Origin of the sequence: Stutzerimonas kunmingensis (genome assembly GCF_021432085.1) — a bacterium.
Taxonomy (GTDB): domain Bacteria; phylum Pseudomonadota; class Gammaproteobacteria; order Pseudomonadales; family Pseudomonadaceae; genus Stutzerimonas.
In genome coordinates, this window is record NZ_CP090366.1 from 2,432,696 (window position 1) to 2,663,381 (window position 230,686).

Below are 230,686 nucleotides of genomic sequence, written 5' to 3' on the forward strand. Positions count from 1 at the left end.
AGGGAGGAATTATCTCGCCCTGTCTGGCAAACGCCACCTTGAATGGCTTGGAAACCCAACTGAAGCGCCATCTGGTGCAGAAATTGGGAGCCAAAAAAGCTAAGAAGATCAAAGTGCAGTGTGTGCGCTATGCGGATGATTTTGTCGTTACGGCAGCCTCGAAAGAGCTGCTAGAGGACGAGGTCAAGTCATGGGTAGAGCAATTCCTGTCGGTACGAGGAGTTGCACTGTCACAGGCGAAAACGCAGATCACGCACATCAATCAAGGCTTCGATTTTCTAGGGTGGAATTTCAGGAAGTACGTGCCGAAATCGCCGTATAGGAAGGCCAAGCTGCTGATCAAACCCTCGAAGAAGAACGCCTCGGCGTTCTATCGGAAAGTGCGAGAGATCATCAAAAACAGCGGGGCACTGACGCAGGATGCGTTGATCGGCCAGCTGAACCCGGTACTGAAGGGGTGGGCGCAATACCACTCCCCGGTCGTGGCAAAACAGACCTTCAGCAAGCTGGATAGCTTGATTTTCTGGCGACTCTGGAGGTGGGCGAAGCGTAGGCACTCGAAGAAGTCGGCTGACTGGATCAGGAATAAATACTTCCGATCCATAGGCGGGCAGAACTGGGTGTTTGCGTATCCCTACAAAAATGGCAAGGGAGAAAGGCATTACCGACAGCTGTACAAGCTGGCGGAAACCGCAATCGTGCGTCACAAGCGTTTACCGGGTGAGTATCAGCCCTACGACGCGGCGCATGAGCTGAAGTGGGAGGCGTTGAGGGTCCAGCGGATGCAGCACAAGCTGCGTTATCGGGGGCAAATACTCAGTATCTTTCGCAGACAGAAGGGGGTTTGTGCCCTGTGCGGGCATGCGATCAGCAAGGAGACCGGTTGGCACGACCATCACGTCATCAGGCGTGTGGACGGCGGACCGGATACCTTGAGCAATCGCGTGCTGCTTCATCCCAACTGTCATGCGCTGGTGCATAGCCGGCGTGAAAAGGTAACTCTGCGATACGGTGGTCTGGAATGTTAAGATCACGCGACATTGTTGCCGGTCAGCCATCAGCTGACTTTTCGTAAACTTGAGCCGTATGCGGTGAAAGCCGCACGTACGGTTCTTAGGGGGGGACGGGCCAGTAATGGCCTGTCCCTACCCGACATTTGGTCGGCCTACCCTGAGCCGCACTCGCTGATCGTTAAGGACATCATGAGCAAGCCCGAGACTCCCGCCGCTAGCAACTTTCTCCGTCCGATCGTCCAGGCCGACCTGGACTCCGGCAAGCACGCCAAGATCGTCACCCGCTTCCCGCCTGAGCCCAATGGCTATCTGCATATCGGCCACGCCAAATCGATCTGCCTGAATTTCGGCCTGGCGAAGGAGTTCGGTGGCGAGTGCAACCTGCGCTTCGATGACACCAACCCGGCCAAGGAAGACCAGGAGTACATCGACGCCATCAAAAGTGATGTCGAATGGCTGGGCTTTCAGTGGGCGGGCGAGGAGCGCTATGCCTCCAACTATTTCGATCAGCTGCACGAGTGGGCCGTCCATCTGATCAAGGCGGGCAAGGCCTATGTTTGTGATCTGACGCCTGAGCAAGCGCGTGAGTATCGCGGCAGCCTGACCGAGCCCGGCAAGAACAGTCCGTTCCGCGAGCGGTTGGTGGAGGAAAACCTCGATCTCTTCGCGCGCATGAAAGCCGGTGAATTCCCGGATGGCGCCCGTGCGCTGCGGGCGAAGATCGACATGGCTTCGCCCAACATGAACCTGCGCGATCCGATCCTCTATCGCATTCGCCATGCGCACCATCACCAGACCGGCGACAAGTGGTGCATCTACCCCAGCTACGATTTCACCCATGGTCAGTCTGATGCCATCGAGGGCATCACGCATTCGATCTGTACATTGGAATTCGAGGATCACCGGCCGCTGTACGAGTGGTTCCTGGCCAACTTGCCCGTGCCGGCGCAGCCGCGTCAGTACGAATTCGCCCGCCTCAACCTGAACTACACCATCACCAGCAAGCGCAAGCTCAAGCAGCTGGTCGATGAGAAGCACGTGAACGGCTGGGACGATCCGAGGATGTCGACGCTTTCGGGCTTTCGTCGTCGCGGTTACACCCCGGCGTCGATCCGCAATTTCTGCGACATGATCGGTGTGAATCGCGCCGGCGGCGTCGTCGACATCGGCATGTTGGAATTCGCCATCCGTGAGGATCTGGATGCCAACGCAGCGCGTGCGATGTGTGTGCTGAAACCGCTCAAGGTGGTGATCACCAACTACCCGGAAGGCCAGGTCGAGAACCTCGAGCTGCCGCGCCATCCCAAGCAGGATATGGGCGTGCGGGTGCTGCCATTCAGCCGGGAACTCTACATCGACGCCGGCGACTTCGAGGAAGTCCCTCCGGCTGGGTTCAAACGCTTGATTCCAGGCGGTGAAGTGCGCCTGCGCGGCAGCTACGTGATCCGTGCCGATGAAGCCGTGAAGGATGATCAGGGCAATGTCGTCGAGCTGCGCTGTTCCTATGACGAGAACACCCTCGGCAAGAATCCGGAGGGGCGCAAGGTCAAGGGCGTCATCCACTGGGTGCCGGCCGCCGAGAGCGTCGAGTGCGAGGTGCGTCTGTACGATCGCCTGTTCCGCTCGGCCAATCCGGAAAAGGACGAGGAGGGCGGTAGCTTTCTCGACAACATCAATCTGGAGTCGCTGGTTGTGCTCAAGGGGTGCCGTGCCGAGCCGTCGCTGGCCAGTGCCGAACCTGAAGAGCGGTTCCAGTTTGAACGCGAAGGCTATTTCTGCGCCGACATGAAGGACAGCAAGCCGGGCGCTCCCGTGTTCAACCGCACCGTCACGCTGCGTGACTCCTGGGGTCAATGATGGCGCTGTCGATCTACAACACGCTGACCAAGACCAAGGAAGCGTTCCGCCCGCTGGAAGGCAACAAGGTGCGTATGTACGTCTGTGGCATGACGGTCTATGACTTCTGCCACATCGGTCATGCACGGGTGATGGTCGCGTTCGACGTGGTCACCCGTTGGCTGCGCCACCGCGGCTACGACGTGACCTACGTGCGTAACATCACCGACATCGACGACAAGATCATCCGCCGTGCCAGCGAGAACGGCGAGCCGTTCCAGGCGCTGGTCGAGAGAATGATCGCCGCCATGCACGATGACGAGACCCGCCTCAACGTACTGCGTCCGGATATCGAGCCGCGTGCGACTGACCATATCGCCGGCATGCACACGATGATCCAGACGCTCATCGACAAGGGCTTCGCTTATGCGCCGGGCAATGGTGATGTCTATTACCGGGTCGGCAAGTTCGTCGGTTACGGCAAGCTGTCGCGGCGCAAGATCGAGGACCTGAAGATCGGCGCGCGCATCGAGGTTGATGAGGCCAAGGAAGATCCACTGGATTTCGTGCTGTGGAAGGGCGCCAAGCCAAGTGAACCGAGCTGGGATTCTCCTTGGGGTGCCGGTCGTCCGGGCTGGCATATCGAATGCTCGGTGATGTCGACCTGCTGCCTAGGCGAGACCTTCGACATTCATGGCGGTGGTCCGGACCTGGTGTTCCCGCACCATGAGAACGAGATTGCCCAAAGTGAAGCAGCCACTGGCAAGCAGTACGCCAATGCCTGGATGCACGCCGGCGCGGTGCGTGTCGATGGCGAGAAGATGTCCAAGAGCCTGGGCAACTTCTTCACCATTCGGGAAGTGCTGGAAAAGTACCATCCTGAGGTCGTGCGCTATCTGCTGGTTTCCAGCCACTATCGCAGCCCAATCAACTACTCCGAAGACAGCCTGCGCGAGGCCAAGGGCGCTCTGGAGCGCTTCTACAACGGCCTCAAGGGCCTGCCTGAGGCGACGCCGGGCGGTGGCGACGAGTTCATCGCGCGCTTCGGCGTGGCGATGGACGACGACTTCAACTCGCCGGAAGCCTGCGCGGTGCTGTTCGAGATGATCCGTGAGGTGAACCGTCTGCGTGAGTCTGATCTGGCCGCAGCTGCGGCGTTGGCTGCACGTCTCAAGGAGCTGGCGGGCGTATTGGGCGTGCTGCAGCTTGAGCCTGAAGCCTTCCTGCAAGCTGGTGCGGCGGGCAAGGTCGATGCCTCCGAGGTCGAGGCGTTGATCGCTGCGCGCCTCACGGCTCGAGCTGAAAAGAACTGGGCCGAATCCGATCGTATCCGCGACCAGCTCACCGCGATGGGGGTGGTGCTGGAGGATGGCAAAGGCGGAACGACATGGCGTCTTGCTGAATAAAAGGGACGGCGTAATCAAAAACGGCACCGAAAGGTGCCGTTCTTGTTTTACTCGCAGTAGTTATCGATGCAAATGTTCGGCGGCGTGCAGTGTATTTTCCAGCAGGCAGGCTCGGGTCATCGGACCTACTCCACCCGGAACCGGAGTGATCCAGGCGGCGCGTTCGCTGGCTGGTCCGAATTCAACGTCGCCCAGCAGGCGCCCGTCGGCCTGGCGGTTGATGCCCACATCGATGACGATCGCCCCAGGCTTGATCCACTCACCCTTTACCAGGCCGGTGATACCGGTCGCTACCACGACCAGATCAGCTCGGCGAACGTGCTCTTCGAGGTTGCGGGTGAAGCGATGGGTCACGGTGGTGGTGCAGCCAGCCAAGAGCAGTTCCAGCGCCATTGGGCGACCGACAATGTTGGATGCGCCCACGACGACCGCATCCAGACCGTGCAGATCGACACCGGTGCTCTCCAGCAGCGTGATGATCCCCTTTGGCGTGCAGGGGCGTAGCAGCGGCATGCGTTGAGCGAGACGACCGACGTTATAGGGATGGAAGCCGTCCACATCCTTGTCCGGACGGATGCGCTCGAGCAATTGCGAGGCATCGAGGTGCTTTGGCAGCGGCAGTTGCACAAGGATGCCGTCGATGGAGGTGTCGTCGTTGAGCTGATCGATCAGCGCAAGAAGATCTTCTTGGCGAGTATCGCTCGGCAGGTCATGGGCCACGGAATTGAAGCCCACCTCCTCGCAATCCTTGCGCTTGTGCGCCACGTAAACCTGGGAGGCTGGGTCGCTGCCCACCAGAATTACGGCGAGGCCGGGAGCGCGAAGCCCTTGGGCGCGGCGTTCGGCAACACGACCGGAGATCTGTTGGCGAATGTTGGCAGCAATCGTTTTACCGTCGATCAGTTTTGCGGTCATGACGCTTGGTTAACCATTGGAGAGGACTTGGAAAGGGCGCGTATTCTCGCATGTCGCAGCGATGTGGCAAAGGCGAAGCAGCTACCGGCACCTGTAACTCCTTTATCTAACTGAAATTTTTTTGAATTTGCTGTTGACGAGTGTTTGGAGCCTCTATAACATTCGCCCCGCTTGTCGAGCACAGCCTGCTGCTGGGTAAGATGGCTTTCGAAGAGGGTTGCTTCTTCAATAGCCGGAGCTTCAAGTCTGCGCTCCGAACAGAATGCAGATAAAGCGCCCGTAGCTCAGCTGGATAGAGCATCCGCCTTCTAAGCGGATGGTCGCAGGTTCGAGTCCTGCCGGGTGCGCCATTTCGGCCTCTGGCACAAGCAAATGCAATATGGTGGGCGTAGCTCAGTTGGTAGAGCACAGGATTGTGGCTCCTGGTGTCGAGGGTTCGATCCCCTTCGTCCACCCCATATTCCAGAAAGCGCCAGGCATTGCCTGGCGTTTTCGTTTAGGCCCTGCTTGGCGGACGTGGTGAAATTGGTAGACACACCAGATTTAGGTTCTGGCGCCGCAAGGTGTGAGAGTTCGAGTCTCTCCGTCCGCACCATCTCATGATTTCGAAGCTTTGCAAGAAGAATCGAAAATCTCTAAAAGCCCCGTAACAGGGGCTTTTTTGTGTCTGCTGTTGTAACACGTGAGGCAACGCACGATGCCTTGCAGCGCAGACGGCGGAGGTTGATGGTACTGATCATCCTCGCCGCCACAGACGACTCAATCGATGCCATGCGGGGCGTTGTAGCTCAGGTGGTTGAGGCCAGCGGGCCTTCTTGCTTTCGCATTGCACGATGCCGTTGGTACCGAGCCTCAGGCGCCAGCGCTGGGCCGATGGAAAGTGCTCGCCCGGATTGGTGTGCAACAGCAGCAGGTTGTAGTCGTGCTGCTTCTCGATGGGGTGGGCTTGAACTGAACCTTTGCTGCCATCGCTGGCGGAATCATCTTCGTCGGCCAGGACAAACAATTTGTTGTGGCTCGCCTGGATCATCGCGCAAAGCTGTTCGCAATCCAGCGTGAGCCGCTCCCGAATCTCGTCGTGCTCCAATGCTGCGTTGTCCAGACTCAGCAGCACGCGATAGCAGATGATCTGCCGCTCCTCGTTGGTGGCCCATTTGCCGGAGTGTTCCCGAACCAGGGGCGGTAGATCCGCCAGCTTGCGGTAGTCGAGCCAGACCCGTTGCTGCGCGAGCAACTTGCGGGTGTAGGGCATGAACAGGCGAATCTTCCAGCGCGGCTTGCCTTTGCGTAGTCTGCGGGTGATGGCGGTGATCATGTCGTCGCGCAGCAGATCACGGACGGCGTAGACCAGCGCTATCACAAGCAGAAGAGTGAGCGAGAGTTTCTCGCTGGCGTCGCGCGCATTGAACAGGAAGTAGGTGAAGAGCGACATGATCAGCATCGTCGACGCCGCCTTGACCAGCTTGTGAGTGCCGGCGCCCAACTGCGTAACCTTCGAACGCAGCAGTACTGGGTACTCCAGCAGCCGGTGATATAGCGCCATGCGGTTCCATATGCGTGTCGGGGTGCCGTGGAAGTCGCTCAGGTACTCGCGCTCCTTACGGTATCTGTGTTCCTGGTGCAGGAACTCCGCCACTGATTGCTTGAGTTCCTCGTCGAGGGCCGCGTAGCCCTCGAGGGTCATGCTTTCCAGCAAGAATTGCTCGGCATGCCACGAGAAATAGATGTCCATCTGGCGGAAGTAGCGCTGTTGGTTGCTCTGCTTTGGGCTGGACTTGCGCAGGCGTTGCGCGAAGTTCTGGCTGAGCCGCAGGGCTCGCGCTACGGGCTCTGCCACAGCTTCGGACGTGAGCATCTGCTGGCGCAAGCGCTCCATTGAAGCCTGGTACTGGAAGAACCAGGAGCCGTACATGATTTCGTAGTGCGGTGAGAGCAGCACGAAGGATTGGTCAGCCTTGCTGATGCGGTCCTTCGATGGCATGCCAAGCAGCCCGAAACTGTGCGTTAGGGTGGTAAAGAAAAACTGCTCTTCCGACAGGGTCCAGGCCGACAGGTTGCTCTCGTGCGGGGTGAACAGATACAGCTCGATCTTGTGCCGTCCAGGCTGCTTCAGCGTGCGGGTCAGCTGCAGGCGGAAATCACCTTTGCGCTTGAGCGAAAACACGGAACCCCCAAATGACAATAAAACGTGGCCAGCTTAGCAAGCTTTGCTAGCAGGTACGCGAGAGTGGCTTCTGCTGAGGATGGCTCGCAAGTTTGCTAGCCACCACAGCGCGCTCGCTGCACTCCGGGCAACACGCTTGTCTGCCGCGGCTCACAGCAGCAGTCGAGCTACCTGCGGCTGACAACGAAATGATCGATTGAAGCCTCTAATTGTGTACCGGATGAAATTCATCCTATGATTGAAACATAGGATGAATTGGAAGGTGATCATATGTCGCTGCAGTACACCTCGCGCTCGTCACTTGTAGAACGGGTAATCGAGCAAATGCGGTCGCAGATCAATGCTGGCGAATGGACGCCGGGTATGCGAATTCCTACCGAAAGCCAGCTCAGCAACTCTTTAGGTGTTGGCAGAAATACCGTCAGAGAGGCAGTGCGAGCGCTGGTTCATACCGGGGTGCTGGAGGTCCGCCAGGGTGCGGGGACGTTCGTACTCTCCAGTCGAGACCCGTCTGGATTACTCCAGCGCCTAGATCACGCCGCGCTGCATGACCAGCTCGAAGTCCGACGCGCGCTGGAGGTCGAAGCTGCGCGTCTGGCTGCGTCGCGGCGCACGGATGAGGACCTGCAAACGATACGTGACGCTCTCGGAGCGCGAGGGACCTGGACCGATGACGCCTCACTTGAAGCGTTTGTCGAACGAGATGCCGATTTTCATCTGAGCATCGTCCGCGCCAGCCACAACACCACGCTGCTGGAAATGTATCAGTTCTTCTGGGCGGGTCTGCAGAACACCATTGCCAAAACGGAGCGCGAGCAGCAGCTCCCGGAACCCTCCTATGCAGTACACGCAGCTGTCTATGACGCCATAGCCCGCGGTTGTCCCGAGCAGGCTGCCATAGCGGCCAGCGAGCTATTGACTCCGGCGCTCGAAACGCTGGCCAGTACGCTGGAAACCGATTCTCGAAACGCGGACACAAGGGAGTAGAACTTTCATGGATCATTCGATTGCGACGTGGGCAATTCTGCTGGTTGCCGCTTTTCTTGGCGGCGGGCTGAACGCCATTGCCGGTGGCGGTAGTTTTTTCACGTTCCCGGCATTGGTTTATGCCGGCGTGCCTGCTGTGGTGGCCAATGCCTCAGGCACGCTCGCGCTTCTACCTGGCTATTTTGCAAGTACCTGGGGCTATCGAGAGGACCTGCGCCCGCCAGCAACGCTGTCGATGGGGACGCTCGTTGCCATCAGCCTCGGCGGCGGTGCAGTAGGGGCGGGGTTGCTGCTGACCACGCCCGATGACGTATTCCGTGCGATCGTGCCTTGGCTATTGCTTATCGCGACGCTGCTGTTCGCCGTCGGGCCCTGGTTATTGCGCAGGTTCAAGCGTGATTCGACCGAAAATGAGGCGAATGCACTGGTGCAGGGTTTCACTCTGGCTGTTGTCAGCGTATACGGCGGCTACTTCAATGGCGGTCTGGGCATCGTGCTACTCGCTGCATTCAGCTTGCTCGGCCATCGAGACATCAACTCGATGCAGGGGCTCAAGAATCTGGTTTCGTCTGTACTGACCGCGATCGCCGTGTCTGTATATGCATTCGGCGGTGCGATCCTGTGGCGCGAAGCGCTGGTGATGATGCTGGCGGCGACTGTCGGCGGCTATGTCATGGCACGCGTCGGTCGCCGGCTCCCTTCGAGCTTCGTTCGGGCGGTCGTGATCATCACCGGTGCCGTGATGACGGTGCTTTTTTTCCGCGCCTGATACCGGCTTCCTCCATAGGGACCGATTCCGCCTTCTCGCCAATCACTGCTTTCGCTTAAACTTGATGAGAATTGTTATCTTTAAGCGGTGGGTGCATCCACCCAACAGGGAGTGGCAATGGGCGGATACCTGGCTGATGTGCTGGTTATAGAAGACGATCAGGTTCTCAGCGCTCAACTCGGCGATCTGTTACGCCTGCAGGGATATGCAGTGCGCTCCAGCTTGCTCGGCGAAAGCGGGCTGGCTATGGCGTTGGCCAATGCACCGGACCTGGTGCTGTTGGATGTGATGCTGCCGGACATCAATGGGCTTTCTGTACTGCGCCGGCTGCGCGAGCAACAACAGACACCGGTGATCATGCTCACCGCATGCGGAGCAGAGGAAGAACGGATTCGCGGACTGCGCCACGGCGCGGATGACTATCTGTCCAAACCATTCAACCTGACCGAACTACAGCTGCGCATCGATGCGATCTTGCGGCGAACTCGCAGCATGGAACATCGCGTACCGTCGCCATCGACGCTTCAGGTCGATTCACTTGTTCTCGAACGATGCGGTCTACATGCACGCGCCGGCTCGTATGACCTTGCGCTGACGCCCTTGCAGTTTCGGCTGCTTTGGCAGTTCTTGCTTCAGCGTGGGGAGGTGCTCAGCAAGCCTTATCTCTACCGTGTGGTTCTGGAGCGTGAGTACAGCGGTTATGACCGCAGCCTCGATATGCACGTCAGCCGGATACGGCGACGTTTGAGCGAGACAGGCGTGGCAGCCGACCGCCTGCAAACGCTCCACGGTCGTGGCTACTGTTTCCAATGAATCGGCGCCTGTTCTGGAAACTCTGCCTAGGCGTGGCGCTGGGTAGCGTAGCGTTGTTCTGGGTCATCGCACGGCTTAGTGGTCAGGCCGAAGAACAGATGAGTTTCATTGACGCCGACCATCAGCGCACCCTGCGTCAGTACGCACTGCAGGCCGAAGAGCTGTATCGCACTGGCGATGAGCGGGCGCTGCGGGACTGGCTGCGCAGTGTGCAGCGCCAGGAGCAAACCTGGGCAGCGGTAGTCCAGCCGCAGCTGCAAGCCCTGGCCGGCAGTGAGTTGTCCAAGCGCTTCCTCAGTGAGTTTAGTCTCGGGCGGGACCCGTCCTGGAAGATCCACCTCTACTTTCAGGACAACCCGATCATGGACGTGCCGTTCGCCGATGGGCAGCGGCATTTTCTGATTCAGCTGCCGCAGCGAATGCGACCCGGGCATTACTGGTACCCCGCGCGGCTGTTGCTCGAGCTGGTTCTGCCGTTGACCCTATTGGTGATTGGCTGCCTCTTGCTGTATCGCCATCTGATGCGACCGCTGAATCGACTCCAACAAGCAACCCGTCGCTTCAGCGAAGGGGATTATGAAGCTCGGGCCGGAGTGTTGCTGGGCTCGCGGCGCGATGAGCTGGCGGGCCTGGTCGAGACGTTCGACTCGATGGCTGAGCGTATCGGAGGCTTGATCATTGATCAGCGCCAGCGTTTGGCCGAGATGTCCCACGAATTGCGTACGCCGCTGGCCCGTATCGAGATGGCGGTGAGCCTGGCTGAACAGGGCGGAGCGCCAACCATCCTGCTACGGCGTATCCGCCAGGACTGTACCGCGATGCGTGCGCTGGTCGAGGATTCACTGACGTTGAGCTGGCTCGAGACCGAGCGCCCGAGGCTGCGCGACGAGACGCTGGATCTCACCGATCTGCTCGACAGCATTATCGACGACGCACGTTTCGAATTTCCGGACCGCCACATCGATACGCAACTTCCAGTAGGGGGTTGTACGCCGGAATCCCAGAAATTTCCGTCAGCCCAGCTCCAGTCCCGCCACGAGCGCATCCAGGTCGATGAACTTGCCGTCAGTCTGGAAGGTGTAATGCCCGTTCAGCAGGATGTGCCGCCAGGCCGCTGGCGACATCTGCGTGATCAACGCCAGCGCCTTGGCATTGCCAGCTGCCTCGTACTTCGTCAGCAGCAGGGACAGGATCGCCGAGTTGTAGAAGATGATCGCGTTGCCGATCAGCCTGGCGCACTGGTTGCTGATCTCGATTTCGATGTCGGTGCGGCCGGTCAATTCCTTCTTCCCACCGACTTGGGCGATGGTCGAGCGTAGCTGGTGATAGGACTCAATGCGGTTCTGCGAGCGGTGAACATTACGCTCCAGTTGCGGGTCGCGCAGGTAGCGCAGTGTGTAGATACTGCGGATGAGCTTGTCGAACTCGAAGATTGCGCGCCGCGTCGGGTTCGGCGCCGTATAGGTGCACAGCTTGCGGATCAGCGTGCCCTGCGTCATTTCCTTCAGGCCCAGTGTGGCGACGATTCGGTCGATGTTCGCCTTCTCACCGACGATGAGTTGCCGGTCGATCTGGCCAGCCGGCCGGATCAGGCATTTCTCGTACAATGCCAGATCATCGGCGCAATACAGCTCCTGCAACTGGTCGTCGAGGTCGGTGAAGCGCGGCTCGAAACGAAGTCCGAACCAGTGCAGGATGGCGAAGTTGGCCTTGTTGATGCTGTGCATGTCGCCGGTGATCGCGCTCGGCACGATGTCCGACGTGTTGCGGTACCAGATGTCGAACACGTGGTGAGCCTCGTACTCGTGTGCGCCTATCAGGTAGCCGTTCAACGGCACGTGATTGCACAGCAGCGTGTAGGCGACGACGCCCTTGCCGCGGCCGAAATATTTGCGCGAGTAGCGCGCCTTCACAGTTGGTCGCTCGACGCCGAATTTCTGCCCATCAACGGCACCGTACAACGAATCGAGGTCGAACGAGTAATGCGGGAAGATCGGCAGTGCGGCGATGGCGTTGCTGATGCAATCGTTGGCCACATGTAGCGTCGCCTGGCGCAGGTACTGCTGGTAGGTACTCTCCAGGACGTGGTACGGGATGTCGCTGGTACGTGCCATAACCTGGTTGCCGTGGTTCATGGCTTGGGCAATGATCACCGCCATCAGACTGTCGGCGTCGGCTACCTTCTTCGCATAGCGTGGCTGCAATGGTGTCAGCGCCGACAGGAACTGGCACTGGCCGTTGACGAAGCGAAACACGTCGGCGACATCGCAGTATGGCAGTTGCTCGTAGAGAGCTTGCTCGCGCGCCTTCTGGTTCTCCCCCTTGGGCTTGCGCCAGGTCAGTCTCTGCGTGTCCTTGTCGTATTCCAGGTGCGTCAGCTTGCCCTGTTTCAGCTCGCGATTGAACGCCACCCATTGCGCACGCAACTCGGCCGCCAGTGCATCGAGCTGGGCACTGACCGGCTGCCGCAGGAAGGGGATGTCCATCTGCGCGAGCACGGCGGCTTTCTCGTCCATCGAAACCAACTCGTCGGACAAATGCCGGTGCTGCAAGCTGTCGTCAATGTAGAGCTCGCCCGCCTGGAAGCGTTTCCTGACCTGACGGTAAAGCCAGAATTCGTAACGATCGGCATGCAGGCCTGTCGGCGTGCCTTCGGCATCGAACATCAGCAGGTACGGACGCAAGCGTTTCGGCAGCGTTGCCGCCGGACATTCGTCGAGTGGCCGTTGTGATAGGCGCTGCTGCTTGGCGAACACGCTCTTGGCCCAAGTCAGCGCCGCGAGCCATGGGTTATCGGGGGCCGTGCCGGCGAAGTCGAGCGCGACGTACAGCGGCCGTAGATGGCGTCGAATGCGTTCGGCCAGGCCGTCCACCGCCTGCCAGTGCAGCGCCAGTTTGTTCAGTGGCTTGACGCTCATGCGCTGCGCCGTGTTTTGCAGCAATTCCCTGGACATGATTTTGTAGGCGCGTTGGCGCACCTCGCCGAACGGCGTCGGATCGGCCACGCTGTCGTCCACGTACAGCGACAGCAGGCGGCCAACCTGCGGCGTTTCCTGATGGCGTCGCAGCTGTTCGGCGACAAAGGACTGTTTCGCACCCGTGCGGCTCTCGTCCTCAAGTTTTTTCATGTGGAAGGCCATCGCGTCGACCAGGTTGTCGGTGAGCTGCCGGTAACGTACCCAGGCATAGCACAGCAGGTAGAGCCGGGTCTGCTCCGCCTTCAGGTGGCGCAGGTCATGGACGGTATAGAAGTTCGCCAGGCTCGCGTAGTACAGCAGGTTCTGCTGCGAGATGCCGAGCTTGGGCAGCAGCGCCTTGGCGATCCCGTGCAAGGACTTCAGCGTGGCGCGCTTCTCGCGCTCCCCTGCCATCTGACGCCAGCCGAAATCTTTAGCGTCCTGCTTGAGCGCTGCCAGTTGAGACAGGGTGTCGTCACGCACCAGGAGCTGGCCCAGCGCAGCTTTGGCCGATTCGTCCAACACTTCTGCCAGCAAGCCGCCCAAGCGCCTGCGTTCGGTGGACAGGGCTTCACTGACCAGCTCTTGTAAGGTGGTGTGGCCGGGCCGGATGATTTTGTGCTCGCTGAGCCAAACGATCAGTTCGGCGGCCACGAATCCTGGCATTACGTCGCGCCGCACGATCTGTTCAGCCTGCTGTGCCAGTTGCGGCAGGAAGCTAGCCGCCCACGACCGGTAGCCGAACAGTTCGGCGATCTGACCCCTCTGGCTGTAGTGCTCATGCTTGGTGATCGCCTTGCGTTCGAACGCTTCGCCGTGGAAATAGCGACTCAGCACGAAGGCGCAATCGTCCTCGACCTCATGCCAATCGAAGCGGAAGAAAGCATGCTTGGCCTTGAAGTAGCCGATCTGCAAGACGCAATAGACTTGGGCCTGCAGGCTAGGCCGGCTGCTGGCGAACGCCAGTTCAGATTCGGTCAACGCCAGGTATTCCAGCCGCTGAGCATCGTCGAAGTCCGGTAGGCCGTACAAGGCTTCCTGCTCTGCGTCAGAAAAGACGGTGAGTAGCTTATTCTTGTTGCTCATCGACCGTCCTTCCCGCACCACGCCAACCTGCTCGCGTCAATGTTTCGATCAACGTAGTGCGCTTGACATTGAAGTTGCGGCACACCGCCGCCTTAGACATGCCGCCATCGAGCGCGGCGACGATGGCGTCCAGCTTCTCACCAGTGATCGCCTGCGGCCGGCCGCCGATCCGGCCGCGTTTGCGTGCGGCGGCCAAGCCCGCGACGACGCGCTCCTGAATCAAGGCGCGCTCGTACTGCGCGAGCGCACCGAACACCTGGAACAGGAATTCGCCCGAGGGCGTCGTAGTGTCCAGGTTCTCTGTCAGCGAGCGGAACGCCACCCGCTTGTCCTTGAGCGAAGTCACAATGGCGAGCAGGTGCGACAGCGAGCGACCGAGCCGGTCGAGTTTCCACACCACCAGCACATCGCCGGCTCGAACGAACTCAAGCGCCCGCGCCAAGCCGGCACGGTCATCCTTCGCGCCAGAGGCACGATCCTCAAACAGGTGACGCGGATCGACGCCGGCGGCGAGCAGCGCGTCGCGCTGCAAGTCCGTGCTCTGGCGGTCGGAGTCCGACGACACGCGCATGTAGCCAACCAACATAGGCGGATAACCATCAAAAACAGGTTTCCGCATAATAGTGAATAGCGATAGAGTTTTCCGTACATTTTTGAGGGGGTGTTGCACAGGTAGCACAGCGGCGGCTGACAGCCTGTCGCAAAACAAATGTTTTACGACACCTCCTTGAGGTTGCCGCGTTTACATCATTACCTGAACAGGTATAAAATTCCGTCATGACAAACAAAGAAAAACCGCTCGAATGGATCGCGAGCAGCCACAAGGATTTGATGGCGTTGCCGTCCGACGTGCGTCGCCGTTTCGGTTACGCGCTCTCGTTGGCGCAGATAGGCGATCAGGATGACGCAGCAAAGGTGCTCAAGGGGTTCGGTGGTGCCGGCGTGCTGGAGGTCGTCGAAGACGATGCCGGCGGCACCTATCGAGCGGTATACACGGTCAAGTTTGCGGAAGCGGTGTTCGTCCTGCACTGCTTCCAGAAGAAGAGCAAGAGCGGAATCGCCACGCCAAAGGCCGACATGGACATCATCCGCGCTCGGCTGAAGGTGGCCGAGGTATTGGCACAGGAGCTACGAAATGCAAAAACGAATCATTGAAGGCGTCGAGGTTCAGCGCAGCTCGGGCAACGTCTTTGCCGACCTTGGACTGCCTGACGCTGAAAAGCTCAAGATCAAGACCGGCCTGGTGGTCGAGATCAGGAGGGCCATGCGCGCCCTTGGGCTGACTCAACAAGCGGCGGCCAAACGCATGGGCATCCCGCAACCGAAGGTGTCGGGCATGATGCGCGGCGACTTCACCAATCTATCCGAACGCAAGCTGATGGATTGTCTGAATCGCCTCGGCTACGACATCGAAATCAAGGTACGGCCAGCAGCCGAGCCGATCGGGCATCTAACGCTCGCAACCGCTTAATCGGAGCCCTCCTGATGGCAGCCCGCATCACCGACGACGAATGGGACGAACTGACTCCCGAGAATTTCGATACCACGGCACTGCTGCGTGCAGTCGATGCCGTGGACGTGCTGCGCGGCGATTTGAATGACAGCGCAGACGGCGCACCTCCGCAACTGCGCACCGACCTGTTGAAGCTGCATCAACTGGCAATGGCCGCGTTCAACGAGGGATCACGCAGCCGAGTGGCTGAGCTATTTGATCTCGCCGTGGATCTTCAGGATCAGGTTGATCATCTGATGACCTCGCTGGAACAAGTGCAAGAAACCCTGTCCCGGTTGACGGCGCTCTACCCAGAAAGCCTGTCCTGAATGTTCTTGGAGACAACCACATCATGAGCCGCAGCCGCCGCAAAACGCCCATCGTTGGGCACACGACCTGCCGTAGCGAGCGCGAGGACAAGAAACTCTGGCATCAGCGCTGGCGAACTCACGAGCGCACCGCGCTGGCCAGCGCGTCGCCGGAAGCTCTATGCGCCCATCTGCCTCTACTGGAAAACCAGGTCAGCAACGTCTGGTCGATGGGTAAGGATGGCCGCTCCTACTGGCCCATCAAGCGCCAGGCCGCCACGGCGGATCGCATTGCCAACCACAAGGGACGCAATCCGCAAGAGCGCGCCTCCCTGAAAAAGCGTCTGCTGCGCAAGTGGATGAGCAAATGAACCTGTCCACCGGCTATCGCTTGGGCGCGAATCGCTGAAGAAGCAGAACTCCCAGCCGGCTACGAGGGCACGGCGACGCCAGAGGCGCATCGGGCCTGCGAGGTGATCCAGGAGCGGATTCGAGAGCACGTCGTCGCCACCAATGACATGCGGCTGTTCGGCCTGCTGCACCTGCTTGGGCAGGCGTCGCTGCGCATGGAGCAAGCGCTGTGGCCGGAAGAATATGCGCGGATGACCCGCGAGGTCGAGGAAGCTCTCCGAGAGGCCGACGACCCCAACGCCAAGTCGTACACCCACGAAGAAGTCATGCGGGCGATGCAGGAACTCATCGACCAAGCGCGAGACAAGCCATGTTGATCGGCTGACGGAAATTTCTGGGTTTCCGGCTTACAACCCCATGAGAAAACACCGCACCGCAGAACAGTGGCAAGTCCTAATCGGTCAGCAGCGTGACAGCGGCCTGTCGGCCACGCAGTTCTGCAAGGAGCACAAACTCGGTTATGCCAGCTTCTGTAGTTGGCGCAAGCGCCTGTTGAGTCAGCCGGTCGGTGAGGCTGCGGATTCTGGTTATGCCAGCTTCCTGGATCTGTCATCGCTGATGGATGACTCGGCCTCTCCCGGAAGCGGCTGGAATATCGTGCTGAGCCTGGGTAATGGTGTTGAGCTAAGGCTGAGCCAGATCAGATGATCGGTCTGGATAGCCAGGCCCGGATCTGGCTGTGCACCGAGCCCACGGATATGCGCAAATCCTTCCGGGGGCTGAGCGCTCTGGTCCGCAATCAACTCAAGCAAGATCCGCTCAGCGGGCAGTATTTTGTCTTCGTTAACCGTCGCAAGACCCAAATGAAGATGTTGTATTTCACGCCCACGGGCTACTGCCTGTGGGCCAAGCGACTGGAGCAGGGGCAGTTCCGGGTACGGCCGTCTTCTTCGGGACAGCGCCCCTTAAACCTGACTGATCTCCAGTTGCTGATTGACGGTATCGAGGTGCAAAAGTACCGTCAGTTCAAGCGTTTTCGGGGCACGTAGCGGGTTGTGTTCCGGTATAATATCGGCCATGAATTCAATGGCTTCCGCGTCCTATTCCAACGCCCCTTCCTACTCGGTACTGGCCGAGGAGAATGCCCTGTTGCGTGAGCAGCTACAGGTCATGCAGCGGCAGTTGGACTGGTTCAAGAAGCAGCTGTTCGGCCCCAAGTCCGAGAAGCAGGTGTATGACCTCCCGGAGCAGGGCGGCCTGTTCCAATCGAATGATGCGGCTAGCCCGGAGAAGCCTCTCGATGCGGAGAAACGCCCGGTTCGGGCTTATCAGCGAGGCACCGGAAAGAAACAGCGGGACGACGACTGCCTGAACGATACGGGTCTGCGTTTTACAGCGGACGTGCCAGTGGAAGTTGTTGAACACCTGCCGCCGGAGCTAAGCGGCCCCGACGCCGACCAGTACGACATCCTTGGCACCAAAACGACCTATCGGCTGGCCCAGCGGACGTCCAGTTACGTGGTGTTGCAAGTGGAACGCCCCGTATTTCGGCGCAAGGGCAGCGACAAGCCCGTGACCACGCCGGCCCCGTCCAACGTACTGGACAACAGCCTGGCCGACGTCAGCTTGTTGGCGGGTCTGATGGTCGACAAGTTCCAGTTTCACCTACCGCTGTATCGCCAACACCAACGCATCCAGCAAGCGGGTATTACCCTCAGCCGCAGCACCCTCACCAATCTGATCAAGCGATCTATTGATCTGCTGCGGCCGATCGTGGATGCCCAGACCGACAATGTTCTGCGCAGCCGGGTGTTGGCGATGGATGAGACGCCGATTAAAGCTGGCCACCAGGGTCGGGCAGGCCCACAAAAAGGCAAGATGAAATCCGGCTGGTTCTGGCCGTTATACGGCGATGCCGATGAAGTGGTGTTCACTTACTCGAACAGTCGAGGCCGAGCCCATATCGAGCAGGTACTGAACGAACAGTTCAGCGGAACTCTGATCAGTGACGGCTATGCTGCTTATGCCCGCTATGCCGCCGCACAGCAGAACATCATCCACGCGCAGTGCTGGGTGCACAGTCGTCGTTACTTCATTGAGGCGCAGAAGGACCACCCGATAACTGCCACCGAAGCCCTTCAGCAGATTGCCAAGCTATACACCAACGAAGAAGAGATCCGCGTCCAGCAACTGACCGGCGAAAAGAAACGCCAGTACCGGCTGCTCCACTCAAAGCCGGTGGTCAGCGACTTCTTCCAATGGTGCCGGGATCAACTGGCACAGGGCGGTCTGCTGCCCAGTGATTTATTGACCAAAGCACTGAACTACGTGCTCAGCCGTGAAGCCAGCCTGACCGTCTTCCTGGAAGACCCAGACGTCCAGCCAGACACCAACCACCTGGAACGGGCCCTGCGCCCCATTCCCATGGGACGCAAGAACTGGCTGTTCTGCTGGACTGAACTCGGCGCGGAACACGTGGGCATCATCCAGAGCCTGATCACTACGTGCAAACTGCACGACATCAACCCGTACACCTATCTGGTGGACGTGCTGCAGCGCATCAGTCAGCACCCGGCCAGCAAGGTCGCTGACCTGACGCCTCGGCTCTGGAAGACCCGGTTCGCCGATAATCCGTTACGCTCGCTGATCGATCCGCGCCATTCTGATCGACAGACCGCACAGCCAAAGGGCACCCTCCATGCGCATTGAAGACATGAGCATCGATCAGCTATTGGAGCTGAACCGAATGATCTGCCGGCGCATTGATGAACTGCAAGATCAAGAAAACCTGCAGGCGCTGAGTCGGCTGCACGTGGGGCTGAAGGTGACCTTCGAAAGCCGAACTGGCTTGACTATGGGGATCGTCACCAAGATCAACCGCAAGAGCGTGATCGTCCTGGCCGAGAACGGCACGAAACAGTACAAGGTCTCACCGGAATTGCTAAGGCCCCTTCGGGACGTAAAGTAAGTCCAGTACGTCGTGGAATGAACGCTTACGGTTTGGGTGAGCTCGGCCAGCGGATATCTAGGCCTTTTCTGCTAGCAAGTCAGCTGGCTTAGCTTCAACTGCACATGCTGGGATATAAGGTCATTCCGGCGAAGCTGCTCTGGCAACGAGATGACGAGCTTTGCCAGAGCAGCAAGTCGCGAATGTTACGCAGCCATGCGCTCGCATTCTTCAGCGCACTTCATGCACGCTTTGGCACACTCTTGGCAGTGATCCACTTGATGTTTCGCGCATTCCTCTCCGCATGCACGGCAGATCTTGGCGCAAAGGGCACAAAATTCTTTAGCGTAATCACTTTCGCGACTCATCAGTATGGCGGCCAACCTACAAATGTCCGCGCAGTCGCGGTCAAGCTCGATGCAGCGTGCCATCATTTTTACGTCATCCTCACGCAGGCAAGCAGAGGCGCACGTTTCGCACACAAGGGCGCAGTTCGAACAAGCTTGGATACAGGAAGCGAACATTGAGTTTGTCATTGCGTTCTCCAGGGTTCGATAGTTGTATGTCGTCGGTGCCTACTGACCGATACGGCTCATCAGCCTGTTAGCAGACACTGAATTATGACACGCTCCTACCGAGCCCGTTTCGAAAAACTTCATTACAATGTTGTAAGGTAAATCCAACCGCACCGGGGCTCTGCGGGCGCAGTTGGTGGCGATGTGGCAGTCAGTAGCTTGGCGGCCCAGGCCAAGATCAAATCACGGGAGCGAAAGCGTAAGGGCAGCCAGGAACCGGAGGACGATGAGCCGTTCTGATTTCATGGCGACGACGGCCTGCTACATGGCTGCGTGTGGCAGGTCTTAAACAACTGAACTGGGCTAGCGAAGGAGTGGGGGCAACAGCAGCTGCGCTGGTAGACTTATCCACAGTTGCTGGTAACAAAATCAGCAATCCGCCCTGGGTCAAATTTCAATCGGCAGGGTGGGTCAATTTTCCATCAGCGCCAACATACACCCACGAAGAAGTCATGCGGGCGATGCAGGAACTCATCGACCAAGCGCGAGACAAGCCATGTTGATCGGCTGACGGAAATTTCTGGGTTTCCGGCTTACAACCCCAGTAGAGGCTGAACTAACTGGCAGTTGCCACCGCGCACTTGGCCAAGCGATCGAGAACATCGTACGCAACGCTCTTGAACATACGCCACCCGACGGCACGGTGAGCATTCATCTGAACTGCGATCCACAGACGTACCTTCTTGAGGTCATCGACGAAGGGCCTGGGGTGCCAGAGCAATGGTTAGAGCGCATTTTCCAGCCATTTGAGCGTTTGAGTTCAGATCGAGCGGGATTCGGTCTTGGGCTGGCTCTAGCGCAGCGCCAGGTCTTCGCTATCGGCGGCTGCCTGACTGCGCGCAATAATGAGCAAGGAGGGCTTTGCATGACTATCCGGTTGCCACGCGAGGTCTCTGCCGCGTAACAGTTGTAAAAGTGATACAGAAGGCCGACCCTTCCGGTGACAATCATTAATACGAAGCGTTCGCATTAATGATCGAGGTTCACCAATGCAACACTGTCCATGCCAGCGGTCTTTACTTGGCTCCTTATCGTTCGCTGCGCTGTTGAGCGCTTTGCCCTGCCAGGCTCAATCCAGCGATCCCCTTGAGCTCGGCGGTGTCGAAGTGACGGCGCGCCATGTTCAAGAGGACAGCGTTGAGGCCGAACAACTTCAGCATTTTCAGGCGGCTGATCTTCAGGATGTGTTCGAGTCCAGCCCCGAGGTCTCGGTTGGCGGCGGTCCCGGAGTCGCGCAGAAGCTCTATTTGCGTGGCTTCGAGGACACGCTGCTCAATATCACGATCGATGGTGCCAGCCAGCCGGGTCAGACGTTCCACCACACCGGTCGCATTGGTATCGAACCGGAACTGCTAAAGCGTGCTGAGGTGCAGGCGGGAACGGGTGACGCGACTTCCGGGCCAGGGGCGCTGGGCGGTTCGATTCGATTCGTCACCAAGGACCCCGATGACCTGTTGCGGGAGGGCGAACAGGTAGGCGCGCTTATCAAGGGTGGCTATTTCAGCAGGGCTGAAGGATACAAAACCAGTTCGAGTCTTTACGGCCGCTTCAACGAAAGCTGGTCTGCATTGGCCGTGGCGACCTATCAAGACCAGAACGATTACGAAGATGGAAACGGGCGCGATGTGCTGGGCACGGGCGCGCGTCAACAGCTAGGTTTCGCCAAGCTGGTCGGCCGGCTGGCCGATGAGCAGACGCTGCGTTTGTCCTACGAGAAGCGCACCGATGAGGGCGAACGCACCCAGCGACCTCAATGGATCCCGAGCAGCTTCAATCCGCTCTTCCCTTTGGAAACAGAGCGTGAAACCTGGACGTTGAAGTACGGCTGGAACCCGCTAAGCGAACTGGTCGATCTTGAGGTGACTACCTATCACACGTCCACAGAACTGCAGCAGGATGGCCGCTGGGGACTGTATATCGGCGATACCGCTAGCGCAGGGTTGGATGTGCGCAATACCAGCGAATTCGGTGCTCATCGTCTGACGTATGGGATTGACTACCGAGACGACAAAACCAGTCTAGGCCCTGCCGGCGATCGCGATCTGGATCAGGAGGAGGGTAGTGTGCTCGGTTTCTACGTCCAGGATAGTTATCGGCTGACCGAGAGGCTGCTGTTGGGCATGGGTGTTCGTTACGATCGATACCGCCTTGATGATCGCGACGGGCAGGACTTCGCCGACGCAGGCTTCAGCCCAAATCTGAGCCTTCGCTACCAGGTAACTCCGCAACTCGCGCTCCTCGCTGGTCACTCGCAAGCGCTTCGCGGCGTGCAAGTCCGCGATGCGTTCAAGCTTGACGCGGCTGCCAATGAGGCGGATCTCGATGCCGAAAAAGCGCGCACCAACGAGCTGGGATTCGAATTCCGAGAGGGCGGCTTGGAGCTGTCCGGCAAGGTCTACGATACGCGGATCCGCGATGCGATCTACGATCCCAGCGGCCGGCCCAATCTCTATGTGAACGGCGGGACGCTGAAAAGCCGCGGCGTTCTGCTACAAAGCGCTTATCACTGGCAGCAGCTGAGCGTTGGGCTGAGCTTCCACCATAACGATATCGAGCTGGACGGTGATGACCTGAGCGTTTACGAACACAACGGTCTCGGTACCACACTAGGCGATACGTGGATTGGCTTCGCTGATTACCGGGTTGGTGACAGGTTGAATTTGGGCTGGCAGGGCCGTTTCGTTCAGGCGGTGGATTCACTGCACACCGGTGTCGGCACTCTGAACAAACCAGGGTATGGCGTGCACGACCTTTATGCCCAATGGGCGGCTTTGCCCGATGAACGTCTTGTCCTGAACCTGACGCTGAAGAACGTCTTTGACAAGCAGTATCTGGATCACGCCAGTAACGAAGATTTCGAGCGTATCCCAGGCTACGAAGGTGTGCGTGGCAGTGACGAGTCTGGCCGCGAGCTGCGCCTCGGTGTGGCTCTGCGAATCTGATCAGCTCTGATCAGGGCGGGGCCTGAGGTCGCTCACCTGACTGTATGACCCGAAGAGCATTTTTCGGGTCACCAGACGTATCGATGCAGTCAGGGCTGTCAGCTCAGAACCAGGCGGACGTCGATGTTCCCGCGAGTTGCATTGGAGTACGGGCAAACCTGATGTGCGGCGTCGATCAGGCTTTTGGCCAGCTCCCGGTCAAGGCCTGGCAGGCTGATCTGCAGCTCGACATCGAGGCCGAACCCGCCAGGGATCTGGCCGATACCGACGTTGGCGGTAACCGCGGTGTCGGCCGGCAACGTTTGCTTCTGCTGGCCGGCGACGAACTTCAGGGCGCCAATGAAGCACGCCGAATACCCGGCCGCAAACAGCTGTTCCGGGTTCGTTGCGTCGCCTCCCTGACCGCCCAGCTCGCGAGGAGTGCTCAACTTGACGTCAAGGTTGCCGTCTGACGAAACGGCTCGCCCATCGCGCCCTCCGGTGGCCGCAACGGTTGCTATGTAGAGAGGCTGAATGGATTGCATGATTTTCTCCTTAGCGTAGTGGAAATTATTTTGCGCGCTAACTAAATGCCGTGAGGAAGGTAGTCAGGATTTACTTTGCGCGCAAGGTTTTTCGCCCTTCGGCCATCCGCCGCTGGCACAGCAGCGAGCATCGTCGGGCCGCTAGGAGGGATTAGGCGAGTTTTTGCAGTGCGGTGCGCAGGGCGATGATTTGCGTCTTTAGCGCTGCCACCGTTTCCGCGGTCTGCCCGCTGGCGCTGAGGATACTGGCCGGAAAGCATTCGGCTTCAGCCTGTAATGCTCGACCCTGCTCGGTCAGGCGCAGTTCCACTACCCGTTCGTCATCGCTGCGGCGAGTGCGAGTGATGAAGCCTTCAGCCTCAAGCCGTTTCAGTAGCGGTGTGAGCGAGCCCGGATCGGTCAGCAGGCGCGCGCTGATGTCACCTACGGTGATGCCATCGCCTTCCCATAACACCAACATCGCCAGGTACTGCGGATAGGTTAGGCCGATCCGTCGAAGCATCGGCTTGTAGACCTTGGTCATCAGCAACGAGGTCGAATGCAAAGCGAAGCAGAGTTGGTTGTCCAGCTGCAGGGCCGGACAGGAGCGGGGCTTGGTCATGATCGGAATGGTCGGGAAAGGTGGCATAACGTTATCGCGCAAACCTCTGGCGCGCAAATGTAGCGAAATCACGTCTGTTAGCCGTAATAGCAGAGCTGTAGGAGCGCCCTTCAAAATGAGCTCATTTCGCCTTAAAGAGAGAGAAGCGGAGCTTATAAATAGCGGCTCATTTTCAATGAAATTAGATTAGCGGTTACGTCCGTATTGTTCTTGCCGCGCAATTGAACACTTACAGAAAATTTTTTGATATCTCAGGGCGTTCGGTTGGATATGGACTAAGCGTTATCCCATTAAAAAATGGCTGACGATTGTAGCCTGGTATCTATCCGTTTGCTCTCTTTGTCGACGGTAGAGGACGACCTCTGACCGCCTGTCGGCAGCCTCGTCGCCAAGACTCAAGCACATTCCAATACTGGTATTAATTCCGCGCCGTATACGCTGGCTGCCATGCCTGCGCCAAGCTTGACTCGAATCAATTCTTTCCCTGTCTGGGTTTAATACCAGATCAATTATTCTGCGCTTTTAATAAGCTTCTTTTGAATTGATAGGGTGCACCGCAAGTTTTTACTCCGACGGATAGTTTTCTCGTGACTAAACTGATGGTCGAGATCAACTCGGTGTTAAGAGGGTCAGGCATGCGCCATTGTTCTAGAGTTCTGCTGCTCTTGTTGCTGGTTTTACCAAGTATCCTTTGGGCGCAAGCGAAATCCAGTAGCGATGTAAGTTACCGCCCAGATGTCACGATTACGCTTAGGACCGACATCGCAGATGGAAAACTCGTCTATGTCAGTGAGTCAGGCCCGACGCGTGGCCAAGTGAATCCCGAATTGCGGGTGCCCGAAGGTGCGGTGGTTCAGATCAATCTGATCAATGGCGACGGCGCAGTGCATGATATCGCCATACCTGAATTCGACGCTGCGTCCAGCGAAATTTCCGGCAAAGGCGCGGCGACCGGAATCGTGTTTCGTGCGACCAAAAGCGGGACGTTCGAGTACTACTGCACACTGCCTGGCCACAAGGCTGCGGGAATGGTCGGCAAGCTGATTGTGGGCGATGGACCGGCGGCGGTCGTCGAACAAGGCAAGGATTTGTCCAAGGATCCGATGCAGGTAGGTGAGCCGGTTGGTGACCGTGAACCGAAGAGCATCACCCTTGACCTTCGCACGACCGAGGAGGAGGGCCGCCTCGCCGACGGGAGTACCTACAAATTCTGGACGTTCGACGGCACGGTGCCCGGCCCCATGGTGCGGATACGCGAGGGCGATACCGTCACCCTTAATCTCAGTAACGAGCCTGACAGCGCCCACATCCATTCCATTGATCTGCACGCCGTGACCGGCCCGGGTGGCGGTGCGGCGGTTACCCAGGTGGCACCGGGGCAAACACGCTCCTTCACCTTCAAGGCATTGCAGCCGGGGCTATACGTCTATCACTGCGCTACGCCGATGGTTGCTCAGCACATCAGTAACGGCATGTACGGACTGATTCTGGTCGAGCCGGAGGGTGGACTGCCGAAGGTCGATCACGAGTTCTATGTAATGCAGGGTGAGCTGTACACCGCCAGCCCCAGGGGGGCGCGCGGTCTGCATGAGTTCTCGCTGGACATGCTGCTGGGTGAAACGCCGCAACACATGATGTTCAACGGCGCGACCGATGCGCTGACCAAGACTCACAAGATGGAAGTCAACGCAGGCGACAGCGTGCGCATCTTCTTCGGAGTCGGTGGCCCCAACCTGATCTCCAGCTTTCACGTCATCGGTGAAATCTTCGACAAGGTCTTCGACCAGGCTTCGCTGACCAGCCCGCCGCTGACGGATGTGCAGACGACACTCGTGCCTGCCGGCGGAGCGACAATGGTCGAGTTCGTCGCGGATTACCCGGGCAGATACATCCTCGTTGATCACGCCCTGTCGCGCGCCGAGAAAGGCCTGAGCGGTGTGCTGACGGTGAAGGGCGACGCGGATTCCTCGATCTTCTCCAGCCCCGAACCGATTGATCCGCACTCCGGGCACTGAGCGCGGTTTGCTTATACGGCAGCTAACGCTGCGAAGGAGAAAGCATGCAGGCTCGAAAGCTCTACGGCCCGTTGAAGATCCTGAGTGTGGTCGTGCTGGCGCTGATGTTCGGCGCGATGCTCTATGCATTCACGATGACGCTCATTCACTGGACAGGCATCAATGTCTGAGGGCACGCCATGAACAACCGTCAAGCGAGGCTCTTCGCGATTGCTGCAACCGGTGTGGCGACGCTCGTGTTCATCGGGCTGACGGTGGATAGCCACCGGCAGTTTCCCAAGCTGACCAATGCCGACACCATCACGGCGGAGGTCAAGCACGGGATGGATGTCTGGCACAAATACAACTGCATCAACTGCCACACGCTGTTCGGCGAGGGCGCGTACTACGCGCCCGATCTGACGAAGATCACCCAGCATCGCGGCGAGCCGTATCTGAAGGCTTATATGCGCGATCCCTCGAAGTTCTACGACGAGAAGATCCATCGGCGTCTGATGCCGAAACAGGACCTGGCCGAAGACGAAATCAGTGACCTGATCGCCTTTCTCGACTGGGTCAGCAAGGTGGACAACCAGGGCTGGCCGCCGCGACCGATCCTGGTGACCGGCAGTTTCGTGCCGGGCGCAGACACACTGAAGACAGGCGGCGAGCAGCGCAGTGATTTACCGCCTGGTGCCCGGCCGGTGGATTCCGGGGATGACGAGCGCGCGCTGGGTGAGCAGGTTTTCCGAGGCGCAGTGCCTGCCTGCAATGCCTGCCACTCCACCGCACCCGGCGCTGATATGGCTGGCCCCACGCTCGCCGGTGTTGCAACTCGGGCGGCGGCTATCGTCGCGTCGCCCGACTACCAAGGGCAGGCGCAGGATGCGCGCGGATATATCCGCGAGTCGATCGTGTCACCCAGCGCGCACATCGTTCCCGGCGCGATGTATTCGGCAGACGGCGCCTCGTTCATGCCGACCGGTTACGACGGCAGCCTGACGGATGAGCAGATCGATCAGCTGACGGCCTATCTCGAAACGCTCAAGTGACACGACGGCCAAGCCGACCCACGTTCGCTTCAAGGGGAAACTACGATGCGCTATCAGTCCCAATCGGTCGCCTACTGGTACTTCGCGGTCGCGATGGTGTTGTTCGGCCTGCAGCTGGTGTTCGGCCTGCTCTCGGCAACCAAGTACATCGGGCCGGACCCGCTGTTGTATATCCTGCCTTTCGACGTGACCAAGGTGATTCACACCAACCTGCTGATCGTCTGGGTACTGACCGGCTTCATGGGGGCGACCTACTGGATGATTCCGGAAGAGTCGCGCGCCGAGCTGCATAGCACCAAGCTGGCCTATGTACAGCTGGTGCTTTGGACGCTGATGGGCGTCACGGCGATCATCGGCTACCTGTTCCGCTACGGCACCGGCAACAAGCTGCTCGAGCAGCCGTTGCCGCACAAGATCGTCATCGTCATCTGCATGCTGATCTTCCTCTACAACATCGGCATGACGATCCGCAAAGCGGGGCGTTTCACCACGACCGAAGCTGTGTTGATGATCGGCTTTGTCAGTGCCGCACTCCTGTACTTGCCGGCGTTGCTGCATTACGAGAACTACACGGTTTCCATTTTCTATCGCTGGTGGACGATTCATCTGTGGGTCGAAGGCGTCTGGATGATGATCATGGGCGGCTTCCTGGCCTACCTGCTGATCCGCTTGTCCGGTGCGGATCGGGAAGTCATGGAGAAATGGCTGTACGTGATCGTCGGCCTGGTGTTTCTCGCCGGCATCCTCGGCACGGCGCACCACTATTACTGGGTCGGCGTACCCACTTACTGGCTGCCGATTGGCGGGTTTTTCAGCGCGCTTGAGCCGCTCGCGCTCGTCGGCATGGCCGCCTATGCCTACGGCGCCATGCGCCGCTCGGGGCTGGCGCACCCGAATACGCTGGCGTTGCACTGGACGATCGGCAGTGCACTGTTCTCGCTGTTCGGTGCCGGGCTACTGGGCTTGGCTCATACCTGGCCGAGCGTCAACAAATGGACCCATGGCACGCTAATCACCGCGATGCACGGCCATGCCGCGTTCTACGGTGCCTACGCAATGATCGTCATGGCGATGATCAGCTATGCCTTGCCATCACTGACTGCCGGACGACGGGAGCAGGGCACGGCGCTGGGCTACTGGGCGTTCTGGCTGCAAATCACCGGCATGTTCGGCATGACGCTGTCGTTTGCCACCGCAGGCATTGCGCAGGTCTATCTGGAGCGAATCATGGGCATGGGCTATCTGGATGCACAGCTGAAGATTCAGATCCATTTCGTGATGCTCATTGCCACCGCGTCGCTGTTCACCGTGGGCGTTGCCCTGTTCATCTACGACTTCTTCCGCTACACGCCACGCTTCGTCCTAGATGATACGGAGCCGGTGCTTGCAGAGAGGGAGGTACACCCGACGTGACGTTGCCCGAATACCCGCCACTGGCGAAAGCAAGTGAGGGGGAGCCGTTCTACGTACCGTGCGGCAATGAAGTCGCGATGTTCGAGCGCTGCCATGCGCGTGGCTTGGCAGTCATGCTCAAAGGGCCGACCGGCTGTGGCAAGACCCGCTTCGTCGAACATATGGCCTGGAAACTGGACCGGCCACTGATCACGGTGGCTTGCCACGATGATCTGTCGGCCAGCGACCTGATCGGGCGTTTCCTTATTCGCCATGACGGTACCGTCTGGCAGGATGGCCCTCTCACCCGCGCCGTGCGTGAGGGGGCCATCTGCTATCTGGATGAAGTCGTCGAGGCGCGCCAGGACACCGTGGTCGTCTTGCATGCCTTGACCGATCACCGGCGCCTGCTGCCAATCGACAAGACCGGTGAGTTGCTGATGGCTGCGCCGGGCTTCCAGTTGGTGATCTCCTACAACCCGGGCTACCAGCGCATGCTCAAGGATCTCAAACCGAGCACACGCCAGCGCTTCGTGGCCATGGATCTGGATTTCCCGGGCGAAGATGCGGAGGCGAAGATCGTCGAGCGCGAGAGTGGTGTCGACGCACCGACTTCGCGTGCCCTGGTCACGCTGGCCCGCAGGCTGCGAGCGCTGCGGGACCGCGGCCTGGCCGAGGTGCCGAGTACTCGTCTGCTGATCGCCGCGGGTGCACTCTGCGTCGATGGCATACCCGTTCGGGAAGCGTGCCTGGCGGCAATCGTCTCGCCACTTTCGGACGACGAAGCCCTGGTCGGAGCGATGCGCGATCTGGTCGACGGAACCTTCATCTAGACCATGGCCGAAGCCGAGGAGGTTCTTACCGACGCTGCGCGGCATGCCACGGTCTTCGCCCAGCGCCTCTGGCGTCGCTACAGTCTTGCGCCGGACGCACCGGCAAGTCTATCGCTGAGCGAGGTGGCGGAGCGTCTGGAACTGCTGCTGTCGGCGGTGTTCGGCAACAGCTATCGGCTGCGCATCGCCCAGCCGCCGGCGCGACCGACCTTGCTGGGCAACTGGTTCGGCCGCACGCCCAGGCCGCAGCGATTGGCGGCAGTACCGGCAACCGATGGCACAAGCATCTGGCTTCCTCGCTCGTTGGATATCCCTGATCGAGCACTGGCGGCGAATCTCTACAAAGTGATGGCCTTGCAGCAGGCAATGCGCATCCGCCGCGGTAGTGCACTGAGCCTCTGGCGCAGCCTCCCGCCACTTGCCGGGGCGCTGTACCACCTACTTGAAGTCCAAGCGGCCGAGCGTGAACTGCTGGAGGAAATGCCAGGGTTTGCTGAATCGGTGCGGGCATTGCGGGCCTGCGCATTCACGCGTCGTCCACCGCTGAGTGCGTTCGGTTTGGCACGACGCCCCCTGGAGGCTCGCGTGCGTGCATTGCTGGTTGGCGAAGCTGATGGTGTTCCGCACTCGTCTACGCCAGACGACTCGTGCGAGCTGGCGGTTCGATTGTTGGCTGAATGGGGGCTGGAACCTGCCTCTGGAGGACGCATCGGTCAGGAGCCGCTCTTCGCTGATTGGTGGACCGGCATACTGTTGGCACCTTCGCCGCACCATCAACACTCCGCCGGCGCTCAGAGTCAGTTCGACCCCACTCAGGCAGCGCCGCAGAGCGTGCGCCTCGAACGACGCCCCGACATTCGCCAGGCGCGCCCCGATGAGGATGAATCGGAGGAAAGCGGACCGCTGATGATCCAGCTGGACGAGCCACATCCCCACGCTGAGGACCCGATGGGCTTGCAGCGGCCCATCGATCGGGACGATGCGGATGCGGAGCTGTTCGGTGAAATGCTCGGCGATCTTCCTCAGGCGCGTTTGGTGGCGTCACCAGGGCGACCCAAAGAGGTGTTGCTGGCTGATGATCCTCCGGATGCCTCTGCTATCGCGCTTGCGCCCGGCGTTTCGGTTCTGCAGCGAGGCATCGCCTATCCCGAATGGGACTACCGCAGGCAGCATTACCGCGAGCAGAACGCCCTCGTGCAGGTACGCACGGCCCCGCCGGGTAATCCAGTCTGGGTAGCGGAAACGCTCGAGTCCCATCAGGGATTGCTCGAGGGGATTCGCCGCCGCTTCGAATTGCTGCGCACCCATCGGGCCTGGTTGCGCGGTCAGGTCGATGGCGATGAGCTGGACCTGGATGCCTATGTGGATGCGGTTGCGAATCTGCGGGCTGGCAGCGGGCTGACCGATCGTCTGTACCGCAGGCAGCGTTGCGCGGAGCGGAACCTGGCCATCCTGCTGCTCATCGATGTCAGCGGATCGACGGACAGCTGGATATCCCAGGGGCGACGCGTGATAGACGTCGAGCGCGAAGCCTTGTTCCTGGTCAGCATCGCGCTGCAGAGCCTGGGTGCGCCCTATGCGATTCAGGCATTCTCAGGGCAGGGCAGGGAAGCGGTGGTGGTCCGCGATATCAAAACCTTCGAGGAGGCTTATGGCCAGGAGGTAGCGCTACGCATAGCGTCGTTGGAGCCGGAGCATTACACCCGCTGCGGCGCGGCGATCCGTCACGCCAGCGCCAATCTCATGTGCCAGCCGGCGGCCCGTCGACTGCTGCTGGTGTTGTCCGATGGAAAGCCTAGCGACAACGATGACTACGAAGGGCGATACGGAGTTGAGGACACCCGCCAGGCGGTTCTGGAAGCCGTGCTGCAAGGTATATCGCCGTTCTGCCTGACCATCGACCGGCAGGCCAGCGCCTACCTGCCGCGCATATTTGGCGCAACCCGTTATGCACTGTTACCACGCCCTGAGCTCCTGCCTACCGTTCTACTCGACTGGATGAAGCGTCTGGTGCAGGGATAGTTGGCCAGCATATGTCCTCGATTTTCGGCTGGGCTGACGTAAGTAGTGATTCGCCGGGCGCGGCTCGGCTTTTGCTCGGCGCGACGGGCAGGGTGACTTATGTCAGTCGAGCCACTAGAATGCTTGCCCATTCTGGGGCCGGAACGCCCGGCTTATGTCTGTGCAACGAGGAAAATCCATGCAAGTTTCTGTTGAAAGCACCTCCGCTCTTGAGCGCCGCATGACCATCGGCGTGCCGGTCGAGCGCATCGAGACCGAAGTCAACAAGCGTCTGCAACAGACCGCCAGTCGTGCCAAGATCCCTGGTTTCCGTCCCGGCAAAGTGCCGATGAGCGTGATCCGTCAGCGTTACGAAGAAGCCGCCCGTCAGGAAGCGCTGGGCGATCTGATCCAGTCGACATTCTATGAAGCCGTCGTTGCCGAAAAGCTGAACCCGGCCGGCGCGCCGTCCGTCGAGCCGAAAGTGTTCGAAAAGGGCAAGGATCTGGAATACGTCGCCACCTTCGAAGTGTTCCCTGAGTTCGAAGTGGCCGGTTTCGAGGCCATCGAGATCGAGCGTCTGCAGGCCGAAGTCGCCGATGCCGACGTCGACAACATGCTGGAAATCCTGCGCAAGCAGAACACCCGTTTCGAGAACGTCGAGCGCGCTGCCGAGAGCGCCGATCAGCTGACCATCGATTTCGTCGGCAAGATCGACGGTGAGACCTTCGCTGGCGGTTCGGCCAAGGGCACTCAGCTGGTGCTGGGCTCCGGTCGCATGATTCCTGGTTTCGAAGACGCGCTCGTTGGCGCCAAGGCCGGCGAAGAGCGCTTGATCAACCCGACCTTCCCCGAGGACTATCAGAACCTCGACCTGGCCGGCAAGACTGCCGAGTTCACCGTCACCGTGAATGCCGTCGCCGCTCCGCAACTGCCCGAGCTGAATGACGAATTCTTCGCCCAGTTCGGCGTGCAGGAAGGTGGCGTCGAAGGCTTCCGTGCTGAAGTGAAAAAGAACATGGAGCGCGAGCTGCGTCAGGCCATCAAGACCAAGGTGAAGAATCAGGTCATGGAAGGGCTGGTCGCTGGCAACCCGATCGAGGTGCCCAAGGCGCTGATCGACAATGAAGTGAACCGTCTGCGCGTGCAGGCCGTTCAGCAGTTTGGCGGCAACATCAAGCCCGAGCAGCTGCCGGCCGACCTTTTCCAGGAGCAGGCCAAGCGCCGCGTTGTTCTGGGTCTGATCGTGGCCGAAGTGGTCAAGCAGAAGGAGCTCAAGCCTGATGAGGCCCGCGTTCGCGAGCTGATCGAGGAAATGGCATCGGCCTACCAGGAGCCGGAGCAGGTCGTCGCCTGGTATTACAAGAACGCCGAGCAGTTGAACGAAGTTCGTTCGGTTGTGCTCGAAGAGCAAGTTGTAGATACTGTCCTGCAGCAGGCTAAAGTGACCGATAAGTCGGTCTCCTACGAAGAAGCTGTCAAGCCTGCGGAAGCCCCGCAAGCAGCCTGATTTCTTCATATATTCGAGTGCACAAACATAAGCCAGCCTCGTGCTGGCTTATGTCTTTTGAGGCATGACATAGGGAGTATCGTTGGAACATGTCCCGCAATCCTTTTATGCAAATTCCGGACATTCAGGCCGCCGGTGGCCTGGTCCCGATGGTGATCGAGCAGTCCGCTCGCGGCGAGCGCGCCTATGACATTTATTCCCGACTCCTCAAGGAGCGGGTGATTTTCATGGTCGGCCAGGTCGAAGACTACATGGCCAACCTGATCGTCGCGCAGATGCTGTTCCTCGAGGCCGAAAATCCCGAGAAAGACATTCACCTGTACATCAACTCCCCGGGCGGCTCAGTGACTGCAGGCATGTCGATTTACGACACCATGCAGTTCATCAAGCCTGATGTGTCGACCATCTGCATCGGCCAGGCCTGTTCCATGGGGGCTCTGTTGTTGACCGGTGGCACCGCGGGCAAGCGTTACTGCCTGCCGCATTCGCGGATGATGATCCACCAGCCGCTGGGCGGCTTCCAGGGTCAGGCTTCGGATATCGAGATCCACGCACGTGAGATTCTGACCATCCGCGAGCGTCTGAATAAAGTACTGGCTCACCATACCGGTCAGCCGATGGAAGTGATTGCCCGCGATACCGACCGCGATAACTTCATGAGCGGTGAAGACGCCGTCAAGTACGGCTTGATCGACCAGGTTCTGACCCAGCGCCAACTGGCGGTCTGATCCCTGCAGCCTGCGATATGTGGCTGCTCCGTGGGCTTGAAAAAGCCCACGATTGCCTTCATCTTGTGTTTCAAGCCTTCCCGATTGGATCGATCGAATGACTGACACCCGCAACGGCGAGGACTCCGGCAAACTGCTCTATTGCTCTTTTTGCGGCAAAAGCCAGCATGAAGTACGCAAGTTGATCGCCGGGCCCTCCGTTTTCATCTGCGACGAGTGCGTCGACCTGTGCAACGACATCATCCGCGAGGAGGTGCAGGAAGCGCAGACCGAGAGCAACGCGCACAAACTGCCTGCGCCGAAGGAGATCAGCGGCATTCTCGACCAGTACGTCATTGGTCAGGAGCGCGCCAAGAAGATCCTGGCGGTGGCCGTTTACAACCACTACAAGCGCTTGAACCAACGCGACAAGAAAGAAGAAGTCGAGCTGGGCAAGAGCAACATTCTGCTGATCGGTCCAACCGGCTCGGGTAAGACGTTGCTGGCCGAAACGCTGGCACGCCTGCTCAATGTGCCCTTCACCATCGCCGATGCCACTACCCTCACCGAGGCGGGCTATGTGGGCGAGGATGTCGAGAACATTATCCAGAAGCTTTTGCAGAAGTGCGATTACGACGTTGAGAAGGCCCAGATGGGCATCGTCTACATCGACGAAATCGACAAGATATCCCGCAAATCCGATAACCCGTCGATTACTCGGGACGTATCCGGTGAAGGCGTGCAGCAGGCACTGCTGAAGCTGATCGAAGGCACCGTTGCGTCCGTCCCGCCACAGGGTGGTCGCAAGCATCCGCAGCAGGAATTCCTGCAAGTGGATACGCGCAACATCCTGTTCATCTGCGGTGGTGCGTTTGCAGGTTTGGAGAAGGTCATCCAGGGTCGTTCAACTCAGGGTGGTATCGGCTTCAATGCCGAGGTTCGCAGTAAGGACCCGGGCAAGAAGATCGGCGAGGCGTTGCGCGCCGTGGAGCCTGATGATCTGGTTAAATTCGGCCTGATTCCTGAGTTCGTTGGCCGTCTGCCGGTGATCGCGACGCTCGATGAACTCGATGAGGCTGCGCTGATCCAGATTCTGACCGAGCCGAAGAATGCGTTGACCAAGCAGTACGCCAAGCTCTTCGAACTCGAAGGCGTGGATCTGGAGTTCCGCCCGGATGCACTCAAGGCAGTCGCTTCGCGCGCTCTTGAGCGCAAGACCGGCGCACGTGGTCTGCGTTCGATTCTTGAAGGTGTGTTGCTCGACACGATGTACGAGATTCCTTCGCAGAAGGAGGTCAGCAAGGTTGTCATCGATGAAAGCGTGATCGAAGGCACATCTCAGCCGTTGATGATTTACGAGAACAGCGAGCCGCCAGCCAAGGCGGCGCCTGAGGCGTAATCGAACAAAGGGGCCTGCGGGCCCCTTTGCATTTGGTCCGCCGCCTTGTTTTTTAAGGTGTGTGCCCTCATCTTTGTTGCAAGGGCATCGCCCATCCGTTTACCGCCGAATGGCCGCCGTAGAGCTGAATTATGAAGACAACCATCGAATTGCCCCTTTTGCCGCTGCGCGATGTGGTGGTTTACCCGCACATGGTGATCCCGCTTTTCGTTGGCCGTGAAAAATCCATCGAAGCACTCGAATCCGCCATGGCCGGCGATAAGCAGATCCTCTTGCTGGCGCAGAAGAACCCCGCTGATGACGATCCAGGTGAAGATGCGCTGTACCGTGTTGGGACGGTGGCGACCGTGCTGCAGCTTCTCAAGCTGCCAGACGGAACCGTCAAGGTACTGGTCGAGGGCGAGCAACGTGGTGTGATCGAGCGCTTCGTCGAGGTGGATGACCACTGCCGCGCCGAAGTTTCCTTGATCGAAGAAGCTGAGGTCGACGCGCGCGAATCCGAAGTATTCACGCGCAGCCTGCTCAGCCAGTTCGAACAGTACGTGCAGCTGGGCAAGAAGGTTCCCGCCGAGGTTCTTTCCTCGCTGAGCAGCATCGATGAGCCCGCGCGTCTGGTCGATACCATGGCTGCGCATATGGCGCTGAAGATCGAGCAGAAGCAGCAGATTCTCGAAATCACCGACCTCCCGGCGCGCGTCGAACACGTGCTTGCGCTGCTTGATGCCGAGATCGACCTGCTGCAGGTCGAAAAGCGCATTCGCGGTCGCGTGAAGAAGCAGATGGAACGCAGCCAGCGCGAGTACTACTTGAATGAGCAGATGAAGGCCATTCAGAAGGAGCTCGGCGATATCGATGAGGGCCACAACGAAGTCGACGAGCTGAAGAAGCGCATCGAGAACGCCGGCCTCAGCAAAGACGCCTACACCAAGGCCAACGCCGAACTCAACAAGCTCAAGCAGATGTCGCCGATGTCGGCCGAGGCGACAGTGGTTCGTACCTATATCGATTGGCTGGTAAATGTGCCGTGGAAGGCTGCCAGCAAGGTGCGTCTGGATCTGGCGAAGGCTGAAGAGGTGCTGGATGCCGATCATTACGGCCTAGAAGAGGTCAAGGATCGTATCCTCGAGTATCTTGCCGTCCAGAAGCGCGTGAAGAAGCTCAAGGGGCCGGTGCTGTGCTTAGTAGGCCCGCCGGGCGTGGGTAAGACCTCGCTGGCCGAGTCCATTGCACGCTCGACCAATCGCAAGTTTGTACGCATGGCACTGGGCGGCGTACGGGACGAGGCCGAGATTCGAGGTCACCGCCGTACTTACATCGGCTCCATGCCCGGTCGTTTGATTCAGAAGATGACCAAGGTAGGGGTTCGCAACCCCCTGTTCCTGCTCGACGAGATCGACAAGATGGGCAGCGACATGCGAGGTGATCCGGCGTCGGCTCTTCTGGAAGTGCTCGACCCCGAACAGAACCACAATTTCAACGATCACTACCTCGAGGTGGACTACGATCTTTCGGACGTGATGTTCCTCTGCACCGCCAACTCAATGAATATTCCTGCGCCGCTGCTCGACCGTATGGAGGTCATCCGGCTGCCGGGCTACACCGAGGACGAGAAGGTCAACATCGCCATTCGTTACCTGGCGCCCAAGCAGATCGAGGCCAACGGCCTGAAGAAAACCGAGTTGGAGTTTCAGGAGGCGGCGATTCGCGACATCATCCGCTACTACACCCGCGAGGCTGGTGTGCGCAGCCTGGAGCGCCAGCTGGCCAAGGTATGCCGCAAGGTCGTGAAGGAGCATGCCGCAGAGAAGCGTTTCCACGTTGTGGTGGATGCGGACTCGCTGGAGCACTTCTTGGGCGTGCGCAAGTTCCGCTATGGCCTTGCTGAGCAGCAGGACCAAGTAGGGCAGGTGACGGGTCTGGCGTGGACCCAGGTTGGCGGCGAACTGCTGACCATTGAGGCTGCTGTGGTGCCCGGAAAGGGGCGCCTGACCAAGACCGGCTCGCTGGGCGAGGTCATGGGCGAATCGATCACCGCGGCTCTTACAGTGGTTCGCAGCCGTGCCGCGAGCCTGGGCATGGCGGCTGATTTCCACGAGAAGCAGGACATTCACATCCACGTGCCCGAAGGTGCGACTCCGAAAGACGGCCCCAGCGCCGGTATCGGCATGTGCACTGCACTGGTTTCCGCGCTGACTCAAATTCCGGTGCGCGCAGATGTCGCAATGACCGGCGAAATAACATTGCGCGGGCAGGTGCTTGCAATTGGCGGATTGAAGGAAAAACTTCTGGCTGCTCATCGGGGTGGGATCAAGACGGTGATCATTCCGGAAGAAAATCAGCGTGATCTGAAAGAGATTCCTGAAAATATTAAGCAAGACCTGCAGATTAAACCGGTGAAGTGGATTGACGAGGTCCTGCAAATTGCGCTGCAATACGCGCCGGAGCCCTTGCCCGATGCGGCTCCCGAGATTGTTGCAAAGGACGACAAGCGCGAGCCTGATTCCAAGGAGCGAATCAGCACGCATTAGTCTGGAAGGCCACGTTGACACACTTCAGGCGCCCTTGTTTAATCGGCCTCTTGTGTCATAGCCATCTAGCACCGCTTTGCTTACACCCGAAAATTAAAGATACGACTCAACAGAAATAAGGGGACTTAGAGTGAACAAGTCGGAACTGATCGATGCCATCGCTGCATCTGCTGATATCCCAAAAGCTGTTGCTGGCCGCGCGCTGGATGCAGTGATCGAATCCGTCACCGGTGCCCTGAAGGCTGGTGACTCCGTGGTACTGGTTGGTTTCGGTACTTTCGCTGTCAAGGAGCGCGCTGCGCGCACTGGTCGCAACCCGCAGACTGGCAAGCCGATCAACATCGCTGCTGCCAAGATCCCGGGCTTCAAAGCTGGCAAGGCTCTGAAAGACGCTGTCAACTAAGCGTCTTTCTACCCGGCCAGTCAGCTCGCGCTGCACTGGCACGGGGCGGTTGTCGAGCAGGCCTGGCCTGCTGCAATCTGGCTTGGGGGAATAAGCCCAACCGCTCCAAAAGCTCCGAGAAGGCGCATCCCTGGATGCGCCTTTCTTTTATCCGGTTTCCACCCGCGTTGCGCATCCGATCGCGCCGCAGACTCCTGGGGGTCGCATGCTTCAGAACATCAGGGACAATTCGCAAGGCTGGATAGCCAAAACCATCATCGGCATCATCGTAATGCTGCTGGCGTTGACTGGCTTCGAGGCTATCTTCAATGCCGCGAGCAACAACCAGAATGCTGCGGAGGTCAACGGCGAGGAGATTTCCCGTTACGACCTTGACCAGGCAATGAACATGCAGCGGCGCCAGCTGGCACAACAGCTTGGCCAGGATTTCGATGCTTCGTTGCTGGATGATCGTCTGCTTCGTGATTCCGCGCTCGGTTCGCTGATTGATCGCATGTTGCTGTTGCAGAGTGCCAAGAACGCCAATTTCGCCTTCTCCAGCGAAGCACTCGACCAGCTGATTCTGCAAACCCCCGAATTTCAGGTTGACGGCGCTTTCAGCGCTGCACGTTTCGATCAGGTCATCCAGCAGATGGGCTATTCCCGTCTCCAGTTCCGCCAGCTGCTCGAGCAGGAAATGCTCATCGGACAGCTGCGGGCCGGCATCTCCGGAACCGGGTTCGTTACCGATCAGCAGGTTGATAACTTCGCGCGTCTCGAAATGCAGACCCGCGACTTCGCCACTCTCACCCTGCCTGCTCAGCAGGAGGCAATTGAGGTCGGTGACGAACAGATCAAGGAATACTACGAGGCAAACGCTGACCGTTTCCGTACACCTGAGCAGGTCATCGTCGAGTATGTCGAGTTGAAGAAAGAGTCATTCTTCGATCAGGTCGAAGTGTCTGACGAGGAGCTGCAAGAGCTTTATCAGAAGCAGATCGCCAATCTGGCCGAGCAGCGTCGCGCTGCGCATATCCTCATCGAGACCGGCGGTGAGCTGAGCGACGACGAAGCCAAAGCCAAGATCGATGAAATTGCTACCCGGGTGAAGAACGGTGGCGACTTCGCTGCAGTCGCCAAGGAAGCCTCTCAGGATCCAGGTTCTGCGAACGAGGGTGGTGATCTTGGATTCGCCGGACCGGGCGTATATGACCCGGCATTCGAAGATGCACTCTATGCCTTGAATGAGGGCGAGGTCTCGGCACCGGTCAAATCCGAATTCGGCTGGCACATCATCAAGCTGCTGGGTGTTCAGTCGCCGGAGGTTCCTGCCTTCGAGAGCTTGAAGCCCCAGCTGGTACGCGAGCTCAAGGCGCAGCAGGTTGAGCAGCGCTTCGTCGAGACCAGCAAGCAGCTGGAAGATTCGGCATTCGAAGCATCCGACCTGGCCCAGCCCGCTCAGGAGCTCGGCTTGATGGTGCAGACCACAGAAGCCTTCGGGCGTGACGGTGGCGAAGGCATCACGGCCAATCGTCAGGTGATCCAGGCTGCTTTCAGCGACGAAGTACTCGTGGATGGCGCCAACAGCAGCGTCATCGAGCTCGATCCCGATACCTCCATTGCACTGCGCGTGAAGGAACACCTGAAGCCTGCGGCTATCCCGCTTGCGGATGTGCGTGAGGATATCGTTCAGCAGCTTCAGCGCAGCCTGGCTGCCGAAGCGGCACGCGCCAAGGGCGAACAGTTGTTGGCGGACCTGCGTAAAGGGCAGCAGCCTGACGACGCCCAATGGCAGGCCGTAGAGGCTGCCACGCGCAGCCAGGAAGGCGTTGCACCAGCCCTATTGCAGGCGGTATTCCGCATGCCGCGTCCGGAACAGCAGGATAAGCCGAGCTATTCCGGCGTGGCGCTGAGCAACGGCGATTACGCGGTTGTACGCCTGAACGGCGTCAATGAGCCGGAAGCGGCGCTGACCGATGAAGAGAAGCTGAATTATCGACGCTTCCTTGCATCTCGCGTCGGCCAGCAGGACTTCGCAGCGTTTCGGCAGAAGCTGCAGGCTGAGGCGGAAATCGAAAGATTCTGACTGCCAACTGACAGACGAAACCACTCGGTTTCGTCTGTCAAACAGAGAGGACGCCCCGACTGGTTCGGGGCGTTTTCGTTTGAAGCAGTTGAGTGTCAGCGGAGCAGTTTGCGCCCCAGCCAAGGCCCTTGGCGTAGCAATGCCGCGTGAACTTGCACCAGTTCCGCGCCTGCACGCATGCGTGCCTGCAGCTGGCTTGCGGTCTGGATGCCGCCAACCGAAAGCAAAGCAATATCTTTTTGGCAGAAACGACGCAGGTGCTCGATCTGTTCGCAGGCTTGCGCCTGTCGTTGCGGGTCTTGCCATGCCAGATAGCGCTCGCGCGTCGCCGGTGGCCCAGGGTCATGGGCAGCGAGCAGTCCGTCGAATCCAAGCTCAAGTAGCAGGCCGGCAAGCGAGAAGGGAATCTGCTCAGGCAGGCAGCGCAGCTTGGCTATCAGCGGTACCCGACGTTCACCTTTCTGATTCAAATGATGCTGTTCTTCACGAAGCGCGGTCAGCAGGTTGTGCAACCGCGCGCCCTGATGAAGCAGCGGGGCGCTGGACGGGCCGATCAGGTTCAACACGAGATAGTCAGCATGCCGCCAGGCACCGCGTAGCAACGCGCAGGTCTCGGCGGTGGAGCATCTGGCGTCCAGGGTCAGATTCACGCCTAGGCGTGCATCGCCTGGCGGGATTGGCTGCAGCCGGGCGAGCGCAGCCGCTGTCAGGCTGCCGATCTCGTTGAAGCCGAATCCCAGCGACGCGACACGCCGTCCCAGTGCACCGTGGCGGTCGAAGCCCGCCGCAATACCCAACGGCGTCGGGAATTCCAGCCCCATTACCTTGACCGGGTGGCGCGGCACCGCGCTCAGGCGGCACGCGACGCTGGTGAAATTGAGGGCGATACGATTGCGCAGCGCTTGCCAAACCATCGGCTTATCCATGGCGTTGCTCGAAGTCCGCCATGAAATCCACGAGCTGTTGCACACCCGACACTGGCATCGCGTTGTATAGGCTGGCCCGCACGCCGCCAAAGGCAGCATGCCCGCGCAGATGGGTGAGGTCGCATAGCTCGGCCTGGTCAAGAAATATCTCGGTCAGCCCTGCGTCGGCCAGTTGAAAGCAGACATTGATCGACGAGCGATCCTGGATTTTCTGCGGGCAGTGGTAGAGATCGCTGCCGTCGATGTAGCGGTACAGCAGTGCGCTCCGTTGTCGAGCAGCCGTTGCCATCGTCTCTGCGCCGCCTCGTTGCTTGATCCAGCGCAGCATCAATGCAGCGACATACAGGGTGAAGGTCGGTGGTGTATTGAAACGGCTCTGTTGCTCGGCTTGGACCGCATAGCTGAATGCGGCTGGGAGGCCAGCTGGCGGTGCTTGCAGAAGATCGTCGCGCACGATGACGACGCACAGCCCGGCTGCACCCAGGTTCTTCTGCGTGCTGGCGTAGATCACTCCGAAGCGCTCGACTGGAACGGGGCGAGTGAGGAAATCCGACGTCATGTCCACAACCAGGGGCACCGGGAGCGCGGGAAACTCCTGCAGTTGCAGTCCATTGGCGGTTTCGTTGCTGGTGATATGGCAGTAGCCAGCGAGTGGATCGAGCCGCCAGTGCGCTGGTGAGGGCAGGGCGGTGAAGTCCTGATCCGCCCCACTGGCGATGACGTTCACTGGTGCGTGACGGCGCCCCTCGGCAATTGCCTTGCGAGCCCAGTGGCCGCTTTCCAGGTAGTCCGCGCCTTGTCCCGGGCGCAGCAGATTGAGCGGCAACAGGCCGAACTGCGCCGATGCGCCACCTTGCATGAAAAGCACGCGATAGTTGCTCGGAATCTCCAGTAGTGCGCGCAGGTCGGCATCGGTTTCAGCCATCAGCTGTTTGAAGGCGCTGCTGGTGAAGGGCTGCTCCAGTATGGAGAGTCCGCTGCCACGCCAGTCCTGTATTTCCTCGCGGATCTGCGCCAGCACGTCGGTAGGCAGCATCGCCGGGCCGGCAGCGAAATTGTAGTGCCCGGACTGCTCAGAATAGATGCAGGCCATGACTACCACTCGCCATTAGGAACAGCAGAGGAAAGGACAGGATGGTGTTGCTGCGCGACGAAAGGAAGGTGATCCGCGAGCAGCGCACACGCTCCTCCAATGTCGCTGGGACGAAGCCGAGCAGCTTCTTCTGATGCGGCCAGAGCACCAGCCAAAGGTTGAGCAGCATCAGCGTGCCAATCCAGGCACCAAGACCGATCACCGCCAGCGGTCCCTGCAGCAGCAGCGCCTCAACCAGCCAGCCGCGTTGCCAGAGCATGAACATGCCGGACACCCAGACCACCACGGAGGCGTAGCGGAAGATGCCGTGCTCACGTTTCATCCGCGCTTCCAGATCGCTGTTCAGCGTAGCGGTGTCGATGCCGTTCTGCAGTGGCACGAAGCGCGGGTTCTGGATGAAGTTGGCGTAGTTGTGCCCGACCCAGACCAGTGCGAACAGTAGGTGCGCATAGCGGGCCAGCAGATCGAGGATCGGCAACTGCATGCTCACGTCACCAGCCAGTAACGCAGTAACAGGTAGCAGCCGAGCGTCAGCGCGAGTCCGGCGCTGACGGTGCCGCCGAACGAGTCATGGGGCAGTTTCAAGTTCCACCCCCTGACTGGCCTGTCGGGCGATCAGCGTGCCTTGCGGACGCGTGGCATCCTGCGCCAGTTCAACGGCCTGGCGAATCAGCTGGTGATGTGGGGATTTACTGCAGGCCGGATCGGTGTTGGCGCCGTTGCCGGTCAACAGCAGCGCCTGACAACGGCAGCCGCCGAAATCCTTCTCCTTGTCATCACAGCTGCGGCAGGGTTCGGGCATCCAAGTGTCGCCACGGTAGAGGTTGAATACCGGCGAGTCGTGCCAGATCTGCTCCAGTCGTTGCTGCCGCACGTTGGGGAAGATGAGGTCTTTGAAGTTGCTGGCCTGGGAGCAGGGCAGCACGTTGCCGCTTGGCGCGATGGTGACGTGAATGGCGCCCCAGCCGTTCATGCAGGCCTTGGGACGACCTTCGTAATAGTCAGGGATGACGAAGAAGATGGTCAGTCGATCACCAAAACGCTCACGCGCCTTGTGCACCTCGTCTTCGGCTCTCTGCAATTCGGCATGGGTCGGCATCAGCGCATCGCGGTTGAGCAGCGCCCAGTTGTAGTACTGCACGTTCGCCAGCTCGAGGTACTCGACTCCCAGTTCGACGGCGAACTCGATGATGTCCGGCACCTGAGCGATGTTCTGCCGGGTGATCGGTACGTTGAGCACCATGGGAAAGTCCATTGACTTGATCAGGCGTGCCATGCCGAGCTTGCGCTCCAGGGCATCGACGCCGGCCAGCTGACGTGCCACGTCACGGTCGGTGGACTGGAAACCGAGCTGGATGTGGCGTAGTCCGGCATCCTTCAGGGCGCGTAGGCGCGCCTCGGTCAGTCCAATGCCGGAAGTGATCAGGTTGGTGTAGTAACCCATGCGGTCAGCCTCGGCGACCAGCGTTTCGAGGTCCTTGCGCAGCGTGGGCTCGCCGCCGGAGAAGCCGATCTGCATCGCACCCATGGCGCGGGCCTGGGCCATCACGTCGATCCACTCGGCGGTGCTCAACTCATCCTGACGGTAATCGGCAAAGTTGCGTGGATTACTGCAGAACACACACTGCAACGGGCATTGGTAGGTCAGCTCCAGTAGCAGCCAGACCGGGTTGCCGCTGCCGTCAAGCCTTAACTCGGATCCAGCCCTTGCCATGGGACACCTCCAGGAAGTTCAGGACGCCGTTTCGAATCGTGTCGACGTCGGATGCGTTGTAGCTGAGGGCCAGCTGGTCGATCAGCTCGGCGACGCTGGTCTTGCCGTCGCAGCGCTGCAGAATCTCGCCGCCGGTGGCGTTCAGCTTGACGATGCCTTCGGGGTACAGCAGCACGTGGGCATGCTGTGAGTCTTCCCAACGAAAGAGGAAGGGCGGGCGGATCTCGTAACAGCTGGCGGGCAAAATTTTTGTCGTTGTCATCATGTCCATCCTCGCTCGACCGGCGTGAAGCCATGTGCGATCACGCCGGTCAGGGGCTCAGCGTACGTAGACGTACGCAGTGACTTCGAAGCCCAGACGCAGGTCGCAGAAGTCCGGATTGATCCACTGCATGGCGTATCTCCTCATTGGTTGGTGTCAGGAAAAGCAATGTCGCACCCCGAAGCTAAGGCGCTTTGCCACGGCGACTAATAAGACTTTGGGGTTGGTTTTGCCGCCTTTTGGTCGCGCTTTTCTTGCGTTGCGGGAGAATTTGCGCTGTGGGTCAGTGTCCTTGTTCGGCGTCATTTTTAAGGTGCTATTCAAGGCCTATTCTGCTCGGCTTTGTTCTCCCGCTTCGCCATGCCCGAGCCAATCGCAAACCGCCATCAACGCTGCCTCTGCGCCTTGCCATCTACTACCAAATGAGGAGCCCTCCGCTGCCATGGGTGCATACCGGAGCGAAGACCCCACTGCCTAAGATCGGTCCATGTCCTGTGCACCTTCCGGCACAGGCTCCGACAAGCAGAAGAAGAGAGGCCCATCATGATCTACGCCCAGCCCGGTACCGCAGGCGCCGTCGTATCCTTCAAGCCGCGCTACGGCAATTACATCGGTGGTGAATTCGTCCCGCCGGTCAAAGGCGAGTACTTCGTCAACACCTCGCCGGTAAATGGTGAAGTCATTGCCGAATTCCCGCGTTCGGGCGCCGAAGACGTTGAGAAAGCGCTGGACGCCGCCCACGCTGCTGCCGATGCCTGGGGCAAGACCTCAGTGCAGGACCGCGCGCTGATTCTGCTGAAGATCGCCGATCGCATCGAAGCCAACCTGGAAAAGCTCGCTGTCGCTGAAACCTGGGACAACGGCAAGGCCGTCCGTGAAACCCTGAACGCCGACGTGCCGCTGGCTGCCGACCACTTCCGCTACTTCGCTGGCTGCATCCGCGCCCAGGAAGGCAGCGCCGCCGAGATCAACGAGCACACCGCGGCCTATCACTTCCATGAGCCGCTGGGTGTTGTCGGCCAGATCATCCCGTGGAACTTCCCGCTGCTGATGGCCGCCTGGAAACTGGCTCCGGCCCTGGCTGCCGGTAACTGCATCGTGCTCAAGCCGGCCGAGCAGACCCCGCTGTCGATCATGGTATTCATCGAAGTCGTCGGTGACCTCCTGCCGCCGGGCGTACTGAACATCGTCCAGGGCTTCGGTCGCGAAGCTGGTCAGGCGCTGGCCACCAGCACCCGCATCGCCAAGATCGCCTTCACCGGCTCGACCCCGGTCGGCTCGCACATCATGCGCTGCGCCGCCGAGAACATCATTCCGAGCACCGTGGAGCTGGGTGGCAAGAGCCCGAACATCTTCTTCGAAGACATCATGAATGCAGAACCTGCGTTCATCGAGAAAGCCGCTGAAGGTCTGGTACTGGCCTTCTTCAACCAGGGCGAAGTCTGCACCTGTCCGTCGCGTGCGTTGATTCAGGAATCGATCTTCGAGCCCTTCATGGAAGTGGTGATGAAGAAGATCAAGGCGATCAAGCGTGGCAACCCGCTGGATACCGACACCATGGTTGGCGCCCAGGCGTCCGAGCAGCAGTTCGACAAGATCCTCTCCTACATGGAAGTCGCTCAGCAGGAAGGCGCGCAGATCCTCACCGGCGGCGCAGCCGAGAAGCTCGAAGGCGGCCTGGCCTCCGGTTACTACGTGCAGCCGACCCTGATCAAGGGTCACAACAAGATGCGTGTGTTCCAGGAAGAAATCTTCGGACCCGTGGTCGGTGTGGCGACCTTCAAGGACGAAGCCGAAGCTCTGGCGATCGCCAACGACACCGAGTTCGGCCTGGGTGCCGGCGTCTGGACGCGCGACATCAACCGCGCCTATCGCATGGGCCGTGGCATCAAGGCCGGTCGCGTGTGGACCAACTGCTACCACCTGTACCCGGCGCACGCGGCGTTCGGTGGCTACAAGAAGTCCGGCGTCGGCCGTGAAACCCACAAGATGATGCTCGACCACTATCAGCAGACCAAGAACCTGCTGATCAGCTACGACATCAATCCACTCGGATTCTTCTGATGAGGGCCCCGGCGTGTGAGCTCCAGCGCGCCGGTTTATTTTGCTACGCACGTCATGTGCAGGGACCTGCGCCGCTTCTGCTGTAATCCCCCTCGAACCGAGCGCAAGGTTCCTATCGCAACGCGGCTCCGGCCGCGTTTTTTTTGCCCGGTGGCGAACCAGCCATCGCGTGCATCGAACTCCCCGCCGCCGATACGCCTCCCATCAACATGCCCTGTGCCGAAGATGAGGAGAACCCCATGTCGCAACTGCTCGAACCCTGTTCGCTAAAACACCTGAAGCTGCGCAATCGCGCGGCCGTTGCGCCGATGACCCGCGTCAGCGCCGAAGCTGAGGGTGCTGCCAATGAATTGATGCGCGACTACTACGCCTCGTTCGCCAAGGGTGGCTTCGGCATGGTCATCAGCGAAGGCATCTATACCGATACGGCCTACAGCCAGGGTTACTTCAACCAGCCGGGGCTTGCTACGGAAGCGCACCGGGACAGCTGGCGGCTGGTAGTCGACGCCGTGCACGACGCTGGCGCCGCTTTCGTTGCCCAGCTCATGCATGGCGGCGCGCAGACCCAGGGCAACATCCATCATGCCCGGCACGTTGCGCCATCGGCGGTGCAGCCCGGCGGGTCGCAGCTGACCTTCTACGGTGGCGAAGGACCCTATGCGACGCCCGCGCAGATCAGCGAGGACGAGATTCAGGAAGCCATCGCCGGGTTTGCCCAGGCCGCGCGCCATGCCCGTGAGGCCGGCTTCGACGGTGTCGAACTGCACGGCGCGAACGGCTATCTGCTGCACGAGTTCATCAGCGCCGGGTTCAACCGGCGCGATGATCACTGGGGAGGCGATTACCTCGGTCGACTGCGGTTGCCGCTGGCCGTCATCGCTGCGGTGCGGGCAGCGGTTGGCAATGACTTCGTGGTTGGCATGCGCCTGTCGCAGAGCATGGTGAGCGACAGCCAGCTGAAATGGGAGGGTGGGGTGGACGAAGCCCGGCAGCGTTTCCGCGCACTGGCTGATGCTGGCCTTGATTATCTGCACGTTACCGAGCCGGACGTCGCTGCGCCGGCGTTTGGCGACGGGCCGAGCTTCGCTGCGATCGCAAAGGGCAGCGTATCGATCCCGGTTATCGGCAACGGCGGCATCGTCACGGGCGAGCAAGCTGAAAAGTTGTTGACTCAGGGAGACATGGACTTGGTCGCGGTCGGAAAGGCCGCGCTGGCGAACAACGACTGGCCGCAGCGAATCGCGCAGGGACTGCCGCTCAACGAATTCGACGGCACGATGTTCGTACCCATGGCGACCATCACCAATGAACTGGCCTGGCGTAATGCCAATGGTCGGTCGGCGCTGGGTTCAAGTTGACAGCGCACCAGGGCCGGGCGTTAGCTGGTAAACGAAACGCAGCAATGACAGCCGTCTGTCGGGCACTACCAAGGCACGGCGCTGTCTCCTTCCAAAGTACCATTCTGCTCGAGGCAGAACAGGGGGCTTAATTGAGCTGTCGGAATCTTCCGGCACCATAAAAAGAGGACCGACCTATGTGGACTAAACCCGCCTTCACCGACATGCGTATTGGTTTCGAAGTCACCATGTACTTCGCAAATCGTTGATCGATCAGCCCCGGCTCCGGCCGGGGCTTCGCTTTTGGGGGCTGTCCATGTTCATCCGTATTCTTGGTTCCGCTGCGGGCGGCGGTTTTCCGCAGTGGAACTGCAATTGCGCCAACTGCGCCGGCCTGCGCGCCGGCACGCTCAATGCGAAGGCGCGTACCCAGTCGTCGATCGCCATCAGTGATAACGGTGTCGACTGGATTCTGTGTAATGCCTCGCCGGACATCCGCGCTCAGCTGGAGTCGTTCCCGACGCTGCAGCCGGCCCGTGCGCCACGCGATACCGCCATCGGTGCCATCGTTCTGCTGGACAGCCAGATCGATCACACCACCGGCCTGCTGACCCTGCGTGAGGGCTGCCCGCATGAGGTCTGGTGCACCGAGATGGTCCATCAGGATCTGACCACCGGGTTCCCGCTGTTCAACATGCTCGAACACTGGAACGGCGGCTTGAAATGGAACCCCATCGCCCTGACCGGCAGCTTCACCATTCCCTGTTGCCCAAACCTGCACATCACGCCGATTCCGTTGCGCAGCTCCGCGCCGCCATATTCGCCGCACCGCAATGACCCGCATCCCGGTGACAACATCGGCCTGCTGATCGAGGACCGCAAAACCGGTGGCACGCTGTTCTATGCGCCGGGGCTGGGCAAGGTCAGCGACGAACTGCTGGAAACCATGCGCCAGGCGGATTGCCTGCTGGTCGACGGCACTCTGTGGCGTGATGACGAAATGCTCGTGCGCGAGGTCGGCACCAAGCTCGGCAGCGAGATGGGACACCTGCAGCAGAGCGGCTCGGGGGGCATGATCGAGGTGCTCGACGGCATGCCCGCGGTTCGCAAGATCCTCATCCACATCAACAACACCAATCCGATCCTCAATGAAGATTCCGTCGAACGCGAAATCCTCGGCGAGCATGGAATCGAAGTGTCCTTCGATGGCATGAACATCGAGCTATAGCACCCGAATCGCGGCCTTCAGCCGCCTGGTGCTGCGATACGAACATCGGAACGATAAGAAAAGGAAAGACACTGCCATGATCCTGCCAGCCATGAGCCCCGCGGAATTCGAACAGGCGCTGCGCGCCAAGGGCGAGTACTACCATATCCATCACCCGTTCCACCGGGCCATGTACGCCGGGCAGGCGACACGCGAGCAGATTCAGGGCTGGGTCGCCAACCGTTTCTACTATCAGGTCTGCATTCCGGTGAAGGATGCGGCGATCATGGCCAACTGCCCGGATCGCGACACCCGTCGGGAGTGGATCCAGCGCATCATCGATCACGACGGCGCGCCGGGGGAAGAGGGTGGTATCGAAGCCTGGTTGCGACTCGCCGAATCCGTAGGTCTGGATCGCGAGCAGGTGCTGTCGCAGGAACTGGTGCTGCCCGGTGTGAGGTTCGCCGTGGATGCCTACGTCAACTTCGCCCGTCGCGCCAGCTGGCAGGAGGCCGCAAGCAGCTCGCTGACCGAGCTCTTCGCCCCGACGATCCACCAGTCGCGCCTCGATAGCTGGCCGCAGCACTATCCTTGGATCGATGCCTCCGGCTACGACTACTTCCGCAAGCGCCTGAAGGAAGCCCGACGCGATGTCGAGCACGGTCTGCGGATCACCCTGGAGCACTACCGCACCCGCGAGGCGCAGGAGCGTATGCTGGAGATCCTGCAGTTCAAGCTCGACGTGCTATGGAGCATGCTCGACGCCATGAGCATGGCCTACGAACTGGATCGCCCGCCGTACCACACCGTGACCCGCGAGCGTATCTGGCACAAGGGCATCAGCCTGTAGGCACGCGTTCCGTGGGCAGATCCTGCCCACCCATGAGGCATCCGGCCCCTGTAGAGTGGACCGCCTGACGACCATGACCACGTGGCCAGGCAGCAACCTGCCCACTGGCGAGACAATGATGATGAGCGATATTCAACTAACCCAGATTCCAGCGTTGCGCCGTGGCTTCCGCTTCCAGTGGGAGCCCGCACAGAACTGCCACGTACTGCTCTATCCGGAAGGCATGATCAAGCTCAACGAGAGCGCTGCGGCGGTGCTGACCGAGGTGGACGGCACGCGAACCGTTGGCGCCATCGTTGCCGATCTGCAGGCCCGCTACCCTGAGGCCGAGGGCATTCAAGAGGATATCGTCGCGTTCCTGGAGGTTGCCGTTGAACGGTTCTGGATCGAGCTTCGCTAAACCCGGCTACGAGCCCGGCCCGCCGCTCTGGCTGTTGGCAGAGCTGACCTATCGTTGCCCGCTGCAGTGCCCGTACTGCTCCAATCCGCTGGACTTCGCTCGCAGCCACGATGAGCTGACCACCGCCGAGTGGATCGAGGTATTCCGCCAGGCGCGGGAGATGGGCGCCGCCCAGCTAGGCTTTTCCGGAGGTGAGCCGCTGGTCCGTCAGGACCTCGCCGAGCTGATCGCCGCTGCGCGTGGGCTCGGCTACTACACCAACCTGATCACCTCCGGCATCGGTCTCACTGAAGAGAAGATCGCCAGCTTCGCCGAGGCCGGCCTCGACCATATCCAGATCAGCTTCCAGGCCGCGGACGAGGAGGTGAACAACCTGCTCGCCGGTTCGCAGAAGGCTTTCGCCCACAAGCTGGAAATGGCCCGTGCGGTGAAGAAGCATGGCTATCCGATGGTGCTCAACTTCGTCACCCATCGGCACAACATCGACAACATCGACCAGATCATTCGTCTGTGCATTGAACTCGAAGCCGATTTCGTCGAACTCGCCACCTGCCAGTTCTACGGCTGGGCGGAGCTGAACCGTGCAGGGTTGCTGCCGAGCAAGGAACAGCTGGTGCGTGCCGAGCGCATCACCAACGAGTGGCGCGACAAGCTCGCCGCCGAAAACCATCCGTGCAAGCTGATCTTCGTGACGCCCGATTACTACGAAGAACGCCCGAAGGCCTGCATGAACGGCTGGGGCAACCTGTTTCTCGATATCACGCCGGACGGCACGGCGTTGCCTTGTCACAGTGCGCGCCAACTGCCTGTTGAATTCCCCAACGTACGCGAGCACAGCATCGAGCACATCTGGCGACACTCCTTCGGCTTCAACAAGTTCCGCGGCTACGACTGGATGCCCGAACCCTGTCGCAGTTGCGACGAGAAGGAGCGCGACTTCGGAGGCTGCCGTTGCCAGGCCTTCATGCTCACCGGCGATGCCGCCAACGCCGACCCGGTGTGCAGCAAATCGGCGCACCACGGCAAGATACTTGCGGCTCGCGAGCAGGCAGACCGCGGCGCGCTGGGGCTCGATCAGCTGCAGCATCGTAACGAGAAGGCTTCCAAGCTCATCCTCAAGGTATGAAATCGCCCCGCAACGATTCGTCCATGCTTCATCCATCCGCAGAGGTGCTGCCCTATGGCTTCTGGCCCAGCGACTGGAGCGCCGAGACCGCCGCGGCCGCCAGCCGGGATTTCGCCGAGCTGCGGGCCGGGCAGGGTGGGTTGTTCTGGATCGAATACGACCCCGCCGAAGGGCGCTGCAGCCTGTGGTTCTGGCGGGCCGGCCATGCGCGCTGCCTGACGCCGGCAGGGTATTCGGTCCGCAGCCGCGTCTATGAATACGGCGGCGGCGCGTTCTGCCTGACCGGGCAGGGCCTTGCTTTCGTCAACGAAGCGGACCAGCAGATCTGCCTGCAAACGCTGAGCGAAGATTCTCAGTCTCTGCCGTTAGCGCTGACTGCGCGTCCCGACTGCCGCTATGGCGATCTGCAGTACGACCGCCACGAGAACGCTATCGTCGCCCTGGAAGAATCGCGCGAAGGCGATGGGGTGGTGCATCGGCTGGTGAGCATCGCCATCGCCGATGGCACACGTAGACTCCTCGTCGAAGGGGCTGGCTTCTACGCGTCACCCACGCTTGGTCCTGATGGTCGCCGCCTCGCCTGGATCGAGTGGGATCGCCCTGAGCAACCCTGGACCTCAACGCGCCTGTGCAACGCCGAGCGCCAGCCGGACGGGGGGTGGGGGGCGGTGCGATGCCTGGCCGGCGAGGCGGGTGGCGAATCGCTGCAGCAACCGCGTTTCGCCGAAGACGGTCGGCTGATGTGCCTCAGTGATCGGCTGGGCTACTGGCAACCCTGGGCCGAGCGCGAGGGCGGTTGGGCCTTGCATCCGCTGATCGAGACGAAACCGGAGTCTGCACGGGATTTCGACTGCGCGCCCGCGCCCTGGCAGCTGGGTACCAGCAGCTATCTGCCGCTGACCGACGGCGGCCTGCTGTTGACCCATATGGTCGATGGTTACGGGTTGCTGTTCGAACACGTCGCCGAAGGCCGGCAGCGACAGCTGGCCGGTGCGTTCAGTCGCTGCCGCCAGTTGGCCGCCGACGCCACCCATGTGTTCTGTATCGCTGGCGCAGCGCAGCGCACGCCTGCGGTGCTGGCCATCGAGCGGGCCAGCGGCATGGTGCAGATACTCGCCGGCGGTGGGATGCCGTTGGCCGGGGTACAGGTCTCCTATCCGCAGCCCATGCGCTTTCCAACCGGCACCGGCGAAACCGCCCATGCGTTTTTCTACGCGCCGCGCAATGTGAACTGCCGGGGCGAACCCGGAACATCGCCACCTCTGGTGGTGTTCATCCATGGCGGTCCGACGTCGGCGTGCTACCCCGTCTTCGATCCGCGCATCCAGTTCTGGACGCAGCGCGGTTTTGCCGTGGTGGACGTCAACTACCGCGGCAGCAGTGGTTTCGGTCGCGCCTACCGGCAATGCCTGCACGAGCAATGGGGCGTGGTGGATGTGGATGACGCCTGCCAGGCAGTACGAGCGCTGGTAGAACAAGGTGCGGTCGATCCGCGGCGGGTGTTCATTCGCGGCTCCAGTGCGGGTGGCTACACCGCCCTCAGCGCGCTGGTAGCCTCCGATCTGTTTCGCGGCGGCGCAAGCCTGTACGGCGTCAGCGATCCATTGGCGTTGCGTCGGGTGACGCACAAGTTCGAAGGCGATTATCTGGACTGGCTAATAGGTGATCCGCAGCGGGTGCCGGAGCGCTTTCGCGAGCGCGCGCCGCTGTATAACGCCGAGCGCATCGCTGCACCGATACTCTTCCTGCAGGGCGCGCAGGATGCGGTGGTACTACCCGAGCAGACCGAAACCATGGTGGCGGCGCTGCGCGGGCAAGGTATCGAGGTGGAGTACCGGCTCTACCCGAACGAGCGACATGGCTTTCGCCAGGCCAATAATCTGGCCGATGCGCTGGAGCGTGAACTGCGCTTCTATCGTGGGCTGCTGTAGAGTTTTCCGCCGGGCGGATGGCAGGCAGCCATTAGGTGCATTGCTTTACTTGAGCAATGCAGTAGGCTTGCGCTCGTTGTTACAAAAAATAAAAAAGGCCGCAGTCATGAGCCCGAATATTAGCCTTCAGCGCAAGTTCGTCTCCCCAGAAATCATCTTCGGCGCGGGATGTCGCCACAGCGTCGGGACCTGCGCCGGCAACTTCGGAGCGCGAAAGGTGCTGGTGGTATCCGACCCCGGCGTCGTGAAGGCAGGCTGGGTGGCTGACGTGCAGGCCAGTCTCGACCGGCAGAACATCGAACATTGCTTGTTCACCGGCGTTTCGCCCAATCCCCGTTGCGAAGAGGTGATGCTCGGCGCCGAGCTGTATCGCAGCGAAGGCTGCAACGTGATCGTCGCGGTAGGCGGTGGCAGCCCAATGGACTGCGCGAAGGGGATCGGCATCGTCGCGGCGCATGGGCGCCATATCTATGAATTCGAAGGGGTGGATACGCTGCGCGTGCCCAGCCCACCGCTGATCCTGATCCCGACTACCGCCGGCACATCGGCTGACGTGTCGCAGTTCGTGATCATCTCCAACCAACAGGAGCGGATGAAGTTCTCCATCGTCAGCAAGGCAGCCGTGCCGGATGTCTCGCTGATCGACCCGGAAACCACGCTGAGCATGGACCCGTTCCTTTCCGCCTGTACCGGTATTGATGCGCTGGTGCACGCGATCGAGGCATTCGTGTCGACTGGCCATGGGCCGCTGACCGACCCGCACGCGCTGGAAGCCATGCGACTGATCAACGGCAATCTTGCGCAGATGATCGCCAATCCGGCGGATATCACGCTGCGCGAGCAGATCATGCTCGGCAGCATGCAGGCCGGGCTGGCCTTCTCCAACGCGATCCTCGGTGCGGTGCATGCCATGTCCCACAGCCTCGGCGGCTATCTCGATCTGCCCCATGGTGTTTGCAACGCCGTGCTGGTCGAACATGTCGTCGCATTCAATTACGACGCCTCGCCGGACCGCTACCGCAAGGTCGCCGAAACCCTGGGCATCGATTCGCGCGGGCTGAACCATCGCCAGGTTCGCGAGCGGCTGGTGCAGCACCTGATCGATCTCAAGCAGCAGATCGGCTTCCGTGAAACGCTGAGCCTGCACGGCGTTAACCTTTCCGATATCCCGTTCCTCTCGCAACATGCGATGCAGGATCCCTGCATCCTCACTAATCCACGCTCGTCGACGCAGCGGGACGTCGAGGTCGTCTATGCCGAAGCCCTCTGATGATCAGCATCAGGCCCTGGCGCAACTGCTCGGGTTCGGCAGCCATTCCGCACGCAAGAGTCACTACCCGGAACTGGTGGCACGCCTGGAAGAGCTGGAGGGCGAGCGCAATCGCTACAAATGGCTGTTCGAGCACGCCGTGCATGGCATCTTTCAGGCCAGCCTCCATGAAGGCATTCGAGCTGCCAATCCTGCCTTGGCGCGCATGCTCAATTACGAAACCCCTGAAGAGGCGCTGTGGGCGCTGACCGATCTGTCCCATCACCTGTTCATCGGTGGTGAGGAGGAGCTACGGCAGATCCGCCATACCCTGAGCCAGCAACATGGCCTGTTTGGCTACGAGACGCGCCTGCGCCGCAAGGACGGCAGCGCCATCTACGTGATCATGAACCTGCTGCTCAAGCCGGACGAAGACGGTCTGGTGGAAGGCTTCGTCGCCGACGTGACCGAGCGCAAGCTGGCGCAATTGCGGCTGTTGCAGCTCAACGAAGAGCTCGAGCAGCGCGTCGCCGAGCGCACCTGTGAATTGCGTGAGGCCCGCGATGCAGCGGAAGCCGCCAATCTGAGCAAGGACAAGTACCTCGCCGCAGCCAGCCACGACCTGCTACAGCCGCTCAACGCCGCACGGCTGCTGATCTCGACCCTGCGTGAACGCCAACTGCCGCAGAACGAGCTGCATCTGGTCGAGCGCGCCCATCAGGCCCTGGAAGGCGCCGAGGACCTGCTGACCGATTTGCTCGATATTTCCAAACTCGATCAGGCCGCGATCAAACCGGACATCGATATCTACTCGCTGGACGAGGTGCTGCTGCCGCTGGTGTCGGAATTCCAGTCGGTCGCTGCGGCGGCGGGCTTGCAGTTGAAACACTACATCCCGCGGGTCGCCATCAAGACAGATTTCCGCCTGCTGACGCGGATCCTGCGGAATTTCCTCAGCAATGCCTGCCGCTATACCGATCAGGGCGCGGTACTGGTTGGCGCGCGCATGCGCGCCGGGGCGCTGCGTATCGAGGTCTGGGATACCGGACGGGGCATTCCGGAGGAGGAGCTGCAGGCGATTTTTCTCGAATTCAATCAGCTCGGGATCGGTCGATCCGCGAAACGCAGTGGCGTAGGGCTGGGATTGGCCATCGTCGACCGTATCGCCAGCATGCTCGGCTATCAGGTGCTGGTGCGCTCGATGCCGGGGCGTGGCTCGGTGTTCAGTATCGACGTGCCGCTGGCCGAAGCGATGCCCCGCGAACGGGTTGCGGCCCCGGCGATCGTGCCGCAGCTGGGCGACCCGCTGCCAGGGCGCCGGCTGCTGGTGATCGACAATGAGGAAAGCATCCTGCTGAGCATGGCTGCCTTGCTCGAACAATGGGGCTGCACGGTGCTGACGGCCACCGACGAGCAAAGCGCAATGACGGCGCTGGATGGAGTCGCACCGGACGCGATCCTCGCCGATTACCATCTGGATCACGGGCTGACCGGCTGGGATGTCGTGCTCGCGGTGCGAGGACGCTTCAACCAGGCGCTGCCGGTGGTGATGATCACCGCCGATCGCAGCGACCAATGCCGCCAGCAACTGCAGGGCTGCGGCGTGCCTGTGCTGAACAAGCCGGTCAAACCCGGCAAGATGCGTTCGGTGCTCAGTCATCTTCTCGCCGGCAATGGCAATGGCAATGGCAATGGCAATGGCGGGCAGAATTCGGGCTGACACGATCTGGATCAAGTTTTAGCGGGTGTCGGCTCGGCTAGACTCCTCGCCATGAAAGCCCATCTGCGTCTGCTACTCGTCCTGTTGCTTAGCCTCGCGCTCCCCGTGAGTAGCATGGCTGCGCTCGAGCTGAAGGCAGAGCCTTGCCAGATGCAAAGCGACATGGACACTGCCGGGCATCTCGCACACCAGGCTGAAGCTCAGGGCGAGGACACGCATTCGCACGATGGCAATCCACTGTGTAAAAGCGGCCACCAGTGCAAAACCGGCAGCATGTTGCAGACCGGCGTCGCGCAGCCGCATCTGACTGCCTCGCTGCCGCAACTCGCAGTTCATTACCGAGCGTTCTTTCCCGCCCGCTCCAACGCCGACGTCTGGCGCCCTCTGCGTTACTGATTCCATCGCTGACCTGACTCGCCCCGCGTTCATGCGTTGAGGCGCTGTAGGCATGCCTTGCGGCATGCAGGAAACCGAGGAATCCAATCCATGATCTCCCGATTGATAGGGAAATACCGGCCGTTCGCAGGCGTGGTGGTTGTCGCCGCGTTCGGCCTGCCCGGCGCAGCCGCCGGGCTGACATTCGATGATGCCCTGAGCCTTGCGCAACAGCAGGCGCCATCGCTGCGTGCTGAGGCGTCGAGGCTGCAAGCCGCGCGTAGCGAAGCCGTCGCCGCGGGCGAACTGCCGGACCCGAAGCTGCTGCTGGGGCTGCAGAATCTGCCCATTGAGGGCGCCGAGCGCTGGAGCCTCGATGAGGACGGCATGACCATGCGCATGGTCGGCCTGATGCAGGAAGTACCGAACCGCGACAAGCGCAAGGCGCGTAGCGATGTGGCGCAGGCGTCTGTCGAGCGCGCCGCTGCCTCGCGCGAGGTGGAAACCCTCAGGGTGCGTCTGGCGACTGCCCAGGCGTGGATCGCCACCCACGCGGTAGAACGCAAGATCCGGCTGTTCGACCAGTTGTTCGAGGAGAACCGCCTGCTCGCCGAAGCGATTCGGGCGCGTATCGCCGGCGGGCGAGGGCAGTTGACCGACAGCGTCGCGGCGAAGCAACAGGCAGCGCTATTGGCTGATCGCCAGGACGAACTGGAGCAGCAGCGCCGCCAGGCACGCGCGGCGCTGGTGCGTTGGGTCGGCAGCGATGGCAATCAACCGCTGCTCGGCGAACCGCCGCGCTGGGCCATTGCCCCTGAACAACTGGCGCAGCGGGTCGGCCAGCACCCGCAACTGACCGCCTATGCGCCGCTGACCCAGGTGGCGCAGGCACGCATCCGTGAGGCGACCGCCGAGAAACAGGTCGACTGGAGTTGGGAGGTTAGCTACCTCAAGCGCGGTCGCGAGTATGGCGACATGGTCAATCTGCAATTCAGTTTCGACCTGCCGGTGTTCCAGCGCTCGCGGCAGAACCCGCGGATCGCCGCCCGCTACGCCGAGCTTGAACAACTTGAAGCCGAACGCGAAGCCATGACGCGCGAGTTCGTGGAGCAACTGGACGTCGAGCTGGCCGAGCTGGATCGCTTGCAGCGCGCACTTGAACGCAACGCGGAGGTGCTGCTGCCGCTGGGAGAGGAAAAGGTGGAGCTGGCGATGGCCGGCTATCGCGCCGGGACCAGCGAACTGGAAGCGGTGCTGACAGCGCGCAACGAACTGATCGAGACCCGCCTTGAACACATCGACCTGCAAGGTCTGGTAGCCATCGCGGCTGCGCGCCTGCACCTCGCTTACGGAGAAGCCAAATGAGCCGGAACATTCTCGCAAGCGTCACCCTGGCTGGGGTGACGGCTCTGATCGGCGCGGCTGGCGGCTACTGGCTGGCCAGCGCTGATGACCAGGCATCCGAACCGCTCGCACCCGCCGTCGAGCGTGATGCCGAAGTGCTGTACTGGTACGACCCGATGGTGCCGCAGCACCGTTTCGAAAAGCCCGGCAAGTCGCCGTTCATGGATATGGACCTGGTGCCACGCTACGCCAATGAGGATGGCGACGTTGCGGCCATCAGTATCGATGCCGGCGTCACGCAGAACCTTGGTATTCGCCTGGCGACCGTCAGCCGCGGACAGCTGGCGAATGTGGTCGACGCGGTCGGTGTGCTCGAATACAACGCGCGTGATGTCGCGCGGGTTCAGGCGCGAGCCGGCGGGTTCGTCGAACGTGTCTATCGACATGCGCCAGGCGATGTGCTGGACAAGGGCGCAGCGCTGGCCGACCTGCTGATTCCCGAGTGGACGGCTGCTCAGGAGGAATACCTGGCTTTGCGGCGAATCGGCGAACCGGCGCTGCTGGCGGCCGCACGGCAGCGCCTGCGTCTGGCCGGCATGCCGGAATCGACCATCAGCCAGCTCGAGCGCAGTGGCAAGGTCAACGCGTCCATTACCATTTCCACCCCGATCGCCGGCGTACTGCAGGAACTGGACGTTCGCGAAGGCATGACGCTTGCGGCCGGTGCGCCGCTCGCGCGGATCAATGGTCTGGACAGCGTCTGGCTGGAAGTGGCAGTACCAGAGGCGCAGAGCCAGGGAATCCGCGTCGGCCAGCGCGCCACCGCGCGGCTGCCGGCGCTGCCGGGCCAGCTCATCGAGGGTGAGATCAGCGCGGTGCTGCCGGAGGCCAATGCTGCAAGCCGCACCCTACGTGTGCGGATACAGCTGCCCAATCCAGACGGACTGCTGCGGCCCGGGCTGACGGCTCAGGCCAGCCTGGCCAGTGGCGATGATGCCTCGGTTCTGCTGATTCCGGGCGAGGCTGTCATTCGCACCGGGCGCCGCAGCCTGGTGATGCTGGCCGAGGCCGGCGGCCGCTATCGCCCGGTGGAAGTCGAGACCGGGCGGGAGAACGGCAGCCAGACCGTCATCCTCCACGGGCTGGAGGAGGGCCAGCAGGTGGTCGCATCCGGCCAGTTCCTGCTGGACTCCGAAGCCAGCTTGCGCGGCATCGTCGCGCCGCCCGCGGCCAGTGATACGCAGCACGATCATGATCATGGCCATGCTCAGCCGGCACCGGCGCTGCATGAATCCGAGGGCCGCGTCATGGCGCTCGCCGATGCCCGCGTGAAGATCGCACACGGCCCGTTCCACACGCTTGGCATGCCCGGCATGACCATGGTGTTCGCGGTGGCCGATGCGGGATTGCTGCAGGACATCGAGGTCGAAGACCGGGTCCGTTTCGCCGTTCGGGAAACCGATGCAGGCCTGCTGGTCGAGCGAATTCAACCGCTGGAGAAGCAGCCATGATCGCCGCGCTGATTCGCTGGTCCGTCCTCAATCGGTTCCTGGTGCTGATGGCGACATTGCTGATGACTGCCGTGGGCATCTGGGCAGTGCGTACCACGCCGATCGACGCGCTGCCTGACCTGTCGGACGTGCAGGTGATCATCCGCACGCCCTATCCGGGGCAGGCGCCGCAGATCGTCGAGAACCAGGTGACCTATCCACTGACCACCACCATGCTTTCGGTGCCTGGGGCAAAGACGGTGCGCGGCTATTCGTTCTTCGGCGACAGCTTCGTCTATGTGCTGTTCGAAGACGGTACCGATCTCTACTGGGCGCGTTCGCGGGTGCTGGAGTACCTGAGTCAGGTGCAGAGCCGGCTGCCGGCCGGTGCCAAGCCATCCCTTGGGCCGGATGCCACCGGTGTGGGCTGGATCTACCAGTACGCGCTGGTCGACCGCAGCGGCACGCACGATCTCGCGCAACTACGCAGTCTGCAGGACTGGTTCCTCAAGTACGAACTCATCACGCTGCCCAACGTGGCCGAGGTGGCGACCATCGGCGGCATGGTCAAGCAGTATCAGGTCGTGATCGATCTACTGAAGATGGCCAGCCTTGCCGTCACTCAGGCGCAGGTCATCGAGGCCATCGGCATGGCCAACCAGGAAACTGGCGGCGCAGTACTCGAATTGGCCGAAACCGAATACATGGTCCGCGCCTCCGGCTACCTGCAGACGCTCGAGGATTTTCGCCAGATTCCACTGCAGCTGAGCGCCAGGGGCGTGCCGGTCACGCTGGGCGATGTGGCGCATATCCAGCTCGGCCCGGAAATGCGTCGGGGCATCGCAGAGCTCGACGGGGAAGGGGAAACGGTCGGCGGGGTGGTGATCCTGCGCAGCGGAAAGAACGCGCGGGAAACCCTGGCCGCCGTACACGCCAAGCTCGAAGAGCTGAAAAGCAGCCTGCCCGAGGGTGTCGAAATCGTCACCACCTACGACCGCAGCGAGCTGATCGACCGCGCGGTGGAGAACCTCAGCTTCAAGCTGCTGGAGGAATTCGTCGTCGTCGTACTGGTGTGCGGCATCTTCCTCTGGCACCTGCGCTCTTCGCTGGTGGCGATCGTCTCGCTGCCCATCGGCATATTGATCGCCTTCGCCGTGATGCGTTACCAGGGCATCAACGCCAACATCATGTCGCTGGGCGGTATTGCCATCGCCATCGGTGCGATGGTTGACGCGGCGGTGGTGATGATCGAGAACGCGCACAAGAAGGCCGAGGCCTGGCGCCACGCCAATCCTGGCAAGGAGCTGGAGGGTGAAGAGCACTGGCAGGTCATGACCAGCGCAGCGCAGGAGGTCGGCCCGGCGCTGTTCTTCTGCCTGCTGATCATCACCCTGTCGTTCATTCCGGTGTTCACCCTCGAAGCGCAGGAAGGCCGTTTGTTCGGCCCGCTGGCCTTTACCAAGACCTATGCCATGGCCGCAGCGGCGGGGCTTTCGGTGACCCTTGTGCCGGTGCTGATGGGCTACTGGATTCGCGGCAAGCTGCCGGACGAGTCACGCAATCCGCTCAACCGCGGGTTGATACGGGTCTACCGCCCTGCGCTGGATGCGGTGCTGGATCACCCGAAATTGACCGTTGGCGTAGCCGTGTTGATCCTGGCTACCACGCTGTGGCCGATGTCACGCTTGGGCGGGGAGTTCCTGCCACCGATGGACGAGGGTGATCTGCTTTATATGCCTTCGGCGCTGCCGGGGCTGTCAGCACAGAAAGCCGCGCAGCTGTTGCAACAGACTGATCGTATGATCCGCACGGTTCCGGAAGTCGAGACCGTGTTCGGCAAGGCGGGCCGCGCCGAGTCGGCGACCGATCCGGCGCCGCTGGAGATGTTCGAGACCACCATCCGCTTCAAACCGCGAGAGCAGTGGCGCGCCGGCATGACGCCGGAAAAGCTGATCGACGAGCTGGACCGGGCTGTGCAGGTGCCAGGCCTGACCAATATCTGGATCCCGCCGATCCGCAATCGCATCGACATGCTTGCCACCGGCATCAAGAGCCCGATCGGCGTGAAGATCGCCGGCGCCAATCTGGAGGAGATCGACCGTGTCAGCCAGCAGGTCGAGGCCGTTGCCAGGAAGGTGCCGGGTGTCAGTTCGGCGCTGGCCGAGCGCCTGGTCGGCGGGCGTTACGTCGATATCGATATCGATCGTCGGGACGCCGCCCGCTATGGGCTGAACATCGCCGATGTGCAATCCATCGTTTCCAGCGCCATCGGTGGCGAAACCGTCGGTGAGACCATTGAGGGCCTTGCGCGATATCCGATCAGCGTTCGCTATCCTCGTGAATGGCGCGATACCCCCCAGCGGCTGGAGCAGCTACCGATCCTCACGCCGCAGGGTAGCCAGATCACCCTGGGCAGTGTGGCGCGAGTGCGCATAAGCGACGGTCCGCCGATGCTACGCAGCGAGAATGCGCGGCTGGCGGGTTGGGTTTACGTCGACGTGCGCGGCCGGGATATTGCGTCGGTCGTCGCCGATCTGCGCGATGCGGTGAGCAGCGAAGTCAGCCTGCTGCCCGGCATGAGCCTGGCTTACTCGGGCCAGTTCGAGTTTCTCGAGCGCGCCAACGAGCGCCTCAAGCTGGTCGTGCCCGCGACATTGCTGATCATCTTCTTCCTCCTCTACCTGACCTTCGGCCGGCTGGATGAGGCGGTGCTGATCATGCTGACCCTGCCGTTCGCGCTGACCGGCGGCGTCTGGTTTCTCTACCTGATGGATTACAACCTGTCGGTGGCCACCGGCGTCGGCTTCATCGCACTGGCGGGAGTCGCTGCGGAGTTCGGCGTGATCATGCTGCTATATCTGAAGAACGCCTGGGCAGACCAGCAGCGCGACGGGCTGAACGGCGAGGCCGCGCTGTGCGAAGCAATCCGCGAAGGTGCGGTGCAGCGGGTACGCCCGAAGGCGATGACCGTTGCAGTGATTGTCGCCGGTCTTTTGCCGATCCTGCTGGGGGCGGGCACCGGCAGCGAAGTGATGAGCCGCATTGCGGCGCCGATGGTCGGCGGCATGCTGAGTGCGCCGCTGCTGTCGCTGTTCGTCATCCCGGCCGCCTATCGTTTGATGCGCAGGCCCAGGAGAGGAACACAGGCGCGGTAGGCTCGGCTACATCAACAATAGGAGGAAGGAGTAGCCGAGCGACCCGAGCAGGAATGCACCGAATCGGCTGTTCCTTTCCGTCGGCAGCTCCTCCTTCAGGACGTTGAGGATGATCGCGCCGGCGATGAAGGCGGTTACGGCCGACACACCCAGCTCCGAGAGTTCGATGATCGAGCCGAACGCCCAGCCGATCAGGGTTGCCCCCGCCAGGATCCAGCGGCCGCGTCGGGCAAAAAGGTCCTGGTGATCATGCTGAAGGGCCACATCGTTGACCATGAAGTGCAGCGACATGGCCACGGTGTACCAGACCAGTTCCAGCGCCTGGCCGGAATCACGGTTGGCGAGGATATGGCCGATCAGTGCGTTGTAGCCGGCAAATGCACCTATGTGCAGCCAGAACACGCCCGCGTGGGAAGGTGCACCTTCAGGCCGCTCGTCGCGGTGCTGCTTGATCAGCCGTTCGAGCCCGTAGAAGCAGACCAGGCCGACCAGTGCCAGCAGATAGGCATGGTGTTCCAGGTAGCGCAGCGGGTGAAACCCGCTATCCTCCATCACCCTCTGCCCGTCGGCCAGCTCGGGGAGCAGGTGGACGAAGACATAGGCAACGGCGACGCCGCCGGCCGCGGATAGCCAGCGGCTACGCGGTAACTGGTGGAGTTTGCTCAGTCTACCGGCGAGCATGTGAGTGGCCGTAAGCACCAGTGCGGCGATCAGGGTAAGCATGGGAAATCCAGGGAAATGGCCATCTGGTTTGTGACTTTGGCCGTTCATCGACGTTCAGCATGCAATTCGTCGGCAGAGGGGATGGACTTATGATCTCGATCAGTTACCTGCGTCGTGATCGGCCAGGCCGATGATTTTTTTGATAGAGTTCGCTCCTGAAAAAGCGAGCAGCCAGCCAGCTTTTAGTACGGTCAATGAGGTGTCTGCTTGATTAGGGTGCTGGTGGTCGATGACCACGATCTGGTTCGCACGGGCATCAGTCGCATGCTGGCGGACATCTCCGGTCTTCAGGTGATAGGCCAGGCGGATTCCGGCGAAGACGCCATCCGCAAGGCGCGGGAACTGAAGCCTGATGTGGTGCTGATGGACGTCAAGATGCCGGGCATCGGTGGCCTCGAGGCGACCCGCAAGCTGCTGCGCAGCTACCCCGATCTGAAGGTCATCGCTGTGACCATATGTGAAGAAGACCCTTTCCCGACGCGCCTCCTACAAGCTGGCGCGGCGGGTTATCTGACCAAAGGTGCGGCGCTGGAAGAAATGGTGCAGGCCATTCGCATGGTATTCGGTGGTCAGCGCTACATCAGCCCGCAGATCGCCCAGCAACTGGCGCTCAAATCCTTCCAGCCGCAGCTCAGCGAATCGCCATTCGATCTGCTCTCGGAGCGGGAAATCCAGATCGCATTGATGATCGCCAACTGCCAGAAGGTGCAAAGCATCTCCGACAAGCTCTGTCTCTCGCCGAAAACAGTCAACACCTATCGTTATCGCATCTTCGAAAAACTGTCGATTACCAGTGATGTCGAGCTTGCCCTGCTGGCGGTTCGCCACGGGATGGTCGACACCGTCAACTGATGAGCGAAACCTTCGACCCATCGGCGTTCCTGGCCGCCTGCAGCGGCCGGCCGGGCGTCTACCGCATGTTCGACGCACAGGCCAAACTGCTCTACGTCGGCAAGGCCAAGAATCTCAAGAAGCGTCTGGCCAGCTATTTCCGCAAGACGGGCCAGGCCCCGAAGACCGCCGCCCTGGTGGCCAAGATCGCTCAGGTCGAAACCACCATCACCGCCAACGAGACCGAGGCGCTGCTGCTCGAGCAGACCCTGATCAAACAATGGCGACCGCCTTACAACATCCTGCTGCGGGACGATAAGTCCTATCCCTATGTGTTCCTCTCGGCCGGTGAGTTTCCACGACTGAGTATTCACCGGGGCGCGAAGAAGGAGCCGGGACGCTACTTCGGCCCCTATCCGAGCGCCGGCGCGATTCGCGAAAGCCTGAGCCTGCTGCAGAAGGCCTTCTTCGTGCGCCAATGCGAAGACAGCTACTACCGCAACCGCACACGTCCCTGCCTGCAGTACCAGATCAAGCGCTGCAAGGCGCCGTGCGTAAATCTGGTCGAGCCGGAGGAATACGCCGAGGACGTACGACATTCGGTCATGTTCCTCGAAGGCCGTAGCAATGCGCTGGCCGAAGAGCTGTCACGCAATATGGAAAAGGCGGCGATGAACCTCGATTTCGAGCGTGCCGCCGAGATTCGCGATCAGATCGGCATCCTGCGTCGCGTGCAGGATCAGCAGAGCATGGAGGGCGGCACTGGCGACGTGGATATCGTCGCCGCGGTGGTCAGCCCGGGCGGCGCCTGCGTTCACCTGATCACCGTGCGTGGCGGCCGGGTGCTGGGGAGCAAGAATTTCTTCCCGCAGGTGGCTATCGAGGAAAGTGTCGCCGAGGTGCTGCAGGCGTTTCTCGAGCAGTACTACCTGGGCGCCGCCGAACGCGATCTGCCGGGAGAGCTGATCGTCAACGCCGTGCACGAGGACTTTCCGACGCTGATCAGTGCCATCGCCGAGCTGCGCAGCTTCGATCTGACCATTACCCATCGCGTACGTGGCACGCGTGCGCGATGGCAGCAGCTGGCGCTGACCAACGCGGAACAGGCGATGGCTGCACGCCTGGCCAATCGTCAGCATCTGTCCGCTCGGTTCGACGCGCTGGCCGAAGCGCTGGAACTCGACGAGCCGCCGATGCGCCTGGAATGCTTCGACATCAGCCATTCCAGCGGCGAGGCGACGGTGGCGTCCTGCGTGGTCTTCGGGCCGGAGGGGCCGCTGAAGTCGGACTATCGACGCTACAACATCGAGGGTGTTACCGCGGGTGATGACTATGCGGCGATGCACCAGGCGCTGTCCCGGCGTTTCCGCAAGGCAGCGGAGGGCGAGGGCAAGCTACCGGACATCCTGCTGGTCGATGGCGGCAAGGGCCAGCTGAACATGGCGCGTGAAGTGCTCGAAGAACTGGCCGTACCGGATCTGATCCTGCTCGGCGTGGCCAAGGGTGTGACGCGCAAGCCGGGGCTGGAAACCCTTTACCTCAACGATGCGGCTCACGAGTTCACGCTTCCCGCAGACTCGCCGGCGCTGCACCTGATCCAGCAGGTGCGCGACGAGGCGCACCGTTTCGCCATTACCGGCCACCGTGCCAGACGCGGAAAAGCGCGGCGAACATCGACGCTCGAAGGTGTCCCTGGCATCGGACCGAAGCGCCGTCGCGAACTGCTTACGCATTTCGGCGGTCTTCAGGAACTGTGCAGAGCCAGCCTCGACGAGATCGCCAAGGCTCCCGGCATCAGTAAAAAGCTTGCCGAGTCGATTTATGCCGCCCTGCACAGTGAGTAAACTGTCCCCGAATTCCGCCGATCAGTGGTACCGATGAATATCCCGAACTTGCTCACCGTTCTACGCGTGCTGCTGATACCTATCTTCATTCTGCTGTTCTATCTCCCGTTCTACTGGAGCTACCTGGCCGCGAGTGCAGTATTCACCGTTGCCGCGCTGACCGACTGGCTCGATGGCTACCTGGCGCGCCGTCTCGAGCAAAGCACGCCGTTCGGTGCCTTTCTCGATCCGGTGGCCGACAAGCTGATGGTCGCTGTAGCGCTGGTGTTACTGGTCGAAGAGCATTCGAACCTCTGGCTGACATTGCCGGCAGCAATCATCATTGGTCGGGAGATCGTCGTCTCGGCCTTGCGCGAATGGATGGCCGAGCTGGGCGCTCGCGCGCAGGTGGCGGTGTCGAACCTGGGCAAGTGGAAGACCGCTGCACAGATGGTCGCGCTGGTGATCCTGCTGGCCAATCCGCCGCAGCCAACAATCTGGGTCGGGTTGGGTTATGCGCTGTTGATCGTGGCGGCGGGGCTGACGCTTTGGTCGATGATCAATTACCTGATGGCTGCCTGGCCGCACCTGAGCACCTCAGAAAAGAAATAAAAACTTTTTTAATCAAGGGGTTGACGGCAGCATTCGATCGTATAGAATGGCGCCCGTCACCAAGACAACGCGGGAATAGCTCAGTTGGTAGAGCACGACCTTGCCAAGGTCGGGGTCGCGAGTTCGAGTCTCGTTTCCCGCTCCAGTTTGTAAGATCGCGCCGCAGTAATAATGCGGCGCCTTCGTTTTGAGGCCGGTTGGCAGAGTGGTTATGCAGCGGATTGCAAATCCGTGTACGCCGGTTCGATTCCGACATCGGCCTCCATATTGAAAAGCCCCAAGCAACTAGTTGCTTGGGGCTTTTTCTTTTGCGCGGCTAAAAGCCAAGCATCTTGATACGCCAATTAGTTTGGCAACGAGCGACTCCGTAAAGGCTATCTATACTTCGAGAGCGCCTTTCGCGCGAGGAGAACAGCCATGCGACGCCTCACAGCTTTTACCCTTGCCGTCCTGTTCAGCACGCCGCTGCTGGCGATGCACTGTCCCATGGACATGGCCAAGATTGATGAGCAGCTCGAAACCAATCCGCCCAAGGATGCCGCTACGCTGCAGCAAGTTCGTGAGTTGCGTGCTGAGGGCGAGCAGCTGCATCAGGCTGGCCAACATGCCGATTCGGTAAGGGTGCTGGGCAAAGCGCTGTATCTGTTGGGGCTGAAGCCCTGATCAGCGCGCCCGGCGGAAGCCGACCAGCAGCCAGAACAGCAGTCCCAGTATCGGGAAGACGGCAATACCGATTGCCCAAAGCGCCTTTGCGCCTACGGCTCGCTCACTTTTGAAGACGCTGATGATCGCAAGCAGATTCGCGGCTATCAGCGCTACCGCGGCCGCTATGGCCAGGTACGTCATCGAATCGGACACTTCTCGCTCCTCCTGACAGTTCAACTATGAGGCCGTGAACTGCACAGGACGGTTCCGTTCGACAGTCGTGCCGCATTGCAGCATTGCGACGAGATCACTCAGCCCAGCAGCTGCTCAAGCTCATCGCTGCTTGGCACCTTGCCCTCCACGACAATCTCCTCATCAACTGCGAGCGCAGGGGTGCGCATGACTCCCGCGTCGATGATGGCGTTTACGTCGGTGACTTTCTCGACCTCGAACTCCAGGCCGAGTCGCCGCGCGGCAGCTTCGGCGTTGGCGGAAAGCTGTTGGCACTTGGCGCAGCCTGACCCATAAACAGTCAGTTTCATTGTCGTCCTCACATCAGTTGGCCATAGAGATAGCCGCTGAGCGTGGCCATGACCACTACCAGCGAGCAGTACACGATCGTTTTCTGCGTGCCGAGCACGGTACGAATCACCAGCATGTTCGGTAGCGGCAACGCAGGCCCCGCCAGAAGGATTGCCAGTGCCGGGCCCTTGCCCATTCCTGCGCCCAGCAGGCCTTCCACGATGGGTACTTAGGTCAGGGTAGAAAAATACATGAAGGCGCCAAGGACCGAGGCGAGGAGGGTGGACGTGAAGCTGTTGTCGCCCACAGCCCAGACGACCCACTCGCTGGGAATCAGCCCTTCGTGGCCGGGGCGGCCGAGCAGCATGCCGGCGATCAGCACCCCGCCAAGCAGTAACGGCATGATCTGTTTGGTGAAGTCCCAGCTCTGACCGACCCATTCCTGGCTTGCTGCGTTCTGGCGACTGGCCTGTAGCATCAACCCCGCGATGCCTATGACCATGGCAAGCTCCGGCCACTGAGGCGCAAGCAGAGCGCTCGCAGCGACCAGCGCGCCAATCACGAGCAACGGTCGTACCGACCAGTTCCAGCGACGCACCAGCAATGACGCCAGCAAGATGGCGAGGGTTGCGGTGATCGGCCACTTCCAGGCATGCACGGCCATCCAGGCCGAGTTCTCCGCGCTGGCCCAGTTGGCGAATACCAGAATGCCGATCATCAAGCTGAACAAGGCGACGATGTCGCCGAGCGGGTGCCCGTCGTCGTCGCCGGCGAAACCGCGGGCACTTTTGGCCGCGCGTGCAGCCTCCTCGCGGCGGTAGAGCAGGTGCATGATGGCGCCGATTACCAAGGCGAACACGATGGCACCAACGGCTCGAGCGATCCCGAGCTCGGCGCCAAGCACCTTGGCGGTGACCACGATGGCCATGACGTTGATCGCCGGCCCCGAATAGAGAAAGGCGATTGCTGCACCCAGGCCGGCACCACGCCTGTAGATGCCGCCAAACAGCGGCAGTACGGTGCAGGAGCACACCGCCAGCAGCGTGCCGGCGATGGATGCCACACCGAACGCCACGGGCTTCGGTGAAGCCGGGCCTAGGTGCTTCATCACGGCGCCCTGGCTGATGTAGACGGCCATTGCGCCCGCGATGACGAAGGCTGGCAGCAGGCAGAGAATCACATGTTCACGGGCGTACCACTGCGTCAGGCGCAGGCCTTCCAGTACCGCGTTTTCGAAACGGGGCTGGCCCATCGGCAGGAAGAAGATCAGCAGGAACGCCGCGCACATTCCGAGCAGCACTTTGGCTTCGGTGGGATGGCCCCGCCAGAAGTTAGCCAAGTGCGCTCTCAGCGAAAGTGGTGTGTCACTGGTCGAGGCAGGCTGCTCTTGTGCGGGGCTGTCCATGTCTGTGGTCCTCTCAGGCGTCTGCATCGATGGTAGTCAGCCTGCGCGCCGCCCTGCTGATCAGGGTCAAGCGAAGGTGAGTAGTTCCAGCTCAATCAGCCGGCAACGCCCGGTTGTACCAGTCACGGCTGCGGTTGATGCTGCGCACCAGCCAGAGCATGACCGGCACCTCGATCAATACGCCAACTACGGTCGCAAGGGCCGCGCCTGAATTGAAACCATAGAGCACGATCGCAACGGCAACCGCCAGTTCGAAGAAGTTCGAAGCACCGATCATCGCTGAAGGGCCGGCAACATCATGGCGAACCAGGAAGCGACGGTTGAGCCAGTAGCCCAGTCCGGCGATGAATAGTGTTTGCAGCAGGATCGGTACCGCGAGCATGGCGATGATCAACGGCTGGGCCACGATCGCTTCGCCCTGGAAGGAGAACAGCAGGACGAGGGTCGCCAGCAACGCCACGATGGAAAATGGCTGCACCTTCGCCAGTGCCGCCTGAAAGGCCGGCTCACCGCGCTTCATCAGCCTGCCGCGAATGAACTGGGCGATGGCCAGCGGAATGACGATGTACATCACTACCGAGAGCAACAGGGTATCCCAGGGCACTGGAATCGACGACACGCCGAGCAGCAGGGCGACGATTGGCGCAAAGGCAAATACCATTACCACGTCGTTCAGCGCCACTTGGGTCAGGGTGAAATTGGCGTTGCCGTTGCAGAGATTGCTCCAGACGAAAACCATCGCCGTGCAGGGTGCGGCGCCCAGGAGGATCAGGCCAGCCATGTAGCTATCGAGCTCGGAAGCCGGGAGCCACGGCGCGAAGACATGCTCTATGAATACCCAGCCGAGCAGGGCCATGGTGAATGGCTTGACCGCCCAGTTGACGAACAGCGTGATGCCCATGCTCGCCCGTTGTGCATAAACCTCCCGCAGCGCCGAGAAATCGATCTTCATCAGCATCGGGATGATCATCACCCAGATCAGCAGGCCGACCGGAATGTTCACATGGGCGATTTCCAGCGCGCCGACCGCTTGTGCGGCAGCGGGCAGTCCCAGACCGAGGAGGGTGCCGGCAACGATGCAGAGAAAGACCCAGAGCGTCAGATAACGCTCGAAGAATCCGAGCGGGACGCCGGCCGCTTTCTTCCCGGCCACTTCACATTGACTGGACATCGCTAATTACACCTTTTCGCATGATGATCGGGATTGCATCGGTGGTTGCTAGGGGCGCTGCAGGTCCTTTGCGGCAAGTGCCTGAACGAGCTCATCGACGGTACTTCGCGCCGTGCGGGTGACGCCGATCAGCGTGGCAGATGCCATGCCGGTCCAGTCGCCGTAGCCCACCAGCCAGAGATTGGGTTGCTTCACGACACGGGTTCCTTCTACCTGTACTTTGCCATCGGCCTCGATGATGCCGAGTTCACGAAGATGCTCCAGTGCCGGGCGGAAACCTGTGCACCAGATCACCGCGTCCAGGTCCTCACGACGCCCATCCGCCCACTCGACTCCCGTTTCGGTGAAGCGCGCGAAGGGGCGCTCGGCCACCAGAACGCCGCGCTCGCGAGCTTCGCGCACCGGCGGCACCATGACGATGTCACCGAAGCCGCCGGCCGGCTCGTCGATGCTGCGTCCCTCCTGCTGCGCCTTCCAGCGCGCGGTAGCGCGCTCGAACAGCACGCGGCCGTCGACATCGTCGGGCAGAAACGCAGGTGGCTCCTGAGTGACCCAGCGTGTCTCGCTGACTCTGGATAGCTCGGCGAGGACCTGCGCGCCGGAGTTTCCACCGCCTACCACCATCACCCGTTTACCTGTGAAGGGACCAGGGTCACGGTAGTGAGCCGAGTGAATCTGCGCACCCTGAAAAAGCTCGCGCCCTTCATAAGGCGGAACGAAAGGCTTGCTCCAGGTGCCCGTCGCACTGATGACTGCGCGAGCCAGCCAATGCTGATCGCCTGCTTGCACACGCCAGAGATCGTCGAGGCGGCTGATCGTATCGACTCGAACCGATCGCTGAATGGGAAACCGGTAGCGATCTTCGTAACGTCGCAAATAATCGATAACATCGCTGCGCGTTGGATTGCCCGGCTCGGCCGGAGCAGGCATCGGCCAGCCGGCAATCGAGCTCCAGGCGGCGGGTGAGAACAGTCTCAGCGACTCCCAGGCGTGCAGCCATGCGCCGCCGGGACTGGGCTGTTCATCCAACAGCAGATAGGACAGCGACGTGCGACGCAGAAAGTACGCAGTCGTCAGGGCGGACTGTCCTGCGCCAATGATGATGACATCGAGAACATTGGGTGCTGTCATCAAGCGGCTCCCGTGAAGGCGGATATTCGTTCGAATAAATATATGCGATACGGAATATACGCCTCTTGTTCCGGCGCAACAAACTCGCCTTTGACAGCGCGCAGTAAATAGCTGGCCTAGCTCGAGAGAGAGAGAGCTTTACTTGCTTATGCGCTAAGCAATATATTCGCCCAGGCATATCTGATGGGGGACGGCTTCATGGCCTATAAATCACGCGTCCTGTTCGTCTGCGTCGCCAACTCGGCACGCTCCCAGCTCGCCGAGGCGTTGCTGCGGCATACCGATTCGGAGCACTTCGAGGCGTTCAGTGCAGGCACCGCTCCCACCCAGGTCGATCTACGAGCGTTGGCAGCGCTCGAGCAGCTTGGTGTTGCGACAGTGGGTTTGCACAGCAAATCGCTGGAGGAAGTGGAAGGGCAACCGTTCGATTTCGTGATCACGCTGTGTGATAAGTCGTCATTGGAATGCCTTGCACTGCCTGATGCGGGCGAGTACATCGCCTGGAACTTCGAAGACCCTGCCACCAGCGACCAACCGGATGCCTACCGGCACACGCTTCACGAGATACATGAGCGGATCAAGATGTTCGTGTTGGTCAAGAACAAGCGCTGAGAAGATATCAATGGTCGAGCACCTGACACCTACCGCTGTATTCAAATGCCTGGCAGACGAGACTCGCGTGCGGATCGCGTTGCTCGTCGCCCGCGAAGGCGAATTGTGTGTCTGCGAGCTGACCTGTGCGCTGGATGAAAGCCAGCCAAAGATCTCGCGGCATCTGGCGCTGCTGCGCGGATGCGGAATTCTGGAAGACCGCCGTCAGGGCCAGTGGGTTTACTACCGACTCCACCCGCACCTGCCTGACTGGGTGACCGACATGCTGCAGCCGATCCTGGCCGCCAACAAGAATTGGCTGGGCGATAACGTGCAGCGCCTCGAAAGTATGCGCAACCGCCCAGAACGCGCCAGCTCATGCGCCTGAATCAAGAACGACCATGAAGATTCTCTTTCTCTGCACCGCCAACAGCTGCCGCAGCATTCTGGCCGAGGCGCTGTTTAACCATCTCGCGCCGGCCGGCATGCGCGCGTTCAGCGCCGGCAGCGAACCCCGAGGCGATATCAATCCGCTGACGCTTGAGACGCTGGCGCGGGCCGGCATTGCGGCTGATGGCTTGTATAGCAAGAGCAGCGACGCGCATCAGGCGCTGAATCCCGACTTCGTCATTACCGTCTGCGACAAGGCCGCGGGCGAAGCGTGCCCGGTACAGTTCGGCCCAGCCACCAAGGCGCACTGGGGGCTTGCCGATCCTTCCGAGAGCGTCGGTAGTCCCGAGGAAATAAAAGCGGCGTTCGATGCCACGCTGGTCAGGCTCAAGCTACGTTTCACCGCGTTTCTCGCGCTACCGCTCGCTCACCTGGATGCCGCTACGCTGAGAACCGAGCCGGCGCGCATCGGCACACTTTGAACCTGGCAGGACATGCCTAATGAACGACGATCTGCCCAATATCGACCCAGATCTGCTGGATATGCCTGACCTGGACAAGCTTGCTCTGCCGGCAGGTCCAGAACACAGGCCACGCATCCTGCTGCTCTATGGCTCTAACCGGGAGCGTTCCTACAGTCGCCTGCTGGTACAGGAAGCTGCGCGCCTGCTCGAGCGTTTCGGTGCCGAGACGCGCATCTTCAATCCGTCGGGATTGCCGCTGCCGGACGACGCACCGGACAGCCATCCGAAGGTGCAGGAGCTGCGCGAGCTGATGCAGTGGTCGGAAGGTCAGGTGTGGTGTTCGCCGGAGCGTCACGGCTCGATGAGCGCGGTGTTCAAGGCGCAGATCGACTGGGTGCCGCTGGCCATGGGCGCGGTGCGGCCGACACAGGGCAAGACGTTGGCGATCATGCAGGTCAGTGGCGGCTCTCAGTCGTTCAACGCGCTGAACCAGATGCGCGTGCTGGGCCGCTGGATGCGCATGATCACCATCCCGAACCAGTCCTCGGTGGCCAAAGCCTTTCTCGAATTCGACGACGCCGGCCGGATGAAGCCCTCGGCCTACTACGACCGCGTGGTGGATGTGATGGAGGAGCTGATCAAGTTCACCCTGCTGGTACGCGGTAGGGCCGACTACCTGGTCGATCGCTATTCGGAACGCAAGGAGTCAGCCGAAGCGCTGTCCCGTCGCGTCAATCAACGCTCCATCTGACTTCCAGGAATCGCCCGCGTGTCCCATCCCTACGACATCCTCGAAGTACCCGGCAGCGCCGGTCAGCTGATCTTCACACCGTGTCCCGGCAGCAAGGGCAGCAGCGTCGACGAGGCGCTGGCGACCCTGCAAGCGGCCGGCGCCGACGCGCTGATCACCTTGATGCCCGCCAAAGAGCTGGCCCGCAACGAGGCGACGCAGCTGCCGCAACTCTGCACCGAGCGCGGCCTTGAATGGTTTCACCTGCCGGTGGCTGACGAACAGGAGCCGCTGGCGGACTTCGACCAGGCCTGGGAGCGATCGGCAGACCGTATCAATGAACTGCTGGATGCCGGCAAACGCGTCGCCATTCACTGCAAGGGTGGCTCTGGTCGTACCGGACTGATCGCAGCGCGCATCCTGATAGACCGCGACGTGCCGCGCGCGACTGCCGTCGCCAGCGTCCAGGCGCTGCGCCCCAAGGCTATCCAGCATCCGGCCCATGTCGGCTGGATCGAACGCTTCGGCGCATGACGGGCTTCGCATGCTGAATACGCTTGGCCTGTTCGTCATTACCGCGATAGCGGAGATCGTCGGCTGCTATCTGCCATACCTCTGGCTGAAACAGGGCAAGAGTATCTGGTTGCTGCTGCCGGCTGCGCTTTCCCTCGCGCTGTTCGCCTGGCTGCTGTCGCTGCATCCCACCGCCGCCGGGCGCGTGTATGCGGCGTATGGCGGCGTGTATGTCGGCGTGGCACTGGTCTGGCTGTGGCTGGTCGATGGCGTGCGCCCGACCTGGTGGGACCTGCTTGGCTGCGCCGTGGCGATGCTAGGCATGGCGATCATCATGTTTGCGCCACGAACTTCCTGATTCACCTTTCAAAAGCGAGTCATCCATGAGCATCAAAGTTGGCATCAACGGCTTCGGCCGCATCGGACGTCTGGCACTGCGCGCGGCATGGGATTGGCCAGAGCTGGACTTCGTGCAGATCAACGATCCCGCTGGCGACGCGGCGACCCATGCGCATCTGCTGAACTTCGATTCCATCCACGGACGTTGGCAGCGCGAAGCGAGCGCCGATGGCGACTGCCTGGTGATCGACGGCCAGCGAATAAAGGTCAGCGCCAACAAGGCGATCAGTGAAACCGACTGGTCGGGCTGCGATCTGGTCATCGAGGCCAGCGGCAAGATGAAGACCGTGGCGGTGCTGCATCAGTACCTGGAGCAGGGCGTCAAACGCGTGGTGGTCAGCGCGCCGGTGAAGGAGCCGGGCGCACTGAACATCGTCATGGGCGTCAACGATGGGCTGTTCGATCCGGCGCAGCATCGCATCGTCACCGCAGCGTCCTGCACCACCAACTGCCTGGCGCCGGTGGTCAAGGTGATCCATGAGCAGCTCGGCATCCGCCACGGTTCGATCACCACAATCCATGACCTGACCAATACCCAGAGCATTCTTGATCAGCCGCACAAGGACCTGCGCCGCGCCCGCGCCTCGGGCATGAGCCTGATTCCCACGACCACGGGATCGGCCACGGCGATCGCCGAAATCTTCCCGGAGCTGCGCGGCAAGCTGAACGGCCATGCCGTGCGCGTGCCACTGGCCAATGCCTCGCTGACCGATTGCGTGTTCGAAGTGGAGCGCGCTACCGATGCCGCCGAGGTGAACCGGCTGCTCAAGGCCGCGGCCGAGGGCGAGCTGAAGGGCATCCTCGGGTATGAGGAACGACCACTGGTTTCCATCGATTACCGCACCGACCCGCGCTCGTCGATCATCGATGCGCTGTCGACCATGGTCGTCAACGGCACTCAGGTGAAGATCTACGCCTGGTACGACAACGAATGGGGCTATGCCAACCGCACCGTGGAACTGGCGCGCATGGTGGGGCTGGCAGGGTGAGATGCCGCTGAGTGGCGTGTTGCCGAGAGCGGTGCGGGTTATGGAAACGGCAGGGTGGCGGACTGAAGCCCACCCTACGGCAAATCCGTGACTCGACGCCCCCGACTCTCGGCATGCCACGCCATCGCTGCTCGCCAATCTAGTTGCGCAATGCACCTGCTCAATCAATCCGGAACCGACCATGCAAGCCCTTGCCCGACTGTCCCCCGAGGTGCGCCAGTACCTGATCGTCACCGGTAACTACTGGGCGTTCACGCTCACAGATGGCGCGCTGCGCATGCTGGTGGTGCTGCATTTCCATTCGCTGGGTTACACGCCACTGCAGATTGCGGCGCTGTTTCTGTTCTACGAGGTGTTCGGTGTCGTCACCAATCTGATTGGCGGCTATCTCGGCGCTCGACTCGGCCTGAACCGGACGATGAACCTCGGCCTGGCGATGCAGGTGGTGGCGCTGTTGATGCTCACCGTGCCTGCGGCGTGGCTGACGGTGCCTTGGGTGATGGGTGCGCAGGCGTTGTCCGGTATCGCCAAGGACCTGAACAAGATGTCGGCCAAGAGCTCGATCAAGCTCCTGGTACCCGACAGCCAGCAGGGCACGCTGTACAAGTGGGTGACCATCCTCACCGGCTCGAAGAATGCGCTCAAGGGCGTGGGATTTTTCCTCGGTGGCGCACTGCTGACGCTGCTGGGATTCGCCGGCGCGGTCCTGGCGATGGCTGCGGTGCTAGCGGTGATCTGGATCAGCAGCCTGGTGCTGTTGAAAAAGGATCTTGGCAAGGCGAAGGCCAAACCGAAGTTCAAGGACATCCTCTCCAAAAGCCAGGCAATCAACGTGCTGTCGGCCGCGCGGCTGTTTCTCTTCGGGGCGCGCGATGTCTGGTTCGTCATCGCGCTACCGGTGTACCTGAGCACCGTCTTCGGCTGGAACTTCTGGATGGTCGGCGGCTTTCTGGCCTGCTGGATCATCGGCTACGGCATCGTCCAGTCGATGGCGCCGGCCATTACCGGCAAGCGCAGCGGCAAGGTACCGGATGGACGTGCGGCCTTCATCTGGGCCGCACTGCTGGCGGCGCTACCGGCGGCAATCGCTGTGGGCCTGACAACAGGTGCATCGCCCCAATGGGTGCTGATCGGCGGGCTGCTGCTATTCGGTGCGCTGTTCGCGGTGAATTCCTCGCTGCATAGCTACCTGATTGTCAGCTATGCCAAGGAAGACGGCGTTTCGCTGGACGTGGGCTTCTACTACATGTCCAACGCCATGGGCCGGCTGATCGGTACCTTGCTCTCAGGCTGGGTGTTCCAGGCCTATGGGTTACAGGCTTGCCTGTGGGTGTCTTCTCTCTTCGTACTGCTCGCCGCGATTATTTCGCTGCGTCTGCCGCGTCACACGCAATAGCTGAGTAGGAAGGTCGGGCGCGAACGCCCGAGCCGTATCGCTTAGTAGCTGTACTGCAGCTGCGCCCAAAGTTTCTCGGTGTCCACCGAATAATCGTCCGCGTCGTAGCCGGCGTACTTGACCGTTGCGACCAGCCCCTTGACCAGCGGGATGGCGCGGCTGTAACCGATGTTGATCTCTTCCCCGTACTGCTCGCTACCACGTTCGGCGCGGAAGTCGTGGTACCAGGCCTGCAGCGTGCCGCCGAAGAGCGGCAGAGTGCCGCCGAGATAGACGTCCTGCACGCCGTCCGCGGGCGTCAGCAGGAAGGTGTCGGCCCAGCCCTGAAAGGCGTGCTTGGTGGCCAACGGCGTCTGGAAGGCGCGATTGCCCGGCCCCGAGTCGCCACCCAGTACTTCCACGCCCGCTTTCAAAGTCGCACCCTTGAGGGCATAGCCCAGCTCGGCCAGGTAGTACTCGCTGCTCAGCTCCTGAGGATTGCCGGCGTAGTCCTGCTGGCGTGCATATTCAAGCGCATAGCTGATGCCGTGGAGGCCACCATTCAGACGCAGACCTGTGGTTTTGCTGGACAGGGTGCCGAGCGCAGCGGCGGGTGCAGTGGCGATGTTGTCCAGTCCCAGCAGATAGCTGTAGGCGGTGGCCGTCAGCTCCGGTGAGTGCGCGTAGCGGGCGTTGAACAGATGGCTGTGGCCTTCGATATTGGCCGGGTTGGTGCGATTGTCGAAACGGTTGTCGCCCGGGCCGAAGATCGTGTTGATGTTGTTGATGTAGGCGTAAGTCAGGGTCAGCTTGTCGAGCGGTTGCATCTGGCCCAGCACACCGTCGTAGGTTTGTTCGTTCTGCCGCCAACCGACGCCACCGACGAAGCGCTGGTTGTCCAGATTGATGCGCTGACGGCCGGCAATGGCGCTGCCGAACGCGTGGTCGTAGCGCAACAGCGCCTGGTTGATTTCGCTGCCGTCGGGGTCGGCTACCACGGAGTAATCGGTCTGGCCGTTGCGTGTGCTGTTGTAGGCCGCATCACCCAGGCGGCTTACGTTGTCGGCCTCGACCAGCGCCGACAGGCCGTACCATTTGCCGGTCTGAATGCCGACCCGGGTGCGTAGCGTCTGGGCGTTGGCGTGCTCAAGTGTGTTGTCCTGATCGACGTGCTCGTAGCGATAGCGCACATCCAGAATCGGTTTCGCGTCGGTGAACAAGCTGCTGAAGGTTTCCTGAGCGAAAACTGCCGGACTGCATAACAGGCCAGCACTCAGCAGGTAGGGGGTCAGATGATGGGGATGCAGGTTCTTCATGTGCCGCTCCTTGGTTGACATCGGAGCGAAAGTTAGGCTGCTTACTATTTTTGCCATTGACAGCCGTCAAGGCCACAGAAAAGCTCTGGAACAGGCCTTGCGACCCGTTCGCGAGGCCTGACAGGAGTCGAGCTTAGCTGTGTACCGCGGTTCTCAGCATGCCGATATCATGTGCGGCGCGCTGAATCAGTGCGGCAGCGTTCGGCCCGGCTTTGTCCTGACCGTTACGGCGCCCGCGGCGCCAATGCACCATGGGCTGGAGTGCACTGATATCCGATCGGGTAACCAGTTCTTCGAGTGATCGCTTGCTCATGTTCGCGTCCTCACGTCGTGAGTTCGGTGGAGCGTCCTTGCGCCATGGGGAGTCCATGAGCAGACGATGCGCGATGATTGTTACAGCGGTTTGGCAGCACGGCGCAATCGGATGGCCGGTGCAGGGAGGAGAAGACGGCTAACGCGCCAGCATCAGACTTCGGTGATCGCGCTGACGCTGGTGATGCCAGCGTTCCAGATCATCTCGTAGTGTGCGGTCTGAACGATGGACAGTACGCGCCGCGGCGTCATGAGTGCCCAGCAGTGCCGGCCTGGGCTACGTACCGAGTGATATCGCAACCCGGGGAATCCCTCTTGCCTGGCGAGGCGACCGAACTGGCGGGACTGGAAGTAATCATCCGCGTCGTAGATCGGATCCGACATCGACACGCTCGTGGCATCCAGCAGCCCGGCCTCGTTGAATTGACATGACAACCCGCGGAAAACGAACCGCTCGAAGTTCAAGCCTACGACATTCGACCAGTAGTGCTCCTGGTGATACCGCACCTCGGCCAGTGCCGTTTCCATGCTGTCGGCCAGATACAATACGCCGTAGCTGCCATCGCTGAAACGAGAGCCGGCTGGATTCACGTGGGTGAACGGCGCCGTAGCGTAGGAGCAGCCCGGAATGCCGAATGGTATTTCTGACCGAGGAATCAGCTCGAGGCGGCCAGTTTCATTGTGCAATCTCGGGTTTGTCAGCGCCTGCAACTGATAAAGGATTTCAAATTCCTCGGCGTCGGCTACGTCATCGAACAGATCGATGGGGGGATACTTGGAGTTCACCAGCCGGTACGACTGGCACCTGGCATCGGCCCGAATCGGCAGTCGCTGCGGCACTACCACTGCGCGCCTCGCAGGCTGTCGATACGGCGGAACGACTCGTACAGGGAAATCATGTCCCCCTGAGCCATTACCTCCAGCGGCGATCGCCCGTTGAAGAATTCGTTGTGATTGGGCATTGCCGCAAAGCCGTAGGTGTTTTCCGGGTTATCGAAGATCAGCCGCAGTGCTGCGTGGATGTTGAGAATGAAACTGACGCGCTGCATCTGGTCGGGGTCCAGGCTGACCGACCAATCTGCATTGCGGAGCTTGGCCCGTGCGTGAGTACTGCGGGAGATACGCAATATCCGACAGGCCTGTTCGGTAGACGCCTGCCATTTTTCGAGAATGTTCACCGCAGTACGAAGGCCGGCGGCGCACTGATCTTTGGTAAACGCGGGTGCCTGAAGAGTCGCAGTCATGGCAATTGCTCGATTAATTCCATGGGCACAGCATAGCACTTTATGTATCTGCAGACACAAATACACTCACACTATCTTTCTAGACATTGATAAGAGCAACAGCGTGGTACCAGTAAGTTCGATATGAACGTCAGCCAACAACCAAGTGTCAATTGCGTTCAATAGATATGACGTTCGCCAGGCGCTGCGGTCGTGACAGGAGCGCTCGCGCCAATTGCATAAATGAACAATGCGCGAATGGCAGAACGGATGTTGGAAGGCTGAAGCCGCGTGAAGACTGGTGCCCGGAGCGGGGGTCGAACCCGCATACCCTTTCGGATGAGAGATTTTAAGTCTCTTGCGTATACCAATTTCGCCATCCGGGCGGAGGTTGCGTAGCAGTGCGCCGATGGGGAATCGGCGGCGCAGGACTATAGCGAGCCTCCGGACACCACGCAACCCGAACGGCGCCGTTGCGTGGCCTCATTCGCTGGAAACTGGCGAAAGCTGCCACCAGCTCGGCAGCAGGCGGCGTATCTGCGACCGGCCGAAACGGTCGTCGATCAGGTGCACGACGCCTTCATCGCTCTGTGTGCGAATAACCCGTCCCGCAGCCTGCACGACTTTCTGCAGCCCGGGGTAGAGGTAGGTGTAGTCGTAACCCAGGCCGCGGCCGAATAGCTGCTCAAGGCGTGCCTTGAACTGCTCGTTGACCGGATTGACCTGTGGCAGGCCGAGGGTGGCGATAAAAGCGCCAATCAAGCGGTTGCCTGGCAGGTCGATGCCTTCGGCGAATGCGCCGCCGAGCACCGCAAAACCGACGCCCTTGCTGTGTTCGGTGAATCGGTCGAGAAATGCACTGCGGGCCGCTTCCTGCATGCCGCGAGTCTGCTCCCAGAAGGGCACGTCCGGATACTGCTCGCGCAGCAGGGCAGTCACCTGTTGCAGGTAATCAAAGCTGCTGAAAAACGCTAGGTAGTTGCCGGCGCGCTCGCGATATTGCTGGGCGATGAGCGCGACCACGGCACCCAGCGAGGCCTGGCGGTGTTGATAGCGGGTCGAGACATGCTCGGCCAGGCATACCCGCAGCTGATCGGCCTGGAATGGCGATTCGACCTCGATCCAGGCGCTACCCGTGGGCAGGCCCAACATATCGGCATGGAACCGGCGCGGGTTCAGCGTGGCCGAGAACAGCACCGTCGAACGAGCCTGTTCTAACCGTGGCGCGAGGAAGGGCGCTGGAACCACATTGCGCAGGCACAGCATCGAACGCTTGGTCTTGCCGCGGCCAGTTGCGGGTAACAGGCTGATATCGAACAACGAATGCTCGCCGAACAGTTCGGCGATCCGGCAGAAATGCATGGCATCGAAATAGGCCCGTTGCAGCTCTGCATCCAGCCCGCCGGGCTGTTCGCCAAGGTAATCGGTGACGGCGCTGACGACCTGTTGCAGCGCGCCGAGCAGCTTGAGCGGCAGCTCGGGCTGCACCTGATAATTCGCCAGCTGCTCGCGATGCAGGTCGTTCCAGCAGCGCTGTACCCGACCCAGCGGGCGTTTCAAGGGCGCCGGCGCCTTGCCGCCGAGACCGGCGAAGGCCCGCTGATCGAGCTCGGCGCTGTACATGCCGCGCGCGCGTTCGAGCAGGTTGTGCGCTTCGTCCACCAGCACGCTGATACGCCAGTCATTGTTGAGCGTCAGGCCGTAGAGCAGGGCGCTGATGTCGAAATAGTAGTTGTAGTCGCCGACCACGGCGTCCGCCCAGCGCGCCAGCTCCTGGCTGAGGTAATAGGGGCAGACCTGATGGGCGAGGGCGACCTCTCGCAGGGCCGCTTGGTCGAGCATGCTGTGCTGCAATGCCGCTGCTCGGGCCGCGGGCAAACGATCATAGAAACCCTTCGCCAACAGGCAGGATTCGCCGTGACAGGCCTTGTCCGGGTGCTCGCAGGCCTTGTCACGCGCGATCAGTTCGAGCACACGCAATTCACCCGCGCCGTTGCGCTGTAGCGTTTGCAGCGCATCCAGCGCCAGGCGGCGGCCGGAGGTCTTGGCAGCGAGAAAGAACAGCTTGTCGAGCTGCTGGCCGGGAAACGCCTTGAGTTGCGGAAACAGCGTGCCCAGCGTCTTGCCGATACCGGTCGGCGCTTGCGCCATGAGTGTGGTGCCCGTGCAGGCTGCCTTGTACACCGCCTCGGCGAGTTGCCGCTGGCCGGTGCGGAAATCGGCATGAGGAAAGCCCAGCGCTGTGAGCGCCTGATTTCGTGCGTCGCGATGGGCCAGTTCCTGTTCGGCCCAGTCGAGAAACGCCTGACACTGGGTTTCGAAAAAAAGGCGCAGGCTCTGTGCTCCGTGGCGTTCGACGAAGAGGGTTTCCTTGTGGCTGGCGACGTCGAAATAGACCAGTGCCAGCTCGACCTCGTCGAGCTGGCGCTTCTGACACAGCAGCCAGCCGTAGATCTTCGCCTGCGCCCAGTGCAATTGCCGATGGTTGGCCGGCTGACGTTCCAGATCACCGCGGAAGGTCTTGATTTCCTCTAGGCGATTCCGCGCCGGGTCGTAGCCATCGGCGCGGCCGCGCACCATGAGTTTTCCGTATTGGCCCTCCAGAGCCACTTCACGTTCGTAGCCCTCGCCGCGCCTTGCGGTGACCTGGGCGTGGCCGGCGATACCCTCTAGCGCGGTGGGCGAGGGCGTGAAGCGCAGGTCCAGATCGCCAACCTTGGCGGTGAACTCGCAGAGTGCGCGCACCGCGACCCGATAGCTCACGCCACGACCTCAGCCCACTGCACGTGACAGACCGCGATAGGCAGGCCGTGCTGATGGGCGTAATCGATCCAGCGCTTCTGGTTGTCCTGCAGGCGATCGCCCGGGCCTTTCACCTCGATCATCCGGTAGCGGCGTTCTTCGGGCCACAGCTGGATGAGGTCCGGCAGGCCAGTACGATTGCCGCTGACATCGGCGAGGATGCGCTGAAACATCAGCTTCAGATGCGCGGCGGGAATGCACGTCAGGGCATGGGTCAACAGCTCCTCGTCGAGCAGCCCCCAGGCAACGAATGCGTTATGAATGCCGAGCTTTGCCTGGAAGGTGCGCCAGATACAGTCGCGGTATTCGTCACTGTCGAGACAGGCCAGGCAGGCGGCAAACAGATCGGCGCGCCGTTGTTGAAAATCCGCACGATTCAGATCAGCCGGCGCCCAGTGGAAAGGGTGGAAGAACGCACCGGGCAACGGTGCGAAGATCGCATCCCAGCAAAGCAAGCCGAACAACGAGCCGACCAGGGCATTCTCGACGTAGTAGACCGGCGCGTCTGGTGTCGACAGGTGCTCGCGCACCGCATGCTCGACGCTACAGCCGGCCTGGGGCAGGACCAGGTCGAGCTGCTCCGGCTTGCGGTTGAGTGAGCGCAGCGTAGGGATACCCAGGCTGCGCTGCAGTCGCGGCTTGATTCGCTGCAGTTGCTGCAGTTCGTGCTCACTCTGCGGCGCAGCCCGCGCCTGATCCAGCAGCTCCAGCGCTGCTGCAGGCTGGCCACAGCGTTCGAGCACGCGAATCGCGCGCTCGCGGGCACCTGGATAGCTATTGGAGGCATGCAGGCGCAGGGCTTCCGTCAGATCGCCAATGCGCTCGAACTGCTGGCCGATGCTCAGCAGCAGCTTGCCGCGGCGGCTTTCCAGCCAGGCGTTGGCATAGGGCTCATCGGGAACGTCGGCCAGCACGTCGCTCAATGGCTCGCCGGTATCGAAACGCTCGCGGCAACGATGCAGATGCAGATAGGCATCCAGCTCGGTGCGGCAGTTGAAGGCGCGGGAGCTGGGCGAGAAGACGACCTGCTCGTAACGGTAGATGCCGAGGTCGGCCAGAACGAACTCGGACCAGTCCTGATGGATGTTGCCGAAGAACAGCAAACGCAGGCGCTCACAGAGCTCGTCGATGCATAACGCAAATACCGCGTCTTCGATCTGGCTGCACCACGCCTGAAACGGCTTGGCCATCGGGTGGTCGACGCGCAGCTTATCCAGCAGCTCGGCCTTGCGCAGGCTGGCTGATGCAGACGACCCAAACACCTGCAGCAGCTCGCCTTTGGTCAGCAAAGCGAACAGCTGCTCGAGCGTCAGGGCCGAAGACGCATCGACCCACCCCTGATCGATCAATGGCTCTACCGCGCGACGCGAGCAGCCAATCTCCGGATAGCGCAGCTTGCTTGCTCGAAACAGCATGCCCTTGCGCATCACCATGCGCACCAGCAGCGCCTGGGAAGGCTGCGGCAACAGGGCGAAACGCTCGATAAATACCAGCTCGGTCTCATCCAGCAGATCACTGTGGTGACGGCTCACCCAGGCCAGAACCTGTCGGAAGTTTTCGAGGTAGTAGAAGGGATTTTCCAGGGCCTGACGCATTGCACATCCGCTGCAGCTGGGGCGCGCGCGGCCCGCTCAAAGACTGGCTATTTATACAGTTTGAGCGACGTTTGGCAATTGCCCGGTGATCAGCGGAAGTCTCACCAGCTACAGCAGACGGCTAGACGCCGCCTGCTGTGACGTCGTTGGCGATGTCAGACCGTGCGCGAAAAACGACCGCGCTGCTCGCCACCGAGATAGGCATCGAAAGCCATGGCGACGTTGCGCATCATCAGCTGCCCTTGCGGCAAGAGGACCAGCGCATCGTCGTGCAGCTCGACGAGGCCATCGGCCACCGGTTCGGCGAGCTTTGCCAGCGACTCGGCGAAGTATTCCCGAAAATCAATGCCGTGCTTCTGTTCGATCTGGCGGTAGTCGACGCGGCTATGGCACATCAGCGACACGATGACGTCACGGCGCAGGCAGTCATCGTCGCTCAGCTTGTAGCCGCGCTGCACCGGCAGCATGCCCTCGTTGAGGCGCGCGTAATACTGCGATAGCTCCTTGACGTTCTGGCTGTAGCTGTCGGCGACCTTGCCTATGGAGGAAATGCCCAGCCCGATCAGGTCGCAATCGGCGTGGGTCGAATAGCCCTGGAAGTTGCGCTGCAGCGTGCCATTGGCGCGGGCAAGGGCCAGTTCGTCCTCGGGCAGCGAGAAGTGATCCATGCCGATATAGATGTAGCCGGCGGCGGTAAGGCGCTGGATGGTCAGTTCCAGCAGCTCGAGCTTGCGCTCTGGCGGTGGCATGTCCTCTGGGCGGATCAGCTTCTGTGCGCGTACCAGCTCCGGCAGGTGGGCATAGCTGTAAGCGGCGATGCGGTCCGGACGAATGTCGATGATCTTGTCCAGCGTGGTGTCGAAGCTGGCCACCGTCTGCAGCGGCAGGCCGTAGATCAGGTCGACGCTGATGGACTTGAACTGTGCGTCGCGGGCGGCCTGGACCAGCTCGCGGGTCTGCTCTTCGGTCTGGATGCGATTGACGGCGATCTGCACCTGCTCGTCGAAATCCTGCACGCCGAAGCTCAGGCGGTTGAAGCCCAGCTTGCGCAGGCCGTGGATCTGCTCGGGCGTGACGGTGCGCGGGTCCACTTCCAGCGAGAACTCGTGGTTGTCGCTGTCATCCATGTTGAACGCCTGATGCAGGCACGCCATCAGGTCGGCTAGCTGCTCGCTGGTGAAATAGGTGGGTGTGCCACCGCCGAGGTGCAGCTGAGTGAGCTTGCGCGAACGGTCGAACAGTTCGCCCTGCATGGCGATCTCGCGCTTGAGGTATTCGAGGTACTCGACGGCGCGCTCGGTCTTGTGGGTGATGATCTTGTTGCAGGCGCAGTAATAGCAAAGGCTCTTGCAGAACGGAATGTGGATGTATACCGACAGCGGCTTGGGCGTTTGTGCCTGATTGCTGCGTGCAGCGGCGGCACGGTAATCATCCTGGGCGAAGGCCTGGTGAAACTGGGGGGCCGTGGGGTAGGAGGTGTAGCGCGGACCTGGACGGTCGTATTTCTCGACCAGGGCGCGGTCGAAGCTCGGCAGTTGGTCCATGTTCGTTTTACCTAAGGTTGAATTCGGAGTCCGGCGCGGAACGCGGTGTCACCCTCGGGTGTGTCCGGCTCAGGCAGGTCATGGGCGCGGATTATGGACGATTCGGTCCGGCGCGCCGACTGTCTCAGATCAAGAATAGCGCCCCGGCGGCACTCCGAACCGCACCGTTGGGCGATTCGAAATGCGTACCGGGCGCGGCCGGGAAGGCCGCATCGCAGTGGTCAGAGCTTGAACTGGCCGACCAGACGGTTCAGCTCGGTTGCCAGACGCACCAGCTCGTCGCTGATCTGCGAGGTCTGGGATGCGTCAGCCGAAGTGGTGTCCGCAATACGGCTGATGGTCGTGATGTTGCGATTGATCTCTTCGGCAACCGCACTCTGCTGTTCGGCAGCCGTTGCGATCTGGGTGTTCATCTCGTTGATGGTGCCGACTTCGTCGGCGATCACGGCAAGACTCTGGGCAGCCTTCTCGACGCATTGCGAACCCGACCGGGCACGCAGTTGTGCTTCGCTCATGGCCTGCACCGCATTGCGAACGCCGCTTTGCAGCTGTTCGATCATTGCCTGGATTTCTTCGGTGGATTTCTGCGTGCGCGAAGCCAGGGTACGTACCTCATCGGCCACCACCGCAAAGCCGCGGCCCTGTTCGCCGGCGCGTGCCGCTTCGATGGCTGCGTTCAGCGCCAGCAGGTTGGTCTGCTCGGCGATGCCGTTGATCACGCCGAGCACCATGTCGATGCTGGCGCTGTCGCTCTCGACCCGCTGGATGACCTGGGCGGCTTTCTCGATCTCGGCGATCAGCACTTCGATACCGTCCAGTGCCTCGGTGGCGACCTTTACGCCGGCTTTTGATTCGTTGTCGGCGCCGGTCGATGCCGTGGCGGTCTGGCTGGCATTGCGTGCCACTTCCTGCACGGTCGCGCTCATCTCGTTCATCGCCGAGGCGACCATGTCGGTCTCGCTGCGCTGCTCGTTGACGGCAGCCAGGGTCTTCTCTGCAACATGGGATACCCGCTCGGAGACATCACTGAGCTGATGGGTAACGCCCGCGACGGCCTCCAGGCTATGGCGGAACTTGCCGATCATGCGGTTGAAGGCATCGCCCATCGCGCCGATTTCGTCCTTCGCACCCACCTCGACGCTGAGGCTGAGGTCTTCGTCCTCGGCCATGGTATTCATGGTGTGGCGCATGGCAGTGATGCGGCGGATGATGACGTGGCGCACGGTCAGGCACATGACCACCACGCCGATGAACAGCAGGAGCAGCTGAATCCCGCCGCTGATCATGATGTTGCGGTCGACTTCCTGGTCCAGCGCCTTGAGGTCATAGCTGATGCGCACTGCGCCCATTACCGTGTTCTCGCCGACCTGGTGGCAGGTCAGGCAGTTGGTGCCGCGGTAGTCCGCGTGGGCGAGGATGGGATTTATGACGGTCAGCACACGGCCGCCGTTCTGCTTGTTGACCTCGATGATTTCCTCACCGCCCAGCGCGCGACGATCCAGCGCGTCGGCGGGAGCCTGATGGTCATAGCCCGGGCCGAACACCTTGGTGACTTCTTCCCCGCGGATGATGCGCGCATCGATAACGCCTGGGCGCGCGAGGATCTTGTTCCGCAGCACCTCTCGCTGAGCCATGGTGCCGGTCAGCATCATGGTGTTGATGCTATCGAAATAGGAGTCGGCGGCATCCTTGGTCTGCTGCTCCACAACCTGGAGCACGAGCCGCTTCTCCGTACTGGCAGAGAAGAACAACGAGGCAGACATGATCGCCACCAGGACCAGCACGAGGGCCAGGTTGATCTTTGTCTGCACGGACATTTGTCGGGAGGCGGAGCTGTTGTTCATGGTTTTCCTTAGTACTACTGCCACGCGGGGTCAGCTGCCATTGCAGCACTGCTGCGCTGCCGATACTTGCGGCGCAGCATTGAGCAGGCAGTCACCTGCTGATATCGGCGTGCTGTGCGTATTCTTGAAACCAACCGCAGGTGATAGCCATGCGCCATTATTGGGCGGCGCTATGGTATTGCTTTTCGGCACGAGAGAAGTGCTTCGGGCGACCGACAACAGTGCAATTGCACATTTCCCTGATTCAGGTCATGGGTCGACCGGCTCTCTTTCGGTGCAAGGTGCGACAAAGGTGTAATGATCATTGGCTATGGGTATTCGCGGTTGCGCGTCCGGTTATTCGGCCTCACTGGCACGGTGAAAAAACACCGACAGATGGCTTTACAGAGCGCCCCGACCGCCATTAGCGTTGCGACCCGCCGGAGCAGCGAAACCAGTGCCTCCGAGAGGCAGGCACATAATCTGCATCGACTGTGAATGTCGCTGCGAACCCCGCTGCAAAACGATGGTCGTAGGCTCTACGCCGGCATGGCCGGGCAACACCGCAAGGCAGCTGCTGTTCTCGATGGCAGTGCATCGACTGGAACCTTTATTTCAAGGACTCACATGATCAAGAAATGCCTTTTTCCCGCTGCCGGATATGGCACACGTTTTCTTCCTGCAACCAAAGCCATGCCCAAGGAAATGCTGCCGGTGGTGAACAAACCCCTGATTCAATACGGGGTTGAAGAGGCACTGGCGGCGGGGCTGAACCAGATCGCGATCGTCACCGGGCGTGGCAAGCGCTCGCTGGAAGACCATTTCGACATCAGCTACGAGCTGGAGCACCAGATCCGCAACACCGACAAGGAAAAGTACCTGGTCGGTATTCGCCGCCTGATCGACGAATGCAGCTTCTCCTACACCCGCCAGGTGGAGATGAAGGGCTTGGGGCATGCGATTCTCAGCGGCCGCCCGCTGATCGGCGATGAGCCGTTCGCCGTGGTCCTGGCTGACGACCTTTGCATCAACCTCAATGGCGATCCGGTCCTGGCGCAGATGGTCAAGCTCTACAACCAGTTCCGCTGCTCGATCGTTGCCATTCAGGAAGTGCCGCCGGAAGAGACCAGCAAGTACGGTGTGATCGCCGGCGAGATGATCCGCGACGACATATACCGCGTCAGCCACATGGTCGAGAAGCCCAAGCCGGAAGACGCGCCGTCCAACATGGCGATCATCGGTCGCTACATCCTGACTCCGGACATCTTCGATCTGATCGAGCAGACCGAGCCGGGCAAGGGCGGTGAGATTCAGATCACCGACGCGCTGATGCGCCAGGCTCAGGATGGTTGCGTGCTGGCGTACAAGTTCAAGGGCCAGCGCTTCGACTGCGGTAGCGCCGAGGGCTACATCGCGGCGACCAACTTCTGCTACGAACACTTCTACCTGACCGGCAAGGCGTTCTGAAGCACTTGGGCCACCTAAGGGTGGCCCAGTCACTTCCGGGCGGCTTCAAGGCTCCGGCATATCCTCGGCACCCGGTCCAAGCGGCTGCCCGTAGCTGAATTCGACATAGTTGCCCGCAGGATCGCGCAAACCGCAGTAGTAGCCCACCGGATAGGGTTCGTCGCGCGGCTCCCATATCAGACAGCCTTCCCTGCGTGCCAGGTCGGCAACCGCATCCACTTCCTCTCGACTGGCCAGCGCGAAGCCGAAATGGCTGTAGTCGTCCATCGCCAGTGATCGATCCTTGCCGCCTGGCATCATCACGAAGATGAACTCGCGCTCTTTTCCAGGCTCCGCCATCCAGACGATGCGTGAGCCCTTTCCGGGGCGCTCGTGAAACACGTGCATGCCGCAGAAGCGCTCATAGAACGCGATACAGGCGTCCAGATCGGGCACGTGCAGAGCCAGGTGGGTGAGGGTAGGGCGCATGCGGCACTCCTTCGGTGATTCAGGCCGAAAGCCTGGGTTATGCTGTTCGCTACAGAAGGAGACAACATTACATGGCTTACGACTTCGATCTATTCGTCATCGGTGCAGGTTCCGGTGGCGTGCGTGCGGCGCGCTTCGCTGCAGGTTTCGGCGCGAAGGTGGCGATTGCGGAAAGCCGTTACCTGGGCGGTACCTGTGTCAACGTCGGTTGTGTGCCGAAGAAGCTACTGGTCTACGGCGCGCATTACGCCGAAGACATTGGCCAGGCACAGGGCTACGGCTGGACCATCGACGGCGCGACCTTCGACTGGAAGACCCTGATTGCCAACAAGGACCGGGAAATCCAGCGACTGAACGGCATCTACCGCAGCATCCTGGTGGATAGCGGCGTGACCCTGCTGCAAGCGCATGCGCGCCTAGTCGATGCCCATACCGTCGAAGTCGAGGGCAAGCAGTACACGGCCGAGCACATCCTGATCGCTACTGGCGGCTGGCCCCACGTGCCGGCGATTCCGGGGCGTGAGCACGCTATCACGTCCAATGAAGCTTTCTACCTCGAATCCTTGCCGCGACGTGTGCTGGTGGTCGGTGGTGGCTATATCGCCGTCGAGTTCGCCTCGATCTTCCATGGCTGCGGTGCCGATACCAAGCTGCTCTATCGCGGTGAATTGTTCCTGCGCGGTTTCGATGGCTCGCTCCGCGATCACATGAAGGACGAGATGATCAAGAAGGGCGTGGATCTGCAGTTCAACGCCGACATCGTGCATATCGACAAGCAGACCGATGGCAGCCTGCTCGCGACGCTGGAAGACGGCCGCACGCTGGAAGCGGACTGCATCTTCTACGCGACAGGCCGCCGTCCGATGCTGGACAACCTGGGGCTGGAAAAGGCCGGCGTAGCGCTGGATGCCCGAGGTTTCATTGCCGTGGACGATGAATACCGTACCTCGGTGTCTTCGATTCTGGCGATTGGCGACGTGATCGGTCGCGTGCAGCTGACACCCGTCGCACTGGCTGAGGGCATGGCCGTGGCGCGGCGGCTATTCAAGCCGGAGCAATATCGCAAGGTCGATTACACGACCATCCCGACCGCGGTGTTCAGTCTGCCGAACATGGCAACTGTCGGGCTGACCGAGGAGGAGGCGCGCGAGCAGGGCTACAAGGTAACGATCTTCGAAAGTCGTTTCCGGCCGATGAAGCTGACCATGACCGATAGCCTCGAGCGCAGCCTGATGAAGCTGGTGGTGGATGCTGAGACCGACCGTGTGCTCGGCTGCCATATGGCGGGACCGGATGCCGGCGAGATCATGCAGGGGCTGGGCGTGGCGCTGAAGGCCGGGGCCACCAAGCAGGTGTTCGACGACACGCTGGGCATCCACCCGACGGCCGCCGAAGAGTTCGTCACCATGCGCACACCGGCGGCGATCTGAAAGCATGCTGGCGGCCGCCTGCGGCGGCGCGCCAGATCACTCAGTGATGATGCCCTGGCGCAGCACCGCCGGCAGCCGGGGCGTCTACCTCGATGCTCACCTCGGTGGTGATCTCGCCGCCGTCCTCGAACTGCAGCGTCACGGGGAAGCTCTCCCCAGCCACCAGCGGCTGCTTGAGCCCGAACAGCATCACGTGATTGCCACCCGGCTTGAACTCCACCTTGCCAGCCGCGGGCACGTCGACCGCCTCGACCTGCTGCATCTTCATCATGTCGCCCTGATGCACATGGGTGTGCAGCTCGGTCTTTTCGGCACGTGAGGTCTGCGCCCCGATCAGGCGCTGTGGCTGCTGACCACGATTTTCCAGTATGAAGTACACCGCGCCAGTCGGAGCGCTGGGCGGCATCGCCCGCGACCACGCCTGGCTGACAGCCAACTCACTCGTGGCCGCTTGTGTCGAAGCCTGATGGTCGTGGTGGTGCTCCTGCGCAAGGGCAGGCAAGCAGAGTGCCGCAAAAGTACCAGCGGCCAGTAAGCGAAGCAGCATGAGAGAACTCCCGTTCTGTTGAGATGCGCCATATTACGCCGCTGGCCCTGCAGCGGTACGTCTGGGTAGTCGACTTATCGGTCGACCATGGCCTGCGTGCCGCGCGATGGAGAGGAGGGTGCAGCAATTTGCCACAGGTGTGTTTGTGACACTATATTGCGACGCCTGCACTTGCAGCCATCGAGGATTTCTGTAGCACCTGATTTTTCTGAGCGAAGCGTTTATCAAGCGCGGCTGATCGGCTTCCTCCATCAAGTGATTGCTCCGACCCTGGTGCTCGGTCATGATCGGCGGCCGCTCAAACAAGCTCGGTACTCCCGGCCATCAGAAGTCAGGGCAACCGATCAATACACTTTCTTTTTCACGCCCCGACGGTTTTTGGGGCATACGAGCTTGTCGTTTCCTTGCAAAGCGCAGGACGCGTCATGTGTTTATACGGACATGATTTATATGAGTTCTGGAAAGTTCGGATTTCTTCCCACCTGCCTGTCTGTCATCGCCCTTGCAGCTATTTTCACTACCGCCTGGTGGCTTCATCCTGAACGAGCGGTTTCTGGGTTCGCTGTAGCCAATTCTCATGCTCTGCCGCTCGCCAGCAAGGGACCGTTTTACAGCACCCGCTTCGCATCCTCCGATCTCGACGAATTTGTCCATGCCTCCTCGGTGACCTCCTTGCCGGATGGTGGCCTGATGGCCGTATGGTTTGCCGGTTCACGCGAAGGGGCTGCGGATGTTCAGGTGCGCGGCGCGCGATTCGACGCGATTGCGGCGGAGTGGGGCGACGAACTGGTCCTGGCAACTCGCGAGTCGACCCAGAAGGCGACCCAGAAGCACATACGCAAGCTCGGCAATCCGGTCATTGCGCTGGCTCCCGACAACAGGCTGTGGCTGTTCTATGTGTCGGTATCGATCGGTGGCTGGGCTGGAAGCGCCATCAACGCCATGTATTCGGATGATCTGGGAAAAACCTGGTCGACTCCCAGGCAGCTGATCACCACCCCCTTCTTGAACATCAGTACACTGGTGCGCAATGCCCCGGTATTCCATCAGGACGGCACCATAGGGCTGCCCGTCTACCACGAGTTCCTCGGCAAGTTCGCCGAGTATCTGTACATCAGCCCGAACGGCGAGGTGATCGGTAAAAGTCGAATCAGCAAAGGCAACGATTCACTGCAACCAACAGTGGTGCCGATGGACGAGCAACACGCCGTTGCCATGCTGCGCTATGCAGGCTCCAGCCATCATCGCGTGCTCGCCAGCCGCACCGCGGATGCCGGCAGAACCTGGAGCAAGCCTTATCCGATCGACCCGGCCAACCCCAATTCCGCGCTCGCAGCGGTGGCCACGCCCAACCATGGCCTGCTGGTTGCCCTGAATGATCTGGAGGACGGACGTTTCCGTCTTCGCCTGATGGAGACCGACTCGAGCCTCGATCTCTGGAAGCCGGTGATTGACCTGGACGAATCACCTGACCCGGAGGGCAATCCGTTCACCCCGGAGGTATATCGGGAAATCATCGGCGACAAGTTTCGCCTTTCCAGCGGGCCGCGGCGGCTATCGCTGGTGGACGAGTTTCTGAAAAACCTGGATAAGCGTGTCTGCAAGACCCATGGCTGCGATTTCGAGTACGAGTATCCCTACTTCATCAGGAGCGCCGACGGTCTCTACCACCTGGTCTATTCCTGGAACAACACATTCATCAAACACGTCAGCTTCAATGATGCCTGGCTACTGGAGCAGCTCTGATGCCTGAACTCTGGCAAGCGCATCTGACCTTCGGGTTACTCGCTTTCATCGTCACGCCTGGATTTGGCTTCGGCCGAGGGGTTCAAGGGCTTCGCCTTTTGCTCCTGCTGGGGATCAGCTTCATTCCTGTGGACGGTTTGTCACTGGCCGCCTACATGCGCAGCTTCACTGATGACGTGGCCATCACGACGCTGGTGGCGCTGGCATTTTTCGCGGCAGTGCGCTTGGGACTGATGGCGATGCCGCCGCAGAACGCGCGCGTGCAATTATTGATCGCGATGGCGGGGCTAGCGCTTTTTCTCTACCCGGCAACGATGGGCCTGTCCTATCTGGACCCCTATCAACTCGGTTACGCCCCCCGCCCGCTGATCGCAGTGGTGGGCGTGCTTGCCCTGGGCTTGCTGCTGCTCAAGAACTGGCTGGGCGCTTCCATGCTCGGCCTTGCCACCTTGGCGTTCAGCCTGGGGATCAAGCCGTCGCCCAATTACTGGGACTATCTGCTAGACCCCTTCATCGCCTTGTTCAGCTGCGGGGCGTTGCTCGTCTATGCCTGCAAGGCACTCGTGCGCAAGCCAATGCCCGCGTGACGAAAATTACTCCAGCCGACCTGTGATGGCTCGGCTGCGCTATTTGACGATTCGATAGATTCGAGGTTGGGACAATGGGTTGGCTTCAGTCGCGGCGCCTGCATTACTGGTTCGGTGCAGTCGGGATTCTGTTCATTGCGCTCGCAGCATTGCGCGGGATTTTCTTCGTCGGTTTCTCCGGGCTGGAGCCCACCGCGCTCGGCACGGTCGATGCCGTACCCGAAACGCTCGGAATCGGCCTGCGTTTCGACCTTCGCCTGGCGATCCTGTTGATGTTGCCGATCGCGCTGTTGGCGTGGCTGCCGGTCTGGAACCTAACGCGCTCCCGCGTCCTTCGCTGGGTGGCGCGGCTCTATCTGGCACTGGCGCTTGGTGCAGTGCTGCTGGTCTACATCATCGATTTTGGCCACTACGCCTATCTCGGGGTGCGCATCAATGCCACCGTGTTGCGCTTTCTGGAGGACGCGCAGATATCCACCGACATGGTCTGGCAAACCTATCCAGTAGTCTGGATCACCCTTGGCTGGGCGGCGGCAACCGCTCTGGTGTGGTGGCTGCTGCTGCGCTTCGAGCGGGTCACGCTGGATCGTCCGGCAAAGCGAATCAGCCGGCTTTCACTGATCTGGGGTAGTGCGCTGATGGTGGTGGCTGTCTTCGTCGCCATCCTCGGGCGCGTCGACAATATCAATCTGGAAAACCCGGTGCCGCTGCGCTGGAGCGATGCGTTCTTCTCGGGTGACAACCAGATCGCAGCCCTTGGCCTGAATCCGGTGATCTTCCTCTATGACACGCTGAAGGTCCCCAATCAGCCGTATGACCGGGAACAGGTCGAGGCCCATTACGATGTCGTCAGCCGTTACCTAGGCGTCGACCAGCCTGATGCGAAAACGCTTAATTTCAGCCGGGAGCAGGGCGTTCAACCCTATGCGATTGACGGAAAGCGGCCGAATGTCGTCTTCGTCATGCTCGAATCCCTGGGAACCACCGCGGTGGGCGCCTACGGCAATCCGCTCAATCCAACTCCCAATATCGATCGGCTGGCCAAGCAGAGCTGGTTCTTCAAGAACTTCTACGTTCCCGTGACCGGCACCGCGAAGACCGTTTGGGCGAGCATATCCGGCGTACCAGACGTTTCCCGGCAGGAAACCGCGACGCGCAATCCGCTGATCACCCGTCAACACAGCCTCGTCAACGCGCTGCAGGGCTACGACAAGTACTACATGATTGGCGGCAATTCCGGCTGGGCCAATATGAATGCCCTGATCCGCCAGAGCATCGACGACATCCAGCTATATGAAGAGCGCCACTGGAACTCTCCGATGGTGGATGTGTGGGGTATCTCCGATCTGGACCTGTTCAAGGAAAGTGACCGGCTGCTGCGAGAGCAGGGGGAGGGCAAGCCCTTCTTTGCCTATATCCAGACGGCGGGCAACCATCGTCCGTTCACCATACCCAAGCAGAACGACGGCTTCGAAGCCCTCGATCTGCCTTTGGAAAAGGTGCAGGGCGCCGGTTCCCGCAGCGTGGCGCAGTACAACGCGGTCCGCCTTCTGGATTTCAACATCGGCCGCCTGATGGAGATTGCGAAGGAAGGCGGCTGGTACGACAACACCATCTTCGTCATGTTTGGCGACCACAACACGCGCATCGCTCAGATTCCGCACATGCTGCCGGCATACGAGAAGCTGGGGCTCGAGAGCAATAACGTTCCGTTGTTGATCCATGCGCCCAAGCTGCTGGAGCCACGAGTGATCGAAGAGGCCGTGGGTCTGGCCGATCTGCTACCGACCGTACTAGGCATGGCCGGCATGGAGTTTCGCAACGGTGCAATGGGACGCGACATCCAGCAGCCGGCTCCTGAAGGGGAGCGCGTGGTTCCACTCGTGCTCCGCGAAGGCACGTTCCCGCTGATTGGTGGCGTGACCAAGGACTTTCTTCTGCAGATGCAGCACGACGGCAGCCAGCCGACCCTGCACGAAATTGCATCACCGGAGCCTCTGGTCGACGTAGCCGACCGGTATCCCGAGGAATTCCAGCGACTTGTCGCCCTGACACGGGGACTGCACGAGGCATCGCGCCTGATGCTCTATCAGAACGTCAGGAAGGACTGAGTTCCAGGGCGGTGACTGCCTATCCGCGAGCTGTCTGACACAGCGCGCGGCTGGGCAGATCGGGCGAACATGAGCGTGAAGTTACAGCGCCAGGCTCAATAGAGAATCATCACCCAGGTAACCGCTACCATCACCAGCGACAGCAGTTGCGCCGCGCTGCCCATGTCCTTGGCGTTCTTGGAAAGCGGGTGAAGTTCGAGCGAGATTCGGTCGATTGCTGCCTCTATCGCCGAATTGACGAGCTCGACCACCAGTGTCAACAACGGCACGATCACTAGTAACAAGCGTTCGATTCGGCTGACGTCGAGCGTGAACGCCAGTGGTATCAGGACAGCGTTGAGTAGAAGCAGCTGTCTGAAGGCAGCTTCGCCGACGATCGCAGCACGGATACCTGCAATGGAGTATCCCAGCGCCCTCAGGATTCGCCTGAGACCTGAGTGCCCCTTGAGCGATTGCGCGTTGAGTTCTTCGATGCTGCTCATGTTCAACTTCCTGGCAGAATTGTGGCGAGTATAAGCATCCCGCGGCAGCGAGCGCGTGCTGATCGTGGCTAAACGAATACCAGAGAGGGAATGGACCTAAAGGTGGCGATGGCAACGCACAGCCATTATTACAAACGTAATTTAACATAATATAGATTATGCGAACCGCCTCATTTGTCCTGGTCCAGGTCTTCACAGCGTGAGCGCCAAGCCAGTTCATCTTCAACGAGCCGGTGCTGCGTGGTTAGCCAGTTGTACAGATCGCGCAGCTCGTCGTCGGTGTATTGCGACATGTCGTCCATGGAATATCCAAGAGTGGCGAATGCGGTTCGTTCGGAAGGAATGGCCCTGCCTGCGGCCTTGGCGGAAACCGGGTCCCGTCCGCAAGCGGACTCCCCCCAGTTATCCGCCTGCGGCCTTGTCAGGGGTCTTGCTGGCGAGCGATACGGTCGGCAGCGCGGATATGACATAGCCCAGGTCGTAACCCTTGTATTCGAGCGCTATGACGGTCGGTGACTCATAGGTGATCGTATAGCCGGCGTCTGTCAGGTCGCGGAACGAGACCTGACGGATGGGCTGGCCGTTCTGAGCGACAGTCAGGTATCCGGCGAGGTAGGGGCGCGGGTTGCCGTCCTGGTCTGGACGGTCGCCCTTCATGACTGCCGATAGGAAGAGCTGGTAGCCCTGGTAAGGGTGTATCTGCTGGTCAGGGCCACGAGGCTCGGCAACTTCGGCAGGCGGGGCCGCGGGTTCTTGCTGCACCTGGACGACGGGCGCAGGCTCCGGGCGCTTGACTGGCGGTGGTTGCTTGCCGGTGTCGCGGTTGAGGTTCCAGGTAATCATGCAGGCGGCAATGATGAACATAAGCGCCGCGCCCTTGAAAGGCCAGCGCTTCCAGATCGGGACGATATCGTTTGCTTCCAGCTCGGCGGCTGCGGCTGAAGATCGCGTGTGGCTCTTCCAGAATCCGAAGTAAGTTTTTTCATACTGCCGGATCGAAGTGTTGACGACCTCGCCGCGCAGGCCGTCCTGAACCTTGCGGATGTAGCGGTCATTAGTGCCGAACGCAGTGGCTTTCTTGCAGCGATAGACGACCTGGACGAGATCGCGAATCGCTCGGTTGATCTTGCCGTAACTCTGAGTGATCAACAGAACGTCAGCGCCTTCGTGACGGTGCAGTGAATACCATTCTTCAACCTCGACAGGCGTACCGCGTACCGGCAAGGCCAGATGGCATTCGTCGATGATGTAGAGCGGGCCTGTACCGGTTTCCTCCTGGCGCCAAGGATCACCGTAGTGACTCTCCTGGCTGAACGGACGAACGAGGCGGCTACCCTCCTACCTGGTCTTGGGGTCGGTATATCGCTCGGTATAAGGCTCCCGGATTTCGATCAGGTGGCAGTACTCAGGAAAGTACGTCTGGAACTTCTCCATCACCAGGGCAAGGTTTGTGATGACCTTGCGCCCTTGCTTGAGCGCGGGAATCAGGTGAAAGACAACGGCTTCGTGTGACTTACCGCCACCCGGCTGGCCAAGCATCAGGTTGATCATCAGGAACCCCAGCGAACGAACGGAACAGTTTGAAGGATGAATCGGATGACCAGGGCAGCAACAATGATGGTGATGGCCTGGGTAACTCCAATTGCGCCCAACATCTGGCCGACCTCAGGCGGGATCATTGAGTAATACGTCTGAGGATCGAACGGGATGTTTATTGCGTTTAGCGCTGTTGCGGCAACGGACAACATGCCATCTACGAACCAACAGCCGAGGTCCGTTGCCATGTTCCAGATATCTTTAAATATCTGCGTAAAGACAGACAAAAATCACTTGGCGAAGCCAACGATCTTGGCTAGCAGCGCTGTGAAGAAGTTACCGATGGCAGCCATATCAACCCCCGAACGTAATGGCACGCGCCGTGAATAGCGCAGTAACGAGCATGATGACTTTTATGAAGTCGAAGACATAACAGAGGTTAACGAATGGGACGTTTCCGTAACTTGCCCAACTGGCGATGTTGAATGACATAGACCAGGACGGGCACGAGCCAGAGAACTGGGGAATGAACGACTGGAGGAAAGACATAAACTGGCTGTTATCGAATTTAGCCTGAGCATTCTGCCAGACGCCATCAAGGCCATCGGGGTACTTCTGCTGATAGAACGGCTCGACTGGCGGAAACTCGCTATCAGTAAAGTTTATATCCTGATCTTCATCTTCACGCGGCTGATCGGTCTCCGGCTCAGTTTCGGTCGTGGTTTCCGTGGTTCCGTCTGGTTTGGTGACGATGGTGGTCTTGGTGCTGCGATAGTCGTAATAATTATTGCCGTACGTGATGTCATACCGGGTGTTACTTGTGGTGGACGTAGTGCCAGCGGGTGATGTCGTGGTCGTGGTTGGCCCCGGCTCTGTAACGCTAGACGGCCCTTCAAGCCACGTATTGTCGCGCAGGGACTCATAACAGGCTTGCGGGTTTAGGCCACCTTCACAATGCTCGCGCAGACGCTCTTTCAGCCACTCGGAATCCTTGGCTGCCGCCGCCGCTTCCATCAGATCATAGTCGGCATCAGTTGCAATCCTAGAACCTTCCGCCTCACAACCACCTGATACCGGATTATATGTAGAGCCTGAGGGGCATGATGAGCCATATCTATAAAGGGTCCACGTAGTATCAGGCATGGCTGCACCAGATGTTGATTTTACTGTCGCGGTACAGGTCGCTTGATTAGTGGTCAGTATTTTATGGCTCTTATATGTATAGATAGCCCCGGATGATATCCGGCCATTAGTCAGTTTCTGACAGCTTTCATACGGAGTTAAACCACGGAACGATAAATCCGATGACGTAATGCCCCAATAATAGCCGCCGGGCACAGTCTGAGTGCTGGGAACATGCACCTGATTGTCTTTTATAAATCCATCGACAGAATCAAGCATATACTGAAGACCGATCCCAAGAACGGCACCATAGACACCGCCTCGGAGGTTCGTTGTCATGCCCTTTACAGTACGTGGGATCGAGTAATCATATGTCGGTTTAATTGGCAGCTTGGTGCCCTTAGACCCGCCACCATATGAAGAAGGAATGTATTCAGTCTTGCCATCACCGGGAACGTGGAGTGTGTCGCCACTCCTGGAAGAGCCGTTACCAGAGCCGATAACTTGACCATCCGAAGGCATGGAGACAGATTTACGGGTTGCCGCATGGGCGTGGCCGATTGAGAGTACGACCAGGAGGGTTAGAACCGCTGATTTACTCCAGTAATGAATGCCCATCCACCAAATACTCCGCCGATGAATACGAGCGAATAGGCGAGCATCGCCAAGTCCGCTGCGGTAAGTGCTATTTGCGCTTCTTCCATAATGAATGAAGGGGCCGAAGCCCCTCCCCCGAAAAGGCCGTTAGGCCTTCCGAACGCCGCGCTTGCCCAGGTCGATGCCTTTGAAGGCCATGGCAATGCCGATGATGAGAACACCGGTAGCGCCAACCCAGGTGGCAACGGTGGCCAGGTCTACAGCTGCAAAGATTGCATCCATTGTTGTTACTCCTACAGTTTGCGAATGACGCCGAGAGCGACGCCGAGGGTTATTCCCAGGCCCCAACATGTGACCGTGAGAAAGAAGCCAGCGGAAAACACCGTAGTTACGCACTCGGCGGTAAGTTGAGCGGTGCAGTCCACTGTTTTGTTACTCCGTTACTTCTGAATTACAAAAAGCGCAAAGAGTGCCGCCTTCAGGATCGTCAATAACAGCGAACTCCGATCCATCTGAATCTTCATCGAACTCTTCGCCGCATTCGTCGCAGACAAAGGTGTCCATTAGTTTGCGCCAGATACAGCAGCAGGACGCGGTTGTACGCGCTGAACTGGTACAGGCAGGCCGTCATCAGAAAGCCATAGGTCCATGCCGTAAGCGGTGCCGGTTTTAGACTTCCAGGCTTTGGCATATACAGGGACCGAAACTTGCTGGCCGATGTACTTCTTGTAGGCGTTTTCAATGCCGGAATCGAGTTGACGCTTGGAGACTTTCAGGCCGATAGATTGCTCAGTCTCTTGGCCGAATTGGTCACGACCAGGTGCGGTAAGCACAAGGTAGTGTTCGATGATGCCGTTTTGCTTTTCTTTCGAAGTGACGCCTTTGCACAGGCCCATTTGTACCAGCATGGTAAATACCTCGGTTATGAACGGGCCCAGCGCCCGAGAAAGTGAATTGCCAACAGTCCGCACATAGTGACGACCAGGACGTTAAGGGTTGGGGCAATCATGAAAACAGCCCGGTACGCTTATGCGCTTGAAACCAACCGCGCTCGTATTCGTTGTAGTCGTAACTGCAAAGCAAATACGGGTTGCAATAAATGCGGCGTGGCCGGTAATCACGAAAGCCGCGCAGATATGCCCAGGACAACATCATGCAGCCTCCACCGATGGCTCAACATACCAACCAGGACGTTGAGCGCTAAAGTCAACTTGCAGAAAGCGCAGGATCGGAACAACGTTGTTCTTCTGATCGTCCATCTTCAACTTCTGAAGTGCAGCCTTCGAAAGTCCGCATTCGCAAATTTTGCCAACGTGATCGTAAAAAGTTCGACGGGACATTGAATCCATAGTTTCCTGCCAGCCGTAATCTTTAATACTCCGATATGTGCGAAACAGATTGAGAGCAACTGTCTCGTTAGCAGGTCCAGGCACAAACACAGACGGGATGGTCGCGCCAGTCGCCTTATCAATCTTGGCCTTAGTCCACCGACCGCCCTGTTTGGTGAACTTTGCTTTAAGTGCGGCCAGCACTTTTTCATCGTTAATTACTCGCATGGAGATACCTTCAAAGGCCGCAAACAGTTCTTTGGTTACTTGTTCCCAACACCACTGAATAAAACAACTCCCCTGCTCTTCCAGTCGCTCCTGGTAGTCGCAAAGGGCCCATAGATTCGTCGGGATATTTCTGCGTTCGAGCCAGCGGTGCATAACAGTGGCTTCGAGACGAAGGAGGTTTTCAGCCCACTCCTGGAGGGCGGGATTCTGGAGACCCGAAACGGTACGAAGAGGTGGATTTTGTCGAGCATTTGTGAAGTCCATTCGCCTATGCATGCATGCATGCAAATCACATTGCGGCGGAATGTATACCGGTGAACTTGTATACGTCAATACAAATCACATGCATGCACGTACACTTCAGGAGGTGAATTTGATATGGGTCAACTGACGATGCCTGCCACCCTGCGTCTGTCGAATACAGAGCAAGAAGCGCTTAGACAAAAGTGCATATAAATCAATAAGTTATTGGTCAGGCAGGGACGCATGCCAATCAAAGACAGCGAATTGGCACACTTCATCCTGGAGAAGGCGACGCCATGCGCGAAGGTCAGCGCCTCGGGCGATCTGACGTTAGAGCTGGAAGTCTGAAAACCACCCCAAAAGTCTCACCATGAGACAAGAGTCCACCATTAGAGATGGTGGACCCGGCTGCGCCGGTGAAGCCAAAGCGCGGCGGAACCACTGCAACTTCGTGACCTAACCGTCAGCAGTGCTGATGATCCTGGGAGAGCGGCAGAGAGAAGCCCAGGAGCGGCTCCATTTGGGCAGATCGGGGCGCGGGTTGAGGTAGTGGCGGGACAACGGGACGAAGATCGCGAGAAGCCTCCAGAGGGCCATACAGGCCGCTGGGGGCTTTTTTGTGGGTCGATGGTTGCGGCCCCTTCGGGGGTATCGTCGCAGGCGCTATGCGGCACGACCGGAGGCAGTGCAGGCGACTAATCGCCGCAAGCGGCGAGGTCGAGGTCACCGAACGCGGGCGCGATGAAAAGCATCAGCTAAATCGAGAGAGCGGAGTTCTTCTGCCGTCTCAATACAATCGGTGCAAATGTGAGAGTCGACAGGATCACCAGTGCTGACAATCTCGTCATCATCACAAACAGAGCCGCAATAGCTACAGGCGAGCTTATCCATTGATTAAATCCCCCTGGCCGGTCTTTTCGAGCAACTGAGCAGCCGAGGCTCGGGCCTGCTCGATGATGTTGCGGAGCAGGCGAATCTCGGTCCGCTGGCTGTCGATGACTTCGTGGAGTTCCTGGTTCTTGTGATGCAGGTCGAAGGCATCGAGAGCGGCCATTTTGAATGCCTTGCTGGCAACCTTCTGGCCGTATTGCATCTTGAGGCGGTCGCCCTCCTCGTTGGTCACGTCGAATTTAATCAGCATTTTGGTACCGTTCCTTTTCCTGGAAGATCTTGATCGAGGAGCAAAATGGTACCGGCGCATCGCATAATCCGCCGTTATGTTACGCCTGCCCTACGGGCTGCGCTGGCCGTGTGATAGTCCCAGCGCACCGGCTCAACATAACGCCGAACCTCAATTATGCGAAGCGCCTGGACGAGCTGTAGCGCGGTGCGCTGATCGGGCAGGCGAGCGGAATAGGTGCAGTCGATCCCGTAGACCTCGGCGGCCTGCCAGTCCAACAAAGCCCAGAGCTTCGGGTAGGAGCCGGCAAGCCACTTAAGCATGACCTCCCCGCCCTTCCGGATCGAGGTAGGCCCGAAGACGTTGTGCCCCTGAAGCAGCTTCGCCGGGCTGGCTTTCAGCTCGACGCCGGGCTGTATGCGCTTGCCGAGCGACTGGTGAAAGACCTTAAACGCCAACGGCGTAAAGCCGGTGGAGAGAGATTCCCGAGCGTGGCTTATGTCCTCGACCTGATAACCACCCTTCCCGTCCGAAAGGACGCTGGTAGCACGGAGCGGAACGCCCAGGGCTTCCAGATCGACCACCAACAGCTCGTTGCCGCGCTTACCAGTGCTGGTAGCGATGGCGTCGACCCGAAACGGTACGAAGAGGTGGATTTTGTCGAGCATTTGTGAAGTCCATTCGCCTATGCATGCATGCATGCAAATCACATTGCGGCGGAATGTATACCGGTGAACTTGTATACGTCAATACAAATCACATGCATGCACGTACACTTCAGGAGGTGAATTTGATATGGGTCAACTGACGATGCCTGCCACCCTGCGTCTGTCGAATACAGAGCAAGAAGCGCTTAGACAAAAGTGCATAGAAATCAATAAGTTATTGGTCAGGCAGGGACGCATGCCAATCAAAGACAGCGAATTGGCACACTTCATCCTGGAGAAGGCGACGCCATGCGCGAAGGTCAGCGCCTCGGGCGATCTGACGTTAGAGCTGGAAGTCTGAAAACCACCCCAAAAGTCTCACCATGAGACAAGAGTCCACCATTAGAGATGGTGGACCCGGCTGCGCCGGTGAAGCCAAAGCGCGGCGGAACCACTGCAACTTCGTGACCTAACCGTCAGCAGTGCTGATGATCCTGGGAGAGCGGCAGAGAGAAGCCCAGGAGCGGCTCCATTTGGGCAGATCGCGCGGGTTGAGGTAGTGGCGGGACAACGGGACGAAGATCGCGAGAAGCCTCCAGAGGGCCATACAGGCCGCTGGGGGCTTTTTTGTGGGTCGATGGTTGCGGCCCCTTCGGGGGTATCGTCGCAGGCGCTATGCGGCACGACCGGAGGCAGTGCAGGCGACTAATCGCCGCAAGCGGCGAGGTCGAGGTCACCGAACGCGGGCGCGATGAAAAGCATCAGCTAAATCGAGAGAGCGGAGTTCTTCTGCCGTCTCAATACAATCGGTGCAAATGTGAGAGTCGACAGGATCACCAGTGCTGACAATCTCGTCATCATCACAAACAGAGCCGCAATAGCTACAGGCGAGCTTATCCATTGATTAAATCCCCCTGGCCGGTCTTTTCGAGCAACTGAGCAGCCGAGGCTCGGGCCTGCTCGATGATGTTGCGGAGCAGGCGAATCTCGGTCCGCTGGCTGTCGATGACTTCGTGGAGTTCCTGGTTCTTGTGATGCAGGTCGAAGGCATCGAGAGCGGCCATTTTGAATGCCTTGCTGGCAACCTTCTGGCCGTATTGCATCTTGAGGCGGTCGCCCTCCTCGTTGGTCACGTCGAATTTAATCAGCATTTTGGTACCGTTCCTTTGAATCGCCCCGGGTTTCGTGGAGGCCTCAACTCTTGAGAAGATGAGGCTATGAGAAAGACTACGACCTACTCCCCCGAAGTCCGTGAACGTGCTGTGCGCATGGTTCTGGAGCACCTGAACGACTACCCCTCCGAGTGGGCGGCCATTGAGGCCATCGCCCCGAAGATTGGTTGTGCAGCGCAAACCCTGCATGGCTGGATTCGTCGCCACCAGACTGATGCCGGTCAGCGTCCTGGGCCGACCACCGAAGAGCGCGAACGCATCAAAGCCCTGGAGCGTGAGAACCGTGAGTTGCGCAAAGCCAACGAGATTCTGCGCCTGGCCAGTGCGTATTTTGCCCAGGCGGAGCTCGACCGCCGCACCAAGTCCTGAGGGCATTTGTCGATCAGCATCGTGACCGTCTCGGGGTCGAGTCGATCTGCCGTGTCTTGCAGATCGCCCCGTCCGGTTACCGCCGGCACGCGGCGCAGCAGCGCAACCCGGAACTGCGCTGTTGCCGTGCTCGGCGCGATGACGCGTTGATCTTGGAAATCCAGCGGGTGTGGAACACCAACATGCAGTGCTATGGCGCGGTGAAGGTCTGGAAGCAACTCCGGCGAGAAGGCATCGAGACGGCCAGATGCACGGTGGAACGGTTGATGCGTCGGGCTGGATTGCAGGGCATTAGGCGCGGCCAGGTCGTGCGGACAACGGTGGCCGGCGACAAGTCGCTCTGCCCGCTGGATCGCGTACAGCGCCAGTTCCATGCCGATCGCCCGAACCAGTTGTGGGTGTCGGACTTCACGTACGTGTCGACCTGGCAGGGCTGGCTGTATGTGGCCTTCGTGATTGACGTATTTGCGCGACGGATCGTCGGCTGGCGAGTCAGTACCAGCATGAAGACCGACTTCGTGCTGGATGCCCTGGAGCAGGCCCTATACGCCCGCCAACCGCATCGCACTGGCGGCCTGATCCATCACAGCGACCGTGGCAGTCAGTACGTCTCGATCCGCTATACCGAGCGACTGGCAGAGGCCGGTATTGAGCCCTCAGTTGGCAGCAAGGGCGATAGCTACGACAACGCCTTGGCCGAAACAATCAACGGGCTGTACAAGGCCGAGCTGATTTACCGTCAATCATGGAAGAGCCGCGAAGCTGTTGAGATGGCGACTTTGAAATGGGTGCACTGGTACAACCACCAGCGGTTGCTGAGTTCAATCGGCTATATCCCGCCTGCGGAAGCTGAGGCAAACTTCTACCAGCAACAAGCAGGTCAGGCCATGGCGGCCTGACTTAAACGAAACGGCCTCCACAAAAGCCGGGGCGATTCACTTTTCCTGGAAGATCTTGATCGAGGAGCAAAATGGTACCGGCGCATCGCATAATCCGCCGTTATGTTACGCCTGCCCTACGGGCTGCGCTGGCCGTGTGATAGTCCCAGCGCACCGGCTCAACATAACGCCGAACCTCAATTATGCGAAATACGACTTACGCCTTAGGCGTTACCCACCACCAGATCACCTCCAGCTTTTCGCATCAATATCTCCAAAGCACTTCAGCTCTCAGGTGAATCCTCTGCCTGCGCATGCTGGCTGTTCGGCTGATTAGTTTCCGCATTTCGAAACGCCGAGCGAAATTCGCTGGGTTTGAGTCCGGTCTGCTTGCGAAAGAAACGGCTGAAGTATGCCGCGTCGTCGAACCCCAGGTCGCGGGCGATCTGCTGGATGTCGAGCGTGGTATACGCCAGCTGACGCTGTGCTTCGCGAACGACTCGCTCGTTGATGATCGCAGTCGGTGATTCACCCAGACCTTCGCGGGTGGCTCGGCCCAGTGTGGCTGGCGTGATTCCCAGCGCTTCGGCGTACAGACCAAGCGGCCAATGCTGTCTGAAATGCGTGTCGACCAACTCGCGAAACTGAATCAGCAGCTGGGACCGCCTGCTATTGGCTGGGCGACCGCTCGGCACTGGCTGTTCCAGCCGGACGACATGTACGAGTAACGCGAGCAACAATGCGTGCCCCGCGGCGACATTGCCGCGTTCCTGACCGTGCGCTTCCGCCTGGATCAGCTGGATCAGCGGCCATATCGGCTCTTCGCCGTCTGCATCCCACGGCAGCGGCACCACTGCCGGACGTTGCATCAAGGCCAGCAGGTCACTGGACAAAATCCGCGCCATCGACTCCAGCGGTCGCTGTGCTGCCGTGATGACCGGCCCGTCGGTTTCGGGACTGTAGCGAAAGGCATGCACGGTGCGCTGCGGCAGCAGGATCAGGCACGGCGCACGGAAGCCCATTCGGCTGTTCTCCAGGAAAACTTCGCCCTCGCCACTTCGTACATAGACGATCTGCAACAGTGAGTCATGCTGATGCGGCTTGATTTCGCGCTGATGCATGTCGCCGCGTTCGTTGATCCATTCCAGATGCAACAGGTCCTGCCATACGGGCAATGCAGCCTGGCCGTACAAGGCGTAGTTGGGAATGCGTTTGCTCATGAATTCCTGCCGTGGTGCCGGTATCCGGCGCGGAAAAATGCACTAATCGTCCTAGTGGTTGTTCAGTCTGTCATACGTCTTTGACGTTAAATGTAACCATCTGTGTTGCAGTGTGACGGCCGCGCCCTCTCCCGCCCTTGGTCCACGCCCCAAAAAACGAACTCTATGAATATGCCAACCTGGCGCGAATGGCTGTTTTCGGCCAAGGCGCTGATTGCCGCCCTGCTTGCGCTGTACATCGCACTGGCGATACCGCTGGAAAACCCTTACTGGGCCATGGCCTCGGTTTACGTCGTGTCGCATCCGTTGTCCGGGGCGACACGTTCAAAGGCGATCTATCGCGCGCTGGGCACGCTGCTCGGTGCAGCCGCATCGGTCGTGCTTCTGCCAACGTTCGCTCAGCAACCGGTGATGCTCAGCCTGACGATCTCGCTGTGGATTGGCGCCCTGCTCTTTCTCTCATTGCTGGACCGCTCGCCACGCAGTTACATCTATCTACTCGCCGCCTATACGGTGCCGCTGATCAGTCTCGCCGAGGTCAATCACCCATCGACCATCTTCGATGTCGCCCTGGCGCGTTCCGAGGAGATTCTGCTCGGTATCGTCTGCGCCAGCGTGGTGAACGCTGTGCTGTTTCCCAGCCGCATCGCCCCGACCCTCGCGGCGAAGATGCACCTGCTGTTGCGTGATGGGCGCGGTGCCGTCAGCCGGATGCTCAATACCCAGCACCTGGGCGAAGCCGACCAACGTGCGCTGAATGGGCTGCTGGTAGATGTGATGGGGTTGGATGCAATGATCAGCCATCTGAGCCACGACAATAGCAGTCATCTCTCCACCGTCCATGCTCGCGAATTTCGCGCGCGCATGGCGATGTTGATGCCGCAGCTGATCTCCACCGCGGACTCGCTACACCGGCTTCAAACCGAGCTACAGGGCTTGCTGCCGGAACTGGTGGATTACCTGCAGGAGGTGGATCGCTGGATTCAGTCCGATGCCGAGGCTGGGCACGGCGATCATTTGCGCGAACGCAGCCTGCAGCTGGCAGCCAGGCTGGGCGACAGCCATCCGGCGCATGCTCTGGCGATCGACAGTGGCCTGCGCCAGCTGCGCGCGTTGATCGACCTGTGGCAGGACTGCCTCGACCTCTACCAGCAGTTTCATGAGGGCCATCCCGAGGCGGCACCGACGCTGCGCTATCACGTACAGCAACTGGTCGGCGGGCCACGCCACTATGACTACGGCCTACTGGCATTCACCGCGGCTTCGGTAGCGTTGTCGGTATTCTGCCTGAGCATGCTGTGGTTCGTTTCCGGTTGGGAGCACGGCTATAGCGGCGTGTTCATCGCCGCGGTGGCAGGCTGCTTCTTCGCCAGTCAGGACAATCCGGCGCCGTTCATCAAGTCGTTTCTGGTCGCCACGCTGATCTCCTCCACCGCCGCTGGCATTTACCTATTCGCGTTGATGCCCAACGTGCACGATTTCGGCAGCCTGGCCATCCTGCTCGCCGTGCCGCTGCTGTTGCTCGGCACCCTCGCCGGTCGACCGCAACACGCCGGGACAGTGATCGTGATTGCGGTGCAGACGATCTCCAACATCACCCTTCAGGACAGCTACCGCGCCGATTTTCAGCTGTTTGCCGACATCGCTCTGTCCACTGCGCTGGGCGTGCTCTTCGCCTTCGTCTGGGCCCGCCTGACCCGGCCGTTCGGTACGCTCTGGGCTGCGCGGCGATTGGTACGCCACGGCTGGCTGAGCCTGGCGGCGCTGGCAGACCTGCGACGTTGGCGCAACGAAGCCGATGATGCCTCGAGTTTCATCGACCGTATCGCCCAGGTGCTGCCACGCCTGGCTCAGCTGGATGACGATCGCCTGGCGCTGAATGACGCCACGCGCGAGCTGCGCGTCGGTTTTCGTCTGCTGGAACTGCGTGAACTGCGGCCGGCGTCCGCCATCGAGCAGAAGCTGGAGCCGGTGCTGAGCATGATCCGCGCGCATTTCCTTGCGTGCGCCACCGCGCGTAGCCAACTTCCGGCACCGGAGCCCTTACACGACGCCCTCGAGGCCGCATTGCAGGATCTGCAGCGCGATGCTTCGCCCAGCGCACACCAGGCGGCGCAGGTGGTGCACGGCTTGCGACTGGCGCTTTTCGCCGACGCATCGGCGAGCGTGCGTGCCGCACCGGGAGGCCCGCCACCCGAAGCCGGCCTCTCCCACGCTGGAGCGCACGCATGACCGGTCACCTCGATGTGTACGGCGTCTATGTGCCGGTCCTGCTGGTCGCCATGCTGGCCGCCTACGGCGTCAAGAGCCTGCTCGCCTCCGCGCTGCAGCGTGCCGGTTTCTACCGTTGGGTCTGGCATCCGCCGCTGTTTAACCTCGCCCTGTACATCATCGTGCTCGGGGCCCTGTTCAATCTCCTACCCCGGATGTGAATCGTGAAGAAATGGATACCCGCCGCCGGCTCGGTGCTGCTGACCTTGCTGGCGGTTGTCATCGCCGTCGTCGTCAGCCTGCACCTGTGGGATTACTACATGGAGGCGCCCTGGACCCGCGACGGCCACGTGCACGCCGACATCATTCAGGTCGCACCGGATGTTTCCGGGCTGGTGACCGAACTGCACGTGCGCGACAACCAGAAGGTCAGCCGCGGCCAGGTGTTGTTCGTAATCGATCAGGCACGCTTCGAGCTGGCCGTCGAAGAAGCCCGTGCCGCGGTGGTCGAGCGCCGCGCGCAGCTGGACCAGGCGCAACGCGAAGCCAAGCGCAATCGGGTGCTGAAAGACCTGATCGCTGCGGAAACCGTGGAGATTGGCGACACCCAGGTCAAGCGCGCCGCTGCCGCCCTAGCCACGGCTGAAGCAACCCTCGGCGTGGCGCGTCTGGATCTCGAACGCACCACCGTGCTCAGCCCGGTGGATGGCTATCTCGGTGATCAGACAATGCGCGTGGGCGATTACGTAAAAACCGGTACGCCGGTACTGTCGATCGTCGACACCGATTCACTGCGTGTCGAAGGCTACTTCGAAGAAACCAAGCTGCACGCCATCGAGATCGGGCAGCCGGTGGACATCCGCATCATGGGCGAAGCGCAGCATCTGCGCGGCCATGTGCAGAGCATCGCCGCAGGCATCGAGGATCGCGACCGAGTGCGCGGCAACTCGCTGCTGCCGAATATCGACCCGAGTTTCAACTGGGTGCGCCTGGCGCAGCGAATTCCGGTTCGCGTGGTGTTGGACGAAGGCCAGCAGAGCGACATCCGCCTGGTGGTCGGCCGTACCGCGACGCTGTCCGTGCTGCCGTGGCCGCGCGACACATCGGCGACGGTCAGCCAATGAGTCGCGCGGCATACGCACTGCCGTTCGCGCTGACTGCGCTGCTCGCGGCATGCAGCGCGGTGGGCCCGGACTACCGCGTGCCAGACCAAGCCGTGGCCTTGCAGGCTGCTGCGCAGAAACCCTTCGATCTGGCCGGCAACGAGCGGGTCGAACAGGCGCCGCTGCCGGACGACTGGTGGCAGCTCTATGACGACCCGACGCTCGACCAGCTGGTGAGTGAAGCCCTGATCGGCAATGCCGACGTGCGCCAGGCGTATCACAACCTGCGTCGCGCCTATGAAGGCTTCCAGATGGCGCACCACGCGCAGGAGGTCGTGGTCGGCGGCAACGGCTCGGTTGCACGCGGCCAGCTGTCCAGCGAAGCCCTGGCCCTGGAGGAAAAACTTCCAGTGATGAACCTCGCCGACGCCGGCCTCAGCGTGGGTTACCAGCTCGATCTGTTCGGTCAGCTGCATCGCGCTGCGGAAGCAGCGGGAGCCGATGCCGACGCCAGTGCGGCGCTGCTCGACACGGCCCGCATAACTGCAGTGGCCGGGGTGGTACGCAGCTACATGACAGCCTGTCATGCCAGCGAGGAGCGGACGATAGCGGAGCATTCACTGGCGATTCAGCAGCAACAGCTGGATGTCGCAAAGCGCCTGTTCGTGGGCGGTCGTGGCAGCGAAGTCGATGTGGCCCGCGCCCGCGCCCAGCTGGAGGCTCTGCGTGCCGAGTTGCCGCCATTCGAAGCGAAGAAGGCAGCCGCGTTGTATCAGCTCGCCGCCCTGCTCGGCCGCACGCCCGGAGCCCTTCCCGAGACGGTTACCGCCTGCAGTCACGCACCGCAGCTGCGCCAGGCGATTCCGTTGGGTGATGGCACCGCCCTGCTCAAGCGCCGCCCGGACATCCGGGCGGCCGAGCGCGCACTCGCCTCCGCTACGGCACAGATCGGCGTCGCCACGGCGATGATGTATCCGCAGGTCAGTCTCGGCGCTGCGGCCGGTTACACCGGAATGCTCGAACACCTCGGTAATCCGGTAACCCGTCGCTGGGAATTCGGCCCGTCGCTCAGCTGGCATTTTCCGACCCAGGTCGATCGCGCGCGCGTTCGCGCCACCGAGGCCGGAGCCGCTGCCGCCCTCGCCCGCTTCGACGGAGTTGTGCTCGACGCACTGCGGGAAACCCAGACCCTGCTCACGCACTACGCTCACGACCTGCATCGTAACCAAGCGCTGCGCGAAGCGCGCGATGCCGCGCGAGACGCCGCGGACCACACGCGCCGGTTGTACCAGGAAGGACGACTGGCCTATCTCGACAGCCTCGACGCCGAGCGCACCCTCGCAACGGCCGAAGCCGCCCTGGCGGCGTCCCAAGCCCAACTGTCGCAAGACCAGGTGAACCTGTTCCTCGCGCTGGGCGGCGGCTGGCAAGGCACGCAAACCGCATCGGCGCACGCTGAAAATCCATCGCCGGGCGTGCCTGGCCAATAACCCACAGAGGCCTTACTCGATGGACATGCTGCAAGCGATGCGGGTATTCGTCCGGGTAGTCGACGCCGGCAGCTTCACCGCCGCGGCGAAGCTGACCGACACATCCACCGCGCAGGTTTCCCGCCTGGTGGCGGAGCTGGAGAACCACCTCCACGCGCGCCTGCTCAACCGCACCACACGGCGGTTGGCGCTGACCGAGGTCGGCGTACGTTTTCTCGAACGATCGCGCGAGATCCTGGCACAGCTGGACCAGGCACAGGAGGAAGCCTGCGGGGCCCATCTGACCCCGCGCGGGCGCCTGCGCGTGCACTCGACGACGGGTCTGGGCATCCAGCTGCTGGCAGGGCTGGCTGGAAGATACGGTGAGCGCTACCCCGAAGTTAGCCTCGACCTGACCCTTTCGCAACACCAGCCCGATCTGCTGGAAGCTGGACTCGACGTCATCATCACGCTTTCCCGCGAGCTGCCGGATTCCGAGCTGATCGCCCAGAGACTGGGCGAGGTTGGCAATGTTGTCTGCGCGGCGCCCGGCTATCTCGAGCAGCATGGCGTACCGCAGCAACCGCGTGACCTGCAACAGTACCGCTGTCTGCGCCTGGCGGACCCGGTCTTCGCGGATCAATGGCGCTTCATCGCAGACGGTGCCGAAGACGTGATTCGCCCTGGCGAAGCGTTCAAGGTCAACGTGGCTGAAGCCATGGCCAGCGCAGCAGAAGCCGGCATGGGCATCTGCCTGCTACCCGACTATGTCGCGGCTCCGGCCTTGCAGCGCGGCGCACTGCTGCGCCTGTTGCCCCGCTATCGTCTGCAGGAAAAGCAGATCCACGCGCTCTACCCGTCCCGGCGTTTTCTCGACGCGAAGATCAAGACCTGGGTCGACTTTCTCGCGCTGGAGCTGCCGCGCGCATTCACCAACTATCACCGCATCCTGCAGGACCCGGCCCATTGGGCCTGATCGATTGTTGCGCGGCGGGTAAAGGTGCTTCACCGCTGGCGCGGTTTTTCCCCTCCTGGTCGCTCACTAAAATTGCCGGGTGGCAACGGACACTAGAAGCCAGTCCGCTCCTTCGCCGATCGAGCGCTCCTTCGATCGGGCGTCCTGCCACCTTTTGGCTGCTTTTCCTCGTGGCAGCCTCGTTTATTTCCCGGCGTCTGCCATCCGGCAGGCGCTGCACGCAAGAAACGCCTGCCTTCGCCCCCGTCGCAGCGACCTGGGCCCGCAGGCACTCTGGAGGTTACCTGTGAACAAACTGATCTGGATTGCCGGCCTGGCACTCAGTGCCCAGCTGGCGCATGCCGCCGATGAACCCAAGGCCTATCAATATGGCGACAAGCTGGACATCGCCAAGGTCATATCAATGGACGTGCCTGCTGGCGGCTGCGAGGTCGTGACCGCCCGGATGACCTATGTGGATTCCAAGGGCGAAACCCACGAAACCACGTACCTGCGCTAGGGGCCGGATTGCCACGATTTCTGAGTCCGGCGCGAGCTGCTACAGCTAAGCGTACGCCGCTTGCGGCACTGGCACAGGCTGTGCGCCGCAGGTCAGGTGCGCGCCGGGATTCGGCGAGCGAACCAGTCGGTTTTGAATCGCAGTTCTGAAAGAGGCAGAACGGTTTCGGCCGTTTTACTGTCCGAGCCCCAGGCGCTCATCACATTCAGGACCGCATGACTATTTCGATTTCAACCTTCCGCTCGGCGTGCAGCCCTGCCGCTACCCGACCAGTTCCTGGCAACACTCGCCCTTTACTGGCAGCAATCGTCGCAGCGGCGTTGCTCGGTCTTGCCGGTTGTGGAACCCAGCAGCCGACGACTCCGGCGCCCAAGCCGGAAGAAGTCCGGGCCAGGATCGCTCGCCTGATCCCCGCCAACATTCCCGATCGTCAGGGGTGGGCTCAGGACATCTACACAGCCTTCGATGCGCTGGATATCCCGCCGAACGATGAAAACATCTGCTCGGTCCTGGCCGTGACGGTGCAGGAATCGACATTCCAGGCAACCCCGCCCGTACCCGGCCTGGCAAAGATTGCGCGAGAGGAAATCTACCGTCGCGCCAGCCGCCTGCACATCCCGCGGTTCGTGGTGGATGCGGCGCTGGACGTGAAGTCGCCCAACGGCAAGACCTATAGCCAGCGTCTCGCGGCCGTGCGCACCGAAGAGCAGTTGAGTGCGATCTTCGATGACTTCCTCGGCATCATGCCGCTCGGCAAGCAACTGTTCGGCACGCTCAACCCGGTCAAGACCGGCGGCCCGATGCAGGTCAGCATCGCCTTTGCCGAAGACCGTAGATGGACCTACCCCTATGAACGGGAAGGCTCGATCCGCGACGAAGTCTTCACGCGCCGCGGTGGCATGTATTTCGGCATCGCCCACCTGCTCGACTACCCGACCAGCTATCGCGAACCGCTGTACCGCTTCGCCGACTTCAATGCCGGCTGGTACGCCAGTCGCAACGCCGCGTTTCAGGCCGCCGTGAGCCGCGCCAGTGGCATCAAGCTGGCCCTCGACGGCGACCTGATCATTCACGGCAGCAGCAAGGCCGGCCAGACCGAGCGTGCAGTTCGCGCGCTGGCAGGCAAACTGAAAATGAGCGATACGGCGATTCGCAACGCACTGGAGCGCGGTGACACCCATGGTTTCGAGAAAACCGACCTCTATGAAAAGGTCTTCGCACTGGCCGAAAAGCGCGCGGGTAAGCCGTTGCCTCGGGCGGTGCTGCCGGGAATCCGGCTGGAAAGCCCGAAGATCACCCGCAACCTGACTACCGCCTGGTTCGCCAACCGGGTCAATGACCGCCACCTCGCGTGCATGAAGCGCGCCCGCAACTACTGAGAGCCTGCATGGCCGGCGATCGCTGCATGGCACCACACTGAAGTTGTCACTGGCCCAGGCCGTAGCGCGCATAACGAGCGCTACGGCAACCGACCATTGAGAACGTAGCGCGGCCGTCTGACGGCCGCATCAGCGCGGCTCAGTGCTGGGTGATCGACGTGCTGTTGCCAGTGCCGTTCTGGATGATGGCGGCGCTCGGCGGCGCGGCGAATTCCGTCAGTTGATTGAGCACAGCGACATTGGCATCGCCGGTCTGGCTGATCGAAGCCGTGCCATAGGCGGCATGTTGCACCACATCGATCTCGTTGGCTGAACCGTTCTGCGCGATGTCGAGCACCGGGCCGTCGAAACTCTGGTCAATGTTGACGCGGTTGCCGTTGCCGGCCGAGGTCCCGCGAATCGTTCCAGTGCGCGTGCCCTGCCTCGCCGTCAGCTCGTTACCGATTCCATCCTGGCTAAAGGTGAGGTTGCTGAACCCCGCCCATTGCACCACTTGCGCACTGTTAGCGCTGCCGACCTGCGTCAGGTTGACCTCGCCCGTGTAGTAACGGCCACCCACCTGGGTAACCGAGGCCTCGTTGAAGGCGCCGTCCTGATCAACGGTGACTCCCCCGCCATAGGCGAACACGTTCTGGTCGATGGTGATCCGGTTGCCGCTGCCGATCTGCTGGGTAGTGGCGGTCGCAGCACCGGTCTGAGTGACTTCGGTGAGATTGTTCGTGCCGAATGTGCGACTTTCCAGCCCGTTGGCATAGAACAGCTGCTCGACCCGATGAGTGTTGTGTGCGCCCTGCTGGTGAATGGTCGCTTGGGAGCCGTTACCGTCGGCCTGCACGACTTCGGCGACATTCTCATCTCCCAGCTGTACGACCGCCGCCGAATGCCCGAAGTTATAATCGCTTGCCTGATACACCGTCGCCTGGTTGCCCTTCCCCCGCTGGAGGAGCTCCAACTGCGTGGGCTGCAGCGAGGTTTCGCCTCCGCCCTGCTCTACTCGCGAGAAGTTCGCATCCCCTTGCTGCAGCAATAAGGCCGAATTCGAGCCCCCACGCTGCTCGAGGATGACCTCGTTATCGTTTCCGTTCTGGGTGGTTACGGCCTGTGCCAAGGCCAAGCCCGGCAACGAGCCGAGCAGGAAACAGGCGATAAGCGGTTTATGCGCGAACATGCGGGGCACTCCTTTGAATATTGTTGTTGGCCGACATCATGCTGGCCTTGTCTGGCGCCTCCCTCACCGTTACCGCTCCCCTGAACGGGTCGATTGTTTGCCCGGTGGTACCACCCGGCTATCGCCCTACTGGTGTAGACGGACCAGCGTTTAGACGGACGGCGACTTAAGCCGGCATGCCCAGACGTTCGCGCATCTGCGCGGTGATGGTCTGCCTGGTCCGCGTCATATCCGCCCAGGGATCGTCGTCGCCCAGTTCCTGCATGCGCTCCAGCAGGTTGCGTACGGTCCAGAGATTGGCGCCCTTGAGGTCGGCCAGTTCTTCGCGGTGGATCGGCACCGAAACCGGCAGGCCCTCGCGGGCACGCACCGAATAAGGGGCGACGGTACTGGCGCCACGGCTGTTGCGCAGGTAGTCGATGAAGATGCGCCCGACCCGGTTCTTCGGCCCGCTGACCGCCGAAAAATGCGACGGCAGCAGCTTTGCCAGGTACTTGGCGATGGCCTGACTGAAGGCCTTCACCTCGCTCCAGCCGTGTACCGTATCGAGCGGCACGACAATGTGAATGCCTTTGCCCCCGCTGGTCTTGAGGAACGAGGTCAGGCCGATCTCGTCCAGCAGCGTCTGGGTCAGCTGAGTGGCTTCGAGCATGCTCTTCCAGGGCAGCGCCGGGTCCGGGTCGAGGTCGAGCACGAAGCGATCCGGATGCTCCAGTTCGGGCGCTGCCGCGTTCCAGCAGTGCAGCTCGATGGTGCCCATCTGCGCGGCGCCGACCAGCGCTTCGGCGCTGTCGATCACCAGTAACGCACCGTGCTTCGGGTCTAGCGCCGGGTCGAGTTGGGTGATGTGCGGGATGGCCAGTTTGTCGGCGTGCTTCTGGAAGAACAGCTCGCCGGCGATGCCCTCCGGGGCGCGCACCAGGGCCAGGGGGCGCGCTCGCAGCTGCGGCAGGGCCCAGGGCGCGATCTGCGCGTAGAAACGGGCCAGTTCGATCTTGGTGATGCCGCTGCTAGGGTCGATGACCCGCTCGGGACTGGATATCTTGATCCGCCCGCTGCCGATGGGGTCGGTCTGCCGCTGCTCGGCTTTGCTGCTACGACTGGCGGGCTTGGCTCGTTCATGGGTAATGGCGTCGGCGGGTTTGTCCGAGCGCAGGCCATGGAATACCGAATGGCGGACCACGCCTTGGCGGGTCATCTCCGCGTAGGCAACCTCGCACATCAGTTCGGGTTTGAGCCATTGCGCGCCGCGCACATCGGCAGCAGGTGCCGGCTTGGCCAAAGGGCTTTTGTCGGTTTCCAGCTTCTTCAACTGCCTGTGCAGACTTTTCAGCGTGGCCTGATTGAAGCCCGTGCCGACCTTGCCTGCATAGAGTAGTTTTCCGCTGTCGTCATGCAGCCCAAGTAACAGCGCGCCGAACCCGGTGCGCGTGCCGTTGGGCTCGGTGTAGCCGACGATGATGAATTCCTGCCGGTTGCTGCACTTGATCTTGACCCAGCTGCTGCTGCGCCTGGAGGTATAGGAGCTGCCCGCTCGCTTGCCGATCAGGCCTTCGAGCTTCATCTGGCAGGCACTTTCCAGAATGCTGTCCGGCTGCTCGGTGAAATCCTCGGAGAAACGCAGCAATTCGCTGTCGCTGCCTTCCAGCACCTCACGCAACGCCGCGCGACGCTGTTCCAGCGGCACATCGCGCAGGTCCATGCCGTTCAGATAGGGCACGTCGAACAGGTAATAAAGAATGCTCCCACTGCGTCCGGCTTCGAACGCGTTCTGCAATGCCTGGAAGTCCGGAGCACCCTCCTCGTTCGGCACCACCACTTCGCCGTCGAGCCAGCCGGATTCGAGCCCGAGTCCGGCAAGCGCGGCGGCCTGCTGCGGCATCTTCGCCGTCCAGTCATGGCCGTTGCGGGTAAACAGCGCGACCTTGCCGGCGTCGATACGGGCGAGCATTCGGTAGCCGTCGAACTTGATCTCGTAGCGCCAGTCGCCGCTCGGCACGGCGTCCACCAGCGTCGCCAGCTGCGGCTTGAACGTCTCCGGCAATTCGGCTGGGACGGCCCCTTCCAGCTTTACCGCGTCGCTCTTCTTGCGTGACGCTCGCTTTCTTGCCGGCGCCTTGACAGGCTTGGCCGGCGCTTCCGCAACGCGAGCCTTGGCCGGCCCGCGTTTGCGTGGGACCAGCGTGCGATCGCTGAGCACGCTGTTCGGCTCGGCGGTGACGACGTCGTACTCACCCTCCTCGCGCGCGGCCTCGTCACGGGACTTGATCAGGAACCACTGCTCCTTCTTGCCATCCATGTGCGTGCGCACCAGATTCCAGCTGCCGGCGAGCTTCTCGCCCTCGAGGCTGAACTTGAGCTTGCCCTTGCGATAGCCGTCTAGTGGATCACCCTGCGGTATCCACACGCCGCGATCCCAGACGATCACATCGCCCGCGCCGTAATGCCCGGCCGGAATGGAGCCCTCGAACGTGGCATATTCCAGCGGGTGATCCTCCACATGCACTGCCAGCCGGCGCACGCTCGGGTCAAGGCTGGGGCCCTTGGGGATCGCCCAGCTCTTCAGCGTGCCATCCAGCTCCAGGCGAAAGTCGTAATGCAGCCGCGTGGCGTCGTGTTTCTGGATGCAGTACTGCAGGCTCTGGACCTTGCGTGACCTGCCGCGCGCCTTACCCGACGGCTCGGGCGTGGCGGCAAAATCGCGCATGCGCTGGTATTCGTCGAGCGCCATGGCTGACCTCCGGCAATGTTCCGCGATTACTCGAGCTTGCCAGCGTCGGTGGAACTGTCGTCAGCCCCGCCGGGCGTCGAATGCCGGTTCGGGTCAGTGGATTTTTCCTCGCTTCCCGGCTGCGGCGCTACCAGCCGGCCATCTTCGGTCACGGTGCGTCCCTGATCGTCCTGGCGGGTTTCGACTTCCTCCTGCGGCGTCGGATTACCCATGGTGCTGGGGCGCGAACCGGTGTCGTCCCGCGGAGTACCAGCGGGAAACTGGGCCATGGCCGGTAGCGCAACCAGGCCGCTCAGGATCGCGGTGAGCATCGTTTTCTTCATCTCGGTTCTCCGCTAAGGACGACGTACTTAATTTGGTCATCCCCTACTGGTATGAAGTTCAGCAGGGACAGATCGAGCCGTCCGACGGGTTCCGACAAGCGGCACTGGCCGGAAACTGCCATGTAGAGCAGTTGCCGGACTTAATCTGCCGGGTGGACAGATCGCCGCATTTACAACCGGACAAGCACTGCTACGGTTGAATGACGTCGGGAAAACCAGGGGTGCGCAGCGATCGCTTTACTGCGCTCAAGTCACCTTCCTACATAGGGAGGATTTATGAATACGCGTCTTCCGCTGTTCAAGATCGAAGCGATCCTGCACACCTACCTTCGCCCATTCCAGTGCGAATGCCGCGACGATTCCGACAACTCACTCCGCGTGCGCCTCTTTCAGGAATCGCCAGACGAAGAACTGACCGTTCTCGGCATTTCCTACGATCAGTGCCGCGATGCCGCCAATCTGGTGCGTCTGGCGCAGGAACTGCGCATTGAAATGTGCGTCACGCGTAGCTCGCTGCCCGCCGAAGGCAAACAGCTCAGTCACGTCGAATGAGCCTCGCTTAGCGAGGCGTGCGGACGATCCGGCTGCTGGCGGTCTGGCCGCGCGCCATGTATTTCAGGAATACGTCGTGGCCATAGCTGTGGCTGTGGGTGGCCTTCTGGCGGCCGAAGCGTTGCCAGGCGCGTTCATGCAGATAGAACACCAGGGTGTTGCACAGCGGCTCGATCAGCGCGACCGCCCCGCCGATCACCAGACTTCCGGTGAGGGCATAGACGACGATGAACGCTGTCGCGAAATGCAGCACAGCGAACGTCAGGGTTTTCAGTAGCGGGCGTTGTCTCATTGCTAGCTTCCACCAGGCGCGCGACGGCGAGTGGTCACGGCATGGCTAGTAAGTTGGAGGGGTAATGCACCCGGCCGGCGGCAGCCGGGCGCCCGGGCTAGTCGCTCAGCGCTTGGCCTCGACATGCGGCTCGGCCGCACGGGTGAGATAGGCCTGGGTCAGCTCGGCCAGGTGGTCTCGTAGCCAGTCGCCCATGGCCACCTCCTCCACCAGGATGCGCTCGCACACTTCCTTGGTCTGCATGTCACCGACCGCTTCGGCGGCGGCGATGAGGATCTTGTAAGAGGCGATCTCGAGGTTCTCGAACACGTAGCCCATCTGCGCGCCCTTGACGATCTCGTCGTTGACCATCATGCCGCCCATGGCCTGCCCCATCGCCATCATCTTGCCGCCCAGGTCCTTGAGGCCGGAGTAGGACTTGTCGTAGCGCTGCAGGCAGCCTTCGATCAGCTTGGCCTGGTTCTGGGTTTCGGTGATGTGCTGTTCGATCCGCGCCTTGAGTTCCGGGTAGTGCTCTATGCGGCTGGCCTGCTTGTTCAGCATGGTTTCGGCCTGCGCCTCCATCGCGTGCGCATCGCGCAGCCATTCGATCAGGCGTTCGGTACGGACGTCATTGCCGGTCTGTGCACTCTGCATGGTTCAACTCCAATCGGGTCAGAAAATCGGGTCGTGCTCTGCAACCCGCCTGGAATTTGTGAAACATCCCGCCCATAGGAGTTCCGCCCACCCGTCCGGCGCACTTCCCGGCTGAGCGCCCTGAACTTTCGCCGCCGGCTGTCTGTCTCTGCCCCAGACCTCTGGCCAACCGGAACGCCCGCTATCGAATTTCCAGCCTTTCTCCTGCAGTGGGATCACTACATCAGCCAGCCGGCATTGCGCACCATAGCCGCGGCGCTGTTCGTGGCGTTGGTCCTGAGTCTCTTCGGCCGGCTGCTGACGGCCCTGACGCTGCGCCTGGCACGAGCCTTCCTGTTTACCCGGGAGCTGTCCGAGCAACTGGAAAAGCCCGTCCGGCTACTGTTGCCACTGGTAGGGGTGCAGGGCGTATGGACGTCTGCGCCGAACGATCTGCATTTCATCGACGCGGCACGGCATGTCACCACGCTGCTGATAATCGCCACCCTCACGTGGCTGGTGATGCGCTCGCTGCGCGGGCTGCAGCAGTTCATTCAGCTGCGCAATCCGGTGGATGTGGTCGACAACCTTCGCGCCCGGCAAATACAGACGCAATCACGTGTGCTGCTACGCACCCTGACCTTCTTTGTGCTGCTGATCGGCGCGGCGGCCATGCTGATGACCTTTCCCGGTGCCCGCCAGTTCGGTGCCAGCCTGCTTGCCTCGGCAGGCCTTGCGGGCCTGGCGGTGGGCTTTGCCGCGCGGCCGGTGCTGGCCAACCTCATCGCCGGCGTGCAGATCGCCATGACCCAGCCGATCCGCCTGGACGATGTGGTCATCGTCGAGAACGAATGGGGTCGCATCGAGGAAATCACCGGCACCTACGTCGTCGTGCGGATCTGGGATGACCGGCGGCTGATCGTGCCGTTGCAGCACTTCATCGAGAAACCGTTTCAGAACTGGACCCGTCGCGGTTCCAGCCTGATCGGCACGGTTTTCCTCTGGGCCGACTATTCGCTGCCACTGGAGCCGCTGCGCGAAGAACTGCGCCGGCTGTGCAAGGAAGTCCCCGAGCTGTGGGATGGTCGGGTCTGCGTTCTGCAGGTCACCGACAGCAGCGAGAAATCCATTCAGCTGCGGGCCCTGGTGAGTTCGCCGGATTCGTCGCGCAACTGGGACCTGCGCTGCCACATTCGCGAAAGCCTGCTGAGCTTCATCCAGCGGCAATACCCGCATTCACTGCCGCAACTGCGCGCAGACCTCAGCGTCGGCCACAAGCAGCGGGTCGATACATCGCAGCCCGAGCATGTCGAACCGGAGCGCCAGCCGCCGGTGTGACTAGCCGCCCTCGAGTCCCTCCAGCTTCTTCAGCAACTCGGCGTATTTAACCGGCAGCTGGGTGAGACCATGGCGCGCGGCCTGTTTGCGGATCGCGACGCGGTCACCGTCGAACTGCACCGTTTCGCTCACCACCACCTGTCGTTCGCCCCGCATCAGTGCATAGGCGTAGCACTGGGTGCCGCCCTCGTCTTCCTGATCATCGTCCGCGACGCCGGTATTCGACACGGCAAGGGTGGCGACGCTGGCGTTCAGCGCACCGATGGCCATCTCACGCGCGACCTCCTCGCTGGTCAGGCCAAATCTCTCGATGGTTTCGAAGTCCACCCCGAGCAGGCGGTTCTTTGCCTTGGGCGAATAGACCACGAAACCGCTGTCAAGCACCTGGCCGCAACCCGGAATATCGCCCATCAGCGAAGCCATCAAACCGCAGGTACAGGACTCCGCGGTGGTCAGCTTCAGTTCCTCGCGTTGCAGAAAGTCAACGACTCGTTCGATCTCTTGCATGTTTTTTGCTCCGACCATTCCAGGTTCAACGCCTTCACGACTCTGTATTCGGAGCAAGTTGGCTGGTTGCGAGTTCCGGCAGTGGTAGTTGATCGGGTTTTCAAGAACTTCTACCGCGACACCGGGTCTGGTTTCTGGTAGGGCCAGTGAAGCCCTACCTGCCTAAGCGGCAGCTCCGAACTAGATTTCAGCCTGGTCGTGTTCATGGTATGTGACGGTCATCAGATCGTTGCATAGGAGAAATATGCTCGTAGCTGGTGCCGGCACCTGGAACGCCGGGGCTCTGGGGAGATCGTGATGAGTATTGCCGCTGTGAACGCCCTGCCTGTCGGACTACCGAAGGCGCAACCCGCCATACCCCTGGTTACTCGCCCTGCCCTGCAGATTCGCAGTAGCTACGATGACAAACGCAAGATCCTGTTCGTCACCTCCGAACTGACCGATCTGGTCAAGACCGGCGGGCTCGCCGACGTGTCGGCGGCACTGCCCCGGGCATTGGGCGCACGCCACGATGTGCGCGTGCTGATCCCCGGCTATTCGCAGGTAATCAACAGCGGTCACGCCATCCGCACGGTCGGCTCGCTGGGCGGCTATGCCGAGATTCCCGGCTGCCGCATCGGCCGGATGGACATGCCCGACGGCCTGATCATCTATGTGCTGATCTGCCCGGAACTCTATGAGCGCGAAGGCTCGCCATACGGTGACGCCGATGGCAACGACTGGCCGGACAATCCGGTGCGTTTCGCTCGCCTCGGACTGGCGGCTGCGGAAATCGCCGCCGGTACCGCCTGCATCCGCTGGGCGCCCGAGCTGGTGCACGCCCACGACTGGCCAGCCGGTCTGGCGCCCGCCTACATGCACTGGCGCGGGTTGAACACGCCGAGCGTCTTCACCATTCATAACCTCGCCTACCAGGGCAACATCGACATGGCGCAGCGGCGCCTGCTGGGAATCCCCGCCGAGGCCTGCGACCCGGAGCGCATGGAGTTCTACGGCAAGCTGTCCCTGCTCAAGGCCGGGATCGCCTATGCCAACCGTGTGACCACGGTGAGCGCTACCTACGCCGAGGAAATCACCACGCCGGAATTCGGCTGCGGCATGGAAGGCTTCCTCAGCATGAAAGCCCGGCAGGGACTGCTCAGTGGGCTGCTCAACGGCATCGACGAAAGCTGGGAGCCGGAAAGCGATCCCTATCTGGTTAAGGGTTTCAGCGCACGCAACTGGGAAGGCAAAAAGGCCAATGCCGCGTATATCCGCGACTCGTTCGGTCTCGAGCATTGCCATGCACCGCTGTTCGCCGTGGTCTCGCGCCTGGTGCACCAGAAGGGTGTCGACCTGACCCTCGACGTGGCGCATGCCATCGTCGAAGGCGGCGGCCAGCTTGCCATCCTTGGCCAGGGCGATCACCAGATCGAGCATCAGGTTCGCCAGCTTGCAGCCCAGTACCCCGGCCGTGTCGCGGCCCACATCGGCTTCAACGAAACCGATGCGCGCCGCCTTTTCGCCGGCAGCGATTTTCTGCTGATGCCGTCGCGCTACGAGCCGTGCGGCCTCAGCCAGATGTATGCCCAACGCTATGCCTCGTTGCCAGTCGCACGTCGCACCGGCGGGCTGGCCGACTCCATCGATGACGGCATTACCGGGTTCCTGTTCAACGAATCCAATGTCAGCAGCTACCGGCAGGCCGTCCAGCGGGCGCTGGCGATTCATCAGCATCCTCAGCTGCTGGCCGCCATGCGTTGCCGGGCGATGGGGGCCGGCTTTTTCTGGCGTCATGCCATCGAGCCCTATGACGCGCTATACCGGCAATTGCTCGGAGAGCGCCGCGAGGTTCGTCTTTTAATCTGAAGAGGTCGTTCAATGCAGAAGCAGCGTGCCCTTATTGGGCATCACGGGCCGGAGTTGCTGGAAGACGGGACCACCCGCTTCCGACTTTGGGCGCCCGATGCGCAAAACGTCAGTCTGATCGTTGTAGGCGCACAAACGCTGCCGATGACCGCCACTGAAGAAGGCTGGTACAGCATCGATGCCCCTTACGGGGCTGGTACGCTCTACCGGTTTCTCATCGACGACGAACTGCATGTACCCGACCCCGCCTCGCGGGCGCAGGCGGGTGACGTGCATGCGCCGAGCCTGGTGGTCGATACCCATGACAACTATCTGTGGCGCAACAGCAGCTGGCTCGGTCGTCCCTGGCACGAGACGGTGCTGTACGAGACCCATGTCGGGCTGTATGGCGGTTTCGCCGAGATGGAAAAGCACCTCGCCGGGCTTGCCGAACTCGGCGTGACGGCCATCGAACTGATGCCGATCGCCGAGTTTCCCGGTGACCGCAACTGGGGTTACGACGGCGTTCTGCCCTACGCGCCGGAAGCGGCCTATGGCAGTCCGGAAGAGCTCAAGCATCTGATCGATACCGCCCACGGCCTCGGCCTGATGGTGTTTCTCGATGTGGTCTACAACCACTTCGGCCCGGACGGCAATTACCTCGGCCGCTACGCCAAACACTTCTTCCGCCACGACCAGCAGACGCCCTGGGGCGATGGCATCGATTTCCGCCGCCGCGAAGTCCGAGACTTCTTCATCGACAACGCGCTGATGTGGCTGATGGACTACCGCTTCGACGGGCTACGCTTCGATGCCGTGCATGCCATTCCCGACCGCAGCTTCCTCACCGAACTGGCCGAGCGCGTGCGCACCACAGTGGAACCCGGTCGCCATGTGCATCTGGTACTGGAGAACGAGGACAATCGCTCCAGCCTGCTGACCCAGGGCTTCACCGCGCAGTGGAACGATGACGGCCACAATGTGCTGCATGCGCTGCTCACCGACGAAAGCCAGGGCTATTACGCCGACTATCACCAAGACGCGACCAGCAAACTGTCGCGCTTTCTTGGCGAAGGCTTCGTCTACCAGGGGCAGAACAACCGCCGTGGCGAATCCCGTGGCGAGCCCAGCGCGCACCTGTCACCGACCTCGTTCGTGCTGTTCCTGCAGAACCATGACCAGACCGGCAACCGCGCCTTTGGCGATCGCCTGGTTACGCTGGCCGATGCCGACGCGCTCAGGGCTGCCACCGCCGTCCTGCTGCTTTCCCCCATGGTTCCGCTGCTGTTCATGGGCGAGGAATGGGGCTCGCGACAACCTTTCCTGTTCTTCACCAGCCATCACGGCGAGCTGGCCGATGCAGTGCGTGAAGGCCGCCGCAACGAATTCGCCGAGTTTTCCGAGTTCGCCGACGAAGCCACCCGCGAGCGCATTCCCGATCCCAACGCCGTATCCACGTTTGAGCAGTCGCGGCCGGACTTCGGTGCACAAACGCAACCGGGGCACGCCGAGTGGCATGCGCTGTACCGCCAGCTGCTGAGCATCCGCCATGCCGAGATCGTGCCGCGCCTGCCCGGTAGCGCATTCCTCGGTTGCAGCGTGCTGGGCAATGCCGCTGTGCTTGCACGCTGGCAGCTGGGTGATGGCAGTCAGCTGCGCCTTGAGCTGAACCTAGGCGAACAAGGCGCTCCATTGCCCGCCTCGTCTAGCGCAGCGCAGCTGCTGTTCGCCAGCCGTACGTTGGATGCCACGCCCGACCAATTGCCGCCTCGTATGGCCAAGCTGTATCTGGAGAAAGCCAAATGAGCGACGAATCCCTGATCCGCCTGGCGGAAGCCGCCGGGCTCTCCATCGACTGGGTCGATGCCGACAACCGAGAACAACGGGTCGAGCCGGCCGTACTGCGCGACGTGCTGACCTGCCTCGGGCTGGCGGCCGAAACCGATGCTGATATCGACGCCAGCCTCGAGATTCTCGCGCACAAGAACAACCACGGCGGCGTGCCGCCGCTGCTGACCTGCGATCAGCACGCTGCACTGGACCTTTCCGCCTACTTTCCGGCGACCAGTCGTTTCGAGTTGCAGGCAGAAGATGGTGGCGTTCAGCAGGGCACGCTCGACAACCAGGCGCGCCTGCCAGCCATCGACACGCCCGGCTACTACCGGCTGACCATCGACAAGTATCAGCTGACCGTGGCTATCGCCCCGCTCTCCTGCCCCACAGTCGCCGAAATCGCCGGGGCGGACGCCTGGGGCCTGACGGTGCAGTTATACGGGCTGCGCCGCGCGGACGATGGTGGCCTGGGCGACACCCAGGCACTGGAGGCGCTGGTCAGCAACGCCGCTGCTCACGGAGCCGATGCGCTTGGAATCAGTCCAGTGCACGCCATGTTCGGCGCGCATATCGATCAGTACAGCCCCTACTCACCGTCGAGCCGGCTGTTCTTCAACGTGCTGCACGCCGCGCCGGGTTCGATCCTTGGTGAGCGGCCGTTGCGCCAAGCGATCGAGACTTGCGGGTTAGGCGAGGAATTGAAACGGCTCGAGCGCCTGGAGCTGATCGACTGGCCGGCCGTGGCGCAATCGCGGCATCGCCTGTTGCGGCAGCTGTTCGACGACTTCAGCAAGGGTGGCAACGCCCTGCAGGTGGATTTCGACAGCTTCCGCGCGAGCGGTGGCGAGGCGTTGGAAAACCACTGCCGCTTCGAAGCCCTGCACACTCATCTGCGGGACGCACAGGGCCACACGCAGCACTGGAACGACTGGCCAAGCGAATACCGCGATCCCTCCAGCCCGGCCGTTGTGGCCTTTGCCCGCGAACATGCCGATGAGGTGAGTTACCACGCCTTTGGCCAGTGGTTGATGGCCCGCGGCCTGGAACGTGCCCAGGTCGCCGCGCGCAGCGCCGGTATGCGCATCGGGTTGATTTCCGACCTCGCCGTTGGCGCCGATGGCGGCGGCAGTCAGGCCTGGAGCCGCCAGGCCGAGCTGTTGGCATCGCTGAGTGTTGGCGCGCCGCCGGACATCATGAATCGCGACGGCCAGAACTGGGGCATTTCCGCTTTCTCGCCCTGGGGCCTGCGGGAGAACGGCTTTCGCGCCTATATCGAAATGCTGCGGGCCAACCTCGCCCACGCCGGCGGCATGCGTATCGACCACGTGCTTGGCCTGAAGCGTCTCTGGGTCGTGCCCGCCGGTGCCGACCCGAAGCGCGGCGTGTACCTCAACTTCCCCTTCGACGACATGCTGCGCCTGCTCTGCCTCGAGGCCTGGCGCCACCAGGCGGTGATCCTCGGCGAAGACCTCGGCACCATTCCCCACGGCCTGCGTGACGTACTCGCGGCACGGGGAATCCTCGGCATGCGGGTGCTGCTGTTCGAACAGCACGACGGCCATTTCCAGACGCCTGCCCAGTACCCGGCGCAGGCGCTGGCAACCAGTACCACCCACGATATCCCGACCCTGACGGGCTGGTGGCACGGTCACGATATCGACTGGCGCATCAAGGTCGGCCAGGTGCCCGAATCGGACCGTGATGCCCAGTGGCAAGCGCGTGAGAAAGAACGCGCAGGGCTGAATCGCGCATTGTGCGAGTACAGCGGCAAGAACCCGGACGTGCTGCTGAACGCCGAGGAGGCGGTCGATGCCGCCATCTGCTTCCTGGCGCACACCCCCGCGCCGCTGGTACTGGTTCCGGTGGAAGATGCGCTCGGTCTGGAAGAACAGACCAACATGCCCGGAATAGTCGAAACCCATCCCAACTGGCGTCGCCGGTATCCCGGCGACAGTGCAACATTGCTCGACAGCCCGGCCAGTAGCCGTCGGCTGGCGTCCTTTGCGCAGGCCCGTCGTAACCATCGTGGAGCTGCGCATCGATGAAAGACCTAACCGCAACCATGAGACTGCAGTTTCACCGCGACTTCACCCTCGACGACGCTACTGCGCTGGTCGACTACTTCGCGGAACTTGGCATCAGCCACATTTATGCCTCGCCCCTGCTGACCGCCCGCCCCGGCTCCATGCACGGTTACGACGTGATCGACCCGACCCGCATCAACCCTGAACTGGGCGGCGAACCGGCGTTGCAGCGTCTGGTGGAGGCCCTGCGCGGCAAGGGCATGGGGCTCATCCTCGACATCGTCTCCAACCACATGGCTGTCGGTGGCTCGGGCAACGCCTGGTGGCTGGACGTACTCGAGTGGGGCCGCCGCAGCCCGTACGCGCAGTTCTTCGACATCGAGTGGAATTCGCCGGACCCCCTGCTCGAAGGCCAGTTGTTGGTGCCCTTCCTTGGCAGCGACTACGGCGAGGCGCTGCAGCAGGGCACCTTGAAGCTGCGCCTGGACGTTGATAACGGCTCGCTGTACGCCGAGCATTACGAGCACCGTTTTCCGATCACCCCGCCGAGCTACGGCGAGGTGTTGCGTGCCGCCGATCATCCGCAGCTGCGTACCCTGGCGCAGCACTTCGATGCCCTGAAGACCGAGCCCGCGCCGTACCAGGCCGCTCGCTTGCTACGCACCGAGCTCGCCGAGCAGCTGCAGGACGCCAGCACCCGCCAGGCGCTGGAGCAGGCCCTCAATTGCTACGACTCCACTACCGATGACGGCTTCCGCCGCCTGCACAGCCTGCTGGAACGTCAGAACTATCGGCTGGCCAGCTGGCGGACCGCGGGTGACGACATCAACTGGCGGCGCTTCTTCGACATCAATGAGCTGGGCGGCCTGCGCGTCGAGCGTCCGGTGGTGTTCGAGGAAACCCACGCCAAGATTTTCGAGCTGATCGGCGATGGCCTGGTCGACGGCCTGCGCATCGACCATATCGACGGGCTAGCCGACCCGCGCGGCTATTGCCGACGCCTGCGCCGGCGTGTCGATCGGCTGAATGCCGGGCGCCCGCAGGAGGCGGTGCAGGATCACGTGCCGATCTACGTCGAGAAGATTCTCGCCGGCGGCGAGCGGCTGCATGACGACTGGGGCGTGGACGGCACCACCGGTTACGAATTCATGAATCAGGTGTCGCTGCTGCAACATGACCCGGCTGGCGAATCACTTCTGTGCTCCTTGTGGAGCGAGACCAGCGGACGCACTACCGATTTCATGGAAGAGGCTCGCCAGGCTCGCCAGCTGGTGCTGACCGGCCCGCTGGCGGGCGACTTCGAAACCGTCGCCCTGTCGCTTTTGCAGGTCGCCCGCGGCGACGTGATGACCCGCGACATCACCCTCGGCGCGATTCGCCGCGCGCTGCTGGAGCTGATCATTCACTTCCCGGTGTATCGCACCTACATTGCCGCGCCGGGCCGCCGCGAGGCCGATGAACCGTTCTTCCAGCAGGCGCTGGACGGCGCGAAGACGACCTTGAGCGAAGCCGACTGGCCGTTGCTCGAGCATCTGCAGCGCTGGCTCGGCGGCGAAAGCCTGCGGCAACTGCCGCGTAGCCTGCGCAAGATTCGTCGCTACGCCTGCACACGCTTCCAGCAGCTAACCTCACCGGCTGCGGCAAAGGCCGTGGAGGATACCGCCTGCTACCGCTCCGGCATTCTGCTGTCGCGCAATGATGTCGGTTTCGACCCACAGCACTTCAGCGCGCCATTGCAGGCATTCCACGACGAGTGCCTGCAACGCGCCGAGCACTTCCCGCGCAACATGCTGACCACCGCGACCCACGACCATAAGCGTGGCGAGGATACCCGCGCCCGCATCGCGGTAATCAGCGAGCGCGCCGAATGGTTTGCCGGCAAGGTGCGGCGCTGGCGCGAGATGAGCGCCAGCCACATCCAGCAGCTTGGCGACGGTGCGGCGCCCTCGCCCGGCGATGAGCTGATGCTGTTCCAGATCCTGCTCGGCAGTTGGCCGCTGGGCCTGCAGGCCGGCGACAAGGCTGCGATGGAGCAGTACTGCACACGCATCCTGCAATGGCAGCAGAAAGCCCTGCGCGAGGCCAAGCTGCGCACCACCTGGAGCGATCCCAACAGCGATTACGAAAGCGCCTGCCGCCAGCACGTCGAGTACCTGCTACTCACCGACGAAGGTGCACCATTACGGGACGAAATCGCTGCGGCCGCTGCCGAACTGGCCCCTGCCGGTGCGTTGAACAGCCTTGTGCAAAGTCTGCTGCGCATGACCACCCCCGGCGTGCCCGACCTCTATCAGGGCGCCGAGTACTGGGACTTCAGCCTGGTCGATCCCGACAACCGACGGCCGGTGGACTTCACTGCACGGCAGCACAGCCTCGCCAGCGCGGCCTCGCTCGATGAGCTGCTGCAAAGCTGGCACGACGGTCGCATCAAGCAAGCCGTGATCCGCCGCACACTGCAGCTGCGTCGACGCCACCCGCGGCTGTTCAGCGAGGGCCGCTATCTGCCGCTAGCGGTTTCTGGCGAGCAGGCCGAGCAGCTGCTGGTCTTTGCCCGCGAGCTGGAAGGCGAGTGGGTGGTAGTCGTGGTACCGCGGCTGGCAGCGGATCTGCTGGGGGATCGTGGAGCACCGAGCATTCCGGCGCAGCTTTGGGGCAACACCCGGATCGAACTGCCCGAGGCGCTAAACGGTAGTGAATTCGAACGACTTTTCGACGGAACGACAGTCTCATCCCAACAAGCCAGCCTAGAGGTTGCGCGCGTCCTGGACGGACTATCGGTGGCCGTCCTGCATACGTCTATGACCGCAAATGGAGAATCCCAACAATGAGTTCAGAAGAGCAACGTATCCGCGAGTTCGCTTATCAGATCTGGCAATCCGAGGGTTGCCCGGAAGGGGAAGATGAGCGCCATTGGGCAATGGCGCGCAAGCTGGTCGAAGCCGAATACGGCGCTGCCGATGCCAAGCCCGCCAGTCGTCCACGCAAGACCGCTACCAAACCCACCGACGCCACACCAAAAGCCAAGGCCAAAGCCAAGGACGTGAAGGATTCGAAGGACGCGCCAGCTGCCAAACCCCGCGCGAGCCGTGCCGCACCCAAGGCTGGCACCGATGCCAAGGCCGGTACACCCGAAACCATCAAGAAAACACGCACCCCGCGCGCGAAGAAGGAAAGCTGACCGGCGGCAGGCATCTTGTCGGCGTCGGATCAGTCGAATGATCGTCCGCGCCGACACAAGCCTCGGTACGCCATCCGGAATGCGCCTTTGGAGATTTCATGAGTAAGAAAAAGCCCTACGTGTCGCAGGTTACGACGCCGTCCAGGATCAGTGAGGGCTTGCCCTTCCCGCTCGGGGCAACCTGGGATGGCCTGGGGGTCAATTTCGCCATTTTCTCCGCCCATGCCACGAAGGTTGAGCTCTGCCTGTTCGACTCCAGCGGCGAGGTCGAACTCGAGCGGATCGAGTTGCCCGAGTACACCGACGAGATCTGGCACGGCTACCTGCCGGACGCACATCCCGGGCAGATCTACGGCTACCGCGTATACGGCCCGTACGACCCGGAGAACGGCCATCGCTTCAACCCGAACAAGCTGCTGATCGACCCCTATGCCAAGCAACTGGTGGGCGAGCTGAAATGGTCGGAAGCGTTGTTCGGTTACACCATCGGTCACCCTGATGGCGACCTCAGTTTCGACGAGCGCGACAGCGCGCCCTTCGTGCCCAAGTGCAAGGTCATCGACCCGGCCTTCACCTGGGGCCGTGACCACCCCGTGCAGGTGCCCTGGGACAAGACCATCATCTACGAAACCCACGTGCGCGGTTACACCATGCGCCATCCGGCGGTAGCGGACGATGTGCGCGGCACCTTCGCCGGCTTCAAGACGCCGGAAGTGATCGACTACATCCGCAAGCTTGGCGTCTCCTCGATCGAGCTGCTGCCGATCCATGCGTTCGTGCAAGACCAGCATCTGCTGGAAAAGGGCATGGCCAACTACTGGGGCTACAACAGCATCGCCTTCTTCGCGCCGCACCCCAAGTATCTGGCCAGCGGCAAGATCACCGAATTCAAGGAGATGGTCGCTCACCTGCACAACGCCGACCTCGAGGTGATTCTCGACGTGGTCTACAACCACACCGCCGAGGGTAACGAGCGCGGCCCGACCCTCTCCATGCGCGGCATCGACAACGCCTCGTACTACCGCCTGATGCCGAACGACAAGCGCTACTACATCAACGATTCCGGCACCGGCAACACGCTGGACATGAGCCACCCGTGCGTATTGCAGATGGTCACCGACTCGCTGCGCTACTGGGCGACCGAGATGCATGTCGATGGCTTCCGCTTCGATCTGGCGACCATCCTCGGCCGCGAGCACGATGGGTTCGACGAGCGCCACGGCTTCCTCGTCGCCTGCCGCCAGGATCCGGTACTGGCCAAGACCAAACTGATTTCCGAGCCCTGGGACTGCGGCCCCGGCGGCTATCAGGTCGGCGGCTTCCCGCCCGGCTGGGCCGAGTGGAACGACCAGTTCCGCGATACGGTGCGCTCATTCTGGAAAGGCGACGACGGCCAGCTGGCGGACTTCGCCAGCCGTCTCACCGGCTCCGGCGACCTGTTCAACCAGCGCGGGCGGCGTCCGTTCAGCTCGATCAACTTCGTTACCGCCCATGATGGCTTCACGTTGAAGGACCTGGTGTCCTATAACCACAAGCACAACGAGGACAACGACGAAGATAACCGCGACGGCAGCGACAACAACCTGTCGTGGAACCACGGCGTCGAAGGCCATACCGACGACCCGGAGATCAACGAGCTGCGCTATCGGCAGATGCGCAACTTCCTCGCCACGCTACTGTTCTCCCAAGGCACGCCGATGATCGTCGCTGGCGATGAATTCGCCCGCACCCAGCACGGCAACAACAATGCCTACTGCCAGGACAGCGAGATCGGTTGGGTCAACTGGGACATCAGCGAGGACAGCTATGGCCTGCTGGGCTTTGCCCGCAAGCTGATTCGCTTGCGTCAGCGCTTCCCGATGCTGCGCCGCGGGCGCTTCCTGGTCGGTGCCTACAACGAAGAGCTGGGCGTGAAGGACGTGACTTGGCTGGCGCCGAACGCCGAGGAGATGTCCATCGAGCAGTGGGAAGATGCGCACAACCGCTGCATGGGCATGCTGCTTGACGGTCGAGCCCAGCCTACGGGCATCAGACGTGCAGGCTCCGACGCAACGCTGCTGATCATCGTCAACGCGCATCATGACCTGGTGAATTTCACGCTGCCGGAGGTGCCGCAGGGTATCTACTGGAATCGCCTGATCGACACCAACCACCCGACCGCTCGACCGGAACGGTTCGACTTCAACGACGAATACGCCGTGACCGGCCGTTCGCTGCTGCTGCTCGAACTGATCAAGTCCGACGAGTGAGCAAATGCGCCTCGGCCCAGTGCGGCCGGGGCGCTTATGCTGGCTTTCTCCGGGATCGCGTGCCTGGCATCCATTGCTGCCCCTTCCACACCAACTTGTTTTGTGGGGCGGGGCCGCAAGGCCTCGACCGCGAAGAGGTGCTTCAACAGTTCAGCGGCACGGCTGGCTTGGCGTCCCTGAATTTCGCCGCGCGGAAATCGGGCTAGACGCCCTTCCCACCTCACGCCAAATCCATAACGGATGTGGGAGCGATCTCGACCGCAAAGCTCCTGTACCGCCACAGACTTAGTCCCGCGCCCACGCGCAAAAAACGACACGCGGTAGTGAACCTCATCGCGTGACTCAAGTCCCAAAACCAGCGCGGCCCCCTAACCAACCCAACGGATTCGTTCTGCTCGTCGCCGGCAGCCTTGTCTTTTCCGTGATGGATCACACGTCATGCTCTCTCTGCGACCGCTTTTTTATCCCCTTCTATTACTGCTTGGGCTGACACCACTGTTGCCAGCCGTGGCCGCCAACAACCAGGCAAAAGCCGATAAACCGGGCTCGGTGCGCCTGTTCATCAACCGTGCTGGTAGCGGCAAGGCGATGGACGTCAGCAACACGCTGGAAGTGCCGGTCGAGGTTACCTTGCGGCTGACGCGCATGGTCAATGTGGCCGGCGTCGGCAAGGGGGTGATTCGCAAGACCATACCGGCCAACAGCCGCGTTCGCGTGGCTACCCTGAGCAAGCGCAAGGCCGGCGGGCCAATCATGTTCAAGCATTCGTTCAGCTACGCGATGCTGTTCTCGCCGGAGCCGGATCAGCCTGACTCGGTTTCGGTCGAAGGGCCGGCGTACGCGCTGCCGTGGCAAGGCGGGCCGTTCCGCATCTCCCAGGGCGCTGGCGGCGACTTCAGCCACAACTCGCCGAGCGGTCGTTATGCGGTGGATATCGCCATGCCTGTCGGCACCCCTATCGTGGCGGCTCGGGCGGGCACCGTGGTGAAGATTCGCAACGGCCAGGGCGGCCGGTTTCCCGACCCGGCCGGCAACTACGTGCGCATCGAACACGAGGACGGCACCCACAGCGCCTACCTGCATCTGAGCCGCGGATCGGTGCGGGTCAAGCCAGGGCAGCAGGTCAAGCTCGGCACGCTGTTGGGCAAGTCCGGCAACACCGGCCGCAGCACCGGACCACACCTGCACTTCGTGGTGCAAAAGGCCTATGGCAGCTCGATGTTGTCGATCCCCTTCCGCTTCAACCAGCCGGTTAGCTCGCTGCCCAACTTTGCGCTGAGCAGCCAGTGAAGCCAGACCCTAGAGCATGCGCTGCATGATGTTGTCGCGCTTGACCACGCGGTGATACAGCGCAGCACCGATATGCCCGAGCACCAGCAGAACGGTAAGCCAGGCCAGCGGTGAATGCACGCTGCCGAGCGAGGCGGCCCAGGCGATCTCCGGGCCTTTCTCCACCAACTGCTGGCCGAACACCTTGACCCCGTAGCCATTGCCGATCAGATACAGCAGACCGCTGATCGGCATCAGCAACATGCAGCCGTACAGTGCCAGATGACCGCCCTTGACCAGCCATGCTGTGGCCGGGTCGTGCGGCGGGCGCTGTTTGAGCTGGCTCGCCGCCCAGACGATGCGCAGCACCACCAGTACCAGCAGCACTGCGCCAAGGGAAACATGCCAGGGCACCAGGGTCTGCCCGACCCAGTGCTCGCCTTCGGCGATGCGGTCGCCCAGCTTGAGAAACTGCCAGACGATCAGCAGTGCCATCAGCCAGTGGAATGCTCGCGAAACCGTGCCGTAGCGACTTCTGGAGTCGACCGCCGTGTTCGCGTTCGCAGCGGCTCCGGGCTGCTGGCCCGCTTCGGATTGCCAGTCGATCCGCAGGCGCTCTTCCCCCGCCATACGCGCCAGGTGATCGGCCACTACCTTCTGCAACTGCAGCGCCTTGTCCTGATCGGCTGCTTCCAGATGCGCGTTCAGGTATCCCTCACCGGCGTGCAGATCACAGCGGCCGATCGGCAGCTCGATGGTCCCGCCCTGCTCGTCCAGTTGCACGGGAAACTTGTGCCGCCAGTGGTTGCACAGCCGCTTGATCAGCCGCAGCGGGTTCTCTGCCGCGATACGGGCATGTGATCGATACATCGCTTGTTCTCCTGTAGAAATTTGCCCTGTCAGCCGAAGCGATAGGCGGACAGCGTGGTGTGCATGACGCGGTCACTGAAGACCTTGCGTCCGATGGAGTCGCCACCCGCGCCGGCCGCCACCAGCAGCGGAAGCAGATGTTCCTCGGCGCGCGGCGGATGACAGAGGCGTGCAGACGGCGCCTGGTCCCAGCTTTGCAGCGCGAGGTCGCGTTGCGCGGGCGCGGTTTCGACCGCAGCGCTCAGCCAATGATCGAACTCGTCGGAGATCGGCGCGAAACGCGGGTCGCCGTAGCCGCGCATGTTGTGAAAGCTCATGCCGCTGCCAACGATCAGCACCCCGTCCTTGCGCAAGCCCTGCAAGGCACGACCGGCCTCGATATGTGCCTGCGGATCGAGGTCGCTGCGCAACGAAAGCTGCACCACCGGGATATCCGCGTCGGGAAACATCAGCTTCAGCGGGATGAACATGCCGTGGTCGAAGCCGCGCTGTGCGTCCTCATGGCCACCGAGCGAAGCGCCTTCGAGCAGACCGGCGATACGTGCAGCCAGCCGCGGCTCACCTGCAGCCGGATAGCGCAGCTCATAGGTGTGCGGCGGAAAGCCGTGATAGTCGTAGACCAATGCCGGCCGCGCAGCGCTGGTGACGCTGAACGTCGACTGCAGCCAGTGCCCGGAAATCAGCACGATGGCCGTCGGTTTCGCCGGCAGTGTCGCGGCGATGCCCCTGAGGAAATCAGCCATGGCGTTCCAGGCGGTCGGCGGGTTCCACTCCATGAAGAAGCAAGGCCCGGCGCCATGCGGCACGAACAGCGTCGGCATGGTTCGATCGGTAGCAGGATCACTGGCAATCATCATCGGGCTCCCTGAAGGACGTGCGACAAAGCATGACCTACACTCACTAGTGAGAGAACCTGCTAAAAAGCACAGACAGTTTTAACCAAGAGTAGGAACCGCGATGCTCGACAGAATCACTGGCATGCGCGTATTCGCCCGCGCTGCCACGGCTGGCAGCCTCTCGGCGGCGGCGCGCCATCTGGAAATGTCGCCAGCAATGGCCAGCAAGCATGTCGATGCGCTGGAGGCCCGTCTCGGGGTCAAGTTGTTCCACCGCAGCACCCGCCGCCTGAGCCTGACCGAGGCCGGCAGCAACTATCTGGAGGCCTGCCAGCGCATCCTCCCGGAGATAGAGGAAGCCGAGGCCAGCGTTGCGTCGCAGCGGATCGAGGCCACCGGGCTGTTGCGCATGAATGTGCCGCTGACGTTCGGCACGCAATTCATCGCCCCGCTCATTCCGGAGTTCAGCCGTCGCCATCCCGCGGTGAAAGTGGAACTCGGCCTGACCGACAGCCGGATCGACCTGATCGATGGCGGCTGGGACATGGCCGTTCGCATTGGCAGGCTGCAGGACAGTCCCATGCAGGCCCGCCAGCTTGCCGATTCCCCATTATTGGTCTGTGCCGCGCCGCGCTATCTGGATGAGCGAGGCGTGCCGCGCAGCGTCGCCGACCTGGGGCAGCACAACTGTCTCGGCTACAGCCTGGCGAGCCTCGCCGCGGGCAAGGTCTGGCCGTTCGGTCGCAATGCCGAGGTACGGATCGCAGTCAACGGCGACCTGGTCGCCAACAATGGGGAAGCCCTGGTGGCCGCCGCGGTCGGTGGACAGGGTGTGATCTACCAGCCGCAATTCATTGTCGCCAAGGCGTTGCGCAGCGGTGAACTGGTCGCCGTCGAGCTGGATCAGCCGTGCGTCGAGCTTGGTGGAATTCACGTCGTCTACCCGCCCGATAGACGTCCTCCGGCCAAGGTCCGGGTGATGATCGATTATCTGGTCGACGCCTTTTCCGCTGACCTGCCGTGGAGCCTGTCGCCGGACTGAATCCGGTCTAGTACAGCCGCAAGACCGCGGTCCAGAGCGCAACCCGCACGCTAAAACTGCCACCACCGCGATAGAAAAGGTGAACCGCTACTGCGCGCAAAAGTCGGAACAGATGTGCGCATCGGCGATTGCGCACCTGTCTGGGCGAATTGGAGTGGTTATGAAAGCGGTCAACCCCATCACCGGTGAAACGCCCTGCGTAGCAGCTACCGCCGCCAGTAATCCGGCAAGCGCCTCGTCTGTCCTGATTGCACGGTAGGGCCCGTCCATGGCGAACATTCATATCGGTATATCCGGCTGGCGTTATGCGCCCTGGCGCGGCGATTTCTACCCCAAGGGGCTGACGCAGAAGAAGGAACTGCAGTTCGCCTCGCGCGCGGTGAGCAGCATCGAGATCAATGGCTCGTTCTATTCGCTGCAGACCCCGGAACGCTATGCCGACTGGTACGCCGATACGCCAAAGGGCTTCGTTTTCAGCATCAAGGGGCCGCGCTACATAACCCACGTGCGCCGTCTTAACGATGTGGAGAAACCGATCGCCAACTTCTTCGCTTCGGGAATCTTCCAGCTCAAGGAAAAACTCGGGCCGATCCTCTGGCAGTTCCCGCCTTCGTTCAAATTCGATGCGGAACTGTTCGAGACTTTTCTTCGCCAGCTGCCCCACGACACCGAAGCCGCGCTGGCCATCGCCAAAGGATGCGAGCCCCGCATGGAGGGGCGCAGCTACCTGTCCATCGACCGCAAGCGGCCGATGCGGCATGCGGTGGAAATCCGCAACGCCAGTTTCGCCGAGCCCGAATTCATCGACCTGCTGCGCAAGTACCGGGTCGCGCTGGTGGTGGCAGACACCGCCGGCAAGTGGCCGCACCTAGAAGACCTCACCAGCGACTTCGTCTACATCCGCCTGCATGGCGCGGAAAAGCTCTATACCAGCGGTTACACCGATGCCGCGCTGGACCACTGGTGCCAACGCATCCAGCGCTGGAGCGACGGCGACCAGCCCGATGACGCGCGACTGACCAGCCCGCGCAAGCCGCGGCCGCGCAAATCCCGCGCGGTGTACTGCTATTTCGACAACGACGTGAAGGTTCGCGCGCCCTATGACGCGCGGCAACTGCTGCGCCGGCTCGGCCTGGATGAACACCTGCAGGCCACGCCTGGCCAACTGGAAGGAGCAATGGTTTGACTCTGGACAAAAATCACCCGATCGAAAGCGCCGACCTCGATGCCCACATGGCGACAGCGGTCAATTCGATCCGCATTCTCACGGTCAATACGCACAAGGGCTTCACCGCACTCAACCGTCGCTTCATCCTCCCCGAGCTGCGTGAAGCGGTGCGCAGCGTCTCGGCGGATGTGGTGTTCCTGCAGGAAGTTCTCGGCACCCACGACAAGCACGCAATGCGCTTTCACAACTGGCCGTCCACGCCACAGTACGAGTTTCTGGCCGACAGCATCTGGACCGATTTCGCCTACGGCCGCAACGCGGTATACCCGGACGGCGACCATGGCAATGCCGTGCTGTCGAAGTTTCCGATCATCCGCTACGAGAACCTCGACATTTCCATCGCCGGCCCGGAACGCCGCGGGCTGCTGCATAGCGTGCTGCAGGTGCCGGGACACGACGAGTTTCACGCGATCTGCGTACACCTTGGGCTGCGCGAGTCGCACCGTCAGCAGCAGCTGGAACTGCTCTGCAACCTGCTCGACTCGCTGCCCGAAGGTGCGCCCGTGGTGGTCGCCGGGGACTTCAACGACTGGCGACTCAAGGCCACCAGGACCCTGGACCGCTGTGCTGGCCTGCATGAGGTCTTCGCCGTTTCCCAGGGTCAGGTGGCGAAAACCTTCCCGGCACGCTGGCCGATGCTGCGCCTGGACCGCATCTATGTGCGCAATGCCAGCAGCCACGATGCGCGAATCCTCGGTAACAAACCCTGGACGCACTTGTCCGATCATCTGCCCCTAGCGGTGGAGATACATCTATGAGTTACCACTGGAGAGACGGGAATCGCCTTCAGTTACTGGAAAACGGCGAAGAGTTCTTTCCTCGAGTGTTCGAGGTCATCGCCCAGGCCAAGAAAGAAGTGCTGCTGGAAACCTTCATCCTGTTCCAGGACAAGGTAGGCGCAGAGCTGCAGAAAGCGCTGATCGCCGCCGCGGAAAACGGCGCCAGCGTCGATGTGACCGTGGACGGCTACGGCTCGGCGGACCTGTGCGGTGATTTCGTCACCGCCATGACCCGGGTCGGCGTGCGTATTCACATGTTCGATCCCGGCAAGCGCCTGCTCGGCCGCCGGCTCAACGTGTTCCGGCGCATGCATCGCAAGATCGTCGTGGTCGATGGCGAAATCGCCTTTATCGGCGGCATCAATTTCTCCGCCGATCACCTGGGTGACTTCGGGCCGGCCGCCAAGCAGGACTATGCCCTGCAGGTGGAAGGTCCCGTGGTGCGTGATATCCACCACTTCGCACTGGCGCAGATCGCACCGGACAAGCCGACCCATCGCTGGTGGCGGCGGCGCATGCGTCATCAGACGCCGGGTTACGGTGGCGTCAGCCGTGGCGAGGCGCGGGCGCTGTTCGTCATCCGCGACAACGACCAGCACCGCAACGACATCGAGCAGCACTACCTGCAAGCGATTCGAGATGCACGCTCCAGGTTGTTGATTGCAAACGCGTATTTCTTCCCCGGTTATCGTGTATTGCGGGAAATCCGCAACGCCGCGCGGCGCGGGGTGCGGGTGCGGCTGATCCTCCAGGGCGAGCCGGACATGCCCATCGCCAAGTTCGGCGCACGCATGCTCTACAACTACCTGATGCGCGACGGGGTGGAGATCCACGAGTACTGCCGCCGCCCGCTGCATGGCAAGGTCGCGCTGGCCGACTACGAGTGGTCTACTGTCGGCTCGAGCAACCTCGATCCGCTGAGCCTGTCGCTCAATCTGGAGGCCAACCTGATCATTCGTGATCATGTGTTCAACCGCCACCTGCACGAGCGCCTCGATCACCTGCTGCAGACCGACTGCCGGCGTATTCCGCTGGAGCGGATCGTCCGCGGTTTCTGGTGGCGTGCGCCGCTGGCCTTCCTGATCTTCCACTTCCTGCGGCACTTCCCGGGACTGGTCAGCCTGTTCCCCGAGCACAAGCCACGCCTGGAGCTGATCGATCCGGACACCACCCGCCCACTCGATCCCGTGCCTTCTCCCCTGCAGCGAGACCACCAATGAGCCAGACCAACCAGGCCGAGGCAAAGAGCGGCTGGCGCCGACGCTGGCCGCTGATCAAGAAGATCCTCACCTATGTGTTCTTCGCACTTGTTGTCGGCCTGCTAGTCGGTCTCGCGCGCAACCTCGATTGGGGTGAGGTCTATAAGACCCTGCGCAACTACCAGGCGCAGACGCTGTGGATGGCTGGCGCTGCCGCTTTTGGCAGCTACCTCGTGTACTGCTTCTTCGATGTGCTGGGCAAAGCCTACGCACGGCATGACCTGCCGATCCGACAGATCCTGCCGGTGACCTTCGTCTGCTACGCCTTCAACCTCAACCTGAGCGCCTGGGTCGGCGGCATCGCCCTGCGTTTCCGTCTGTACTCGCGCCTGGGGCTGAAACCCTCGCAGATCACCCGGGTATTCACCATGAGCATCCTCACCAACTGGCTGGGCTACATGTGGCTGGCCGGAATGATCTTCGCCATGGGCTGGATTCAGCCGCCGGCCAGCTGGGAAATCGGCTTCACCGCCCTGCGGGTGCTTGGCGTCGGCCTGCTGGTGGCGTGTGTGGTGTATCTGTGGCTGTGCGGCTTCTCCAAGCGTCGCTCATGGACCATTCGCGGCCACGAGATTCAACTGCCTTCGCTGCGCCTGGCTCTGATCCAGCTGGTGCTGGGCGCCGCCAACTGGTCGCTGATGGCGCTGGTGGTGTACTTCATGCTTTCCCAGAAGGCCGCCTATCCCGAAGTGCTGGGTATCCTGATGATCAGCAGCATCGCCGGCGTGGTCACCCACATCCCGGCTGGGCTCGGCGTCATCGAGGCGGTATTCGTGGCAATGCTCGCCGACGAGATGAGCAAAGGCGCCATCGTCGGCGGTCTGATCGGCTACCGGGTCATCTACTTCCTGATCCCCCTGCTGTTCGCCACCCTCGTCTATGTGGTGCTCGAAGCCCGGGCGAAGAAGCTGCGCAGCAGCAACCAGGCCGGTGACCAGCAGACTGTCTCTCAGGAAACGAGCTGAAGGTCAGCGAGAGCGATCTCCGGAAGACCGCGATTCGAGATGTGCTCCGTTCGCGACCAGGGTCGCACCATAAATGCGGATACCTGAACGGAGGGGAACAGCCTCACCGGTCGGTTCTGTCAGCAGCTCTATCCACGACAGGCTCGCCGCAGCGTCCGTGGCAGTGGCAGTGGGCTTGACCGCTAGTTGGAATCCGCAACGCGTCCTCCAAGGCACACACTCAATGAGTGCTAGACCGTGACCATCGCGGTGCAGCCTAGCGCATCGCTCTGCAAGTGCCTTAGAGCGCACAAGCCGCGAGAAAGCGGATGCCCTACCCGCAAAAAAAAACGCCGCTCAGGTTGTCCCGAGCGGCGCTCTTCAGTGCGGCAGCCTTACACCTGCGGCCGCAGTACCAGCACGCCGAGCGGCGGCAGGGTCAGTGACAGCGAGACCTTCTCACCGTGGTTCTCGATCGGCTCGGCGAGCATGCCGCCGCCGTTGCCGGTGTTCGAGCCGCCGTAGCAGGCCGCGTCGCTGTTGAAGACCTCCAGCCACTTGGCGTCCACCGGAACGCCGATGCGGTAGGCCTCACGTACCACCGGCGTGAAGTTGGCAACCACCAGCAGCGGATGCCCGGTTGAGCTCTTGCGCAGCCAGGCGAACACGCTGTTGGCGCGATCATCGCCGATCAGCCACTGGAAACCCTGCGGGTCGCTGTCCAGTTCGTGCAACGCCGGCTCCTGGCTGTACAGCCGGTTCAGATCGCGCACCAGGTTCTGCACGCCACGGTGATCGGCCTCTTCGAGCAGATGCCAGTCCAGCTCGCGGTCATGGTTCCACTCGCGCCACTGGCCGAACTCGCTGCCCATGAACAGCAGCTTCTTGCCCGGGTGCGTCCACATGAACGACAAGTAGGCGCGCAGGTTGGCGAACTTCTGCCAGCGATCCCCGGGCATCTTGTCGACCAATGAGCCTTTGCCGTGGACCACTTCGTCGTGGGAAATCGGCAGGACGAAGTGCTCGGAATAGGCGTAGACCATGCTGAAGGTCATCTTGTCGTGGTGGTACTGCCGATTGATCGGGTCTTCCTGGATGTACTTCAGCGAGTCGTGCATCCAGCCCATGTTCCACTTGTAGGAAAAGCCGAGGCCACCTTCGCTGGTGGGCTTGCTGACCCCCGGAAAGGCTGTCGATTCCTCGGCGATCACCAGCGCGCCAGGGGTTTCCGTAGCCACGACGTCGTTCAGATGGCGCAGGAAGTCGATCGCCTCGAGGTTCTCACGCCCGCCGTGGCGGTTCGGAATCCACTCGCCGTCCTTGCGCGAATAGTCGCGATAGAGCATCGAAGCCACCGCATCGACACGCAGGGCATCGACGTGGAATTCGCGCAGCCAGTGCAGCGCCGACGCGAGCATGAAGCCGTGCACCTCGGTGCGGCCGAGGTTGTAGATGTAGGTATCCCAGTCCTGATGGAAGCCCTCGAACGGGTGCGCGTATTCGTACAGCGCGGTGCCGTCGAATTCGCCCAGGCCATGGGCGTCGGTGGGAAAGTGCGCCGGCACCCAGTCGAGGATCACACCGATGCCGGCGTTATGGCAGGCGTCGACGAACTCGGCGAAATCATGGGCGTTCCCGTAGCGCGCACTTGGCGCGAACTGCGAGAGCAGCTGGTAGCCCCATGAGCCACCGAAGGGATGCTCCATGATCGGCATCAGCTCGATGTGGGTGAAACCCATGTCCACTACGTAGGGGATCAGGCGCTCGGCCAGTTCGTGCCAGTCGTACAGGCGGCCATCGTCACCACCGTCACGTCGCCAGGAGCCCGCATGCAGCTCGTAGATGCTCATCGGCGCCTTGACCGACTGGCGCGCGGCGCGCTGCTGCAACCAGCCATGGTCCTTCCACTGGTAGTCCAGCGGCCGGGCTATGACCGAAGCGGTGCCCGGCGGGTGCTCGGTTGCCAGGGCGATCGGGTCGGCCTTGAGCGGCAGGATGCCGTTCGGTCCGAGAATCTCGTACTTGTAGGTATCGCCCGGCTGCAGGCGAGGGATGAACAACTCCCACACGCCGGACGGAAAGCGCAGCCGCATCGGATGACGGCGACCGTCCCAGCCATTGAAGCTGCCGACTATCGACACTCGGCGCGCGTTGGGCGCCCACACGGCGAAGCGCACGCCCTGCACACCGTCCACTTCCAGCACCTGCGAGCCGAATACCCGGCCGATCTGCCGGTGATTGCCTTCGGAAAACAGGTGCATGTCCAGCTCGCCCAGTTGCGGACCGAAGCTGTAGGGGTCTTCAGTGATCTGCTCGCCGCCGGCCCAGCGAATCTTCAGCAGGTAGGGTTGCTGATGTGGCAGGCGGATAAAGAAGAATCCGGGCACCTGCCCCTGCTCCATCACGGCAAGCAGTTGCTCATCGCGGTCGAGCACTTCGGCACCCAGGGCATTGGGCAGGTAGGCGCGAATCACGATTCCCCCGCCGTCAGGATGCGGCCCGAGAATGGAAAACGGGTTGCCATGCTCGGCTCGCACCAGGGCGTCTACATCGGCGTCGCTGGGCATCAGGGTTTCCCCTGGCATGGTCAGAACCGGACGATCAGTCATTGGAGCCTCCATCGAAAAGCTGTTGTGCCAGGGCCAGCAATCCCTGTAGCGGGACGGGCAACCAGGTTGGTCGGTTCTCCGCTTCGTAAACGATCTCGTAAGCGCATTTTTCCAGGCTGAACAGCAGCAGTGCAGCATTCGCGCCATCCGCGTCGCGCCAGTCGTGCGGCAACTCGGCGGTGGCCTCGCGGTAGGCTTCGAGGAAGGCCGCCTGCGCACTGCTCTGGTAACTCGCCGCGATACGCTGCCGCGCCTGATCGGCCTCGGGCGTGCTGTCGCTGATCTGCGCACCGCGGATGGTCATGGCGGCGGCGTACTCGAACGAACGCAGCAGGCCTGAGACATCCTTGAACGGACTATGTTTGGCGCGCCGCTCATCCAGCGAGCGGGCCGGCTCCCCTTCGAAGTCGATGAAGTAGGCATCACCCTGCACCACCAACACCTGGCCGAGGTGCAGGTCGCCGTGGACACGGGTCCGCACGCCACCAACGGTTCTAGCAGCCAGACGTTGCACTTGTTCGAGCAGCTTGTCGCGCCGCGCCAGCAGTTGGCCGAGCGCGGTAGCCTCCTTGCGATCGAAGCTCGAGCGATGTTCCTCGATGCGCTGCAGGGCCTGCTCCAGCTGCGCGCTGATGCTCTGCTCCCACTGCTTGGCGTCGGCCTTGCTGGTGCTTTCGTAGGCGAAGGCCGAATCTTCGGTCTGCGTGGCAAGCGCCATGTGCATCTCGCCGAGCCGCTGGCCGAGCAGGCGGTTGAAGGCCTGTAGTTCGTCGAGGGCGCTGAACTGGTTCTCGTGCATCGACACGCCACCCGCGATTTCGTCACGCACCGCGCGGTCGAGGTTGTTCAGCGTCCACACCCAGGCATCGCCCTGGCTGTCGAGGAAGTGCTGGATCACCATCAGGGCAACCGGCTCGCCCTGCTTGTTGATGCGGCTGACCTGACCGAGCATGCCGGAGATATGGGCGAAACCGCGTTCAGTGAGGAAACCGCCCATTTCCAGTTCAGGGTGGACGCCCGGTGCCACGCGACGGAGCAATTTGATCATTACCTTGTTGTCGATGATCGCCGAGCTGTTCGACTGCTCCGCAGAGATGAAGCGCACCTCGGGGTGCGCTGGCAATTGCAGGTCGGCCAGTTGCGGCATCGGCACGAAGCGAATCTCACCGTCGTTGCAAGGCAGCACCAGCTCGTCGCGCAGGCCCTGAATCACCGCGGCGCTGAACTGCTCGAGGGCGAAGGCATCGGTCATCAGGCCGACCTGCGGCCCGCGGCGTATCCGCGCCAGGGCCAGTTGCTGCGGCAATGCGACCTCGAATTCGGTCTCGGCCAGAAAACCCAGCGGCAGCTGGTACAGATCGCTGCGCCCGGCGGATTCCACGCAAAGCTCGCTGAGCAGCACCGGGCGATTCGGGTCGCCGAATGGCACGCAGTAGCTGATGCGGACCGACTCGATTGCCACGTCCTTGGCGGCAAACCAGCGCCGTTTCGGCAGATAGGCCGGTAGCGCTTCGGTTTCCAGAATGCGCCGGTTGGCGGCGGTCAAGGTATCCAGGCGCTTGAGTACCAGCGTCTGAAAGTCCGGCATGGTGTCCACCGGCTCCTGGTGCCAGCTCGGCATCTGGTTGGTCAGCGCGAGCTGGAACCAGTAGAAGCCGTAGGGCGGCAAGGTCAGCAGATACGGCAGCTGACCGATGGGCGGGAAGGCACTGCCGCCGACCATCTCCACCGGCACCATGCCGGCGTACTGCGACATTTCCAGTTCTGCGGCCTGGGCCGAGCGCGAGACGTTGGCGACGCAGAAGATGATCTCGGTTTCGCCGTTCGCTCCGGTGAATTCGCGCATATAGGCGAGGATGCGGCGGTTGCTCGGCGCGAGCATCTTCAGGGTGCCACGGCCGAAGGCCTTGAACTGCTTGCGGATGGTCAGCATCCGCCGCGTCCAGTTGAGCAGCGAATGCGGATCGCGCTGCTGGGCCTCGACGTTGATCGTGTAGTAGCCGTAGAGCGGGTCCATTACCGGTGGCAGCACCAGGTTCGGTGGGTCGGCGCGGGAGAAGCCGCCGTTGCGGTCCACCGACCACTGCATCGGCGTGCGCACGCCGTCGCGGTCGCCAAGGAAGATGTTGTCGCCCATGCCGATCTCGTCGCCGTAGTAGATCACCGGCGTACCGGGCATGGAGAGCAGCAGGCTGTTGAGCAACTCGATCCGCCGGCGATCCCGCTCCAGCAGCGGCGCCAGGCGCCGGCGTATGCCCAGGTTGATCCGTGCGCGCTTGTCCGAGGCGTAGTAATTCCACAGGTAGTCGCGCTCCTTGTCGGTCACCATTTCCAGTGTCAGCTCGTCGTGGTTGCGCAGGAATATCGCCCACTGGCAGTTCTCCGGGATATCCGGGGTCTGGCGCAGGATGTCGGTGATCGGAAAGCGGTCTTCCTGGGCGATGGCCATGTACATGCGCGGCATCAGCGGGAAGTGGAAGGCCATGTGGCATTCGTCACCCGGGCCGCCGTCTTCGCCGCCGAAATACAGCTGGGTGTCTTCTGGCCACTGGTTGGCTTCGGCCAGCAGCATGCGGTCGGGGTAATTGGCATCGATCTCGGCGCGGATCGCCTTGAGCACCGCATGGGTTTCCGGCAGGTTCTCGTTGTTGGTGCCGTCGCGCTCGACCAGATAGGGAATCGCGTCAAGGCGCAGACCGTCGATGCCCATGTCCAGCCAGTAGCGCATCACCGCCAGCACGGCCTTCATCACCTGCGGGTTGTCGAAGTTTAGGTCCGGCTGGTGCGAATAGAAGCGGTGCCAGAAGTACTGCTTGGCCACCGGGTCCCATGTCCAGTTGGATTTCTCGGTGTCGAGAAAGATGATCCGTGTGCCGTCGTACTTCTTGTCGGTATCCGACCAGACGTAGAAATCCCGCGCTGCCGAGCCCTTCTTCGCCTTGCGCGCGCGCTGGAACCAGGGGTGCTGGTCGGACGTGTGGTTGATGACCAGTTCGGTGATCACCCGCAATCCGCGCTTGTGCGCCTCGGCGATGAAGCGCCGGGCGTCGGCCATGCTGCCGTATTCCGGATGCACGCCGCGGTAATCGGCGATGTCGTAACCATCGTCACGCCGCGGCGACGGATAGAACGGCAGCAGCCAGATGGTGTTCACCCCAAGGTCGGCGATGTAATCCAGCTTCTCGATCAGGCCGGGGAAGTCACCGACGCCGTCGTTGTTCGAGTCGTAGAAGGACTTCAGGTGCACCTGATACACCACCGCGTCCTTGTACCAGAGCGGGTCCTTGATGAAAGCGGCGGGTTTGCGCGGTTTTGCCATGTTCTTCATTCCTGTCGCGGTGTGAAGGCCCAGGCCGGATCGGCGCATTAGGCAACGGCAGAGCAACAGCTGAATTCACATCAACAAAGCGTTATAAACGTATGATTCAAATGAATTAACAGCTGCGCCCGAGAAATTACTTGAGGTCCGGGTCCGGCTCCTGTGCGGTCAGGCGCCAGATGCCGAACGGCAAATGCCAGGGTTCGATGCGCATCCACTGGGTCTTGCCGTACCAAGTCCAGCGATGGCCATTCATCAGGTCCTCGCCCTGGGTATGGGCGTCATCCGGCAGGCCGAGCTCCCACAGCGGCAACTCGAAATTCGCTTCCTGGGCGTTGTGCGGATCGAGACTGATGGCCACCAGAATGAAGTTCGACAGGTCTGGTGTGCGCTTGCCGAAGTAGAGGATGTTGTCGTTCCAGGCCATGTAGGCCTTGAAGCCCAGGTGCGTCTGCAGTGCCGGGTTCTGCCGTCGGATGCGGTTGAGCTGGGCGATCTCGGCGATGATGTTGCCCGGTGCGTGGTAGTCGCGGACGCGAATCTGGTACTTCTCCGAGTCCAGATACTCTTCCTTGCCCGGAATCGCCGCCGACTCGCATAGCTCGAAGCCCGAGTACATGCCCCACAGCCCCGAGCCCATGGTCGCCAGCGCGGCGCGGATCAGGAACCCGGCGCGGCCGGAGTCCTGCAGGAAGAACGGATTGATGTCCGGCGTGTTGACGAAGAAGTTGGGCCGATAGCAGTCGCGCAGCGGGGGCTCGTTCAGTTCGGTGAGGTACTCGCTCAGTTCCGCCTTGGTGTTGCGCCAGGTGAAGTAGGTGTAGCTCTGGCTGTAACCGATCTTGCCCAGACGCGCCATCATGCCGGGGCGTGTAAACGCCTCGGAGAGGAACATCACGTCGCGGTCGCGCTCGCGGATATCGGCAATCAGCCACTCCCAGAACGGCAGCGGCTTGGTGTGCGGGTTGTCGACCCGGAATATCTTCACGCCCTGCTCCACCCAGTGCCAGACCACGTCACGCAGCGCCAGCCAGAGGTCGGGCATTGCATCTTCGGCATAGAAGTCGACGTTGACGATGTCCTGATACTTCTTCGGGGGGTTTTCGGCGTATTTGATCGTGCCGTCCGGGCGCCAGGAGAACCAGCCTGGGTGCTCTTTCAGCCAGGGGTGGTCCTGCGAGCACTGGATGGCGAAGTCCAGGGCGATCTCAAGGCCATGCTCGCGAGCCGCTGCGACCAGCTCGCGGAAATCATCCAGCGTGCCCAGCTCGGGATGGATGGCGTCGTGGCCGCCCTCTTCGCTGCCGATTGCGTAGGGACTGCCGGGATCGTTCGGGCCGGCGTGCAGGCTGTTGTTCGGACCCTTGCGGTGCTGGCGACCGATCGGATGGATCGGCGGGAAATACAGCACGTCGAAGCCCATGTCGCGAATCGCCGGCAGACGCTTGTGCACATCGCGGAAGGTGCCGTGGCGATTCGGATCTTCGGTCTCCGAGCGCGGGAACAGCTCGTACCAGCTGGCGAACTGCGCCAACGTGCGCTCGACGTCCAGCGGATAGACACGGCTGCGGCTGCAGTGCTCGCGTGGGTCGGCGGCAGCCATCGCCACGGCCGTCTCCGGTGCGAGCAGCAGTGACACGCGCTCGTCATCGGTATGCGCCATGCCGAGGCGGTGCATCAGATCGTCAAGCATCGCGCGGTTCTCGCCCTGGGCGCGGGCGGTGGCCTTCTCCAGCAGCAGGCGCCCTTCTTCCAGCTCCAGATGCACCGGAACGCCGGCCGTGTGCTTCTTCGACAGCTCGTAGCGATAGCTCTCGAACACATCCCACCACGCTTCGATGACAAACTCATGCTCGGCGACCTGGGTGGGCGTGAACTGGCCTTGCCAGGCGTCGTTGCCGAGCAACTTCAGCCGTGCCCGCCGCCAGCTGGTTTCGCCTTTTTCACGCCAGCACACGGCGGCGGCCAGCTGGTCGTGGCCGTCGGCGAAAATCTTGCTGGTCACGACCACTGGCTGGCCGATGACCGCCTTGGCGGCAAAGCGCCCCTCATCCAGCACCGGCAAGGTGGATTCGATGGCGATGCGCGGCATCTGCAGGGCTTCTTCGAGTCGAGGGTGAATCGTCGCGGTAGGCTGTGCATCGCTCATCGAACGGGCTCCTGGGGCGCATGGGTTCGGGTTGCCCGAGCCGCCTCTGGACGCGTCATCGTGCGGTTCGGGAGGCGACCGGTACGGTTTTCGTCGGCTCTTTCTTCCGAGCCAAGTGACCCTGGAAAGTTCAGCCCCGGGCGGCCGTTAGCCAGCCCGTCCGGCGACCGGTCGAGCCTGGTGGAGCGCAATACGGCAGTTGCCGTTTTCAAGCCCCCCGTGAGTGGGTGCCGAACCCGACCACGCCGACGGTCGCCAGCGCCGCGAGCAGCGACGATTGGCCGGAACCTCGCCTACGTGGGCCGATCAATGCAGAACGGCCGCCAAGGCTGAGCGGGCGAACACCAGGAGAACGACGATGACTCACGTGCGACCCGATGTGCCGCAACCCGACCCGATCGTGCATGACAAGCCGGGCGATGTGCCGCAGGTGCCTTGTGCCGAGGAGCTGGACGAACACAAGCCCGGCGCGCCATATGGAAACCAGACCGTGGCGGATACCGACGACCCCCAGACCACCTGATCGCTCGCCGCCACGCCGTTGTCTCAACCCTTCTCCAGGCGCTTGAGCAGTGCCTGCGTCAGCCCCTGGCGAACGGCGCCGTAGCGGGCCCACGGGTCGCTGCGTAATGCCCGCAAACGCTCATCCAGGTTGCCGATGTTCCAGCGATCGGCTCTCTCCAGCTGCGCCAGCTCCTCACGCTCGACAGGCACGGATACCGCCAGCCCCGGACGCGCCCTGACCGAATAGGCGGCAACGGTGCTCGCCCCGCGCTGGTTGCGCAGGTAGTCCACGAAAATTCGCCCGACCCTATTCTGCGGCCCCATTTTGTCGACGATCAGCTCCGGCGCCTCGCGCGCCAGCCGCTCAGTGACCGAGCGAGCGAACTGCCGGGCCAGGTCCCAGTCGTGCCGACGGTCGAGCGGCACCACGACATGCATACCGCGGCCTCCGCTGGTCTTGAGGAAGGCCTGCAGTCCCAGGTCGTCCAGCAGCTGCAGCGTCAGCTCGGTCGCCTCTACCATGCTCGACCAGGGCAACGTGGGATCGGGGTCGAGATCGAAAATGACTCGATCAGGCCGCTCGACGCGGTCACTGCGCGCGTTCCAGGTGTGGAACTCGACGGTACCCATCTGCACGGCCTCGATGACCGCGGTGATGTTGTCCGCCTGGATCAGCCGCGCATGCTCGGGATCGAGGTTTTTCGGCAGTGCGCGCATGTGAGGCATCTTCAGCCGACCGCAATGGCGTTGGAAAAAGCTTTCGCCGCCGACGCCTTCAGGTGCACGAACGATGGACAGTGGCCTGCCAGCCAATTGCGGCACCAATCGGTCGGCGACCGCCAGGTAGTACTCGGCCAGCGCAAGCTTGGTCGCGCCGCTGGCCTTGTCGATCACTCGCTGTGGATTACTGATACCGACGCCGCCCACCAGCGGGCGGCCGGCGCTCTTGCGCTGCTCTGGCATGGGCAACCCCGATCAGCTCGCCTTTTTGCTGGATTTGCTGCCCGCCGCTGGCGCCTTGCGCGTGCGCGAAGCCGCCGAGGAGGATTTGCTCGTTTTGGCCTTGCTCGCAGTCTTGGGCTTGGCCGGCGCCTTTTCCTCCTCCTCGTGGTCGTCCTCTTTGCTGGCCTTGCCTGGCTTGGCAGCGAGGCTGCGCTTGAGCAGTTCGGTAAGGTCGATGACATCCGCCGAACGACGATCCACCGCTTCCTCCGGCCCGCCGACCGCTTCCAGCTTGCCTTCGCGGGCCTTCTTCTCCACCAGCTCCATGATCTGGTCCTGGAAGGTGTCCTTGTACTGTTCCGGCTTCCATTTCTCGGTCATGTCCTCGACCAGCCGCTTGGCCATGTCCAGCTCACGCTCGGCCAGGTCCGGATCGAGCGCTTCGTCCTTGAGCTCGAGGTACTCGACGCCGCGCACCTCGTCGGCCCAGCGCAGGGTGTTCATCACCAAGGCCTTGCCCAGCGGCATCACCACCGCCAGGTGCTGCTTGTTACGCAGCACCACGTTGGCGATGCCGACCTTGCCGGTCTGGATCAGCGTTTCGCGCAGCAAGGCGTAGACCTTTTCCCCGCGGCGGTCCGGCGTCAGGTAGTACGGCGTGTCGATGTAGAGAAAGGAAATGTCCTTGGCATCGACGAAGGCGACGATATCCACGGTCTGGGTCGCCTTGGGGTGCGCGCCTTTGATCTCGTCATCGCTGATCACGACGTAGTGGCCCTTCTCGTACTCCACGCCCTTGACGATGTTCTCGCTGTCGATGTCCTCGCCGGTGGTCTTGTTGATGCGCTTGTAGCCGACCCGGTCCATGCTGCGTTTGTCCAGCCAGTCGAAATCGATGCCCTGGCGGGTGGTAGCCGGTACCAGCGCCACCGGGATGTGTACCAGTCCGAAACTGACTGCGCCTTTCCAGATCGTGCGTGGCATGGTCGTTCTCCAAGCGTTGATGTGGCCGAGCCAATTCGTTGGCCCGGCAATGGGTCAGCCGTTGACCACGGTGCCGCCGTTGACGTGGATCACCTGGCCGCTCACGTAGGCTGCATCGCTGCTGGCCAGGTAGACATACGCCGGCGCCACTTCATCGGGCTGGCCGGGGCGCTTCATCGGCGTGTTGGAGCCGAATTCGGCGACCTCGTCGGCATCGAAGGTCGACGGAATCAACGGCGTCCAGATCGGCCCCGGCGCGACGCCGTTGACGCGAATGCCACGCTCGGCGAGGTTCATCGACAGCGAACGGGTGAAGGCCGTGATTGCGCCCTTGGTGGCCGAATAGTCCAGCAGTTGCGGGCTGCCCTTGTAGGCGGTCACCGATGTGGTGTTGATGATCGAAGCGCCCTTGCCGAGATGCGGTAGCGCCGCCTTGGTCATCTGAAACATGCCGAAGATGTTGGTGCGAAAGGTCTTCTCCCACTGCTCTTCGCTGATGTCTTCGAGCTTTTCCTGCGGGTGCTGCTCTGCGGCGTTGTTGACCAGGATGTCGAGCTTGCCGAACGCGGCGAGGGTTTCGTCGATGACCTTGCGGCAGACCTCGCGATCGGCCACGTCACCGGCGAAGGTCAGGCAGCGACGGCCGTACTGTTCGACCACAGTGCGGGTTTCCTCAGCGTCCTGATGCTGGTCGAGGTAGAGAATTGCCACGTCGGCGCCCTCACGGGCGTAGAGCACGGCCACCGAGCGGCCGATGCCGCTGTCACCACCGGTGATGATCGCCACCTTGCCTTCGAGCTTGCCCGCCGCCTGGTAGTCTTCGCCGCGGTATTCCGGGCGCGGGTTCATAAGCCCTTCCTTGCCGGGCTCGAGCTGCTCCTGCGGCGGTAGGGTCTGATTGTCTTCAGCCATGGAAAATCCTCCGTCAAGGTTATGAGCCTGTCTTCGGAGGACTTGAACGGCGCGAGAAAAGTTTCTACGGGGCGATGAGAGGGCCCTGTACGGGGCCCTCGGATGTTCAGTTCAGCGTCAGCACGACGCGGCCGCGGGGTACGCCGCTTTCGACATACTGGTGGGCTTCGACTGCCTGCGCGAACGGGAACTGGCGGTCGAGCTGCGGCCAGATCAGCCGGGCCACGGTGAGCTGGTTGATATGCTGCAGCGCACGCTCCACGGCTTCACGGTTCTGCTCGATGCCCAGCTCCGGCTGCCCGGTGAAGTCGCACAGGCAATGCAGGAAGAACTTGAAGTTCTTCTTGAACGCCGCGCAGACCGGCAGCGCGGTCTCGTTGCCGCCGTTCATGCCATAGAGAATCAGCTTGCCCAGCGGCGCCATGACGTCGCCGAGCAGTTTCATCTGCGAACCGCCACAGGCATCCAGCACCACGTCGACGCCGCGGCCTTCGGTCACCTTCTGCAGGCGGCCGACCAGGTCTTCCTCTTCGGTGACGATCACCGTCTCCGCGCCCAGCTCGCGCAGGTAGTCGCGGTCCTCGCTGGTGTCGCAAGCGGCGATCACCCGGCCGCCCAACGCCTTGGCCAGCTGTACGGCTGCCGGCCCGGTGCAGTGAGCCGCCTGGTTGATCAGCACGTACTGGCCGGCTTCCAGCTGAGCCAGTTCGACCAGCGCGAAATAGCTGACCAACATCGGCGTGTAGTGGATCGCCGCCTCACTGGCGCTGAGCATGTCCGGGTAACGCACCAGCGCCTGCTGCGGCAACAGCGCATGCTCGGCGTAGAGCGGATACTGATTGAGATCGTGGGCCGGGAAGCCGGCAACATGATCGCCGACCCTGAAGCCCTGAACGCCCTCACCCACCGCCAGCACCTCGCCCGCCACCTCGCTGCCGAGCCCGGCAGGCAGACGCGCGTGTCGTGGCGCGAGGTCCTGGCGCCAGAGCACGTCATTCCAGCTGACGCCGATGGCGCGCACGCCAATCAGCACCTCGCCTGGGCCGGCAACCGGCATTGCGCGTTCCTCGTGGCGCAACACGTCGGCCGGGCCGAACTGATGAAAACGGATGATGCGGGACATTTCGACCCCTCACTTACTACTGTGCGAACGGACTCTATCGTCAGTATCGTCACAACTCCAGTGAACGGCGTGGATTCCCATCGATAGTTCCCATGCGCAGTAATGATGGAACTACGTATGTATGCTCGCCGGCGCATTGCAGCTTTGTGCATTTCGAAAGCGGGATCGGGCATGCCGTTGGCAGCCGAAGCTGTCTAGAATGCAGACCACCCTCCAGAGCCGGACGCCTCCTGGTCCGGCTGCAGGCTCGACGTGAACCAGGTATGAATCGCAACGATCTTCGCCGTGTTGACCTCAATCTGCTGATCGTCTTCGAAACGCTGATGCACGAGCGCAGCGTGACCCGCGCAGCGGAAAAGCTGTTTCTCGGCCAGCCGGCGATCAGTGCCGCCCTGGCACGACTGCGCACGCTGTTCGACGATCCGCTCTTCGTCCGTACTGGCCGCAGCATGGAGCCGACCGCCCGCGCGCTGGAGATCGCCCAGCTGCTTTCACCGGCGCTGGACTCGATCTCCACCGCCGTTAGCCGCGCCTCGACCTTCGACCCGGCAACCAGTACCCAGGTGTTTCGCATCGGCCTGACCGATGAAGTCGAGTTCGCCCTGCTACCGCCGCTGCTGCGCCGCCTGCGCGCCGAAGCGCCGGACGTGGTGCTGGTGGTGCGCCGCGCCAACTATCTGTTGATGCCCGGCCTGCTGGCGTCCGGTGAGATCTCGGTGGGCGTCTGCTACACCGAGGAGCTGCCGGCCAATGCCAAACGCAAGGTACTGCGCCGGCCCAAGCCGATGCTGCTGCGTGCCGACAGCATTCCCGGCCGGCTGAGCATGGAGGACTACTGCAGCCGTCCGCATGCGATGGTCTCCTTTGCCGGCGATCTCAACGGCTATATCGACGAGGAACTGGCGCTGCACGGGTGCAAGCGCAAGGTGGTCCTGGCGGTGCCGCAGTTCAACGGCCTGGCCAGCCTGCTTGCCGGCACCGACATCATCGCCACCGTCCCGGACTACGCCGCCGCGGCGCTGGCGGCCAACGGCGGCGTGCGCGCCGAACCGCTGCCGTTTCAGACCAGCCAGGATTTCGAACTGTCCATGGCCTGGCGCGGCGCCCAGGACAACGACCCCGCCGAGCGCTGGCTGCGTTCGCGCATCCAGATGTTCGTCGGCGATCCGGATAGTCTCTGACAGGCCCGACGCCTGGGGCTTCGCAGCGCGTGCCGGGTAGACAGGCCTGCTCCCGCCAGTGATGCGCTAACCGTTTTTCGTGGTTTCAAGCGTGGTCGCTCGGGAATGCCGCGTCGAGGCTTCGGCGGCGGCAGGGTTCATTCGCGGCCAATACCGCTCCCACGCAAAGGTGAGCAATATCCTCGCGCTTCGCTGATAACGAATGCGCAACCATCACCGCCAATGATATTCACCTTCGCCTCGTTCGATTTTTGCTGAACGGCTTGACCACGCAGACTCCTGCCATCAACAAATCCGACTTGCGGAGTCAAGCATGGAACGTTCGTTCAACGCCTTGCGTTTTCCCCTTATCGCCCTGACGGTGCTGATCACCGCCGCTTGTGGCAAGGCACCGGAGGCCACCCAGTCGGGCATGCCGCCGCCCGCCGTCAGCGTCGCGGAAGTCATCGAACAGCAGGTGACCGAGTGGGATGAACTCACTGGCCGCCTGGAAGCGCCGGAGTCGGTGGAGATCCGCCCGCGCGTGTCCGGTTTCATCGACAAGGTGGCCTTCGAGGAAGGCGCGCTGGTGAAGAAAGGCGACCTCTTGTTCCAGATCGACCCGCGCCCGTTCCAGGCCGAGGTCAAGCGCCTGCAGGCGCAGCTGCAACAGGCTCGCGCCAACCAGCAGCGCACCGTCGCCGAAGCCGAACGCGGCGAACGCCTGCGCAAGAAGAACGCGATTTCCGACGAGCTCGCCGACGCCCGCGTCAGTGCCGCCAGCGAAGCCCGCTCGGCAACCGCGGCGATTCAGGCGCAACTGGACCGCGCGCAGCTGGATCTCTCCTTCACCCGCGTGACCGCGCCCATCGACGGGCGCGTCGGTCGCGCGCTGATCACTGCCGGCAACCTGGTCAACGCCGGTGAGGCGCTGCTGACCACGCTGGTCTCCACCGACAAGGTCTATGCCTATTTCGAGGCCGATGAGCGTACCTACCTCAAGTACCGCGAGCTGGCGCGCAACGGCGACCGTGGCGAGGCGACCCCGGTCTACCTCGGCCTGTCCAGCGAGGACGGTCACCCGCACCTGGGCCACATGGACTTCGTCGACAACCAGGTCGACCCGCGCACCGGCACCATCCGCGGTCGCGCCGTATTCGACAACCGTGACGGCAGCTTCACCCCCGGCCTGTATGCACGCCTGAAGCTGGTCGGCAGCGCGACCTACGACGCCGTGCTGATCAAGGACGTCGCCGTCGGTACGGATCTGGGCAAGAAGTTCGTCCTGGTACTGGCCGAAGACGGCACTGTCGCCTACCGCCCGGTCGAGCTCGGTCCCAAGCTGGAAGGGTTGCGCATCGTCCGCAGCGGTCTGGCCAAGGGCGAAAGCATTGTGGTCAACGGCCTGCAGCGCGTGCGCCCGGGCAGCCCGGTGCAGCCGGAATCGGTGCCGATGGCCGACGCCGAGACGCTGGCCACCCTGCGCCAGCAGAACCGCGCGATCAGCGAGGCGATGAAACCGCAGGTCGTCGAGCGCAGCCTGGCTCAGCGTCCTAGCAGCTGAGCACCTCCCGCAACTGACCTGAACTCCGGCGCGCCTGCCGCGCCAATCCGATCGATCCGCCAGGGCGCCAGACGCGCGCCCTGCCTCGGAGTGCGCCATGAATTTCTCGCAATTCTTCATCAAGCGGCCGATCTTCGCCGCCGTGCTGTCGCTGGTGATCCTCATCGGCGGGGCCATCTCGCTGTTCCAACTGCCGATCAGCGAATACCCCGAAGTTGTCCCGCCCACCGTGGTGGTACGTGCCAACTTCCCCGGCGCCAACCCCAAGGTGATCGGCGAAACCGTCGCCTCGCCGCTGGAACAGGCCATTACCGGCGTCGAGGGCATGCTCTACATGTCCTCCCAGGCGACCGCCGACGGCAAGCTGACCCTGACCATCACCTTTGGCCTGGGCACTGATCTGGACAACGCTCAGGTGCAGGTGCAAAACCGCGTCACGCGCACCATGCCAACGTTGCCCACCGAGGTGCAGCGCCTCGGTGTGACCGTGGACAAGGCGTCGCCGGACCTAACCATGGTGGTGCACCTGACCTCGCCGGATCAGCGCTACGACATGCTCTACCTGTCCAACTACGCCGCGCTCAACGTCAAGGACGAGCTGGCGCGGTTGGACGGCATCGGCGATGTGCAGCTGTTCGGCATGGGCGATTACTCCCTGCGCGTCTGGCTCGACCCGGAGAAGGTCGCCTCGCGCAACCTCACTGCATCGGACGTGGTCAACGCCATTCGCGAGCAGAACCGCCAGGTCGCTGCAGGTTCTCTGGGCGCACCGCCGGCACCGGGCGCGACGGACTTCCAGCTGTCGATCAACACCCAGGGCCGTCTGGTCACCGAGGAAGAATTCGAGAACATCATCATCCGCGCGGGTGAAGACGGCTCGATCACCCGCCTGCGGGACATCGCCCGTGTCGAACTGGGCTCCAGCCAGTACGCGCTGCGTTCGCTGCTGAACAACCAGCCCGCCGTCGCCATTCCGGTATTCCAGCGCCCGGGTTCGAACGCCATCGAAATCTCCGATTCGGTACGGGCACGCATGGCCGAGCTGAAACGCGACTTCCCGGAAGGCGTGGACTACGAGATCGTCTACGACCCGACCATCTTCGTGCGCGGCTCCATCGAAGCGGTGGTGCATACCCTGCTCGAGGCCATCGTGCTGGTGGTGCTGGTAGTCATCCTGTTTCTGCAGACCTGGCGCGCCTCGATCATTCCACTGGCCGCGGTGCCGGTGTCGCTGATCGGCACCTTCGCGGTCATGCACCTGCTCGGTTTCTCGCTCAACGCGCTGTCGCTGTTCGGCCTGGTGCTGGCCATCGGCATCGTGGTGGACGACGCCATTGTCGTGGTGGAAAACGTCGAGCGCAACATCGGCCTCGGCAAGTCGCCGGAGGAAGCGACCCGTCAGGCCATGAAGGAAGTGACCGGCCCGATCATCGCCACGGCGCTGGTGCTCTGCGCGGTGTTCATCCCGACGGCGTTCATTTCCGGCCTCACCGGGCAGTTCTACCAGCAGTTCGCGCTGACCATCGCCATTTCCACGGTGATCTCGGCGTTCAACTCGCTGACCCTGTCGCCGGCACTGGCCGCCGCACTCCTCAGGTCGCACGACGCACCAAAGGACGGCTTCTCGCGTCTGCTCGATCGGATTTTTGGCGGCTGGCTGTTCGCCCCATTCAACCGCATGTTCGACCGCGCCAGCCACGGCTATGTCGGCCTGGTGCGGCGCATCCTGCGCGGCAGCGGCATTGCGCTGGTGGTCTATGTCGGGCTGGTCGGCCTCGGCTACATGGGCTTCGCCAGCACGCCGACCGGTTTTGTGCCACCGCAGGACAAGCAGTACCTGGTCGCCTTCGCCCAGCTGCCGGACGCCGCGACGCTGGACCGCACCGAGGACGTGATCAAACGCATGTCGGAAATTGCCGGCAAACACCCCGGCGTGGAAAACACCGTGGCCTTCCCGGGCTTGTCGATCAACGGCTTCACCAACAGCCCGAACAGCGGCATCGTCTTCACCCCACTCAAGCCCTTCGATGAGCGCAAGGACCCGTCGCTCTCGGCGAACGCCATCGCAGCGGACCTCAACGGTCAGTTCGCGCAGATCCAGGACGCCTTTATCGCCATCTTCCCGCCGCCACCCGTACAGGGCCTGGGCACCATCGGCGGTTTCCGCGTGCAGGTGCAGGACCGCGGCAACCTCGGCTACGAGGAGCTGTACAGCCAGGTGCAGAACGTCATCGCCAAGAGCGCCGACTATCCGGAGCTGGCCGGCCTTTTCACCAGCTATCAGGTGAACGTGCCGCAGGTGGATGCCGACATCGACCGGGAAAAAGCCAAGACCCACGGCGTGCCTATCGACGAGATCTTCGACACCATGCAGGTCTACCTCGGCTCGCTATACGCCAACGACTTCAACCGCTTCGGCCGCACCTATCAGGTCAACGTCCAGGCGGACCAGAAGTTCCGCCTGGCACCGGAGCAGATCGGTCAGCTGAAGGTGCGCAACAACCGCGGCGAGATGGTCCCGCTGTCGACCTTCGTCAACGTCACCGACAGCGCCGGCCCGGATCGGGTGATGCACTACAACGGCTTCCTCACCGCCGAGATCAACGGCGCAGCTGCACCGGGCTACAGCTCCGGTCAGGCCGAGGCAGCCATGGAGCGCCTGCTCAAGGCTGAATTGCCGAATGGCATGAGCTACGAATGGACCGAGCTGACCTATCAGCAGATCCTCGCCGGCAACACCGCGATATTCGTCTTCCCGCTCTGCGTGCTGCTGGCCTTCCTGGTGCTGGCGGCGCAGTACGAGAGCTGGAGCCTGCCGCTGGCGGTGATCCTGATCGTGCCGATGACGCTGCTCTCGGCGATCACCGGGGTGATCCTGGCCGGCAGCGACAACAATGTGTTCACCCAGATCGGCCTGATCGTGCTGGTGGGCCTGGCGTGCAAGAACGCCATCCTCATCGTCGAGTTCGCCAAGGACAAGCAGGAAGAAGGCATGGACCTGCTGGCCGCGATCCTCGAAGCCTGCCGCCTGCGTCTGCGGCCGATCCTGATGACCAGCTTCGCCTTCATCATGGGCGTGGTGCCGCTGGTGCTTTCCAGCGGGGCCGGTGCCGAGATGCGTCATGCCATGGGTGTCGCGGTGTTCAGCGGCATGCTCGGCGTCACCTTCTTCGGCCTGCTGCTGACCCCGGTGTTCTATCTGGTGATTCGTGCCTTCGTCGAGAAACGCGAAGCCCGCAAAGCGGTTTACAAGGAGGCCCGCGCATGAAGTTCTTCGCCCTTTCCCTGCTCACTTTGGCACTGAGCGCCTGTGCGGTAGGCCCCGATTACCGGGCACCGCAGCCGGAACCGGCGCGTATCGACAGCGTTTCGGCTGGCGAATACGACCACTCACGCTTCGAAGCGGCCTGGTGGCAGCAGTTCGACGACCCTACGCTGGACGCCCTGGTCGGCGAAGCCCTGGCCGAGAACCGCGAACTGCGCATCGCCTATGCCCGCCTACGGGCGGCACGGGCTATTCGCGATGACGTCAGCAATGATCGTCTGCCCACCGTCACCGCGGGCGCCAGCGCCGATATCGGCAAGGCCCAGCAACCCGGCGTGACCGAACAGCGCGTGAATGCCGAACGCTACGACCTCGGGCTGGACATGGCCTGGGAGCTGGACCTGTTCGGCCGAATCCAGCGCCGCCTGGAATCCAGCGAGGCGCAGGCTGATGCCGTCGAGGCCGAGCTCTACCAGCTGCAGGTCAGCCTGATTGCCGAGCTGGTGGATGCCTACGGTCAGCTGCGCGGTGCCCAGCTGCGTGAGCGCATCGCCCGCGACAACCTGGCCAACCAGCGCAATTCCCATGAACTGACCGAACAGCTGCGCGAAGCGGGCGTCGGCAGCGAGCTCGACGTTCTGCGCGCCGATGCCCGTCTGGCGGCCACCGAGGCCAGCCTGCCACAACTCAGGGCGCAGCAGGCGCGTGCGCGCAACCGCATCGCCACCCTGCTCGGCCAGCGCGCCGATCAGCTCAGCGTCGACCTCTCGCCCCGCGAGCTGCCGGCAATCGCCAAGTCGCTACCGATTGGCGATCCCGGCGAGCTGCTGCGCCGGCGCCCGGACATTCGAGCTGCCGAACGCCAGCTCGCCGCGGCCACTGCCGATGTCGGCGTGGCAACAGCCGATCTGTTTCCGCGCGTGAGCCTGTCGGGCTTTCTCGGCTTCGTTGCCGGGCGCGGCTCGCAGATCGGTTCCAGCGCGGCGCGGGCCTGGGGCGTGGCGCCGAGCATCAGCTGGGCAGCATTCGACCTGGGCAGCGTGCGGGCCCGCCTGCGTGGTGCCGAAGCCGACGCCGATGCGGCGCTGGCCAGCTATGAGCAACAGGTATTGCTGGCACTGGAAGAGTCAGAGAACGCCTTCAGCGACTACGCCAACGCCCAGCAGCGCCTGCTTTCTTTGGTCCGCCAGTCGACAGCCAGCCGCGCCGCCGCGCAGCAGGCGGAGATCCGCTATCGCGAAGGCACTGCCGATTTCCTCGTGCTGCTCGATGCCGAGCGCGAGCGCCTGACGGCCGAAGACGCTCAGGCGCAAGCCGAAGTGGAGCTCTATCGCGGGGTGGTGGCGCTGTACAAGGCCCTTGGCGGTGGCTGGGAAGTCCCTGAGCAGACGCCGCGAACGGCCGCGGCAGAGCAATTGCAGTCCGAGGGAGGTCGCGCAGAAATGTGACACGGTGCCGCTCCCGCCGGGTTGGTTGGGGAAAGCGCTTTCAGTCGTCACCTATCTTTGGCATAAGGAGCGGCTGAAAGCCTAGAAGCGTCCTCGCGGTCGGTCCGCCTGGATGCACTGCCAACCAACCAGAATAAAGAGTCTTTCATGAAGCCGATCATTACCCTTGCCGGGCTTGTGCTGGCGGTCACCAGCGCATTCGCCCAGGCGGAGCCCATCGTCATCAAGTTTTCTCACGTAGTGGCCGAAGACACGCCCAAGGGCAAGGGTGCGCTGATGTTCAAACGCCTGGCCGAAGAGCGCCTGCCCGGCCAGGTAAGCGTCGAGGTCTACCCGAATTCGACGCTGTTCGGTGATGCCACGGAGCTGGAGGCATTGCGCAACAACGAAGTGCAGCTGCTGGCACCGTCACTGGCGAAGTTCGAGCAATACACCAAGCAGCTGCAGGTATTCGACCTGCCCTTCCTGTTCGACGATATCGACGCGGTAAACCGCTTCCAGAAGCGCACCAAGGGCAAGCAGCTGCTGCGCTCGATGGAAGACCAGAACATCACCGGCCTCGCCTACTGGCACAACGGCATGAAGCAGCTCTCGGCGGCCCGCATGCTACGCCTGCCGAGCGATGCCTCGGGGCTGAGCTTCCGCATTCAACCGTCGGGCGTGCTTGAGGCGCAGTTCGGTGCTGTCGGCGCATCGACCCAGAAGATCGCCTTCGCCGATGTCTACGACGCCCTGCGTACCGGCACCGTACAGGGCGCGGAGAATCCCTGGTCGAACATCTACAGCAAGAAGATGCATACCGTGCAGCCCTACATCATCGAGACCGACCACGGTGTGCTCGATTACATGGTGGTCAGCAACACCCGTTTCTGGATGGGCATGCCGCACAAGATCCGTTTCGAGCTGGAAGCCATCCTCGACGAGGTGAGCTACATGGTGAACCGCGAGGCCGAAGAGCTGAATCAGGCCGATCGTGAACGCATTCGTCAGGCGGGAACGACCGAGATCGTCAGCCTGACCCCGGAAGAGCGCGAGCGCTGGCGCGAAGCGATGCGTCCGGTTTGGCAGCAGTTCGAGCCGGTGATCGGCGCGGACATCATCAAGGCAGCCCAGACCGTCAATCGCAAGCAGCGCAATTGACCGCCGAAAGCGACGCCGCGTAAAACGTGAAAGCCCCGCCGATCCGGCGGGGCTTTTTTTTGGTGCCGGCTTCGCGGCCGGAATCAGGGCGCGTCCGGCGAGGTCGCAGCCGTCGGTGGCTGGTCCAGCTGCTGGCTATCCCAGCCACCGCCCAGCGCGGCGATCAGCAGCACGCTGGCGGTCAGCCGATCGCCCAGCAGGGTCAGGTTGGTGCGCTCGTTGTTCAGCGCGGTGGTCTGCACCGTGGCAACGCTGAGGAAATCGACGGTGCCTGCCCGGTACTGGTTCTCGATCAGACGCAGGGACTCCTGTGCCGCCTCCAGCGCCTCGCGCTGCACAACCGCCTCCTCTTCCAGCACCCGCAGCTGCACCAGGTAATCCTCCACCTCGCGGAAGCTATCGAGCACGGTCTGCCGGTAAGTGGCCACGGTCTGGTCATAACTGGCTTCGGCACGCTCCAGTTCGGCCCGCCGGCTGCCGAAGTCCAACAGTGTCAGCGCGAGTTGCGGGCCGAGCGACCAGAAACGGTTGGGCACACTGAACAGGTCGCTGAAGCTGCTGTTGCGGTAGCCACCGCTCGCCGAAAGCGTCAGGTCCGGGTACCAGGCCGCTTCGGCAACACCGATGTTGGCATTGGCCGCCATGACCTGGCGCTCGGCTGATGCGATATCGGGGCGGCGTTCTAGCAGCTGTGACGGCACGGCCAGCGGCACGCCTGGCAACCCGGGGATGTCCTCGCGCACCGCAATATCCAGCTCCGAGGGCGCAACGCCGATGAGCACGGCGATCGCATGTTCCATCTGCGCCCGCTGCCAGCGCAGGTCGATGGCCTGGGCCTGGGTGCTCTTGAGCTGCGTCTGCGCCTGGGTGACGTCGGATTTCGGCACGATGCCGGCCCGATACTGGTTCTCGGTCAGGCGCAGCGAGCGTGCGTAAGCCGCGACGGTCTGGTCGAGTAGGCGTTGATGTTCGTCGATCACCCGCAGCTGCAGGTAGGTCTGCACCAGCTCGGCCTGCAGGCTCAGCCGCACTGCGGCCAAGTCTGCGGCGCTGGCCTGCATGCTGGCGCGGTTCGCTTCCAGATTGCGCCGCAGTCGGCCCCAGATATCCGCCTCCCAGGACGCACTCAGGCCCGCTTCGTAGCTTTCGCTGACGCCACTGCCGAACGAGCCGCCGCTGGTGTCCGAGCTACCACTGCCCTGCGCCGAACGGGTCACGCCGGCGCTGCCGGAAAGGATCGGGAACAGCTGCGAGCGTGCACCACGTACCAGTGCCCGGGCCTGACGGAACTGCGCCTCGGCCGCGGCCAGGTTCTGATTGTCGACATTCAGCCGGGCGACCAGGGCATCCAACTCGGCATCGCCATAAAGTCGCCACCACTCGCCACGCTCCAGCACATCGGCCGGCGCCGCGGCTTTCCAGCCTTCGGCCTGTTTGAATTCGGTAGCCACGGGCAGCTCCGGACGTTGATAGTCCGGCCCCAGGGTACAGGCGCCCAACGACAGGGCCAGCACGGCAGCTGCGAGGGGCCGCAGGGCATGCTTCAGCGATGAGGGGTTCAGCGACGACGGATTCATAGCGGGTTTTCCAGGGCGGCATCGGTGCGAACACCGCGCCAGCTGTTGAAACGATGACGCAGGCGGTCGAGGTACAGATAGACCACCGGCGTGGTGTAGAGGGTCAGGATCTGGCTCAGCAGCAGACCGCCGATGATGGTCAGACCCAACGGCTGGCGCATCTCGGCGCCCTCCGCGCCGCCGAGCAGCAGCGGCAGCGCGCCGAGAATGGCAGCCATGGTGGTCATCAGGATCGGCCGGAAACGCAGCAGGCAGGCGCGATGGATCGAATCGGCGGGCGACAGCCTGTCGTTGCGCTCGAACTGCAGGGCCAGGTCGATCATCAGGATCGCGTTCTTCTTCACCACGCCGATCAGCAGGAACAGCCCGAGCAGCGAGATCAGGCTGAACTGGTCGCCGGTAAGGATGATCGCCAGCAGCGCGCCGACCCCGGCCGATGGCAGTGTCGAGAGAATGGTCAGCGGATGGATGTAGCTTTCGTAGAGGATGCCCAGCACGATGTAGACCAGCAGCAAGGCGCCGAGAATCATCAGTGGCTGGCCTTGCTGGGTGCTCTCGAAGGCGCTGCCGGTGCCGCCGAGGCGGCCCTGTATCTCACTCGGCATGCCGATAGCGGCGACGGCGCGCTCGATGGCCAGGGTCGCCTGATCGAGGCTGACGTCGGGTGCGAGGTCGAAATCGATGTTCTCCGCAGCGAACTGCCCGTCGTGGCTGACTCGATCCTCCTCCAGGCTGCGTTCGTAGCGGGCGAAAGCAGCCAGCGGCACGCGTCGGCCATCCTCGGTGATGATGTGGATCTGCTCCAGCACCTCGGGGTACTGCGCGTAGCTGGGGTCGATCTCCATCACGACCTGGTACTGGTTGAGCGATTCGTAGATGGTGGAAATCTGCCGCTGGCTGAAGGCGTTGTTGAGCAGCGTGGTCACCGTACTCATGTCGATGCCCAGACGCTTGGCCGCATCGCGATCGATCTTCAGGCTGATCTGCTGCGCGCCCTCGCCGTCATTGGCGTCGATGCTGGTCAGTTCCGGCAGCGCCGACAGTGCCTGGGTGACCCGCGGCACCCAGGTGCGCAGGTCGTTCAGGTCGCTCGCCAGCAGCGTGTAGGAATAGGCCGAGCTGCTCTGCCGGCCACCGCCGAACTGCAGGTCCTGATCGGCCATGAGGAACATGCGCCCGCCAGGCACCTTGGGCTGGTTCTTGCGGATGCGCTCGATGACCTTCTGCGCCGAGATCTTCCGCTCGCTCAGCGGTTTGAGGCGCACGATCATGAAGGCGTTGTTGATGCCGCCCTGCCCGCCGATGAAGCCCGCCACGCTCTCCACCGCCGGATCCGCCAGCACCGCCTTGCGGAAGACCTCCATCTTCGGCTGCATGACCTGGAAGGACAGACCGTCATCACCGCGGATAAAGCCGGTCAGCTGGCCGGTGTCCTGCTGTGGCAGGAAGGTCTTGGGCACCTGCACGTAGAGCACCACGTTCAGCGCGATGGTCGCCAGCAGGCTCAGCAGCGTGATGCGGCGGTGCCGCAGTGCCCAGCTCAGCGAACGGTCGTAGTGACGCAGCAACCACTGATGGGCCTGGTGGCTCCAGCGCTGCAGGCGCCCTTCCTGCGCGGGCTGATGCGGTTTGAGCCAGCGCGCGCAGAGCATCGGTGTCAGCGTCAGCGAAACCAGCAGCGAGACCAGGATCGCCGCCGCCAGGGTGATGGAAAACTCGCGGAACAGCCGCTCGACGATGCCGCCCATGTAGAGGATGGAGACGAATACCACCACCAGTGAGAGGTTCATCGACAGCAACGTGAAACCGACTTCGCGGGTGCCGACGTAGGCGGCCTTCAACGGCGGCATGCCGTCGTCGATATGCCGGGCGATGTTCTCCAGCACCACGATGGCGTCGTCCACCACCAGGCCGGCGGCCAGGATCAGCGCCATCAGCGAGAGGATGTTCAGCGAGAAGCCGAACAGGTACATCACGGCAAAGGTACCGACCAGCGACACCGGCACCGCCAGCGCCGGGATCAATGCAGTACGCAGGCTGCCGAGAAACAGGAACACCAGCACGATGACCAGCGCCACCGCGATCAGCAGCGTGCGTTCGGCCTCGTGCAGCGTGGCGCGGATCACCGGCGAGCGGTCCATGGCGATGTTCAGATCGACGCTGCCGGGCATGATCGCCTGCAGCGCCGGCAGTTCGCGGCGGATGCCCTCGATGGTTTCGATGATGTTGGCGCCGGCCTGGCGATTGACGATCAGCAGCACGGCCTGCTCGTTGTTGAAGAAGCCGCTGTTGTAGCGGTCCTCCACCGAATCGCGCACCTTTGCGACATCGCCCAGGCGCAGCGCCGCACCGTCCTGGTAGCGGATGATCAGCGGTGTGTAGTCGGCCGCCTCGTGCAGCTGATCGTTGGCACGAACCTGCCAGTGGCGGTCCGCGTCCTCGACCATCCCCTTGGGTCGGCGCACGTTGCCGTTGGCGATGGTCTGGCGCACTTCGTCCAGCGACACGCCGTACTGCTCCAGCTGCTGCGGCTGCAGTTCGATGCGCACGGCGGGCAGCGAGCTGCCGCCTACCTGGATCTCGCCGACGCCGGACACCTGCGACAGCTTCTGCGCCAGGATGGTCGAGCCGATGTCGTACAGCTCGGCCTTGTCCAGCACGTCCGAGGTCAGCGAGAGCACCATGATCGGTGCCTGGGACGGATTGATCTTGCGGTAGGTGGGCATACTGCGCATGCCGCTGGGCAGCAGGTTGCGCGCGGCGTTGATGGCCGCCTGCACGTCGCGGGCGGCGCCATTGATCTCGCGGTCCAGGTCGAACTGGATGATGATCCGCGTCGAGCCCTGGCTGCTGCGACTGGTCATCTGGCTGACGCCGGCGATGCTGCCCAGCGAGCGCTCCAGTGGCGTGGCCACGCTGGAGGCCATGATCTCCGGGCTGGCGCCGGGCAGGCTGGCCTGCACGGTGATTACCGGGAAATCCATGTTCGGCAGCGGCGATACCGGCAGCAGGCCGAAGCTGACGCCACCCAGCAACAGGATCGCCAGACTGAGCAACATGGTCGCCACGGGACGGGCGATAAAGGGTGCGGAAAGGTTCATACCCGCCCCCGCACGATCGCAGGCCGGCTCACGTTTCAGCCTCCACCAGCGGCTCGCGGCGACGCCCGAAGCGCTGGCCGAGGCGGTCGAAGAACAGGTAGATCACCGGTGTGGTGAACAGCGTCAGCAGCTGGCTGAGCAGCAGACCGCCGGCCAGCACCAGGCCGAGCGGCTGGCGCAACTCGGCACCGGAGCCGGATGCCAGCATCAGTGGAATCGCACCGAACAGCGCCGCCAGCGTGGTCATCAGGATCGGCCGGAAACGCAGCAGCGCCGCGCGATAGATCGCGTCCTGCGGACTCATGCCCTGCTGCCGTTCGGCCTCCAGGGCGAAGTCGATCATCATGATCGCGTTCTTCTTGACGATGCCGATCAAGAGGATGATGCCGATGATCGCGATAAGCCCGAGGTCGTTACCGGTCAGCAGCAAGGCTAGCAAGGCACCGACCGCCGCCGAGGGCAGCGTGGAGAGGATGGTGATCGGGTGGATATAGCTCTCGTAGAGCACGCCGAGCACGATGTACATCGTCACCACCGCGGCGAGGATCAGCAGCAGCGTGCTCGACAGCGAGGCGCGGAAGGCCTCGGCGGCGCCCTGGAAACGCGTCTGGATACCGGCCGGCAGGCCGATCTCCTGCTCCACCGCTTCGATCACTTCCACCGCCTTACCGAGCGACACGCCGCTGGCCAGGTTGAACGACAGGGTCACCGCCGGGAACTGGCCGATATGGTTGATCAGCAAGGGCGCGTTGCGTTGCTCCAGCGTCGCCAGGCTCGACAATCGCACCGGTGTGCCGCCTTCGCTCTGCACGAATAGTTGCTCCAGCGCCTGCGGGCCGAGGCGGTTGCCCGCCTCTGCCTCCAGCACCACGCGGTACTGGCTAGCCTGGGTGAAGATGGTGGAAATCTGCCGTTGGCCGAAGGCGTCGTACAGCGCATCGGTGATATCCGCGACCTGGATGCCCAAGCGCGCCGCGGCGTCGCGGTCGATGTCCAGATAGATCTGCAGGCCGCTGCTTTGCAGATCGCTGGCCACATCGGTCAGCTCCGGCCGCTCGCGCAGCGCCTCGACCAACCGCGGCGTCCACTCCTGCAGCAGCTCGCCGTCCGGCGTCTCTAGGCTGAACTGGAATTGCGTGCGGCTGATCCGGTCCTCGATGGACAGATCCTGCACCGGCTGCAGGTACAGCTCGATACCTGGCACCTTGGCCAGCTCCGGTCGCAGCCGGTCGATGATCTGGCTGGCAGTCAGGTCTCGCTCGCCGTGGGGCTTGAGATTGATCAGCAGGCGGCCGCTGTTGAGCGTGACGTTGTCGCCATCCACGCCGATGTAGGACGACAGGCTGTCCACCGCCGGATCGGCAAGAATCACCCGCGCCAGTGCCTGCTGGCGCTCGCTCATGGCGCGGAAGGAGATCGACTGCGGCGCCTCGCTGATGCCCTGAATCACGCCGGTGTCCTGCACCGGGAAGAAGCCCTTGGGCACGGCGAGATAGAGCACGACGGTAAGGCCAAGCGTCGCAACCGCGACCAGAAGGGTCAGCGTCTGGTGGCGCAATACCCAGGTCAGCCAGCGCGAGTAACCGCCGATCAGCCGCTCGACCCAGTCAGGCTTGGCCTCGGTGGCCGTCTGCGGCTTGAGCAGCTTGGCGCACATCATCGGCGTCAGCGTCAGCGACACCACCAGCGAGATCAGAATCGCCACCGCCAGGGTGATGGCGAACTCGCGAAACAGCCGGCCGACGACGTCCTGCATGAACAGCAGCGGGATCAGCACGGCGATCAGCGAGAAGGTCAGCGAGATCAGCGTAAAACCGATCTGCCGTGCGCCCTTGAGCGCGGCGTTGAGCGGTGTCTCGCCCTCCTCCAGGTGCCGCGCGATGTTCTCCAGCATGACGATGGCATCGTCCACCACGAAGCCGGTGGCAATCGTCAGCGCCATCAAGGTCAGGTTGTTCAGGGAGAAACCGCAGACGTACATCACCGCGAAGGTGCCGACCAGTGACAGCGGCACGGCAATTGACGGGATCACCGTGGCCGAGAGCTTCTTGAGAAAGACGAAGGTGACCATCACCACCAGGAAGGTGGCGAGCATCAGCTCATGCTGCACATCGGTGACGGCGGCGCGGATGGTCTGGGTACGGTCGGTGAGCACCACCACATCCAGGCCGGCCGGCATGCTGGCCGTCACTTCCGGCAGCAGCGCCTGGATGCGTTCGACCACGTCGATGACATTGGCACCGGGCTGGCGCTGGACGTTGAGCAGCACCGCCTGGCTCTCGTTGGCCCAGGCCGCGAGGCGCTCGTTCTCGGCGCCGTCGATGATGTCGGCGACATCCTTAAGCCGCAGCGCGGCGCCATCCTCATAGGTGAGGATCAGCTCGGCATATTCCTCAGGCGTTTTCAGCTGGTCGTTGGCGTCGAGCATCGACACCCGGGTCGGGCCGTCGAAGTTGCCTTTGGGCTGGTTGACGTTGGAGCTGGTGATCAGCGAGCGCACGTCGGCCAGCGAAAGGCCGTACGCGGCAAGTGCTTCCGGGTTGGTGCGGATACGCACCGCCGGGCGCTGGCCACCAGCGATACTGACCATGCCGACGCCGTTGATCTGCGCCAGTTTCTGCGCCATGCGCGTGTCGACCAGATCATGCAGTTTGGGCAGCGGCAGCGATTCGGACGTCACGGCCAGGGTCAGCACCGGCGTGTCGGCCGGGTTGACCTTGTTGTACACCGGCGGCGCCGGCAGATCGTTGGGCAGCAGGTTGTTCGCCGCGTTGATCGCGGCCTGCACTTCCTGTTCCGCGACATCCAGCGCCACGTCCAGCGAAAAGCGCAGGGTAATCACCGAGGCGCCGCCGGAACTGGTGGATGACAGCTGCTCGAGCCCCGGCATCTGCCCGAACTGGCGTTCCAACGGTGCGGTAACGGCACTGGTCATGACTTCGGGACTGGCGCCAGGGTAAAGCGTCATCACCCGGATTGTCGGGTAGTCCACCTGTGGCAATGCCGCCACTGGCAACAGCTTGTAGGCGATCAGTCCTGCCAGCAGGATTGCGATCATGCTCAGCGTGGTCGCAACCGGTCGCAGGATGAACAACCGCGAGATGTTCATCGCTCTTCGCGCTCCGCAGCCTCACCGCCCCCGAGCACCGGATTTTCCGCAGCCTGCTCGGCCATGCGCTGGCTGCCGACGACCTCCACTTCAGCGCCATCGCGCAGGCGGTCGGTGCCTTCCATCACCACCCGCTCGCCCACCTTCAAGCCCTTGAGCACCACCGTGGTCGCGCCGTTGGTAGGCCCGGCCTGCAGCGTCCGCAGTTCCACCTTGTTGTCGTCGCCGACGACATAGGCGAAGGTGCCGCGCGAACCGAACTGCAGCGCCGCAGACGGAATCAACACGGCGTCACGCAGGGTCTCCACCCGCAGGCGCACGTTGACGAACTGGTTGGGGATCAGCAGCTCTGCTTCATTGTCGAAACGCGCCTTCAGGCGCAGCGTGCCGGTAGTCGCATCAATCTGGTTATCAATGCTCTCCAGCACGCCCTCGCCAAACTGGATCTTTTCACCGCGATCCCAGATCTGCACTGCAAGCTCATCGCCCTGGCGATAGCGCGTCAGCACCGGCAGCAACTCGCCTTCGGGCAGGGTGAAGCTGATGGACATCGGCTGGGTCTGGGTAATCACCACCAGCGGCGTGGTGTCGTTGGCAGCTACCAGATTGCCCACATCGAGCTGGCGCAGGCCGACCCGACCATCGATGGGCGAGCGAATCTGGGTGAACTCGAGATTCAGGCGCGCCTCGTTGACCGACGCCTGATTGGCGGCCAGCGTGCCCTGGTACTGGCTGACCAGCGCTTCCTGGGTATCCAGGGTCTGCTTGGCGATGCTGTCATCGGCGTAGAGACCGCGATAACGCTCGAAATCCACCTGCGCGTTCTTCAGCTGCGCGCGGTTCTGCTGCAAGGTGCCCTCCGCCTGCTGCAGCGCGACCTTGTATGGGCGAGGGTCGATCACCGCCAGCAGATCGCCCTTCTTGACACGCTGCCCCTCCTCGAAACGCAGCTCGACCAGCTCGCCACCGACCCGGCTGCGCAGATTGACGGTATTCAACGGTGTCACGCTGCCGAGCGCCTTGTTGAAGACCTCGAATTGACCCTGCTCCACCTTGGCCACGCGCACGGGCACTGGCCCGCCAAACGCGCCGAAGCCCGGACGCCCGCCCGGCCGCTGAGGGGTTTCCTGAGGTGCAGGCCACAGCCACCAGACCAGCAGCCCGATGGCAGCTACGGCGAGGATGATGAGCAGCCAACGAAGGCTGGAACGCGCGGAAGAAGGATGAGCCACGGTCATGAACGGGGTTCGCTTGAAAAGGAGCGTGAACCATAAGCAGTCGCGAACCGCTCGCAAAGTGCCTTTACGGCATTTTTACGTATCGGCATGTATGAAGAGCCCCAGAGAGGCCGGTACGCGTCGGAACCATGTGCCGGGTCTTAAGTCTATTTAGCGTTCTTCTCGGGCACCGGGCTGCGAGGGGAAGAGCTGTAAGCAGGCCGTATGGTCTGCCAGCACGTCGAATCGGACATTGTCGTGTCGCTAACGGGCCATCATCGATGGCCAGCAAGGATCAAGGAATGAATGTATCGCTGGTCATTCTGGCGTTGACCGTCGCCAGTTTTCTTCTCGGGTTTCTTCGCGATCTGTTCATCGCCCGCTCCTTCGGCCTCAGCTGGGAAGCGGACCTCATCTTCGTCGCCCTGATCCTGCCGCTGTTCTTCGAGAACTTCCTCGGCCTCGCCTTGCGCGACGCCATGATCCCTTACCTGCAGAAGCTGCGCAGCCAGTCGCAATCGCTGTTCGAGGCGGTCGCGCGCTGGCTTTACTGGCGCATCATGCTGCTCGGTGGCGCGGCCTGCCTGCTGATACTGCTGACCAGCTACTGGGTGCTGAACGCCCTGGCACCGGGCTGGACACCGGAACAGGTCGCCAACGGACAACTGGTCTTCTGCGTCGGCGCGCTGCTGATCGGCGTACAGGCCGCGCTGTACTGCCAGGGCGCGTTGCTCAACATGGACAACGTGTTCGTCATGCCGATGACACGAACCCTACTGCTCAATGCCGGGGCCATCATCGGGATTCTGCTGTTCGAACCCAGCGGCATGGTGATCTTTCTCGGCATGCTTTTGCCGCAGTTGGCCCTGATCGTCGTGCAGCACCGCCGTATTCATTATCTGCGGGGAGAGGCGCAACCGCTGGAAAAAGGTCACGGCAGTCAGTTCGGCCTGGCATTCGCCCCGGTACTGATGGCCGCTGGCGCGCAGCAGGCGTGCATCCTGGCCGAGCGGATGTTCGCCTCGTTCCTTGAGGAAGGCAGCATCACCATGCTGTCGTTCGCCTTCCGCATCGTCACCATCCCGCTGACGCTGTACGCGATGTCGGTGCTTTCCGTGCTCTTTCCGCAGTTCTCCTCCAGCTGGAACGAGCAGGATCACAGCGCTCATGCCGCGGTGATTCGCAAGGGGCTGCTGGCGACGTTGCTGTTCCTGGTGCCGGCCACCGTCGTGCTTTGCTCCTTCCCGGAAGCGGTGGTCGCGGTACTGCTCGAGCGCGGCGAGTTCGGCGCCACGCAAACCCAGGCAACCGCCTCGCTGATGGTCATCTACGCGCTTGGTCTGCCGTCGATGGGGCTCGCCCTGCTCTGGGGCCGCGCCCTGCTCGCCCAGCACCAGGTTCGCCTGTTTCTGGTGATCACGCTGATCAGCTCGGCCATGACCATCGCCCTGGATGCCGCGCTTTACAAGCACTATGGCGCCGCAGGCCTGGCACTGGCCTTCTCCAGCGGTGTCACGCTGCAGGCGCTGTTCATGGGGTTGTTCGTCTATCGCGCCTCGCCCAAGGGCGCCGGTGTGGCTGTGCTCGCGCGCTGGGCCGCGACAGCAGCGGTGTTGGCCGCCGCGCTGCACTTCGTGCCTCAGCCACAAGGCTTTATCGAACTCTGCGTCTATATCGGCCTGGTGCTGATCGGTTTCGCCGCCGGCGTGACCTTGCTCGGCGAGCGCGACCTGTTCAAGCCACGCTACTGGTCCATGCGCAAGGCCTGACGGCAACGCGGCGGTCCTGCATCGCCGCTCTTTCGATCATCACCGACAACAGAAACAAAAAGGCCGCTGACATCAGACAGCGGCCTTTTTGTTTGAGCGTCGTTCAACCACCGAAGGCGAGCATTCCCATGGTGCTGATGCCTGGTGCGGTCCAGTCTGACCCTTTGCTCTCGACCTGGGTCATGCGCGGCTTGCGCTGCTCCAGCACGATATCCAGCGCGCGACTCGGCAAAATGTCGATGTCGTCAAAGGTGATGATCTGGCCAGGCTCGACGGCGCGTTTGAGCGCAGTCTTGCGCAGCAGACCGATCGGCACGTGATCCGGGTGCTCGGCCAGCTTGATCGCCTCGCCACGGAACTGGAAACCGCCGATGCCGCGCTCGATCAACTCACCCGGCTTCATGGCACGCTTGGCGATGGCCGCAACGCCGAGGGTCGGTTCGGTCGAGTTGTTGAGCAGCACACCACCGCCATTCAGCACGCGGCGCACGGTCTTGCCCACTTCCAGCGAGCAGAGGTGGAACGGACGCACCAGCGTGTAGAACGGCCCGCGGCCCAGCTTGAAGTACTCGATTGCCTGCGCCTGATCCTCGTCGTGCCTGCCCACCAGGAACACGCCGCCGGCCGGGTAGCCGGAAGGAATGACGTAGTCGACGATTGGCTGCCCTGCTCGCTCGGCCATCATGCCGAGCAGGCTGGCGCTGTCGTCCAGGTTGGTCGAGGCCAGCCCCTCCATGCCCTGACGGGTAATGGTGGCGCCCAGGCCGTTACCGATGATCACCTGCTCGATCTGCACCTTGGTGCCGTCGGTGAAGGACGTGGTCTGATCGACGCTGATCCCCTGTCGATTGGCCCAGTAGGCCATGTCTTCCGGCGACGGATCATGGTTCAGATAGCCCTTCATGTTGCCGTACACCAGCGGCTGAAAGCCCATCTGCAGCGCGTCTTCATGCAGGGCCGCAAGCGAACCTGGCTGGTCGCCTTCGGCTTCGGTGAGGAAACCCCTGCCAGCCAGGAAGGAGCCCGTGGTCACCTGCAGTTCGGCGTTGACCGTCACCACCTGCAAGCCCGCTTCGAAAGCGCGCTCGATGACTGAAGTCCCATGGAACACGTCACCGCTGCACTCGACAATCAGATCGGAATGATCGATCAGCTCGTCCAGCGAGTTGGTGAGGACGTCTGCCAACGGGAAGTCAGCCATCGTTGAGAGCGGTCGGCGTGTCAGGACGCGCGAGATTTCCATGTCCGGATAGTGTTTCTTGATTAACCGCACGAAGCCGCGGGCGATCATTCCGGTTCCGGAAACACCGATTTTCTTGATCTCTGAGGTAGGCATAAACTGAATCCATTCAATGGGCATCAGCGCTATGACAGCAGCTGAGCGAAAAGATTTTTGAAAAGCTGCCTATTTGCCACTTTTGCAGACTTCTCCACACCCGCGACGCTGAAGCCGGGCGGCATGCCTGAAAGTAGTTGTCTCGGAGGGTTCACGCTAATTGACGACGACGGGCGGTTTCGCACCAACCGATGGATTTCTGTCGCCAGAAAACGAAACGGCGAGTGCTATTGAAAGCCACTCGCCGTTTCGTCCCAGCAAGGCAGATCAGCCAAGCGAGGCGATGGCTGCCTCGTAGTTCGGTTCACTGCCGATCTCGTTGACCAGCTCGCTGTGCAGGACGCGATTCTGTTCGTCGAGCACGACTACCGCGCGAGCTGCGACCCCGGCCAGCGGGCCGCTGGCAATCGCTACGCCGTAATCCTCGAGGAACTCGGCACCGCGCATGGTGGACAGGTTGATGACACTCTCCAGCCCCTCGGCGCCGCAGAAGCGCTTCTGCGCGAACGGCAGGTCGGCGGAGATGCACAGCACCACGGTGTTTTCCAGGGCATTGGCCTGAGCATTGAACTTGCGCACCGAGGTGGCGCAGGTCGGTGTATCGATGCTCGGGAAGATGTTGAGAATCTTGCGCTTGCCGGCAAGGCTCGACAGCTCGACATCGGAAAGGTCAGCGCCCACCAGGCGGAACGCCTTGGCCTGCTGGCCGGCCTGGGGGAAGTCACCGGCCACTTGGATCGGTGTGCCTTTCAGGGTGATTTCAGTCATTTGCTTCGCTCCTCGATATGAATAGGCAATAAAAAAGGTCGTGGAACGCGCAGCTCCACGACCTGGGTGGTCGACACGGGCTTGTTCCTGTTGCACGACCGATGCAGCGCTGGCTGCCCGCACCGGTCGCTATCGGACATCAGCTACGTGCGAAATATTCCTTGGTCAGCTTGACCACTACCGGACTCAGCAGCAACAGCGAAACCAGGTTGGGGATCGCCATCAGGCCGTTGAGGGTATCGGCCAACAACCAGGCGAAGTCGAGCTGGGCAATGGCGCCGAACGGCACTGCCAGAACCCAGATCACGCGGAACGGCCAGATGGCTCGCGTGCCGACCAGGAACTCCCAGCACTTCTCGCCGAAATAGCTCCAGCCAAGGATTGTGGTAAAGGCGAAGACCACCAGCGCGAGAGTCAGGATGATGCCACCGATACCCGGCATGGCCGACTCGAAGGCTGCCGCGGACAGCGCCGCACCGCTTTCGCCGCTGGTCCAGACCCCGGTGCAGATGATCGCCAGGCCGGTCATCGAGCAGACGATGATGGTGTCGATGAACGTACCCAGCATGCCGATCATGCCCGAGCGCACCGAGCTTGTGGTGGTTCCGGCCGCCTGAGCGATACCAGCGGTACCAAGGCCCGCCTCGTTGGAGAAGATGCCGCGGGCAACACCGAAGCGAATCGCCGCCATGACCGCAGCGCCGGCGAAGCCACCGGTTGCGGCGATCGGCGTGAAGGCGTGGGTGAAGATCAGGTCGAATGCCGCCGGAATGGCCGAGGCATTGACTACCAGCACCACGGCAGCGGCGATCAGGTACGCCAGGCACATGAACGGTACGAGCGACGCGGCGACCACACCGATGCGGCGAATACCGCCGAGAATCACCAGGCCGACGATCACCATTGTGATCAGGCCGGTCGCCCACAGCGGCACCGAGAAGGTGGTTTCCAGCGCGTGGGCCATGCTGTTGACCTGCACCATGTTGCCGATGCCGAAGCCGGCCAGGCCACCGAAAATGGCGAAGGCGGTACCCAGCCAGATCCACTTCTTGCCCAGGCCGTTCTTGATCGCGTACATCGGGCCGCCAACGTGCTCGCCGCGGTCGTCCTTCTCACGGTAGTGGACCGCCAGTACGACTTCGCAGTACTTGGTGGCCATACCCACCAGCGCGGTGCACCACATCCAGAACAGCGCACCCGGCCCGCCGAGGAAGATGGCCGTGGCCACGCCTGCGATGTTGCCGGTACCCACGGTCGCCGCCAGCGAGGTCATCAGCGCCTGGAAAGGGCTGATTTCGCCAGTTGCTTCGTCACCCTTGGTGCGTCCGCGCCACATCAGCGCAAAGCCGCTCGGGATGCGGGTCAGCGGCATGAACTTGAGGAAGATCATCAGGAACAGACCGGTACCAAGGATCAGCACCAGCATGGGTGGGCCCCAGACGAGGCCGTTGACGCTATTGACGAGGTTATTCAGAAATTCCATTCGAGCACCTTATTTCTTATAGGCGAGTTCCCTCGCGTTAGGGTCGCGCTACCGTGGAGCCGTTGAAAAACATGACGCTTGTGGCGGTGGTTTTTCAGCGACCAGGTAACGGCGATTCCGATACGCCTCTGGAGCTTGCGCTGCGCTGAGGTCCGCGAGCGCTTTGCAAGACTCGTGCTAGAGCGTTGCGCGGTTATGACCGCGACGTTCGGAAGCGTGGATGCTACCACTGCATTCGCCCATTGGGCTCGGGGCAATCGCGCCAGATTCGATGATCGAATCGACGCGAAAACCAGACCGAACGGTCAGACCCCGACAGCTCGACTCAGCCGAGCCAGGAATGGCATGGAAAGCGAAATCAGCGTAGCCCAGTCTGGTGCGCCCGCCAGTGCGGATTGATGCAGTTTGGTGCGCCCGACCGATGAGAGCGCGAATGCTTCGTCATGCCTCTGCGCCTCCTCGATCATGGCGCACCAGCGGTGTTCCGGCGCCGCGCAATCGATCAGAAGTCGCGGCGATAGAACAGGTCCAACGAGCTGGCCAATCCGCTGGCGGCTTCGAGGAAGATTCGCCGCGTCAGCTGATAGCGCAGCGCAATGGTATTCGACGGCTCGAACACGCCGACGCCATACCGCAATGCCAGCCGTTCCGTCAGCCGCCCGGTAGCGACCACGCTGGTGCCAACGCCGGTGCCTTCGGTGTCTAGCTGGAAGTCCTGTATGCCCAGGCGCTGCGCCAGACCACCGGTGATGGACGAGCTACCCGCCAGGCCAAGGCCCAGCGCCGCCTGTGCCAGCAGGTTGCTGTCCCCGGTATCGGCACCCAGCGGTCGCCCCAGTACCAGATACGCCAGTGCCTGCTCCTGACTCATCGCGGGTTCGGAAAACACGTCGATGCGTGGCTGCTCGGCGCTGCCGGTGATGCGCAGGCCGGCGATCACATTCTCCGCATCGATACGGCGAATCGCCTCAATGTTGAGGAACGGCTGGCTGATCACGCCAGTGAACAGCAACTCGGCGCGGCGGATGGTCAGTCGCTGGCCGTAGGCTCGGTATCGGCCGTTCTTCAGCTGTAGCTCGCCACGTGCATCCAAGTTGTCGCCAATGTGCAGATAGCCGGCGAGATCGGCGGTCAGGCCGAAGCCGGAGAAGCGCAGGCGGTCCTGGCCCACCTCGACATCAATGTCCATCTTCACTGCCAGCGGGGTCGCCGGCTCCTCGGCTTCGCGGCCGATGATCACCGTGTCCTCAGAGACCTTGACTGTCGCCGGCGGTAGCTCGCGAACCGTGATCGCTCCTCGCGGTACTTCGACCCGACCGCTGACCGCCAGGTCTTGCCCGCTAAGCACGATGCGCAGGTCGGGCTCGACTTCCAGGTCGGCGTAAGGCTCGACCACCACCGGCAGGCGACTGCCCTTGATCGCCAGGTCCAGATCCAGTTCGTTCCGCCAGTCCAGTGCGCCGCTCAGGCTGCCGCGCCCCTGTTCGCCGGCCCGCCAATTGCCGTCGATGTTCAGTCGCTCGCCTTCGATCAGCAGGCGCACCCGCAGATCTTCGAACGTCGTCGGCAGTTCGCTGCCGGCGATTTCCCCGTCACTCAACAGCAGTTGGCCGTTGAGTGACGGCTGCTGCAGGGTGCCGGCCAACTGGCCACTGCCGTTCAGTTCGCCGCGCAAACGCTCGACCATCGGCACGAATGGGCGCGCCACCGACAGATCGAGACCACTCAGGCGAAACTCGCCATCAATCGGCTTGGCCGCGGGCCGCGGATCGATCTGCAGCTGCACGTCAAGCTCGCCCAGCTCGCCGCCCAGAAAGCGCAGCTGGCTGTCGATCCGCTCCGGCAGCAGTCGGCTGTTCAGCACCAGGGTCTGATAGGGGAAGTCGTGCCACTCGTCCACATCGCGAATGCGCAGCACGCCGGGGCCGGCGTCGACCCGAACCCGGCCATTGGGCCCGCCAGCGGGAAGATCCAGTTCGATATCGGCATTCAGTTCGCCCTGCCAGCGGAAATCTTCGGGCAGATAGTCGGCCAGGGTCTGCAGTGAGAAATCGCGAAGGCGATAGCTAATCTGCGGTTCCGGCAGCAGACGCTGATTCTCCGCGCAGAGGCTGGCGGGCCCGGAACGCCAGCAATGCGCACCGAACTCCAGTCGGCCATCGGCGAAACGCTGCAGTGTGGCCGGCCGTTGCAGGGCCCAGTCTTGCTGCTGCGCGCTGAGCTCGCCGCGCGTCAGTCGGCCAAGCCAATCCTCACCGCGCAATCCACCATCGAAAGCCAGCGCCAGGTCGAGCAAGGGACCTTGCAGCTGCAGCTCGGCCTGATGCCGTTCCGCAGTGCCTTCGGCATCGATCCGCAGTGCGCCGAGGTCCGTCTCGCCTGCGCGGATTCGCTCGGCGTTCAGCGCCAGCCGACCACGTTCTCCATCGGATAGCTGACCCTGCACGTTGAGGCGACGCAGCCGATTGTCCTGATAAGCGAGGTTGCGACCGTTCAGCTCGAGCTGCGCGCTCGGCGCCGCTGCGGTTCCCGCCAGCGTGACCTCACCGTTCACTCGCCCCCTGAGACCGGGCCACAGCTGCGCCAGGCGGCCCAGTTCCAATTGCAGTCGACCATCCAGCGTCTGTGCCCAGGTGCCTTTGCCCTGTACGCGGTTATCGCCCATACGCAGGTTGATGACCGGCAGATCCCAGCGCTCGCCCTCGCCGTTGGCTTGCAGCTGCAGACGAGTGTTTTGACCGCGCAGGCGCCCGGCGAGGTCGAGGCTCGCCTCGGCCTCCAGCTGCTCGTCACGCAAGGCGCCCTGGCTTTTCAGCGAACCGCCGAGATTGCCCGGCAGTTCGGCCAGCCAGTACGCCGGATCGAGTTCGCTCAGCGTCAGGTCGGTTTTCCAGTCAATGCCCGCGGCGAAGCCGACGCTCAACGAACCCGTCGCACTGCCCTGCCCGGCTTGCAGCTGCAGTTGCGGCAGATGCACCGCTTGGAGATTGCCGCTGACCGGGCTGTTCAGTGTGAAATCCCCGGCCGGGCCGGTCATGGCCGATTCGAAATTGCCGAGATAGCTGCCGTCGTCGTACTGAATCTGCGCCTGGAGCTCGCGCAGCGTCACCGGCGGCTCTTCGATCACCGGATAGAGCCGTCGCCAGGGAAAATCGCGCCAGAGCAGATCGGCATTCGCGGTCAGGCCGTCCTGCCAGTCGACATCGCCACTCAGCCGCACATCGCGCTGCTGCCCCGCATCCAGCTCGAGCATCTCGATCTGCGCTCCGCTCGGACTGACGACACCTTCCAGCGCCAGCCGCACCGCGCCGCCCTCGCCTGGCAGCTCGGTGGTGCCGAGCAGACGGTAGCCGTCCTGCAGGTTGCCACTCGCTGTCAGCTCCAGATCGTTCAGGCGCAAGGTGTCCGGCAGATCGGGCAGCGCCTTGAACCCATCAGCATTCAGCCTGAGCGTCGCCGGCAATTGCTCATCGAGGGCCCGCAACTGACCGCTGAGGCTGCCGTCGAGATAGCCCTGGCTTTGCACCTGCACCTGCAGCTGCTCGCGCAGGGCGCCATCCACTGCGATCATCAGCGCCCACGGCTGTTCATCCGGCGACTGCAGCGCGGCCTGTCCCTCCAGCGTCAGCGGCCAGTCACCGCTGGGCTGCAGCCGGCCAGTCACCGACAGATCCACATCCGTCCGGCGCAGGTCGAGGCGCTGGATATCCAGGCCATCCGCGCGCCAGTTCGCCTGCAGGCGCAGGCTTCGCACCTGCTCGCTTTCATTGAGCGTCACCCGGCCGATTTCGATGCGTTCGACCTGCAGCGCCAGCGGCAGATCGAGCTCAGGCAAGCTGAAGGGCTCCGCCGCCGGGTCAGGCTCGCTGGGCGGGAAGCTGAGGTCGATGTCGCCGGTGACCAGCTCGTCGATGCACAGCGTGCGCTTTAGCAGGCACGCCGGTGACCAGGCAAGACGGGTTTGTTGCACTTCGACACGACTGCCGTCCTGCTCCCAGATCAGCCGCTCGGCCTGCCAGCGCTGGCCGAGTCGGCCCTCGAATGCTTCGACCGTCAGCCCCGGCACCTGCCCCAGCAGCCAGCGGCTGCCGCTGGCGGTGCCGAGCAGCACGGCGGTGACGATGAGCACGAGCAGTATCAGCCCAAGCAGCGTCCAGCCAAGCCCACGCAGTACCCGCATCACAGCTCCGGCCCCATGGAGAAATGCAGGCGGACCCCACCGTCGCCGTCCAGCGGATGAGCGACATCGACGCGAATCGGGCCGACCGGCGATACCCAGCGCACACCGACGCCAACGGCACTTTTCAGCGTGGGAATTTCCAGCGAGTTGAAGGCGTTGCCCTGATCGACGAAGGTCGCGACACGCCATTTCTCGGCAATCGAATACTGATACTCGGCGCTGACCGCGAACTGATAGCGGCCGCCGATCTTGTCGCCATCGGAGTTGGTCGGTGACAGGCTCTGGTAATCGTAGCCACGCACGCTCTGATCACCACCGGCGAAATAGCGCAGTGACGGCGGCACGTTGACGTATTCATCGGTCCAGTTGCCGCCAAGCTGCACGCGACCGAGAAAGCGATGCCGCTGGGCCAGGGTGGTCAGCCCCCGCAGCTGCACGTTGGCGTGGACCAGGTCGGCATCGGAAAGCACCCCGGCCTTCGCCGCGGCTACTTCGAACTGCAGGCGATAGCCGCGGCTCGGATCGATACGATTGTCGCTACGCAGGTAGCTGTAGGCGACGCCGGGCATGAGCAAGGTGCTGGTTCCTGAATCGTCCCCGAGGCGATATTCCTCGTGCTGCCACTTCAGCGAAAGCACGCGCAGCCAGCCGCTGGGCAGCTGGCTGTGCCATTCCGGGCCGACCTTGAGCAGGCGGCTGAGGCTGTCGGTGCCGGCGATCTCTTCATACTGGTAGCCGCCGACGAAGCGCAGCTTGTCGGTCAGTGGCGGGTCCAGCGGGATGTCGTACCAAAACCCGACGTTCTGCCGCGGCGCCGACAGTTCCGCCTCGGCCCCGTAGCTATGGCCTTGCGGGTTGACCCAGTGGCGTGTCCAGTCCAGCCGGACCCGCGGGCCGACGTCGGTGGAATAACCAAGGCCGAAGCCAAAGGTGCGCGGCTTGCGCGTGGTGAGCGCGACCGAAACCGGGATGCGCTGCTGGTTGGCGCCGCTCGGGTTGGCATCGACGCGCACGCCCTCGAAATAGCCGCTCGACTGCAGCGCCTGGCTGAGTTCGGCGATCAGTTCGGAGTCGTACGGTGTATCCGTCTCGAACGGCACCATGCGCGCGAGCAGGCCGTCATCGAATGGCGAATCCCCGTCGAAGCGCACGTCGCCCAGGCGGTAGCGCGGTCCGCTGTCGAACACCAGCTCGACGTCGGCGACGTTCTCCCGCGGATCGACGGCCAGCCGCTGCTGGGTGAAGCGGCCATCGAAATAGCCGAAGCGCGAGGCCTGGTTGAGAAACTGCTGCTTCACCTCTTCGTACCGTCCGTGGTTCAGCACATCGCCCTGACGCAGGGTGCGTTCGGCGACGCGAAAGCCGGAGAACTCAGCGGCAGGCCCGTCCAGCCGGACGGTGATGTTGCGCAGCTTCACCGGCTCACCGGTTCGCACACGCAACACCAGCGCGGGTTCCTCGCCCTCACGCACATCGGTGCGGATGCGGCTGCGGTAGTAACCCAGCGCTTGCAACGCCTTTTCCGCCTGACTCTGCGCGACCCGGCTGTAGCGCAGCAGCTCGCGCGCGTCACGGTCGCCCAGGTCGCCAATGTAGTTCTCGATATTTTCCCGGAGCGCCCGGTTCTCGGGCTCGATGCGAACGTCGAGTTCAGCGGCGCTGGCATGGATGCCGCTCAACATCACGAGTGCGGCTACCAGCGGGCCGATTCGGTTCGATTTGCACATGGCCAGCGATGCTAGCACGTGTTTCCGAGCAAGCCCGAACGTGCGGGCTAGACAGTGTGTAAGGCGATCTTGCGGCGGGGCGGGCATCGGCTGACATCGCGTGGCTTCAGACCAGTCAGACTGGCCCGCCCGGATAAAATTCGGCCACACCTAACGCGCCGCTTCCATCCGCCTGGGCGCCGGATGAAAGAAGATGTGCTCGACCACCGGGCCGACGGCGATCTGGCCGATCTCCTCGTAGCCCTGCCGCTGGTAGAAATTCAGGTAGCGTGGGTTGCCGGTATCGATCACCAGCCCCTGGGAGGTTTCATCCTCGGCGCACCACTCGTGCACCGCCTGCAGCAGCTGCTCACCATATTGCTGCCCCTGAAACTGCGGATGCACACCGAGCAACGGCAGCAGATGCACCGCGCCGGTCGGCAGACACGCCAGTACCGCCGCGTGGTAGTCCAGATAGCGCCTGGTGCAACGGAACCCGGCGGTCAGCAGCATGCGCGCGCGCCAGGCCCAGCTTTCGGTGACATCCAGCCGCCGTAGCGGCGGCGCGATCAGCGCGACGGCTATCAGCCGATCGTCCAGCAACAGCCCGAGTGCTGGTTGCTGCTGCAGGAAATGCTGGTTTACCAGCTCCCGCACGGTCGCGCGCACGCGCTGCTGATAGCCGGGCCGGTCCGCCTCGAACAAGTAGGCAAAGGTCGGTTCGTGACGGTATGCGTGATACAGCAGCGAACGGGTTTCGCGGTCATAACCACTATCGAGCGTGCGAACCTCGGCAGACATCGGCATGGCAACTCTCGGCTTTTTCCAGAAGGATGCTTGCAACTTAGCAGCGCTTCGCCCGCCCCGCCACGCCGCCGGAGCACCTGCCGTTCATGCTGCTCCAAAGACAATGCCGTTGCTGTCCGTTTCAGCGCGAAACTTGGTATGCACGGCAGCACGGCTCTAGAATCGGCGTTCTTTGCCCACGACAGATCGGCATCGGCAGCGCCGCGCCGGGTGTTCTTCCCCCTTGAGCCTCAGCCAGCCTTCACGGAATCCCATGAAAATCGTTTCCTTCAATATCAATGGATTACGCGCAAGACCTCATCAGCTTTCTGCGATCATTGAAAAGCACCAGCCGGACGTCATCGGCCTTCAGGAAACCAAGGTTTCTGACGAACAGTTTCCCCAGGCGGAGATCGAAGCACTCGGCTACCACGTCCACTATCACGGGCAGAAAGGCCACTACGGCGTCGCCCTGCTCTCGCGCCAGGCACCGCTGGAGATCCATAAGGGCTTTCCCAGCGATGGCGAGGAGTCGCAGAAGCGCTTTATCTGGGGCCGGTTCGCCGACGCGAATGGCGAGCCGGTTACCGTGATGAACGGCTACTTTCCCCAGGGCGAAAGCCGCGCCCATCCGGTGAAGTTTCCCGCCAAGACCAAGTTTTACGCCGACCTGCAGGCGTTGCTCGAACAGCAGTTCCGCCCCGAGGAATCGCTCGCGCTGATGGGCGACTTCAATATCTCCCCGCAGGACTGCGACATCGGCATCGGCGAAGTGAACGCCAAGCGCTGGCTGCGCACCGGCAAATGCAGCTTTCTCCCCGAGGAGCGCGAGTGGCTCGAGCGCCTGAAGGGCTGGGGGCTGCAGGACAGCTTCCGCACCCTCAACCCGGAAGTCGTCGATCGCTTCAGCTGGTTCGACTATCGCAGCCGCGGTTTCGAGGACGACCCGCGCCGCGGCCTGCGCATCGACTACATCCTGACCACCACAACGCTGCACCAACGCGTGATCGATTGCGGCGTCGACTACGACATCCGCGCGATGGAGAAGCCTTCCGACCACTGCCCGGTGTGGATCGAGCTGCGCTGACGACCGCTGCGCAATTCCGGCAGCGCCGCCCGCGCTGTCATTTATTGGTAACCGGACCGTCTTAATCTCGCGGCCTTCTACAAGGAGGTCGCGAGATGACGTCACGTGTGTTTGGACGGTTCTGGAATCGGGCACTGCCCCTGCTGCTGGTCACGCTGGGCAGCGCCTCCGGCAACAGCCTCGCCGCCCCGCCCACCCCGCCAGACGGATCGGCCGTGCTGCGCGTGCACGGCTCTAATACCGTGGGTGCCAAGCTGGCACCGATGCTGGTGGCCGGCCTGTTTGAGGCCAAGGGCCTGCAGTCGGTCCGCATCGCCCCGGCCGGCAAGGAGAACGAGCAGCGCGTCACCGCCCTCGACGAGCGCGGCAAGACCATTCAGGCGCTGGTCGCAGCCCATGGCACCGGTACCGGATTCGCCGGGCTGAAAGACGGCACTGCCGACCTCGCCGCTGCTTCGCGACCGATCAAGCAGAGCGAAGCGCAGAGCCTCGCCGCCCTGGGCGACATGCGCAGCGCTGAGAGCGAACAGGTCATCGCCATCGATGGCCTGGCGGTGATCGTCCATCCCGATAACCCGGTGCAGTCCCTCAGCGTGGAGCAGGTGGCGCACCTGTTCGCCGGGCAGATCGCCAACTGGCGGGAGCTGGGCGGCGCGGACGTTGCCGTCGAGCTGCACGCGCGTGATGACCAGTCCGGCACCTACGACACCTTCAAGGAGCTGGTGCTGAACAGTCAGGGGCAGGCATTGGCCACCAGCGCCGTGCGCTATGAATCCAACGACGCCCTGTCCCAGGCGGTCAGCCGCCGTAGCGGCGCCATCGGCTTCGTCGGTCTCGCCTCCGTCGGCAAGTCGAAAGCGCTGGCAATCACCGACGGCGATTCCCAGCCGATGCCACCGACCACGGCCCTGGTCGCCACCGAAGACTATCCCCTGTCGCGGCGCCTGTTCCTCTACGCCGATCCGCAGAAGCAAACGAAATGGACCCGCGAGTTCCTGACGTTCGTGCACAGTCCTGCGGGGCAAGCGATCGTCGAGAAATCCGGTTACGTGGCCCAGGCCATCGCGCCGATCAGGCTGCCCGCGCAGGCGGCGATGCCCGCTGCCTACCAGCAATTGGCACGCGAAGCGCAACGCCTGACCGTCAACTTCCGCTTCGCCGAAGGCAGCGCGCAACTGGACAACAAGGCCCAGCGCGATGTGCAGCGTTTGATCGACTATCTCAACAGCCACGACAAGCAGATGAACGCGGCGGTGCTGGTCGGCTTCGGCGACGCCCGCAACGATCCCGCGCGGACTGCATTGCTGTCCAAGCTGCGCGCCATGGCGGTGCGTCGCGAACTGGCGCGTGGCGGCATCCTTGTAAAGGAAATCAACGGTTTGGGCGATCAACTTCCAGTGGCATCTAATAGCGAAGCTGGCCGCATCAAGAATCGCCGTGTCGAAGTCTGGGTGTACTGAAACGAGTGCAAGATCGTATCGGCTGCCAGCCGCGGGCGTACTGTCCCGGTGCAGGCCCCGGGTTTAAGCTCGGGCGATTTCCGCCAGCAGGAATCGTCCATGTACCTCATCTGTGGTGAAGCGCTTTTCGATGTGTTCGCGGCCTCGACCGACAGCCGCAGTCGTCTGCATCTGGAAGCCGTTGCAGGTGGCTCGCCGTTCAACGTTGCCGTCGGGCTGGCCCGGTTGGGCGCGCAGGCCGCGCTGCTCGGTGGGCTCTCCCGCGATCATTTCGGTCAGCGCCTGCTAGAGCTGCTGCAGGAAGAAGGCATCGCCACCGAGCACCTCGCCATCTTCGATGCGCCGACCACCCTGGCGATGGTCGCCATCGGCGCCGATGGCAGTCCGGTCTACAGCTTTCGCGGCGAAGGCTGTGCCGATCGCCTGTTGCATACCGAACAGCTGCAGCCGCTGCCTGCTGGCATTCGCGGCATCCATTTCGGTTCCTATTCGCTGGTGACGCCGCCGATTGCCGATACGCTGCTGGCCTTGCTGCATCGCGAGCATGCCCAGCGCCTGATTTCACTCGATCCGAACATTCGCCTCAACGTCGAACCCAGCCTCGAACGTTGGCGCGAGCGGGTCGAGGCGTTCGCCGAACGCGCACATCTCATCAAGGTCAGCGACGAGGACCTGGCCCTGCTCTATCCGGGCATGGCGCCAGCGAGCATCGCCCAGCGCTGGCTGGACCATCACGCCGAACTGGTGGTGCTAACCCGCGGTGCCCACGGCGCACAGCTCTTCAGCCGCAAGCACGGCCAGCTGCACGTGGCAGCGCAGGCGGTGACGGTGCGTGACACCGTGGGCGCCGGCGACACCTTCCAGGCCGCGTTGCTCGCCTACCTGGCCGAACAGCAGCTGGACTCGCCGCGCGGGCTCGCGCAGATGGGGCCTGCGCAACTGCAGGCCATGCTCGCCTTCGCCAGCAGCGCCGCTGGCATCACCTGTTCCCGGCGTGGTCCGGACCTGCCCTACCGATACGAAATTGTCTGACCGGTTTGGCCGTTGCGCCCTCAGCAGCTATAACCCTTCGTGGCCTTTCACGACAACGGACCCTGCATGAGAGCGTTGAAGATTACCGACCCGTCCTACGAGCTGATGGACGACCACCACGGCAACTCGCTGATCTATCGCGAGCACGGGTTCCCCTGCCCGCTGGTGCGCTGGCACAACCACAAGGAATACGAGCTGCATCTGATCGTCGCCAGCTCCGGCAAGGTGTTCGTCGGCGACTACGTAGGCAATTTTGGCCCGGACAGCCTGTTCCTCACCGGCCCGCACCTGCCGCACAACTGGATCAGCCAGGTCGAGGACGGCGAGGTCGTGGCCAAACGCGACATGCTGGTCAACTTCACGGACGAGATGCTCGAAGCGGGCCACGCTGTCTTCTCCGAGCTGCGGACCTTCACGCCGATGCTCGAACGCTCGCGCTACGGCATCGAGTTTCGCTGTCCGCAGACCATCGCCCAGGCACGCCAGCTGATGCAGCAGATCGCCGACAGCCGCGGCGCCACCCGCCTCGGCTATTTCCTGATCATGCTCGAGCTGCTTGCCAGATGCGACGACTACCAGTTGCTCTCCGGCGCCACCTCGGCACAGTTGAGCGACGAGCAGCAGGCCGACCGGACCAACATGGCGGTCAACTACATCTTCGAACACTACATGCGCGAGCTGCCGCTGGAGGAAGTCGCCAGCCATCTCGGCATGAAACCCACCTACTTCTCGCGCTTCTTCAAGCGCGCCACCGGGCGCTGCTACGTCGAGTTCGTCAATAGCCTGCGCATCAGCAAGTCATGCGAACTGCTGCTCGATCAGGACAAGCCGGTCACGGATGTCTGCTTCGAATCGGGTTTCAACAACCTGTCCAATTTCAATCGCCGCTTCCAGCAGCTCAAGGGCATGACCCCATCGCGCTATCGGCGCCTCGTCGAACAACGCCTGACCGAGCAGAACCTGGCCAGCTGATACGCTTCCGGCCGGCTGGCTCGAGCGCCCTCTTCCTCGCCCGCTGCTCTACTCGCGTCTTTATGATCGTGGCAAAGCCTCGCTCTTGAGCCCCTGCGACAGGTCTGGACGGTGCCGCTGCGGGCAGCCCACTGCGGTCAAGCGAGTGCAAAAAAGTATCGAAGCGAGTGCAGTCACGGCTTTGTCGCGCAGCCACTGCCGGCGTTGTAATGCCTGCCAGACGCTCGTAGCGCAGTACGCGGGTAACAACAAAAACAATAAGTGCTTCCAGGCCCTGATCTGGAAGAGGAGTCCACGAATGAAAGCATTCAGCTTGCTGCTCGGTACCGCCTGCATGGCCTCGATTGCGCTGGCCCAGGCCGCCGAAACCCTCACCGTTGCCACCGTCAATAACGCGGACATGATCCGCATGCAGCGCCTCTCCAAGACCTTCGAACAGCAGAATCCCGATATCAAGCTCAACTGGGTGGTGCTCGAAGAGAACGTGCTGCGCCAACGCCTGACCACCGATATCGCCACCCAGGGCGGCCAGTTCGACGTGCTCACCATCGGCATGTACGAAGCGTCTCTGTGGGGCGACAAGGGTTGGCTGGCTCCGATGAAGGACCTTCCCGATGGCTACGATCTGGACGACATCTTCCCCTCGGTACGCGAGGGCCTGTCGGTAGACGGGACGCTCTACGCGCTGCCGTTTTATGCCGAAAGCTCGATGACCTACTACCGTACCGACCTGTTCGAACAGGCCGGTCTGCAGATGCCTGAACATCCCACCTGGACTCAGATGGCCGAGTACGCCGAGAAGCTACACAAGCCCGGTGAAGACCAGTACGGCATGTGCCTGCGCGGCAAGGCCGGCTGGGGTGAGAACATGGCACTGGTGACCACAGTCGCCAACTCATTCGGCGCACGCTGGTTCGATGAGAAGTGGCAACCCGAGTTCGATGGCCCGGAGTGGACCAAGGCGGCCAACTTCTATGTGGATCTGCTGAGCAAGTACGGCCCGCCCGGCGCCTCCAGCAATGGCTTCAACGAAAACCTGGCGCTGTTCAACAGCGGCAAATGCGCCATGTGGGTCGATGCGACCGTTGCCGGCTCCTTCGTGACCGATGTATCGCAGAGCAAGGTCGCCGACAAAGTGGGCTTCACCTTCGCTCCGCAGGAAGAGACCGATAAAGGTTCGGCCTGGTTGTACTCTTGGGCACTGGCGATCCCTACCAGCTCGCAGCAGAAAGAAGCCGCCAAGCTCTTCACCGCTTGGGCAACATCGAAGGACTACGCCAAGCTCGTTGCCGAAACAGATGGCGTTACCAACGTGCCACCGGGTACTCGTGAGTCCACCTACAGCGACGAGTACATGGCCGCCGCACCCTTTGCCAAAATCACACTGGAATCGCTGAAGCAGGCCGATCCCGCCTCGCCTTCCGCCAAACCCGTGCCCTACGTGGGCATCCAGCTGGTGACCATTCCGGAATTCCAGGCTATCGGCACTCAGGTCGGCAAGATGTTCTCCGCGGCGCTTACCGGACAGATGCCAGTCGAGCAGATGCTGACCGCTGTGCAGCAGTCGACCACGCGCGAGATGAAGCGCGCCGGCTATCCCAAGTAAGCGCCCCAAGCAGGCATCGTCCCTTCCTAATCGAAGGTGAACACCGGAAAGGGCTCGCCCGAGCCCTCATGGCCTTCTTTCAGCCGGAGCACACCCATGGCCACCTCATCCACAGCCTTGCCCAAGGCGTCTGTCACCGACACGGCAAGCGAGCCGAGCGAGCGAAAGCCGCGCCGCTTTGGCCCCAGCTGGTTCCTCGTCAGCCCGTCCGTTGCGCTGTTGCTGCTGTGGATGCTGGTTCCGCTGTCGATGACCGTCTACTTCTCGGTGATCCGCTACAACCTGCTCTATCCCGGTGAGAACGATTTCGTCGGGCTGGAGAACTTCCATTACTTCCTGACCGATGCCGGCTTCATGCCGGGCATGACCAACACACTGATCCTGGTGGGCAGCGTGTTGCTGATCAGCGTCGTGCTCGGCGTGCTCATCTCTGCCCTGCTGGAGGCGGCTGACTTCGCAGGGCGCGGGATTGTACGCGTGCTTCTGATCTCGCCGTTCTTCATCATGCCGACCGTGAGCGCGCTGGTCTGGAAGAACCTCATCTATCACCCGGTCTCGGGCATTCTCGCGGCGGTGTGGAGGTTCTTCGGCGCACAGCCGGTGGACTGGCTCGCACAGCATCCGCTGGCGTCCATCGTGATCATCGTGTCCTGGCAGTGGCTGCCCTTCGCGATTCTGATCCTGATGACGGCCATGCAGTCTCTCGATCAGGAACAGAAGGAAGCCGCTCGCCTCGATGGTGCCGGCCCCATCGCGATCTTCTGGCACCTGACCTTGCCCCACCTGGCACGGCCAATCGCCGTGGTGGTGATGATCGAGACCATCTTCCTGCTTTCGGTATTCGCCGAGATCTTCACCACTACCAGCGGTGGTCCCGGCTACGCATCCACCAACCTCGCCTACCTGATCTACAACCAGGCGCTGCTGCAGTTCGATGTCGGCATGGCCTCGGCCGGCGGCCTGATTGCGGTGGTGATCGCCAACATCGCGGCGATCATCCTGGTGCGGATGCTCGGCAAGAATCTCACCGAAAAATATTGAGGACGGACCGATGCTGACGCTCAAACAAAGTCGCCGCCTCAATACCCTGGTAGTCGGGGTGCTCGCCTGGGCCGTGGCGCTGCTGCTGTTCTTCCCGATCTTCTGGATGCTGCTGACCAGCCTGAAGACCGAGATCGACGCCTTCGCCACACCGCCGCAGTTCATCTTCACGCCGACGCTGGAGAACTACCTGCAGATTCAGGACCGCAGCGGCTACTTCAAGTACGCCTGGAACTCGGTGACCATCTCCTTCGGCGCCACGGCCCTGGGCATGCTGATTGCGATACCTGCGGCCTACTCGATGGCCTTCTACGAGACCAAGCGCACCAAAGGCACGCTGTTGTGGATGCTCTCGACCAAGATGCTGCCGCCGGTGGGCGTGCTGGTGCCGATCTACCTGCTGGCCAAGCAGTTCGGCATGCTGGACAGCCGCACAGTGCTGATCATCATCTACACGCTGATCAACCTGCCGATTCTGGTGTGGATGATTTACACCTACTTCAAGGACATCCCGCGCGACATCCTCGAAGCGGCACGTATGGACGGCGCAACCTTGATGCAGGAAATGGTTCGCGTGCTCCTGCCAATCAGCAAGGGCGGGCTGGCCTCGACCATGCTGCTGTCGCTGATCCTGTGCTGGAACGAGGCCTTCTGGTCGCTGAACCTGACCTCTTCCAATGCTGCGCCGCTGACCGCCCTGATCGCGTCCTACTCCAGCCCGGAAGGCCTGTTCTGGGCCAAGCTTTCGGCCGTATCCACCCTCGCCTGCGCTCCCATCCTGATTTTCGGCTGGATCAGCCAGAAGCAGCTGGTGCGCGGCCTGTCGTTCGGCGCCGTGAAATAACGCCGCTGAGCTGAGAAGAACAACAGAGGATTCCGAACATGGCAGACCTGAAAGTCCACAACCTGAAGAAAAGCTTCGACGGCAACGACATCATCAAAGGCATAGACCTGGACATTCGTGATCGAGAATTCGTGGTCTTTGTTGGCCCATCCGGCTGCGGCAAGTCCACCCTGCTGCGCCTGATCGCCGGGCTCGAGGAGGTCAGCAGCGGCCGGATCGAACTGGACGGGCGCGACATCACCGATGTCAGCCCGGCCAAACGCGACCTGGCCATGGTTTTCCAGACCTACGCGCTCTATCCGCACATGACGGTGCGCAAGAACATGTCCTTCGCCCTGGATCTCGCCGGCGCGGACAAACAGGAAGTAGCGCGCAAGATCGAGGCAGCCGCCCGCACCCTGGAGCTGGAACCGCTGCTCGAACGCAAGCCGCGACAACTGTCCGGCGGCCAGCGCCAGCGTGTCTCCATTGGCCGCGCTATCGTGCGTAACCCCAAGGTCTTCCTGTTCGACGAGCCGCTGTCCAACCTCGATGCCGCGCTGCGCGTGCAGATGCGTCTGGAGCTGTCGCGCCTGCACCAGGAGCTGCAGGCGACGATGATCTACGTGACTCACGACCAGGTCGAAGCCATGACCCTTGCGGACAAGGTGGTGGTACTCAATGGAGGACGCATCGAGCAGGTGGGTTCACCCATGGAGCTCTATCACAATCCCGCCAACCTCTTCGTCGCGGGCTTTCTCGGCACACCGAAGATGGGCTTTCTCAAAGGCCGCGCAAGCCGTGTCGAAGCCAGCGGCTGCGAAGTCGAGCTCGACGCCGGTTGCCGTCTGTTCCTGCCGGTGAGCGGCGCCACGCTGAAGACGGGCGATCCGGTCACCCTCGGCATCCGCCCGGAACACCTCAACCGTGGCAGCGAAGGCAACTGCCAGTTGACCGTGAAGGCCGACGTAAGCGAGCGGCTGGGCAGCGACACCTACTGTCACGTGGTCACCGGCGACGGCGAGCAGCTGACCATGCGCATCCGCGGCGACTTCACCCCGCGCTATGGCGAATCGCTGTCGCTGACATTGGAAGCCGACCATTGCCACCTCTTCGACAGCAATGGCGTTGCGGTCGGCCAGTCGCTGCAGCAGGCGGCCTGACGGCCCCATAGCCGCCCGAGCCCTGACTTACCGGCAGATCGCTGCGCCTGCAATGGCAGCGATCCGGCCCCCGGCTTTTCCACATTCAAGCCCAGCGAGGCCCGAGATGAAGTTGAACGAAGCGAATCTGCCACAGCTGCCGGGCCCTATCGCGCGCCCCGATTACCGCCTGGCCGAGGTCACCACCGGCATCGCCCATATCGGCGTGGGCGGTTTTCACCGCGCCCATCAGGCGGCCTACACCGATGCACTGATGAACACCGGCGAGGGGCTGGAATGGGGCATCTGCGGCATCGGCACACGCGCCGAGGAACGCTCGATGCGCGACGCACTGGCCGCGCAAGACTACCTCTACACCCTGGTCGAGCTCGACGACCGGCCTGACACCGAGGTCCGGGTGATCGGCAGCATTCGCGACATGCTGTTGGTGGGCGAGGATGGTGCCGAGGCGGTGGTTGCCCGCCTGGCCGATCCGGCGATTCGCATCGTCTCGCTGACCATCACCGAGGGCGGCTATTGCCTGGACGACAGCACCGGCCAGTTCAATGCACAACTGCCCCAGATTCAACATGACCTGCAGCACCCGCTCAGCCCGGTCAGCGTGTTTGGCTTGCTCTGCGCGGCCCTGGCCAAGCGCCGCGGCGACGGCGTTGGGCCCTTCACTGTGATGTCCTGCGACAACCTCCCCCACAACGGCGACGTGACCCGCAAGGCCACGCTGGCCTTCGCCGGCCTGGTCGATGCCGACCTGGCCGGCTGGATCGAGCGCAACGTCAGCTTCCCCAACGCCATGGTCGACCGCATCACGCCCATGACCAGCGCGACCCATCGCCAGGACCTGGAGCGTCAGCACGGCCTCGATGACGCCTGGCCGGTGGTCTGCGAACCCTTCGTGCAATGGGTACTGGAAGACCGCTTCGTCGCCGGCCGGCCGGCCTGGGAAAAGGTCGGCGTGCAGTTCACCGACGACGTCTCGCCCTACGAGGAGATGAAGATCAAGCTGCTCAATGGCAGCCACCTCGCGCTGACCTACCTGGGCTTCCTGCGCGGTTATCGCTTCGTCCACGAAACCATGGCCGATCCGCTGTTCGTCGAGTACATCCGCCGCTACATGGACGAGGACGTCACTCCACAACTGGCTCCCGTGCCCGGCATCGATCTCGCTCGCTACAAGCAGACCCTGATTGAGCGCTTCTCCAACTGCGCCATCGCCGACCAGCTGGAGCGGGTGTGCTCCGACGGCTCGTCGAAGTTTCCCAAGTTCACCGTGCCGACCATCAACCGCCTGATCGCCGATAACGCCGCCCTGGACCGGGCCGCCCTGGTGGTCGCCGCCTGGGCGCTGTATCTGCAGGGCGTCGATGAAAACGGCGAGCGGTACCGCATCCCCGATCCGCGCGCGAATTTCTGCCAGTCCCTTGTCGCGGAGGACGACGGCCTCACTGAACGCCTGCTGGGGCGCGGAGAGATCTTCGGCACGCAGATTCCGCGTTCGCTCGCCTTCCGCGATGCCTTCGAGCGCAACCTGCTGCGGCTGCGCACGCTGGGGGTCAGCGGCACCCTTGATCTGTTGCTGACGCAGTGAGGGACCCGGCATGTTTCTCGGAATCGATTGTGGCACCCAGGGCACCAAGGCGCTGTTGCTCGACGCCAATAACGGGCGCGTGCTCGGCCAGGGCTCGGCCGGCCACGATTTGATCAGCGGACCCAATGGCCGGCGCGAGCAGGACACCGAGCAGTGGACCGCCGCTTTCGCCAGCGCTACCGCCGCGGCACTCGCCGAGGCCGGAGTCGACGGCGATGCCGTGCTGGGCATTGGTGTATCCGGGCAGCAGCATGGCTTGGTTACGCTCGATGCCGCGGGCCGCGTGTTGCGCCCGGCCAAGCTCTGGTGCGACACGGAGTCGGCTACGGAGAATCAGCACCTGCTCGACTGGCTGGGCGGTCAACAGGGTTCGCTGCAACGCCTCGGTATCGTCATCGCACCGGGCTACACGGTGTCCAAGCTGCTGTGGATGAAGGAGCAGCACCCCGCGCTGTTCGCTCGCATCGCCCATATCCTGCTACCCCACGACTACCTCAATTACTGGCTGACCGGGCGTTGCGTAAGCGAATACGGCGACGCCTCCGGCACCGGCTATCTCGATGTGCGCACCCGGCAGTGGGCGTTCGACATCCTGCGGTATGTCGATCCCAGCGGCCGTCTGGAGGCGGCGCTGCCGGAGCTGATCGAACCCCATCAGCCGGTCGGCCGGCTACGCCCCGAACTTGCCGTCCGGCTGGGCCTGAACTCCCAGGCCATCGTCGCGAGCGGCGGTGGCGACAACATGATGGGCGCCATCGGCACCGACAACATCCGCCCCGGCGCGATCACCATGAGCCTGGGAACCTCTGGCACGCTCTACGCGTTCTCCGGGGAACCTCGGGTCAGTCCGCAGCCATCAGGCGCGACGTTCTGCTCGTCCAGCGGGGGCTGGCTGCCGCTGATCTGCACCATGAACCTGACCAACGCCAACGCGGCGATTCGCGACCTGCTGGAGCTGGACCTCGATGCGTTCAACGCGCTGGTGGCGCAGGCGCCGATCGGCTGCGAGGGCGTCACCATGCTGCCATTTCTCAACGGTGAGCGCGTCCCCGCCCTGCCCCAGGCCAGCGCCAGCCTGCACGGCCTGACCGCCGACAACCTGAGCCGCGCCAACCTCTGCCGCGCCGTGCTCGAAGGCGTGACCTTCGGTCTGCGCTACGGGCTGGACCTGCTGCGCGAAAGCGGCATTCGCAGCGAGCGGATCCAGCTCATCGGCGGCGGCGCGAAGAATCCGCTGTGGCGGCAGATCGTCGCCGACATGATGGCCACGCCGGTAGTCTGCACCCGCCACAGCGAGGCCGCGGCGCTGGGCGGCGCGATCCAGGCGGCATGGTGCCATGCGCGACAGCAGGATCCCGAAGCCAGCCTCCAAGCCATCTGCTCGCGCTGCGTCAGCCTGGACGAAGACACCGCGGTCGCGCCGGTCGCCGAGTCGGTCCGGGCCTATGAGCAGGCCTATCGGCGCTATCGGGAGCTGGTGGCCAGCACCTACGGCGGGCAGACACCACCGGAGCTGACGCCGGTCGCCTCCTGAGGCGCAGCGCTCGGTCACAGGCAAACGGTCATAAAAAAGGCAAAGCCACGGTGCGTGGCTTTGCCTTTGGTCCTTTCCCCGGGACGACGCCTTAGCGGCTGCGCAGCGCCTCGCGCGGCACGTACTTGCCAAGCTCGTGACGAGCAATGGCCACCCGATGCACCTCGTCCGGACCATCGGCCAGGCGCAGGGTACGCTGCATCGCCCACCAGTGCGCCAGCGGGAAGTCCTCGGAAACACCCGCGCCACCGTGGATCTGGATGGCGCGGTCGATGACCTTCAGCGCCACGTTGGGTGCGACCACCTTGATCTGTGCGATCTCGCTGGCGGCGATCTTGTTGCCTACGGTATCCATCATGTACGCCGCGTTCAGCGTCAGCAGGCGCGCCATGTTGATCTCGATGCGGCACTCGGCGATGTGGTCGAAGTTCGCGCCCAGCCGGGCCAGCGGCTTGCCGAAGGCGGTACGGCTGACGGCACGTTCGCACATCAGCTTCAGTGCGCGTTCCGCGACACCGATCGAGCGCATGCAGTGATGGATGCGGCCCGGGCCGAGACGCCCCTGGGCGATCTCGAAGCCTCGGCCTTCACCGAGAATGACGTTCTCGTAGGGCACTCGCACGTTTTCCAGCAGCACTTCCGCGTGGCCGTGCGGGGCGTCGTCGTAGCCGAACACCGGCAGCGGGCGCAGCACCTTCACGCCGGGGGTATCCATCGGCACCAGGATCATCGAGTGCTGGGCATGGCGCGGCGCGTCAGGGTTGGTTAGGCCCATGAAGATCATGATCTTGCAGCGCGGGTCGCAGGCACCGGAGGTCCACCATTTGCGACCGTTGATGACCCACTCGTCGCCCTCGCGCACCGCGCGGGCTTCCATGTTGGTGGCATCGGACGAGGCCACGCCGGGCTCGGTCATGCCGAAGGCCGAACGGATTTCGCCGCGCAGCAACGGTTCCAGCCACTCGCGCTTCTGCGCCTCGCTGCCGTAGCGCACCAGCACTTCCATGTTGCCGGTATCCGGCGCCGAGCAGTTGAACGCTTCCGGGCCTAGACCCGAGCTGCCCATGATTTCCGCCAGCGGTGCGTATTCGGTGTTGGTCAGGCCGGCGCCCAGTTCCGATTCTGGCAGGAACAGATTCCACAGCCCCTCCGCCTTGGCCTTGGCCTTGAGCTCCTCGACGATAGCGGTCGGCTGCCAGCGGTCACCCTCGGCGACCTGCTGGTAGAACACCTTTTCGGCGGGATAGACATGAGCATCCATGAACGCTTGCACGCGCTCTCTCAGCTCTTGAACCTTCGGGGAGTAGGCGAAATTCATGGGCGACAACCTTCTGGCAGGTAATGTTTTGTAGTTTTGAATGCTAGAGGAGGCCCAGCGATTTATCGAAGCTATTTTCCTCGTGTATAAACATTCATCACCGATATATGATCGGCGAATTCCGATACACGCCGGAGAGCACAACAATGAACCTTAACAAGGTCGATCTGAATCTTTTCATCGTCTTCGATGCCATCTACACCGAGGCCAACCTGACCCGTGCCGGGCAGATCGTCGGCATCACCCAGCCCGCTGTTTCCAACGCCCTTGCCCGCTTGCGCGAGACGTTCAACGATCCGCTGTTCGTGCGCACCGCCCAGGGCATGGTGCCGACGCCGATGGCGCAGAACATCATCGGCCCGGTGCGCAATGCGCTGCAGCTGCTGCGGGTATCGGTGCAGGAAAGCCGCACCTTCAGCCCGGCGCAGGCAAACAAGACGTTCCGCATCAGCATGACCGACCTCACCGAGGCGGTGATGCTGCCGCCGCTGTTCCAGCGCCTGCGCCGCCTGGCACCGAACGTGAAGATCGAGAGCATGCTGGCCAAGCGCCGCGAGACGACCAAGGAACTGGCCGCCGGCCGCCTGGACTTCGCCATGGACGCGCCACTCAACACCGACCCGCAGGTGCGTCACGTCAAGCTGCTGGAAGACCGTTACATCTGCGCCATGCGCCGCGGCCACCCGCTGGCCAAGGACAAGCTCACCCTGGAGCAATACCTGTCGCTGTCGCACATCCACATTTCCAGCCGCCGCAGCGGGCTCGGTCTGGTGGACCTGGCATTGGGCAAGATGGGCCTGCAGCGCAAGATCGCCCTGCGCTCGCAGCACTACCTGATGGCGACCCAGGTGATCGACCAGACCGACATGGCGGTGACCGTTCCCGAGCGTTTCGCCCGGCGGCACAACCTGCACCAGGTCGATCTGCCGGTAGACATCATGCCGCTGGAAACCCACATCTATTGGCATGAAAGCACCGATCAGGACCCGGCCAACCGCTGGATGCGCGAGCAGATGATCGAGATCGCGCAGCAGGTCACCGCGCAGCAGGATCTCTGACGCGCTGGCGGGTGAAAGCCCGCCTCAGGCGCTGTCGCGCATCACCACTTCGAAACCTACATCGATACAACGCTCGGCAGGCTGCTGACCTCGCATCAGGCTCAGCAGCATCTGCGCCGCCAGCTCGCCGATCTCGCCGCGGCGGGTGCGCACGGTGCTCAGCGCCGGATGCATCCAGGCCGCCGCCGGCAGGTCATTGAAACCGGCAATCGCCAGCCGCCCCGGCACTTCGAGCCCCAGCTGATGGGCGCGAAACAGGGCGCCAAGGGCCAGGTCATCGTTGTTGAAGAACACCGCGTCGATCTGCGAATGCTGCGCCAGCAGCCGATCCAGCAACTCCGCGCCGAGGCCGATGGACGACAGCTGCGGCGTCAGCAATTCCAGAGTTGGCTCATAGCGACTCGCCTGGCGCATGGCCTGACGGTAGCCTTCGGCGCGTTGCAGGGTGCGCGGGTCCAGCTGAGCGGCGGCGAATGCGACGTGGCGGTAACCGCGCTCGAGCAAGGTGCGGGTCATGGCGACGCCAGCTTCCAGTTGCGAGAAGCCGACGCAATAGTCATCCGGCCGCTCGCTCAGCTCCATCAGCGTAACCATCGGTGCGGTGTAGTTGGCCAGCACTGCACGGGCGGCATCGCTGCGCTCGAACCCGGTGATCAGCAGGCCGGCCGGCTGATGGGCCAGATAGGCGCGCAGCAGCCGTTCGTCCTCTTCGGGCCGATAGTGGCTGACGCCGATCATCATTTCGTAACCCGCCGGCATCAGCACTCGCTGGATGGCCTCGACGGTGTCGACGAACACCGCGTTGGACAGCGAGGGGATGATCACCGCCACCAGATTGGAGCGCGAACTGGCCAGGCTGCGCGCCGCCGGATGCGGCACATAGCCGAGCGCCTTGACCGCCTGCTCGACACGCTCACGCAATGCATCGGAAACCAGATCCGGTTGCGACAGCGCGCGGGATGCCGACATCAGCGAGCAGCCGGCGCTACGTGCGACATCCGAGAGGGTTACCCGCTCGGCAGAGCGGCGTCGGCGTGTGGTCATGATCAATCCAGCATCTGAAGGCGGCGAATTCTATCAGCGGTATGGAAGGCAGCACCCTACTGGGACGCTTTCTCCACTTCGGCCTGCACCTGATCGAACAGGTCCTGGCCGACCGCATCGATCACCGTCTGGATCGCCGGCTGCGCCTGCTCACGCATGCGCTGGATTTCCTCGGGACTGACCTCGTTGATCTGCATGCCACGTTCCTTCAGCGCCGCCAGCGCCTGACTGGCCTCGCGACGGGTGTCCTCGCGCTCGGCATCGCGGGCCTTTTCCGCAGCGTCCATGAGGATGCCCTGCTCGGTCGCGGACAGCCCGTCCCACCAGCGCTTGGACACCGTGACGATCCAGGGGCTGTAGACGTGATTGGTCACGCTCAGGTACTTCTGCACCTCATAGAACTTGGACGAGAGGATGGTGTTGTAGGGGTTTTCCTGGCCGTCGACTGCCTTGGTTTCCAGCGCGGTGAACAGCTCGGAGAACGGCAGCGGCACCGCATTGGCGCCCATGCGCTTGAAGGTGTCGATGAACACCGGATTGGGCATCACGCGCAGCTTGATTCCGTTGAAGTCTTCGTACTTTTCGATCGGCCGGGCGCTATTGGTCACGTTGCGAAACCCATTTTCCCAGTACACCAGTCCGACCAGGCCTTTCTCCTCGAGCTTGTCCATCACCTGCCGACCGACCGGGCCGTCCAGTACCTGATCGGCCTGACGCGGATCGGTGAACAGGAACGGCGTATCCCACACCGCCATCTCCTTGCTGATGCCGACCAGCGTCGCGGTCGAGCCAACCATCATCTCCTGCGCGCCGCCGATCAGTGCGTTCTGCATCTGGTCGTCCGAACCGAGGCTGGCGGAGGCGAAGGTGCGCACCTTCAGCTTGCCGCCCGAGGCCTTGGCCACCTCCTCGGCCAGCAGCTTGGCTGCCCTGCCCTGGTTGCTGTCTTCGTTGAGGCCGTAACCGAAGCGGATCATGCGTGGGCGGATGTCGTCCGCGGCCTGCGCGTAACCGAGGCTGAGTGTGCTGCCGAGCAAGGCGGCGGCCAGGGTGCTGATGAGAAGTCGTTTCATGTCGCGTTACCTTCTTGTTGTTGGACGTTGGTTTGTTGAGCGCTTGGTTGCACGACCGGCGTTACCGCAGCCAGGCCAGGGGTACGGTGATGATCGAGGGCACGGCGATAAGCAGCCCGACGATCACCAGATAGATAAGGAAGAACGGCATAACGCCGCGCACCAGGGTTTCCATGCGCAGTCGGCCGATGCCGCCGACCACGTTGAGCACCGTGCCCACCGGCGGCGTGATCAGCCCGATGGACCCGATCAGCACGAACATCACACCGAAGTACACCGGATCGATGCCGGCCTTGATCGCGATCGGCGCCAGCACCGGACCGAGGATCAGGATGGTCGGGGTCAGGTCCAGCACCATGCCGACGGCGATCATCAGCAGCATGATGGCGATCATCAGCAGTTTCGGGTCCTGCGCCAGCGGGCCGAGCATTGCAGCGATCTCGTCGGGCAGCTGCGCCAGGGTGATCATGTACGCCGACACCGTCGCGGCGGCGCAGAGGAACATCACCGAGGCCGTGGTGCGGCTGGCACGGGTCAGCACCTCGACCAGCCCGGCCCAGTTCAGCTCGCGGTACAGCAGGGTCGAAACGGCCAGGGCATAGACGGCGGCGACCACCGCCGCTTCGGTCGGGGTGAACAGGCCGCCACGCAGCCCGCCGACGATGATCACTGGCAGCATCAGCGCGGCAGCACCGTCGACCAGCACACGACGGCGCTCGGCGGCGCTGGCCTTTTCCTGTTTCGGTTCGTCGATCCGCCGGGCGATCAGCGTCCAGGCCACGATCAGACCCATGCCCATGATCAGCCCCGGCACCATGCCGGCGAGAAACAGCTGGCTGATCGAAGTACCGGTGACCACGCCGTAGATCACGAACGGCATGGAGGGCGGAATGATCGGCGCGATGATCCCGCCTGCCGCCACCAGGCCCGATGACGAACTCAGCGGGTAGCCGCGCTCGCGCATCATCGGCAGCAACAGCGTCGCCAGCGCGGCGGTATCGGCCAGGGCCGAGCCGGACATGCTGGCCAGCAGCACCGAAGCGGCAATCGCCACGTAACCCAGGCCGCCACGCTTGTGACCGAAATAGGCCTGCGCCATGGCGATGATGCGCCGCGAGATGCCGCCGGCATTCATCAGCTCGCCAGCAAGGATGAAGAACGGCACCGCCAGCAGCGGGAAGCTGTCAGCGCCGGCCTGAAGGTTCTGAGCCAACAGCTGCACGTCCCAGAAATCCAGGTACCACATCAGCACCGAGCCGGTGAGCAGCAGCGCGAAGGCGATGGGCATGCCAAGCGTCATGAAGCCCAGCAGCGATGAAAGGAAGACGACGACGGTCATACAAGGTCCTCGGTTGGGCAGTGCCCGTATTGTTCTGAATGCGGCGTCGCTTCAGTCCGCGGTGACATTCGCAGCGGCGGTGGCCGATGGCTGATCGCGCCGCCAGACATTGACCAGCTGCACCAGCGCCAGTACCGCCAGCGCGACCATGCTGGCGGCCACGGGCAACATCGCCAGGCCCAGCGGATAACCGACTACCGGGCTGTTGATGGTCCAGCCGAACTGCATCTGATTCCAACCACCCCAGGCCGCCAGGCAGCTCGCAGCTGCCACCAGCAGCCAGCTGAGAGAGTCGACGACGCGGCGGAACAGCCGAGGAAAACGGTCGCGCAGCATGGAAAAGCTCATCAGCTCGCCTCGGCGCATGCTCGAAGCGACACCGACGAACACCAGCCAGACGAACGCCAGCCGCGACAGCTCCTCAGCGCCGGTCCAGCCAGTGCCGAAGGCATAGCGCAGCACCACGCTGGAGAACACCACGATGACCATGAAGGCCATCAACGCGGCCATCAGCCAGTCGGTCAGGCGGTCGAATTGCTGAGCGACCGTGCCGCTGTAGATCGGCTCGTTGGTCAAAGGTGGCGCCGTGGTAGCGCTATCAAACGGGCGCGAGGAAAGATCGACCCGGGTTTCGATCAGCTCATCCAGACCGGCGCCCTGCATCCATTCGACGATCTGGCGCAAGACGACCTCGCGCGGTTGACTGGCATCCACCGTCAATACGCCCGGTTCGCCCTCGGGTGATTCGAGGGTGGCGAATTGGCTGTCGACCAGGGAAATCGGCATGAAATGCCCCGCCCTGCCACCGACTCGCTGTATGGCGGTTTCGTAATCGATGGCCAGATGGGCGAAACGCAGCTCCGGAACCGCACTGCGCAGCAACTCCCGGTAGCTGCGCTTGAGCGCCGAGCAAGCCAGCACGAAGCCGCTGCCCGCCGCCAGGGTGCGCTGCATTTCGGCGATCAGCGCGTGCAGCCACTCCACGCGATCGGCGTCGGACAGCGGCGTGCCGGCACGCATGCGCGCCACGTTCTCTGCCGGGTGAAAGTTGTCCGCTTCGATATGCGGCAGGCCGAGCGCATCGGCTACGGCGTGGCTGGTGTCCGTCTTGCCGGAACCGCTGACGCCCATGACGACCAGAACCGGAAGCGCGGAAGCCTTTGAGGTATGCACTGAAGGCATGCGAGGAATCCATTGTTTTGCTTGTTTGGCCTGATGTTAGCGCTATCACGCATCTCGATAGAACTACCGCTCGTCGACCATACGGTCACGAAACAGCTGTTTTCGCACGGCATTGCGATCGACTTTCGCGGCGGTACGACTACAATCGCGTCCCTTGTAATCGAGGACACCAAGCATGCCCAAAGCCATGTGCCGCCACATTCTGGTCAAGACCGAGGCCGAAGCCGCGCAGCTGAAAAAGCGCATCGCCAATGGCGAAGCATTCGACGTGCTGGCGCGCAAATACTCGACCTGCCCGTCCAGCAAGAAAGGTGGCGACCTCGGCGAAGTGCGCCCGGGGCAGATGGTGCGGAGCATCGATCAAGTGATCTTCAAGAAGCCGCTGCGCGAAGTGCACGGCCCGGTAAAGAGCCAGTTCGGCTACCACCTGGTGCAGGTGTTCTACCGCGACTGAGCTGGCGTTTAGCCAAAGCGCTGCAGCTGCATCTCCCGCAGGCGACTGAGCGTGCGGCGGAACGGGAATGCCAGATAGCCCTCGGTATACAGCTCGTCCAGTGCCACCTCGGCTTCGATATAGAGCGGAATCCGCCGGTCGTAGCACTCGTCCACCAGCGCGATGAAGCGGCGCACGGCATCATCCCGCGCGGCGAGCCTGGGCAACTGGCGATCACCCGCCGCCACCCGCGCGGCTCCATCCTCGGTGCCGCGGGCAATGCGCCCATCGCGCTGTGTGCCGCCGAGCTCGGGCACAGCACCAATCAGGATCGCTGCGAAACGGTCGCACAGTTCGATGAAGTCCAGCGCCGAAAACGGCTGTTCGCAGAGATCGGCGAAGCGGCACCAGAGCACCGATTCGCTACGCCGCACGACGTCGAGCTGCCGACGGCTGAGGGCGAGTGGCTCGGTGCTGACCGCACCATCGGCCAGCGCCTCGAACGTCGCGGCTAACGCAGTGGCGCCGTCGAACGGGGCGATCCAGTAGCGCTGCAACGCAGCGCCGGGACGCAGGCGGTGATCGGCGCCACCATCCACATCAACCACATGCATGTGCTGCACGATGGCATCGAAGGCCGGCAGAAAACGCTCGCGATTGAAGCCGTCGGCGTACAGCTGCTCCGGCGGCTGGTTGGAGGTGGCGACGATCACCACGTCATGCTCGAAGAGCACCTGGAACAGGCGTCCCAGGATGATTGCGTCGCCGATATCACCGACGAAAAGCTCGTCGAAGCAGAGCACGCGAATCTCTTGTGAAAGTTCTCTGGCCAGGGCCTGCAACGGATCGGCCGTGCCGTTGAGCTGGAACAGCCGGATATGCACCCAGCGCATGAAATGGTGGAAATGCTGCCGCCGCGAAGCAACCGTCAGGCTTGCGTGAAACAGGTCCATCAGCCAGGTCTTGCCACGCCCGACCGGTCCCCATAGTTAGACGCCGAGAGGCAGGTCCGCACCTGAAACAAGCGCCTCATGACAGGCCTGAAGCCGTGCAACGGCGCGCTGTTGAGCCGCATCGGGCACGAAACCGTCTTGCACGATGGCCTGCTGATAACGTTCAAGGGGCGAGTCGACGTGCATGATCGTCCGGCGCAAAAGCCGCCATGGTAGCGCGCGACTGCTCAGTTGTGCCCATCCTGCAGCAGTCGCTCGGCCTGGGCGCCGAGCTGCTCGAGCAGCATCGCCTGCGCCGGCAACAGTTGCTCGTGAACACGGGTCAACGCATAGACCGGCACGCTGATGGCCGGTTCGAGCAGACGAGCCTGTACCTCGCCGCCAGTAGCCGCCAGCGCGGTGAACGGGTCGACCAGCGCCACGCCCTGCCCCGCGGACACCAGCTGTCGCGCCAGCTGATAGGTCTGTACCCAGGTAACGACGCGCGGCGGCGGATCGAGCTCCTCGATGTGGCCGCGCAACAGGCTGCCCAGCGCATCGCGGGCGTCGATGCCGATCAGCGCTTTACCCGCCAAGGCCTGCAGGCGCAGCGGGCCGTGCAGTTCATCCGGCTGCCACCAGCCAGGCGGCGCGATCACGTGCATGCGTCCCTCGGACAATAGCCGGCTGCTCAGTCCCGGATGCTCCACCGCCTGTGAAGTCAGCCCGAGATCGGCTTCACGCAGTAGCAGGGCCTCGACGATTTCCGCCGTGTGCTGCGTCGCGAGCTGACAGACCGTACGTGGAAATCGCTCGCGCCAAGTGCTCAACGTCTGTGGCAGCAGCGCCTGAGCCAAGGCCGGCGTACAGATCAGGCGCAGGGCGCACTCCTCGCCCCGGCCGAGGCTGTCAGCTAGCCGCCGCAGATTCTGCAGGTCGATAGCCAGGCGTTCGGTCTGCTGCTGCATTACCCGCGCCTCGGCGGTGGGCTGCAGCTTGCCCCGCACCCGGTCGAACAGCGCAAAGCCAAGTTGCTGCTCGGCATGCTTGAGAATCTTGCTCGCCGCCGGCTGGGAGATATGCAGCAGCTCGGCCGCGGCCGTCAGGCTGCCGGTTTGCAGGATCGCCTGGAACAGTTCGATATGACGCAGCCGCATGCATGTCCCCTCTTCAGACAATCGAGCATAACCGCAGGTTATGGGAACGCTCCATCCTTTCATTGGCCGCCTCGCTGGCACGCGGCCTAGGCTGCGCTGATCGAGTCGGAGGAGCAGTTGCATGCGGGTAGCAGTCATCGGCGCAGGCGTTATCGGGCTTGCCACAGCCTATTCACTGGTGCGCCAGGGGCACAGTGTGGAGCTGATCGAAGGGCGCGACGATGTCGCCCTGGAGACCAGCTTCGCCAATGGCGGACAGCTCAGCTATCGCTACGTTTCGCCCCTGGCCGATGCCGGCGTGCCGCTGCAGGCGATTGGTTGGATGCTGCGCGGAGCCGATGCCCCGTTGCGTTTCCGACCGCAGGCGAGCCTGCATCAGTGGCGCTGGTGCCTGCAGTTCCTGCTGGCGTGCCGGCGTTCGGTCAATCGGCGCAACGCGGCTCACTTGCTGCGGCTCGCCCTGCACAGCCAGCAGATCCTGCGCAGCTGGCGCGAGCAGGACCAGCTGGACGGCTTCGCCTGGCGCGCCAACGGCAAACTGGTGATCTATCGCGATCAACACAGCCTGCACAAGGGCGCAGCGGCCATCGACGACGAATCAGGGCAGCGGCTGCTGGACGCCGCGCAATGCGTCGACGTCGAGCCGGCGCTGACGCCGTTGGCGTCATCGCTGCACGGCGGCATCTATTCGCCCGGCGACGAGGTTGCCGACTGCCATCTGTTCTGCACCGAACTGCTGCGGCGACTGCGGGCATCGCCTGCGTTTCTCCTGCATACCGGCCAATCGGTAAGCGCATTGCGCACCGAAGGCAAGCGCGTCCGCGCGGTCATGCTCGGGCGCGATGAAGTCGCCATCGACCATCTGGTAGTGGCGGCCGGCACCGGCAGCGTCGGGCTGCTTCGGCCACTGGGTATCGACCTGCCGATCTACCCACTCAAGGGCTACAGCCTGACCGTTGCGCTGGCCGACCAGGACCGCGTGCCGCAAACCAACGTCACCGACTACGACAACAAGGTCGTCTACGCCCGCCTCGATGACCAGCTGCGCGTCGCGGCGATGGTGGATATTGCCGGCTGGGATGCCGAGCTCGACCAGCAGCGCATCGCCACCCTGCAACGTCTGGCTAGTGCGACCTTCCCCGGTGCCGGCGACTACCAACGCGCGCGGCAATGGGCAGGCCTGCGCCCGGCGACGCCCCAAGGTACGCCGCTGATCGGCCGCAGCGGATTCGACAATCTCTGGCTCAACGTCGGCCACGGCAGCCTCGGCTTCACCCTGGCCTGTGGCAGCGCCGACCTGCTCGCCAGCGTAATCGGCGGATCACCACCCGCTGTCTCCCTGGACGGCTTGAGTCTGCCCGCCTGACCACTCAAAGAGGAAACCGATATGCCCGTTCAACGCATCGAGAGCAATCCGCGAATGTCCGCCGCGGTCATTCATGCAGACCTTGTGTTCCTCGCCGGCCAGGTGCCGGACGACCGCGGCCTGGATGCCGCAGGACAGACCCGCGAGGTGCTGGCGAAGATCGACCGGTTGCTGGCCGCCGCCGGATCCAGTCGCGAGCACCTGCTCAGCGCGCAGATCTGGCTGAAGGACATCGACGCCGACTTCGCCGCCATGAACGAGGTCTGGAGCGACTGGCTGCCAGCAGGCTGCGCACCGGCACGGGCGACGGTACAGGCGCGTCTGGCCTCGCCCGAGGTGCTGGTCGAGATCATGGTGATCGCTGCGCGCGCCTGACCACAGCGGTCTATCGTTCCTGCGCCGGCCAACCACAGTTGCAACCACCCACAATACAAACAAGAGGGAACCGCAATGAACCACCAGATCCGTAACGGCCTGTTCGGCATCACCCTGGCCGGCGTGCTCGCCAGCGCCTTGGCGAGCACCAGCGTGCTGGCACAGGAGCGCTTCGTCACCATCGGCACCGGAGGGCAGACCGGCGTGTATTACACCGCCGGCCAGTCGGTGTGCCGCTTCCTCAATCGTGCCGAGGTGAAGCCCGCCATCAAATGCAACGCACCCTCGACCGCGGGCAGCGTGACCAACATCGTGTCGTTGCACAAAGGCGAGTATGACTTCGGCTTCATCCAGTCCGACCATCAGCACAAGGCGCTGCAGGGCCTGGCGCCCTTCGACAAGGAAGGCGCCGTCGAACTGCGCGCGGTGTTCTCGCTGCAGTCGGAGATTCTCACCGTGGTCGTTCGCAACGACAGCGGCATCACCGATCTGGCCGGACTCGAAGGCAAGCGGGTAAACATCGGCGTGCCCGGCTCGGGTAGTCGCGACACCTTCGAGGAGGTCATGCAGGTCAAGGGCTGGACCAACGCCAGCTTCTCCCTGGCCGCGGAACTCAAACCGGCGGAAATGGCTTCCGCCTTGGGTGACAACAACCTTGACGCCATCACCTATGTGGTCGGCCATCCGAGCGGTGCGATCCAGGAAGCCTTGACCAATGTAAAGGCCAGGATCATTCCCGTGCAGGGCGCCGAGATCGACAGCCTGCTGGCCAAGGCCGATTACTACAGCGCCGTGGAAATCCCCGCAGGGCTCTACCCGGGCGTGGAAGGCGCCATTCCATCGATCGGCGGCAAAGCCGTGCTGGCGACCACCAGCAAGACCGACCCGGAGGTGGTCTATCAGCTGGTCAAGTCGGTATTCGACAACCTCGATAGGTTCAAGCGCCTGCATCCAGCCTTTGCCGATCTAAAGGCCGAAGACATGATTCGCGTCGGACTGACTGCGCCACTGCACGAGGGCGCCGAGCGTTATTACAAGGAGAAGGGTTGGCTGTAAGCCGACGAAATCAGCGGGCGTCACTGCCCGCTGAGTACAGGCTCAGAGCTCCACGGACAGGCTAACGCTCAGGTTGCGCGGCTCACCCGGCATGATCCAGACATTGCTGTAGGAGCGCTCGTAGTAGGTCCGGTCGAAGGCGTTGTTCAGGTTCACGCCGAGGGTCAGCTTTTGCGTCGCCTTGTAGCGCGCCAGCAGGTCCACGGTCGTGTACGACGGCAACTCGAAGTCGCTATCGGCCTGCCCTGCCCGATCACCCACGTAGTTCACGGCGCCGCCAAGGGAGAGTCCGCTGAGATCACCATCGAGGAATTCGTAGGTGGTCAGCAGGCTGCCGCTGTGGCGCGGTACGTTGAGCAGCCGGCTGCCGCTGGCCAGGGTGTTGTCGCGAGTCACCTCGGCATCCACGTAGGCGTAACCACCGATCACGCGAATCGCATCGGTCAGCTGTCCTGCCAGCTGCAGGTCAATCCCGCGGCTGCGCACCTCACCGGCGGCGATCTGAAAGCCGCTGTTCGCCGGATCGCTGGTCAGCACGTTTTCCTTGGTCAGATGGAACGCTGCGGCGGTGAGCCCCAGACGGCCGTCGAACAGGTCGAGTTTGACCCCCGCCTCATAGCCCACGCCCTCTTCCGGATCGAACGTGGCGCCGCTGAAGTCGGCGCCATTGTTTGGCTTGAACGACTGCGAGGCGTTGGCGAACAGCCCGACCTCCGGTATCAGCTGATAGAGCACACCGACACGAGGCGTGACCTTTTCATGAGTCTGCTCGGTGCGCCGGCCAGCAACCTCATTGTCCAGGCGTTGTTCGTAGTGGTCATAGCGGGCGCCGATGACCCCGAAGAGCTTGTCGGTAAAGCGAATCTGGTCCTGCAGGTTTAGCGCCCGGCTATGCACCAGCTCATTGCGGTCAACCGTACGCGCCGGGTTGAACGCCGGACGCGGTGTACCGTAGACCGGGTTGTAGAGATCGATGTTGCGCAGATTGTTGGAGCGCAGCATGAATTCGCTCAGGGCGTAACGCTCGTACTCGGTGCCGATCAACAGCTGATGCTCAATCGAGCCGGTATCGAAACGCCCGCGCAGCTCCAGCTGGGTGATCGCGTCCTGCCAGTCATAGTCGCGATAGCGCAGGTTGCGGGTCAGCGTGCGGCCGTCTGCTGCGACCTCTGCCGCTTCGGTCGCGTAGCCATCCATCCGGCCCTGCTTGTAGTGGCTGGCCAGGCGCAGCGTCCAGACTTCGTTGAGGTCGTGTTCGAGTTCGGCCTGCAGCGTTTCGTTGTCGTTGCTGATCGGCCCATCCGAGGGCTCGCCATAGAACGCTGAGCGGGACACCTTGCCCAGGTCGCCGCCCGGTGCGACCACACCGCGATCGAAGGTCTGGCGGTTGCGCACCACCTCAGCCTGCACCAGTAATCGCGTGTCCGGGCTCAATTCCCAGCTGAAGGACGGCGCGACGAACTGGCGCTCAGCCTCGCGATGATCGCGGAAGCTATTGCCGTCTTCGACGGCGATATTCATGCGATAGAGCATGTTGCCGTCTTCATCGAGCGGGGTGTTCACGTCCAGCGCAGTGCGATAGCGATCCCAGCGACCGGCGCTGAGATCGAGACGGGCAAAGCTGTCCAGTTGCGGCCGCTTGCTGACGATATTGATGGTGCCGCCGGGGTCACCGCGCCCGTAAAGGCTGGCCGAGGGCCCCTTGAGCACTTCGACCCGCTCGATACTGGAGGCGTCCGGCGGGTTCATGAAGCCGCGGTTGACGCTGAAACCGTCCTTGTAGAACTCCCCGGTGGTCAGCCCCCGCACGCTGTACTCGTACATGGTCAGGCCACCGAAGTCGTTCTGCCTGGAGACGCCGCCGGCGAAATCCAGCGCCTTCTCTACACGCGGGCTGTCCAGATCCTGCAATACGGATGCTGGAATCACGCTGATCGACTGGGGTATTTCCTCGATGGGTGTGTCGGTCTTGGTCGCACTGCGCGTGCGTTTGGCGCGATATCCCTGAACCGGTCCATCGGCGCGTTCCTGGTCCGCCGTGATGGTGATCGAATCGAGTACCGCCGCCTCCTTTGCTATAGCCAGCGGCGCACCAGCCAGGATCAACGCTGCTCCGCAACCCGCCCACTTCACTACCGCACTTGCGTTATTCATGCCTTAACTCAGATACCGATGTTATATCGTAACAATGCTCTCTGTTTAGCATCCGGGTGTCAATGAAACGATTCGCATCCGCTCAAGCTCGACGACCGCTACCGCGCGATTCCTGTTTGCCTTGTCAGCCCGTCCTTACGCCAGCGAGTGCAGCTATGCGACAATGCGCGGCTGAAGTTCGGTAGCCACCCCGCATTCATCCGGCAGCAGGCGCAAACGCCCACCGTGTTGTCATTCATCTCAAGAATCGCTGGATCGACCAGCTCCCTTTCGGAGCGAGCTGGACCGCTGAGTATTGGTATCGGATCGGTATCAGCCTGATTCACGCAGCCACACGTCATTGATAGGTACGCCCTTGATCTCCACCGCCAACATCACCATGCAGTTCGGTGCCAAGCCGCTGTTCGAAAACGTTTCCGTCAAATTCGGCGGTGGCAACCGCTACGGCCTGATCGGCGCCAATGGCTGCGGCAAGTCGACCTTCATGAAGATTCTCGGTGGCGATCTGGAACCGTCCGCCGGCCAGGTGATGCTCGAGCCGAACGTGCGCCTGGGCAAGCTGCGCCAGGATCAGTTCGCCTACGAAGAATTCAACGTGATCGACACGGTGATCATGGGCCACGAGGAACTGTGGAAGGTCAAGGCTGAGCGCGACCGCATCTATTCGCTTCCGGAAATGAGCGAAGAGGATGGTATGAAAGTCGGCGAACTCGAGGGCGAGTTCGCCGAAATGGACGGCTACACCGCAGAATCCCGTGCCGGCGAACTGCTGCTTGGCCTGGGAATTCCGCTGGAACAGCACTTCGGCCCGATGAGCGAAGTCGCTCCCGGCTGGAAGCTGCGTGTGCTGCTGGCCCAGGCGCTGTTCTCCGATCCGGATGTGCTGCTGCTGGACGAACCGACCAACCACCTGGACATCAACACCATCCGCTGGCTGGAAACGATCCTCACGGCGCGTAACAGCACCATGATCATCATTTCCCACGACCGCCACTTCCTGAACTCGGTCTGCACCCACATGGCGGACCTGGATTACGGCGAGCTGCGCCTGTTCCCGGGCAACTACGACGAGTACATGACCGCGGCGACCCAGTCGCGCGAGCAGCTGCTGTCGGACAACGCCAAGAAGAAGGCTCAGATCGCCGAACTGCAGACCTTCGTCAGCCGCTTCTCGGCCAACGCCTCCAAGGCCAAGCAGGCCACCAGCCGCGCCAAGCAGATCGACAAGATCCAGCTGGCCGAGGTCAAGCCGTCCAGCCGTATCAGCCCGTTCATTCGCTTCGAGCAGACCAAGAAGCTGCACCGCCAGGCAGTGACTGTCGAGCGCCTGTCCAAGAGCTTCGACGACAAGGAACTGTTCAAGAACTTCAGCTTCACCGTCGAGGCCGGCGAGCGCGTGGCGATCATCGGTCCGAACGGTATCGGCAAGACCACCCTGCTGCGCACCCTGGTTGGCGAACTGACCCCAGACAGCGGCAGCGTCAAATGGACCGAAAGCGCCGACTACGGCTACTACGCCCAGGACCATGCCCATGACTTCGAGGATGACGTCAGTCTGTTCGACTGGATGAGCCAGTGGACTCAGGGCGGCGAGCAGCTGGTGCGCGGCACCCTCGGCCGCATGCTGTTCTCCAACGACGAGATCCTCAAGTCGGTCAAGGTCATCTCGGGTGGCGAACAGGGCCGCATGCTGTTCGGCAAGCTGATCCTGCAGAAGCCCAACGTCCTGGTGATGGACGAACCGACCAACCACCTCGACATGGAATCCATCGAGGCACTGAACCTCGCGCTGGAGAACTACCCGGGCACGCTGATCTTCGTCAGCCACGACCGTGAATTCGTCAGCTCGCTGGCGACCCGCATCATCGAGCTGTCGGAGAACGGCGTGACCGACTTCAGCGGCAGCTACGACGACTACCTGCGCAGCCAGGGCGTAATCGTCTGATCCTCACCCTGCCCGCGTATCGCAGCGCCTCTTTCTTCGGAGACGGCGCTGCAGACTCATAGACAACGCCTCAGCAAGGCGCCGTGCCACGCATCAGCTGGCAAAGCGACGGGCAAGGAAGTCCAGTAGCAGCGTATTCACCCTCCCCGCCTGTTCGTTCTGGATCCAGTGGCCACACGGCGCCAGTTCGTGTCGTTCCAGATCCGGCACCCATTCCGGCATCTTCTTCAGCGTGTAGGCCTCGAGCTCACCAACCGGGTCATGGTCGCCGATCAAAAACATGGTCGGCTGCGTGATCTTGCGCCCCTGCAGTGGCTCGGTAACCTGCCAGTTGCGTTCGAAGTTGCGATACCAGTTCAGCGCACCGCGAAAACCGTGCTCGGCGAACGTCTGCCGATACACCGCCAGATCGTCTTCCGAGCACCAGTCGGGCAACGGCCCCGGCTGCATGCCGTCCTCGAACAAGGTGCCGTCAGCAGGCTTGTTCTGCAGCAACAGGTTCCTTTCCTGGTAATACATCAACAGGCGCAGGGTACGATCAATGTCGGCATCCAGTTCACGCTCGGCGCGACCGGGCTGCTGGAAATAGAGGATGTAGTTGAATCGATCACCGCTGGCTTCGCGCATGATTTCGGTCGCGGGCCGCCGCGGTCTTCCGGCGAAGGGCACCGACATGGTCACCAGCGCGGTGACCCGCTCCGGCTCCAGCAACGCGAGATACCAGGCGACCATTGCGCCCCAGTCGTGCCCGATTAGCGCCACCTGCCGGTGACCGAAATGATCCATGGCCGCACGAACGTCCCCACACAGCGTCAGCACATCGTAGGCCGAGACGTCCACTGGCGCGCTGCTGAGCCCGTAACCACGCATCTCGGGAACGAACACGCGATAACCAGCCGCCACCAGTGAATCGATCTGATTGCGCCAGGAATACCAACACTCGGGGAAGCCATGCAGCAGCCAAACAGGCCTGCCCGCTTCGGGTCCGGCGCTATAAAGACTGAGGGATATACCGTTCAGGTCGAGCTGGAAATGGTCCGCTGTACTGTTCATGAGGCCTCCTGACTGGAGGCCTCACTATGGCAAAGCCAGGCGCGCGTGTGCGCTGTATCAGCAGGGCGAAGGCCGCGACATCCCGCCGATGGATCAGCCCTGGGCGCTGGCCCAGTCGATCAGGCCGAACTGCCAGGTAGCCAGAATCAGCAGGCCGAAGCCGATCCGGTACCAGGCGAACGCCGCGTAGCTGTGATTGCCGATGAACTTGAGCAGCGCCCGCACTGCAAGCATCGCGAAGATGAACGAGGTGACGAATCCGACCGCGAACACGGCGAAATCGCCCGGCTGAAAGAGCTCGCGGTACTTGTAGCCGGAGTACACCGCCGCGCCGACCATGGTCGGCATGGCCAGAAAGAACGAAAACTCGGTAGCCGCCTTGCGCGACAGGCCGAACAGCAGGCCGCCAATGATGGTCGAGCCTGACCGCGAGGTGCCGGGCACCAGTGCCAGGCACTGGGCGAAGCCGACTTTCAGTGCCAGTGCCCAGTTCATGTCGTCGACGGTTTCGGCACGAATGATGTGATCACGCCGTTCGGCCCAGAGCATCACGACACCGCCGATCACCAGCGCGGTGGCTACGGTGATGGGGTTGAACAGGTATTCGTGAATCAGGTCGGCAAAAGCGACACCGAGGACAACTGCAGGCATGAAGGCGATCAGCAGGTTCAAGGTGAACTTCTGCGCCTGAGACTCCTTGGGCAGGCCAATCACTACGTCCAGGATCTTGCGCCGATACTCCCAGATCACCGCGAGAATTGCCCCGAGCTGAATGATGATGTTGAAGGCCAGCGCCCGCTCGCCACCAAAACCGATCAGGTCCGCAACAATGATCTGGTGACCGGTACTGGATACCGGCAGAAACTCGGTTACACCCTCGACCACGCCCAGAATCAACGCCTGAATCGCAACCCAAAGATCCATCTATTCCCCTAAAGCGATGCAGCCCATCGCGACTCAATGCAACCAAGGTATATGTCAGAAAGCCATCTGGCCGGCTGTTCTGACTCGTTCGAGAGAACTAAATTCCTCTGCAAACGAAACGGGGCTCATTTTTAGCCACGGGCGGCCGAAAAGCTATACAGGGTGCCGCGAAACGACCGCATTCAGAAGGTCGACAGCGGCGCGACAGACCCACCGATCAGCCAGAACAAAACGATAAGAAAGTCCCATCAGGAGCCCTATTCATGAATCTGCTGCGAAACGTTCCCATTAGCAAGCGCCTCTGGCTGATCCCCGTGGTCGCCGTCTTCATGCTGTTCATCCTCGGCATGCTGATGATTCAGCAGGTCCGCTCCGATTTGTATCGTGGCAAGCAGGAGGCAACTCGGAACATAGTCGAGGCTGCATCCGGCGTACTCGAGTACTACCGGGCACAGGAAACCAGTGGCGCCATGACCACGAGTGAAGCCCAGAAGGCGGCCATGGAGCAGATCCGCCTGCTGCGCTACGACGGTCAGGACTATTACTGGATCAACGACCTCGGCCCGACCATGATCATGCATCCTATGCAGCCGAAGCTGGACGGCCAGGACCTGTCGAAGATCAAGGATCCGGACGGCAAGGAACTGTTCAACGAGATGGTCAAGATCGCCCAGCGGGACGGGGCTGGTCTGGTCGACTACATGTGGGCCAAGCCCGGTGAGGCAGATCCGGTGCCGAAGATCTCCTACGTGCAGTTGTTCAAGCCTTGGGGCTGGATCATCGGCTCGGGCATCTACGTGGACGATGTCGAGCAGGAATTCTGGAACTATCTGACTCGTTTCTCCCTGATCGGCCTCTTTATCTCGGCAATCATGGCCGTGCTGGTGGCGATCCTGATCCGCAGCATCGTGCGCCCCCTGCGCCACACCATGTCGGCGATGGCGAATATCGCCAGTGGCGAAGCCGATCTGACGCGTACTCTGGATGTATCCGGCAACGACGAGCTGAGCACCCTTGGCCGTGACTTCAACCGCTTCACCCAGAAACTGCGCACCGTGGTCGGTCAGCTGTTCGAGACAGCCGGCGCGCTGGATCAATCCTCCCGTTCGCTGAGCCACCTTTCCGGTCAGGCCCATGAGCAGAGCCAGCAGCAGATGCTGCAAATGGAGCAGGTCGCCACCGCCGTCAACGAAGTCACCTACGCCGTACAGGAAGTCGCGAAGAACGCCGAGCATGCCTCCAGCGAAGTCGGCAACGCCGAAAATCAGGCGGGCCAGGGTCAGCGCAATATCGAAACGAGCCTGCAGCAGATCGACGAGCTTTCCGCGACCATCGGCCAGGCCGTCGACGTGATTCAGTCACTGGCTGATGAAACCACCAAGATCGGTTCGGTACTGGAAGTGATCGGCTCGATCGCCGAGCAGACCAACCTGCTCGCACTCAATGCCGCGATCGAAGCTGCCCGAGCCGGTGAACAGGGCCGCGGTTTCGCCGTGGTGGCCGACGAGGTTCGTCTGCTGGCGCAGCGTACGCAGCAATCGACTGCCGAGATACATAGCATGATCGAACGCCTGCAGAAGAACTCCGGCGCTGCGGTAAACGTGATCATGGAAAGCAATCGCGCCTCCCAGCTCACCGTAGAGCAAGCCAGCCAGGCCGGCGAGAGCCTTGGCGAAATTGCCCAGGCGCTGCGCAACCTCTCAGGCCTGAACGCATCAATCGCCAGTGCCACGCTACAACAGTCCCACGTGGTCGAGGACATCAACCAGAACGTGACCCAGGCGGCCGGGCTGGCGCAGGAAAGCACCCTGGCTGCCGAGCAGTCCAGTGAAGCTGGTAAGCGCCTTGGCGAACTCGCCGATCAGCTGAATCGTCTGCTGAGCCAGTTCAAGGTCTGATAAACCCTTTGCCTGCGGCCCGCCAGATGAGCAGGCCGCAGGCACTTCGACGAAGCAGGCGCCCCGCCCCACGCTCCATCGCGGAGCACGCCCTTAGAGATTCGATACATTTCCCGTCGCGACAGGTTGTCGCACGGGATTTTTTTTGCGGCCCGCGCCGATTCCCTCACGCTGCGCATGGCGTTGCGAAGTTTTTCAATATTTACAGGGAGTTAGCTCAAAAGTACTAAGCCGACTCGACCAGGCGTCAACGTTATACTTTTGGCTAATTGCAAAGCCCTTCAAATTTTTTCGAACTCGCATGTGACTCGTCAGTCCTCTGGGTACATCAACTGCAATGTAAGGCCAACGCCAACGAGCTTGGCTGCAGGTATTTTGGGTATCACACAGAGAGACATGCCCCATGCACACCCCGCTGCGTATCAATGAAGCCCTTTTGATCACCGACCGCGCGTTCAAGCCCTTCCAGTGCGTTGCCTGGACGCTGCCCGAAGGAAACGGTGAAGTCAGCATCACCGTCGTCGACCGCGACGAGGCCCGTCTGCTAGGCCGCTGCAAGATGTCCAGCAGCGTGTTCACCGACCCCGTGAAGCTCGGCGAAACCCTGGAACAGACTCGCGCGCAGCTGAGCCGCGACGGCGCGCATCTGTCGCCCTGGCACATGCCAGAGTAACCATGGCTTGCAACGAACAAAGGCCTGCGGCAGTGCCCCAGGCCTTTTTTCATGCCCCGAATTCGGCTACGCCAACTGCTCTACTGATCCATTCGCGTGTTTAACGGTCCTAAACAGCAACACGTGAAACAGGAGAAGCTCATGAAAGGTGCAGAAGCGTACGTCAACGATCAATGGCAAAGCTGCGGCCTCGCCGACCTTGCGCAAGAGCCGGGCGCCCATACCGTCACACTGCACTTCATCGTGCCGCGAGATGCCCAGATGCCGGGCCTGATCACGCATATAGGCGAAATCGCACAGCGGCACCTGAGCGACTTCTATGACGGTCGAGCCGTCAGCCACAAGCCCGCAATCGGCTCGGTGGTGGGCGACGGCAGCGGTGACGGAATTAACCTGGAATTCGAGATAGCAGCCGCGCGCTGACCCTGGTGGACGTCGGCGTCAGCTAAAGCCGAGCTTGAAGAAATCGCACCGAATGCCTGGAAGGACGATCCAAGATGACCCCCTTTGACATGCAGCGCATGCTTCTGCACGAATTTCCCTTGATGTTCGTCGCCGAAGTCGCCCTGCGGGCACTGCTGGCCTTCGTTGCCGTATTCGTCTTTCTCAAGGTCAGCGGCCGTCGCGGCATTCGCCAGCTTTCGGTATTCGAGCTGGTGATCATCCTGACCCTCGGCTCGGCCGCAGGCGACGTTTCATTCTACGAAGACGTGCCGTTGCTGCCAGTGGCGGCGGTGTTCGCCACCCTGCTGGCGCTGTACCGCCTCACCGTGTTCTTCATGAATCGCAGCCCGCGATTCGAAGCCTGGCTCGAAGGCCATCCAGTCACCATTATTCGCGATGGCATCTATGAGCTGCGCAGCCTCGACAGCCTGAACATTTCTGCCGATGAATTCTTCATGGAGCTGCGCCAGCAAGGGGTCGAGCATCTTGGCCAGGTCAGGCTCGGCATTCTCGAGAACGATGGCAACGTCAGCCTGTTCTTCCATGAGGACCACGCGGTACGCCCTGGATTATCCGTCCTCCCGCCGGAGTACCGACCGGTCTTCCGCCAGGTTCCGGCGGCCGGTATGTACGCCTGCAGCCGCTGCGGTTTTCCCCAGGCGCTGGAGAGCCAGCAAAGCCAACAATGCCCGCGGTGTTCCAATCCAACCTGGTCGAAGGCGCTTTCCACACAGAGATCGCGCTGATACACGGTCAGAACCGCCATCCTGCTGGCCGGTCAGTTGTTAGAGGCGCCGGAATTCGCTTCCTGGATACGCCTTCTCTACTCACTGCAGCAGGAGCACACCATGCTTGGCGACTATTCATCGATCAACGATCACCTCGACACCGCGCGCAAACATGCCGATCAGGCTGAAACCGAAGCCAAACCCGAGCTCTATCGCGAAGCCATCGACGAGCTGGTCGCAGCCATTCGATTGCTGATGCGCAACAGCAACGAAAAGGACAGTTGAGCCCATCCAAAAGCCTCGCCGGTAGCTACCCCGGCGAGGCCATAGCGGGAACGGTTATACATGCGCAACGACACCCTGATGGACGACCCGGTGCTCCTGGCCGAGGGCACTCGCCCTGTTCCTGCCGATGAGACCGGCGACACCGGTACGCTACTGTGTCCAACACTGCCGCCGGACCTGCATTACGTCGATGATTCCCAGCCGGGCATTCGCCGCAGGCGACTGCGCGGCAAGTTCGTCTACTTCGAGCCGAACGGCGAGCGCATTCGCGACGAGGAGGAAATTCGTCGCATCAACAAGCTGGCGATCCCACCCGCTTATCGTGACGTATGGATATGCCCGGATGCTCAAGGGCATCTTCAGGCGACCGGGCGCGACGCCCGTGGACGGAAGCAATACCGCTATCACACACGTTGGCGAGAGATTCGCGACAGCGACAAGTACGAACGAATGCTCGAGTTCGGTGAAGCCTTGCCGAAACTGCGCCGCGATCTGGAAAAACACCTGGCTAGACCCGGCATGGCGCGTGAGAAGGTCATGGCCCTGGTGGTCATGTTGCTGGAGTCGACCCTGATCCGGATCGGCAACTTGCGCTATGCGAGGGACAACCGATCCTACGGGCTGACGACCCTGCGTACGCGTCACGTGGATGTCAAAGGCACCTCGATCCGCTTCCACTTTCGAGGCAAGAGCGGCGTGGAGCACGAAGTCACCCTGCGCGACCGTCGGTTGGCCAGGCTGATGCGCAGCTGCATGGAGCTGCCGGGCCAGCAGCTGTTTCAGTACCTGGATGAAGATGGTCAGCGCCGCGCGGTCAGCTCCAACGACGTGAACCTATATCTTCGCGAAATGACCGGTCTCGACTTCACCGCCAAGGACTATCGCACCTGGGCCGGAAGCGCGCTGGCACTGGAACGGCTACGCAAGCTGGACGCATCCACGGAAGCCGTCGCCAAGCAGAATCTGGTCGAGACGGTGAAGCAGGTCGCCAGCCAGCTGGGCAACACCCCTGCGGTCTGCCGCCAGTGCTACATCCACCCGGCGATTCTGCAAGCCTTCAGCGCAGGCGAGCTGGCTGATGTGCGCGCCGCGCGCAAACGCAAGTGGCTCAGCGCCGAAGAGGTTGCGTTGCTGGCTTTTCTCCGCAAAGCGGCGGGCTGACGCGCTAGTGCTGATGCAATGTGACGCGATTGCGACCGGCCGCCTTCGATGCATAGAGCGCCGAATCGGCCCATTCGATCAGTTGCGCATGACTGTGGGTGGGGACGCTGAGGTCCGCAACACCCAGACTGATGGTGAAGCGAATGCGGTGCTGCTCGTGCTGAACCTCGTGGCTCTCCACCGCATGCCGCAAACGCTCCGCAAAGGTCATTGCACCCTGCTTGTCGGTATCCGGTAGCAACACCACGAACTCTTCACCGCCGTAGCGCCCAGCCACGTCCGAATCGCGCAGATTCTCGCGAATCAGCTCCGCGACCTGCTGAATCACGGTATCGCCGACCTGATGCCCATAGGTATCGTTGATCGCCTTGAAGTGGTCGATATCGAACATGACCAAAGCCGCCTGGCTGTCATAGCGGCGATGACGAGCGTAATCCAGGCGGAGCATCTCTTCCCAGTGCCCGCGGTTGTAGAGCCCGGTCAACCGGTCAGTGCTGGACAGGCGCTGCAACTCGGCATTCGCCGCCTGCAACTGGCGGCGGTTCACGGCGACATCGGTGACGTCATAGATGATCAGGCACACCTGGTCGATGCTGCCGTTGACGCCCTTGAGAGGCAGCAGCGTGGTGTTCTGGTACATGAAGTCTTCCAGCCCGGTGATCGGCTGGTAGTTCTTGAAGCGCAGCAGATAAGGGCGCTGCTCCCAGATGGTGAAAGATGGCGTACCGAGGGTCATCACGCTTTCCACCTTGCGGCGGAACCAGTCTTCATCGACTTCGGGAAACAGCGTGAAGAACGACCGATTGCGCGCATTCTCCGGCTGCAAACCGGAACGGTTTTCCATGAAAGTGTTCCAGACCTCGACACGGTAGTCGCGGTCCAGCACGACGACGCCCACGTCGATGCTCTGGACGATCGCCAGCAACCAGTGAAGCTCGTTCAACTCGGCAGAATTGCTCATGCTCAATCCATCAGGTGGGCAAGCTTGCGCGTCAGCAGCTCGACCGAATCTTCCGTGAACAACAGCAGCAGGTCAAAGTGGATATCGTGCCCTTCCAGGCTGTAGCTGATTTCCACCGCCAGGGTCTTCTTCCATCGGGCACTATTGAGCCGGATCAGCTCGTCGATCGATGCGTGCTGCCCCAGCACCTGCGGGTGCCCCTGGGAAAACACCACTTCGATCTGCTCGGCGATTCCGCTGAGGCATGCGCTGATCAGCAGGCTCGACAGATCCAGGAGCATCTCCATCTCCAGGTAGTCCTGCCGCCGCATCAGACGTGCCATGTCGGCCACTTCGGAGTCATGGAACAGCAGCAGCGCCTCGCCTGCGATACCGCCACCGATGTAGCCCTGGCAGACGGCAGTCAACTTCTCGCCGCGCGCCGCATCGGCCAGCGCCATATGCAGCTCGCCGACTTCGAGAATATTTACATTGGGAATCGGCAACTGGATGAAGACACCCAGCACTCGCGCCAGGAGTGCGGCAGCCCGCCCCATGGCGATGTTGACCACCTCACGAAAGGTATCGCGAAAACCGATCTTTTCCCCGGCGACCCTAGCGATCAGAGGCGAGACATCATCCAGCAGGCCAAGGCTCGCCAGCGTCTGGTGCAGGTGCACCGGATCGGCGGGCTTCTTGATGAAGGCCAGCGCGCCGAGGGCCAGGACACGGCGCACGGCCTCATCCTGAATGTCAGCGGAGATCACGATGGTCTTGCACTGCAGCCGTTCTTCGCGCAGCTGCGCGAGGACCTGATAACCATCCAGCTCGGGCATGGTGAGGTCGAGCAAGAGGACGTCGACGCCACCCTCGCGAACCTGCTCCAACGCCTCGAGGCCGGTGGCCGCCTGACTGACGTCGACCGGCCAACCGGCGGGCAGCGCTTGCAGAAGCTGCTTGCGCGCCAGCGCGGAGTCATCGCAGATCAAGAGGGAAATGGCAGACATGTGGTACGAGCTCTCGTTGCCCGATTAACCTTGGCACGAGAGCTTATCGCAGGAAAGGCGCGCTGTGCGCACCATGAAGGCAAAATAGTGGCATTTCACCTTAAAAACTGCCGAACGGCCCGGCGGTGCTGCTCCGTCGGGCTGTCTCGGCTCAGTAGTAGGCGTTCTCGCGATTGGTGTGGTCGGTCACGTCGCGCACACCCTTGAGCTCCGGAATCCGGGCCAGCAGAGTCTTCTCGATGCCTTCCTTGAGGGTGACGTCCGCCTGTCCGCAGCCCTGACAACCACCGCCGAACTGCAGCACTGCGATGCCCTCCTCGACCACATCGATCAGCGTGACCTGCCCGCCATGGCTGGCCAGGCCCGGATTGATCTCGGTCTGCAGGTAATAGTTGATGCGCTCGTTCATCGGGCTGTCTTCATTGACCATCGGCACCTTGGCATTCGGCGCCTTGATGGTCAGCTGGCCACCCATCCGATCGGTCGCGTAGTCGACCAGTGCATCCTCGAGGAAGGGTTCGCTGGTGCCATCGATCCAGGCCGTGAAGCTCTTCAGCGCCAGTGCAATGTCGTCAGGCTTCTCCTCGCCCGGTTTGCAGTAGGCGATGCAGGTTTCAGCATACGGGGTGCCCGGCTGGGTAATGAAGATGCGAATGCCGATGCCGGTGGTGTTCTGCTTCTCGAGCAGGTCGGCCAGATAATCGTGTGCAGCTTCGGTAATGGTGATCGCGCTCATGGGAACTCCTCGCAGACATGCGCCGCAGTGTACGCCAAACCACTGCCGCGGTTAAGTCCTAGTATTTTAGTCGGGTTAACCGTGGTCGAGTTCCGACCGCAGCTGCCGCTCGCGACGAATCAGAGGTTTTCGTAGCGATTCATATCCAGCACGCCCGCCTCCAGCGGCTCGGTTTCTTCGAGATAGCGGGTCAGATCGTTGAAGTAATCCCAGAAACGCGGATGGCTGCGCCGCACGCCCCAGCGGTCGACCAGGCGCCCCAGGTGATCACTCGCCCTGACCTCCTCCAGTGCTGCGACAAATGCCGGCACCTCGGCGGCAGGCACATTGAAGAGGAAATTCGGATAGCTACTGAGAACCCCTGGATACACCGTCAGGGTGTCCAACCTCGGCTGCCAGCGCAGCGACTCGCCGTACATGAAGGCGACGTTGCTGTGGGCGCGGTTGCGCAGCAGGCTGTATATCTCACGCCGATCGCCGCCGTACTCGATGCGCAGCAGCGTGGCCTCCGGCAGATACTGGATCGCCGGCAAGCCTCCGGCGAGTCGGTTGGTCAGACGACTGAGCGCCTGCTCGGCCCCTTGCAGGCTCGCGGGCTGCCTTGCGCGGTAGCACTGGGTACCCTGGCAACGGTTGATCGGATCGGGGGCTGCGTTGATGCCGGCGTACCTTGCCAGCATCTCTCGAGCGAACGCGCGCTTCGGATCAGCCCTGTTCAGCGTCAGCAGCGAGGGTGTCGAATCGTCGATGGAGGTGTAGGCCAAGAGCAGCTTCAGCTGCCCACCCTGCTCGTACCAGCCATCGAGGAGGGCGTGGCGTGAGGCGGCCGGCAGCAGCCGAAGGAAGTTCAGCTCCGCGCCGTTGCGAATCAGGTCGAAGTAAAGCCGTGTCTGGCCCTGATGGGAGACGTTGCCGAACACGTCGAAATTGACCACGAGTTGGTAGTAGGTGCGCTCGAGCAGCGGATAGTCCATCCACCAGAGCGTCTGCGGAATCTCGCCGATCAGCCCTTTGCGCACCGAGGCGCTGTCATGCTGGCGGAAGATGCTCAGCAATGCATTGTCATTGCCGGACCAGATCTGCTTCCACTGCGCGGGCTTGCCCGCATAGGCATTCATGCGCAGCTGTTCGTACTGGTTGCGCTTGACCCGGTAGCTCTTCCAGAACGCAAGCAGGTCGCCCATTTCATCGAACTGCCCGGGCATCGCCAGCAGCGGCGTGGTCTGTTCGCGATAGCGCCGGTCGGTAATGTACAGATCGTGCTGCGGGTCCTGGAAGAACACCCAGAAGTTGTCGCGAATCACGTCCGTGGCGATCTGCCCGCGGCACACCGGCCCGCGGATAAAGGTGCGGACGAAATACTCGGCGTTATCCAGCATGAACTGGTACCGCGCCTCGGCAGGAATAGCCTGGAAAGTCTTGAACGGATTGGCTCTGTGATCTGCGCCGTAACCGGGGATGGCATCCACCGTCGAGTCACCGCTGAAGAACAGCGAACGGACCCGCGCCAGCTTCGCAGCGCTGAGTGGATAGGTGATGTGCGTCTTGTGCACGATCACGTCGGTAATCGGTCGCAGGCGATAGCTGAACCGGGTACCCGGATCATCGTTCGGCCGTCGCGTCGCAATGGCGTCGACCGGCTCGCCACTGGGCGTGCGCGAACGCACCAGCTGATAGAAACGACCGCCTCCCTCCCCTTCGAAGTACAGATGCGCGATGAAAAGGTGCTCATACAACCAGCGGCCAACCAGATTGCCGCGTGCACCGGGCGTGTTGAGCAAGCGTTCCCACTCGTCGATCTGCAAGGACTCGGTCGCCGAAGGCTCGGGCGGCGAACTCGCTTCGACTGCCGCGCCCTGCTCCAGCCACCGCTGCAGGAGTGCGTACTCCGTATCGCTCAGCCCGGTTACGGCGAAAGGCATGCCACCATGCATGTTGCGCCGGGCGTAGCGGTCGAACTCATCCGGCAGCGGGCAGGTGTTTTCCCGGCCGATGCCGATCTCCAGCGCCGACGGCAGCTTGGCATTGGGCGTCAACGGCTGGCTGCGACCGAGCTCGAGCATTCGTGCCATCAGCGCAGCCTGGTTGCTCCCGCCATCGAGTACCGAATTGAAGCCCTTGCGCCGCCACGCGGCGTCGTGATCGGCGTCGAGAAACAGGCGCGTGGGCTCCTGGGCCTTTACCCGTACGCCGTTGTAGACCGGCAGCTTGTTCGCGCCGCGGGATGCACCCTCACCACTGCCGAGATTGAGCTGGCAGGGCGAGTCATAACAGGCGTGGCAAGCGACGCACTTGGCGGTGAATATCGGCTGGATATCACGCTGATAAGAGAGGGCTTCGGCGCGCGCAGCGGTGAACGAGAGGAATAGAAGGCAAGCGAGCCAGAAACGAAATGACATGCATCGAACGCCTTGAGATGAGTGCGCATTCTATTCGCCTCTGCCGGTTACGGCCAACGCCTGCCAACCTGAATAATCTTCATGCAAAAGCGCGAAGGCTAAAAAAGCATGCAGCTTTGCTATCATTCGCGCTCTTTTGTCCCAGCTTTTCAGGTAGTCCCCATGTCCACTCGCAGCTCCCGTCTTCAGGCCCTTCAGCAAGCGCTCAAAGAGCGCATCCTGATTCTCGACGGCGGCATGGGAACCATGATCCAGAGCTACAAGCTGGAAGAGGAAGACTACCGCGGCGCGCGCTTCGCCGACTGGCCGCAAGACGTCAAAGGCAACAATGACCTCTTGCTGCTGAGCCGCCCCGATATCATCCAGGCCATTGAAAAGGCCTACCTCGACGCCGGCGCCGACATCCTCGAAACCAACACCTTCAACGCTACCCAGGTTTCTCAGGCCGACTACGGCATGGAATCGCTGGTGTATGAGCTGAACGTCGAAGGCGCACGCCTGGCGCGTGAAATGGCCGACGCCAAGACCGCCGAAACGCCGGACCGTCCGCGCTTCGTCGCAGGCGTACTCGGCCCGACCAGCCGCACCTGCTCGATCTCCCCGGACGTCAACAACCCCGGCTATCGCAACGTCACCTTCGACCTGCTGGTGGAGAACTACGTCGAGGCCACGCGCGGCCTGATCGAGGGCGGCGCCGACCTGATCCTGATCGAAACCATCTTCGACACGCTCAATGCCAAGGCGGCCATCTTCGCCGTGCAGCAGGTGTTCGAAGACGAAGGCGTCGAACTGCCGATCATGATCTCCGGCACCATCACCGATGCCTCCGGCCGCACCCTGTCCGGGCAGACCACCGAGGCATTCTGGAACTCGGTGCGTCACGCCAAGCCGATCTCCGTGGGCCTGAACTGCGCTCTGGGCGCCAAGGACCTGCGCCCATACCTGGAAGAGCTCTCCAGCAAGGCCGAAACCTTCGTTTCCGCGCATCCCAACGCCGGCCTGCCGAACGCCTTCGGCGAATACGATGAAAGCCCGGCGGAAATGGCCGCGGTGGTCGAGGAATTCGCCTCCTCCGGCTTTCTCAACATCATCGGCGGCTGCTGCGGTACCACGCCTGCTCACATCCAGGCGATTGCCGAGGCTGTCAGCAAATACCCGCCGCGAGCAATTCCAGACATCCCCAAGGCCTGCCGCCTGTCCGGCCTGGAGCCGTTCACCATCGACCGCAGCTCGCTGTTCGTCAACGTCGGTGAGCGCACCAACATCACCGGTTCCGCCAAGTTTGCCCGTCTGATCCGCGAGGAAAACTACACCGAGGCTTTGGAAGTCGCCCTGCAGCAGGTGGAAGCCGGCGCCCAGGTGATCGACATCAACATGGACGAGGGCATGCTGGATTCGAAGGCGGCCATGGTCACCTTCCTCAACCTGATCGCCGGCGAGCCGGACATCTCGCGCGTGCCGATCATGATCGACTCCTCCAAGTGGGAAGTGATCGAGGCGGGTCTGAAGTGCATTCAGGGCAAGGGCATCGTCAACTCGATCTCCATGAAGGAAGGCGTCGAGCAGTTCAAGCAGCAGGCCCACCTGTGCAAGCGCTACGGTGCCGCCGTGGTCGTAATGGCCTTCGACGAAGCCGGTCAGGCCGATACCGCCGCACGCAAGCGCGAGATCTGCCAGCGCAGCTACGACATTCTGGTCAATGAAGTCGGCTTTCCGCCGGAAGACATCATCTTCGACCCGAACATCTTTGCCATCGCCACCGGCATCGAGGAACACAACAACTACGCAGTCGACTTCATCGAGGCCTGCGCTTTCATTCGCGACAACCTGCCCTACGCGCTGACCTCCGGCGGCGTATCCAACGTGTCGTTCTCCTTCCGCGGCAACAACCCGGTGCGCGAAGCGATCCACTCGGTATTCCTGTTCCATGCGATCAAGGCGGGCCTGACCATGGGCATCGTCAACGCTGGTCAGCTGGAGATCTACGACGAGATTCCCAAGGAGCTGCGCGACGCGGTCGAGGACGTGGTACTCAACCGCAGCGCCAACGGCACCGAAGGCTTGCTGGAGCTTGCTGACAAATACAAGGGCGACGGCTCCGTGAAGGAGGCTGAAACCGAAGAGTGGCGCAGCCTGCCGGTGGACAAGCGCCTCGAGCATGCACTGGTCAAGGGCATCACCGCCTTTATCGTCGAAGACACCGAGGAATGCCGCCAGCAGTGCAAGCGCCCCATCGAAGTCATCGAAGGCCCGCTGATGAGCGGTATGAACGTGGTTGGCGACCTGTTCGGCGCCGGCAAGATGTTCCTGCCACAGGTGGTCAAATCCGCCCGTGTGATGAAGCAGGCCGTCGCCCATCTGATTCCCTTCATCGAAGCGGAAAAAGGCGACAAGCCGGAAGCCAAGGGCAAGATCCTCATGGCCACAGTGAAAGGCGACGTGCACGACATCGGCAAGAACATCGTCGGCGTGGTGCTCGGCTGTAACGGTTACGACGTGGTCGACATGGGCGTGATGGTGCCGGCGGAGAAGATTCTGCAGACCGCCATCGCCGAGAAGTGCGACATCATCGGCCTCTCCGGCCTGATCACGCCTTCGCTGGACGAGATGGTCCACGTCGCCAAGGAAATGCAGCGCCAGGGCTTCAGCCTGCCGCTGATGATCGGCGGCGCCACCACGTCCAAGGCGCACACCGCGGTGAAGATCGACCCGCAGTACCACAACGATGCAGTGGTCTACGTCACCGACGCTTCGCGCGCGGTGGGCGTCGCCACTACTTTGCTGTCCAAGGAACTCAAGCCGGCGTTCGTCGACAAGACCCGCGAAGAGTACGCCATGATCCGCGAGCGCACCGCCAACCGCAGTGCGCGCACCGAGCGCCTGAGCTATGCCCAGGCTGTCGCTAACAAGCCGCAGTTCGACTGGGCCAGCTACACGCCGGTCAGGCCGAGCTTCACCGGCCGCCAGTTGCTGGAAGATATCGACCTGCGCACGCTGGCCGAGTACATCGACTGGACGCCGTTCTTCATCGCCTGGGACCTGGCCGGCAAATACCCGCGCATTCTCGAGGACGAAGTGGTCGGCGAAGCGGCCACCGCGCTGTTCAGCGATGCCCAGGCCATGCTGAACAAGCTGATCGACGAGAAGCTGATTCGTGCCCGTGCCGTGTTCGGCTTCTGGCCAGCCAACCAGGTGCAGGACGATGACCTGGAAGTGTACGGCGACGGCGGCGAAAAGCTGGCCACCCTGCACCACCTGCGCCAGCAGAACATCAAGCCGGACGCCAAGCCGAACCTGTCCCTGGCCGATTTCGTCGCACCGAAGAACAGCGGCATCACCGACTATGTAGGCGGCTTCATCTGTACCGCCGGCATCGGCGCCGAGGAGCTGGCCAAGGCCTATCAGGACAAGGGCGACGACTACAACTCGATCATGGTCAAGGCGCTCGCCGACCGCCTCGCCGAGGCCTGCGCCGAATGGCTTCATCAACAGGTGCGCAAGCAGTACTGGGGCTACGCCAAGGATGAGCAGCTGAGCAACGAGGAGCTGATCCGCGAACAGTACAAGGGCATCCGCCCTGCCCCCGGCTACCCGGCCTGCCCGGACCATACCGAGAAAGGCACGCTGTTCCAGCTGCTGGATGCCGACGGCATCAGCCAGGTCACCCTCACCGAGCACTACGCCATGCTGCCGACCGCAGCGGTCAGCGGCTGGTATTTCGCCCATCCCGAGGCGCAGTATTTCGCCGTCGGCAAGATCGACAAGGATCAGGTGGAAAGCTACAGCCAGCGCAAGGGCGAAGACATCGCCGTCAGCGAACGCTGGCTGATGCCGAACCTGGGTTACGACAACTGATCCCGCGGCGGGCGCCGCGAGCGCCCGCCGTCGTTCCGCTCAATGGAGCTTGCACCATGTCATCCGAAACACCGCTGCTGATCGACGAACTCGAAACCGCCGACATGCTGATCATCGACGACCTGCATGCCTGGCAGTTCGCGCTGAACGAGGCGCTGCTCGACGATGCCGACGCCGCGGCTGAAGCCAATCAGCCATTCGCCAGCGAAGACATCCTGCTGACGATCGATCTGGTCGACGGCCGCACACGCCGCCAGTGGCAGTTCAGCTACAACCAGATCATGGAAGCCCAGCGCCAGCCCGACGGCGAAATCTGGCTACTGGAAGGCCCGCATCGACTGCAGTGCCTCAGTGCCATCGGCGGCGAGGACGAGTAACGCACCTCTAGCCGCCTCGCCCTGCGCGGGCGACGGCTATTGAACTCGCAGTCGTCCCTTCTTCGGCGGCTGCCACTGACTTCGCACCCTCCATCAACGGCCGTTCGATATAGCGAGCACCATCAGGATCGCCAGCCCACGGAGAAATTGAATATTGCGATCCTTGCCGTGCTGCGCCCCGGCATCACTCATAAGCAGTCCGATATTCGCAAGCCACCGCGACTACCAGCCATTGCCTGGGTCATTCAGATTGATTCCCTTACCTCGGGGCTTTGTTCAACACCTGGCCAGCCTCCCGCTGCGCCCTCGCCTCAACCATGAGCAGCCGATACCAGCGTCGTTCAATCCTGGCGCGCCTCACAACATGCAGCCATTGGCGGAGACGTCCGCTATGATCGCGCCCCTCGACTGCAAGCCCGGTTGCACACCATGTCGTCTCTCGAACTGATCGCCGCGCTGCTTGGCGTAATCGCCGTATGGCTGACGGTGCGCCAGAACCCATGGTGCTGGCCGATCGGGCTGGGCATGGTGTCGCTGTACGCCTGGTTTTTCCTCGACGCCAGGCTGTATTCACAGGTGTTGCTGCATAGTGTTTTCGCCGCAATGCAGCTCTACGGCTGGTGGGCCTGGACGCGAGGTGCCGCAGGCGAACACGGTAGGCCCGTGACCGGCGCCAGTCCGCGTGAGGTGGCTATAGGCATTGCCTGCGCAGTGCTCGGCAGCCTGCTGCTCGGCAGCGCCATGGCGAGCTTCACCGAGGCCGCCTTTCCCTGGATCGACGCCGCACTCACCGCATTCAGCCTGCTCGCACAGCTGTGGATGGCCCTCAAGCGCCTGCAGTGCTGGCTCCTATGGATCGTCGTGGATGTGCTGTTCATTGGCTTCTTCAGCTATCAGGGCTACTGGCTGACGGCCGGCCTCTACGCGCTGTTCACCGGACTTGCGGTCATGGGGCTACGGGAATGGCGCATGGCACGGGTGGCGACGCTATGAAGGTGCTGGTGCTCACCGGTCCGGAGTCCACCGGCAAAAGCTGGCTTGCACAGCGGCTGCTGCGCACATTCGGCGGAGTGATGGTGGGCGAGTACGTACGCCATTACATCGAGCAGACGCAACGCGACACGACGCTTGTCGACATTCCTGCGATTGCCCGTGGCCAGCTGGACTGGGAAGACGCCGCGAGAATTCAGGCACCGCATCTGCTGATTCTCGACACCCATCTGCTGAGCAACATGCTCTGGAGTCATACGCTGTTCGGCGATTGCCCCGCCTGGCTCGAGGACGAGCTGCTGGCGCGGGATTACCACCAGCACCTGCTGCTCTCGCCCGAGGGAATCGAGTGGCATGGCGACGGTCAGCGCTGTCAGCCTGATCTCAGCGAACGGATGGACTTCTTCCAGGCATGTCGCAGCTGGTTGGTGCAGCGGGACCAGCCCTTCGTCGAGGTCAGCGGCGGCTGGACCGAGCGCGAGTGGCAGGCGATCGCTCACACCCGTGCTCTGCTAGGCGAATGACTGGTCACAAGCCCTATGGCTGGCGATCGCGACGCAACAACAGGCCGATGGCAAGCACGACCAACAGGCTACCCGGCAACCAGTGCACCCCCATGCGCGCCGGCTGATCAAAGAACAGCAGCAGCATCGAAACGAAGGGCACCAGGTAGCTGTAGGCCGTGACCGCACCGGGCGTGAGAACGGACGTCGCTCGCTGCTGCAGGAAAAAGGTCATGGCGCTGGAAAAAACGCCGAGGTAGGTCACCAGCAGCAGATCCAGCAGGTTCATGCGCAGCAGCGACGCCGGTTGCTCCCAGATAAAGCCCATCAGGCCGATCAGCAGCGCGCCGGCGATCAGGCTCCAGAAGGTGCGCAAACCCGCCTGCCGCGGCAAAGTGCCGTTCGCCAACCCCCATTTGCTGAGCACCGGGTACAACGCCGACGCGACACAACCGAAGAAGAAGCCCAGCTCGCCCAGGCCGAGCTGCATGCCGGAGAAATCGCCACCGTTCTCGGCCCAGGCCAGCCCAAGCGCCCCGCTCGCGCCAAGCGCCAAGATAGCCAACAGACGGCCGGCTGGCTGCTCGACACCAAGCCCGCGGCCCAGGCAGTAAGCCAGTAGCGGTACGCTGACGAACAGCGTCGCCATCGACAACGCACTGACCCGATGGGCAGCCCAGAACATGGTGCCGAAAAAGCCCGCCAGGCATAGCCCCATGGCGGCGTACAGCAACAGGGGGCGCCAGCCCGGTCGCCCTTCGCTCTGGCTCCAGGCCAGCGGCGCCAGAACCAATGCCGCAATGCTGAAGCGCATGGCTGTCAGCAGCAGTGGCGGCAACCCGTCAGTGAGCAAACCCACCGCGGGGAACGACAACCCGACAAATAGCGCCCAGAGCAGCATGCCCAGATGCGCGCGGGTGGTTCCGCCACGGCTGTCGCTCATGCGCGTCTCCGGCGTGTGGTTGCCAAGGCTGGTGTTGATGGCTTGCGGATGGTGGCTGCGGTTCAAAAGCTCGCTCCCTGTGAATTGCCTCGCAGCCCATTGGGCGACTACAGACGCGAGGGGGACCGTCGAATGACCCTGATCGAGTGACTGAGGTTCGGTTTGCGCGTCACGCTGATGGGGCGCCGGGTGACCGTATCGATGGTGATGTTCCAGAAGCCGGTACTCGGCACGACGATTTTCGCCGGGAATTTATCGAACGCCCCACCATGGTAGGTGTGCCGACCGCCGTTCTTGAAACTGCGGAAATTGGCATCGTTCATCAGGCGGATGTTGCAGGTCT

General features: G+C 62.1%; 193 protein-coding genes, 6 tRNA genes, 7 pseudogenes and 1 other annotated feature (2 of these 207 cut by a window edge). Of the genes and pseudogenes, 123 read left to right on the top strand and 83 right to left on the bottom strand.

Translation table 11 applies throughout. From position 1 onward, the window contains the following. From ltrA to cysS, 3 genes are all read left to right on the top strand, one after another. Positions 1 to 1,028, top strand: partial view of a group II intron reverse transcriptase/maturase gene (gene ltrA / locus LW136_RS11480; protein ID WP_234172952.1) — the 3' portion only. Its footprint begins 712 nt before the window's first position; the window shows 1,028 of its 1,740 coding nt (coding positions 713-1,740); the start codon falls outside the window, past its left edge; the stop codon is at positions 1,026 to 1,028. Between the two features lie 174 nt (positions 1,029 to 1,202). Further along, positions 1,203 to 2,870, top strand: a complete 1,668-nt coding sequence (locus tag LW136_RS11485; protein WP_102831893.1) for a glutamine--tRNA ligase/YqeY domain fusion protein — start codon at positions 1,203 to 1,205, stop codon at positions 2,868 to 2,870. After that, entirely contained in the window at positions 2,870 to 4,255 is a 1,386-nt protein-coding gene (cysS, locus tag LW136_RS11490) for a cysteine--tRNA ligase (RefSeq protein ID WP_102831894.1), read from the top strand. The genes LW136_RS11485 and cysS overlap by 1 nt, the downstream gene beginning before the upstream one ends. Before the next feature lie 60 nt (positions 4,256 to 4,315). On the opposite strand, the gene folD is transcribed toward cysS, so the two are convergent. After that, positions 4,316 to 5,170 carry a bifunctional methylenetetrahydrofolate dehydrogenase/methenyltetrahydrofolate cyclohydrolase FolD gene (gene folD / locus LW136_RS11495; protein ID WP_014820299.1) on the bottom strand — a complete coding sequence of 285 codons (855 nt, stop codon included), beginning with the start codon at positions 5,168 to 5,170 and terminating at the stop codon, positions 4,316 to 4,318. 273 nt (positions 5,171 to 5,443) lie between these two features. On the opposite strand from folD, the gene LW136_RS11500 reads away from it, so the two are divergent. The 3 genes from LW136_RS11500 to LW136_RS11510 all read left to right on the top strand — a co-directional run bounded on the left by LW136_RS11500 (position 5,444) and on the right by LW136_RS11510 (position 5,765). Continuing rightward, a tRNA-Arg gene (locus LW136_RS11500) sits at positions 5,444 to 5,520 on the top strand. Between the two features lie 32 nt (positions 5,521 to 5,552). Next, positions 5,553 to 5,628: transfer RNA gene (locus LW136_RS11505), tRNA-His, on the top strand. Positions 5,629 to 5,680: 52 nt separating this feature from the next. Then, positions 5,681 to 5,765 (top strand) — tRNA-Leu (locus LW136_RS11510). A gap of 141 nt (positions 5,766 to 5,906) precedes the next feature. Here the strand turns inward: LW136_RS11510 and LW136_RS11515 are convergent. After that, positions 5,907 to 7,334, bottom strand: a complete 1,428-nt coding sequence (locus tag LW136_RS11515) for a hypothetical protein (RefSeq protein WP_102831719.1) — start codon at positions 7,332 to 7,334, stop codon at positions 5,907 to 5,909. Positions 7,335 to 7,604: 270 nt separating this feature from the next. On the opposite strand from LW136_RS11515, the gene LW136_RS11520 reads away from it, so the two are divergent. The 4 genes and pseudogenes from LW136_RS11520 to LW136_RS11535 form a co-directional block, all read left to right on the top strand. Next, positions 7,605 to 8,321, top strand: coding sequence for a FadR/GntR family transcriptional regulator (locus tag LW136_RS11520; protein WP_102831720.1), 717 nt, complete (start codon positions 7,605 to 7,607; stop codon positions 8,319 to 8,321). 7 nt (positions 8,322 to 8,328) lie between these two features. Beyond that, positions 8,329 to 9,090, top strand: coding sequence for a sulfite exporter TauE/SafE family protein (locus tag LW136_RS11525; protein ID WP_102831721.1), 762 nt, complete (start codon positions 8,329 to 8,331; stop codon positions 9,088 to 9,090). A gap of 117 nt (positions 9,091 to 9,207) precedes the next feature. Further along, entirely contained in the window at positions 9,208 to 9,903 is a 696-nt protein-coding gene (locus LW136_RS11530; RefSeq protein ID WP_102831722.1) for a response regulator transcription factor, read from the top strand. Between the two features lie 98 nt (positions 9,904 to 10,001). Next, positions 10,002 to 10,709: pseudogene (locus LW136_RS11535) on the top strand (histidine kinase sensor domain-containing protein); the annotation flags it as partial. Positions 10,710 to 10,916: 207 nt separating this feature from the next. On the opposite strand, the gene LW136_RS11540 reads toward LW136_RS11535, so the two are convergent. Continuing rightward, complete coding sequence (locus LW136_RS11540) at positions 10,917 to 13,946, bottom strand: Tn3 family transposase (protein ID WP_010799689.1); 3,030 nt, start codon at positions 13,944 to 13,946, stop codon at positions 10,917 to 10,919. Further along, positions 13,930 to 14,532, bottom strand: a complete 603-nt coding sequence (locus LW136_RS11545) for a recombinase family protein (RefSeq protein WP_010465829.1) — start codon at positions 14,530 to 14,532, stop codon at positions 13,930 to 13,932. Before LW136_RS11545 ends, LW136_RS11540 begins: the two co-directional genes overlap by 17 nt. A 251-nt stretch (positions 14,533 to 14,783) precedes the next feature. Here LW136_RS11545 and LW136_RS11550 point away from each other — a divergent pair, with 251 nt between their 5' ends. The 9 genes from LW136_RS11550 to LW136_RS11590 all read left to right on the top strand — a co-directional run bounded on the left by LW136_RS11550 (position 14,784) and on the right by LW136_RS11590 (position 19,065). Next, positions 14,784 to 15,101 carry a type II toxin-antitoxin system RelE/ParE family toxin gene (locus LW136_RS11550; protein ID WP_222938819.1) on the top strand — a complete coding sequence of 106 codons (318 nt, stop codon included), beginning with the start codon at positions 14,784 to 14,786 and terminating at the stop codon, positions 15,099 to 15,101. Further along, entirely contained in the window at positions 15,082 to 15,417 is a 336-nt protein-coding gene (locus tag LW136_RS11555; RefSeq protein WP_001172026.1) for a helix-turn-helix domain-containing protein, read from the top strand. Before LW136_RS11550 ends, LW136_RS11555 begins: the two co-directional genes overlap by 20 nt. A 14-nt stretch (positions 15,418 to 15,431) precedes the next feature. Beyond that, positions 15,432 to 15,767, top strand: coding sequence for a hypothetical protein (locus LW136_RS11560; protein ID WP_000741275.1), 336 nt, complete (start codon positions 15,432 to 15,434; stop codon positions 15,765 to 15,767). Between the two features lie 23 nt (positions 15,768 to 15,790). Beyond that, the gene (locus tag LW136_RS11565; protein ID WP_000091614.1) at positions 15,791 to 16,117 is read left to right on the top strand and encodes a hypothetical protein; all 327 of its coding nucleotides are present in this window, start codon (positions 15,791 to 15,793) and stop codon (positions 16,115 to 16,117) included. Between the two features lie 102 nt (positions 16,118 to 16,219). After that, positions 16,220 to 16,474 carry a hypothetical protein gene (locus LW136_RS11570; RefSeq protein ID WP_425312399.1) on the top strand — a complete coding sequence of 85 codons (255 nt, stop codon included), beginning with the start codon at positions 16,220 to 16,222 and terminating at the stop codon, positions 16,472 to 16,474. 40 nt (positions 16,475 to 16,514) lie between these two features. After that, positions 16,515 to 16,805, top strand: a complete 291-nt coding sequence (gene tnpA / locus LW136_RS11575) for an IS66 family insertion sequence element accessory protein TnpA (protein ID WP_004423344.1) — start codon at positions 16,515 to 16,517, stop codon at positions 16,803 to 16,805. Further along, the gene (gene tnpB, locus LW136_RS11580) at positions 16,802 to 17,146 is read left to right on the top strand and encodes an IS66 family insertion sequence element accessory protein TnpB (RefSeq protein WP_004423345.1); all 345 of its coding nucleotides are present in this window, start codon (positions 16,802 to 16,804) and stop codon (positions 17,144 to 17,146) included. Before tnpA ends, tnpB begins: the two co-directional genes overlap by 4 nt. 28 nt (positions 17,147 to 17,174) lie before the next feature. Beyond that, the gene (gene tnpC, locus LW136_RS11585; protein ID WP_004423346.1) at positions 17,175 to 18,806 is read left to right on the top strand and encodes an IS66 family transposase; all 1,632 of its coding nucleotides are present in this window, start codon (positions 17,175 to 17,177) and stop codon (positions 18,804 to 18,806) included. Next, positions 18,796 to 19,065 (top strand): hypothetical protein, encoded by a 270-nt coding sequence (locus LW136_RS11590; RefSeq protein WP_003458515.1) that lies wholly within the window; start codon positions 18,796 to 18,798, stop codon positions 19,063 to 19,065. The genes tnpC and LW136_RS11590 overlap by 11 nt, the downstream gene beginning before the upstream one ends. 185 nt (positions 19,066 to 19,250) lie before the next feature. On the opposite strand, the gene LW136_RS11595 is transcribed toward LW136_RS11590, so the two are convergent. Beyond that, positions 19,251 to 19,580, bottom strand: a complete 330-nt coding sequence (locus tag LW136_RS11595) for a four-helix bundle copper-binding protein (RefSeq protein WP_032489165.1) — start codon at positions 19,578 to 19,580, stop codon at positions 19,251 to 19,253. A 192-nt stretch (positions 19,581 to 19,772) separates the two neighbouring features. On the opposite strand from LW136_RS11595, the pseudogene LW136_RS11600 reads away from it, so the two are divergent. The 3 genes and pseudogenes from LW136_RS11600 to LW136_RS11610 form a co-directional block, all read left to right on the top strand. Continuing rightward, positions 19,773 to 19,859 (top strand): annotated as a pseudogene (locus LW136_RS11600) (AAA family ATPase); the annotation flags it as partial. Positions 19,860 to 20,220: 361 nt separating this feature from the next. Next, positions 20,221 to 20,523 (top strand): sensor histidine kinase, encoded by a 303-nt coding sequence (locus LW136_RS11605; protein ID WP_234175256.1) that lies wholly within the window; start codon positions 20,221 to 20,223, stop codon positions 20,521 to 20,523. An 85-nt stretch (positions 20,524 to 20,608) separates the two neighbouring features. Continuing rightward, a complete protein-coding gene (locus LW136_RS11610; RefSeq protein WP_102831724.1) occupies positions 20,609 to 22,561 on the top strand; it encodes a TonB-dependent receptor domain-containing protein in 1,953 nt (650 codons plus the stop codon). A gap of 98 nt (positions 22,562 to 22,659) precedes the next feature. Here the strand turns inward: LW136_RS11610 and LW136_RS11615 are convergent, their stop codons facing one another. Further along, positions 22,660 to 23,085, bottom strand: coding sequence for an organic hydroperoxide resistance protein (locus tag LW136_RS11615; protein WP_102831725.1), 426 nt, complete (start codon positions 23,083 to 23,085; stop codon positions 22,660 to 22,662). A gap of 151 nt (positions 23,086 to 23,236) precedes the next feature. After that, positions 23,237 to 23,713 carry a MarR family winged helix-turn-helix transcriptional regulator gene (locus tag LW136_RS11620; RefSeq protein WP_023445813.1) on the bottom strand — a complete coding sequence of 159 codons (477 nt, stop codon included), beginning with the start codon at positions 23,711 to 23,713 and terminating at the stop codon, positions 23,237 to 23,239. A 560-nt stretch (positions 23,714 to 24,273) separates the two neighbouring features. Between LW136_RS11620 and nirK the strand changes: the two genes are divergently transcribed. The 12 genes from nirK (at position 24,274) to LW136_RS11675 (ending at position 39,570) form a co-directional block, all read left to right on the top strand. After that, positions 24,274 to 25,701: a copper-containing nitrite reductase gene (gene nirK / locus LW136_RS11625; RefSeq protein WP_230697655.1), complete on the top strand. Its 1,428-nt coding sequence runs from the start codon at positions 24,274 to 24,276 to the stop codon at positions 25,699 to 25,701. A gap of 44 nt (positions 25,702 to 25,745) precedes the next feature. Next, positions 25,746 to 25,871, top strand: a complete 126-nt coding sequence (locus LW136_RS22770; protein ID WP_015277086.1) for a hypothetical protein — start codon at positions 25,746 to 25,748, stop codon at positions 25,869 to 25,871. Between the two features lie 9 nt (positions 25,872 to 25,880). Next, positions 25,881 to 26,732: a c-type cytochrome gene (locus LW136_RS11630; protein ID WP_234172953.1), complete on the top strand. Its 852-nt coding sequence runs from the start codon at positions 25,881 to 25,883 to the stop codon at positions 26,730 to 26,732. Between the two features lie 45 nt (positions 26,733 to 26,777). Next, positions 26,778 to 28,145 carry a cbb3-type cytochrome c oxidase subunit I gene (locus LW136_RS11635; RefSeq protein WP_023446634.1) on the top strand — a complete coding sequence of 456 codons (1,368 nt, stop codon included), beginning with the start codon at positions 26,778 to 26,780 and terminating at the stop codon, positions 28,143 to 28,145. After that, the gene (locus LW136_RS11640) at positions 28,142 to 28,957 is read left to right on the top strand and encodes a CbbQ/NirQ/NorQ/GpvN family protein (RefSeq protein ID WP_048512704.1); all 816 of its coding nucleotides are present in this window, start codon (positions 28,142 to 28,144) and stop codon (positions 28,955 to 28,957) included. The genes LW136_RS11635 and LW136_RS11640 overlap by 4 nt, the downstream gene beginning before the upstream one ends. Before the next feature lie 3 nt (positions 28,958 to 28,960). Next, complete coding sequence (locus tag LW136_RS11645) at positions 28,961 to 30,979, top strand: nitric oxide reductase activation protein NorD (protein WP_102831727.1); 2,019 nt, start codon at positions 28,961 to 28,963, stop codon at positions 30,977 to 30,979. 178 nt (positions 30,980 to 31,157) lie between these two features. After that, a complete protein-coding gene (tig, locus tag LW136_RS11650) occupies positions 31,158 to 32,468 on the top strand; it encodes a trigger factor (protein WP_234172954.1) in 1,311 nt (436 codons plus the stop codon). Positions 32,469 to 32,557: 89 nt separating this feature from the next. Beyond that, positions 32,558 to 33,196, top strand: a complete 639-nt coding sequence (gene clpP / locus LW136_RS11655) for an ATP-dependent Clp endopeptidase proteolytic subunit ClpP (protein ID WP_102831729.1) — start codon at positions 32,558 to 32,560, stop codon at positions 33,194 to 33,196. Between the two features lie 97 nt (positions 33,197 to 33,293). Beyond that, positions 33,294 to 34,574 (top strand): ATP-dependent Clp protease ATP-binding subunit ClpX, encoded by a 1,281-nt coding sequence (clpX, locus tag LW136_RS11660; protein WP_102831730.1) that lies wholly within the window; start codon positions 33,294 to 33,296, stop codon positions 34,572 to 34,574. A gap of 131 nt (positions 34,575 to 34,705) precedes the next feature. After that, complete coding sequence (gene lon / locus LW136_RS11665; protein ID WP_102831731.1) at positions 34,706 to 37,102, top strand: endopeptidase La; 2,397 nt, start codon at positions 34,706 to 34,708, stop codon at positions 37,100 to 37,102. 130 nt (positions 37,103 to 37,232) lie between these two features. Next, on the top strand, positions 37,233 to 37,505 hold the full coding sequence (gene hupB, locus LW136_RS11670; protein ID WP_003282502.1) for a nucleoid-associated protein HU-beta: 273 nt from the start codon (positions 37,233 to 37,235) through the stop codon (positions 37,503 to 37,505). A 205-nt stretch (positions 37,506 to 37,710) separates the two neighbouring features. Beyond that, positions 37,711 to 39,570, top strand: coding sequence for a SurA N-terminal domain-containing protein (locus LW136_RS11675; protein WP_102831732.1), 1,860 nt, complete (start codon positions 37,711 to 37,713; stop codon positions 39,568 to 39,570). A 95-nt stretch (positions 39,571 to 39,665) separates the two neighbouring features. On the opposite strand, the gene LW136_RS11680 is transcribed toward LW136_RS11675, so the two are convergent. The 6 genes from LW136_RS11680 to pqqA (LW136_RS11705) all read right to left on the bottom strand — a co-directional run bounded on the left by LW136_RS11680 (position 39,666) and on the right by pqqA (LW136_RS11705) (position 43,712). Further along, positions 39,666 to 40,484 (bottom strand): beta/alpha barrel domain-containing protein, encoded by an 819-nt coding sequence (locus LW136_RS11680; protein WP_102831733.1) that lies wholly within the window; start codon positions 40,482 to 40,484, stop codon positions 39,666 to 39,668. A gap of 4 nt (positions 40,485 to 40,488) precedes the next feature. Beyond that, positions 40,489 to 41,589, bottom strand: coding sequence for a 3-phosphoserine/phosphohydroxythreonine transaminase (serC, locus tag LW136_RS11685; protein WP_102831734.1), 1,101 nt, complete (start codon positions 41,587 to 41,589; stop codon positions 40,489 to 40,491). Continuing rightward, entirely contained in the window at positions 41,570 to 42,073 is a 504-nt protein-coding gene (locus tag LW136_RS11690; protein ID WP_102831735.1) for a urate hydroxylase PuuD, read from the bottom strand. The genes serC and LW136_RS11690 overlap by 20 nt, the downstream gene beginning before the upstream one ends. A gap of 84 nt (positions 42,074 to 42,157) precedes the next feature. Then, positions 42,158 to 43,303, bottom strand: coding sequence for a pyrroloquinoline quinone biosynthesis protein PqqE (pqqE, locus tag LW136_RS11695; RefSeq protein ID WP_102831736.1), 1,146 nt, complete (start codon positions 43,301 to 43,303; stop codon positions 42,158 to 42,160). Then, the gene (pqqD, locus tag LW136_RS11700; protein ID WP_014820276.1) at positions 43,272 to 43,565 is read right to left on the bottom strand and encodes a pyrroloquinoline quinone biosynthesis peptide chaperone PqqD; all 294 of its coding nucleotides are present in this window, start codon (positions 43,563 to 43,565) and stop codon (positions 43,272 to 43,274) included. Before pqqD (LW136_RS11700) ends, pqqE (LW136_RS11695) begins: the two co-directional genes overlap by 32 nt. A gap of 57 nt (positions 43,566 to 43,622) precedes the next feature. Further along, positions 43,623 to 43,712, bottom strand: coding sequence for a pyrroloquinoline quinone precursor peptide PqqA (gene pqqA, locus LW136_RS11705; RefSeq protein ID WP_194291615.1), 90 nt, complete (start codon positions 43,710 to 43,712; stop codon positions 43,623 to 43,625). 396 nt (positions 43,713 to 44,108) lie between these two features. On the opposite strand from pqqA (LW136_RS11705), the gene exaC reads away from it, so the two are divergent. The 14 genes from exaC (at position 44,109) to LW136_RS11775 (ending at position 61,813) form a co-directional block, all read left to right on the top strand. After that, the gene (exaC, locus tag LW136_RS11710; protein ID WP_014820275.1) at positions 44,109 to 45,629 is read left to right on the top strand and encodes an acetaldehyde dehydrogenase ExaC; all 1,521 of its coding nucleotides are present in this window, start codon (positions 44,109 to 44,111) and stop codon (positions 45,627 to 45,629) included. Between the two features lie 239 nt (positions 45,630 to 45,868). After that, positions 45,869 to 46,987: an oxidoreductase gene (locus LW136_RS11715; RefSeq protein WP_090520067.1), complete on the top strand. Its 1,119-nt coding sequence runs from the start codon at positions 45,869 to 45,871 to the stop codon at positions 46,985 to 46,987. 176 nt (positions 46,988 to 47,163) lie between these two features. Continuing rightward, entirely contained in the window at positions 47,164 to 47,235 is a 72-nt protein-coding gene (gene pqqA / locus LW136_RS11720; protein ID WP_003284930.1) for a pyrroloquinoline quinone precursor peptide PqqA, read from the top strand. 47 nt (positions 47,236 to 47,282) lie between these two features. Continuing rightward, positions 47,283 to 48,194, top strand: coding sequence for a pyrroloquinoline quinone biosynthesis protein PqqB (gene pqqB, locus LW136_RS11725; protein ID WP_234172955.1), 912 nt, complete (start codon positions 47,283 to 47,285; stop codon positions 48,192 to 48,194). 76 nt (positions 48,195 to 48,270) lie between these two features. Beyond that, entirely contained in the window at positions 48,271 to 49,023 is a 753-nt protein-coding gene (gene pqqC / locus LW136_RS11730; protein ID WP_014820272.1) for a pyrroloquinoline-quinone synthase PqqC, read from the top strand. 121 nt (positions 49,024 to 49,144) lie between these two features. Beyond that, the gene (gene pqqD, locus LW136_RS11735; RefSeq protein ID WP_234175257.1) at positions 49,145 to 49,423 is read left to right on the top strand and encodes a pyrroloquinoline quinone biosynthesis peptide chaperone PqqD; all 279 of its coding nucleotides are present in this window, start codon (positions 49,145 to 49,147) and stop codon (positions 49,421 to 49,423) included. Further along, positions 49,395 to 50,549, top strand: coding sequence for a pyrroloquinoline quinone biosynthesis protein PqqE (gene pqqE / locus LW136_RS11740; RefSeq protein ID WP_234172956.1), 1,155 nt, complete (start codon positions 49,395 to 49,397; stop codon positions 50,547 to 50,549). The genes pqqD (LW136_RS11735) and pqqE (LW136_RS11740) overlap by 29 nt, the downstream gene beginning before the upstream one ends. Further along, positions 50,546 to 52,480 (top strand): S9 family peptidase, encoded by a 1,935-nt coding sequence (locus LW136_RS11745; RefSeq protein WP_234172957.1) that lies wholly within the window; start codon positions 50,546 to 50,548, stop codon positions 52,478 to 52,480. The genes pqqE (LW136_RS11740) and LW136_RS11745 overlap by 4 nt, the downstream gene beginning before the upstream one ends. A 106-nt stretch (positions 52,481 to 52,586) precedes the next feature. Then, positions 52,587 to 53,750: an alcohol dehydrogenase-like regulatory protein ErcA gene (gene ercA, locus LW136_RS11750; RefSeq protein WP_234175258.1), complete on the top strand. Its 1,164-nt coding sequence runs from the start codon at positions 52,587 to 52,589 to the stop codon at positions 53,748 to 53,750. After that, a complete protein-coding gene (locus LW136_RS11755) occupies positions 53,734 to 55,449 on the top strand; it encodes a PAS domain-containing hybrid sensor histidine kinase/response regulator (RefSeq protein WP_234172958.1) in 1,716 nt (571 codons plus the stop codon). Before ercA ends, LW136_RS11755 begins: the two co-directional genes overlap by 17 nt. A gap of 51 nt (positions 55,450 to 55,500) precedes the next feature. Further along, positions 55,501 to 55,845, top strand: a complete 345-nt coding sequence (locus tag LW136_RS11760) for a hypothetical protein (RefSeq protein WP_234172959.1) — start codon at positions 55,501 to 55,503, stop codon at positions 55,843 to 55,845. Between the two features lie 90 nt (positions 55,846 to 55,935). After that, the gene (locus tag LW136_RS11765) at positions 55,936 to 57,189 is read left to right on the top strand and encodes a TolC family protein (protein WP_126526541.1); all 1,254 of its coding nucleotides are present in this window, start codon (positions 55,936 to 55,938) and stop codon (positions 57,187 to 57,189) included. Further along, complete coding sequence (locus tag LW136_RS11770; RefSeq protein WP_102831745.1) at positions 57,186 to 58,679, top strand: efflux RND transporter periplasmic adaptor subunit; 1,494 nt, start codon at positions 57,186 to 57,188, stop codon at positions 58,677 to 58,679. The genes LW136_RS11765 and LW136_RS11770 overlap by 4 nt, the downstream gene beginning before the upstream one ends. After that, positions 58,676 to 61,813 (top strand): efflux RND transporter permease subunit, encoded by a 3,138-nt coding sequence (locus LW136_RS11775; RefSeq protein ID WP_102831746.1) that lies wholly within the window; start codon positions 58,676 to 58,678, stop codon positions 61,811 to 61,813. The genes LW136_RS11770 and LW136_RS11775 overlap by 4 nt, the downstream gene beginning before the upstream one ends. Before the next feature lie 6 nt (positions 61,814 to 61,819). On the opposite strand, the gene LW136_RS11780 is transcribed toward LW136_RS11775, so the two are convergent. Next, positions 61,820 to 62,536, bottom strand: a complete 717-nt coding sequence (locus tag LW136_RS11780; RefSeq protein ID WP_102831747.1) for a hypothetical protein — start codon at positions 62,534 to 62,536, stop codon at positions 61,820 to 61,822. A 207-nt stretch (positions 62,537 to 62,743) separates the two neighbouring features. On the opposite strand from LW136_RS11780, the gene gacA reads away from it, so the two are divergent. The 6 genes from gacA (at position 62,744) to LW136_RS11810 (ending at position 66,465) form a co-directional block, all read left to right on the top strand. After that, positions 62,744 to 63,388, top strand: coding sequence for a response regulator transcription factor GacA (gene gacA / locus LW136_RS11785; protein ID WP_003284948.1), 645 nt, complete (start codon positions 62,744 to 62,746; stop codon positions 63,386 to 63,388). Further along, positions 63,388 to 65,211: an excinuclease ABC subunit UvrC gene (gene uvrC, locus LW136_RS11790; protein WP_014820261.1), complete on the top strand. Its 1,824-nt coding sequence runs from the start codon at positions 63,388 to 63,390 to the stop codon at positions 65,209 to 65,211. Before gacA ends, uvrC begins: the two co-directional genes overlap by 1 nt. Before the next feature lie 33 nt (positions 65,212 to 65,244). Beyond that, the gene (pgsA, locus tag LW136_RS11795; protein ID WP_003300236.1) at positions 65,245 to 65,802 is read left to right on the top strand and encodes a CDP-diacylglycerol--glycerol-3-phosphate 3-phosphatidyltransferase; all 558 of its coding nucleotides are present in this window, start codon (positions 65,245 to 65,247) and stop codon (positions 65,800 to 65,802) included. 69 nt (positions 65,803 to 65,871) lie between these two features. Continuing rightward, positions 65,872 to 65,947 (top strand) — tRNA-Gly (locus LW136_RS11800). Positions 65,948 to 65,993: 46 nt separating this feature from the next. Next, positions 65,994 to 66,067, top strand: a tRNA-Cys gene (locus LW136_RS11805). Positions 66,068 to 66,219: 152 nt separating this feature from the next. Next, positions 66,220 to 66,465 (top strand): hypothetical protein, encoded by a 246-nt coding sequence (locus LW136_RS11810; protein ID WP_046621703.1) that lies wholly within the window; start codon positions 66,220 to 66,222, stop codon positions 66,463 to 66,465. Here LW136_RS11810 and LW136_RS11815 read toward each other — a convergent pair whose 3' ends face one another. The 5 genes and pseudogenes from LW136_RS11815 to LW136_RS11835 all read right to left on the bottom strand — a co-directional run bounded on the left by LW136_RS11815 (position 66,466) and on the right by LW136_RS11835 (position 70,676). Further along, positions 66,466 to 66,648 (bottom strand): PLDc N-terminal domain-containing protein, encoded by a 183-nt coding sequence (locus tag LW136_RS11815; RefSeq protein ID WP_180982701.1) that lies wholly within the window; start codon positions 66,646 to 66,648, stop codon positions 66,466 to 66,468. It lies immediately after the preceding gene. A 110-nt stretch (positions 66,649 to 66,758) separates the two neighbouring features. Further along, positions 66,759 to 66,989, bottom strand: a complete 231-nt coding sequence (locus tag LW136_RS11820) for a thioredoxin family protein (RefSeq protein WP_041013925.1) — start codon at positions 66,987 to 66,989, stop codon at positions 66,759 to 66,761. Between the two features lie 8 nt (positions 66,990 to 66,997). Beyond that, a pseudogene (locus LW136_RS11825) lies at positions 66,998 to 68,401 on the bottom strand (permease). Positions 68,402 to 68,465: 64 nt separating this feature from the next. Beyond that, positions 68,466 to 69,545 carry an ACR3 family arsenite efflux transporter gene (gene arsB / locus LW136_RS11830; RefSeq protein WP_102831749.1) on the bottom strand — a complete coding sequence of 360 codons (1,080 nt, stop codon included), beginning with the start codon at positions 69,543 to 69,545 and terminating at the stop codon, positions 68,466 to 68,468. Between the two features lie 48 nt (positions 69,546 to 69,593). Continuing rightward, positions 69,594 to 70,676 carry an ArsO family NAD(P)H-dependent flavin-containing monooxygenase gene (locus LW136_RS11835; protein ID WP_102831750.1) on the bottom strand — a complete coding sequence of 361 codons (1,083 nt, stop codon included), beginning with the start codon at positions 70,674 to 70,676 and terminating at the stop codon, positions 69,594 to 69,596. Positions 70,677 to 70,874: 198 nt separating this feature from the next. Between LW136_RS11835 and LW136_RS11840 the strand changes: the two genes are divergently transcribed. The 8 genes from LW136_RS11840 (at position 70,875) to arsJ (ending at position 76,148) form a co-directional block, all read left to right on the top strand. After that, the gene (locus LW136_RS11840) at positions 70,875 to 71,288 is read left to right on the top strand and encodes an arsenate reductase ArsC (RefSeq protein WP_102831895.1); all 414 of its coding nucleotides are present in this window, start codon (positions 70,875 to 70,877) and stop codon (positions 71,286 to 71,288) included. Between the two features lie 10 nt (positions 71,289 to 71,298). Then, positions 71,299 to 71,655: a metalloregulator ArsR/SmtB family transcription factor gene (locus LW136_RS11845; protein WP_102831751.1), complete on the top strand. Its 357-nt coding sequence runs from the start codon at positions 71,299 to 71,301 to the stop codon at positions 71,653 to 71,655. 13 nt (positions 71,656 to 71,668) lie between these two features. Then, positions 71,669 to 72,139 carry an arsenate reductase ArsC gene (locus tag LW136_RS11850; protein WP_102831752.1) on the top strand — a complete coding sequence of 157 codons (471 nt, stop codon included), beginning with the start codon at positions 71,669 to 71,671 and terminating at the stop codon, positions 72,137 to 72,139. A gap of 19 nt (positions 72,140 to 72,158) precedes the next feature. Further along, on the top strand, positions 72,159 to 72,872 hold the full coding sequence (gene arsH, locus LW136_RS11855) for an arsenical resistance protein ArsH (protein WP_014820250.1): 714 nt from the start codon (positions 72,159 to 72,161) through the stop codon (positions 72,870 to 72,872). A gap of 18 nt (positions 72,873 to 72,890) precedes the next feature. Beyond that, the gene (locus tag LW136_RS11860) at positions 72,891 to 73,385 is read left to right on the top strand and encodes a phosphatase domain-containing putative toxin (protein ID WP_102831753.1); all 495 of its coding nucleotides are present in this window, start codon (positions 72,891 to 72,893) and stop codon (positions 73,383 to 73,385) included. Between the two features lie 10 nt (positions 73,386 to 73,395). After that, positions 73,396 to 73,722: a YnfA family protein gene (locus LW136_RS11865; protein WP_003284967.1), complete on the top strand. Its 327-nt coding sequence runs from the start codon at positions 73,396 to 73,398 to the stop codon at positions 73,720 to 73,722. A 25-nt stretch (positions 73,723 to 73,747) separates the two neighbouring features. Next, complete coding sequence (locus tag LW136_RS11870; protein WP_102831754.1) at positions 73,748 to 74,752, top strand: ArsJ-associated glyceraldehyde-3-phosphate dehydrogenase; 1,005 nt, start codon at positions 73,748 to 73,750, stop codon at positions 74,750 to 74,752. A gap of 181 nt (positions 74,753 to 74,933) precedes the next feature. Continuing rightward, positions 74,934 to 76,148: an organoarsenical effux MFS transporter ArsJ gene (arsJ, locus tag LW136_RS11875; RefSeq protein ID WP_102831755.1), complete on the top strand. Its 1,215-nt coding sequence runs from the start codon at positions 74,934 to 74,936 to the stop codon at positions 76,146 to 76,148. Between the two features lie 41 nt (positions 76,149 to 76,189). On the opposite strand, the gene LW136_RS11880 is transcribed toward arsJ, so the two are convergent. From LW136_RS11880 to LW136_RS11920, 9 genes are all read right to left on the bottom strand, one after another. Next, entirely contained in the window at positions 76,190 to 77,443 is a 1,254-nt protein-coding gene (locus LW136_RS11880; protein ID WP_102831756.1) for an alginate export family protein, read from the bottom strand. A gap of 133 nt (positions 77,444 to 77,576) precedes the next feature. After that, positions 77,577 to 77,756, bottom strand: a complete 180-nt coding sequence (locus LW136_RS11885; RefSeq protein WP_102831757.1) for a hypothetical protein — start codon at positions 77,754 to 77,756, stop codon at positions 77,577 to 77,579. A 152-nt stretch (positions 77,757 to 77,908) separates the two neighbouring features. Next, positions 77,909 to 78,595 carry an RES family NAD+ phosphorylase gene (locus tag LW136_RS11890; RefSeq protein WP_014820244.1) on the bottom strand — a complete coding sequence of 229 codons (687 nt, stop codon included), beginning with the start codon at positions 78,593 to 78,595 and terminating at the stop codon, positions 77,909 to 77,911. Continuing rightward, positions 78,595 to 78,999, bottom strand: a complete 405-nt coding sequence (locus LW136_RS11895; RefSeq protein ID WP_014820243.1) for a hypothetical protein — start codon at positions 78,997 to 78,999, stop codon at positions 78,595 to 78,597. The genes LW136_RS11890 and LW136_RS11895 overlap by 1 nt, the downstream gene beginning before the upstream one ends. Before the next feature lie 278 nt (positions 79,000 to 79,277). Then, positions 79,278 to 79,364 (bottom strand) — tRNA-Leu (locus LW136_RS11900). Positions 79,365 to 79,461: 97 nt separating this feature from the next. Continuing rightward, complete coding sequence (locus tag LW136_RS11905) at positions 79,462 to 81,741, bottom strand: helicase C-terminal domain-containing protein (protein ID WP_102831758.1); 2,280 nt, start codon at positions 81,739 to 81,741, stop codon at positions 79,462 to 79,464. Then, positions 81,738 to 83,375: a VRR-NUC domain-containing protein gene (locus LW136_RS11910; protein WP_102831759.1), complete on the bottom strand. Its 1,638-nt coding sequence runs from the start codon at positions 83,373 to 83,375 to the stop codon at positions 81,738 to 81,740. Before LW136_RS11910 ends, LW136_RS11905 begins: the two co-directional genes overlap by 4 nt. Before the next feature lie 155 nt (positions 83,376 to 83,530). Beyond that, entirely contained in the window at positions 83,531 to 84,919 is a 1,389-nt protein-coding gene (gene hemN, locus LW136_RS11915) for an oxygen-independent coproporphyrinogen III oxidase (RefSeq protein WP_102831760.1), read from the bottom strand. A 221-nt stretch (positions 84,920 to 85,140) separates the two neighbouring features. Further along, positions 85,141 to 86,763 carry a methyl-accepting chemotaxis protein gene (locus tag LW136_RS11920; RefSeq protein WP_102831761.1) on the bottom strand — a complete coding sequence of 541 codons (1,623 nt, stop codon included), beginning with the start codon at positions 86,761 to 86,763 and terminating at the stop codon, positions 85,141 to 85,143. Positions 86,764 to 87,369: 606 nt separating this feature from the next. Between LW136_RS11920 and galU the strand changes: the two genes are divergently transcribed. After that, entirely contained in the window at positions 87,370 to 88,209 is an 840-nt protein-coding gene (galU, locus tag LW136_RS11925; RefSeq protein ID WP_014820237.1) for a UTP--glucose-1-phosphate uridylyltransferase GalU, read from the top strand. A 45-nt stretch (positions 88,210 to 88,254) separates the two neighbouring features. Here galU and LW136_RS11930 read toward each other — a convergent pair whose 3' ends face one another. Beyond that, positions 88,255 to 88,677, bottom strand: coding sequence for a VOC family protein (locus LW136_RS11930; protein ID WP_041013897.1), 423 nt, complete (start codon positions 88,675 to 88,677; stop codon positions 88,255 to 88,257). Positions 88,678 to 88,748: 71 nt separating this feature from the next. On the opposite strand from LW136_RS11930, the gene gorA reads away from it, so the two are divergent. Continuing rightward, entirely contained in the window at positions 88,749 to 90,107 is a 1,359-nt protein-coding gene (gene gorA, locus LW136_RS11935) for a glutathione-disulfide reductase (RefSeq protein ID WP_102831762.1), read from the top strand. A gap of 40 nt (positions 90,108 to 90,147) precedes the next feature. Here gorA and LW136_RS11940 read toward each other — a convergent pair whose 3' ends face one another. Continuing rightward, positions 90,148 to 90,654, bottom strand: a complete 507-nt coding sequence (locus LW136_RS11940; RefSeq protein WP_023445397.1) for a copper chaperone PCu(A)C — start codon at positions 90,652 to 90,654, stop codon at positions 90,148 to 90,150. Between the two features lie 450 nt (positions 90,655 to 91,104). Between LW136_RS11940 and LW136_RS11945 the strand changes: the two genes are divergently transcribed. From LW136_RS11945 to LW136_RS11955, 3 genes are all read left to right on the top strand, one after another. Continuing rightward, positions 91,105 to 92,400: a sialidase family protein gene (locus LW136_RS11945; protein ID WP_180982698.1), complete on the top strand. Its 1,296-nt coding sequence runs from the start codon at positions 91,105 to 91,107 to the stop codon at positions 92,398 to 92,400. Further along, the gene (locus tag LW136_RS11950; RefSeq protein ID WP_102831764.1) at positions 92,400 to 92,987 is read left to right on the top strand and encodes a hypothetical protein; all 588 of its coding nucleotides are present in this window, start codon (positions 92,400 to 92,402) and stop codon (positions 92,985 to 92,987) included. Before LW136_RS11945 ends, LW136_RS11950 begins: the two co-directional genes overlap by 1 nt. Positions 92,988 to 93,061: 74 nt before the next feature. Next, on the top strand, positions 93,062 to 95,098 hold the full coding sequence (locus tag LW136_RS11955; RefSeq protein WP_102831765.1) for an LTA synthase family protein: 2,037 nt from the start codon (positions 93,062 to 93,064) through the stop codon (positions 95,096 to 95,098). Between the two features lie 95 nt (positions 95,099 to 95,193). On the opposite strand, the gene LW136_RS11960 is transcribed toward LW136_RS11955, so the two are convergent. From LW136_RS11960 to LW136_RS11995, 10 genes and pseudogenes are all read right to left on the bottom strand, one after another. After that, positions 95,194 to 95,580, bottom strand: a complete 387-nt coding sequence (locus LW136_RS11960) for a diacylglycerol kinase (protein ID WP_048512741.1) — start codon at positions 95,578 to 95,580, stop codon at positions 95,194 to 95,196. A gap of 170 nt (positions 95,581 to 95,750) precedes the next feature. Beyond that, positions 95,751 to 95,882, bottom strand: a complete 132-nt coding sequence (locus LW136_RS22775) for a hypothetical protein (RefSeq protein WP_256449912.1) — start codon at positions 95,880 to 95,882, stop codon at positions 95,751 to 95,753. Positions 95,883 to 95,982: 100 nt separating this feature from the next. Then, positions 95,983 to 97,131, bottom strand: a pseudogene (locus LW136_RS11965) (zonular occludens toxin domain-containing protein). Continuing rightward, complete coding sequence (locus LW136_RS11970) at positions 97,131 to 97,364, bottom strand: DUF2523 family protein (protein WP_234172960.1); 234 nt, start codon at positions 97,362 to 97,364, stop codon at positions 97,131 to 97,133. Before LW136_RS11970 ends, LW136_RS11965 begins: the two are co-directional and overlap by 1 nt. Positions 97,365 to 97,470: 106 nt before the next feature. Beyond that, the gene (locus tag LW136_RS11975; protein WP_234172961.1) at positions 97,471 to 98,856 is read right to left on the bottom strand and encodes a hypothetical protein; all 1,386 of its coding nucleotides are present in this window, start codon (positions 98,854 to 98,856) and stop codon (positions 97,471 to 97,473) included. A gap of 126 nt (positions 98,857 to 98,982) precedes the next feature. Beyond that, complete coding sequence (locus tag LW136_RS22780; RefSeq protein WP_256449913.1) at positions 98,983 to 99,117, bottom strand: hypothetical protein; 135 nt, start codon at positions 99,115 to 99,117, stop codon at positions 98,983 to 98,985. Positions 99,118 to 99,398: 281 nt separating this feature from the next. Then, the gene (locus LW136_RS11980) at positions 99,399 to 99,743 is read right to left on the bottom strand and encodes a DNA-binding protein (RefSeq protein ID WP_234172962.1); all 345 of its coding nucleotides are present in this window, start codon (positions 99,741 to 99,743) and stop codon (positions 99,399 to 99,401) included. Between the two features lie 243 nt (positions 99,744 to 99,986). Next, positions 99,987 to 100,619, bottom strand: a pseudogene (locus tag LW136_RS11985) (phage/plasmid replication protein, II/X family); the annotation flags it as partial. A gap of 898 nt (positions 100,620 to 101,517) precedes the next feature. Next, complete coding sequence (locus LW136_RS11990; RefSeq protein WP_234172963.1) at positions 101,518 to 101,775, bottom strand: hypothetical protein; 258 nt, start codon at positions 101,773 to 101,775, stop codon at positions 101,518 to 101,520. Between the two features lie 158 nt (positions 101,776 to 101,933). Next, positions 101,934 to 102,422: pseudogene (locus LW136_RS11995) on the bottom strand (phage/plasmid replication protein, II/X family); the annotation flags it as partial. Positions 102,423 to 102,549: 127 nt separating this feature from the next. Here LW136_RS11995 and LW136_RS12000 point away from each other — a divergent pair. Next, positions 102,550 to 102,762 (top strand): hypothetical protein, encoded by a 213-nt coding sequence (locus LW136_RS12000; protein WP_015277007.1) that lies wholly within the window; start codon positions 102,550 to 102,552, stop codon positions 102,760 to 102,762. Positions 102,763 to 103,294: 532 nt separating this feature from the next. On the opposite strand, the gene LW136_RS12005 is transcribed toward LW136_RS12000, so the two are convergent. Next, the gene (locus LW136_RS12005) at positions 103,295 to 103,552 is read right to left on the bottom strand and encodes a hypothetical protein (RefSeq protein ID WP_234172963.1); all 258 of its coding nucleotides are present in this window, start codon (positions 103,550 to 103,552) and stop codon (positions 103,295 to 103,297) included. A gap of 66 nt (positions 103,553 to 103,618) precedes the next feature. Here LW136_RS12005 and LW136_RS12010 point away from each other — a divergent pair. After that, positions 103,619 to 104,841, top strand: a protein-coding gene (locus tag LW136_RS12010) for an IS3 family transposase (protein ID WP_101152418.1) whose coding sequence is annotated in 2 segments (ribosomal slippage) — positions 103,619 to 103,904 and positions 103,904 to 104,841 — 1,224 coding nt in all. Because the reading frame shifts where the segments join, the coding sequence is not laid out codon by codon here. After that, positions 103,897 to 104,013, top strand: a sequence feature (AL1L pseudoknot). It overlaps the preceding gene by 117 nt. 263 nt (positions 104,842 to 105,104) lie before the next feature. On the opposite strand, the gene LW136_RS12015 is transcribed toward LW136_RS12010, so the two are convergent. After that, a complete protein-coding gene (locus LW136_RS12015) occupies positions 105,105 to 106,040 on the bottom strand; it encodes a helix-turn-helix domain-containing protein (protein ID WP_234172964.1) in 936 nt (311 codons plus the stop codon). A 165-nt stretch (positions 106,041 to 106,205) separates the two neighbouring features. Here LW136_RS12015 and LW136_RS12020 point away from each other — a divergent pair, with 165 nt between their 5' ends. From LW136_RS12020 to LW136_RS12050, 7 genes are all read left to right on the top strand, one after another. Next, the gene (locus LW136_RS12020; protein ID WP_234172965.1) at positions 106,206 to 108,272 is read left to right on the top strand and encodes an FUSC family protein; all 2,067 of its coding nucleotides are present in this window, start codon (positions 106,206 to 106,208) and stop codon (positions 108,270 to 108,272) included. Further along, complete coding sequence (locus LW136_RS12025) at positions 108,269 to 108,472, top strand: DUF1656 domain-containing protein (RefSeq protein ID WP_234172966.1); 204 nt, start codon at positions 108,269 to 108,271, stop codon at positions 108,470 to 108,472. Before LW136_RS12020 ends, LW136_RS12025 begins: the two co-directional genes overlap by 4 nt. 3 nt (positions 108,473 to 108,475) lie before the next feature. Then, on the top strand, positions 108,476 to 109,375 hold the full coding sequence (locus tag LW136_RS12030) for an efflux RND transporter periplasmic adaptor subunit (protein ID WP_234172967.1): 900 nt from the start codon (positions 108,476 to 108,478) through the stop codon (positions 109,373 to 109,375). Beyond that, on the top strand, positions 109,372 to 110,844 hold the full coding sequence (locus tag LW136_RS12035) for an efflux transporter outer membrane subunit (protein WP_234172968.1): 1,473 nt from the start codon (positions 109,372 to 109,374) through the stop codon (positions 110,842 to 110,844). Before LW136_RS12030 ends, LW136_RS12035 begins: the two co-directional genes overlap by 4 nt. 19 nt (positions 110,845 to 110,863) lie before the next feature. Further along, positions 110,864 to 111,799 carry a LysR family transcriptional regulator gene (locus LW136_RS12040; RefSeq protein ID WP_234172969.1) on the top strand — a complete coding sequence of 312 codons (936 nt, stop codon included), beginning with the start codon at positions 110,864 to 110,866 and terminating at the stop codon, positions 111,797 to 111,799. Positions 111,800 to 112,085: 286 nt separating this feature from the next. Then, positions 112,086 to 112,298, top strand: coding sequence for a DUF2790 domain-containing protein (locus LW136_RS12045; RefSeq protein ID WP_234172970.1), 213 nt, complete (start codon positions 112,086 to 112,088; stop codon positions 112,296 to 112,298). A gap of 215 nt (positions 112,299 to 112,513) precedes the next feature. After that, on the top strand, positions 112,514 to 113,677 hold the full coding sequence (locus LW136_RS12050) for a DUF1615 domain-containing protein (RefSeq protein WP_234172971.1): 1,164 nt from the start codon (positions 112,514 to 112,516) through the stop codon (positions 113,675 to 113,677). A 139-nt stretch (positions 113,678 to 113,816) separates the two neighbouring features. Here the strand turns inward: LW136_RS12050 and LW136_RS12055 are convergent, their stop codons facing one another. The 3 genes from LW136_RS12055 to LW136_RS12065 form a co-directional block, all read right to left on the bottom strand. Beyond that, complete coding sequence (locus LW136_RS12055; protein WP_234172972.1) at positions 113,817 to 114,845, bottom strand: hypothetical protein; 1,029 nt, start codon at positions 114,843 to 114,845, stop codon at positions 113,817 to 113,819. 166 nt (positions 114,846 to 115,011) lie between these two features. After that, positions 115,012 to 117,576: a DNA ligase D gene (ligD, locus tag LW136_RS12060; RefSeq protein WP_234172973.1), complete on the bottom strand. Its 2,565-nt coding sequence runs from the start codon at positions 117,574 to 117,576 to the stop codon at positions 115,012 to 115,014. Positions 117,577 to 117,602: 26 nt separating this feature from the next. Further along, complete coding sequence (locus tag LW136_RS12065) at positions 117,603 to 117,899, bottom strand: hypothetical protein (protein ID WP_101275748.1); 297 nt, start codon at positions 117,897 to 117,899, stop codon at positions 117,603 to 117,605. A 276-nt stretch (positions 117,900 to 118,175) separates the two neighbouring features. Between LW136_RS12065 and LW136_RS12070 the strand changes: the two genes are divergently transcribed. Beyond that, complete coding sequence (locus LW136_RS12070; RefSeq protein WP_014820219.1) at positions 118,176 to 118,451, top strand: DUF1652 domain-containing protein; 276 nt, start codon at positions 118,176 to 118,178, stop codon at positions 118,449 to 118,451. A gap of 7 nt (positions 118,452 to 118,458) precedes the next feature. Here the strand turns inward: LW136_RS12070 and LW136_RS12075 are convergent, their stop codons facing one another. After that, positions 118,459 to 118,743, bottom strand: coding sequence for a DUF2061 domain-containing protein (locus LW136_RS12075; protein WP_014820218.1), 285 nt, complete (start codon positions 118,741 to 118,743; stop codon positions 118,459 to 118,461). 105 nt (positions 118,744 to 118,848) lie between these two features. After that, entirely contained in the window at positions 118,849 to 119,379 is a 531-nt protein-coding gene (locus LW136_RS12080; RefSeq protein WP_046619086.1) for a ferritin-like domain-containing protein, read from the bottom strand. Positions 119,380 to 119,583: 204 nt separating this feature from the next. On the opposite strand from LW136_RS12080, the gene LW136_RS12085 reads away from it, so the two are divergent. Beyond that, entirely contained in the window at positions 119,584 to 120,696 is a 1,113-nt protein-coding gene (locus tag LW136_RS12085; RefSeq protein ID WP_046619084.1) for a mechanosensitive ion channel family protein, read from the top strand. On the opposite strand, the gene LW136_RS12090 is transcribed toward LW136_RS12085, so the two are convergent. Continuing rightward, positions 120,697 to 121,203, bottom strand: a complete 507-nt coding sequence (locus LW136_RS12090; RefSeq protein WP_234172974.1) for a CinA family protein — start codon at positions 121,201 to 121,203, stop codon at positions 120,697 to 120,699. A 297-nt stretch (positions 121,204 to 121,500) separates the two neighbouring features. Between LW136_RS12090 and glgA the strand changes: the two genes are divergently transcribed. The 7 genes from glgA to LW136_RS12125 all read left to right on the top strand — a co-directional run bounded on the left by glgA (position 121,501) and on the right by LW136_RS12125 (position 133,604). After that, the gene (gene glgA / locus LW136_RS12095) at positions 121,501 to 123,051 is read left to right on the top strand and encodes a glycogen synthase GlgA (protein WP_234172975.1); all 1,551 of its coding nucleotides are present in this window, start codon (positions 121,501 to 121,503) and stop codon (positions 123,049 to 123,051) included. A gap of 12 nt (positions 123,052 to 123,063) precedes the next feature. Further along, complete coding sequence (gene treZ, locus LW136_RS12100; RefSeq protein ID WP_234172976.1) at positions 123,064 to 124,836, top strand: malto-oligosyltrehalose trehalohydrolase; 1,773 nt, start codon at positions 123,064 to 123,066, stop codon at positions 124,834 to 124,836. Beyond that, a complete protein-coding gene (malQ, locus tag LW136_RS12105; RefSeq protein ID WP_234172977.1) occupies positions 124,833 to 126,908 on the top strand; it encodes a 4-alpha-glucanotransferase in 2,076 nt (691 codons plus the stop codon). The genes treZ and malQ overlap by 4 nt, the downstream gene beginning before the upstream one ends. After that, entirely contained in the window at positions 126,905 to 129,715 is a 2,811-nt protein-coding gene (locus LW136_RS12110; protein ID WP_234172978.1) for a malto-oligosyltrehalose synthase, read from the top strand. Before malQ ends, LW136_RS12110 begins: the two co-directional genes overlap by 4 nt. Beyond that, a complete protein-coding gene (locus LW136_RS12115) occupies positions 129,712 to 130,065 on the top strand; it encodes a DUF2934 domain-containing protein (RefSeq protein WP_234172979.1) in 354 nt (117 codons plus the stop codon). The genes LW136_RS12110 and LW136_RS12115 overlap by 4 nt, the downstream gene beginning before the upstream one ends. 98 nt (positions 130,066 to 130,163) lie before the next feature. Continuing rightward, positions 130,164 to 132,314, top strand: a complete 2,151-nt coding sequence (gene glgX / locus LW136_RS12120) for a glycogen debranching protein GlgX (RefSeq protein WP_234172980.1) — start codon at positions 130,164 to 130,166, stop codon at positions 132,312 to 132,314. 438 nt (positions 132,315 to 132,752) lie between these two features. Then, positions 132,753 to 133,604, top strand: coding sequence for a M23 family metallopeptidase (locus tag LW136_RS12125; RefSeq protein WP_125877572.1), 852 nt, complete (start codon positions 132,753 to 132,755; stop codon positions 133,602 to 133,604). A gap of 9 nt (positions 133,605 to 133,613) precedes the next feature. Here the strand turns inward: LW136_RS12125 and LW136_RS12130 are convergent, their stop codons facing one another. Beyond that, the gene (locus LW136_RS12130) at positions 133,614 to 134,453 is read right to left on the bottom strand and encodes a DUF2218 domain-containing protein (protein WP_234172981.1); all 840 of its coding nucleotides are present in this window, start codon (positions 134,451 to 134,453) and stop codon (positions 133,614 to 133,616) included. Positions 134,454 to 134,482: 29 nt separating this feature from the next. Then, positions 134,483 to 135,307, bottom strand: coding sequence for a DODA-type extradiol aromatic ring-opening family dioxygenase (locus LW136_RS12135; protein ID WP_234175259.1), 825 nt, complete (start codon positions 135,305 to 135,307; stop codon positions 134,483 to 134,485). A gap of 103 nt (positions 135,308 to 135,410) precedes the next feature. On the opposite strand from LW136_RS12135, the gene LW136_RS12140 reads away from it, so the two are divergent. The 5 genes from LW136_RS12140 (at position 135,411) to LW136_RS12160 (ending at position 140,562) form a co-directional block, all read left to right on the top strand. Then, positions 135,411 to 136,331: a LysR family transcriptional regulator gene (locus tag LW136_RS12140; protein WP_234172982.1), complete on the top strand. Its 921-nt coding sequence runs from the start codon at positions 135,411 to 135,413 to the stop codon at positions 136,329 to 136,331. Between the two features lie 268 nt (positions 136,332 to 136,599). Beyond that, on the top strand, positions 136,600 to 137,517 hold the full coding sequence (locus LW136_RS12145; protein ID WP_234172983.1) for a DUF72 domain-containing protein: 918 nt from the start codon (positions 136,600 to 136,602) through the stop codon (positions 137,515 to 137,517). Further along, entirely contained in the window at positions 137,514 to 138,317 is an 804-nt protein-coding gene (locus LW136_RS12150) for an endonuclease/exonuclease/phosphatase family protein (protein ID WP_014820202.1), read from the top strand. Before LW136_RS12145 ends, LW136_RS12150 begins: the two co-directional genes overlap by 4 nt. Continuing rightward, a complete protein-coding gene (gene clsB / locus LW136_RS12155; protein ID WP_234172984.1) occupies positions 138,314 to 139,558 on the top strand; it encodes a cardiolipin synthase ClsB in 1,245 nt (414 codons plus the stop codon). Before LW136_RS12150 ends, clsB begins: the two co-directional genes overlap by 4 nt. Further along, entirely contained in the window at positions 139,555 to 140,562 is a 1,008-nt protein-coding gene (locus LW136_RS12160; RefSeq protein WP_221104421.1) for a lysylphosphatidylglycerol synthase domain-containing protein, read from the top strand. Before clsB ends, LW136_RS12160 begins: the two co-directional genes overlap by 4 nt. A gap of 374 nt (positions 140,563 to 140,936) precedes the next feature. Here the strand turns inward: LW136_RS12160 and glgB are convergent, their stop codons facing one another. The 3 genes from glgB to LW136_RS12175 form a co-directional block, all read right to left on the bottom strand. Then, the gene (glgB, locus tag LW136_RS12165; RefSeq protein ID WP_230357351.1) at positions 140,937 to 143,150 is read right to left on the bottom strand and encodes a 1,4-alpha-glucan branching protein GlgB; all 2,214 of its coding nucleotides are present in this window, start codon (positions 143,148 to 143,150) and stop codon (positions 140,937 to 140,939) included. Then, positions 143,143 to 146,469: a maltose alpha-D-glucosyltransferase gene (treS, locus tag LW136_RS12170; protein ID WP_234172985.1), complete on the bottom strand. Its 3,327-nt coding sequence runs from the start codon at positions 146,467 to 146,469 to the stop codon at positions 143,143 to 143,145. The genes glgB and treS overlap by 8 nt, the downstream gene beginning before the upstream one ends. Positions 146,470 to 146,605: 136 nt before the next feature. Continuing rightward, the gene (locus LW136_RS12175) at positions 146,606 to 148,618 is read right to left on the bottom strand and encodes an alpha-1,4-glucan--maltose-1-phosphate maltosyltransferase (protein ID WP_234172986.1); all 2,013 of its coding nucleotides are present in this window, start codon (positions 148,616 to 148,618) and stop codon (positions 146,606 to 146,608) included. A gap of 358 nt (positions 148,619 to 148,976) precedes the next feature. Between LW136_RS12175 and LW136_RS12180 the strand changes: the two genes are divergently transcribed. Beyond that, positions 148,977 to 149,141 carry a hypothetical protein gene (locus LW136_RS12180; protein WP_003285031.1) on the top strand — a complete coding sequence of 55 codons (165 nt, stop codon included), beginning with the start codon at positions 148,977 to 148,979 and terminating at the stop codon, positions 149,139 to 149,141. Positions 149,142 to 149,164: 23 nt separating this feature from the next. Here LW136_RS12180 and ligD (LW136_RS12185) read toward each other — a convergent pair whose 3' ends face one another. The 4 genes from ligD (LW136_RS12185) to LW136_RS12200 form a co-directional block, all read right to left on the bottom strand. Next, a complete protein-coding gene (gene ligD, locus LW136_RS12185; RefSeq protein WP_234172987.1) occupies positions 149,165 to 150,085 on the bottom strand; it encodes a non-homologous end-joining DNA ligase in 921 nt (306 codons plus the stop codon). Between the two features lie 12 nt (positions 150,086 to 150,097). Beyond that, positions 150,098 to 151,048 (bottom strand): non-homologous end joining protein Ku, encoded by a 951-nt coding sequence (gene ku / locus LW136_RS12190; protein WP_041013761.1) that lies wholly within the window; start codon positions 151,046 to 151,048, stop codon positions 150,098 to 150,100. A 54-nt stretch (positions 151,049 to 151,102) separates the two neighbouring features. Further along, positions 151,103 to 151,960, bottom strand: coding sequence for an SDR family oxidoreductase (locus LW136_RS12195; RefSeq protein ID WP_234172988.1), 858 nt, complete (start codon positions 151,958 to 151,960; stop codon positions 151,103 to 151,105). 106 nt (positions 151,961 to 152,066) lie between these two features. Next, positions 152,067 to 153,083 carry a zinc-dependent alcohol dehydrogenase family protein gene (locus LW136_RS12200; RefSeq protein WP_234172989.1) on the bottom strand — a complete coding sequence of 339 codons (1,017 nt, stop codon included), beginning with the start codon at positions 153,081 to 153,083 and terminating at the stop codon, positions 152,067 to 152,069. Between the two features lie 263 nt (positions 153,084 to 153,346). On the opposite strand from LW136_RS12200, the gene LW136_RS12205 reads away from it, so the two are divergent. From LW136_RS12205 to LW136_RS12225, 5 genes are all read left to right on the top strand, one after another. Beyond that, complete coding sequence (locus LW136_RS12205) at positions 153,347 to 154,264, top strand: LysR substrate-binding domain-containing protein (RefSeq protein WP_014820192.1); 918 nt, start codon at positions 153,347 to 153,349, stop codon at positions 154,262 to 154,264. A gap of 313 nt (positions 154,265 to 154,577) precedes the next feature. Continuing rightward, positions 154,578 to 155,807, top strand: a complete 1,230-nt coding sequence (gene mexE, locus LW136_RS12210; protein WP_042928125.1) for a multidrug efflux RND transporter periplasmic adaptor subunit MexE — start codon at positions 154,578 to 154,580, stop codon at positions 155,805 to 155,807. A 97-nt stretch (positions 155,808 to 155,904) separates the two neighbouring features. Then, entirely contained in the window at positions 155,905 to 159,075 is a 3,171-nt protein-coding gene (locus tag LW136_RS12215; protein ID WP_234172990.1) for an efflux RND transporter permease subunit, read from the top strand. Continuing rightward, the gene (locus LW136_RS12220) at positions 159,072 to 160,520 is read left to right on the top strand and encodes an efflux transporter outer membrane subunit (RefSeq protein WP_230357368.1); all 1,449 of its coding nucleotides are present in this window, start codon (positions 159,072 to 159,074) and stop codon (positions 160,518 to 160,520) included. The genes LW136_RS12215 and LW136_RS12220 overlap by 4 nt, the downstream gene beginning before the upstream one ends. A gap of 147 nt (positions 160,521 to 160,667) precedes the next feature. Further along, a complete protein-coding gene (locus LW136_RS12225) occupies positions 160,668 to 161,660 on the top strand; it encodes a TRAP transporter substrate-binding protein (protein WP_234172991.1) in 993 nt (330 codons plus the stop codon). 83 nt (positions 161,661 to 161,743) lie between these two features. Here the strand turns inward: LW136_RS12225 and LW136_RS12230 are convergent, their stop codons facing one another. The 4 genes from LW136_RS12230 to LW136_RS12245 are packed head-to-tail and all read right to left on the bottom strand — an operon-like array spanning position 161,744 to position 170,685. Next, positions 161,744 to 163,237 carry an efflux transporter outer membrane subunit gene (locus tag LW136_RS12230; protein WP_230357371.1) on the bottom strand — a complete coding sequence of 498 codons (1,494 nt, stop codon included), beginning with the start codon at positions 163,235 to 163,237 and terminating at the stop codon, positions 161,744 to 161,746. Next, positions 163,234 to 166,338, bottom strand: a complete 3,105-nt coding sequence (locus tag LW136_RS12235) for an efflux RND transporter permease subunit (protein ID WP_234172992.1) — start codon at positions 166,336 to 166,338, stop codon at positions 163,234 to 163,236. The genes LW136_RS12230 and LW136_RS12235 overlap by 4 nt, the downstream gene beginning before the upstream one ends. 28 nt (positions 166,339 to 166,366) lie before the next feature. Continuing rightward, a complete protein-coding gene (locus LW136_RS12240; protein ID WP_234172993.1) occupies positions 166,367 to 169,447 on the bottom strand; it encodes an MdtB/MuxB family multidrug efflux RND transporter permease subunit in 3,081 nt (1,026 codons plus the stop codon). Continuing rightward, the gene (locus tag LW136_RS12245; protein WP_234172994.1) at positions 169,444 to 170,685 is read right to left on the bottom strand and encodes an MdtA/MuxA family multidrug efflux RND transporter periplasmic adaptor subunit; all 1,242 of its coding nucleotides are present in this window, start codon (positions 170,683 to 170,685) and stop codon (positions 169,444 to 169,446) included. Before LW136_RS12245 ends, LW136_RS12240 begins: the two co-directional genes overlap by 4 nt. Positions 170,686 to 170,966: 281 nt before the next feature. Here LW136_RS12245 and LW136_RS12250 point away from each other — a divergent pair, with 281 nt between their 5' ends. After that, positions 170,967 to 172,433, top strand: a complete 1,467-nt coding sequence (locus LW136_RS12250; RefSeq protein WP_023445346.1) for a lipid II flippase MurJ — start codon at positions 170,967 to 170,969, stop codon at positions 172,431 to 172,433. A 103-nt stretch (positions 172,434 to 172,536) separates the two neighbouring features. Here the strand turns inward: LW136_RS12250 and LW136_RS12255 are convergent, their stop codons facing one another. From LW136_RS12255 to LW136_RS12280, 6 genes are all read right to left on the bottom strand, one after another. Further along, on the bottom strand, positions 172,537 to 173,724 hold the full coding sequence (locus LW136_RS12255) for an NAD(P)-dependent oxidoreductase (protein WP_042928202.1): 1,188 nt from the start codon (positions 173,722 to 173,724) through the stop codon (positions 172,537 to 172,539). 312 nt (positions 173,725 to 174,036) lie between these two features. Beyond that, complete coding sequence (gene tpx / locus LW136_RS12260; protein WP_234172995.1) at positions 174,037 to 174,537, bottom strand: thiol peroxidase; 501 nt, start codon at positions 174,535 to 174,537, stop codon at positions 174,037 to 174,039. Positions 174,538 to 174,676: 139 nt separating this feature from the next. Further along, positions 174,677 to 176,020, bottom strand: a complete 1,344-nt coding sequence (locus LW136_RS12265) for an alanine/glycine:cation symporter family protein (RefSeq protein WP_234172996.1) — start codon at positions 176,018 to 176,020, stop codon at positions 174,677 to 174,679. A gap of 502 nt (positions 176,021 to 176,522) precedes the next feature. Further along, entirely contained in the window at positions 176,523 to 180,200 is a 3,678-nt protein-coding gene (locus tag LW136_RS12270) for a translocation/assembly module TamB domain-containing protein (protein WP_234172997.1), read from the bottom strand. Further along, positions 180,200 to 181,882, bottom strand: a complete 1,683-nt coding sequence (locus LW136_RS12275; protein ID WP_234175260.1) for an autotransporter assembly complex protein TamA — start codon at positions 181,880 to 181,882, stop codon at positions 180,200 to 180,202. Before LW136_RS12275 ends, LW136_RS12270 begins: the two co-directional genes overlap by 1 nt. A 195-nt stretch (positions 181,883 to 182,077) precedes the next feature. Next, on the bottom strand, positions 182,078 to 182,713 hold the full coding sequence (locus LW136_RS12280) for a GNAT family N-acetyltransferase (protein ID WP_234172998.1): 636 nt from the start codon (positions 182,711 to 182,713) through the stop codon (positions 182,078 to 182,080). Between the two features lie 253 nt (positions 182,714 to 182,966). On the opposite strand from LW136_RS12280, the gene xthA reads away from it, so the two are divergent. From xthA to xylB, 10 genes are all read left to right on the top strand, one after another. Next, a complete protein-coding gene (xthA, locus tag LW136_RS12285) occupies positions 182,967 to 183,779 on the top strand; it encodes an exodeoxyribonuclease III (protein WP_234172999.1) in 813 nt (270 codons plus the stop codon). 95 nt (positions 183,780 to 183,874) lie between these two features. Continuing rightward, positions 183,875 to 185,239, top strand: coding sequence for a substrate-binding domain-containing protein (locus LW136_RS12290; RefSeq protein ID WP_230357388.1), 1,365 nt, complete (start codon positions 183,875 to 183,877; stop codon positions 185,237 to 185,239). A gap of 99 nt (positions 185,240 to 185,338) precedes the next feature. Continuing rightward, entirely contained in the window at positions 185,339 to 186,271 is a 933-nt protein-coding gene (locus LW136_RS12295; RefSeq protein ID WP_234173000.1) for a carbohydrate kinase family protein, read from the top strand. A gap of 66 nt (positions 186,272 to 186,337) precedes the next feature. Beyond that, positions 186,338 to 187,243 carry an AraC family transcriptional regulator gene (locus LW136_RS12300; RefSeq protein WP_102841047.1) on the top strand — a complete coding sequence of 302 codons (906 nt, stop codon included), beginning with the start codon at positions 186,338 to 186,340 and terminating at the stop codon, positions 187,241 to 187,243. A gap of 298 nt (positions 187,244 to 187,541) precedes the next feature. Beyond that, complete coding sequence (locus LW136_RS12305) at positions 187,542 to 188,849, top strand: ABC transporter substrate-binding protein (protein WP_234173001.1); 1,308 nt, start codon at positions 187,542 to 187,544, stop codon at positions 188,847 to 188,849. Positions 188,850 to 188,945: 96 nt separating this feature from the next. After that, entirely contained in the window at positions 188,946 to 189,890 is a 945-nt protein-coding gene (locus LW136_RS12310) for a carbohydrate ABC transporter permease (protein WP_234173002.1), read from the top strand. A 10-nt stretch (positions 189,891 to 189,900) separates the two neighbouring features. After that, positions 189,901 to 190,734, top strand: coding sequence for a carbohydrate ABC transporter permease (locus LW136_RS12315; RefSeq protein WP_234173003.1), 834 nt, complete (start codon positions 189,901 to 189,903; stop codon positions 190,732 to 190,734). A gap of 38 nt (positions 190,735 to 190,772) precedes the next feature. Beyond that, positions 190,773 to 191,876 (top strand): ABC transporter ATP-binding protein, encoded by a 1,104-nt coding sequence (locus LW136_RS12320; protein WP_234173004.1) that lies wholly within the window; start codon positions 190,773 to 190,775, stop codon positions 191,874 to 191,876. Positions 191,877 to 191,982: 106 nt separating this feature from the next. Further along, on the top strand, positions 191,983 to 193,461 hold the full coding sequence (locus LW136_RS12325; protein WP_234173005.1) for a mannitol dehydrogenase family protein: 1,479 nt from the start codon (positions 191,983 to 191,985) through the stop codon (positions 193,459 to 193,461). A 10-nt stretch (positions 193,462 to 193,471) separates the two neighbouring features. Then, positions 193,472 to 194,995 (top strand): xylulokinase, encoded by a 1,524-nt coding sequence (gene xylB, locus LW136_RS12330; protein ID WP_234173006.1) that lies wholly within the window; start codon positions 193,472 to 193,474, stop codon positions 194,993 to 194,995. A gap of 91 nt (positions 194,996 to 195,086) precedes the next feature. Here the strand turns inward: xylB and LW136_RS12335 are convergent, their stop codons facing one another. Next, positions 195,087 to 196,313 (bottom strand): acyl-CoA dehydrogenase, encoded by a 1,227-nt coding sequence (locus LW136_RS12335; protein ID WP_013982861.1) that lies wholly within the window; start codon positions 196,311 to 196,313, stop codon positions 195,087 to 195,089. Between the two features lie 146 nt (positions 196,314 to 196,459). Between LW136_RS12335 and LW136_RS12340 the strand changes: the two genes are divergently transcribed. Then, a complete protein-coding gene (locus LW136_RS12340; protein WP_011913327.1) occupies positions 196,460 to 197,371 on the top strand; it encodes a LysR family transcriptional regulator in 912 nt (303 codons plus the stop codon). Positions 197,372 to 197,395: 24 nt separating this feature from the next. Here LW136_RS12340 and gntR read toward each other — a convergent pair whose 3' ends face one another. From gntR to LW136_RS12360, 4 genes are all read right to left on the bottom strand, one after another. Continuing rightward, positions 197,396 to 198,415: an HTH-type transcriptional regulator GntR gene (gene gntR / locus LW136_RS12345; protein ID WP_234173007.1), complete on the bottom strand. Its 1,020-nt coding sequence runs from the start codon at positions 198,413 to 198,415 to the stop codon at positions 197,396 to 197,398. A 56-nt stretch (positions 198,416 to 198,471) separates the two neighbouring features. Further along, on the bottom strand, positions 198,472 to 199,488 hold the full coding sequence (locus LW136_RS12350; protein WP_234173008.1) for a TRAP transporter substrate-binding protein: 1,017 nt from the start codon (positions 199,486 to 199,488) through the stop codon (positions 198,472 to 198,474). 61 nt (positions 199,489 to 199,549) lie between these two features. Beyond that, positions 199,550 to 200,827, bottom strand: a complete 1,278-nt coding sequence (locus LW136_RS12355; protein ID WP_023445328.1) for a TRAP transporter large permease — start codon at positions 200,825 to 200,827, stop codon at positions 199,550 to 199,552. Between the two features lie 51 nt (positions 200,828 to 200,878). Further along, positions 200,879 to 202,009 (bottom strand): gluconokinase, GntK/IdnK-type, encoded by a 1,131-nt coding sequence (locus LW136_RS12360; RefSeq protein WP_234173009.1) that lies wholly within the window; start codon positions 202,007 to 202,009, stop codon positions 200,879 to 200,881. Between the two features lie 175 nt (positions 202,010 to 202,184). On the opposite strand from LW136_RS12360, the gene LW136_RS12365 reads away from it, so the two are divergent. After that, positions 202,185 to 202,463 (top strand): peptidylprolyl isomerase, encoded by a 279-nt coding sequence (locus tag LW136_RS12365; protein ID WP_234173010.1) that lies wholly within the window; start codon positions 202,185 to 202,187, stop codon positions 202,461 to 202,463. A gap of 8 nt (positions 202,464 to 202,471) precedes the next feature. Here LW136_RS12365 and zapE read toward each other — a convergent pair. Then, positions 202,472 to 203,581 (bottom strand): annotated as a pseudogene (zapE, locus tag LW136_RS12370) (cell division protein ZapE). Between the two features lie 41 nt (positions 203,582 to 203,622). Further along, on the bottom strand, positions 203,623 to 204,531 hold the full coding sequence (locus tag LW136_RS12375) for a LysR family transcriptional regulator (RefSeq protein WP_234173011.1): 909 nt from the start codon (positions 204,529 to 204,531) through the stop codon (positions 203,623 to 203,625). Positions 204,532 to 204,652: 121 nt separating this feature from the next. Between LW136_RS12375 and LW136_RS12380 the strand changes: the two genes are divergently transcribed. From LW136_RS12380 to LW136_RS12390, 3 genes are all read left to right on the top strand, one after another. Next, positions 204,653 to 205,897: a D-amino acid dehydrogenase gene (locus tag LW136_RS12380; RefSeq protein WP_058065814.1), complete on the top strand. Its 1,245-nt coding sequence runs from the start codon at positions 204,653 to 204,655 to the stop codon at positions 205,895 to 205,897. A gap of 21 nt (positions 205,898 to 205,918) precedes the next feature. After that, on the top strand, positions 205,919 to 206,272 hold the full coding sequence (locus LW136_RS12385) for a RidA family protein (RefSeq protein WP_090520339.1): 354 nt from the start codon (positions 205,919 to 205,921) through the stop codon (positions 206,270 to 206,272). A 75-nt stretch (positions 206,273 to 206,347) separates the two neighbouring features. Then, complete coding sequence (locus tag LW136_RS12390; RefSeq protein ID WP_234173012.1) at positions 206,348 to 207,328, top strand: TAXI family TRAP transporter solute-binding subunit; 981 nt, start codon at positions 206,348 to 206,350, stop codon at positions 207,326 to 207,328. Positions 207,329 to 207,370: 42 nt separating this feature from the next. On the opposite strand, the gene LW136_RS12395 is transcribed toward LW136_RS12390, so the two are convergent. Further along, on the bottom strand, positions 207,371 to 209,482 hold the full coding sequence (locus LW136_RS12395) for a TonB-dependent siderophore receptor (RefSeq protein ID WP_234173013.1): 2,112 nt from the start codon (positions 209,480 to 209,482) through the stop codon (positions 207,371 to 207,373). Between the two features lie 355 nt (positions 209,483 to 209,837). Here LW136_RS12395 and LW136_RS12400 point away from each other — a divergent pair, with 355 nt between their 5' ends. Further along, positions 209,838 to 211,427 (top strand): ABC-F family ATPase, encoded by a 1,590-nt coding sequence (locus LW136_RS12400; RefSeq protein ID WP_044314509.1) that lies wholly within the window; start codon positions 209,838 to 209,840, stop codon positions 211,425 to 211,427. Positions 211,428 to 211,520: 93 nt separating this feature from the next. On the opposite strand, the gene LW136_RS12405 is transcribed toward LW136_RS12400, so the two are convergent. After that, positions 211,521 to 212,480 (bottom strand): alpha/beta fold hydrolase, encoded by a 960-nt coding sequence (locus tag LW136_RS12405; protein ID WP_234173014.1) that lies wholly within the window; start codon positions 212,478 to 212,480, stop codon positions 211,521 to 211,523. Positions 212,481 to 212,573: 93 nt separating this feature from the next. Further along, complete coding sequence (locus tag LW136_RS12410) at positions 212,574 to 213,404, bottom strand: undecaprenyl-diphosphate phosphatase (RefSeq protein WP_014820156.1); 831 nt, start codon at positions 213,402 to 213,404, stop codon at positions 212,574 to 212,576. Between the two features lie 263 nt (positions 213,405 to 213,667). Between LW136_RS12410 and LW136_RS12415 the strand changes: the two genes are divergently transcribed. The 6 genes from LW136_RS12415 to LW136_RS12440 all read left to right on the top strand — a co-directional run bounded on the left by LW136_RS12415 (position 213,668) and on the right by LW136_RS12440 (position 218,593). Next, positions 213,668 to 215,302, top strand: a complete 1,635-nt coding sequence (locus LW136_RS12415) for a methyl-accepting chemotaxis protein (protein ID WP_234173015.1) — start codon at positions 213,668 to 213,670, stop codon at positions 215,300 to 215,302. Positions 215,303 to 215,705: 403 nt separating this feature from the next. Beyond that, entirely contained in the window at positions 215,706 to 215,975 is a 270-nt protein-coding gene (locus LW136_RS12420) for a hypothetical protein (RefSeq protein ID WP_003300411.1), read from the top strand. Between the two features lie 141 nt (positions 215,976 to 216,116). Next, positions 216,117 to 216,398 carry a hypothetical protein gene (locus LW136_RS12425; RefSeq protein WP_234173016.1) on the top strand — a complete coding sequence of 94 codons (282 nt, stop codon included), beginning with the start codon at positions 216,117 to 216,119 and terminating at the stop codon, positions 216,396 to 216,398. Between the two features lie 74 nt (positions 216,399 to 216,472). Beyond that, positions 216,473 to 217,165: a DUF421 domain-containing protein gene (locus LW136_RS12430; protein WP_090520379.1), complete on the top strand. Its 693-nt coding sequence runs from the start codon at positions 216,473 to 216,475 to the stop codon at positions 217,163 to 217,165. 102 nt (positions 217,166 to 217,267) lie between these two features. After that, entirely contained in the window at positions 217,268 to 217,432 is a 165-nt protein-coding gene (locus LW136_RS12435) for a hypothetical protein (RefSeq protein ID WP_003300414.1), read from the top strand. A 60-nt stretch (positions 217,433 to 217,492) separates the two neighbouring features. After that, positions 217,493 to 218,593: a DNA topoisomerase IB gene (locus LW136_RS12440; protein WP_234173017.1), complete on the top strand. Its 1,101-nt coding sequence runs from the start codon at positions 217,493 to 217,495 to the stop codon at positions 218,591 to 218,593. A 4-nt stretch (positions 218,594 to 218,597) separates the two neighbouring features. Here the strand turns inward: LW136_RS12440 and LW136_RS12445 are convergent, their stop codons facing one another. From LW136_RS12445 to LW136_RS12460, 4 genes are all read right to left on the bottom strand, one after another. Next, a complete protein-coding gene (locus LW136_RS12445) occupies positions 218,598 to 219,554 on the bottom strand; it encodes a sensor domain-containing diguanylate cyclase (RefSeq protein ID WP_234173018.1) in 957 nt (318 codons plus the stop codon). 2 nt (positions 219,555 to 219,556) lie between these two features. Further along, a complete protein-coding gene (locus LW136_RS12450; RefSeq protein WP_023445313.1) occupies positions 219,557 to 220,540 on the bottom strand; it encodes a response regulator in 984 nt (327 codons plus the stop codon). Positions 220,541 to 220,691: 151 nt separating this feature from the next. Next, positions 220,692 to 221,276 (bottom strand): Fe-S biogenesis protein NfuA, encoded by a 585-nt coding sequence (nfuA, locus tag LW136_RS12455; protein WP_003300421.1) that lies wholly within the window; start codon positions 221,274 to 221,276, stop codon positions 220,692 to 220,694. Positions 221,277 to 221,395: 119 nt separating this feature from the next. Next, entirely contained in the window at positions 221,396 to 223,675 is a 2,280-nt protein-coding gene (locus LW136_RS12460; protein ID WP_191121920.1) for a fatty acid cis/trans isomerase, read from the bottom strand. Between the two features lie 162 nt (positions 223,676 to 223,837). On the opposite strand from LW136_RS12460, the gene metH reads away from it, so the two are divergent. From metH to LW136_RS12480, 4 genes are all read left to right on the top strand, one after another. Next, positions 223,838 to 227,530, top strand: coding sequence for a methionine synthase (metH, locus tag LW136_RS12465; RefSeq protein WP_234173019.1), 3,693 nt, complete (start codon positions 223,838 to 223,840; stop codon positions 227,528 to 227,530). 56 nt (positions 227,531 to 227,586) lie between these two features. After that, positions 227,587 to 227,907, top strand: coding sequence for a DUF5629 family protein (locus LW136_RS12470; protein WP_234173020.1), 321 nt, complete (start codon positions 227,587 to 227,589; stop codon positions 227,905 to 227,907). Between the two features lie 429 nt (positions 227,908 to 228,336). Continuing rightward, positions 228,337 to 228,900 carry a nicotinamide riboside transporter PnuC gene (pnuC, locus tag LW136_RS12475; protein ID WP_234173021.1) on the top strand — a complete coding sequence of 188 codons (564 nt, stop codon included), beginning with the start codon at positions 228,337 to 228,339 and terminating at the stop codon, positions 228,898 to 228,900. After that, complete coding sequence (locus tag LW136_RS12480; RefSeq protein ID WP_234173022.1) at positions 228,897 to 229,421, top strand: AAA family ATPase; 525 nt, start codon at positions 228,897 to 228,899, stop codon at positions 229,419 to 229,421. The genes pnuC and LW136_RS12480 overlap by 4 nt, the downstream gene beginning before the upstream one ends. 13 nt (positions 229,422 to 229,434) lie before the next feature. On the opposite strand, the gene LW136_RS12485 is transcribed toward LW136_RS12480, so the two are convergent. Continuing rightward, the gene (locus LW136_RS12485; RefSeq protein ID WP_234173023.1) at positions 229,435 to 230,409 is read right to left on the bottom strand and encodes a DMT family transporter; all 975 of its coding nucleotides are present in this window, start codon (positions 230,407 to 230,409) and stop codon (positions 229,435 to 229,437) included. Positions 230,410 to 230,450: 41 nt separating this feature from the next. Beyond that, positions 230,451 to 230,686: the 3' portion of a DUF1883 domain-containing protein gene (locus LW136_RS12490; protein WP_003279791.1), read on the bottom strand. 64 nt of this gene lie beyond the right edge of the window; the window shows 236 of its 300 coding nt (coding positions 65-300); the start codon falls outside the window, past its right edge — the gene reads right to left on this strand; its stop codon occupies positions 230,451 to 230,453.

Bases quoted from the DNA above. Each gene is read 5' to 3' on its own strand.
- LW136_RS11485 (WP_102831893.1), top strand. From the start codon at position 1,203: ATGAGCAAGCCCGAGACTCCCGCCGCTAGCAACTTTCTCCGTCCGATC.
- cysS (WP_102831894.1), top strand. From the start codon at position 2,870: ATGGCGCTGTCGATCTACAACACGCTGACCAAGACCAAGGAAGCGTTC.
- folD (WP_014820299.1), bottom strand. From the start codon at position 5,170: ATGACCGCAAAACTGATCGACGGTAAAACGATTGCTGCCAACATTCGC.
- LW136_RS11520 (WP_102831720.1), top strand. From the start codon at position 7,605: ATGTCGCTGCAGTACACCTCGCGCTCGTCACTTGTAGAACGGGTAATC.
- LW136_RS11525 (WP_102831721.1), top strand. From the start codon at position 8,329: ATGGATCATTCGATTGCGACGTGGGCAATTCTGCTGGTTGCCGCTTTT.
- LW136_RS11530 (WP_102831722.1), top strand. From the start codon at position 9,208: ATGGGCGGATACCTGGCTGATGTGCTGGTTATAGAAGACGATCAGGTT.
- LW136_RS11540 (WP_010799689.1), bottom strand. From the start codon at position 13,946: ATGAGCAACAAGAATAAGCTACTCACCGTCTTTTCTGACGCAGAGCAG.
- LW136_RS11545 (WP_010465829.1), bottom strand. From the start codon at position 14,532: ATGTTGGTTGGCTACATGCGCGTGTCGTCGGACTCCGACCGCCAGAGC.
- LW136_RS11555 (WP_001172026.1), top strand. From the start codon at position 15,082: ATGCAAAAACGAATCATTGAAGGCGTCGAGGTTCAGCGCAGCTCGGGC.
- LW136_RS11560 (WP_000741275.1), top strand. From the start codon at position 15,432: ATGGCAGCCCGCATCACCGACGACGAATGGGACGAACTGACTCCCGAG.
- LW136_RS11565 (WP_000091614.1), top strand. From the start codon at position 15,791: ATGAGCCGCAGCCGCCGCAAAACGCCCATCGTTGGGCACACGACCTGC.
- tnpA (WP_004423344.1), top strand. From the start codon at position 16,515: ATGAGAAAACACCGCACCGCAGAACAGTGGCAAGTCCTAATCGGTCAG.
- tnpB (WP_004423345.1), top strand. From the start codon at position 16,802: ATGATCGGTCTGGATAGCCAGGCCCGGATCTGGCTGTGCACCGAGCCC.
- tnpC (WP_004423346.1), top strand. From the start codon at position 17,175: ATGAATTCAATGGCTTCCGCGTCCTATTCCAACGCCCCTTCCTACTCG.
- LW136_RS11590 (WP_003458515.1), top strand. From the start codon at position 18,796: ATGCGCATTGAAGACATGAGCATCGATCAGCTATTGGAGCTGAACCGA.
- LW136_RS11595 (WP_032489165.1), bottom strand. From the start codon at position 19,580: ATGACAAACTCAATGTTCGCTTCCTGTATCCAAGCTTGTTCGAACTGC.
- LW136_RS11610 (WP_102831724.1), top strand. From the start codon at position 20,609: ATGCAACACTGTCCATGCCAGCGGTCTTTACTTGGCTCCTTATCGTTC.
- LW136_RS11615 (WP_102831725.1), bottom strand. From the start codon at position 23,085: ATGCAATCCATTCAGCCTCTCTACATAGCAACCGTTGCGGCCACCGGA.
- LW136_RS11620 (WP_023445813.1), bottom strand. From the start codon at position 23,713: ATGCCACCTTTCCCGACCATTCCGATCATGACCAAGCCCCGCTCCTGT.
- LW136_RS22770 (WP_015277086.1), top strand. From the start codon at position 25,746: ATGCAGGCTCGAAAGCTCTACGGCCCGTTGAAGATCCTGAGTGTGGTC.
- LW136_RS11630 (WP_234172953.1), top strand. From the start codon at position 25,881: ATGAACAACCGTCAAGCGAGGCTCTTCGCGATTGCTGCAACCGGTGTG.
- LW136_RS11635 (WP_023446634.1), top strand. From the start codon at position 26,778: ATGCGCTATCAGTCCCAATCGGTCGCCTACTGGTACTTCGCGGTCGCG.
- LW136_RS11645 (WP_102831727.1), top strand. From the start codon at position 28,961: ATGGCCGAAGCCGAGGAGGTTCTTACCGACGCTGCGCGGCATGCCACG.
- tig (WP_234172954.1), top strand. From the start codon at position 31,158: ATGCAAGTTTCTGTTGAAAGCACCTCCGCTCTTGAGCGCCGCATGACC.
- clpP (WP_102831729.1), top strand. From the start codon at position 32,558: ATGTCCCGCAATCCTTTTATGCAAATTCCGGACATTCAGGCCGCCGGT.
- clpX (WP_102831730.1), top strand. From the start codon at position 33,294: ATGACTGACACCCGCAACGGCGAGGACTCCGGCAAACTGCTCTATTGC.
- lon (WP_102831731.1), top strand. From the start codon at position 34,706: ATGAAGACAACCATCGAATTGCCCCTTTTGCCGCTGCGCGATGTGGTG.
- LW136_RS11675 (WP_102831732.1), top strand. From the start codon at position 37,711: ATGCTTCAGAACATCAGGGACAATTCGCAAGGCTGGATAGCCAAAACC.
- LW136_RS11680 (WP_102831733.1), bottom strand. From the start codon at position 40,484: ATGGTTTGGCAAGCGCTGCGCAATCGTATCGCCCTCAATTTCACCAGC.
- serC (WP_102831734.1), bottom strand. From the start codon at position 41,589: ATGGCCTGCATCTATTCTGAGCAGTCCGGGCACTACAATTTCGCTGCC.
- LW136_RS11690 (WP_102831735.1), bottom strand. From the start codon at position 42,073: ATGCAGTTGCCGATCCTCGATCTGCTGGCCCGCTATGCGCACCTACTG.
- pqqE (WP_102831736.1), bottom strand. From the start codon at position 43,303: ATGGCAAGGGCTGGATCCGAGTTAAGGCTTGACGGCAGCGGCAACCCG.
- pqqD (WP_014820276.1), bottom strand. From the start codon at position 43,565: ATGACAACGACAAAAATTTTGCCCGCCAGCTGTTACGAGATCCGCCCG.
- pqqA (WP_194291615.1), bottom strand. From the start codon at position 43,712: ATGAGGAGATACGCCATGCAGTGGATCAATCCGGACTTCTGCGACCTG.
- exaC (WP_014820275.1), top strand. From the start codon at position 44,109: ATGATCTACGCCCAGCCCGGTACCGCAGGCGCCGTCGTATCCTTCAAG.
- LW136_RS11715 (WP_090520067.1), top strand. From the start codon at position 45,869: ATGTCGCAACTGCTCGAACCCTGTTCGCTAAAACACCTGAAGCTGCGC.
- pqqB (WP_234172955.1), top strand. From the start codon at position 47,283: ATGTTCATCCGTATTCTTGGTTCCGCTGCGGGCGGCGGTTTTCCGCAG.
- pqqC (WP_014820272.1), top strand. From the start codon at position 48,271: ATGATCCTGCCAGCCATGAGCCCCGCGGAATTCGAACAGGCGCTGCGC.
- pqqD (WP_234175257.1), top strand. From the start codon at position 49,145: ATGAGCGATATTCAACTAACCCAGATTCCAGCGTTGCGCCGTGGCTTC.
- LW136_RS11745 (WP_234172957.1), top strand. From the start codon at position 50,546: ATGAAATCGCCCCGCAACGATTCGTCCATGCTTCATCCATCCGCAGAG.
- ercA (WP_234175258.1), top strand. From the start codon at position 52,587: ATGAGCCCGAATATTAGCCTTCAGCGCAAGTTCGTCTCCCCAGAAATC.
- LW136_RS11755 (WP_234172958.1), top strand. From the start codon at position 53,734: ATGCCGAAGCCCTCTGATGATCAGCATCAGGCCCTGGCGCAACTGCTC.
- LW136_RS11760 (WP_234172959.1), top strand. From the start codon at position 55,501: ATGAAAGCCCATCTGCGTCTGCTACTCGTCCTGTTGCTTAGCCTCGCG.
- LW136_RS11765 (WP_126526541.1), top strand. From the start codon at position 55,936: ATGATCTCCCGATTGATAGGGAAATACCGGCCGTTCGCAGGCGTGGTG.
- LW136_RS11770 (WP_102831745.1), top strand. From the start codon at position 57,186: ATGAGCCGGAACATTCTCGCAAGCGTCACCCTGGCTGGGGTGACGGCT.
- LW136_RS11775 (WP_102831746.1), top strand. From the start codon at position 58,676: ATGATCGCCGCGCTGATTCGCTGGTCCGTCCTCAATCGGTTCCTGGTG.
- LW136_RS11780 (WP_102831747.1), bottom strand. From the start codon at position 62,536: ATGCTTACCCTGATCGCCGCACTGGTGCTTACGGCCACTCACATGCTC.
- uvrC (WP_014820261.1), top strand. From the start codon at position 63,388: ATGAGCGAAACCTTCGACCCATCGGCGTTCCTGGCCGCCTGCAGCGGC.
- pgsA (WP_003300236.1), top strand. From the start codon at position 65,245: ATGAATATCCCGAACTTGCTCACCGTTCTACGCGTGCTGCTGATACCT.
- LW136_RS11810 (WP_046621703.1), top strand. From the start codon at position 66,220: ATGCGACGCCTCACAGCTTTTACCCTTGCCGTCCTGTTCAGCACGCCG.
- LW136_RS11815 (WP_180982701.1), bottom strand. From the start codon at position 66,648: ATGACGTACCTGGCCATAGCGGCCGCGGTAGCGCTGATAGCCGCGAAT.
- LW136_RS11820 (WP_041013925.1), bottom strand. From the start codon at position 66,989: ATGAAACTGACTGTTTATGGGTCAGGCTGCGCCAAGTGCCAACAGCTT.
- arsB (WP_102831749.1), bottom strand. From the start codon at position 69,545: ATGTCCAGTCAATGTGAAGTGGCCGGGAAGAAAGCGGCCGGCGTCCCG.
- LW136_RS11835 (WP_102831750.1), bottom strand. From the start codon at position 70,676: ATGACAGCACCCAATGTTCTCGATGTCATCATCATTGGCGCAGGACAG.
- LW136_RS11840 (WP_102831895.1), top strand. From the start codon at position 70,875: ATGGCCTATAAATCACGCGTCCTGTTCGTCTGCGTCGCCAACTCGGCA.
- LW136_RS11845 (WP_102831751.1), top strand. From the start codon at position 71,299: ATGGTCGAGCACCTGACACCTACCGCTGTATTCAAATGCCTGGCAGAC.
- LW136_RS11850 (WP_102831752.1), top strand. From the start codon at position 71,669: ATGAAGATTCTCTTTCTCTGCACCGCCAACAGCTGCCGCAGCATTCTG.
- arsH (WP_014820250.1), top strand. From the start codon at position 72,159: ATGAACGACGATCTGCCCAATATCGACCCAGATCTGCTGGATATGCCT.
- LW136_RS11865 (WP_003284967.1), top strand. From the start codon at position 73,396: ATGCTGAATACGCTTGGCCTGTTCGTCATTACCGCGATAGCGGAGATC.
- LW136_RS11870 (WP_102831754.1), top strand. From the start codon at position 73,748: ATGAGCATCAAAGTTGGCATCAACGGCTTCGGCCGCATCGGACGTCTG.
- arsJ (WP_102831755.1), top strand. From the start codon at position 74,934: ATGCAAGCCCTTGCCCGACTGTCCCCCGAGGTGCGCCAGTACCTGATC.
- LW136_RS11880 (WP_102831756.1), bottom strand. From the start codon at position 77,443: ATGAAGAACCTGCATCCCCATCATCTGACCCCCTACCTGCTGAGTGCT.
- LW136_RS11885 (WP_102831757.1), bottom strand. From the start codon at position 77,756: ATGAGCAAGCGATCACTCGAAGAACTGGTTACCCGATCGGATATCAGT.
- LW136_RS11895 (WP_014820243.1), bottom strand. From the start codon at position 78,999: ATGACTGCGACTCTTCAGGCACCCGCGTTTACCAAAGATCAGTGCGCC.
- LW136_RS11910 (WP_102831759.1), bottom strand. From the start codon at position 83,375: ATGCGTCAGGCCCTGGAAAATCCCTTCTACTACCTCGAAAACTTCCGA.
- hemN (WP_102831760.1), bottom strand. From the start codon at position 84,919: ATGGACCAACTGCCGAGCTTCGACCGCGCCCTGGTCGAGAAATACGAC.
- LW136_RS11920 (WP_102831761.1), bottom strand. From the start codon at position 86,763: ATGAACAACAGCTCCGCCTCCCGACAAATGTCCGTGCAGACAAAGATC.
- galU (WP_014820237.1), top strand. From the start codon at position 87,370: ATGATCAAGAAATGCCTTTTTCCCGCTGCCGGATATGGCACACGTTTT.
- LW136_RS11930 (WP_041013897.1), bottom strand. From the start codon at position 88,677: ATGCGCCCTACCCTCACCCACCTGGCTCTGCACGTGCCCGATCTGGAC.
- gorA (WP_102831762.1), top strand. From the start codon at position 88,749: ATGGCTTACGACTTCGATCTATTCGTCATCGGTGCAGGTTCCGGTGGC.
- LW136_RS11940 (WP_023445397.1), bottom strand. From the start codon at position 90,654: ATGCTGCTTCGCTTACTGGCCGCTGGTACTTTTGCGGCACTCTGCTTG.
- LW136_RS11945 (WP_180982698.1), top strand. From the start codon at position 91,105: ATGAGTTCTGGAAAGTTCGGATTTCTTCCCACCTGCCTGTCTGTCATC.
- LW136_RS11950 (WP_102831764.1), top strand. From the start codon at position 92,400: ATGCCTGAACTCTGGCAAGCGCATCTGACCTTCGGGTTACTCGCTTTC.
- LW136_RS11955 (WP_102831765.1), top strand. From the start codon at position 93,062: ATGGGTTGGCTTCAGTCGCGGCGCCTGCATTACTGGTTCGGTGCAGTC.
- LW136_RS11960 (WP_048512741.1), bottom strand. From the start codon at position 95,580: ATGAGCAGCATCGAAGAACTCAACGCGCAATCGCTCAAGGGGCACTCA.
- LW136_RS22775 (WP_256449912.1), bottom strand. From the start codon at position 95,882: ATGGACGACATGTCGCAATACACCGACGACGAGCTGCGCGATCTGTAC.
- LW136_RS11970 (WP_234172960.1), bottom strand. From the start codon at position 97,364: ATGGCAACGGACCTCGGCTGTTGGTTCGTAGATGGCATGTTGTCCGTT.
- LW136_RS11975 (WP_234172961.1), bottom strand. From the start codon at position 98,856: ATGGGCATTCATTACTGGAGTAAATCAGCGGTTCTAACCCTCCTGGTC.
- LW136_RS22780 (WP_256449913.1), bottom strand. From the start codon at position 99,117: ATGGATGCAATCTTTGCAGCTGTAGACCTGGCCACCGTTGCCACCTGG.
- LW136_RS11980 (WP_234172962.1), bottom strand. From the start codon at position 99,743: ATGCTGGTACAAATGGGCCTGTGCAAAGGCGTCACTTCGAAAGAAAAG.
- LW136_RS11990 (WP_234172963.1), bottom strand. From the start codon at position 101,775: ATGCTGATTAAATTCGACGTGACCAACGAGGAGGGCGACCGCCTCAAG.
- LW136_RS12000 (WP_015277007.1), top strand. From the start codon at position 102,550: ATGGGTCAACTGACGATGCCTGCCACCCTGCGTCTGTCGAATACAGAG.
- LW136_RS12005 (WP_234172963.1), bottom strand. From the start codon at position 103,552: ATGCTGATTAAATTCGACGTGACCAACGAGGAGGGCGACCGCCTCAAG.
- LW136_RS12015 (WP_234172964.1), bottom strand. From the start codon at position 106,040: ATGAGCAAACGCATTCCCAACTACGCCTTGTACGGCCAGGCTGCATTG.
- LW136_RS12020 (WP_234172965.1), top strand. From the start codon at position 106,206: ATGAATATGCCAACCTGGCGCGAATGGCTGTTTTCGGCCAAGGCGCTG.
- LW136_RS12025 (WP_234172966.1), top strand. From the start codon at position 108,269: ATGACCGGTCACCTCGATGTGTACGGCGTCTATGTGCCGGTCCTGCTG.
- LW136_RS12035 (WP_234172968.1), top strand. From the start codon at position 109,372: ATGAGTCGCGCGGCATACGCACTGCCGTTCGCGCTGACTGCGCTGCTC.
- LW136_RS12040 (WP_234172969.1), top strand. From the start codon at position 110,864: ATGGACATGCTGCAAGCGATGCGGGTATTCGTCCGGGTAGTCGACGCC.
- LW136_RS12050 (WP_234172971.1), top strand. From the start codon at position 112,514: ATGACTATTTCGATTTCAACCTTCCGCTCGGCGTGCAGCCCTGCCGCT.
- LW136_RS12055 (WP_234172972.1), bottom strand. From the start codon at position 114,845: ATGTTCGCGCATAAACCGCTTATCGCCTGTTTCCTGCTCGGCTCGTTG.
- ligD (WP_234172973.1), bottom strand. From the start codon at position 117,576: ATGGCGCTCGACGAATACCAGCGCATGCGCGATTTTGCCGCCACGCCC.
- LW136_RS12065 (WP_101275748.1), bottom strand. From the start codon at position 117,899: ATGAAGAAAACGATGCTCACCGCGATCCTGAGCGGCCTGGTTGCGCTA.
- LW136_RS12070 (WP_014820219.1), top strand. From the start codon at position 118,176: ATGAATACGCGTCTTCCGCTGTTCAAGATCGAAGCGATCCTGCACACC.
- LW136_RS12075 (WP_014820218.1), bottom strand. From the start codon at position 118,743: ATGAGACAACGCCCGCTACTGAAAACCCTGACGTTCGCTGTGCTGCAT.
- LW136_RS12080 (WP_046619086.1), bottom strand. From the start codon at position 119,379: ATGCAGAGTGCACAGACCGGCAATGACGTCCGTACCGAACGCCTGATC.
- LW136_RS12090 (WP_234172974.1), bottom strand. From the start codon at position 121,203: ATGCAAGAGATCGAACGAGTCGTTGACTTTCTGCAACGCGAGGAACTG.
- glgA (WP_234172975.1), top strand. From the start codon at position 121,501: ATGAGTATTGCCGCTGTGAACGCCCTGCCTGTCGGACTACCGAAGGCG.
- treZ (WP_234172976.1), top strand. From the start codon at position 123,064: ATGCAGAAGCAGCGTGCCCTTATTGGGCATCACGGGCCGGAGTTGCTG.
- malQ (WP_234172977.1), top strand. From the start codon at position 124,833: ATGAGCGACGAATCCCTGATCCGCCTGGCGGAAGCCGCCGGGCTCTCC.
- LW136_RS12110 (WP_234172978.1), top strand. From the start codon at position 126,905: ATGAAAGACCTAACCGCAACCATGAGACTGCAGTTTCACCGCGACTTC.
- LW136_RS12115 (WP_234172979.1), top strand. From the start codon at position 129,712: ATGAGTTCAGAAGAGCAACGTATCCGCGAGTTCGCTTATCAGATCTGG.
- glgX (WP_234172980.1), top strand. From the start codon at position 130,164: ATGAGTAAGAAAAAGCCCTACGTGTCGCAGGTTACGACGCCGTCCAGG.
- LW136_RS12125 (WP_125877572.1), top strand. From the start codon at position 132,753: ATGCTCTCTCTGCGACCGCTTTTTTATCCCCTTCTATTACTGCTTGGG.
- LW136_RS12130 (WP_234172981.1), bottom strand. From the start codon at position 134,453: ATGTATCGATCACATGCCCGTATCGCGGCAGAGAACCCGCTGCGGCTG.
- LW136_RS12135 (WP_234175259.1), bottom strand. From the start codon at position 135,307: ATGATTGCCAGTGATCCTGCTACCGATCGAACCATGCCGACGCTGTTC.
- LW136_RS12140 (WP_234172982.1), top strand. From the start codon at position 135,411: ATGCTCGACAGAATCACTGGCATGCGCGTATTCGCCCGCGCTGCCACG.
- LW136_RS12145 (WP_234172983.1), top strand. From the start codon at position 136,600: ATGGCGAACATTCATATCGGTATATCCGGCTGGCGTTATGCGCCCTGG.
- clsB (WP_234172984.1), top strand. From the start codon at position 138,314: ATGAGTTACCACTGGAGAGACGGGAATCGCCTTCAGTTACTGGAAAAC.
- LW136_RS12160 (WP_221104421.1), top strand. From the start codon at position 139,555: ATGAGCCAGACCAACCAGGCCGAGGCAAAGAGCGGCTGGCGCCGACGC.
- glgB (WP_230357351.1), bottom strand. From the start codon at position 143,150: ATGACTGATCGTCCGGTTCTGACCATGCCAGGGGAAACCCTGATGCCC.
- treS (WP_234172985.1), bottom strand. From the start codon at position 146,469: ATGGCAAAACCGCGCAAACCCGCCGCTTTCATCAAGGACCCGCTCTGG.
- LW136_RS12175 (WP_234172986.1), bottom strand. From the start codon at position 148,618: ATGAGCGATGCACAGCCTACCGCGACGATTCACCCTCGACTCGAAGAA.
- LW136_RS12180 (WP_003285031.1), top strand. From the start codon at position 148,977: ATGACTCACGTGCGACCCGATGTGCCGCAACCCGACCCGATCGTGCAT.
- ligD (WP_234172987.1), bottom strand. From the start codon at position 150,085: ATGCCAGAGCAGCGCAAGAGCGCCGGCCGCCCGCTGGTGGGCGGCGTC.
- ku (WP_041013761.1), bottom strand. From the start codon at position 151,048: ATGCCACGCACGATCTGGAAAGGCGCAGTCAGTTTCGGACTGGTACAC.
- LW136_RS12195 (WP_234172988.1), bottom strand. From the start codon at position 151,960: ATGGCTGAAGACAATCAGACCCTACCGCCGCAGGAGCAGCTCGAGCCC.
- LW136_RS12200 (WP_234172989.1), bottom strand. From the start codon at position 153,083: ATGTCCCGCATCATCCGTTTTCATCAGTTCGGCCCGGCCGACGTGTTG.
- LW136_RS12205 (WP_014820192.1), top strand. From the start codon at position 153,347: ATGAATCGCAACGATCTTCGCCGTGTTGACCTCAATCTGCTGATCGTC.
- mexE (WP_042928125.1), top strand. From the start codon at position 154,578: ATGGAACGTTCGTTCAACGCCTTGCGTTTTCCCCTTATCGCCCTGACG.
- LW136_RS12215 (WP_234172990.1), top strand. From the start codon at position 155,905: ATGAATTTCTCGCAATTCTTCATCAAGCGGCCGATCTTCGCCGCCGTG.
- LW136_RS12220 (WP_230357368.1), top strand. From the start codon at position 159,072: ATGAAGTTCTTCGCCCTTTCCCTGCTCACTTTGGCACTGAGCGCCTGT.
- LW136_RS12225 (WP_234172991.1), top strand. From the start codon at position 160,668: ATGAAGCCGATCATTACCCTTGCCGGGCTTGTGCTGGCGGTCACCAGC.
- LW136_RS12230 (WP_230357371.1), bottom strand. From the start codon at position 163,237: ATGAATCCGTCGTCGCTGAACCCCTCATCGCTGAAGCATGCCCTGCGG.
- LW136_RS12235 (WP_234172992.1), bottom strand. From the start codon at position 166,338: ATGAACCTTTCCGCACCCTTTATCGCCCGTCCCGTGGCGACCATGTTG.
- LW136_RS12240 (WP_234172993.1), bottom strand. From the start codon at position 169,447: ATGAACATCTCGCGGTTGTTCATCCTGCGACCGGTTGCGACCACGCTG.
- LW136_RS12245 (WP_234172994.1), bottom strand. From the start codon at position 170,685: ATGACCGTGGCTCATCCTTCTTCCGCGCGTTCCAGCCTTCGTTGGCTG.
- LW136_RS12250 (WP_023445346.1), top strand. From the start codon at position 170,967: ATGAATGTATCGCTGGTCATTCTGGCGTTGACCGTCGCCAGTTTTCTT.
- LW136_RS12255 (WP_042928202.1), bottom strand. From the start codon at position 173,724: ATGATCGCCCGCGGCTTCGTGCGGTTAATCAAGAAACACTATCCGGAC.
- tpx (WP_234172995.1), bottom strand. From the start codon at position 174,537: ATGACTGAAATCACCCTGAAAGGCACACCGATCCAAGTGGCCGGTGAC.
- LW136_RS12265 (WP_234172996.1), bottom strand. From the start codon at position 176,020: ATGGAATTTCTGAATAACCTCGTCAATAGCGTCAACGGCCTCGTCTGG.
- LW136_RS12270 (WP_234172997.1), bottom strand. From the start codon at position 180,200: ATGCGGGTACTGCGTGGGCTTGGCTGGACGCTGCTTGGGCTGATACTG.
- LW136_RS12275 (WP_234175260.1), bottom strand. From the start codon at position 181,882: ATGTTGAGCGGCATCCATGCCAGCGCCGCTGAACTCGACGTTCGCATC.
- LW136_RS12280 (WP_234172998.1), bottom strand. From the start codon at position 182,713: ATGCCGATGTCTGCCGAGGTTCGCACGCTCGATAGTGGTTATGACCGC.
- xthA (WP_234172999.1), top strand. From the start codon at position 182,967: ATGAAAATCGTTTCCTTCAATATCAATGGATTACGCGCAAGACCTCAT.
- LW136_RS12290 (WP_230357388.1), top strand. From the start codon at position 183,875: ATGACGTCACGTGTGTTTGGACGGTTCTGGAATCGGGCACTGCCCCTG.
- LW136_RS12295 (WP_234173000.1), top strand. From the start codon at position 185,339: ATGTACCTCATCTGTGGTGAAGCGCTTTTCGATGTGTTCGCGGCCTCG.
- LW136_RS12300 (WP_102841047.1), top strand. From the start codon at position 186,338: ATGAGAGCGTTGAAGATTACCGACCCGTCCTACGAGCTGATGGACGAC.
- LW136_RS12305 (WP_234173001.1), top strand. From the start codon at position 187,542: ATGAAAGCATTCAGCTTGCTGCTCGGTACCGCCTGCATGGCCTCGATT.
- LW136_RS12310 (WP_234173002.1), top strand. From the start codon at position 188,946: ATGGCCACCTCATCCACAGCCTTGCCCAAGGCGTCTGTCACCGACACG.
- LW136_RS12315 (WP_234173003.1), top strand. From the start codon at position 189,901: ATGCTGACGCTCAAACAAAGTCGCCGCCTCAATACCCTGGTAGTCGGG.
- LW136_RS12320 (WP_234173004.1), top strand. From the start codon at position 190,773: ATGGCAGACCTGAAAGTCCACAACCTGAAGAAAAGCTTCGACGGCAAC.
- LW136_RS12325 (WP_234173005.1), top strand. From the start codon at position 191,983: ATGAAGTTGAACGAAGCGAATCTGCCACAGCTGCCGGGCCCTATCGCG.
- xylB (WP_234173006.1), top strand. From the start codon at position 193,472: ATGTTTCTCGGAATCGATTGTGGCACCCAGGGCACCAAGGCGCTGTTG.
- LW136_RS12335 (WP_013982861.1), bottom strand. From the start codon at position 196,313: ATGAATTTCGCCTACTCCCCGAAGGTTCAAGAGCTGAGAGAGCGCGTG.
- LW136_RS12340 (WP_011913327.1), top strand. From the start codon at position 196,460: ATGAACCTTAACAAGGTCGATCTGAATCTTTTCATCGTCTTCGATGCC.
- gntR (WP_234173007.1), bottom strand. From the start codon at position 198,415: ATGACCACACGCCGACGCCGCTCTGCCGAGCGGGTAACCCTCTCGGAT.
- LW136_RS12350 (WP_234173008.1), bottom strand. From the start codon at position 199,488: ATGAAACGACTTCTCATCAGCACCCTGGCCGCCGCCTTGCTCGGCAGC.
- LW136_RS12355 (WP_023445328.1), bottom strand. From the start codon at position 200,827: ATGACCGTCGTCGTCTTCCTTTCATCGCTGCTGGGCTTCATGACGCTT.
- LW136_RS12360 (WP_234173009.1), bottom strand. From the start codon at position 202,009: ATGCCTTCAGTGCATACCTCAAAGGCTTCCGCGCTTCCGGTTCTGGTC.
- LW136_RS12365 (WP_234173010.1), top strand. From the start codon at position 202,185: ATGCCCAAAGCCATGTGCCGCCACATTCTGGTCAAGACCGAGGCCGAA.
- LW136_RS12375 (WP_234173011.1), bottom strand. From the start codon at position 204,531: ATGCGGCTGCGTCATATCGAACTGTTCCAGGCGATCCTGCAAACCGGC.
- LW136_RS12380 (WP_058065814.1), top strand. From the start codon at position 204,653: ATGCGGGTAGCAGTCATCGGCGCAGGCGTTATCGGGCTTGCCACAGCC.
- LW136_RS12385 (WP_090520339.1), top strand. From the start codon at position 205,919: ATGCCCGTTCAACGCATCGAGAGCAATCCGCGAATGTCCGCCGCGGTC.
- LW136_RS12390 (WP_234173012.1), top strand. From the start codon at position 206,348: ATGAACCACCAGATCCGTAACGGCCTGTTCGGCATCACCCTGGCCGGC.
- LW136_RS12395 (WP_234173013.1), bottom strand. From the start codon at position 209,482: ATGAATAACGCAAGTGCGGTAGTGAAGTGGGCGGGTTGCGGAGCAGCG.
- LW136_RS12405 (WP_234173014.1), bottom strand. From the start codon at position 212,480: ATGAACAGTACAGCGGACCATTTCCAGCTCGACCTGAACGGTATATCC.
- LW136_RS12410 (WP_014820156.1), bottom strand. From the start codon at position 213,404: ATGGATCTTTGGGTTGCGATTCAGGCGTTGATTCTGGGCGTGGTCGAG.
- LW136_RS12415 (WP_234173015.1), top strand. From the start codon at position 213,668: ATGAATCTGCTGCGAAACGTTCCCATTAGCAAGCGCCTCTGGCTGATC.
- LW136_RS12420 (WP_003300411.1), top strand. From the start codon at position 215,706: ATGCACACCCCGCTGCGTATCAATGAAGCCCTTTTGATCACCGACCGC.
- LW136_RS12425 (WP_234173016.1), top strand. From the start codon at position 216,117: ATGAAAGGTGCAGAAGCGTACGTCAACGATCAATGGCAAAGCTGCGGC.
- LW136_RS12430 (WP_090520379.1), top strand. From the start codon at position 216,473: ATGACCCCCTTTGACATGCAGCGCATGCTTCTGCACGAATTTCCCTTG.
- LW136_RS12435 (WP_003300414.1), top strand. From the start codon at position 217,268: ATGCTTGGCGACTATTCATCGATCAACGATCACCTCGACACCGCGCGC.
- LW136_RS12440 (WP_234173017.1), top strand. From the start codon at position 217,493: ATGCGCAACGACACCCTGATGGACGACCCGGTGCTCCTGGCCGAGGGC.
- LW136_RS12445 (WP_234173018.1), bottom strand. From the start codon at position 219,554: ATGAGCAATTCTGCCGAGTTGAACGAGCTTCACTGGTTGCTGGCGATC.
- LW136_RS12450 (WP_023445313.1), bottom strand. From the start codon at position 220,540: ATGTCTGCCATTTCCCTCTTGATCTGCGATGACTCCGCGCTGGCGCGC.
- nfuA (WP_003300421.1), bottom strand. From the start codon at position 221,276: ATGAGCGCGATCACCATTACCGAAGCTGCACACGATTATCTGGCCGAC.
- LW136_RS12460 (WP_191121920.1), bottom strand. From the start codon at position 223,675: ATGTCATTTCGTTTCTGGCTCGCTTGCCTTCTATTCCTCTCGTTCACC.
- metH (WP_234173019.1), top strand. From the start codon at position 223,838: ATGTCCACTCGCAGCTCCCGTCTTCAGGCCCTTCAGCAAGCGCTCAAA.
- LW136_RS12470 (WP_234173020.1), top strand. From the start codon at position 227,587: ATGTCATCCGAAACACCGCTGCTGATCGACGAACTCGAAACCGCCGAC.
- pnuC (WP_234173021.1), top strand. From the start codon at position 228,337: ATGTCGTCTCTCGAACTGATCGCCGCGCTGCTTGGCGTAATCGCCGTA.
- LW136_RS12480 (WP_234173022.1), top strand. From the start codon at position 228,897: ATGAAGGTGCTGGTGCTCACCGGTCCGGAGTCCACCGGCAAAAGCTGG.